The sequence below is a fragment of the Streptomyces sp. NPDC027663 genome, from assembly GCF_055566415.1.
Genome location: NZ_JBVHSK010000012.1, coordinates 57,331 through 261,449, shown reverse-complemented (window position 1 = coordinate 261,449; position 204,119 = coordinate 57,331). Strand labels below are relative to the sequence as shown.

168 protein-coding genes, 4 pseudogenes and 1 riboswitch (1 of these 173 running past the window's edge) are annotated in these 204,119 nt (G+C 72.4%); of the genes and pseudogenes, 87 read left to right on the top strand and 85 right to left on the bottom strand.

Annotated elements, in window-relative coordinates; genetic code table 11:
• On the bottom strand, positions 1-199 hold a 199-nt coding region (locus tag ACZ4SF_RS28390), incomplete at its 3' end, for a cbb3-type cytochrome c oxidase subunit I (RefSeq protein ID WP_468389474.1).
• Between the two features lie 106 nt (positions 200-305).
• Between ACZ4SF_RS28390 and ACZ4SF_RS28385 the strand changes: the two genes are divergently transcribed.
• Together ACZ4SF_RS28385 and ACZ4SF_RS28380 are read left to right on the top strand one after the other, a co-directional pair.
• Positions 306-893 (top strand): RNA polymerase sigma factor, encoded by a 588-nt coding sequence (locus ACZ4SF_RS28385; protein WP_468389471.1) that lies wholly within the window; start codon positions 306-308, stop codon positions 891-893.
• Positions 886-1,908 (top strand): CU044_5270 family protein, encoded by a 1,023-nt coding sequence (locus ACZ4SF_RS28380; protein ID WP_468389470.1) that lies wholly within the window; start codon positions 886-888, stop codon positions 1,906-1,908. The genes ACZ4SF_RS28385 and ACZ4SF_RS28380 overlap by 8 nt, the downstream gene beginning before the upstream one ends.
• On the opposite strand, the gene ACZ4SF_RS28375 is transcribed toward ACZ4SF_RS28380, so the two are convergent.
• Entirely contained in the window at positions 1,909-2,757 is an 849-nt protein-coding gene (locus ACZ4SF_RS28375; RefSeq protein ID WP_468389467.1) for a bifunctional 5,10-methylenetetrahydrofolate dehydrogenase/5,10-methenyltetrahydrofolate cyclohydrolase, read from the bottom strand.
• A 25-nt stretch (positions 2,758-2,782) separates the two neighbouring features.
• Positions 2,783-2,863, bottom strand: a riboswitch (ZMP/ZTP riboswitch).
• 341 nt (positions 2,864-3,204) lie between these two features.
• Positions 3,205-3,570: a nuclear transport factor 2 family protein gene (locus ACZ4SF_RS28370; protein ID WP_468389465.1), complete on the bottom strand. Its 366-nt coding sequence runs from the start codon at positions 3,568-3,570 to the stop codon at positions 3,205-3,207.
• Positions 3,571-3,740: 170 nt separating this feature from the next.
• Here ACZ4SF_RS28370 and ACZ4SF_RS28365 point away from each other — a divergent pair, with 170 nt between their 5' ends.
• From ACZ4SF_RS28365 to ACZ4SF_RS28340, 6 genes are all read left to right on the top strand, one after another.
• Positions 3,741-4,043: a hypothetical protein gene (locus tag ACZ4SF_RS28365; protein WP_468389462.1), complete on the top strand. Its 303-nt coding sequence runs from the start codon at positions 3,741-3,743 to the stop codon at positions 4,041-4,043.
• A gap of 253 nt (positions 4,044-4,296) precedes the next feature.
• Complete coding sequence (locus ACZ4SF_RS28360; RefSeq protein ID WP_468389460.1) at positions 4,297-5,385, top strand: S-(hydroxymethyl)mycothiol dehydrogenase; 1,089 nt, start codon at positions 4,297-4,299, stop codon at positions 5,383-5,385.
• Complete coding sequence (locus ACZ4SF_RS28355) at positions 5,385-6,014, top strand: MBL fold metallo-hydrolase (RefSeq protein WP_468389457.1); 630 nt, start codon at positions 5,385-5,387, stop codon at positions 6,012-6,014. Before ACZ4SF_RS28360 ends, ACZ4SF_RS28355 begins: the two co-directional genes overlap by 1 nt.
• Positions 6,015-6,248: 234 nt before the next feature.
• Positions 6,249-7,163 (top strand): SDR family oxidoreductase, encoded by a 915-nt coding sequence (locus ACZ4SF_RS28350; RefSeq protein WP_468389455.1) that lies wholly within the window; start codon positions 6,249-6,251, stop codon positions 7,161-7,163.
• A 310-nt stretch (positions 7,164-7,473) separates the two neighbouring features.
• Positions 7,474-8,169: a L,D-transpeptidase family protein gene (locus tag ACZ4SF_RS28345; RefSeq protein ID WP_468389453.1), complete on the top strand. Its 696-nt coding sequence runs from the start codon at positions 7,474-7,476 to the stop codon at positions 8,167-8,169.
• Positions 8,170-8,471: 302 nt separating this feature from the next.
• The gene (locus ACZ4SF_RS28340; RefSeq protein WP_468389450.1) at positions 8,472-8,657 is read left to right on the top strand and encodes a hypothetical protein; all 186 of its coding nucleotides are present in this window, start codon (positions 8,472-8,474) and stop codon (positions 8,655-8,657) included.
• Between the two features lie 102 nt (positions 8,658-8,759).
• Here ACZ4SF_RS28340 and ACZ4SF_RS28335 read toward each other — a convergent pair whose 3' ends face one another.
• Positions 8,760-10,136 carry a S1 family peptidase gene (locus ACZ4SF_RS28335; protein WP_468389447.1) on the bottom strand — a complete coding sequence of 459 codons (1,377 nt, stop codon included), beginning with the start codon at positions 10,134-10,136 and terminating at the stop codon, positions 8,760-8,762.
• 124 nt (positions 10,137-10,260) lie between these two features.
• Positions 10,261-11,091 carry an SAM-dependent methyltransferase gene (locus ACZ4SF_RS28330; RefSeq protein WP_468389443.1) on the bottom strand — a complete coding sequence of 277 codons (831 nt, stop codon included), beginning with the start codon at positions 11,089-11,091 and terminating at the stop codon, positions 10,261-10,263.
• 496 nt (positions 11,092-11,587) lie between these two features.
• Here ACZ4SF_RS28330 and ACZ4SF_RS28325 point away from each other — a divergent pair, with 496 nt between their 5' ends.
• Positions 11,588-12,766, top strand: a complete 1,179-nt coding sequence (locus ACZ4SF_RS28325) for a MalY/PatB family protein (RefSeq protein WP_468389440.1) — start codon at positions 11,588-11,590, stop codon at positions 12,764-12,766.
• A gap of 266 nt (positions 12,767-13,032) precedes the next feature.
• Positions 13,033-13,419 carry a PPOX class F420-dependent oxidoreductase gene (locus ACZ4SF_RS28320; protein WP_468389438.1) on the top strand — a complete coding sequence of 129 codons (387 nt, stop codon included), beginning with the start codon at positions 13,033-13,035 and terminating at the stop codon, positions 13,417-13,419.
• A 21-nt stretch (positions 13,420-13,440) separates the two neighbouring features.
• On the opposite strand, the gene ACZ4SF_RS28315 is transcribed toward ACZ4SF_RS28320, so the two are convergent.
• From ACZ4SF_RS28315 to ACZ4SF_RS28305, 3 genes are all read right to left on the bottom strand, one after another.
• Entirely contained in the window at positions 13,441-16,209 is a 2,769-nt protein-coding gene (locus ACZ4SF_RS28315) for a dienelactone hydrolase family protein (RefSeq protein WP_468389435.1), read from the bottom strand.
• A 261-nt stretch (positions 16,210-16,470) separates the two neighbouring features.
• Positions 16,471-16,887, bottom strand: coding sequence for a Zn-ribbon domain-containing OB-fold protein (locus ACZ4SF_RS28310; RefSeq protein WP_468389432.1), 417 nt, complete (start codon positions 16,885-16,887; stop codon positions 16,471-16,473).
• 176 nt (positions 16,888-17,063) lie between these two features.
• Complete coding sequence (locus ACZ4SF_RS28305) at positions 17,064-17,804, bottom strand: TetR family transcriptional regulator (RefSeq protein WP_468389429.1); 741 nt, start codon at positions 17,802-17,804, stop codon at positions 17,064-17,066.
• Positions 17,805-18,114: 310 nt separating this feature from the next.
• Here ACZ4SF_RS28305 and ACZ4SF_RS28300 point away from each other — a divergent pair, with 310 nt between their 5' ends.
• The 3 genes from ACZ4SF_RS28300 to ACZ4SF_RS28290 all read left to right on the top strand — a co-directional run bounded on the left by ACZ4SF_RS28300 (position 18,115) and on the right by ACZ4SF_RS28290 (position 20,568).
• Positions 18,115-18,963 carry an ATP-grasp domain-containing protein gene (locus ACZ4SF_RS28300; protein ID WP_468389427.1) on the top strand — a complete coding sequence of 283 codons (849 nt, stop codon included), beginning with the start codon at positions 18,115-18,117 and terminating at the stop codon, positions 18,961-18,963.
• A 240-nt stretch (positions 18,964-19,203) separates the two neighbouring features.
• Positions 19,204-19,962, top strand: coding sequence for a peptidoglycan-binding protein (locus ACZ4SF_RS28295; protein ID WP_468389424.1), 759 nt, complete (start codon positions 19,204-19,206; stop codon positions 19,960-19,962).
• Positions 19,963-20,094: 132 nt separating this feature from the next.
• On the top strand, positions 20,095-20,568 hold the full coding sequence (locus tag ACZ4SF_RS28290) for a flavin reductase family protein (RefSeq protein WP_468389508.1): 474 nt from the start codon (positions 20,095-20,097) through the stop codon (positions 20,566-20,568).
• 152 nt (positions 20,569-20,720) lie between these two features.
• Here ACZ4SF_RS28290 and ACZ4SF_RS28285 read toward each other — a convergent pair whose 3' ends face one another.
• From ACZ4SF_RS28285 to ACZ4SF_RS28265, 5 genes are all read right to left on the bottom strand, one after another.
• Entirely contained in the window at positions 20,721-23,111 is a 2,391-nt protein-coding gene (locus ACZ4SF_RS28285) for a SpoIIE family protein phosphatase (RefSeq protein ID WP_468389505.1), read from the bottom strand.
• A gap of 263 nt (positions 23,112-23,374) precedes the next feature.
• Complete coding sequence (locus tag ACZ4SF_RS28280; protein ID WP_468389422.1) at positions 23,375-23,755, bottom strand: hypothetical protein; 381 nt, start codon at positions 23,753-23,755, stop codon at positions 23,375-23,377.
• 469 nt (positions 23,756-24,224) lie between these two features.
• Positions 24,225-25,142, bottom strand: a complete 918-nt coding sequence (locus tag ACZ4SF_RS28275; RefSeq protein WP_468389419.1) for a MurR/RpiR family transcriptional regulator — start codon at positions 25,140-25,142, stop codon at positions 24,225-24,227.
• 79 nt (positions 25,143-25,221) lie between these two features.
• Positions 25,222-27,120, bottom strand: a complete 1,899-nt coding sequence (locus tag ACZ4SF_RS28270) for a phospholipid carrier-dependent glycosyltransferase (RefSeq protein ID WP_468389416.1) — start codon at positions 27,118-27,120, stop codon at positions 25,222-25,224.
• Positions 27,121-27,447: 327 nt separating this feature from the next.
• Positions 27,448-28,110 carry a nucleoside/nucleotide kinase family protein gene (locus ACZ4SF_RS28265; protein WP_468389413.1) on the bottom strand — a complete coding sequence of 221 codons (663 nt, stop codon included), beginning with the start codon at positions 28,108-28,110 and terminating at the stop codon, positions 27,448-27,450.
• 85 nt (positions 28,111-28,195) lie between these two features.
• On the opposite strand from ACZ4SF_RS28265, the gene ACZ4SF_RS28260 reads away from it, so the two are divergent.
• Both ACZ4SF_RS28260 and ACZ4SF_RS28255 read left to right on the top strand, forming a co-directional pair.
• Positions 28,196-28,933, top strand: coding sequence for an HAD family hydrolase (locus ACZ4SF_RS28260; RefSeq protein ID WP_468389411.1), 738 nt, complete (start codon positions 28,196-28,198; stop codon positions 28,931-28,933).
• Positions 28,930-31,284: a glycoside hydrolase family 65 protein gene (locus ACZ4SF_RS28255; RefSeq protein ID WP_468389409.1), complete on the top strand. Its 2,355-nt coding sequence runs from the start codon at positions 28,930-28,932 to the stop codon at positions 31,282-31,284. The genes ACZ4SF_RS28260 and ACZ4SF_RS28255 overlap by 4 nt, the downstream gene beginning before the upstream one ends.
• 182 nt (positions 31,285-31,466) lie before the next feature.
• Here the strand turns inward: ACZ4SF_RS28255 and ACZ4SF_RS28250 are convergent, their stop codons facing one another.
• Complete coding sequence (locus ACZ4SF_RS28250) at positions 31,467-31,850, bottom strand: BlaI/MecI/CopY family transcriptional regulator (RefSeq protein ID WP_468389407.1); 384 nt, start codon at positions 31,848-31,850, stop codon at positions 31,467-31,469.
• Between the two features lie 156 nt (positions 31,851-32,006).
• On the opposite strand from ACZ4SF_RS28250, the gene ACZ4SF_RS28245 reads away from it, so the two are divergent.
• A complete protein-coding gene (locus tag ACZ4SF_RS28245; protein WP_468389405.1) occupies positions 32,007-33,479 on the top strand; it encodes a hypothetical protein in 1,473 nt (490 codons plus the stop codon).
• Between the two features lie 343 nt (positions 33,480-33,822).
• On the top strand, positions 33,823-34,311 hold the full coding sequence (locus ACZ4SF_RS28240) for a DUF5709 domain-containing protein (protein ID WP_468389403.1): 489 nt from the start codon (positions 33,823-33,825) through the stop codon (positions 34,309-34,311).
• A gap of 57 nt (positions 34,312-34,368) precedes the next feature.
• Here the strand turns inward: ACZ4SF_RS28240 and sthA are convergent, their stop codons facing one another.
• Complete coding sequence (gene sthA / locus ACZ4SF_RS28235; protein WP_468389502.1) at positions 34,369-35,757, bottom strand: Si-specific NAD(P)(+) transhydrogenase; 1,389 nt, start codon at positions 35,755-35,757, stop codon at positions 34,369-34,371.
• 152 nt (positions 35,758-35,909) lie between these two features.
• Positions 35,910-36,119 (bottom strand): hypothetical protein, encoded by a 210-nt coding sequence (locus ACZ4SF_RS28230; protein ID WP_201837676.1) that lies wholly within the window; start codon positions 36,117-36,119, stop codon positions 35,910-35,912.
• 272 nt (positions 36,120-36,391) lie between these two features.
• Here ACZ4SF_RS28230 and ACZ4SF_RS28225 point away from each other — a divergent pair, with 272 nt between their 5' ends.
• Entirely contained in the window at positions 36,392-38,227 is a 1,836-nt protein-coding gene (locus ACZ4SF_RS28225; protein WP_468389401.1) for a glycoside hydrolase family 15 protein, read from the top strand.
• 242 nt (positions 38,228-38,469) lie between these two features.
• On the top strand, positions 38,470-38,706 hold the full coding sequence (locus ACZ4SF_RS28220; RefSeq protein WP_468389399.1) for a hypothetical protein: 237 nt from the start codon (positions 38,470-38,472) through the stop codon (positions 38,704-38,706).
• 12 nt (positions 38,707-38,718) lie between these two features.
• Here the strand turns inward: ACZ4SF_RS28220 and ACZ4SF_RS28215 are convergent, their stop codons facing one another.
• From ACZ4SF_RS28215 to ACZ4SF_RS28205, 3 genes are all read right to left on the bottom strand, one after another.
• Complete coding sequence (locus ACZ4SF_RS28215) at positions 38,719-40,038, bottom strand: tetratricopeptide repeat protein (RefSeq protein ID WP_468389397.1); 1,320 nt, start codon at positions 40,036-40,038, stop codon at positions 38,719-38,721.
• Positions 40,039-40,105: 67 nt separating this feature from the next.
• Complete coding sequence (locus tag ACZ4SF_RS28210) at positions 40,106-42,844, bottom strand: SpoIIE family protein phosphatase (RefSeq protein ID WP_468389395.1); 2,739 nt, start codon at positions 42,842-42,844, stop codon at positions 40,106-40,108.
• 195 nt (positions 42,845-43,039) lie between these two features.
• Positions 43,040-45,544, bottom strand: a complete 2,505-nt coding sequence (locus ACZ4SF_RS28205; protein WP_468389393.1) for a SpoIIE family protein phosphatase — start codon at positions 45,542-45,544, stop codon at positions 43,040-43,042.
• A 268-nt stretch (positions 45,545-45,812) separates the two neighbouring features.
• Between ACZ4SF_RS28205 and ACZ4SF_RS28200 the strand changes: the two genes are divergently transcribed.
• Positions 45,813-47,168 (top strand): hypothetical protein, encoded by a 1,356-nt coding sequence (locus ACZ4SF_RS28200; RefSeq protein ID WP_468389391.1) that lies wholly within the window; start codon positions 45,813-45,815, stop codon positions 47,166-47,168.
• 334 nt (positions 47,169-47,502) lie between these two features.
• On the opposite strand, the gene ACZ4SF_RS28195 is transcribed toward ACZ4SF_RS28200, so the two are convergent.
• The 4 genes from ACZ4SF_RS28195 to ACZ4SF_RS28180 form a co-directional block, all read right to left on the bottom strand.
• Positions 47,503-47,799 carry a DUF1232 domain-containing protein gene (locus ACZ4SF_RS28195; RefSeq protein ID WP_468389389.1) on the bottom strand — a complete coding sequence of 99 codons (297 nt, stop codon included), beginning with the start codon at positions 47,797-47,799 and terminating at the stop codon, positions 47,503-47,505.
• Between the two features lie 156 nt (positions 47,800-47,955).
• A complete protein-coding gene (locus ACZ4SF_RS28190) occupies positions 47,956-49,185 on the bottom strand; it encodes a hypothetical protein (RefSeq protein WP_468389387.1) in 1,230 nt (409 codons plus the stop codon).
• 665 nt (positions 49,186-49,850) lie between these two features.
• The gene (locus tag ACZ4SF_RS28185) at positions 49,851-51,215 is read right to left on the bottom strand and encodes an FAD-dependent oxidoreductase (RefSeq protein ID WP_468389385.1); all 1,365 of its coding nucleotides are present in this window, start codon (positions 51,213-51,215) and stop codon (positions 49,851-49,853) included.
• Between the two features lie 230 nt (positions 51,216-51,445).
• Entirely contained in the window at positions 51,446-53,320 is a 1,875-nt protein-coding gene (locus ACZ4SF_RS28180; RefSeq protein WP_468389383.1) for an NlpC/P60 family protein, read from the bottom strand.
• Positions 53,321-53,680: 360 nt separating this feature from the next.
• Between ACZ4SF_RS28180 and ACZ4SF_RS28175 the strand changes: the two genes are divergently transcribed.
• Positions 53,681-55,714, top strand: a complete 2,034-nt coding sequence (locus ACZ4SF_RS28175; protein WP_468389381.1) for a DUF1996 domain-containing protein — start codon at positions 53,681-53,683, stop codon at positions 55,712-55,714.
• 11 nt (positions 55,715-55,725) lie between these two features.
• Here ACZ4SF_RS28175 and ACZ4SF_RS28170 read toward each other — a convergent pair whose 3' ends face one another.
• On the bottom strand, positions 55,726-56,436 hold the full coding sequence (locus tag ACZ4SF_RS28170; RefSeq protein ID WP_468389379.1) for a lipoprotein: 711 nt from the start codon (positions 56,434-56,436) through the stop codon (positions 55,726-55,728).
• A gap of 377 nt (positions 56,437-56,813) precedes the next feature.
• Here ACZ4SF_RS28170 and ACZ4SF_RS28165 point away from each other — a divergent pair, with 377 nt between their 5' ends.
• Positions 56,814-57,272, top strand: a complete 459-nt coding sequence (locus ACZ4SF_RS28165; protein WP_468389377.1) for a flavodoxin family protein — start codon at positions 56,814-56,816, stop codon at positions 57,270-57,272.
• 115 nt (positions 57,273-57,387) lie between these two features.
• Here ACZ4SF_RS28165 and ACZ4SF_RS28160 read toward each other — a convergent pair whose 3' ends face one another.
• The gene (locus ACZ4SF_RS28160) at positions 57,388-58,071 is read right to left on the bottom strand and encodes a GNAT family N-acetyltransferase (protein WP_468389374.1); all 684 of its coding nucleotides are present in this window, start codon (positions 58,069-58,071) and stop codon (positions 57,388-57,390) included.
• Positions 58,072-58,627: 556 nt separating this feature from the next.
• On the opposite strand from ACZ4SF_RS28160, the gene ACZ4SF_RS28155 reads away from it, so the two are divergent.
• Together ACZ4SF_RS28155 and ACZ4SF_RS28150 are read left to right on the top strand one after the other, a co-directional pair.
• Positions 58,628-59,503, top strand: coding sequence for a helix-turn-helix domain-containing protein (locus tag ACZ4SF_RS28155; protein ID WP_468389372.1), 876 nt, complete (start codon positions 58,628-58,630; stop codon positions 59,501-59,503).
• 335 nt (positions 59,504-59,838) lie between these two features.
• Complete coding sequence (locus tag ACZ4SF_RS28150; RefSeq protein ID WP_468389370.1) at positions 59,839-60,339, top strand: hypothetical protein; 501 nt, start codon at positions 59,839-59,841, stop codon at positions 60,337-60,339.
• Between the two features lie 69 nt (positions 60,340-60,408).
• Here ACZ4SF_RS28150 and ACZ4SF_RS28145 read toward each other — a convergent pair whose 3' ends face one another.
• The 3 genes from ACZ4SF_RS28145 to ACZ4SF_RS28135 form a co-directional block, all read right to left on the bottom strand.
• Positions 60,409-61,491 carry a glycerophosphodiester phosphodiesterase family protein gene (locus ACZ4SF_RS28145; RefSeq protein ID WP_468389368.1) on the bottom strand — a complete coding sequence of 361 codons (1,083 nt, stop codon included), beginning with the start codon at positions 61,489-61,491 and terminating at the stop codon, positions 60,409-60,411.
• A 43-nt stretch (positions 61,492-61,534) separates the two neighbouring features.
• Entirely contained in the window at positions 61,535-61,735 is a 201-nt protein-coding gene (locus ACZ4SF_RS28140; RefSeq protein ID WP_468389366.1) for a hypothetical protein, read from the bottom strand.
• Positions 61,736-61,968: 233 nt separating this feature from the next.
• A complete protein-coding gene (locus ACZ4SF_RS28135; protein WP_468389364.1) occupies positions 61,969-63,117 on the bottom strand; it encodes a PP2C family protein-serine/threonine phosphatase in 1,149 nt (382 codons plus the stop codon).
• A 125-nt stretch (positions 63,118-63,242) separates the two neighbouring features.
• Between ACZ4SF_RS28135 and ACZ4SF_RS28130 the strand changes: the two genes are divergently transcribed.
• From ACZ4SF_RS28130 to ACZ4SF_RS28120, 3 genes are read left to right on the top strand one after another with little or no spacing between them, the layout of a single operon-like run.
• Positions 63,243-63,917 (top strand): nucleotidyltransferase family protein, encoded by a 675-nt coding sequence (locus tag ACZ4SF_RS28130; protein ID WP_468389362.1) that lies wholly within the window; start codon positions 63,243-63,245, stop codon positions 63,915-63,917.
• The gene (locus ACZ4SF_RS28125) at positions 63,914-64,192 is read left to right on the top strand and encodes a BON domain-containing protein (RefSeq protein ID WP_468389360.1); all 279 of its coding nucleotides are present in this window, start codon (positions 63,914-63,916) and stop codon (positions 64,190-64,192) included. Before ACZ4SF_RS28130 ends, ACZ4SF_RS28125 begins: the two co-directional genes overlap by 4 nt.
• Entirely contained in the window at positions 64,189-64,920 is a 732-nt protein-coding gene (locus ACZ4SF_RS28120) for a metallophosphoesterase family protein (protein WP_468389358.1), read from the top strand. The genes ACZ4SF_RS28125 and ACZ4SF_RS28120 overlap by 4 nt, the downstream gene beginning before the upstream one ends.
• Positions 64,921-64,949: 29 nt before the next feature.
• On the opposite strand, the gene ACZ4SF_RS28115 is transcribed toward ACZ4SF_RS28120, so the two are convergent.
• From ACZ4SF_RS28115 to ACZ4SF_RS28105, 3 genes are all read right to left on the bottom strand, one after another.
• The gene (locus ACZ4SF_RS28115) at positions 64,950-66,197 is read right to left on the bottom strand and encodes an MFS transporter (RefSeq protein WP_468389499.1); all 1,248 of its coding nucleotides are present in this window, start codon (positions 66,195-66,197) and stop codon (positions 64,950-64,952) included.
• A 684-nt stretch (positions 66,198-66,881) separates the two neighbouring features.
• The gene (locus tag ACZ4SF_RS28110) at positions 66,882-69,035 is read right to left on the bottom strand and encodes a SpoIIE family protein phosphatase (RefSeq protein ID WP_468389356.1); all 2,154 of its coding nucleotides are present in this window, start codon (positions 69,033-69,035) and stop codon (positions 66,882-66,884) included.
• Positions 69,036-69,093: 58 nt separating this feature from the next.
• The gene (locus tag ACZ4SF_RS28105; RefSeq protein WP_468389354.1) at positions 69,094-70,083 is read right to left on the bottom strand and encodes an aldo/keto reductase; all 990 of its coding nucleotides are present in this window, start codon (positions 70,081-70,083) and stop codon (positions 69,094-69,096) included.
• Positions 70,084-70,553: 470 nt separating this feature from the next.
• On the opposite strand from ACZ4SF_RS28105, the gene ACZ4SF_RS28100 reads away from it, so the two are divergent.
• Entirely contained in the window at positions 70,554-73,928 is a 3,375-nt protein-coding gene (locus ACZ4SF_RS28100; RefSeq protein WP_468389352.1) for a pyruvate carboxylase, read from the top strand.
• Positions 73,929-74,069: 141 nt separating this feature from the next.
• Here the strand turns inward: ACZ4SF_RS28100 and ACZ4SF_RS28095 are convergent, their stop codons facing one another.
• The 4 genes from ACZ4SF_RS28095 to ACZ4SF_RS28080 form a co-directional block, all read right to left on the bottom strand.
• Entirely contained in the window at positions 74,070-75,050 is a 981-nt protein-coding gene (locus ACZ4SF_RS28095) for an SMP-30/gluconolactonase/LRE family protein (protein ID WP_468389350.1), read from the bottom strand.
• 163 nt (positions 75,051-75,213) lie between these two features.
• Positions 75,214-75,675 carry a hypothetical protein gene (locus ACZ4SF_RS28090; protein ID WP_468389348.1) on the bottom strand — a complete coding sequence of 154 codons (462 nt, stop codon included), beginning with the start codon at positions 75,673-75,675 and terminating at the stop codon, positions 75,214-75,216.
• A gap of 93 nt (positions 75,676-75,768) precedes the next feature.
• Complete coding sequence (locus tag ACZ4SF_RS28085; protein WP_468389346.1) at positions 75,769-76,545, bottom strand: polysaccharide lyase family 7 protein; 777 nt, start codon at positions 76,543-76,545, stop codon at positions 75,769-75,771.
• A gap of 166 nt (positions 76,546-76,711) precedes the next feature.
• The gene (locus ACZ4SF_RS28080; RefSeq protein WP_468389344.1) at positions 76,712-79,354 is read right to left on the bottom strand and encodes a glycoside hydrolase family 31 protein; all 2,643 of its coding nucleotides are present in this window, start codon (positions 79,352-79,354) and stop codon (positions 76,712-76,714) included.
• A gap of 639 nt (positions 79,355-79,993) precedes the next feature.
• Between ACZ4SF_RS28080 and ACZ4SF_RS28075 the strand changes: the two genes are divergently transcribed.
• On the top strand, positions 79,994-81,118 hold the full coding sequence (locus tag ACZ4SF_RS28075) for a GNAT family N-acetyltransferase (RefSeq protein WP_468389342.1): 1,125 nt from the start codon (positions 79,994-79,996) through the stop codon (positions 81,116-81,118).
• Positions 81,119-81,264: 146 nt separating this feature from the next.
• On the opposite strand, the gene ACZ4SF_RS28070 is transcribed toward ACZ4SF_RS28075, so the two are convergent.
• On the bottom strand, positions 81,265-82,272 hold the full coding sequence (locus tag ACZ4SF_RS28070; RefSeq protein WP_468389340.1) for a Ppx/GppA family phosphatase: 1,008 nt from the start codon (positions 82,270-82,272) through the stop codon (positions 81,265-81,267).
• 293 nt (positions 82,273-82,565) lie between these two features.
• On the opposite strand from ACZ4SF_RS28070, the gene ACZ4SF_RS28065 reads away from it, so the two are divergent.
• From ACZ4SF_RS28065 to ACZ4SF_RS28050, 4 genes are all read left to right on the top strand, one after another.
• Positions 82,566-83,732 carry an FAD-dependent oxidoreductase gene (locus tag ACZ4SF_RS28065; protein WP_468389338.1) on the top strand — a complete coding sequence of 389 codons (1,167 nt, stop codon included), beginning with the start codon at positions 82,566-82,568 and terminating at the stop codon, positions 83,730-83,732.
• Positions 83,733-83,957: 225 nt separating this feature from the next.
• Positions 83,958-85,754 (top strand): RICIN domain-containing protein, encoded by a 1,797-nt coding sequence (locus ACZ4SF_RS28060; RefSeq protein ID WP_468389336.1) that lies wholly within the window; start codon positions 83,958-83,960, stop codon positions 85,752-85,754.
• Positions 85,755-85,844: 90 nt separating this feature from the next.
• Positions 85,845-86,660 (top strand): inositol monophosphatase family protein, encoded by an 816-nt coding sequence (locus tag ACZ4SF_RS28055; protein ID WP_468389334.1) that lies wholly within the window; start codon positions 85,845-85,847, stop codon positions 86,658-86,660.
• Positions 86,661-86,861: 201 nt separating this feature from the next.
• A complete protein-coding gene (locus tag ACZ4SF_RS28050; RefSeq protein WP_468389332.1) occupies positions 86,862-89,111 on the top strand; it encodes a discoidin domain-containing protein in 2,250 nt (749 codons plus the stop codon).
• A gap of 51 nt (positions 89,112-89,162) precedes the next feature.
• Here ACZ4SF_RS28050 and ACZ4SF_RS28045 read toward each other — a convergent pair whose 3' ends face one another.
• The gene (locus tag ACZ4SF_RS28045) at positions 89,163-90,116 is read right to left on the bottom strand and encodes a helix-turn-helix domain-containing protein (protein ID WP_468389330.1); all 954 of its coding nucleotides are present in this window, start codon (positions 90,114-90,116) and stop codon (positions 89,163-89,165) included.
• 132 nt (positions 90,117-90,248) lie between these two features.
• Here ACZ4SF_RS28045 and ACZ4SF_RS28040 point away from each other — a divergent pair, with 132 nt between their 5' ends.
• On the top strand, positions 90,249-90,599 hold the full coding sequence (locus ACZ4SF_RS28040) for an ANTAR domain-containing protein (protein ID WP_468389328.1): 351 nt from the start codon (positions 90,249-90,251) through the stop codon (positions 90,597-90,599).
• 15 nt (positions 90,600-90,614) lie between these two features.
• Here ACZ4SF_RS28040 and ACZ4SF_RS28035 read toward each other — a convergent pair whose 3' ends face one another.
• Positions 90,615-91,781 (bottom strand): amidohydrolase, encoded by a 1,167-nt coding sequence (locus ACZ4SF_RS28035; protein ID WP_468389326.1) that lies wholly within the window; start codon positions 91,779-91,781, stop codon positions 90,615-90,617.
• A 143-nt stretch (positions 91,782-91,924) separates the two neighbouring features.
• Here ACZ4SF_RS28035 and ACZ4SF_RS28030 point away from each other — a divergent pair, with 143 nt between their 5' ends.
• Together ACZ4SF_RS28030 and ACZ4SF_RS28025 are read left to right on the top strand one after the other, a co-directional pair.
• Positions 91,925-93,388, top strand: a complete 1,464-nt coding sequence (locus ACZ4SF_RS28030; protein WP_468389324.1) for an aminotransferase class I/II-fold pyridoxal phosphate-dependent enzyme — start codon at positions 91,925-91,927, stop codon at positions 93,386-93,388.
• Between the two features lie 448 nt (positions 93,389-93,836).
• Complete coding sequence (locus tag ACZ4SF_RS28025; protein WP_468389322.1) at positions 93,837-96,116, top strand: catalase; 2,280 nt, start codon at positions 93,837-93,839, stop codon at positions 96,114-96,116.
• A gap of 52 nt (positions 96,117-96,168) precedes the next feature.
• Here the strand turns inward: ACZ4SF_RS28025 and ACZ4SF_RS28020 are convergent, their stop codons facing one another.
• The 7 genes from ACZ4SF_RS28020 to ACZ4SF_RS27990 all read right to left on the bottom strand — a co-directional run bounded on the left by ACZ4SF_RS28020 (position 96,169) and on the right by ACZ4SF_RS27990 (position 103,638).
• Complete coding sequence (locus ACZ4SF_RS28020) at positions 96,169-97,836, bottom strand: PP2C family protein-serine/threonine phosphatase (protein ID WP_468389320.1); 1,668 nt, start codon at positions 97,834-97,836, stop codon at positions 96,169-96,171.
• Positions 97,820-98,881 carry a SpoIIE family protein phosphatase gene (locus ACZ4SF_RS28015; RefSeq protein ID WP_468389318.1) on the bottom strand — a complete coding sequence of 354 codons (1,062 nt, stop codon included), beginning with the start codon at positions 98,879-98,881 and terminating at the stop codon, positions 97,820-97,822. The genes ACZ4SF_RS28020 and ACZ4SF_RS28015 overlap by 17 nt, the downstream gene beginning before the upstream one ends.
• Complete coding sequence (locus ACZ4SF_RS28010; RefSeq protein ID WP_468389316.1) at positions 98,878-99,324, bottom strand: anti-sigma regulatory factor; 447 nt, start codon at positions 99,322-99,324, stop codon at positions 98,878-98,880. Before ACZ4SF_RS28010 ends, ACZ4SF_RS28015 begins: the two co-directional genes overlap by 4 nt.
• The gene (locus ACZ4SF_RS28005) at positions 99,324-99,704 is read right to left on the bottom strand and encodes an STAS domain-containing protein (protein WP_468389314.1); all 381 of its coding nucleotides are present in this window, start codon (positions 99,702-99,704) and stop codon (positions 99,324-99,326) included. Before ACZ4SF_RS28005 ends, ACZ4SF_RS28010 begins: the two co-directional genes overlap by 1 nt.
• On the bottom strand, positions 99,701-100,594 hold the full coding sequence (locus ACZ4SF_RS28000) for an STAS domain-containing protein (protein WP_468389312.1): 894 nt from the start codon (positions 100,592-100,594) through the stop codon (positions 99,701-99,703). Before ACZ4SF_RS28000 ends, ACZ4SF_RS28005 begins: the two co-directional genes overlap by 4 nt.
• Positions 100,595-101,089: 495 nt before the next feature.
• Entirely contained in the window at positions 101,090-102,280 is a 1,191-nt protein-coding gene (locus ACZ4SF_RS27995; protein ID WP_468389310.1) for an acyltransferase family protein, read from the bottom strand.
• 680 nt (positions 102,281-102,960) lie between these two features.
• Entirely contained in the window at positions 102,961-103,638 is a 678-nt protein-coding gene (locus ACZ4SF_RS27990) for a response regulator (protein WP_468389308.1), read from the bottom strand.
• Between the two features lie 236 nt (positions 103,639-103,874).
• Here ACZ4SF_RS27990 and ACZ4SF_RS27985 point away from each other — a divergent pair, with 236 nt between their 5' ends.
• Entirely contained in the window at positions 103,875-106,256 is a 2,382-nt protein-coding gene (locus ACZ4SF_RS27985; protein WP_468389306.1) for a phosphoketolase family protein, read from the top strand.
• An 11-nt stretch (positions 106,257-106,267) separates the two neighbouring features.
• Here the strand turns inward: ACZ4SF_RS27985 and ACZ4SF_RS27980 are convergent, their stop codons facing one another.
• Positions 106,268-106,813, bottom strand: a complete 546-nt coding sequence (locus ACZ4SF_RS27980) for an STAS domain-containing protein (RefSeq protein ID WP_468389304.1) — start codon at positions 106,811-106,813, stop codon at positions 106,268-106,270.
• A 243-nt stretch (positions 106,814-107,056) separates the two neighbouring features.
• On the opposite strand from ACZ4SF_RS27980, the gene ACZ4SF_RS27975 reads away from it, so the two are divergent.
• Positions 107,057-108,775, top strand: coding sequence for a sensor histidine kinase (locus ACZ4SF_RS27975; protein WP_468389302.1), 1,719 nt, complete (start codon positions 107,057-107,059; stop codon positions 108,773-108,775).
• 162 nt (positions 108,776-108,937) lie between these two features.
• Here ACZ4SF_RS27975 and ACZ4SF_RS27970 read toward each other — a convergent pair whose 3' ends face one another.
• Together ACZ4SF_RS27970 and ACZ4SF_RS27965 are read right to left on the bottom strand one after the other, a co-directional pair.
• Positions 108,938-109,396, bottom strand: a complete 459-nt coding sequence (locus ACZ4SF_RS27970) for a cyclic nucleotide-binding domain-containing protein (protein WP_468389300.1) — start codon at positions 109,394-109,396, stop codon at positions 108,938-108,940.
• Between the two features lie 488 nt (positions 109,397-109,884).
• The gene (locus tag ACZ4SF_RS27965) at positions 109,885-111,117 is read right to left on the bottom strand and encodes a hypothetical protein (protein ID WP_468389298.1); all 1,233 of its coding nucleotides are present in this window, start codon (positions 111,115-111,117) and stop codon (positions 109,885-109,887) included.
• A gap of 245 nt (positions 111,118-111,362) precedes the next feature.
• On the opposite strand from ACZ4SF_RS27965, the gene ACZ4SF_RS27960 reads away from it, so the two are divergent.
• From ACZ4SF_RS27960 to katG, 3 genes are all read left to right on the top strand, one after another.
• Positions 111,363-112,538, top strand: coding sequence for an abortive phage infection protein (locus tag ACZ4SF_RS27960; RefSeq protein WP_468389296.1), 1,176 nt, complete (start codon positions 111,363-111,365; stop codon positions 112,536-112,538).
• A gap of 235 nt (positions 112,539-112,773) precedes the next feature.
• Complete coding sequence (locus tag ACZ4SF_RS27955; protein WP_468389294.1) at positions 112,774-113,211, top strand: Fur family transcriptional regulator; 438 nt, start codon at positions 112,774-112,776, stop codon at positions 113,209-113,211.
• Between the two features lie 33 nt (positions 113,212-113,244).
• Positions 113,245-115,461 (top strand): catalase/peroxidase HPI, encoded by a 2,217-nt coding sequence (gene katG, locus ACZ4SF_RS27950; RefSeq protein WP_468389292.1) that lies wholly within the window; start codon positions 113,245-113,247, stop codon positions 115,459-115,461.
• A 120-nt stretch (positions 115,462-115,581) separates the two neighbouring features.
• Here the strand turns inward: katG and ACZ4SF_RS27945 are convergent, their stop codons facing one another.
• A complete protein-coding gene (locus tag ACZ4SF_RS27945; RefSeq protein WP_468389290.1) occupies positions 115,582-116,148 on the bottom strand; it encodes a GlcG/HbpS family heme-binding protein in 567 nt (188 codons plus the stop codon).
• A gap of 198 nt (positions 116,149-116,346) precedes the next feature.
• Between ACZ4SF_RS27945 and ACZ4SF_RS27940 the strand changes: the two genes are divergently transcribed.
• Both ACZ4SF_RS27940 and ACZ4SF_RS27935 read left to right on the top strand, forming a co-directional pair.
• The gene (locus ACZ4SF_RS27940; RefSeq protein WP_468389288.1) at positions 116,347-117,531 is read left to right on the top strand and encodes a sensor histidine kinase; all 1,185 of its coding nucleotides are present in this window, start codon (positions 116,347-116,349) and stop codon (positions 117,529-117,531) included.
• Positions 117,528-118,184 (top strand): response regulator, encoded by a 657-nt coding sequence (locus ACZ4SF_RS27935; protein WP_468389286.1) that lies wholly within the window; start codon positions 117,528-117,530, stop codon positions 118,182-118,184. Before ACZ4SF_RS27940 ends, ACZ4SF_RS27935 begins: the two co-directional genes overlap by 4 nt.
• A gap of 203 nt (positions 118,185-118,387) precedes the next feature.
• Here ACZ4SF_RS27935 and ACZ4SF_RS27930 read toward each other — a convergent pair whose 3' ends face one another.
• Positions 118,388-119,308, bottom strand: coding sequence for a serine hydrolase (locus tag ACZ4SF_RS27930; RefSeq protein ID WP_468389284.1), 921 nt, complete (start codon positions 119,306-119,308; stop codon positions 118,388-118,390).
• 11 nt (positions 119,309-119,319) lie between these two features.
• Entirely contained in the window at positions 119,320-120,510 is a 1,191-nt protein-coding gene (locus ACZ4SF_RS27925) for a LysR family transcriptional regulator (RefSeq protein WP_468389282.1), read from the bottom strand.
• Between the two features lie 207 nt (positions 120,511-120,717).
• Between ACZ4SF_RS27925 and bla the strand changes: the two genes are divergently transcribed.
• Positions 120,718-121,569, top strand: coding sequence for a class A beta-lactamase (gene bla / locus ACZ4SF_RS27920; protein ID WP_468389496.1), 852 nt, complete (start codon positions 120,718-120,720; stop codon positions 121,567-121,569).
• 93 nt (positions 121,570-121,662) lie between these two features.
• On the opposite strand, the gene ACZ4SF_RS27915 is transcribed toward bla, so the two are convergent.
• Together ACZ4SF_RS27915 and ACZ4SF_RS27910 are read right to left on the bottom strand one after the other, a co-directional pair.
• Positions 121,663-122,052: a VOC family protein gene (locus tag ACZ4SF_RS27915; protein ID WP_468389281.1), complete on the bottom strand. Its 390-nt coding sequence runs from the start codon at positions 122,050-122,052 to the stop codon at positions 121,663-121,665.
• Positions 122,053-122,188: 136 nt separating this feature from the next.
• Positions 122,189-122,917, bottom strand: coding sequence for a hypothetical protein (locus tag ACZ4SF_RS27910; RefSeq protein ID WP_468389279.1), 729 nt, complete (start codon positions 122,915-122,917; stop codon positions 122,189-122,191).
• A gap of 704 nt (positions 122,918-123,621) precedes the next feature.
• On the opposite strand from ACZ4SF_RS27910, the gene ACZ4SF_RS27905 reads away from it, so the two are divergent.
• Positions 123,622-123,804 (top strand): hypothetical protein, encoded by a 183-nt coding sequence (locus ACZ4SF_RS27905; protein ID WP_468389277.1) that lies wholly within the window; start codon positions 123,622-123,624, stop codon positions 123,802-123,804.
• Positions 123,805-123,884: 80 nt separating this feature from the next.
• Positions 123,885-124,775: an SDR family oxidoreductase gene (locus tag ACZ4SF_RS27900; protein ID WP_468389275.1), complete on the top strand. Its 891-nt coding sequence runs from the start codon at positions 123,885-123,887 to the stop codon at positions 124,773-124,775.
• Between the two features lie 152 nt (positions 124,776-124,927).
• Here the strand turns inward: ACZ4SF_RS27900 and ACZ4SF_RS27895 are convergent, their stop codons facing one another.
• Entirely contained in the window at positions 124,928-125,701 is a 774-nt protein-coding gene (locus ACZ4SF_RS27895; protein ID WP_468389273.1) for a polysaccharide deacetylase family protein, read from the bottom strand.
• 333 nt (positions 125,702-126,034) lie between these two features.
• Here ACZ4SF_RS27895 and ACZ4SF_RS27890 point away from each other — a divergent pair, with 333 nt between their 5' ends.
• Complete coding sequence (locus ACZ4SF_RS27890) at positions 126,035-128,887, top strand: M4 family metallopeptidase (RefSeq protein WP_468389271.1); 2,853 nt, start codon at positions 126,035-126,037, stop codon at positions 128,885-128,887.
• A gap of 250 nt (positions 128,888-129,137) precedes the next feature.
• Here ACZ4SF_RS27890 and ACZ4SF_RS27885 read toward each other — a convergent pair whose 3' ends face one another.
• On the bottom strand, positions 129,138-129,293 hold the full coding sequence (locus tag ACZ4SF_RS27885; protein WP_468389269.1) for a DUF6131 family protein: 156 nt from the start codon (positions 129,291-129,293) through the stop codon (positions 129,138-129,140).
• A 276-nt stretch (positions 129,294-129,569) separates the two neighbouring features.
• Between ACZ4SF_RS27885 and ACZ4SF_RS27880 the strand changes: the two genes are divergently transcribed.
• Both ACZ4SF_RS27880 and ACZ4SF_RS27875 read left to right on the top strand, forming a co-directional pair.
• Positions 129,570-130,280: a methanogen output domain 1-containing protein gene (locus tag ACZ4SF_RS27880; protein WP_468389267.1), complete on the top strand. Its 711-nt coding sequence runs from the start codon at positions 129,570-129,572 to the stop codon at positions 130,278-130,280.
• Between the two features lies 1 nt (position 130,281).
• Positions 130,282-131,847, top strand: coding sequence for a SpoIIE family protein phosphatase (locus tag ACZ4SF_RS27875; RefSeq protein WP_468389265.1), 1,566 nt, complete (start codon positions 130,282-130,284; stop codon positions 131,845-131,847).
• 161 nt (positions 131,848-132,008) lie between these two features.
• Here ACZ4SF_RS27875 and ACZ4SF_RS27870 read toward each other — a convergent pair whose 3' ends face one another.
• The 8 genes from ACZ4SF_RS27870 to ACZ4SF_RS27835 form a co-directional block, all read right to left on the bottom strand.
• Entirely contained in the window at positions 132,009-134,792 is a 2,784-nt protein-coding gene (locus tag ACZ4SF_RS27870) for a patatin-like protein (RefSeq protein ID WP_468389263.1), read from the bottom strand.
• A gap of 218 nt (positions 134,793-135,010) precedes the next feature.
• Positions 135,011-135,991, bottom strand: a complete 981-nt coding sequence (locus ACZ4SF_RS27865) for a pirin family protein (protein ID WP_468389261.1) — start codon at positions 135,989-135,991, stop codon at positions 135,011-135,013.
• A gap of 361 nt (positions 135,992-136,352) precedes the next feature.
• On the bottom strand, positions 136,353-137,261 hold the full coding sequence (locus ACZ4SF_RS27860; RefSeq protein WP_468389259.1) for a DMT family transporter: 909 nt from the start codon (positions 137,259-137,261) through the stop codon (positions 136,353-136,355).
• Positions 137,262-137,494: 233 nt separating this feature from the next.
• Complete coding sequence (locus ACZ4SF_RS27855; RefSeq protein WP_468389257.1) at positions 137,495-137,638, bottom strand: hypothetical protein; 144 nt, start codon at positions 137,636-137,638, stop codon at positions 137,495-137,497.
• On the bottom strand, positions 137,635-138,417 hold the full coding sequence (locus ACZ4SF_RS27850) for a YqjF family protein (protein ID WP_468389256.1): 783 nt from the start codon (positions 138,415-138,417) through the stop codon (positions 137,635-137,637). Before ACZ4SF_RS27850 ends, ACZ4SF_RS27855 begins: the two co-directional genes overlap by 4 nt.
• A gap of 64 nt (positions 138,418-138,481) precedes the next feature.
• Positions 138,482-138,763, bottom strand: coding sequence for a hypothetical protein (locus ACZ4SF_RS27845; RefSeq protein WP_468389254.1), 282 nt, complete (start codon positions 138,761-138,763; stop codon positions 138,482-138,484).
• Between the two features lie 252 nt (positions 138,764-139,015).
• Complete coding sequence (locus ACZ4SF_RS27840; protein ID WP_468389252.1) at positions 139,016-139,624, bottom strand: flavin reductase family protein; 609 nt, start codon at positions 139,622-139,624, stop codon at positions 139,016-139,018.
• Positions 139,625-139,720: 96 nt separating this feature from the next.
• Positions 139,721-140,371 carry an FMN-dependent NADH-azoreductase gene (locus ACZ4SF_RS27835; RefSeq protein WP_468389250.1) on the bottom strand — a complete coding sequence of 217 codons (651 nt, stop codon included), beginning with the start codon at positions 140,369-140,371 and terminating at the stop codon, positions 139,721-139,723.
• Between the two features lie 129 nt (positions 140,372-140,500).
• Here ACZ4SF_RS27835 and ACZ4SF_RS27830 point away from each other — a divergent pair, with 129 nt between their 5' ends.
• Together ACZ4SF_RS27830 and ACZ4SF_RS27825 are read left to right on the top strand one after the other, a co-directional pair.
• Positions 140,501-140,869: a winged helix-turn-helix transcriptional regulator gene (locus tag ACZ4SF_RS27830; RefSeq protein ID WP_468389248.1), complete on the top strand. Its 369-nt coding sequence runs from the start codon at positions 140,501-140,503 to the stop codon at positions 140,867-140,869.
• Between the two features lie 143 nt (positions 140,870-141,012).
• The gene (locus tag ACZ4SF_RS27825; RefSeq protein WP_468389493.1) at positions 141,013-142,386 is read left to right on the top strand and encodes a S41 family peptidase; all 1,374 of its coding nucleotides are present in this window, start codon (positions 141,013-141,015) and stop codon (positions 142,384-142,386) included.
• A gap of 6 nt (positions 142,387-142,392) precedes the next feature.
• On the opposite strand, the gene ACZ4SF_RS27820 is transcribed toward ACZ4SF_RS27825, so the two are convergent.
• On the bottom strand, positions 142,393-143,871 hold the full coding sequence (locus ACZ4SF_RS27820; protein WP_468389246.1) for a glutamate-cysteine ligase family protein: 1,479 nt from the start codon (positions 143,869-143,871) through the stop codon (positions 142,393-142,395).
• A gap of 767 nt (positions 143,872-144,638) precedes the next feature.
• Between ACZ4SF_RS27820 and ACZ4SF_RS27815 the strand changes: the two genes are divergently transcribed.
• Both ACZ4SF_RS27815 and ACZ4SF_RS27810 read left to right on the top strand, forming a co-directional pair.
• Positions 144,639-145,343, top strand: coding sequence for an SDR family oxidoreductase (locus tag ACZ4SF_RS27815; RefSeq protein WP_468389244.1), 705 nt, complete (start codon positions 144,639-144,641; stop codon positions 145,341-145,343).
• A 326-nt stretch (positions 145,344-145,669) separates the two neighbouring features.
• Positions 145,670-147,274 carry an ABC-F family ATP-binding cassette domain-containing protein gene (locus ACZ4SF_RS27810; RefSeq protein ID WP_468389242.1) on the top strand — a complete coding sequence of 535 codons (1,605 nt, stop codon included), beginning with the start codon at positions 145,670-145,672 and terminating at the stop codon, positions 147,272-147,274.
• 37 nt (positions 147,275-147,311) lie between these two features.
• Here ACZ4SF_RS27810 and ACZ4SF_RS27805 read toward each other — a convergent pair whose 3' ends face one another.
• The gene (locus ACZ4SF_RS27805) at positions 147,312-148,097 is read right to left on the bottom strand and encodes an SDR family NAD(P)-dependent oxidoreductase (protein WP_468389240.1); all 786 of its coding nucleotides are present in this window, start codon (positions 148,095-148,097) and stop codon (positions 147,312-147,314) included.
• A 162-nt stretch (positions 148,098-148,259) separates the two neighbouring features.
• On the opposite strand from ACZ4SF_RS27805, the gene ACZ4SF_RS27800 reads away from it, so the two are divergent.
• Positions 148,260-148,910 carry a TetR family transcriptional regulator gene (locus tag ACZ4SF_RS27800; protein WP_468389238.1) on the top strand — a complete coding sequence of 217 codons (651 nt, stop codon included), beginning with the start codon at positions 148,260-148,262 and terminating at the stop codon, positions 148,908-148,910.
• Positions 148,911-148,950: 40 nt separating this feature from the next.
• Positions 148,951-149,421 (top strand): annotated as a pseudogene (locus ACZ4SF_RS27795) (helix-turn-helix domain-containing protein); the annotation flags it as partial.
• A gap of 78 nt (positions 149,422-149,499) precedes the next feature.
• On the opposite strand, the pseudogene ACZ4SF_RS27790 reads toward ACZ4SF_RS27795, so the two are convergent.
• Positions 149,500-149,769 (bottom strand): annotated as a pseudogene (locus tag ACZ4SF_RS27790) (methyltransferase type 11); the annotation flags it as partial.
• A gap of 207 nt (positions 149,770-149,976) precedes the next feature.
• Here ACZ4SF_RS27790 and ACZ4SF_RS27785 point away from each other — a divergent pair.
• Positions 149,977-151,428, top strand: a complete 1,452-nt coding sequence (locus tag ACZ4SF_RS27785; RefSeq protein WP_468389236.1) for a WGR domain-containing protein — start codon at positions 149,977-149,979, stop codon at positions 151,426-151,428.
• A gap of 166 nt (positions 151,429-151,594) precedes the next feature.
• Here ACZ4SF_RS27785 and ACZ4SF_RS27780 read toward each other — a convergent pair whose 3' ends face one another.
• The gene (locus ACZ4SF_RS27780) at positions 151,595-153,178 is read right to left on the bottom strand and encodes a glycerol-3-phosphate dehydrogenase/oxidase (protein WP_468389234.1); all 1,584 of its coding nucleotides are present in this window, start codon (positions 153,176-153,178) and stop codon (positions 151,595-151,597) included.
• Positions 153,175-153,774 (bottom strand): TetR/AcrR family transcriptional regulator, encoded by a 600-nt coding sequence (locus ACZ4SF_RS27775; RefSeq protein WP_468389232.1) that lies wholly within the window; start codon positions 153,772-153,774, stop codon positions 153,175-153,177. The genes ACZ4SF_RS27780 and ACZ4SF_RS27775 overlap by 4 nt, the downstream gene beginning before the upstream one ends.
• Before the next feature lie 107 nt (positions 153,775-153,881).
• On the opposite strand from ACZ4SF_RS27775, the gene ACZ4SF_RS27770 reads away from it, so the two are divergent.
• The 4 genes from ACZ4SF_RS27770 (at position 153,882) to ACZ4SF_RS27755 (ending at position 160,072) form a co-directional block, all read left to right on the top strand.
• Positions 153,882-155,474 (top strand): FAD-binding oxidoreductase, encoded by a 1,593-nt coding sequence (locus tag ACZ4SF_RS27770; RefSeq protein ID WP_468389230.1) that lies wholly within the window; start codon positions 153,882-153,884, stop codon positions 155,472-155,474.
• 38 nt (positions 155,475-155,512) lie between these two features.
• A complete protein-coding gene (locus tag ACZ4SF_RS27765; RefSeq protein ID WP_468389228.1) occupies positions 155,513-156,394 on the top strand; it encodes a diacylglycerol kinase family protein in 882 nt (293 codons plus the stop codon).
• 140 nt (positions 156,395-156,534) lie between these two features.
• Complete coding sequence (locus ACZ4SF_RS27760) at positions 156,535-157,497, top strand: Dyp-type peroxidase (RefSeq protein WP_468389226.1); 963 nt, start codon at positions 156,535-156,537, stop codon at positions 157,495-157,497.
• A 46-nt stretch (positions 157,498-157,543) separates the two neighbouring features.
• Complete coding sequence (locus tag ACZ4SF_RS27755; protein WP_468389224.1) at positions 157,544-160,072, top strand: ATP-dependent Clp protease ATP-binding subunit; 2,529 nt, start codon at positions 157,544-157,546, stop codon at positions 160,070-160,072.
• 103 nt (positions 160,073-160,175) lie between these two features.
• Here the strand turns inward: ACZ4SF_RS27755 and ACZ4SF_RS27750 are convergent, their stop codons facing one another.
• The gene (locus ACZ4SF_RS27750) at positions 160,176-160,649 is read right to left on the bottom strand and encodes a GreA/GreB family elongation factor (protein ID WP_468389222.1); all 474 of its coding nucleotides are present in this window, start codon (positions 160,647-160,649) and stop codon (positions 160,176-160,178) included.
• Positions 160,650-160,833: 184 nt separating this feature from the next.
• Here ACZ4SF_RS27750 and ACZ4SF_RS27745 point away from each other — a divergent pair, with 184 nt between their 5' ends.
• Positions 160,834-160,911, top strand: a complete 78-nt coding sequence (locus ACZ4SF_RS27745) for a 50S ribosomal protein bL37 (RefSeq protein ID WP_467258484.1) — start codon at positions 160,834-160,836, stop codon at positions 160,909-160,911.
• 93 nt (positions 160,912-161,004) lie between these two features.
• Here ACZ4SF_RS27745 and ACZ4SF_RS27740 read toward each other — a convergent pair whose 3' ends face one another.
• Positions 161,005-161,382, bottom strand: a complete 378-nt coding sequence (locus ACZ4SF_RS27740; protein WP_468389220.1) for an STAS domain-containing protein — start codon at positions 161,380-161,382, stop codon at positions 161,005-161,007.
• Positions 161,383-161,586: 204 nt separating this feature from the next.
• Between ACZ4SF_RS27740 and ACZ4SF_RS27735 the strand changes: the two genes are divergently transcribed.
• A complete protein-coding gene (locus tag ACZ4SF_RS27735) occupies positions 161,587-162,870 on the top strand; it encodes a COG1361 family protein (RefSeq protein ID WP_468389218.1) in 1,284 nt (427 codons plus the stop codon).
• A 177-nt stretch (positions 162,871-163,047) separates the two neighbouring features.
• Here ACZ4SF_RS27735 and ACZ4SF_RS27730 read toward each other — a convergent pair whose 3' ends face one another.
• Positions 163,048-163,401 carry a VOC family protein gene (locus tag ACZ4SF_RS27730; RefSeq protein WP_468389216.1) on the bottom strand — a complete coding sequence of 118 codons (354 nt, stop codon included), beginning with the start codon at positions 163,399-163,401 and terminating at the stop codon, positions 163,048-163,050.
• Between the two features lie 492 nt (positions 163,402-163,893).
• Between ACZ4SF_RS27730 and ACZ4SF_RS27725 the strand changes: the two are divergent.
• From ACZ4SF_RS27725 to ACZ4SF_RS27715, 3 genes and pseudogenes are all read left to right on the top strand, one after another.
• Positions 163,894-164,825, top strand: a pseudogene (locus ACZ4SF_RS27725) (urea transporter).
• A 165-nt stretch (positions 164,826-164,990) separates the two neighbouring features.
• Positions 164,991-165,353, top strand: coding sequence for an ArsR/SmtB family transcription factor (locus ACZ4SF_RS27720; RefSeq protein ID WP_468389214.1), 363 nt, complete (start codon positions 164,991-164,993; stop codon positions 165,351-165,353).
• Positions 165,354-165,556: 203 nt separating this feature from the next.
• The gene (locus ACZ4SF_RS27715) at positions 165,557-167,263 is read left to right on the top strand and encodes an LCP family protein (protein WP_468389212.1); all 1,707 of its coding nucleotides are present in this window, start codon (positions 165,557-165,559) and stop codon (positions 167,261-167,263) included.
• Positions 167,264-167,493: 230 nt separating this feature from the next.
• On the opposite strand, the gene ACZ4SF_RS27710 is transcribed toward ACZ4SF_RS27715, so the two are convergent.
• A complete protein-coding gene (locus tag ACZ4SF_RS27710) occupies positions 167,494-168,273 on the bottom strand; it encodes a DUF1206 domain-containing protein (protein ID WP_468389490.1) in 780 nt (259 codons plus the stop codon).
• A gap of 203 nt (positions 168,274-168,476) precedes the next feature.
• Here ACZ4SF_RS27710 and ACZ4SF_RS27705 point away from each other — a divergent pair, with 203 nt between their 5' ends.
• Positions 168,477-169,325: an RNA polymerase sigma factor SigF gene (locus ACZ4SF_RS27705; protein ID WP_468389211.1), complete on the top strand. Its 849-nt coding sequence runs from the start codon at positions 168,477-168,479 to the stop codon at positions 169,323-169,325.
• Between the two features lie 16 nt (positions 169,326-169,341).
• On the opposite strand, the gene ACZ4SF_RS27700 is transcribed toward ACZ4SF_RS27705, so the two are convergent.
• Positions 169,342-169,773 (bottom strand): PPOX class F420-dependent oxidoreductase, encoded by a 432-nt coding sequence (locus ACZ4SF_RS27700; RefSeq protein WP_468389209.1) that lies wholly within the window; start codon positions 169,771-169,773, stop codon positions 169,342-169,344.
• 322 nt (positions 169,774-170,095) lie between these two features.
• On the opposite strand from ACZ4SF_RS27700, the gene ACZ4SF_RS27695 reads away from it, so the two are divergent.
• The 8 genes from ACZ4SF_RS27695 to ACZ4SF_RS27660 all read left to right on the top strand — a co-directional run bounded on the left by ACZ4SF_RS27695 (position 170,096) and on the right by ACZ4SF_RS27660 (position 178,541).
• On the top strand, positions 170,096-172,291 hold the full coding sequence (locus ACZ4SF_RS27695) for an MMPL family transporter (protein ID WP_468389208.1): 2,196 nt from the start codon (positions 170,096-170,098) through the stop codon (positions 172,289-172,291).
• A gap of 338 nt (positions 172,292-172,629) precedes the next feature.
• On the top strand, positions 172,630-173,355 hold the full coding sequence (locus ACZ4SF_RS27690; RefSeq protein WP_468389206.1) for an FAD binding domain-containing protein: 726 nt from the start codon (positions 172,630-172,632) through the stop codon (positions 173,353-173,355).
• 121 nt (positions 173,356-173,476) lie between these two features.
• Positions 173,477-174,913 carry an MFS transporter gene (locus ACZ4SF_RS27685; RefSeq protein ID WP_468389204.1) on the top strand — a complete coding sequence of 479 codons (1,437 nt, stop codon included), beginning with the start codon at positions 173,477-173,479 and terminating at the stop codon, positions 174,911-174,913.
• A gap of 139 nt (positions 174,914-175,052) precedes the next feature.
• On the top strand, positions 175,053-175,517 hold the full coding sequence (locus ACZ4SF_RS27680; protein ID WP_468389202.1) for an AAA family ATPase: 465 nt from the start codon (positions 175,053-175,055) through the stop codon (positions 175,515-175,517).
• 259 nt (positions 175,518-175,776) lie between these two features.
• Positions 175,777-176,037 carry a DUF6400 family protein gene (locus tag ACZ4SF_RS27675; RefSeq protein ID WP_468389200.1) on the top strand — a complete coding sequence of 87 codons (261 nt, stop codon included), beginning with the start codon at positions 175,777-175,779 and terminating at the stop codon, positions 176,035-176,037.
• Complete coding sequence (locus ACZ4SF_RS27670; protein ID WP_468389198.1) at positions 176,024-176,281, top strand: hypothetical protein; 258 nt, start codon at positions 176,024-176,026, stop codon at positions 176,279-176,281. Before ACZ4SF_RS27675 ends, ACZ4SF_RS27670 begins: the two co-directional genes overlap by 14 nt.
• A gap of 220 nt (positions 176,282-176,501) precedes the next feature.
• Positions 176,502-177,257: a GntR family transcriptional regulator gene (locus tag ACZ4SF_RS27665; RefSeq protein ID WP_468389197.1), complete on the top strand. Its 756-nt coding sequence runs from the start codon at positions 176,502-176,504 to the stop codon at positions 177,255-177,257.
• Positions 177,258-177,305: 48 nt separating this feature from the next.
• Complete coding sequence (locus ACZ4SF_RS27660; RefSeq protein ID WP_468389195.1) at positions 177,306-178,541, top strand: MFS transporter; 1,236 nt, start codon at positions 177,306-177,308, stop codon at positions 178,539-178,541.
• A 153-nt stretch (positions 178,542-178,694) separates the two neighbouring features.
• Here ACZ4SF_RS27660 and ACZ4SF_RS27655 read toward each other — a convergent pair whose 3' ends face one another.
• Positions 178,695-180,623, bottom strand: a complete 1,929-nt coding sequence (locus tag ACZ4SF_RS27655) for a glycoside hydrolase family 5 protein (RefSeq protein WP_468389193.1) — start codon at positions 180,621-180,623, stop codon at positions 178,695-178,697.
• Positions 180,624-180,891: 268 nt separating this feature from the next.
• On the opposite strand from ACZ4SF_RS27655, the pseudogene ACZ4SF_RS27650 reads away from it, so the two are divergent.
• Positions 180,892-181,677: pseudogene (locus tag ACZ4SF_RS27650) on the top strand (alginate lyase family protein); the annotation flags it as partial.
• 217 nt (positions 181,678-181,894) lie between these two features.
• On the opposite strand, the gene ACZ4SF_RS27645 reads toward ACZ4SF_RS27650, so the two are convergent.
• The 4 genes from ACZ4SF_RS27645 to ACZ4SF_RS27630 form a co-directional block, all read right to left on the bottom strand.
• The gene (locus tag ACZ4SF_RS27645; protein ID WP_468389191.1) at positions 181,895-182,797 is read right to left on the bottom strand and encodes a DUF6424 family protein; all 903 of its coding nucleotides are present in this window, start codon (positions 182,795-182,797) and stop codon (positions 181,895-181,897) included.
• Between the two features lie 295 nt (positions 182,798-183,092).
• Positions 183,093-183,983 (bottom strand): SDR family NAD(P)-dependent oxidoreductase, encoded by an 891-nt coding sequence (locus ACZ4SF_RS27640; RefSeq protein ID WP_468389189.1) that lies wholly within the window; start codon positions 183,981-183,983, stop codon positions 183,093-183,095.
• A 157-nt stretch (positions 183,984-184,140) separates the two neighbouring features.
• Positions 184,141-184,719: a TetR/AcrR family transcriptional regulator gene (locus ACZ4SF_RS27635; RefSeq protein WP_468389187.1), complete on the bottom strand. Its 579-nt coding sequence runs from the start codon at positions 184,717-184,719 to the stop codon at positions 184,141-184,143.
• Between the two features lie 217 nt (positions 184,720-184,936).
• Positions 184,937-186,589 (bottom strand): alpha/beta hydrolase, encoded by a 1,653-nt coding sequence (locus ACZ4SF_RS27630; RefSeq protein WP_468389186.1) that lies wholly within the window; start codon positions 186,587-186,589, stop codon positions 184,937-184,939.
• A gap of 236 nt (positions 186,590-186,825) precedes the next feature.
• Here ACZ4SF_RS27630 and ACZ4SF_RS27625 point away from each other — a divergent pair, with 236 nt between their 5' ends.
• The 5 genes from ACZ4SF_RS27625 (at position 186,826) to ACZ4SF_RS27605 (ending at position 192,593) form a co-directional block, all read left to right on the top strand.
• Entirely contained in the window at positions 186,826-187,467 is a 642-nt protein-coding gene (locus ACZ4SF_RS27625; protein WP_468389184.1) for a TOPRIM nucleotidyl transferase/hydrolase domain-containing protein, read from the top strand.
• Between the two features lie 348 nt (positions 187,468-187,815).
• Complete coding sequence (locus ACZ4SF_RS27620) at positions 187,816-189,429, top strand: serine/threonine-protein kinase (protein WP_468389182.1); 1,614 nt, start codon at positions 187,816-187,818, stop codon at positions 189,427-189,429.
• Positions 189,430-189,835: 406 nt separating this feature from the next.
• On the top strand, positions 189,836-190,396 hold the full coding sequence (locus tag ACZ4SF_RS27615) for a DoxX family protein (RefSeq protein ID WP_468389487.1): 561 nt from the start codon (positions 189,836-189,838) through the stop codon (positions 190,394-190,396).
• 192 nt (positions 190,397-190,588) lie between these two features.
• The gene (locus ACZ4SF_RS27610) at positions 190,589-191,161 is read left to right on the top strand and encodes a dihydrofolate reductase family protein (RefSeq protein WP_468389180.1); all 573 of its coding nucleotides are present in this window, start codon (positions 190,589-190,591) and stop codon (positions 191,159-191,161) included.
• A 352-nt stretch (positions 191,162-191,513) separates the two neighbouring features.
• A complete protein-coding gene (locus tag ACZ4SF_RS27605) occupies positions 191,514-192,593 on the top strand; it encodes a DUF6924 domain-containing protein (protein WP_468389178.1) in 1,080 nt (359 codons plus the stop codon).
• Positions 192,594-192,734: 141 nt separating this feature from the next.
• Here the strand turns inward: ACZ4SF_RS27605 and ACZ4SF_RS27600 are convergent, their stop codons facing one another.
• Both ACZ4SF_RS27600 and ACZ4SF_RS27595 read right to left on the bottom strand, forming a co-directional pair.
• A complete protein-coding gene (locus tag ACZ4SF_RS27600; RefSeq protein ID WP_468389176.1) occupies positions 192,735-193,466 on the bottom strand; it encodes a YqeB family protein in 732 nt (243 codons plus the stop codon).
• A 155-nt stretch (positions 193,467-193,621) separates the two neighbouring features.
• The gene (locus ACZ4SF_RS27595; RefSeq protein WP_468389174.1) at positions 193,622-194,221 is read right to left on the bottom strand and encodes a 2'-5' RNA ligase family protein; all 600 of its coding nucleotides are present in this window, start codon (positions 194,219-194,221) and stop codon (positions 193,622-193,624) included.
• 417 nt (positions 194,222-194,638) lie between these two features.
• Between ACZ4SF_RS27595 and ACZ4SF_RS27590 the strand changes: the two genes are divergently transcribed.
• Complete coding sequence (locus ACZ4SF_RS27590) at positions 194,639-195,034, top strand: hypothetical protein (RefSeq protein ID WP_468389172.1); 396 nt, start codon at positions 194,639-194,641, stop codon at positions 195,032-195,034.
• 40 nt (positions 195,035-195,074) lie between these two features.
• Here ACZ4SF_RS27590 and ACZ4SF_RS27585 read toward each other — a convergent pair whose 3' ends face one another.
• Positions 195,075-196,604, bottom strand: coding sequence for an ATP-binding protein (locus tag ACZ4SF_RS27585; RefSeq protein WP_468389170.1), 1,530 nt, complete (start codon positions 196,602-196,604; stop codon positions 195,075-195,077).
• A 168-nt stretch (positions 196,605-196,772) separates the two neighbouring features.
• On the opposite strand from ACZ4SF_RS27585, the gene ACZ4SF_RS27580 reads away from it, so the two are divergent.
• On the top strand, positions 196,773-197,426 hold the full coding sequence (locus ACZ4SF_RS27580) for a response regulator (protein ID WP_468389168.1): 654 nt from the start codon (positions 196,773-196,775) through the stop codon (positions 197,424-197,426).
• A 75-nt stretch (positions 197,427-197,501) separates the two neighbouring features.
• Here ACZ4SF_RS27580 and ACZ4SF_RS27575 read toward each other — a convergent pair whose 3' ends face one another.
• From ACZ4SF_RS27575 to ACZ4SF_RS27565, 3 genes are all read right to left on the bottom strand, one after another.
• The gene (locus ACZ4SF_RS27575; protein WP_468389166.1) at positions 197,502-197,888 is read right to left on the bottom strand and encodes a response regulator transcription factor; all 387 of its coding nucleotides are present in this window, start codon (positions 197,886-197,888) and stop codon (positions 197,502-197,504) included.
• 92 nt (positions 197,889-197,980) lie between these two features.
• Positions 197,981-198,892, bottom strand: coding sequence for a phenylalanine 4-monooxygenase (locus ACZ4SF_RS27570; protein WP_468389164.1), 912 nt, complete (start codon positions 198,890-198,892; stop codon positions 197,981-197,983).
• Positions 198,893-198,966: 74 nt separating this feature from the next.
• Positions 198,967-199,656 (bottom strand): GAF and ANTAR domain-containing protein, encoded by a 690-nt coding sequence (locus tag ACZ4SF_RS27565; protein ID WP_468389162.1) that lies wholly within the window; start codon positions 199,654-199,656, stop codon positions 198,967-198,969.
• Between the two features lie 213 nt (positions 199,657-199,869).
• Here ACZ4SF_RS27565 and ACZ4SF_RS27560 point away from each other — a divergent pair, with 213 nt between their 5' ends.
• The 5 genes from ACZ4SF_RS27560 (at position 199,870) to ACZ4SF_RS27540 (ending at position 203,562) form a co-directional block, all read left to right on the top strand.
• Positions 199,870-200,322: a MarR family winged helix-turn-helix transcriptional regulator gene (locus ACZ4SF_RS27560; protein ID WP_468389160.1), complete on the top strand. Its 453-nt coding sequence runs from the start codon at positions 199,870-199,872 to the stop codon at positions 200,320-200,322.
• Positions 200,323-200,334: 12 nt separating this feature from the next.
• Positions 200,335-200,757, top strand: coding sequence for an SRPBCC family protein (locus ACZ4SF_RS27555; protein WP_468389158.1), 423 nt, complete (start codon positions 200,335-200,337; stop codon positions 200,755-200,757).
• A gap of 280 nt (positions 200,758-201,037) precedes the next feature.
• Complete coding sequence (locus ACZ4SF_RS27550; protein ID WP_468389156.1) at positions 201,038-202,309, top strand: diacylglycerol/lipid kinase family protein; 1,272 nt, start codon at positions 201,038-201,040, stop codon at positions 202,307-202,309.
• Between the two features lie 61 nt (positions 202,310-202,370).
• Positions 202,371-202,937 carry a phosphatase PAP2 family protein gene (locus ACZ4SF_RS27545; RefSeq protein ID WP_468389484.1) on the top strand — a complete coding sequence of 189 codons (567 nt, stop codon included), beginning with the start codon at positions 202,371-202,373 and terminating at the stop codon, positions 202,935-202,937.
• Positions 202,938-202,956: 19 nt separating this feature from the next.
• Positions 202,957-203,562 (top strand): GrpB family protein, encoded by a 606-nt coding sequence (locus ACZ4SF_RS27540; protein WP_468389154.1) that lies wholly within the window; start codon positions 202,957-202,959, stop codon positions 203,560-203,562.
• Between the two features lie 287 nt (positions 203,563-203,849).
• On the opposite strand, the gene ACZ4SF_RS27535 is transcribed toward ACZ4SF_RS27540, so the two are convergent.
• Positions 203,850-204,119 carry the 3' portion of a DUF3592 domain-containing protein gene (locus ACZ4SF_RS27535; RefSeq protein WP_468389152.1) on the bottom strand. It continues 189 nt past the right edge of the window, so the window shows 270 of its 459 coding nt (coding positions 190-459); its start codon lies off the right edge, out of view; its stop codon occupies positions 203,850-203,852.

Below are 204,119 nucleotides of genomic sequence, written 5' to 3'. Positions count from 1 at the left end.
GCATCGTGAACGCCTGGTTGAACTGCTCGTTCGACATGATCTGCAGACCCGGCCGGGCCAGCTCGGCGCGCATCAGCAGCGCCATCACGCCACCGGTCAGGAAGAACGCGAACGCGGTGACCAAATAGAGCGTGCCGATCGTCTTGTGATCGGTGCTGGTGAGCCACTGCACGGCCCTGGTGTCTCTGATCCTCTTCACGCCCCGCCTGTGTCCGTACTCGGCACGCACGTCACACTCGGACGACGCGAGGAACATCACGGAAGACGGGTGTGACGATCCGGAAAGTGCCGGACACGAACCGAGCATGAGCAACGACGATTTCTTCGCCGCTGCCTATCGCGCGCACTACTGGGCGGTCAGCCGCTATGTCGCGAGGCGACTGCAGGGGCGGGCCGACGAGGTGGAGGAAGTGGTGGCGGAGGTGTTCACGGTCGCCTGGCGGCGCCGCGCCGACCTGCCGGCCACACCCCTGCCCTGGCTGTACGGGGTGGCCCGCAACTGCCTGGCGAACGCGGTACGCGGCTACGGCCGCCGGCGCCGGCTGGTGGACCGGCTCGGCAACGACGAGGCCGCGCACGGCCGGCACGTCGAGGCCGGCCCCGACGCGGAGGCGCCCGGTGCCTGGGTGCACGAGGCCCTGGACCGGCTGTCCCCGCCCGACCAGGAGGTGCTCCGCCTCGCCGCCTGGGAGGAACTGGGCGCCGAGGAGATCGCGGTCGCCCTGGGATGCGGCAGACGGGCGGCGGCCATGCGTCTGCACCGGGCCCGGCGCCGTCTGAGAGCCGAGATCGACCGGATACGGCCCATGACGGCGGCCGCACCCGAACAGCATCCCGCACCCGCGGTCGCCTCCGCCGACGCGGACCTCTGCAAGGACCACCGACATGGCTGACGAACTCGAACTCCTGCGCCGCGCCAACCCGGTACCGGCCGACAGCCCCGGCCTCGGCGACGGACCGCTGGACCGGCGTGCCGAGCGAGGCCTCGAGCGGCTGCTGCGCGAGGACCGCCCACGGCGCCGCGTCCGCCTGCTCCCGGCACTGCCCGGCCGTACCCCGCGCACCCGGCTGATCTGGGGCCTCGCCGCCACCGCCGTCGTCCTCGTGATCGCCGTCGACGCCGTGCTCGGCGGCCCGAGCACCTCGCCGGCCGTCGCCGCGCCCCGACCGCTGACCGTCCACGCCCGCTCCAGGCCCGTGCCCCTGGAGGAGATGATCGCGCTGGCCGACGCGGCCGCGACGGACCGCTCACCAGGCCTGCGCAAGGGCACGCACGTGCAGACGTGGAGCGTCGGCCTGCGCGACGGCAAGCGCCCCGTCATGCTTCCCGAGGAGCGGGTGGTGCGCTGGCGGACGGACGGGAGCCACACGGAACTGGTCGTGGCCACCGACCCGCGCAGACCGGGCCGCCCGGTCCTCACCGACGACGGCGACGAACCGCGCCAGGTGGCGGACGGCCATGTCATCAGCCGCACCAGCTACCCGCCGATGTGGAGCGACGCCCCGCCCGAGGGGACCCCGCCGCACACCGCGGCGGCCCTGCGCGCCTACCTCACGGAAGTCGTCCGCCCCGGGACGAACCGCGGCACGGCACCGCTGAGCACCCCCGAACTCCTCGGCTCCGTCGGGGAACTGCTCGACCACTGGACCCTGGGTGCCCGCGAATCGGCGGCCCTCGTCCGCCTGCTGGCACAGGCCGAGGGGCTGCGGCCGGCCGGCGAGGTGACCGACCGCCTCGGCCGCCCCGGCCACGCGTACGTGTACCAGACCGCCGGCATTCGGCACCTGCTGATCCTTGAGCCGCGCACCGGCGCCGTCCTCGGCATGGAGGACACCGCCACCGAGGACGACCCCGACTACGGCGTGCAGGCCGGGGACCTCATGCAGTACCGGGCCTGGATGCGCTGATCACACCCCGAGCTGCCGGGCAGCGGCCGTCACGGTCTGCTCCAGCAGCGTCGCGATCGTCATCGGACCGACCCCGCCCGGCACCGGCGTGATCAGCGAGGCCCGCTCCACGGCCGAGTCGAAGTCGACGTCGCCGACGTTGCCCGCGTTGTAGCCGGCGTCGACCACCACGGCGCCGGGCTTGACGTCCTGCCCGCGGATCAGCCGGGGCCGGCCGACGGCGGCGACGACGATGTCCGCCTCACGGACCGCCGCCGACAGGTCCCGGGTGCGCGAGTGGCAGTACGTCACCGTCGCGTCCCGGGCCAGCAGCAGCATGCCCACCGGCTTGCCGAGGATGGCGCTGCGGCCCACCACCACGGCCCGCTTCCCGGCCGGATCGACGCCGTACTCGTCCAGCAGCCGCACGATGCCGCCGGGCGTGCAGGAGACGAAGCCCGGCAGCCCGAAGCTCATCGTGGCGAACGACGCGAACGTGACGCCGTCGACGTCCTTCTCCGGCGCGATCGCCTCGAACGCGGCCCGCTCGTCGATGTGGTCGCCCACCGGGTGCTGCAGCAGGATCCCGTGCACACCCGGATCGGCCGACAACTCCCGCAGGGCGCCGACGAGTTCCGCGGTGGTCGTGGTCGCGGGCAGGGTCACGTGCCGGGAGGCGATGCCGGCCGTGCGGCACCGGTTCTGCTTCATGCGGACGTAGGTCACGGAAGCCGGGTCCTCGCCGACCAGCACGGTCGCGAGACACGGCGTGGTACCGGTGCGTTCGGTGAGACCGGCGGCCTTCATCGCGGTCTCCTCCACGATGCGGCGGGCGGGCGCGGTGCCGTCCATGAGGCGGGCCTGGGTCATGCTGCACACTCCTGAGCTGGATCGACTCTCTCGCCCAGGCGCGCGGCAACCACCACGGGCCGCTCCCCGGTGGTGCTCCACCTCAGCGCCAGTCACGGCCCGCGTACAGGGTAACCGAGGGGACGTACGGCCATCGGGCCGGTCAGCGGCGCCGGACCGGCCGCCGCGTGCAGCGCGCGCTCCCGGCACGGGACGCGCGGGCAGGCGGCACGGGACGCAGGGGCAGGCGGGCCGCTCCCGGCACGGGACGCGCGGGCAGGCGGGCCGCTCGCAGCACGGACCGCAGCAGTACGGCGGGCACAGGCAGACCCGCGCCCAGAGCCGCACGCGGCGCCGACCGCCGCCCACGCCCCCCGGCGCGGCGCGGGCCGAGCAGGTCCGGGCCGGCCCGGAGGTGGCCCCGGCCCGCGCGACCCTCCTTCCGGCGCCCGCCGTACCCGCCGTGTCCTACTCGTCCCAGGCCTGGACGATGAGCTGGTCGGCGATCTTGCCGTCCCGCAGAGTGATCATCGACTCGGCGAGGACCCGGGTGCCGTCCGCGTACTCGCAGGACTCGCTGTAGGCGGCGCGGTCACCCTGCACGACGCACTGCTCCAGCTTGTGCGTCATGTCGCGGCTGTAGACGTCGTCCAGCAACTCGGCGATCCGGCCCCGGCCGTGCAGGACCGTCGGGTGGCTGGGCTGGTTGTTGTGATCGACGATGCGGATCTCCGCGTCGTCCGTGTAGAGCGACAGAAGGTTGTTGCCGGTGTTGCCTTCTATGGCCCGGCGCAGCGTCTCGATGTCGAAAGCGGACCCCGTCGCAGCGCCCATGGTGACCTCCTTCAAGCCCGCGGCCCGGCGCGGAGCGGGCCGCACGGACCCCACCTCCGAGGCTCCTCCGCCCGGGCGGTCCCGGCAAGCGCAGCCGTCCCGCTCCGCCTCACGAGTGAGCGCCGCCCGCCGCCCGTGTCCGGCCGGGGACCGCCACCGTTGCAGAAAGCATGATCTCAACACGACGCATCGCCGCCGCCGTCGGTCTGGCCGCCGGTATCGCCGGCCTCGCCGTACCGTCGGCGAACGCGGCCGACGCCGGCGTCCCGCTCGTCGGGAAGCCCGGCGCCCTGAACACGCTCGACGCGCTCGCCGCCGGCGGCATCCCCGAGGCGCAGCGGCACCAGGTCCCGCGGGTGAGCGAACAATTGCAGGAGCTCAAGCACCTCCAGGAGCTGAACCGGCTCAACCAGGTGGAGCAGGTCGCCGCGCCCGCCGCGCCCCTCCTCGGTCTCGTGGGCGCCATCCACTGACCCCGTCGCAGGCCACGAGGGCCGCCCCTTCCGGGGGCGGCCCTCACCGCTGCCCGGAGCCCCCGCGGTACCACCCGTGCCCTGCCGGACCGCCACCGCGAACGGCACGCTCCGCGCCGCGAGTTCGACAGGGGTGTCCCGGCGCCCCCCGCCGTGGCCGGAAAGATCCACGATCACCGTCGTGGCCCGTCCCGCTACCGATCGGTCGCGCGTAGTGTCGGCAGCGAAGGCAATCGAAAGAAGGGGCCAGACCATGGCGCAGGAAGTGCGCGGCGTGATCGCACCGGGCAAGGACGAGCCCGTACGGATCGAGACGATCGTGGTGCCGGACCCCGGCCCCGGCGAAGCCGTCGTACAGGTCCAGGCCTGCGGCGTCTGCCATACCGACCTGCACTACAAGCAGGGCGGCATCTCCGACGACTTCCCCTTCCTGCTCGGCCACGAGGCCTCCGGCGTCGTGGAGTCGGTCGGCGAGGGCGTCACCGACCTCGCCCCCGGCGACTTCGTCGTCCTCAACTGGCGTGCCGTGTGCGGGCAGTGCCGGGCCTGTCTGCGTGGCCGCCCCTGGTACTGCTTCGACACTCACAACGCCCGGCAGAAGATGACCCTCGCCGGCACCGGGCAGGAACTCTCCCCGGCCCTCGGCATCGGCGCCTTCGCCGAGAAGACGCTGGTCGCCGCCGGGCAGTGCACCAAGGTCGACCCGGCCGTCTCGCCGGCGGTCGCCGGACTGCTCGGCTGCGGTGTCATGGCCGGCATCGGCGCCGCGATCAACACCGGAGGCGTCGGCCGCGGCGACTCGGTCGCCGTCATCGGCTGCGGCGGCGTCGGCGGCGCGGCCATCGCCGGATCCGGCCTGGCCGGCGCGGCGAAGATCATCGCCGTGGACATCGACGACCGCAAGCTGGAGAAGGCCCGCGCCCTGGGCGCCACCCACACCGTCAACTCCAAGGAGACCGATCCGGTCGCGGCGATCCGCGAGCTGACCGGCGGCTTCGGCGCCGACGTCGTCATCGAGGCCGTCGGCCGCCCCGAGACCTACCAGCAGGCCTTCTACGCCCGTGATCTCGCCGGCACCGTCGTCCTCGTCGGCGTCCCCACCCCCGGGATGAAGCTCGAACTGCCGCTGCTGGACGTCTTCGGCCGCGGCGGCGCCCTGAAGTCCTCCTGGTACGGCGACTGCCTGCCCACCCGCGACTTCCCCATGCTCATCGACCTCCACCTCCAAGGCCGCCTGCCCCTGGACGCGTTCGTCACCGAGACGATCCGGCTGGACGAGGTGGAAAAGGCGTTCGAGCGGATGCACCACGGCGACGTGCTGCGCTCGGTGGTGGTGTTCTGATGACCGTACGCATCGAACGCCTGGTCACCTCGGGGCAGTTCACCCTCGACGGCGGTACCTGGGACGTCGAGAACAACGTGTGGATCGTCGGCGACGAGCGGGAAGTGATCGTCATCGACGCCGCCCACGACGCACAGGCGATCGCCAACGCCGTCGACGACCGGCGCCTGATCGCCATCGTGTGCACGCACGCCCACAACGACCACATCAGCGCCGCACCGGAACTCGCCGACCTCACCGGAGCCACCATCTGGCTGCACCCCGACGACCTGCAGCTGTGGAAGCGGACCCACCCGGACCGCGACCCCGACCGGCACCTCCTCGACGGCCAGGTCATCGAGGCGGCCGGAGCCGACCTCACCGTCCTGCACACTCCCGGACACGCCCCCGGCGCCGTCTGCCTGTACGACCCCGGGCTCGGCACCGTCTTCACGGGCGACACCCTCTTCCAGGGCGGCCCGGGCGCCACCGGCCGCTCCTGGTCCCACTTCCCGACGATCATCGAATCCATCCGCGACAGGCTCCTCACCCTCCCGCCGGAGACCAAGGTCCTCACCGGGCACGGAGACGCCACGACCATCGGAGCCGAGGCACCCCATCTGGAGGAGTGGATCGCACGCGGCCACTGAGCCCCGCCCGCAGCAGCACGAGCACGGCCATCGCACCCTGACGCCGAATCGCCCGTGACGTGCGTTCCCCGCTCGAACGAAGGCGAGAGCGGGGGAGGGGCGCGACGGCGGGTGCAGGGGCGCGGACGACGGAGAACCCGGCTCCCGACGTCGCGGAGAAAACCCGACAGAAGATGTCCGGCTTCCTCGGGACAGTGGAGCAGCACCGCACGCGTACCGCACAGGAGGCCGGACATGTCAGGACCGCTCGAAGGCAAGGTGGCGCTGGTCGCCGGGGCGACCCGGGGCGCCGGACGGGGCATCGCCGTGGAACTCGGCGCGGCCGGCGCCACCGTCTACGTCACCGGCCGCAGCACCCGCGCCCACCGCTCCGAGTACGACCGCCCCGAGACCATCGAGGACACCGCCGACCTCGTCACCGCGGCCGGCGGGCGCGGCATCGCCGTGCCGGCCGACCACCTGGACCCGTCCGCGGTGCGCGACCTGGTGGACCGCATCGCCGGCGAGCAGGACGGGCTGGACGTCCTCGTCAACGACATCTGGGGCGGCGAGAAGCTCTTCGCCTGGGACACCCCCGTGTGGGAGCACGACCTCGACAACGGGCTCAGACTGCTCCGGCTCGCCGTCGAGACGCACGCCGTCACCAGCCACTTCGCCCTGCCGCTCCTGCTCCGCCGGCCCGGCGGCCTGGTCGTGGAGGTCACCGACGGCACCGCCGACTACAACCGTGACACCTACCGCGTCAACTTCTTCTACGACCTCGCCAAGGCGTCCGTCCTGCGCATGGCCTTCGCCCTCGGCCACGAACTCGGCCCGCGCGGCGCCACCGCCGTGGCCCTGACCCCCGGCTGGATGCGCTCGGAGATCATGCTCGAGGCGTACGGCGTCCGCGAGGACAACTGGCGGGACGCCCTGCACCGCGCACCGCACTTCGCCATCTCCGAGACCCCCCGCTTCACCGGCCGTGCCGTGGCCGCCCTCGCCGCCGACCCGGACGTCGCCCGGTTCAACGGGCAGTCGCTCTCCAGCGGCGGACTCGCCCAGGTCTACGGCTACACCGACCTCGACGGCAGCCGGCCCGACGCCTGGCGCTACCTGGTCGAGGTGCAGGACACCGGCAAGCCGGCGGACGTCACCGGTTACCGCTGAACGGGCTCCCGCAGGGCTCGGGTTCGGCTCCCTCACCGGGCGCCCACCGCTGCTGTCGCGCGGGGCGTCCGGACCGCGAGCGTACGGTCCGTGCGCCCGCGTGGACCCTGGGCCGTACACATCCGCGGCGGCGGGCACCTTGCGGAACGAACCGGTTGCACGGTGACGAAGTTCACCATTTCGTCACAGCGCGGCCGGAAACACAACCATGGGCCGCCGGGCCGGGTCTAGTAGTCCGAGACCGCGGGAATCGCGTCGGAGAACACCCGGGGAGGCCCTGGGCGGACAAGGGGAGAAGGGGAAGAGGCTCATGGGGGTCATACGCAGACGAGGCGTCGTCGCACTGGGCGTCACGGGACTGGTGGCGCCGCTGGCGCTCGCCGTCAGCGCGGCACCGGCCCAGGCCGAGAGCTGCACCACGCAGACCGGCCCGTACCAGAAGCAGGTCGAGAAGTTCCTGGGCCGGCCCGTCGACGGCAAGCAGTCCGCCGCGGACTGCACGGCCATCCGGGCCTTCCAGAACAAGCACGGCATCACGCCCGCCATCGGCTACGCCGGACCCGTCACCTGGGGCGTGATGGACCTCATGAACAAGCAGAAGGCCGTCGGGAACAAGCCGAACAAGGACGGCAAGTGCCCGACGAACAAGGGCCGCATCGCCTGCGTGAACCTCACGCTCCAGCTCAGCTGGATCCAGGACGGCAGCCGGCTGGTCTACGGCCCGGTGCCGGTGCGCACCGGACGTGACGGCTATGAGACCCGCACCGGCCTGAAGAAGATCTACTGGCGGGACATCGACCACGTCTCGAACATCTACGACGTGCCCATGCCCTACAGCCAGTTCTTCGACGGCGGCCAGGCCTTCCACTCGGTCGGCCTGAGCATGTGGAACCCGCCGGGCTCGCACGGCTGCGTCAACATGACCACGAAGGACGCCAAGAAGTACTGGTCGCTGCTCAGGACGGGCGACGACGTCTTCGTGTACGGCCGCAAGCCGGGCACCTGAGCCGCACCTGATCCCCTCACCCTTCGGGGGCGTCCCGAGGCCCGGGATCGCCGGCCGCACCCCGCCCTGCCGTGCCGACTCGTGCGCGATGACGCCCGGCAGGGTGTAGCGGGCGGCCATCCACGCGTTGACCGCCGGCCGGCAGGGTGAGCATGGTCACGACGGTGACGAGGTCGTCTCCCGGGGCCGCGACGCGGATGCGAACTCCCCCGTCCGGTTGACACATTGACGTGATGAGTAACACGGTCTGATATGTCCGTATTGCGGATACTTACTCACAGCGCCTTCACTTCGGTCGGCATATGCTTCACAGCATGTCCACCACTGTTGAAGCCGTCTCCGAGCGATCGGCCGCGGAGGTCAACGAGGAGATCCGGGCCCTGTGGCGCCGGTCGGGCGGGACACTGACCACCGAGCAGCGCGCCGAGTACCAGCGCCTCGTGATGGAGTGGGCCGCCGCGGCCCCGCAGTCGCGTCGGGCGGCCTGACCGACCCCGCGCACACCGCGCCATGACCACCGGGGCACCCGTCGACACGGGTGCCCTTCTCGTCGTACCCCCGCCCTCCCGGCCGCAGTACCGGCGCCCTCGTCAGCCCCACGTCGCCGAGTAGTACCGCTGATACGCCTTGCGGTCCTGCTCGGACCGGATGTAGCGGGCCCCGACCAGCGCGATCAGACTGCCCGCGATGACCAGCAGGCCGGGCCCGACGTTCCGGGTGTCCGTCAGCCGCGCCAGCAGGGTGCTGCCGTCCGACGTGCCGGTGACCGGAGCCGAGGAGCCCGGCGAGGCCGCGCTGGGAGCCATCGCACCCTGGCCCGCGGCGGCCGACGGCGCGGGGGAGGGCGCCGTGCCCTGGGCACCGCCCGCGCCCTGCGCCGACACGATCAGCCGGACGCCGAGCGCCGACAGCGCCTTGGTCACCGGCTGGAAGAACGTCGTCCCGCCCGTCGTGCAGTCGCCGTTGCCGCCCGAGGTGACGCCGAGCGCGATGCCCTCGGAGAACATCGGGCCGCCGCTGTCGCCCGGTTCCGCGCACACGTCGGTCTCGATGAGCCCGGTGACCGTCCCCTCGGGGTAGTTGACGGTCGCGTTCAGCGCGGTGACCTGGCCGTCGCGCAGGCCGCTGGTGCTGCCGCTGCGGAACACCCGCTGTCCCACCGCCGGATCGGCGGCACCGGTGATCCGCACTCCCTTGCCGCCGCCGACCGCGACGACGTCGGCACCCGCACCGGCCTTGCCGCCCGCGTACTGCACGAGCGAGAAGTCACCGCCCGGGAACGAACTGTTCACGGTGCTGCCGAGCTGCCGGTTGCCCTGGTTGTCGGCGAACCAGATGGATCCGGCGGGCCCGCAGTGGCCGGCCGTGAGGATGAAGTCGGACTGCCCATTGGTGACGTTGAACCCGGCCGAGCAGCGACCGCCGGTCGACAGGATCGGCTGGGCGCCGTTCAGCCGCGTCGTGAACGTGCCCTTCGTACGCTCCATGTGCACGAAACCGCCGATCTTCGCGGCGACCCCGGTCAGCCGGGCCCAGTCACCGGCGGACACCGTACGGTCCGCCTGCACCACGACCCGGTTGGTCCGGTAGTCCACCACCCACGCCGTGCCCGGCACCCGCGGTGCCGAACGCAGCGTGTTCGTCGCCGACTTGAGTTCGTTCATGCTGTGCGAGACGACCTTCGCCCGCGCCCCGGCCCGCCGGACCTCCTGCGCCGCCGCGTCGTCGGTGACCGCCACGACCGTACGCCCGTCGGTGCCGATCCAGTTGCCCGCCGTACGGGCGGTACCGAGCCGTGCCACCAGCGCGGAGCCGGTGTCGCCGGCGGACCCGAGGGTTCTGGCGGAGGCCGGCGGCTTCTCGCTCGCGATGGCCGCCTGGGCGACCATCGCGCCGCCCAGGAGGAGTCCGCCGACCGCCGCCAGCCGTGTCACTCGCCGGACGACCCGTCGTCGTGCGTGCCGCATGCATGGCTCCCGAAGCCGAACCCGAATGCGTGATGCCCCTGCCGGCACCACGGGTCCCCCGGATCGTCGAGGGACCTCTCCTCCATACGGCGCCCGGGGCGGCGGCGTTCACCGGCGGCAGCGCTCAGCTCTTGCGGGCCACCCCGCCGAACATGGCGACCTCCTCAGGCTCGGCCCCGTGGCCGTGCTCCGGGCGCCAGCGTGAGCAGGACACCACACCCGGCTCCAGCAGCTCCAGGCCGTCGAAGAACCGGGCGACGTCCTCGGGCGTGCGCTGCGTGAGCTTCGGCGTGCCGTGCTCGTTCCAGAACTTCACCGCCTCGTCCACGTCCGGCATCGACGGGCTGGTGACGGTGTGCGACAGCACCAGATGACTGCCCGCCGGCAGCCGGTCCGTCAACTGCCGTACCAGACCGTACGGATCCTCGTCGTCCCCGACGAAGATGACGACGCCCAGCAGCATCAGCGCCACCGGCCGGCTGAAGTCCAGCGTCTTCGACGCGTGTTCGAGGATGGCGTCGACGTTGCGCAGGTCCTCGTCCAGATAGTCGGTACGGCCCTCCGGCGTGCTGGTCAGCAGGGCGCGTGCGTGCGCCAGGACGAGCGGGTCGTTGTCCACGTACACGATCCGGGACTCGGGCGCGATGTGCTGGGCCACCTCGTGGGTGTTGTCGGCGGTGGGCAGCCCGGTGCCGATGTCCAGGAACTGCCGGATCCCCACCTCACCGACCAGATGGCGCACGGCACGGCCGAGGAAGAGCCGGTCGGCACGCGCGTACTCGCCGATCCCCGGGTGCAGTTGCCGGATCTGGTCGCCGGCCGCGCGGTCGACCTCGTAGTTGTCCTTGCCGCCGAGCCAGTAGTTCCAGATCCGGGCGGTGTGCGGCTGGCTGGTGTTGATACGGGCGCGCAGCGACACGGCCACGTCGTTGGTGGCTGCCGGGTTGTCGGTCACGTGGGTCAGCTCCTGGATGCCTGATGAGATGCCTGACGAGAGATGCACCGTGCAAGACGCAATCTAGACGCCCGAGTTGATCTCCGCCGCCCGGCCCGGGAAAACACCGGCCGCCGCGTGCCGCGCCCGGCTGAAGACCGTCTGCACCGCGTGCCGCGCGTGGCCGCGGGGCCGCTCTCGTTCCGTGCCGTGCCATGAGACCGTCTGCGCCGCGTGGCGCGCCCGCCCTGCGACTGTCTGCGCCGCGTGCCGCGCCGGGCTGTGATGCGGTCTGCGCCATTGCCGCGCCCGGCTGTGATGCCGTCCGGGCCGCCGACTGCGCACCGACCGGTGTCCGCGAAGACCCGGTGTGCCCGCCGAGCGGACCCCCTCGTCCGGCCGGAAGCACGCCGCGGACCACCGCACGGATGCGGCCCCCCCGATGCTCGTCCGCACTCACCCGACCGGCCCGCGGGCACCGTTCCGGCGCACGCCACGGCCGCCTATCTTGAGCCCCATGACCAGCATCCCGCACGACACACCCGGTGAACCGGATCCGCTGCGCGCCCTCGGCCTGGAGCGGCTGCGACGTCGTACGAGCATGAAATGGCGCACCTACCCCGAGGACGTCCTGCCCCTGTGGGTGGCCGAGATGGACGTCCCCCTCGCCGAGCCGGTCGTCCGCGCCGTCACCGACGCACTCGCCCTCGGCGACACCGGTTATCCCGCCGGCACCGCCTACGCCGAAGCGCTCGCCGCCTTCGCCGCCAAACGCTGGAACTGGCACGGCATCGCCCCGGAGCGCACCGCGATCGTTCCCGACGTCATGCTCGGCGTGGTCGAAATGATCAAACTGGTCACCGGACCCGGGGACCCGGTGATCGTCAACCCGCCGGTGTATCCGCCGTTCTTCCAGTTCCTCAGCCACATGGACCGCCGGGTGGTGGAGGCCCCGCTGGGTGCCGGCCGGCGCCTCGACCTGCACGTCCTGGAGGAGAAGTTCCGGGAGGCGACCGCGCACGGTGGCCATGCCGCCCACCTGCTGTGCAGCCCGCACAATCCCACCGGCACCGTGCACACCGGCGAGGAACTCGCGGCCCTGGCCGCCCTCGCCGAACGGTACGGCGTCCGCGTCGTCGCCGACGAGATCCACGCCCCGCTCGTCACCCCCGGCGTCCCCTTCGTGCCCTACCTGAGCGTGCCCGGCGCCGAGCGCGGCCTGTCCCTGATGTCGGCGTCCAAGGGCTGGAACCTGGCCGGCCTCAAGGCCGCACTGGCTCTCGCCGGGCCCGCTGCCGCCGCCGACCTCGCCCGGCTGCCCGAGGAGGTGAGCCACGGCCCGAGCCACCTCGGGATCATCGCGCACACCGCCGCCCTGTCCGACGGCATCGGCTGGCTCGACGCCCTGCTGGCCGGCCTCCAGGACAACCGGCGGCTGCTCAGCCGCCTGCTCGCCGAGCAACTGCCCGGCATCCGCCCGCACCCCGCCGAGGCCACCTACCTCGCCTGGCTCGACTGCCGCGCCCTCGGCCTGGGCGACGACCCCGCCGAAGTCTTCCTCGGCCGCGGCCGCGTCGCCCTCAGCTCCGGACTGCCCTTCGGCACCGGCGGAGCCGGACACGCACGCCTGAATCTGGCGACCTCACCGGAGATCCTCACCGAGGCGGTACGGCGGATGGCGGCGGCCCTCGGCTGACCCCGGGAGCGCTGCATCATGTGCCGTGCGCACGAGGCCCCGCCGCCGTGAGGGAGCCCTGCGCGTGCTGATGCCCGGCCCGCACCGGGACGCCGGCGTCACCGCGTTCGACGGGCCGCAGCGGCCGGGCGGACCCGCCCCGGCGTGCGCCGGTACCCGGCCCGGACACGCCCCGGCAGCAGGGCGGGCCGACCGGCGATGCCCACCTGACCGCCCGCCGCTTCCCGGCCCTCCTCGGGCAGCGCGCCGCCTCCTAGACTGCCGGCATGGACGACACGCGGCTGGACCGGCTCGGCACCGGCAAATACCTGCTGGTGACCAGCTACCGCAAGAACGGCACCCCCGTCGCCACCCCGGTGTGGGTGATCCGCGACGGCGACACGCTCGGCGTGTGGACGGCCGCCGACAGCTGGAAGGTCAAGCGGATACGGCGCCGCCCCGACGTCCTCGTCGGCCCCTGCGACCTGCGCGGCAACCCCACCGGCGACCAGCTGCCGGCCACCGCCGAGATCGCCGGCCCCGACACCACCGCCCGCTACCGCACCCTCATCGCCCGCAAGTACGGCATCGTCGGCCGCCTCACCCTGCTCGGCAGCCGGCTGCGGCGCGGCGTCGGCGGCACGGTCGGCATCCGGGTGACCCTCCCGCGGTGAGGGCCACCCGGCACCCGCGTCCTACGACGCGTTCAGCACCGACCCCGACAGCTCAAGGCCGCCGGACTGCGGCTTCCCGGTCTCCATGTCGACCTGCTGGAACCGCACCGACTCCGTCGACTCACGGACCCGGTCCTTCACCGTGGGCACGGTGATGTCGGCGCTGGTGCGGCCCGCCGGGACGTCCACCCACAGGTAGAGCCCCTCCACCTTGGACAGCGCACGCTCCGGGTCGGGCGACGCCCCGGTCATGTCCCGCAGCCAGCGCGCCGGAACATCCTTGGTGGACAGCTCCGGCGCGGTCGCCGCAGTGACCACGAACATCGCGCTCATGTCCACGTCCACCGCCTCGGACAGCGACAGCCGCCACTTCAGCGACTGCCCCTCGGTCACCCGGCCGGCGACGGGCTTGACGGTCATCTTCGGCGCCGGATCGTCGTCATGGACGGTGATACCGCCCCGGTGGGAGCCGACGACCGCACCACGGACCGCCTTGACCAGCACGTCGTACGACACGTCGGTGCCGTACCGCGTGTTGCCCTTCACCTCGATCGGGATGTCGATGTCCTGACCGCCCGGACGCACCGTCACCAGCCGGTCCTTGATCTTGCCGGTGACCGGGTCGACGACGTACACCCGCACCTGACCGCTGCCGCCCCGGCCGGTCACCTGGACCGGCACCCGGTAGGTACGCACGCCCGAGTCACCCTCGTCCACGGTCGTACGGCCGACGTCCACGCGCGGCAGCGCGTCCGTCCGCACCGCGGGCGTCCCGGGCTGCCAGCCCCACGCGTCCATCAGCCAGGCCCGCCCCGACGCCGAACGCGGCGTCAGCTCCAGCGACGCGACCGAACGCAGATCGAGCCCGGCGCGGCCGGCCGCGGTCAGCGGCACCCGGATCTCCTGCGCCCAGTACGAGGCGGTCCGCTCACTGCCGGGCAGCCCGTCCGCCTTGATCCTGCCGAGCTTCGCCTTGTGCCCGGCGGCATCGGTGAGAGAAACGTCCAGCTGCGTACCGCGCGAGTTCGGCGGCACGAACAGCCGCAGCGCCAGCGCCTTCGCACCGGACAGCGACACCGGCTGCTTCACGCTCACCCGTGCCGGGGCACCGGCCCGGGTCCAGTGCAGCGCGATCGCGTGCCGGCCGGCCTCCCGGTCGGTGTCCCACATCGCGAAGTGCGGCGAGGACCCCTTCGCGCCCTGGCTCAGACAGGCCTTGGCCGGCCGCGGGTCCACGGCGTTGCACAGCGTGCCGCCGGTCACCGACACCCCGCCGTCCGGCAGGAAACCTCCGCCGCGCCGGGCACCCACCGCGTGGCTCAGCACCCGCGCCGGGTCCGCCGACGGCGCCCGCTTCCCGGAACCGTCCAGCAGCGGCCGCACCCGGTCGTCCCCGCCGAGGAACAGCCGCGCGGCCGCGGCGATGTACGTGGAGCCGGCCCGGTGCTGCTGGTCCGCGGTCAGCCGGGTCGCGGCCCGCTTGGCACACACCGGGTCGTGGTGCTGCGGGTCGTCGGAGAAGTCGTCGTCGGCGGGCGCCGCGGCCTGGCCCGGCGTCCACTCCGAGTTGAAGAAGTTGTGGTTGGCGCCGATCACGTACACCGCGCTGTGCAGGGCGGTGCCGTTGCTCACCGCGCGCGTGCCGTCGACGTACACCTCGCCCTGCAGGTCGGAGACGTCACCGTCGCAGCCCGGCAGGATCGTCACCGACGGCACGTCGGGCACCGGGTTCTGCCCGAAGACCGTCGGGCCGATCAGCACCGTCCCGCGGATCTTCCAGCGCACCGGCCCGTGGTAGCCGTCCCGGTCGGCGGGCGGCGGGACGAGGCTGTCCAGCGCGGCCCGGTTGACGCCCTCGCCGCCCCGGGAGTGCCCGACCAGCAGTACCCGCGACAGGTCGGCGCGGGGTGCCTCACGGACCACCTTCGGTGCGGTCTCGGGGTGTTCGGCCCAGCCGGCCCACCGGGCCAGGTGCTGGCGCACCAGCGACGACCGCGCCTGGGCACCGCCGTCCTCCGCCGCGTGGTCCTGCCCGTTGATGCCGTTGGCCGAGATCGACACGGTCACATAGCCCTGCGAGGCGAGCAGCTTCTGGTCCCGCAGGTAACCGCGGTGACTCGGCACCGGCTTGGTGCCGCCCTTGCAGGGCCAGTCACCGGTGATGTCCTCGCGGCCCTTGTAACAGGTGTAGTGACGGCCGTGCAGGAACAGTGCGAGGGGGCGCTTGCCGGACGCGCCGACCGGCGCGACGACCACCGCACGCATCTCCACCGGCTCGGCGAAGCCCGGCAGCCGCACGGACTTCAGGCCGTACTCACCGGTCTTGGTGCGGTACGAACCGGGCTTGCCCGGGTCCACGCCGTTCGCGGGCAGCGGCGCCGGCAGGCGGGCCGCCGAGCCGGCGGCACCGGAGGCGTCCCGCACGTCCAACCGCCGCCCACCGGACCACACTTGCAGTCCGCCCAGCTCCTTCGCCTGCCGCCCGTCCAGCGACAGCCGGAAGGTGCGCCCGTCGGGCGCGGGCCGCGGCACACCCAACAGCCGCCCGCCCGCATGGAATTCCACCCGCGCGTCACCCATCGGCACCGGCCGGTCCGACCGCCACACCAGCTGAGGCGCCGAGCCCTCGCCCGCCAGCCGCCACCCCGGTGGCAGCGGACCGTCCTCCGACGCCGACAACACCCCCGCTTCTGAAGGTGGTTGAGACTGGGCGACTGCCGTCACCCCCGAGGATCCCGCCACCGCGAGCAACGCGGCAGCGGTGACCCATATGCGCCGGGCACGGACCACTGTTCCTCCTCGAACCCCGACCTCGGACGTCCCGGCCCTCCGGGCGCCCCTCGCTCCCGGAGGATGGAAAGCAGAGGCTGCGGGTTGCTTGTGAAGAGGAAGTGATGGATCACAACGCGCACGGCGGGTGCACCGACCGGCCGACGGTCCGCGCGCCGACGAGCCGGTACGCCCCCGTACCGGGGAGAGCGGCCCGCAGCCGGTGTGCGTTTCGTGCCACCGGTGTCGGGGTCAGCCGGCCGAGTGCACGGGCCGCGGCCGTCAGGTCCAGGCCCGGTACGGCTCGTCCAGCAGCTGGAAGACCGGCTCTCCGCGCACCGGATCCTTGGCGGTGGACAGCCGGACCCGGTCGCCGCTGTGGATCCCGATCGGCGGGCCCATGACCCGGCCCCGCACGACGAACCCCTCGGCCATCTCTATCAGTGACACGTTGCGCGCCGCGGGCGTGTTGCGGTGCACCACGGTGGAGTGGCGGACCGTACCGGTGCCCTCGCTGCACTCGGTGCGCAGCTCGCTGCCCTGGCACACCGGACACAGCAGCCGGTGGTACATCGCGGTGCCGCACCAGGTGCAGCGCTGGAAGACGATGGCGTCCTGGGAGTCCGCGGGGGCGGGATCGAGAACACCCGTCGCGGAACCGGCCGCCGGATGCGAGGCGATTGCTGAGTGGTGGTACACGCTGGTCAACTCCCTGCGCTCGGCCGGAATCCGCGTGCCGGCGCGGACCGTGCACGCGCATGCGCGGTCGTGGTGCCACCGCGCACGCCGACAGAGTATGGCACTCAGTGTCACTCGTAAAGGCACTCCGTACCCACAATTGTCGGCTGCCGTCCACCCGCCGGTCAGCCGGCGGATCAGGCACGGCCGAGCGCGGTCTCCAGTTCCTGCACCACCCGCCACAGCGGAGCGTCCCGGCGCGTGACCAGCACCACCACGTCATCGGGCTCCGCAGCCGGCCCGCCGACCGGCTCCTGGACGGCCCAGGTGTCCGCCGCCTGCCGCCCGAAAGTCCTCTGCACATGCCGGAGTGCCTGGTCCACCGCCGCGTCCGCGTCGCCCTCGCCGTCCGACCGCAGCCAGGAACGCAGGGCGTTGTTGTGCGCGGCGACCACCGCAGCCGCGATCACGTCGGCGCGCAGCGTCCCGTCCGGCCGTCCGGCGAACCGCCCGCGCAGGTACTCGGCGAGCGCACGCTCGTACCGCCACACCACCGACAGTTCGTAGGCGCGCAGACCCGGAACCTGTCGGGTGAGGCGGTAGCGCTGCACGGAGAAGGTCGGGTTCTCGGCATACATGCGCAGCACCAGCCGGGCCGCGTCGCACACCCGCCGCACCGGCTCGTGCTCCGGCCCGCCCGCCGCGAGAAAGGCGGTCATGTCGGCCAGGCAGCGCTCGTGGTCCGGGAAGACCACGTCCTCCTTGGAGGGGAAGTAGCGGAAGAACGACCGCCGGCCGACACCGGCCAGGGTCACGATGTCGTCGACCGTGGTCTGTTCGTACCCGCGTTCGAGGAAGAGCCGGAAGGCCGCCGCCACCAGGGCGTCCCGGATCGGCGGCTTCGCGGCCGGCGTCGCGCTGCTGGTGCTGGAGCTCATGGACGGGAACGTAGCACCGGAACGGGATTCGTGACACTCAGTGCAGCCTGAGAGGCCTCCTGGGGGAACTGAGTGCTTCTGGGTCGAGTCCGCCCGAAAACCGGAGCGATTCAATCGACCGGAACCGACCGATGCGATGGGGGCGGAGAGCGAGCGATTCGGAGCACCGTGCCCCGACCACTGTGCAAGCGGGCAACGTACGCCCCCGTCCCCGCCGCAGGGGATGGGTGGCCGAAAGGGCCCCCGCCCTGCGGCGTAACCTTTCTCCACCGCCGTCGCCGGCCCCCGCACCGCCCCGAGGAGATCCGCCATGCCCGCCGCCCGCCCCCGCCTGCTCTACGTCACCGACCTGGCGTACCAGGCCCGCGGGCGCCGCTACTGCGACGAGGACATCCACCTCACCTCCCGGCTGCGCACCCACTTCGACCTCGCCCTGTGCCACCCCCTGGACGCGGCGGCCCTGATGGACGGCTACGACGCCGTCGTCGTCCGCAACAGCGGGCCCGTCCTCGGCTACCAGCGGGAGTACGACGCCTTCCGCGCCCAGGCGCTCGCCGCCGGCACCCGGGTGTACAACCCGCTCACCGGCAAGGCGGACATGGCCGGAAAGCAGTACCTCCTCGACCTGAGCGCCGCCGGTTTCCCGGTCATCCCGACCGTCGACCGCCTTGCGGACCTGCACCGGCTGCCGCGCGCCGAGCGGTACGTGGTCAAGCCGAAGCTCGGCGCGGACTCCCTCGGCCTGCGGATCGTCACGGGGAGCCGGCTCGCCGAGGCCGCCGCCGGCGACGTGCTCATCCAGCCCTGCGTCGACTTCGTCCACGAAGTGTCCTTCTACTTCGTGGACGACGACTTCCAGTACGCCCTGTACGCCCCCGACCCCGAGCGCCGCTGGGAGCTTCGGCCCTACGCGGCCACCGCCGCCGACCTGGAGTTCGCCCGGCGCTTCATCGACTGGAACGACCTCGGCTACGGCATCCAGCGCGTCGACGCCTGCCGCGCACCCGACGGCAGCCTGCTGCTGGTCGAACTGGAGGACCTCAACCCCTACCTCTCCTTGGCCGCGCTGCCGGAGGAGGCCAAGGACGCCTTCGCCGGCGCGTTCACGGCGTCCCTGAGCCGGTTCGTGCGGGGAGCGCTCGGCCCAGCCCGACCGTGATCCGCCGGCCGGTGACCCGCCGGCCGGTGATCCGCCGGCCGGTCCCCGCCGTGCCCGCCAGATCGCCGAAGACCGGGGTGAGCCGGCACGCCTTCATCCGAACACTCCATACGTCTCACCGAGTTGAACAGTTCGCTCGTCCGGTGGGGTGGAGTGCGCCTGAACGGGGCCGCCGCGGGCGCCGTATGTCAGCACGGGGACCGCGAAAGCTCCCGTACCTCGGGACGGAAGGAGAGCCCGGTGCCGACACCGCCCGACCCCGAACTGCCGCCGCCCGGACCGGTCCCGGAACCCATCCGGGTCCTGCGGCCCCGCCGCTTCGACGCGCTCGCGGAGCTGATGCGGGAGATCCGCCCGGACCCGGTCACGTTCGAGCCCCTCGGCACGGCACCGAGCGCGCCCTGCGCTCCCGAGCGGACGGCCCATCCCGCCGAGGAGGACACCAGGCAACTCCCGCCCGTGCCTGCCGCCCGACCGCCCGGCACCCCCACACCCGGCACCCCCACACCCCGCGCCCGCACCGCCCCCACCGAGAGCGCCCCCGGCTCCGGACCCGGACTGCGCCGGGCCGCCGTCGCCGTGGCCGTCGCGGCAGCCGCCGTCCTCGGCTTCGGCGGCGCGCTGCTCCTGCCCGGCCGCCAGCAGGCCGCCGCCGATGCCCAGCCCGCCCCGCCGGCCACGACCGCACCATCCGCAACCCCCTCGGGCCCGCCGGCTCCCCCCGCATCGTCCGCGCCCGCCGCCGCCGACCCGGACGGCCCCGGCACCCTCCGTCCGGGCGACACCGGCCCCGAGGTCACCGACCTGCAGCAGCGGCTGCTGCGCATCCCGGACGTCTACCGCGACGGCTCCGCCAGCGGCACCTACGACGCCACGCTCACCGAGGCGGTGTCCCGCTTCCAGCTCTGGTACGGCATCAGCGGTGACGAGACGGGTGTCTACGGGAACGACACGCGCCGTGCGCTGGAGTCGCGGACCGGCTTCGGTGACGATTCATGAGCGGCACGCGGGGAACACCGCGCAGAGGGCGACGGACGGGAGCAGAACGGCATGGCGGACGGCAGTGGCGCGCAGGCCGAGGGCGGCCGGACGAACCCGAGCGGCACGGGGGATCCCGGCGGCCGGGCCGGCATGGACGGCTTCTTCGACCGGCTGGACCCCGACATGTGCGTGGTCACGGCCGTGGCGGGCGACGAGCGGTCCGGCTGTCTGGTCGGCTTCGCCTCCCAGTGCTCCATCCGGCCGCCCCGGTTCACCGTGTGGCTGTCCAAGGCCAACCACACCTACCGGGTCGCCCGGGCCGCCCAGTGCCTCGCCGTCCATCTGATCACCCGCGACCAGCGCCACCTCGCGGAACTCTTCGGCGGCGAAACGGGCGACGAGGTGGACAAGTTCGCCGGCCTCGCCTGGCGCGCGGAGCGCGGCGGGGCCGCGGTCCTGGAGGACTCGGCGGCCTGGTTCGTCGGCACCATCCTGCACCGCACCGACGGCGGCGACCACGTCGGCTTCGTGCTCGACCCCGTCCAGTGGGGCGAGGGACGCGCCGGCCCCCTGTTGCGGCTCTCCGACGCCCACACCATCGACGCCGGCCACCCCGCGGACTGACAGTGCCCCCCGGGGACCTCCCGTCGGAGCCGTCGAGGCGGCCGCGCCGTGGGCGGCGAGGGTGGCATGAGCGCCCGTGCGCGGGCCGGTCCGAGGCGGCCGGCTGGAGGGCGTCCGGGCGCACCCACGGCTCGCGAGCGCCCGCAGGGTTCTCAGCCGTCCGCTTCCTGCGCGGCGGCCGCGTCCTGCACCTCTTCCGCCGGCATCCGGATGTCGAGCACGCACACGTCGTCCCGCCGCTCGTCCGCCAGCATCTTCGCGAGCAGCGCGTCCAGCGAGCCGGACTCACCGCAGCCCTGGGTGCGCACCGTCTCGGCCAGCCGGGCGAAGCCCTCGTCGAGGCCCTCGCCGAGGCGCTCCACCAGGCCGTCGGTGTAGAGCAGCAGCCGGTCTCCCGGTTGCAGCTCCAGTTCCAGCGCCTCGTAGACGGGCGCGGCGGTCGCGCCGAGCAGCATGCCGCCGGGCCGGTCGAGGTAGCGCACCTCGCCCCGGCGCATCAGCAGCGGCGGCGGGTGCCCGGCCTGCGCCCAGGCCAGCACGTGCCGGTCCGGGTCGTAGCGGGCGAGGACCATGGTGGCCGTGGTCTGGCTGTCGCGGGAGTGCAGCAGCAGCTGGTTGAGCCGTGCGAGTGCCCCGGTGAGCGAGGAACCGGTGCTGACCATTCCCTTCGCGGTGAACCGGAGCTGGGCCATCGTGGCCACCGCGTCGAGACCGTGACCCGCCACGTCGCCGACCACGAACAGCGCCTCGTAGTCGGGCAGTTCGATCGCGCTGAACCAGTCGCCGCCGACGTGGATGCCGGACTGCGCGGGCAGATAGGCGACCTCGATGCGCAGCCCGGCCAGCCGCACCGGCTTGCTGGGCAGCGGCAGCAGTGCGTGCTGCAGCCGGGCCGCCAGGGCCCGCTCGGCCTGCAGGATGCCGCGCTGCAGCAGCATCGCGCGCTCGCTCTCCACCAGCGCGAGTTCCGCACTGCGCTGCGCGGTGAGGTCCTGCACGAAGCCGTGCACCTCGACCGGGGTGCCGTCGGGCGCCGAGACGGCCTCCGCGACCATCCGCAGATGACGCAGTTCCGCATCGGGCGTGCCGATGCGGAACGGCACGTCGAAGGGACGGCCGTGGGAGACGAGTTCGGCGATCGCGTGGGCCAGCGGCTCCGCGTCCTCCGGCAGTGCCAGGTCGGGCAGCTGCTCCAGCCGCACGCCTTCGCTGCCGGGGCGAAGGCCGAGCACGGTGTACGTCTGCGCGGCCCAGGAGATCTCCTGGGTGATCAGGTTCCAGTTGGCCCAGCCCAGGTTGCCGAGCCGCTGCACGTCGGACAGGCGCTGCTCCTGCCGGTCCGCCGGGTCGTGGCGCAGCCAGCTCACCACCAGGCCCTCGCCGAGCGCGGCGGCCCGCACCGAGTAGGTGACGGTCACGGTCACCTCGCCGACCACGTCCTGGTAGGCGAACGGCTCGCTCTCGAACGGCACCCCGCTCTCCAGCGCCCGCTGATAGCCCTGCCACAGCGGTTCGCCGGCGACCGACGGATAGCTCTCCAGAACGTGCTTGCCGACCATGTCCCGGCCGGTGCGGCCGAACACGTCGACGGCCTCGGGGGAGGCGGCGTCGATGCGGTAGTCCTCGATCTCGCCGGAGGCGGTGCGCAGCGGGGTCAGCAGGATCACCGCGCCCGGCAGTACGTCGAACACCGCTTGCACGGTCTGCGCGACGGCCGCGGCCGCGTCGTTCTGCGGGCCGTCGAAGGCTCGCAGCCGGCCCGCGCACAGCCGGGCCACGGCCCGCAGCAGCTCCCGCTCGCGCGGCTCGAACGGCCCGCCGCGCCGGCGCAGCACGCCGAACGCGACGCTCGCCGTCTCCCCGGCCGGCACCGGCAGCCAGGCCCGGCTGAGCCACCGCTCCGGAGGGTCCCCGATCAGCAGGTACCGCGTGCGGTCCGTGGGCAGGTCCTCCAGCCATCGCGGCTCCCCGGACTGCACGGCGTCCAGCGCGACCACACCGGTCACCGGCGGTACGTGACGCCACTGCGCGGCGAGCGTGGGGTCCACCCCGGCATGCCCGACCAGCCCGAGCCCGCCCTCGGGCAGCCGCTCGTACAGCATCACAGCGTCCGCGCCCACCTCGGGCCCCAGGTGGTCCAGCAGGCATCCGGCCAGCTCGTGCGGTGAACCGACCCGCACCAGGTCCCGGCCCACCTGACCCAGCACCTCGGCCAGGTCCACGGTGCCCGTGGGCGCCGTCGTCCAAGGGCCGGCGGCGGCGAGCGGCGCCGACACCGTGGCGCGGGGCTGCTCCTTGGGCGGCAGGGCGCCCAGGGTCAGCCAGCACTGTTCGAGCAGGGTCCGGTTGCCGTCCTTGGCGCGCTGCTGCAGCTCCTCGTGCGCGGCGTCCGGCGCGCAGCCGGTGACGGCCATGAGCACGCCCTTGGCCCGCTCCAGGACGGCCGAGGTCGCGGCCAGGTCCCGCAGCCGTTCCATCTCGGCGCGCTGCCGGGCCACGACCTTGGCCAGCGCCGCCAGATCGGCGCCGGTAGCGGGGTCCACCGGGGGCACGGGCTCGCTCGTCACGCGACGAGCATTGCACACCTTGGCCCGTTCGATCACTCGTCTGCCGGGTCCGGCTTCATCCGCGCTCCGTACCGGATGACCGGCACGAGCGGCGGTCCGTACGCAGGCCGGTACGACCGCCCGTGCGAGCGCTCGTACGACGGCCCGCACGGCAGCGCGTACGACGGTCCGTGCGTAGTGGAGTGAACGCCACCGCACCGGCTCCCTCCGACGGGACCTCGGCATGCGGCCGGGCGGGGTCAGCGGCCCGTGCCCCGGCCGGCCAGTGCTTCGCTGACCACGCGGACACTGCGCGCAATGTGCTGCAGCTGCATGACCTCGGCGGCGTACATCTTGATCGTGTGTTCGATGACCGACTCCGGCAGCCCGAGCACCGGCAGTTCGGTCCGTGCCGTCTGCAGGGCGGTCCGGGCGACCCGGATCTCCTGCTGCACCTGGATCTGCGCATGCCGCGCGAGCAGGACGGGATGCCGGATGAGCGCCGGGTAGCTGGCGTAGCGCGCCGGGATCAGCTCGCGCAGCCACTTGGCCGCCGAGCGCTCCCAGTCGTACGAGCCCGGCGTCTTGACCTGACAGGGCCAGTCAGGGCTGATACGCATGCTGGTCAGGGTCATGATCATCGCTTCCGGTGTGCGGCGTCGTGAGGGTGATCGACGGGTTCGGGGCGGCCCCGGCCTAGGGGATGGCCGGAGCCGCCACGGGCGCCTCGCGCGAGCGATGCGCCCCGGCACACTCCCGGCGCCGACGTGGGTAGGGGACGGCGGCGGGGAGTGTCCGTGCGGGTGCCCCGGGCGTCGGGGACCGGCGCTGCGTGGCGGCGTGCGTGCGCATGGTCGGTCCGTCGGCTTTCTCGGGGCGGCGGTGCGTGCGGTGAGTCGGTGGGTGCGGAGGGTGCCCGGAGTCGGCCGGGCGCGATCCGTGAGCAGTATTTATATATGCCGACCGGTTTGCAAGACGTATGAAAACATTCATGCGTGTTCTGTGGTGAATCGTCCCTGTCCGTGGCAGGGGAGACTGCAAGATCTTCACGATTGCCCGAAGGGGGCAGAAGGAATACCCGCCGGTAACAGTCCGCGGGAGAGGACCTGCTCAGTCCCTGAGGAAGAACTGGTGCTGATCGGACAACTGCTCGTACTTCTCCAGCCGGGCCTGGGTGCGCTCCGGATCGGCGTCGGTCATCGCCTGGAGCAGGGCGGCGGCCAGCACTCCGGCCGCCGCGTAGGAGTCGAAGACCAGCCGCGACCCGGTGCCGGTGGCGAAGGTGACGTCGGCCTCGTCGGCCAGCGGCCCCAGCGCCAGGTCGGTCACCAGCGCGACCTTCAGACCGGCACCGCGCGCCACCCGGATCGCCTGCAGCGTCTCCTGGGAGTGCCGGGGCATCGCGAAGGCCAGCACCCAGGTGCCGCCGGCCTCCCGGCACTGCATCAGCGCGTCGTAGGCCACGCTGCCGCCGAGGGTCACCAGCCGTACGTCCGGGTGGATGCGGCGGGCGGCGTAGCCGAAGTACTCGGCGAGCGACACCGAGATGCGCAGGCCCAGCACGGTCAGCGGGGTGGAGCGGGACAGCTCGCGGCCGACCTGGATCACCCGGTCGGGGTCGGCGAAGTCGCGACGCAGGTTCTCCAGGTTCTGGATCTCGGCGTCGACGGCCGCCTGCAGCTCGTTGGCCCGGTCCTCCTCGCCGGGCCCGCCGGCGAGGCTGCTCAGCGCGATCGACTGGAGCTTCTCGCGCAGCGCGGGATAGCCGCTGAACCCGACGGCGGCGGCGAACCGCGTGACGGACGGCTGGCTCACCCCGACCCGGTCCGCCAGCTCGGTGATCGACAGGAACGCGGCCTCGGTGATGTGCTCGATCAGGTACTGGGCGATGCGCCGCTGCCCCGGCGACAGACGGGGGCCGTCGAAGAGTTCCCGGAGCCGGGAGGTCGGGGCAGCCTCGGCCTCGGGCACGGTCTTGCCCGACGTGATCGCTGATGCCTGTGCGCGTGCCTGCTGCGGCGAGGGCACCGGTCGGCCTCCTTTGTCTGCCACGAGCATTCAACATAGCTCACCGACCGCCGTGACCAGGGGCTTGACGGAGCGGCGCTCACCTCCGGTAGATGCTGATCGAATGGCCCACTTCGCCGGCCGGCCGGCTGCTCGCGATCAGCCGGGCGAGCGTTCCGCGCGCTTTGGCGGCCGACGAGTCCGACACCACCAGCAGGCCGTGCACCCGCTCCGGCGGCACCTTGCGCGGATCGTCGGCGCGGATGCCGTAGTACGAAGGCACACCGCTGCCCTTGTACACGAGCCACACCCGTTCGCCCGGGTACTGCTGCCGGAGCCGGTCCGCGAGCCGGCCCAGGTCCTGCCCCCAGTCCACGTTGGCGTCGTGCAGCAGGCGGTGGGTGTGCGCCGGGCCGCCGAACGCCTCGTTGGCGTAGGGCAGGTAGTACGGGAACGTCCGCAGCGAACTCACCGCCGTCAACAGCACCAGCCCGGCGGCCGGCAGCCCGGCCCGGCGCAGGCGCAGGCGCGGTGTGAGCACACAGGCCGCCGCGACCGCGGAGAACATCGGCACGAACAGCGCGTACCGGGTGCCGAAGTCCCGCGCCCCGGTCATCGCCACCGCCAGCAGCACCAGGGGCGCCAGCAGCACATACGGCGCCGCGGGCCGCAGCCGCCGGACCGCGAGAACCGCGACGGTTCCGGCCGCCCCCAGCGCCAGCAGCCCGAGCGGCGTCTTCACCAGCAGGGCGGCCGGCAGGTAGTACCAGAGGGCCCCGGTGTACAGGTGCCCGAAGAGATAGCCCTGCCAGGGGTGTTCCTCCAGGGCGAACTGCGCCCGCATCCCGGCCCGGTACGCCGGGGGCACCGGCAGCAGCTCCACCAGCCGCCCGCGCAGCCCGTGCAGGGCAGGGACCGGCTCGGCGGGCAGGAACCGCAGCCGGGGGTCGACGGCCAGATACGCGGCCCATACGACGACGACCGCCGTGACCGCCACGACGAGCGCGCCCCCGAGCGCCACCGGCACCCGCCGCCGGCCGCCGAGCCACGCGAGAGCCGCCCGGTCCCACACCCCGGCCGCCTGGTTCCGCGCACCTGTCGCTCGGCCCCACATCCCGGCCGTCCGCTCCCGCGCACCGGCCGACCCGTTCCCCGGCGCGGCCGGCCGGCTCCCCGCGGCCCTCCGGTCCTGTGCCGCCGGCCCGGGCCGCCCTGTCGTCGTCACCGGCACCGCCGCCGACCCCGACCGCCCCGCCGTCACCACGGACAGCGCTGCCAGCCCCATCAGCACCGGCACCGCCGGCAGCGCGCTCATCTTGGTGGCCACGGCCGCCCCGAGCGCCGCCCCCGCCGCCGGAAGACACAGGGCGGGCCGGCGCCGGGCCCGCCACACCAGCCAGGCCGCCGTCAGAACGAACCCGGCCGCCGGGACGTCCAGCGTGGCCAGCGCACCGTGGGCGATCAGATCCGGCGAGAAGGTGTAGAGGGCGAGGGCCGCCAGCCCGCCGGTCGTGCCGGCCAGCTCCCGGGCGAACGCGAACGCGACCAGCCCGAAGAGCAGCGTCAGCACGATGACCGGCAGCCGGGCCCAGAACATCAGCCGCCACGGGTCGTTGCCCGACGCGTAGAGCAGATGCCGGCCCACCTGTCCCTGGTTGCCGCGGTACGAGGGGTCGTAGTGCGGGTTCGCCACCGCCACCCCGGCCGCGATCAGCAGCTTCCCCAGCGGCGGATGCTCGGGGTTGTAGCGCAGCCGGTGCTCGTGGAGGTAGTCGGTGGCCGTCGCGACGTACACCGGCTCGTCGACGGTGGGGGTCTGCTGGACGGCCGTGGTGACCATCGCCCCCGCCATCTGCCCGAGCAGCAGCACGACGAGGAGCGGCAACAGCCACCGCCGGTGCCCGCGCAGCCGGGCGCGCAGCCGGGCGGGGGCCGTCCGTACCGGCCCCGCGGCGGGAGCCTCGGGTGGGAGGACCAAGTGCTGTTCGCGCGCCATCATCCGCCTTGCGGTGGCGCCGGCCGGACGGTGGCGGGAGCGCTCGGGGGCTTGATCATGGCCCTACTGTCGCACCGTTCCCGCCACCGGAGACGTCACCGCTGCACGAGTCGTACCGGCAGACCCTCTGCCGTGTACACCGGTACGGCCCACAGCCGGTCGGAGTTCACCTCGACCCACGCGAACCGCCCGGCCGACCGGGGTACGACCAGGACCCGCCAGGGCGCCGCCCGCTGCCTGCGCCCACACCCCGCGCCCGCAACCTGCACCCACGCCTTGCTCCCGCGGCCGTGCGGCGTCGGGCGCAGTACGCCGCAGCGCGCCCGAGTGTCAGTCCTCGGCGAGCCGTGCGGCGGGCACCGCGGCGGCCGGTACCACCAGGTCCGCCCGTTCCCGTGTCGTCGCGACCAGGTCGGCGTTGCGCTGGTCCGTGCCCAGCACCCAGGCCACGGCCGCCGGATGGGCCTTGCCGAACTCCTCGTGCCGGGCGACCAGTCGGCGGATGCGCTCCTCCTCGGCGATCTCACAGAACCACACCTCGTCCAGGCACGGCCGCACCCGCCCCCATGAACCCTCGCGCACCAGCAGGTAGTTGCCCTCCGTCACCACCAGCCGGGCCTCGGGCGGCACCGGGACCGCGCCCGCGATCGGCTGCTCCAGCACCCGTTCGAAGCCCGGCGCGTACACCACCTCGTCGGTCTCCTCGCGCAGCCGCCGCAGCAGCGCCGCGTACCCGGCCGCGTCGAAGGTGTCCGGCGCGCCCTTGCGGTCCCGGCGGCCCAGCCGGTCCAGTTCGGCGTCGGCCAGATGGAACCCGTCCATGGGCACGTGGGCCGCCCAGGGCGGGCCGTCGCCGTTCAGTGCCCGGACCAGGTGTCCGGCCAGTGTCGTCTTGCCCGCACCGGGGCTGCCCGTGATGCCGAGCAGGGCACGCCGTCCGTCCCGGGTCAGGCCGCGGGCGCGGAGGAGAAGGTCGTCGAAGGTCAGCGGCACACCGTCGAGTTTGTCACCGGCCGTTCGCCGCCGGTGTGGTGTGCGCCACCCGCTCAAACGCTTCCGACGGGGAACATTCCCGGGTATGACTCAGCTCGGTCTGCCCGACACCATCCAGGCCTGTCTCTTCGACCTCGACGGGGTCGTCACCAGGACGGCCGTCGTGCACGCGGCGGCCTGGAAGGAGACGTTCGACGCGTTCCTGCAGGACTACGAGGGCGAACAGGGACGGCCCTTCGACGCCGCCGACTACGACGAGTACGTCGACGGGCGCCCGCGCGCCGACGGCGTCCGCGCCTTCCTCGACTCGCGCGGCATCCAGCTGCCCGAGGGCGCCCCCGGCGACCCGCCGGACACCCGCACCGTGCACGGCCTGGGCAACCGCAAGAACGAGCTGCTGCTGGAGAAGATCCGCACCGGCGGTGTCGAGGCCTACGAGGGAACCCTGCGCTATCTGGAGGCGGTCCGCGCCGAGGGACTGCGCACCGCGATCGTCTCCTCCAGTGCCAACTGCCGGGACGTGCTGCGCTCCGTCGGCGCCGAGCACTTCTTCGACGTACGCATCGACGGCGTGGTGGCCGTCGAACGGAACCTGCCGGGCAAGCCGCGCCCCGACACCTTCCTCGCCGCCGCCCGCGACCTCGGCGTCGAGGCGTCCCGGGCGGCCGTCTTCGAGGACGCGCTGGCCGGCATGGACGCCGGCCGCGCGGGCGGCTTCGGATACGTCGTCGGCGTCGACCGGGTGGGCCAGAGCGAGGCGTTGTACGCACACGGCGCCGACGTCGTCGTCCGGGACCTCGCCGAACTGGGAGGCAAGCAGTGATCACCGACCGGTCGTACGCCGTCGAACCGTGGACCGTCCGGGAGACCACCCTCGACCTCGGCGTCCTCGCCCAGAGCGAGTCCGTGTTCGCCCTGTCCAACGGGCACGTCGGCTGGCGCGGCAACCTGGACGAGGGCGAGCCCCACGGCCTGCCCGGCAGCTACCTCAACGGCGTCCACGAGGTGCACCCGCTGCCGTACGCGGAGGCCGGCTACGGCTACCCGGAGTCCGGGCAGACCGTCATCGACGTCACCAACGGCAAGATCCTGCGGCTGCTGGTCGACGACGAGCCGTTCGACCTGCGCTACGGCCGGCTCGTCGCCCACGAACGCGTCCTGGATCTGCGGCGCGGGGTGCTGGAGCGGACCTGCGAGTGGACCTCCCCGGCCGGTTCCACGGTCCGGGTACGTTCCACCCGGCTGGTGTCGCTGACCCAGCGGGCGGTGGCCGCGGTGGCGTACGAGGTGGAGGCCGTCGGCAGCCGCAGCCGGGTCGTGATCCAGTCCGAGCTGGTCGCCAACGAGAGCCTGCCCGAGCCCGACGGCGACCCGCGCGCGGCGAAGGCCCTGAAGTCTCCGCTGGAGCAGGAGGACGGCTTCGCCTCCGGCGACCGGCTGCGGCTGGTGCACCGCACCCGGCGCAGCGGCCTCCGGGTCGCCGTGGCCGCCGACCACGTCGTCACCGGCCCCGAGCGCACCACCAGCCGCAGCGAGAGCGGCATCGACGTGGCCCGGCTGACCGTCACCTCCGTCCTGGAGCCCGGACAGACCCTGCGGGTGGAGAAGTTCGTCGCCCACGGCTGGTCCGGCACCCGTTCGCTGCCCGCGATGGCCGACCAGGTCGACGCCGCGCTCGCCGCCGCCGCGCACGACGGCTGGCAGGGTCTGCTCGACGACCAGCGGGCCTGCCTGGACGACTTCTGGGCCCGCGCCGACGTCGAGGTGGAGGGCGACGAGGAGATCCAGCAGGCGGCCCGGTTCGCCCTCTTCCACGTCCTGCAGGCCGGAGCCCGCGCCGAGCAGCGCGCGATCCCGGCCAAGGGACTGACCGGCTCCGGCTATGACGGGCACGCGTTCTGGGACACCGAGATGTTCGTGCTGCCCGTGCTCACCCACACCGCGCCCCAGTCCGTCGCCGAGGCGCTGCGCTGGCGGCACAGCACCCTGGACGAGGCCCGCGAACGCGCCGCCCAGCTGGGACTCGCCGGGGCCGCGTTCCCCTGGCGCACCATCGCCGGCCCCGAGGGCTCCGCCTACTGGCCGGCCGGTACCGCCGCCTTCCACGTCAACGCCGGCATAGCCGACGCCGTCGTCCGGTACGTCGGGGCCACCGGCGACACCGCCTTCGAGCGGGAGACCGGAGTGGAGCTGCTGGTGGAGACCGCCCGGCTGTGGCGCTCGCTGGGCCACCACGACAGCCACGGCGTCTTCCATCTCGACGGCGTCACCGGCCCCGACGAGTACAGCGCGGTCGCCGACGACAACACGTACACCAACCTCATGGCCCGCCAGAACCTGCTCGCCGCGGCCGACGCCGTGGAACGCCACCCGCGCGAGGCGCGGCTGCTCGGCGTGGACGAGGAGGAGAGCGCGGCCTGGCGGGACGCCGCCGACGCCATGCACATCCCCTACAACGCCGAACTCGGCGTCCACGAGCAGCACGCGGGGTTCACCCGCTACCAGCGCTGGGACTTCGCCGGCACCGGCCCGGACCGGTACCCGCTGCTCCTCCACTTCCCCTACTTCGACCTCTACCGCAAACAGGTCGTCAAACAGGCCGACCTGGTGCTGGCGATGTACACGTGCGGCGACTGGTTCGAACGGGAGCACGACGAGGAGCAGATCGCCCGGAACTTCGCCTACTACGAGCCGCTCACCGTGCGCGACTCCTCCCTGTCCGCCTGCTGCCAGGCGGTGATCGCCGCCCGGACCGGCCACTTGGACCTCGCCTACGCCTACACGGCCGAGGCCGCGCTGATGGACCTCCAGGACCTGGAGCACAACACCCGCGACGGGCTCCACATCGCCTCGCTCGCCGGTACCTGGATGGCGCTGGTGGCCGGCTTCGGCGGCATGCGCCGCGACGGAGACCGGCTCCGCTTCGCGCCCCGCCTGCCCGAGCGGCTGCGCCGCCTCGCCTTCCACGTCCAGTTCCGCGGGCGCCGGCTGCGCGTGGACATCGGCGCGGACAAGGTGACGTACGCACTCCTCGACGGCGAGCCGCTGACACTGCGTCACCACGGGGAACCGGTGACGGTCGCCACGGACGAGCCGGCGGTCCGGTCCGTACCACCCCTCGTACGACGGCCGACACCGGAACAGCCGGTGCACCGGGCGCCGAACGGGGGCTGAACCGGATTTCGCCGTGAGGGTGGCTCGGCGTCGCCGGGCGCGGGTCCGTGGCCGCTCCTCGCCCGGTTCCCCGCGCCCCTCGGGCCTGCCGCTGTGGATCTGCCCGAGGGGCGCGGTAAACCGCGCGATCAGCCACGGACGGCGCGCACCCGGGGCACGGCCCGCACCCTGCCGCGCGAACCTCACCCGTCCCCGTCGGCCAGCAACTTCCGCAGCACCCGCTCCTCCTCGGTGCTCAGCCCTGTCACGAAGTGCTGCAGCGCGGCGATCGGGTCCGGGCCCCGGTTCAGTGCCGCGTGCATCGCCTCGGCGGTCAGCTGGGCCGCGTCCTTGGCCGGCCGGTACGCGCCGCGGCGCCCGTCGGCGTCGCGCAGCACCAGGCCCTTGTCGTAGAGCCGCTTGAGGATCGTGTGCACCGTGTTGTACGCGAGTCCGCCGCTTATCCCGGACTGGATCTCCGCCGGGGTCAGCGGCCGTTCGGTGGCCCAGAGCGCGGCCAGCACCTCGGCCTCCAGCGCCCCGGCGCTGCGCCGCTCCACCCTGCCGCGGGACCCTGTGCCAGCCATGCCCCAACCTTACAGCGCGTAGGGCCGTCGGCCGGATGGCCGTACCGTCCTGAATAGGCATGCACTTATGGACGATTTGTGGGTATTTTTCCGAGTCCAGGTCCTGCCTCCGCTCCGGGGAGGGGACACGGCCAGAGGTCGGGAAGAGCGGTGATGATGGCCGGCAGCAAGTACGCCCCGCGGGCCGGCCTCCGGCGCGCCGTCTCCGCCTCCGCCGGCCGCACGCCGGCCCGCGCCACCGCGCCTCTCGCGGCCGTCGCCGCCGCCTTCACCCTCGCCCAACTCCTTCTCGTCGGCCCGCGGATGGGCCTCGGCTGGGACGAGACGGTCTACGTCAGCCAGGTCAGCGCGCAGGCCCCGGCTGCCTTCTTCAGCGCGCCGCGCGCCCGGGGCGTCTCCCTGCTCGTCGCGCCCGTCGCCGCATGGTCGTCCTCGACCGCCCTGCTGCGGATCCACCTCGCCGTCCTGTCCGGGCTCGCCCTGTACGTGGCGCTGCGCGCCTGGCGGGGCCTGTTTCCGGTCCGCGTCCTCGCGCTCGCCGGCGCCCTCTTCGCCTCCCTGTGGGTGACCCTCTTCTACGGTCCGCAGGCCATGCCCAACTACTGGGTCGCCGTGGGCGCCCTCACCGCCGTCGGCTGCTTCCTGCGCTCCGGCGCCGGCCGCGCCCCGCTCGCGGGACTCGCGGCGAGCGCCGCGGTGATGGCGTGGATGCGGCCCGTGGACGCGGTGTGGGCGGCTCTGCCGCTGCTCGCCGTCGGCCTGGTGCGCCGCCGCCCGCGGGCGCTGCTCGCCCTGCTCGCCGGGCTCGCCGTGGGCGCCGCCGAATGGGTCGTCGAGGCGTTCGTGGACTACGGCGGCCTGGCACGCCGGCTGTCCGTCGGCTCGGCCATCCAGGGCGGTCTCGGCTGGCACCTCGCCGTCGACGACCAGCTGCGCAGCCTGGCCGGGCGGACCCTGTGCCGGCCCTGCACCGGCGATCCGGCCCACCCCGTCGTCGCCGCCTGGTGGTTCGCGCTGCCGCTGCTCGCCGCCCTCGGGCTGGCCGTGGCGGTCCGCGCCCGGCGCACGGAGGCCACGGCGCTGCCGCTCGCCTGCGCGGTGACGGCCGCCTTCCCCTACCTGTTCCTGATCGGCTACGCGGCGCCCCGCTTCCTGCTGCCCGCCTACGCCCTGCTCGCCGTCCCGGTCGCCGGTGGCCTCGTGCACGTGATGACGGCCGCACGTCCGTCCCGGCGCCCGGCCGCCGTCGCGCTGGTCTGCGCCGCCCTCGCCGCCCACCTGGCCGTGCAGCTGGCCGTGCTCGCGCACACGGTCCACGGCACCACGACCGCCCACCGGGCCTGGTCCCGCACCGCGGCCGGGCTGCACCGTCTCGGCGTGCGCCCGCCGTGCCTGCTCACCGGTCACGAGGCCGTCCCGGTCGCCTTCTACACCGGCTGCTCCTCGGCCGCCACGACGGGTCCCAACGCCAACACCACCGAGGACGGCATCACCCGGACCGCCCGGCGGATCCCGGTCGCCACCCTGGTGCGGGAGGGGTCCGTGCCGCCCGGATACGCCCGCGGCTGGGAGCCCGCCCGGATCGGTGGCGCACGGCTGTACTACGTCGTGCCGGGCGCCGGTCCGTGACCCCGGCCGCCCGGCCGCTCCCGCGGGCGGCTTTCCCTGCCCATGGGGAATGTCTGCCGCGGGCTTGACTGCACATGCATTGCAGCTGCCCAGGAAAGGCACAAGGCTGTGGGGCGCGGCACCACCGGGGGAACACCTCCCTCGACGGCCGTCCCTGACTCCGCTCCGTCCCCTCCCCGCCCGGGCCGGAAACCAGCCCCCGCCCGGGCACCGCGTCCGTGGCTCCCGGACGCGGACGGAGCGGAGCAGGGCCGGCTCGGACCCGCCCAGGAGCCGGCGGGGTTAATGATCCGCCTGCGGGAAACGCGGACCGGGACCGCCCGCGTACCCGTAGGAGGCGACCATGAGCGACCAGCAGTCCGAGCAGACCCCCATGGCGGACGACGTCTACCAGCCCACCGGCACCAACGAGGAGCAGGAGGACGCAGGGCCCCTGGACCTGCAGGACGCGGTCGACGAGCGCAGCTACGACGACATGCTGGACGAGGGCTACTCCCCGCCCGAACGCCCCCTCGGTGTCACCAGGCACGGCACCACCGCCGCCGAGCAGCATGAGGGCGAGACTCTGGACGAACGGCTCGGCCAGGAGGTCCCGGACGTGACCGCACCGGCTGGCGACGAGGTGGGCGACCTTCCCGGCGGCGAGGGCGAGCCGGTCGACCCCGAGGCCGGCGCCTCCCGGGCCGGCCGCCTGGTCGCTCCGGACGAGGGCGCCCACACCGACACGACCAAGGAGGAGGTCGCCGCGGACGTGGGCGTGGACGGGGGAGCGGCGGCCGCGGAGGAGGCGGCGGTGCACGTGGTGGAGGAGCCCGGTCGAGGGGCGCCGTAGGGGAGATCCCCGCGCCCCTCGGGGGCCTGGCCCGCGGCCTGCCCCCGAGGCCCCGGTTCAGTCCCCCATGTGATCGATCTGGCGCAGTCTGTTCGTCGCGTCGAGCGCCGCCACCTTGTACGACTCGGCCAGCGTCGGATAGTTGAACACCGCGTTGACCAGATAGTCCACCGTGCCGCCGCACCCCATCACGGACTGCCCGATGTGGATCAGCTCGGTCGCGCCCGAGCCGAAGCAGTGCACCCCGAGCAGCGTGCGGTCCGCCGGTGACACCAGCAGCTTCAGCATGCCGTGCGAGTCGCCGATGATCTGGCCCCGGGCCAGTTCCCGGTACCGGGCCACGCCCACCTCGAACGGCACCCGGTCCTCGGTGAGCTGGTCCTCGGTGCGGCCGACGAAGCTGATCTCCGGGATGGTGTAGATGCCGATCGGCTGGAGCTGGTGCATGCGGCCGGCCGGCTCCCCGCAGGCGTGGTAGGCGGCGGCCCGCCCCTGCTCCATCGAGGTCGCCGCGAGCGCCGGGAAGCCGATGACGTCACCGACGGCGTAGATGTGCGGAACCTCGGTGCGGTAGTCCTCGTCCACCGTGATCCGGCCGCGCGCGTCCGCCGCGAGACCGGCCCGGTCCAGGTCGAGGTCGTCGGTGAGGCCCTGCCGGCCCGCCGAGTACATCACCGTCTCCGCGGGGATCTTCTTACCGCTCTCCAGAACCGTGAGCGTGCCCCGGGGATGGCGTTCGACGGCGGCGACGGTCTCCCCGAACCGGAAGGTGACGGCGAGGTCCCGCAGGTGGTACTTGAGGGACTCCACGACCTCGACGTCGCACAGGTCCAGCATGCCGGGCCGCTTCTCGACCACGGTCACCTTGCTGCCCAGTGCGGCGAACATGGAGGCGTACTCCATCCCGATCACACCCGCGCCGACGATGACCATGGAGCGCGGCACCCGCTCCAGCGTGAGCACGTTGTCGGAGTCCAAGATGGTGCGCCCGTCGAACTCGACGCTGTCCGGGCGGGCCGGCCGGGTGCCGGTGGCGATGACGATGTGCTCGGCGCCGATCAGCCGCTCCCGGCCGGGGATCTCGGACACCGCGACGGTGTGCGGGCCGGTGAAACGGGCCGTGCCGGAGTACACGGTCACCTGGTTGCGGGCGAGCTGGCTGCGGACGACGTCCACCTCGCGGCCGACCACGTGCCGGGTGCGCGCCGTCAGGTCGGCGACGGTGATGTCCTCCTTCAGCCGGTAGCTCTGCCCGTACAGATCGCGCTGGGTGAGACCCGTCAGGTAGAGCACGGCCTCGCGCAGGGTCTTGGAGGGGATGGTGCCGGTGTGCAGGGAGACCCCGCCGAGCATGTCGGGGCGGTCGACGACGGCGACCCGGCGGCCCAGTTTGGCCGCGGCGATGGCTGCCTTCTGGCCGCCGGGTCCGGATCCGATGACGAGCATGTCGAAGTCGAAGTCGGGCACCCCGGGAGTCTGACAGCCGCCGGGCTCTCCGCGGAAGGGACGGCAGCCGTCGAAATGACACCGGCCGGGCGTTTGCACGCCCGGCCGGCTTCCCCGTTCGTCTCCCGCGTATCGCAGTTCCCCGGACCGCCCTAGGGCAGCAGCTTCTCGATGGCTGCCGGGCCCTCGGACTCCAGCTTGCGCCGCGCCCAGTCGAGGGTCTTCGGTGTGACGTCCCTGCCCGCCGCCATCACCAGGTCCTCCGGGGTGACGTCCCTCGCGGGAGCGGAGTGGAGCAGGGCGTCCGGGGTGCAGACGTCGTCGGACGACGACCGGGACTCTTCGGGTGTGGATGTCGACATGATGCCTCCTCCTCGGTCCGGATGACCGCATCCGTGCCGGTGCCTCCGAACGGGGCACACTCTCACCATTGCCCTCCTCGGCGCAGCCTGCATCCGGAGGCGCCTCGGAGGCGGTGAGGAGCGCCTTCCCACGCCACCGGAATCCACTCGCTCCTAGGCTGGAAAACACCCCGCACACTGGAAAACGCCCCGCAAGCGGAGAAAGGTCACATAAGCGGATAAAGTCGCAGAAAGCGGGAAGAACAGCCGCACAGCTCACCGGGAGACCGCCGATGGCCACGACGCCGTTCGCCGAGGACGCCCCCAGCCCCCGATACCTGCCCATCGCCGAGCACGGGCTCATCGGGGACCTGCGCAGTGTCGCCCTGGTCGGCACCAACGGCACGATCGACTGGTACTGCTGCCCGTCCTTCGACTCGCCCAGCGTCTTCGCGGCGATCCTCGACGCCGAGCGCGGCGGACGTTTCGAGCTGGCCGCCGCCGTACGGGCGCGCACCAAGCAGTTCTACTTCCCCGACACCAACGTGCTGATCACCCGCTTCTTCACGGAGGACGGGGTCGGCGAGGTGCAGGACTTCATGCCCGTCTGCTGCGACCAGTCGCGCGAGGTGAGCCGGCACCGGCTGATCCGGCGCGTGGTGTGCGTGCGCGGCACCGTGCCGTTCCACGCCCTGATCGCCCCGCGCTTCAACTACGCCGCCGACCCGCACACCCTGCGCCCCGTGGACGGCATGCTCGTCTTCGAGTCCCCCGAGCGCTCCCTCGCGCTCACCTCGACCGTCGTCATGGAGAACGACGGCCGTGACGCGCGCGCCGACTTCAAACTCAGCGAGGGCGAGACGGCGGTGTTCGCCCTCGACCAGCTCGGCGCAGAGGTCATCCCCCGCGGCTGCGCCCGTACCGAGGCGGAACGAGAGTTCAACGCCACCGTCAGCTACTGGCGCAAGTGGCTCCACCAGTCCCGCTACCGCGGCCGCTGGCGCGAGATGGTGCACCGCTCGGCCCTCACCCTGAAGCTGCTCACGTACGCCCCCACCGGTGCCATCGTCGCAGCGCCCACCACCAGCCTGCCCGAGCAGATGGGTGGCGAGCGCAACTGGGACTACCGCTACGTGTGGGTCCGCGACGCCGCCTTCGCCGTCTACGCGCTGCTCCGGCTCGGCTTCAGCGGCGAGGCCGCCGCCTTCATGAGGTTCCTGACCACCCACCTCGGCCCCGACGACGGCGCCTCCTCCGGCCCGCTGCAGATCATGTACGGCATCGACGGCCGCGCCGACCTGCCGGAACGCGAGCTGCCGCACCTGGAGGGCCACCACGGCTCGGCCCCGGTCCGGGTCGGCAACGCCGCCGCCGACCAGCTCCAGCTCGACATCTACGGCGCCCTGATCGACTCCGTCTACCTCTACGACAAGTGGGCCGAGCCCATCTCCAGCGGGCAGTGGGACGATCTGTGCCAGCTGGTCGACTGGGTGTGCGACAACTGGGACCAGCCCGACGAGGGCGTCTGGGAGACCCGCGGCGGCCGCAAGAACTTCCTGTACTCGCGGCTGATGTGCTGGGTCGCGATCGAGCGTGCCATCCGCCTCGCCAACCACCGCGGGCTGCCCGCCGACCACCGGCGCTGGCGCCAGGCCCGGGACACCATCTACCGGCGGATCATGGACCGCGGCTGGTCGGAGCGCCGGGGCGCCTTCGTGCAGTACGAGGGCGCCGACGTCCTCGACGCCTCGGTGCTGATGATGCCGCTCGCCAAGTTCATCGCCCCCACCGACCCCAAGTGGCTCTCCACCCTGGACGCCCTCACCGATGACCTGGTCTCCGACTCCCTCGTCTACCGGTACGACCCGCAGGCCAGCCCCGACGGCCTGCGCGGCGACGAAGGCACCTTCTCCATCTGCTCGTTCTGGTACGTGGAGGCCCTCGTCCGGGCCGGCCGTCTCGACGAAGCCCGGCTGGCGTTCGAGAAGATGCTCACCTACGCCAACCATCTCGGCCTGTACGCAGAGGAGATCGGCCGCACCGGCGAGCAACAGGGCAACTTCCCGCAGGCGTTCACCCATCTGTCCCTGATCAGCGCCGCCTTCAACCTGGACCGCGCCCTCGGCTGAGACGGCCCGCACGTCCCGGCCCGCTCCTGTACGGCTCGAAGGACGGCCTCGGCGCCGAACGGACCGACTCCCTCACCGCCGCGAAGCCGGCCGCCGGCGGCCGCTTCGGCCTCGCCCTGCGGCGGCACCGTCCACGCGGTCGGGTTCGGCGCGGTGATCGGCGAGTAGGGGCAGATGGCTCGGGTACCCGGGGTCTCCGGAAGCTGAATCGGCACAGGGTCGACAGAAGGAGGAGACCCCGGATGACCAGCACCAGCGAAACCGGCGACGTCACCGGCACCCGCGACAAGGACTACAACCTGATCTGGTACGTCGAGGCGTGCCTGAGCAACGCCCTGCGCCTGGAGCAGTACATCCAGGACGCCGAGCGGGACAAGGACAGCGAGGTCGTGGACCTGTTCCGCAAGGCCCAGGCCGACAGCCGCAAGGGCGCCGAGCTGGGCAAGCAGCTGCTGCGCTCGCGGCTGAACGGCGGCTGACCGCCGCTCGGGTCAGGCGAACCGGGAGCTCGGGACGGGCCCGGCGGACCGCACCCGCGCCCGGTCGCCGCGCAGCCACGTGTCCCTGACGGCCGTGGCGAACGCGGTGAACCCGGCGTCGGGGTCCGCCGGGCCCTCGCCGTCCCCGGGGTCCGGCGCCGGGTCGGCGCCCACGATCCCGGCGGCGATCTCCGCCGCCGGACGGTCGTCCGCCGGGCCCCGCTCGACGCCGCCGTCCGCGCCCTGGCCCAGGGTCTCGCCCCACGGCGGTATCACCGACTGGTGCAGCAGGCCCACGCTGTCCGGGGTGATCGCGGGCGGGTCCGTCCAGCAGCTCGCGTGCGCGTGCAGCACCTGGCCGGGGGCGCGTTCGAAGAGCTGACCGATGAGGTCGGGGCCGCCGTCGTGCGCCGCGAGCCCGTCGAGGTCGTAGGCGACGACCACGGTGTCCGTGCGGTCCGGCTCGAACGGCTCGGCGGGCAGGCCGAGCACCTCCGCCGCGGCCAGGCCCAGGATCCGCGAGTCCCGGTCGGGCAGCAGCGACACCGAGCGCGGCCGCACCTCCGCCGCCTCCAGCAGGGCCCGCAACCGCAGCAGGCCGCGCAGACAACGGTCCGGATCGTCCTGCAGCCACGCCCAGCGTCCGTTCATGCCCGCCGTGAACCCGTACGGGGACAGCGTGCCGAGAACGGCACCACTGATCACGTACTGCCAGCCCCGCAGATCCGTCAGCTCCAGCGAGCCCGCTCGCTCCGCGCCGGCCGCCCGCTCCAGCACGAGGTTCTGCCGGTCCCGGGCCCCCTGCCACATGGAGTCCTCGGGGTCGGGCAGCAGGGCGTGCTGGCGCCGGGCCAGGTCCAGATCGCCCGCCATCACGGCGTTGAACACCAGCAGGTAGCGGTCCGGCCAGTTCGTGAACGACGCCTCGCGCCGGGCGAGTTCGGTGACCGCCTCGCCGTGCCGGCCCTCACGCTCGTACGCGGACACCAGCTCCCGCAGCACGGTGAGCGAGTCCTCGGCACGGCGCAGCGCCCCGCGCAGAGCGGGGATCGCCAGGTACGGCACGCCGCGTTCGACGCACGCGTACCCGAAGTCGTAAAGAACCTGGGCCTGTCCGGGGTCGGCGGACAGGGCCGCCGCGGCCTTGGCGAGGTCGTCGAACCCCGCGGAGTTCGCGGCCCGGTGGACCACGAGGGCGACCTCACCGAGCGGCTGCTCCTCGCCCGCCGCCCGCAGCTGCCGCAGCGCACCGGGGACGTCCCCGGAATCCAGCGCCTCCCAGGCCTGGCGGAGTTCGGGGGAGCTGGGGCGGCGGTTCCTGCGCGAGAACATGGCGGAGATCATCACCCATCGCCTGTCGTGTCCTCAACAGATTTGTGCGGCGGGCCACCGCAGGCGCTCAGGGCAGCGGCTGCTCCGCCCAGATGACCTTGCCGTGCGGGGTGTACCGGGTGCCCCAGCGCTCCGCGAGCTGCGCGACCAGGAAGAGACCCCGGCCGCCCTCGTCGGTGCTCGCCGCGTACCGCAGATGCGGCGAGGTCGTGCTGCCGTCCGAGACCTCGCAGATCAGCGTGCGGTCACGCAGCAGCCGCACTCCGATCGGAGCGCGTCCGTAGCGGATGGCGTTGGTGACCAGCTCGCTCAGGATCAGCTCCGTCGTGAACGCCAGCTCCTCCAGATCCCACTCGGCCAGCTGCCGGGTCACCGAGCCCCGCACCTGCGACACGGCCGCCGGCTCGGACGGCACCTGCCACTGCGCGACCCGGTCCCCGCCCAGCACCCGGCTCCGGGCCACGATCAGCGCCACGTCGTCGCTCGGCCGGGCCGGGAGCCGGTCCAGCACCGTACGGCAGGTGTCCTCGGGCGTGGCGCCCGGCGTCCGGCGCAAGGCGTCGCTCAGCAGACCGAGCCCCTCGTCGATGTCCCGGTCCCGGTCCTCGACCAGACCGTCGGTGTACAGCACCAGCCGGCTGCCCTCCGTCAGCTCCAGCTCCGCCGTCTCGAACGGCAGCCCGCCCAGACCCAGCGGCGGACCCGCGGGCACGTCCAGGAACTCCACGGCGCCGTCCGGGTGCACCAGCGCGGGCGGCGGATGACCCGCCCGGGCGATGGTGCACTGCCGGGACACCGGATCGTAGATCGCGTACAGGCAGGTCGCGCCCGTGACCATGGCCGCGCCCAGCGCCGCGGTCTCGTCCTGGTCGATCCGGCCGACCACCTCGTCCAGCAGACCGAGGAGTTCGTCGGGCGGCAGATCGAGCGACGAGAAGTTGTGCACGGCCGTACGCAGCCGGCCCATGGTCGCCGCCGCGTGCAGCCCGTGTCCCACCACGTCGCCGACGACGAGCGCCACCCGGGCACCGGACAGCGGCAGCACGTCGAACCAGTCACCGCCCACACCCGCCTGGGCCGGCAGATAGCGGTAGGCGATCTCCAGGGCGCCCTGCTCCGGCAGGGTCCGCGGCAGCAGGCTGCGCTGCAGCGTGACTGCCATGCTGTGCTCGCGCGTGTACCGGCGCGCGTTGTCGATGGACACCGCCGCCCGCGTCACCAGCTCCTCCGCGAGGGCCAGCTCGTCGCTGTCGAACGGCTGGGGCTTCTTCGCCCGCCAGAAGTTCGCCACCCCCAGCACCAGACTGCCCGCCCGCAGCGGCACGGTGATCAGCGAGTGGATGCCGTACTCCAGCACATGGTCGGTGCGCTCCAGGTCCTGTGCGCGCCAGCCCGGCTCATCGCGCAGCCGCGACACCGCCACCGACTGCCCGGTCGTCAGGGCGCGCGTCTGCGGCGAGGTGGGCACGAACCGGATCCGCTCGCCGACCGGGTACAGCGGGGCGTCCTTGCGGACGCCGGCACAGGCCGCGCGCCGCAGCGCCGTCCCCGGCCGCGGCTCCTCCCCGCTCAGCACCGCGTCGAACAGGTCCACCGTGGCGAAGTCCGCGAGCCGGGGCACCGCCAGCTGCGCCAGCTCCTCGGCGGTACGCTTCACGTCCAGGCTGGTGCCGATGCCCACCCCGGCGTCGTACAGCATGTTGAGCCGTTCCCGGGCCTCCTCCGCGCGGCCGGAGAGGGCGCGCAGTTCGGTGGAGTCGCGCAGCGTGGTGACACTGCCGGGCGGGCCGCCGCGCAGGTCGGTGGGCCGCTGGTTGATCGCCAGCAGACGGTCCTTGACCAGGTGCACCTCGTCCGTCGCGATCCGCCCGGAGGCCAGCAGCCCCTCGGTCTCGTCGTCCAGCCCCAGCTCCCGCACATGCCGGCGCTCGGCGTTCGCGGGCAGGTTCAGCAGGCGGTGCGCCTCGTCGTTGGCCAGCAGCAGCCGGCCGTCGCCGCTGACGATCAGCACCCCCTCCCGGACCGCGTGCAGCACCGCGTCGTGGTGCTCGTACATCCGGGTCATCTCGTACGGCCCGAGACCGTGCGTCTGGCGCAGCAGCCGTCTGCTGACCAGGGCCGTGCCGGCGGTGGCCAGCACGAGCGCCGTGGCCGCCGCCGCCAGCAGCAACGGCAACTGCTCGTCGGCGGCGCCGCCGACGTGCGCGGTGGTGATGCCGGCCGACACCAGGCCGATCACCTTGCCGCCGGGCTCCTTCACCGGCACCACGACCTGCACCAGCGGGCCGATGGTGCCGGTGATGTGCTCGGTGACCGTGCCGCCGGCCACGGCCGGGGCGATGTTGCCGACGAACTTCTTGCCGATGCGGTCGGTCATCGGATGGGTGTAGCGGACACCGTCGGTGTCCATCACGACGAGGAAGTCCACGCCGGTCGCCTCGCGGGCGGCCTCCGCGCGCGGCTGCAGCACGGCCGTGGGATCGGGGGAGCGCAGCGCGGCGACCGTGCCGGGAGCGTTCGCGAACGTCTCGGCCACAGCGAGGGAACGGTTGATCGCCTCGTTGTCGCTGTCCCGCCGCACCTGCAGCACCTGCGCCACCACGGCCGAGACGACAAGCACCAGCACGATCACCACCTGCAGCAAGAACACCTGTCCGGCCACGCTGCGCCCGGTCAGCGCCGACCGCAGGAATCCGGGCCGGCGGCCGCCCGTCCCGCGCCGCTGCTGCCGTCGGGCGTGCGGTGCGCGTGGCTGCCCGAAAGAACGGGGCGGCCGAGTCGCGGGCCGGCCGGGCAGTCGCACCATGAGCCCATGTCTACACTGCCCGGCGCCGTCAGGCGAGAGCGTGTCCCGAGGTGACGCCCGCTGATCGGGGGCGGGGTCGCGGCGACGCCGGCGGGGCGGTGCGGGCCGGTCACGGCGGGGACGGGGGTGAGGTGGCGCGGGCGGGTCGCTCGCACGGTGTGCGAAGGGGTGGCATGGGCCGGGTGACATGGCCGGTCACGCGCAGGGCGGGGGAGAGGGGCGGCGGGCGGCGAGGAGGAGGGCCACGTCGTCGGGGCGGTCGGCAGCGTGCCGGGCGGTGGCCGTCAGCCGGTCCGCGACCCCGGCCAGGGACGGCCCGCCGTCCCGGCCGGCGTCACCGGCCCCCGCCAGCGCCGTCCGCAGCGCCGTGATGCCGTCGTCGATGTCCGCGCCCGGCCGCTCCACGAGCCCGTCGGTGTACAGGGCGAGGATCGCGTTCGGCTCCAGCAGCACCTCGGTGACCGGGTACCGGGCGTGCGGATCCACCCCGAGCACGACACCGCCGGGCACGTCCAGCACCCGGGTGCTTCCGTCGGGGGAGCGCAGCAGCGGCGGCGGATGTCCTGCCCGGGCGATCCTGGCCCGGCCGGTGAGGGGGTCGAGGCGCAGATAGCAGCAACTGGCGAACTGACCCGGGTCCAGATCGATCAGCAGATGGTTCATACCGCTCAGCACCTCGTCCGGCGGCCGGTCGCCCAGCGCGAACGCCCGCACGGCGCTGCGCAGCTGGCCCATGGTGGCCGCCGCCTGCACCCCGTGCCCCTGCACATCCCCGATGACCAGCGCCAGCCCGTCACCCGCCGTCAGCACGTCGTACCAGTCGCCGCCCACGTCCATGCCCTGCGTGCCCGGCAGATAGCGGCCCGCCGTCTCCACCCGAGGATGCACCGAGAGCCGGCGGGGCAGCAGGGCCTGCTGCAGCCCGCGGGCGAGGGCCGCCTCGCTGTCGTAGCGCTGCGCCCGCTCCATCGCATGCGCGATCAGCCCGGCGAGCGCCGTGAGCACCGTACGTTCCTCCGTGCTGAAGGGGCGCGGGCGGTCGAAGCCGAGTATGCAGGAGCCGACGGGCCGGCCGGATGCGATCAGCGGGAGGAAGGCACGGGCGCCCTGGTCGGCGTCCAGCGCGATGCCCGGATAGGCCCCCTCCAGCTGTTCCATGGACTCGAAGAACAGCGGCCGGCCAGTGGTCAGGGTCTCCACGCCGGGCAGGTGGGCATCGAGGCCGACGCCCTCGAACGGGGCGAGGAAGCCGTGCGGGAACCCGGTCTCCCAGGCCAGGTAGAGATGCCGCTCCTGAAGCAGGTAGATGGCCAGGCGCCGGCCGCCGAACGCGGGCAGCAGCTCCTGCATGACCACCGCCGACACCTGGCGGGCCGTCACCGCGTCCGTCAGCGCGATGGCCAGCGCGATCGGCCGGTACAGCGGCGTCATCGAGGGGGCGCCCACCACCGCGTCCTCCGGAACGTGCACCTCGGGGACCGGCTCCGGCGCGGTCTCCACCCGGCTGGCCGGGACCAGCGTGCAGGTCAGCAGATCCTCGCCGGGGTGCACCGACACCGCCAGCCAGTCGCCCTCGGCGGAGCCGTCCCCTGCGTCGGGCGGCCGCTGCACATGGAAGTGCACCGGCTCCCGGGCGACCAGGGCGCCGCGCAGGTGGTCGTCGTACGGCGGCCCGGTCAGCCACGGAAGCGCCTCCCACAACCCGCGCCCGAGCAGCCACTCCCGCTCGCGGCCCGCGAACCGGGCGGCGGCCGGGTTGACGTACACGATCAGTCCCAGCCGGTCCAGACAGAACACGCCCTGCGGCAGCAGTTCGGCCGCACCGTCCGCGGAGGCCGCCGGGCCGGGGTCGAAGACCACCCCGCCGACCGCCGGCGCGGCACCGCGGGCCCCGGCGGCCCACAGGTCCAGCAGCCGCGGCGTACCCTCCCGGGACCGCAGGTCCAGCGGAGCGCTCGGCGGCTCGCCGGCGGCGGTGTCGCGCAGTGCGGCCAGGATCCGGTGCGCGTCGGCCGGGGCCAGGGCGTCCGCCAGTTCCTTCTCGGTGCCCTGGAGCTCACCCGGCAGCAGGCCGAGGAGGGCGTGCAGCCGGTCGTCCGCGTCCACCGCGGAGGTCACCGGGTCCCAGCTGAACCGTCCTGAGGTGGCCCGCACGGGCCGGCTCGTGGGCGGCCGCACGCACAGCGGTTCGCCGTCCCAGACGATCGCGTCCTCGTCCCCGTCGGCCAGGGCGAGCAGCTCGGCGCCCAGTTCCTCGGCCAGCCGGCAGAGCAGTTCCCCGTCGAGGAGTCCGTCCACGGTGTCCTGCACCGCCGGGCGCAGCACCGTGAGCACCCCCAGCGGCTCGGTCCCGCCCGGCACCGGTACGTGCACCGACCCGAACTGGAACGGCAGAGCGGCTGCCAGCTGCGGATACCGGCGCATGGTCTCCGTGGCGTTCAGGAGGACCACCTGCACGCCGAGCCGGAAGGCGTCGGCGACGGGGAAGGGACGGCCGACGTGCAGCCGCCACCAGGGCCGGAACAGCTGGCCGGGCAGTCCCACGAGGACCGCGAGGCGCAGCAGGCGCGGGGTACTGGACCGCAGGTACACGCCGGAGACCCGGCCGCCCGCCGTATCGAGCGCGCCTGTCGACGCGTCGGCCAGCAGCGCGGCCAGCCGGGCCCGCGTACGGACCACCTGCTCGCCGGTCCCAGCCATCGGCCCTACCCCGTCCCGTGCGCCTCCGCATGGATGACACAGCAAGAATGCGCCCCCGGACGCGCGGAACGCACCTGGGCGGGAGGAAGCAGGTGCGGGCACCGGAACAGCCGCCCCCCGACGACCTCTCCGGCCGCCTTCCCGGCCGCCTCACACCAGTGCCCCACCCAGGTGGCGTGGCAACGGAACCGCTCCTAGTAATGGACTGCGTAATGCCGCGACCGCACAGGGGGCGCGCGTGCGGCCGCACCCTTCTCCTGGAGTCGAGATGACCACCCGCTCTTCGTCCCCCCGTCCCGACGACTCGCTGATACCTCCGGCACCCGCCACCAGCGGCGTCCCCACCCCGACCCCCCAGCTGCTGATGCTGCCCGCGCGGCCCCCCGAGGAACATCCCGGGAACCCGCACGCGGTCGGCACACCTGACCCCGTGTACGGCGACCCCGTGTGCGGTGATCCCGTGCATGGCGACCCCGTGTACGGCGACCCCGTGTACGGCCTGGTCCGCGCGGCCGTCACCGACCGCCCGCTGGAGGACGTCGTCCGGCTCATCACCCTGCTGGAAAGCTCGCCCGAGCACGCCCGGACCACGGCACACGCGCTGCGCGCGATCGGGGTCGACCGGTCCGTGGAGGACGTCACCCGGCTGGTGACGCTGCTGACCCGGCCACCCCGGGGCAGCGGCAGCGCCGACGAGGCGATCCGGGCGGCGGCCGAGAGCCGTTCCCTGGAGGACGTCTCCCGGCTGATGCAACTTCTGTACCGCACACCGGTGGGACCGCACTGCGGGGAGGAGGCCGTGCGGGCGGTGGCGGTTCACCGGCCGGTGGAGGAACTCGCCGAACTGATCGGCCGTCTGGCCGCGGACGGAGCGGGGCCCGCAGGCCCGCCGCCCGAGCCGCCGGCAACCCGCCCCGCCACTCCCACCCTTGCCGCCCTGCGACCCGCGCCCGGCACGGTGATTCCGGGGGCGGTGACCGACGGGCAGGTCCGGACCGTGGAGCAACGGTGGGCCGCGGAGCGGCCGGCCGGACAGGGATCCGCTGACGGACGGTCTGCTGGGGAACGTCCCGCCGGGGAACGGTGGGCCGGGAAAGGGCCGGCCGGAGGAGGATCCGCTGACAGAGGGTCGGGCCGGGAAGGGTCCGCCGAGGAACGGCCGGGGAAGAGGCGGCCGGGGGCAGAGCGGTCGGCCGGGGAATGCGCCGGAGACGGGCGGGGTCCGGTGGTCGCCGTAGGGGCCGCGCGGGGCGCCGCGCTGCTGGCCCTTCTGTGCGGGGTGGCCCACGCCCCGCGGTACTGGACCCAGCCGGCCCAGGGTGCCCTCGGGGTCACCCTGCTCGCCTCGGCGCTGTGCGGGCTGCTGGCCCTCGCGCTGACGGCACGGACGGCGCCGGTCCGGCTCGTCGCGGCGACGGCCGCCGTCGGCGTCACGGCGGCGCTGGCCGTGGGACAGGCGCTCGGCGGCCGCTTCGGCCTGCCCGCACCGGCACACCTCGAGACGGCGACCCTGGCACCGCCCTGGCTCGCCGGTATCGCAGCCGCGGCAGCCGCGCTCGCGGCACTGACGACCCTGGTCACCAGCCTGGCCCTGGGCAACCCCCGCACCGCACCCGGCCGTTGAACTCCCGCAGGGCCTCGCCCCCGGCTGACCGGGAGGCACGGGGGCGAGACCCTGCGCATCACCTCATCGGGCTCTGAGCATGCCCCCGCCCCAGCCGTGCAGCGGGCGTCGAGCGGATTCCCGCTTCAGCCGTGCGGCGTGCGTCGGGCCGAACCCTTGCCTCGATCCCGCGGCGGGCGCCGACCCGCTGCAGCGTGGGCCGTGTGGCGGGCGCTGAGCCGCCCCCAGGCCTCTGATCTGCGGCGGGGATCGGGCAGAACTCCTGCCCCAGCCGTGCGGCGGGCGTTCAGCGGAGCCGCGTTCGCGCAGTGCCGCACGCGTCGGCGCCGTCCGGTCACGGGCCCGTCGGTTCCGTCGGCCCCGGCGGCAGGGGCCGTGCGGCACGCATGCTCCGCAGGGCCAGGAGCAGGACGCCGATGTCGTCCAGGTAGACGGGGTCGGGCAGCAGGTCGGCGGGGAGCAGCAGATATGCGACCGCGCCCCAGAACACCCACCGCGGGCCCACCGGCAGCCCGGCCCGCCGCAGCGACCGCCGAGTCCGCACCAGCCGGACGAGCAGCCCCACGGCGACGGCGAGCAGCGCCGCCGCGACGACGGCCGCGATCACCAGCAGGGTCGTGGTGGTGTTCATCCGGTCTCCTCCCGGTGCTCCCCGGTGGTCTTCGGCGGCCCCGGGTGGTCCGGGGTGGTCCTCGGCGGTCTTCCTGGGGGTTTCGGCTGGTCCTGCGGTGGTGTTCCGGCGCTCACCTTCGGCTTTCCTCCGCGGGCCGGTCTCACACCGGGAGGGCTACGCCGATCGGTCGTCCGTGCGGCCGTGGTCGCCCGCCGTACCCGGACCGTCGTCCTCCTGCCGCGCGCCCTCGGCCGTCGCGTCGTGCGGTGCGGCGTCCGCGGCCGGCTCCGGCTGCTGCCGGCCCTTCGCCGTGAGCTTCAGCCGCTCGAACGTCCGCGTCAACTGCTGCAGCGCGTTCGGCGTCCGGGCGGCGGGCCGCTGTTGCGGCAGGACGGATACCGGAACGTCACGGTAGGCGGCCAGGGCCTCCAGCGCCTGCTCGGCGGCCTGCTTGTACAGGTCCCGGGACTTCGTCATCGCCTCCAGCGCCTCGGCGTACATGGCGACGAGCCCCCGCTCCCGCTCCAGTTCCTCCTGGACGGTCATCAGGGTCCAGTTCTCGCGCAGGTCGGTCAGCGCCTCCTCGGCGTCCCGCGGCAGGGGCCGGGGCCGGGCGACGAAGTCCCGCACGGCCGCGACCAGCTCCGCGGGCTCGGAACCGTCCAGGAAGACGTTGCGCACGCTGTGCTTCCGGCCGTCGTAGTCCTCCGGGGCGGGATCCGGCGGCAGCAGCACCGCGCCGCCGCGCGGCACCTCGACGCCGAGGTCCTTCAGCGCCCAGTTGACTCCGCGCAGCTGCTTCGGGGTGGCGCGGTGCTCCACCACGCGGTGCCGCAGCCCGGGCGGCAGCAGGCGCGCGAGCGGCAGCCGGCCCTGTTCGTCCGGCGTCATCGCCTCGTGCACGACGACGTTGACGCACCAGGCCTCGCGCGCCGCGTCCCGCAGCCGGCGCCGCATCTCCTTGTCGTCCGCGGGCAGCGCGTTGACCTGCCGGAAGCGCAGGTCCGCGACGGTGGCGTGATGGTCCCAGGAGCCGTCGTCGCCCTCGCCGGAGCCGTCCTCGGGCCAGAACAGGGTCGCGGGGGAGGGCCAGGTGTCGTCCCAGGGACGTTCCGCCTCCGCGACGAGCCGCCACGCGTGGCCGTGCGACCGGCTCTCCAGCGCTACGAGGGTGAGCCGGGCCCGTACGGTCACCGTGCCGGCGGCCCGCCAGCGTGCCTCGAAGATCCGCCGGGCGGGGTCCTCGGTCGCGGGCGGCTCGGTGAAGTCGTCGATGTCCCCGCTCTCCTTGTGCCGGCGCAGGGTGCGGCGGACGACGTCCTCGGGGGCGGGACCGGTGTGGCGGCCCCGGGCCGCCCAGAGGGTCGGCGGGATGGTGGCGTGGTCGGCGGCGGAGTTCGACATAAGCCAATCTGCTGATGGGGGCGGGTGCGCCTCCCAGTATCACCGGTAGGCGGGGCGACAGGTCCGCGGGGCCCGGCGCCGGGCGTGGCTCACAGGTGTGCGCCCGCGCACGGGGGCGTGCGCCGTACGCCCAGGGTGTGCCCGGCACGCCCGGGGTCTGCGCCGTACGCCCAGGGTGTGCCCGGCACGCCTGGGGTCTGCGTGGCACACCTGGGGTTTGCGTGGCACGCGTCAGGTGAGCGCGGCTCACCCATGCCGGTCCGCCGCGCACGGCGCCCACAATGGTCCGGCGAATGGGGCCCGCCCGTCCATCCGCTCAGGGGCGGGTCCCGTTCACTCGACCGGAGGACGTCTCATCGGGTACGCCTCGGTACGTCGCGGGACTCGCTCATCCTCCGGGGGCCGTGCCCGGCGCGCTCGCGAGCCGTCGTCCCCCGCCCGGCGCCGGCGCTCTCCCGGACCTGTCCCGGACCTGTTCCGGACCTGTTCCGGACCTGTTCCGGACCCCTTTGGATCTGCCCCGGGCTGCTGTCACCGGTGCCGCCGCATGAGCCGTTCGCACGCGTGACGCCGGGGTGTACGTCGAGGGGCCGGGGCCCAGAGGTGTACGGCGAGGGGGCCGGCGCGCGGCGCCGGCCCCCTCCGAGTCCTGTCGGGGCCGGGACCTACGCCCCGCTCTCCCGCAGCATGTCCTCACGTTCGACGATCTTCACGCGCTCGCGGCCCTGCGGCTCGCCCAGGGCGCGCTCGGCGGCGTCCAGCTTGTACCAGCCCTCCCAGGTGGTGAAGCGGACGTTCCGCTCGGCGAGGAAGGCGTCCACGGCCTCCGGCTCGGGCGCGGTCGGGGTGTGCAGCCGGCCGTGGGCGTAGTCGTCCAGGAGGTTGGCGACGGTCTCGTTGGCGTCGCCCTTGGTGTGACCGATCAGACCGACGGGGCCGCGCCGGATCCAGCCGGTGACGTAGGTGGACTGCAGAGGGGTGCCGCCCTCCTCGATCACCCGGCCGCCCTCGTCCGGGACGGTGCCGGAGTCGATGTCCCAGGGCAGCTTGGGCAGCTTCTCGGAGAGGTAGCCGACGGCGCGGTAGACGGCGGTCACGTCCCAGTCCTTGAACTCGCCGGTGCCCTTGACGTTGCCGGTGCCGTCCAGGGCGGTGCGCTCGGTCCGCAGGCCGACGACCTTGCCGTCCTTGCCGATGATCTCCGCCGGGGACTCGAAGAAGTGCAGGAACAGCTTGTGCGGGCGGTTGCCGGCGTCCCGGATCGCCCAGTTCTCCAGCGTCTTGGCGACCATGTCGGCCTGCTTGTTGCCGCGCCGGGTCTCGATGGAGCCGTCGTCGTAGTCGATGTCCTCGGGGTCGACGATGACCTCGATGTTCGGGGAGTGGTCCAGCTCGCGCAGCTCCATCGGGCTGAACTTCGCCTGCGCCGGGCCACGGCGGCCGAAGACATGGATCTCCAGGGCCTTGTTGGCTTTCAGGCCGTCGTAGACGTTCGCCGGGATCTCGGTCGGCAGCAGTTCGTCGGCGGTCTTGGCGAGGATGCGGGCCACGTCCAGGGCGACGTTGCCGACGCCGAGCACGGCGACCTTCTCGGCCTCCAGGGGCCAGGTGCGCGGCACGTCCGGGTGGCCGTCGTACCAGGAGACGAAGTCGGCGGCGCCGTAGGAGCCGTCCAGGTCGATGCCGGGTATGGACAGGGCGCGGTCGGCCATGGCGCCGGTGGAGAAGATCACCGCGTCGTAGAAGGCGCGCAGGTCGTCCAGGCCGAGGTCGGCCGGGTAGTCGACGTTGCCGAAGAGGCGGATCTGCGGTTTGTCGAGCACCTGATGCAGGGCGGTGATGATGCCCTTGATGCGCGGGTGGTCGGGCGCGACGCCGTACCGGATCAGACCGAACGGGGCGGGCATCCGCTCGAAGAGGTCGATGGACACGCCGGGGTCGGCGGCCACCTCGGACTTGAGCAGGGCGTCGGCGGCGTAGATCCCGGCGGGGCCGGCTCCGACGATGGCTACCCGCAGGGGGCGCGGCATGATCAGGTTCCCTTCGAACGCGAATGGGCGACTTGATCAGGAAGCCTAAACTAAGGCAGACCTAAGTTGGTACCGGGGTCCTGCCTATGACCTCATAAGGTGATCTTATGCCTTGTCGAGGGGTTGCTTATACCGGAACGCGTCGCCCGGAAGGCCGGCGCCCGTGGACCGAGGCCCTGCTCGACCACCACGACAGCCGGCGCGCCCACCGGCGGTGCGGCTGACCCCGGTCAGGCCGGCCGCACGATCCGGTGGATCGCCGCCTCCCCGGCCCCGTAGATGGACTCCTCGCGGATCGTCGATCCCGGCCCCGGAGCGTGCACCATCATCCCGTCGCCGACGTACAGGCCCACATGCCGGTCGTCGTCGAAGAAGAGGACCAGGTCACCGGGTTCGAGCCCGGCCGGCATGACCGGGCTGCCGGCCAGCGCCTGCTCGTGCGCGGCCCGCGGCAGGGTGACCCCGGCGGCCTTCCACGCGGCCTGGGTGAGACTGGCGCAGTCGTAGGAGCCCGGCCCCATCGCACCCCACACGCAGGGCTTCCCGACCTGCGCCCGCGCGAACGCGATCGCCTTGGCGGCGCGCAGAGCACGGGAGTCGGTCGCGGTGAGGGGGGCGGGGGCCGCCACGGCCGGGAGCGCGCCGGTGTCCGTCAACGGTGTCGCGGTGTCGGGGAGGAAGCCTGCGGCCGGTGTGGTGGCGGTGGGGAGGAAGCCTGCGGCAGGTGTGGTGGCGGCGGGGAGGAAACCTGCGGCCGGTGTGGTGGCGGCGGGGAGGAAACCTGCGGCCGGTGTGGTGGCGGCGGGGAGGATTCCGGCCGTCACCGGCTCGCCGGCCGGCGTCCACTGGGGCTGCTGCCACTGGCCCGTCTGATGCTCCGGGCGGAGCGTGCCGGAATGCGCGGGCTGCTCGGTGACGGCGGCGGTCCACGGAGTCGGCGCAGGCGTGGTCCACGCGGTCTGGGCAGGCGCGGGCTGAACGGCCGTAGGGGACGTGGCGATGTGCACGGCGTACCGGCCGATCTGTTCGGCGGCCGCGTCGAGCTTGCGCCGGTTCTCCGCCTTGGCGGCGGCGGGGGAGGGGCGGCCGGCCACGGCTCCGGGCAGCGTCCTCGGTTCCTGAACGGGGTTCGGCTGGGCCGGTGGTGACGCGGTGACCGGGAGGAGAGCCGTCGCGGCAGCCCCGCCGACCGGATCCGCCGACGCCGGCTCAAGGGCGCCGGACGAGAGGCCGGTCCACGCAGCTCCGGTCAGCGCCGAGCCCGCACCGTCCAGCGCCAAGGGCGCACCGTCCAGCGCCGAGCCCGCACCGTCCAGCGCCGAGCCCGCACCGTCCAGCGCCGTCGGCGACAGGATCGCCGGGTCCACCACCGGCCGCGCCCCTGTCAGCTCGCCCACGACCGGCGCACCGGTCTGCTCGCTCAACGCCTGCCCACCGGTCAGCTCGCCTGCTGCTTGCCCGCTAGTGAGTTCGTTCAGAGCCCATCCGCCGGTCGGGTTGCCCGTCGCCCGTCCGGCAGTCGGCTCGCCCATGGTCTGTCCGCCGGTCAGCTCGCCCGTTGCTTGCCCGCTAGTGAGTTCGTTTACTGCCCATCCGCCGGTCGGATTGCCCGTCGCCCGTCCGGCAGTCGGCTCGCCCGCGGTCTGTCCGCCGGTCAGTTCGGCCCTCGTGCGTCCGGCCGGCAGTTCCCCCACCGGACGGCCGCTCGCCAACTCGGGCACTGCACGGCTGCCGGGCCCCCGTTCCAGTGCCTGCGGTGCCCGTGCCGACGGACCCGGCTCCAGGGCCTCCCGCTCGCCGCCGCCGGCCCGGTTCCGGTTCCAGGAGCGCGGTGGGGCGGTTGGGCGCTCGGGCAGGCGGTCGGCGGGGAGCGCCGCGGGAACGGTCGGGCCGACGTTCGCGCGGGCCGCGTCGAACCACTGCCGGGCCACCTCGTCGAGCGCCGGATCCGCCCGCCGGCCCGCCCGCTTGGCCAACGGGACGCCTCGCGACCGCTTCTGCGCGGCCATGGCCCGGGTCACGTTGAAGTTCCCGGTGTCGTTCTCGGCCTGGTCGTAGAGGGAGTCGATCCGTTGCCGAACCTCGTCGCGGCTCTCCGGCGCCATGGAAGACGTGCTCCTTCCTTGCCCCGCAGGGCAGTTGGGCGGCTCGCCGAGACCTGAGCCGGGCGGCCTCGCGTCAACCTAGCCAACGTGTGTACCTCGTGTGAAGGTTGAGGTGTGAAATGTCCGATACGTATTTGTGATGTTCGCAGTGACGTTCGGGCGGGAAGAGGTGGAGGCCATGGTTTCCTGTGAGATCCCGGTGAATTCGAGATTCGGTTGAACACGGCGGCCCCGCCCTCCGTATGAAGCCGGGGAACTCCATGCCCGACCGGCGATCACACACAGGGGACGACCTTGGTACGCAACAGGCGCAGACGCCCGACCGGCGCACGACGCGCGACCCTCGCAGCAACGGCCCTGATGCTGGGCGGAGCTGGGCTGGTCGCCGTGAACGTCTACGCCTCGGCCAGTGAGGGCTGGGGCAACGGGTCGGGCACGGACTCCACGGGACAGGTCCTGTCCGCAGGCATGGCGACGATCGACTGCCCCGACGTCGGCAGCCGGCTGACGGCCGTACCGAACGCGGCGCGTGGGGACGTCGACCGCGAACTCGCCCAGCTCGACCAGCAGACGGCGGCGGCGTACCAGCAGCTCCAGCAGTGGGCACGCAACGGCGGCCAGGACACCGACGCCGCCGACGACACGATCGTGAACCCGCTGAACGAGAAGCGGTCCGCCTCCCTGGGGCGGATCGGCGACGCCATAGACCGGGCGGGCGAGCGTCCGCAGGGCCTCGACGACATGGCCACCTGCACCCTGCGCCCCGGTGAGAGTGCCGCACCCACGGACGCCCCGAGCGGCGGCGCGCAGCCGGGCGGCGGCGCCGGCCAGGGCCAGGGCCAGGGTGGCGCGGGCCAGGGCGGGAACGGGCCCGTCGCTTCCGACTATGCGGACATCACCGCCGCACCCCCTGAGGCACCCGCCCCGTCCGCGCAGGACGACGCCTCGCGCGGTACGTTCACCTCCGACTGCGGGGTCAACGCGGGCGGCCTGTTCAACTCCGACAACGTCATCGTCGCCCCCGGCGTCTCCAACGGGGCCCACCACTTCCACGACTACATCGGCAACCAGAGCAACAGCGCCTTCGCCAGCGACGAGGACCTGGCGGACGCCGACACGAGCTGTGTGGACCAGGGCGACAAGTCGACCTACTACTGGCCGGTGCTGCGCCTGCAGAACGGCACCCAGGAGCGGGACGCCGGGGCTCCGGGCGGCGGTACGGAGGGCAACGCGGGCCAGATCGTCACGCCGAAGCAGGTGACGCTGACGTTCGTGGGCAACCCGCGCGAGAAGGTCACCGCCATGCCCCGCCTGCTCCGCATCATCACCGGCGACGCCAAGGCCTTCGTCAACGGCCCGGGCAACGCCAACGCGTCCTGGAGCTGCACCGGTTTCGAGGACCGGCAGCTGAAGGACAAGTACCCGCTGTGCCCGCAGGGCAGTGACGTGGTCCGTACGTTCCGGTTCCAGAGCTGCTGGGACGGCCGCAACATCGACAGCGCCAACCACCGCACCCATGTGACCTTCACGGCCGAGGACGGCTCCTGCCCGGCGGGCTTCCGGCCCGTTCCGCAGCTGGTGCAGCGCATCGTCTACGACGTCGACGCGCCGAGCCTCGCGGACGGCGGCCGTTCCGTCCCGCTGTTCGCGGTGGACTCCTTCCCCGAGCAGCTGCACAAGCCCGTCACCGACCACGGCGACTTCATCAACGTCTTCGACGAGGACCTGATGGACGAGATGGTCGACTGCATCAACTCCGGCCGCACCTGCGGGGCTTCGGGCGGTGACGACTCCGGTTCGACGGCGTCGGCGACGCCCACGGAGAGCGCGGACACGGGTACGACGCCGACACCGACGGCGGGTGACGGCAGCGGTGCGACGTCCGGCACCGGTGAAGGTGCCACGGCGGAGCCCGGTGGGAACGCCACCACCGCCCCGGCCCCGTCCGACCGGGGCGAGGCACCGAGGACGGACCCGACGACCGAGCCGGCGCGCACCACCGAGCACGATGAGACCGGCACTACCCAGCACGACCAGACCCGCACCACCGAGCACGACCAGACCGGCACTGCCCAGCACGACCGGACCCGCACCACCAAGCACGACAAGGCCGGCAGGGCCGAGCCGGCCGCGCCGGCCGAGTCCCGGCCGGAATCGGCAGGGTCCGCCCCTGCCCCGGCCCGCTCCACGTCGACCCGTCCCGCCTCCGCAGCCGCCGACGGCAGCACCGGCAAAGACGTCCCGCCCCCTGCGCCCTCGATCCGGCCCCAGGCCCAGGGCACTCAGGGCGGGCTGGCGGAGACGGGCGCACAGCTGTGGCCCGCCGCCATCGGCATGCTGCTCGCCCTGTCGGGGGTGATCATGCTGGTGCGCGCCCGGCGTCTGCGTTACTGACCGCCGGGTCCTCAGGCAAGCTTGAGGGTCTGCTTGGCGAGGTCGTAGGCGGGCCGCATCTGTTCGTGCTCCTCGGTGTCCATGCCACCGAGGTGCAGGACGACCGGCCCGTCCGGCGTGCTGACCGCGAAGGCGCTCTCCTTCTTGGTCTCCTCCAGGAGCTTGCTCGTGTAGAGGTACTCCACCTCCACGGCCTGGACGCCGCCGCCGGTCCTGAAGGAGTGGTACTTCGCCTTGCTGACGTTGTCCTCGGCGGCGACGAACGCGCGCAGCACGCTGCCCGCGTCCGCGTCGCCGGGCCTGCCGGTCCACACGCGCAGGAAGCCGATGTTGCCGGCCGGCTTGGCGTCGATCTCGCAGGCCGCGGTGACCGGGCCCTGCCGGAGAAAGGCCTCGGCGAACTCCGCGCTCAGGTCGTCGTCGCCCTTCGAGGTCTTGCCCAGTTCCTTCTCGGCGTCGATCGACTTGGCCTTCCACCGCTTGGCGATGCCGAAGCTGACCGGCAGCTCGCAGGCCGAACCGACAGGGCCGATCGTGCCGCCGGCCGCAGCCGCGCCTTTCGCCCCCGTGCCCGTCGAGCCGCCCGTGTCCCCGGCGCTCGCCGAAGACTTCGAGGGCTTCCTGCCGTCATCGTCCGCCGACTGCGCGCACCCGCCGAGCATCGCGGCAAGCGCCACCGCGACGGCCATACGGCCGCCTACGGCCCCCACCCTGACCTGCACTGTCGTCTTCCCTCCGATTGAGAGCCGTCACTGTAACCGAGGGAGCCGACGACGCCGAACGCAATCCCGCGGCTCACTCGTCCCGACGGCATGCAGGAAAAGACGGGGCCCGGTACGACGTCGGGGTGGTCCGGCGTGAAAAGGGTCTGTTCCCCGGCCGGCACGGTCAGGCCGGCTGCCGTCACCACCGCGGTGAACGCCTCGGCGGCGAAGCTCGTCACCCGCACCGGCTGCCCCATGAAGACCCCCTCGACGGTCCTCCTCGGCCACCGTGACCCCTCCCGTCCTCTCCCGCGACGCACGCCGCGCGCCGCCGTTCCCGACGCTCGCCGCCGGCTGTTTGCCAGGAGCGGCGGACGCACGGCAGGGTGCCGGATGTGCCTACCCTGCTGATCGTCCATCACACCCCGTCCCCCCACTGCCAGGCGCTGTTCGAGGCCGTCGTGTCCGGCGCCACCACCCCGGAGATCGAGGGCGTCCGTGTCGTACGCCGGGCGGCCCTGTCCGCCACCGCCTCCGACGTGCTCGAAGCCGACGGCTATCTGCTCGGGACCCCCGCGAACCTGGGCTACATGTCCGGTGCCCTGAAGCACTTCTTCGACCAGATCTACTATCCGTGTCTGGACGAGACCCGGGGACGCCCCTTCGGCTACTACGTGCACGGCGGCAACGACGTCACCGGCGCCGTCCGCGCCGTCGAGTCCGTCACCACCGGCCTCGGCTGGCGCCGGGCGGCCGACGCGGTGACCGTCACCGGCGAGCCGGGCAAGGCCGGCATCCAGGCCTGCTGGGAACTGGGAGCCACGGTCGCGGCGGGCCTGATGCCCGACGCCTAGCGAAGAGGCCGCTCAACCCGCGAACACGCATCGGGCGCTCCACCGGCGGCTGCGGGTGGAGTGATCGCCCGAAGCGGGGCCGGCGACGGGGTTCGTCATGTGGGTGCCGTGCTCATCAGCGGCAGCGGGAGGGTGCCGCGGTGTCGTGCCGGTGCCAGAGGGCGTCGATCACGCGCCCGTCGGACAGGGTGTGCCGGGGCGGACCCTGATCCGGGACGAAGCCCGCGCGGGCCAGGGATCGTCGGCTCGCGGTGTTCCCCGGCTCGGCCCCGGCCCTGACCGTGGCCAGCCCGACATGGGCGTGGGCCAGTTCCACGCCCGCACGGAACAGCTCCGCGCCGAGACCCTGGCCGCGGCAGCCCGGCGCCAGCCAGCCGCCCATCTCACCCGTCAGATGCTGCAGTTCCAGGGCTCCGGCGTAGCTCAGATCGGATCTGCGCACGCACACCAGGAGGAGCGGGCTGTCCGGGCCGGGCGCGTACGGCTCGGCCAGGTCGCGCGGGATCCGGCGGCCGTTGTCACCGGCCGGCCGCCAGGCCAGCAGGGCCCGGCGGATGCCGGGGTCGGGCACCACCTCGTCCGCACCGGTGCCGAGCCACCGCTGCGCCTCGGCGTCCGCGCTCGCGGCGAGCGCCGCCACCACGTCCAGGCGGGTGCGCGGCGTGAACAACAGCAGCCGCTCGGTGGCCAGTACATGCCGGCCCGGCTCGCACCGCCCCGGCACGGGGAGCCCCGAAGCGGCCCTTCTCCGTCGGATCAGCGACCAGACCATGAGCACCCCCGTCGGATCGGCACGCACGACCGGACCATGAGACCCCTGTTCGGACCGGTACGTGCGGCGGACACACATCCCGTACGGGCCACGCATCGCCGACCGATGCGGACGTCCCGCACGGCGGTGAATCTAGCGGGTCAGAGGTTGGGCGCCGTAGGGGGATGGCCCGGCCCGGGGCGCGTGCGGGTCCAGGAGGGGTCGGCGGCCGGGGTGGGTGTGGGTGTGGAGCGGTGCATGGTGGTCCTTCGGACGAGTGGGGGATGGTCCGGGCCTCGCGACGCCTTTCGAACAGGCCTCGCGCGTGGGGGGAGTGAGGTGTCGGTCCGGTCGTCAGGGCAGCGGACGGCCACCGCCTGGGAAGGCCGTGTGCGGCCCGGCCGTCCCAGCGGGCCGCGCCGCCCGCTCCTTGGCCGGCCGGAGCAGTCGGTCCACTCTGGCACCTGCCGACAACGCTCCGCAACCAGCAAGTTGAAAATTGCAAATAGCCAGGTGCATGCTGCATCCGCCATGACGTGATCGAATGGGTAGGGGATGCGATCGCGTGCCAGGGTGACCCGGAGACGGGACGAGGGGGGTGAGCGTGACCGCGGAGACCGACTGGGGCGGCGCCCCGTCCGTGCTGCGCATGATCCTCGGCAGACAACTGGAGGAACTGCGCACCCGGGCCGGCATCAGCTATACGGAAGCGGGCGCGGCGATCGGGGTCAGCCACTCCACGATCCGCCGTATGGAGGCGGCCAAGGTGGCCAGGCTGCGCCTCGCGGACGCCGAGAAACTGCTTCAGGTCTACGGCGTCACCGGCCGACAGGAGATCGACACCTTCCTGCAGTCCGTGCGCGAGGCCAACAAGCGCGGCTGGTGGCACACCTACCGTGACGTCATGCCCGACTGGTTCGCGGCCTACCTCAGCCTGGAACAGGCGGCCCTGCAGATCCGCGGGTACGAGAACCAGTTCGTGCACGGTCTGCTGCAGACCGAGGACTATGCGCGCGCCCTGCTCACCGCCACCGACCCGCACGCGTCCGCCGAGGCCACCGAACGCCGCGTCGCCCTGCGCATGCGCCGCCAGGAGTTGCTGGCCCGGCCCCTGCCACCGCGACTGTGGGTGGTGATGGACGAGACCGCGCTGCGCTGGCCGGTCGGCGGCCGCGAGGTGATGCGCGCGCAGATCGACCACCTCATCGAGGCCAACCGGCTGCCCCAGGTCACCGTGCAGCTCATGCCGTTCGCCGACGGGCCGCATCCCGCCCTGCGGGCCGGAGCCTTCCACCTCTTCCGGTTCCGCGCCGCCGAACTGCCCGACATCGCCTACCTCGGCGGGCTCGTCGGGGCCGTCTACCTCGACAAGCCCGAGGACGTCGTCGTCTACCGAGAGGCCCTGGACCGGCTGAGCGCCCAGGCCGCGCCCCCGGGAAGGACCGAGACCCTGCTCGGCGCGCTGCGCAAGGAGCTGTGACAGACCCGGGGCCGGGGTCCGACCCACCTTCCGGACCCCGGCCCCGACCCGGTCGTCACCGGAGCGGTCGCCCGTGCCGACGAGCCGGGCACCCGCGCGGCCCCCGGACGGCCTCGTCCGGCCGGCCGCGAAGCAGGGGGCGCCCGAACCGGAACGGCCGGATGAGGGCGGTGACGCGACCGGAATCCGACCCAACCTTTCGCGCATCTCGAGTGCCGGGAATCCGCGGGAAAGAATGCGGAGAGAAGCGGAACCAGGGTCCGGGAAATGGGGTCTTAAGGTCCGTCGAAGGCCGGGATCACCCTGGCCGCGAAGAAACCGGGGGAATGAGAGACATGTCCGTCCGCAGCCGCAAGACCCTCCTCACCGCCGCAGCCCTCGCCGCCGGCCTCTCCCTGGCCGCCGTCACCCCCGCCCTCGCGGGGGCCTCCGCCGACCACACCCCCCGCGCCGCCGCCGTCTCCTCCGCCCAGGGCGACCCGCGCAACGTCACCCAGCACGTGGCCGACTTCTACGGCGCCTACATCGACTCCGTCTGGGCCACCGACGACCCCGGCGCCGCGGCGAGCAAGAAGGCCCTGCGCGGCTTCTACCTCTCGGCCGCCGCCCAGAAGAAGGTCGCCGCCTTCGAGAAGAAGCAGCACGCCGACGGCATCCTGTTCGCCCAGAACGTGCCGGTTAAGTGGAAGGTGACGTACACCGGCTCCGGCATGGGCCACGCCACCAGCCGGGTCACCCTCACCTGGGGTGACGGGCCGCACGCCCAGGTCAGCCGGATCGACGTGCAGTCCGACCTGAAGACCCTGAAGATCACCGACCTGAAGCCGGCCGGCTGACGCCGGTCCCCCACGGGCGTGCGGTCCCGCCCCGCCCCATTCGGGGCGGGACGCACGCCGTCGCTCCGCTCAGCCGCGGCCGTGCGGGTGATACGGCCGCGGCAGCCGCATACCGCGCTCGGCCATGATCTGCCGTACGTGATCCGGGTAGTCGGTGATGATGCCGTCGACGCCCATGTCCATCAGCGCCTCCACGGTCGCCGGGTCGTCGCAGGTCCACGGGACGACCTTCAGGCCCCGGGCGTGCGCCTGCTCGACCATCGCCGCGTCGGAGTAGAACCGGAACCCCGGGTCACCGACCTTGCCGCTCTGCGGGAAACCGTAGTTGGGGGAGAGGGTGGTGACGCCGGGCAGGGTCGCAGCCGCCCTGACGAAGTCGCCGTCGTAGTCGTCCGCGTCGATCCCGCCCAGCCAGGGGGACGCTCCGGGCTTGCCGACCTGGAGGAAGTCGTAGTTCGTCAGCGCCACCAGCGGCCAGTTCGGTGCCAGCCGGTGCATCAGCTTCAGCGCGCCCCAGTCGAACGACTGGACGGTGACCTGCCGCTCGATGCCGGACCGGTGGATCTCCTGGTACACCCGGCGGACGAACACCTCGCGCGGCGCGGTCTGTCCGGGCGCGCCCGCCTCCACCTTGGTCTCGATGTTCAGCCTCACCCCCCAGGCGTGGTAGCGCTTCACCAGGTTCAGGACGTCCTTCAGCTCCACCATCCGCAAGCCCTTGACGACCTCCTGCTCGGGAAACCCGGGCAACTGCTGATAGCCGCAGTCCAGCGTCCGGATCTGGGCCAGGGTCAGATCCTTGATGTACTTGCCGACGTACGGGTACATCGGATCGCCGGGCGTCACCGGGCCGGTGTCCTTGCACTTGACGCCGCTGATCTGCCGGTCGTGGTTGACGACGACCTTCAGGTCCTTGGTGACGTGGGTGTCCAGCTCCAGCGTGGACACCCCGAGCCGCAGCGCCTTGCCGAAGCCCTCCAGGGACTCCTCGGTGGTCATGCCGAGGCCGCCGCGGTGTGCCTGGAGGTCGAAGCGCGCCTTCGGCGGGCCGCCCGGCGCGGCCTGCGCGGCCACCGGGGAGAACAGGGCAGGCAGCAGGGCCAGACCGGCGAGCACGCGTCGTACGCGGGGGGACGGATGCCGTACGGACATCGGAAACCTCACTCGGGTCGAGGCGGGCGTGCGGTGCCCGCCGTCAGGCGTCGGGGTCGAAGGAGATGCCCGACGGCATGGAGCGCGCCGGCGCGTACGAGAACTCGCCGTCCACGTGGTGGAGGATCTTCGGATGCAACGTCCCGTCGAAGCGCACCGCGGAGCGCGCCGCCGCGGTGACGACGAGAACGAGCGCGCGGAACGCGCCGAGCGCCGAGGCGAGCGCGGAGGCCGAGTGACGCACGGGGGCTCCCTGTTGTCGAGGCGCCGCAGATTCTCGCAACGCCCCGGCGGGACGGGCCACCCGCCGAACTGAACATTGACGCACAGGCAGTTGAACACGGACAGCCGCGCGGCCCGCGTGGGTGCTGTGGTGCGGCTAGCCGCCGGACAGCGGGTGTGCGGCGTGGTCGCGGCGGGGTGGCGCGCGGTGGACGGCGGCCGGGCCGGGCACCGGCCGCCGCTCCTGCCCGGTGCTCATCCGTGCCCGGTCGTGTCGCCGCGGCCGTGGTGCCGGCGGCGCTCGCCGAGGGTGCGGTGCAGTGCGATGAGCGCGGCGTCGTCCCCGAGCCGGCCGCCCACGTGGGCCAGCAGATCGCGCCGCAGGTGGTGCATCAGGGCCTCGGGGCTGTCCTCGGTCCACCGCGCGGCCCGTTCGGCGAGCGGGTAGAACCGGCCCCGCTCGTCCCTGGCCTCCACGACCCCGTCCGTGTACAGCAGCAGCGTGTCACCGGGTTCGAAGGAGAACACGTCCAGCGTGTGCTCGACGGTGCTGTGCAGCACCCCCAGCGGTGGCGACGGGTGCAGGCTCGGGACCGTCACGACGTTGCCGGGGCTCAGCAGCAGCGGCGGCGGGTGGCCGCAGCTGGTCATCCGGGTGACCGGGTCGCGGTCCGGGATCTCCATGAGCAGCGCGGTGGCGAACCGCTCGCCCGCCTCCTCCGGGGAGTCCAGCTCGGCCGCGTAGCGGGCGATGCTCTGGTCGAGCGCGGTGGCCAGCTCCGCCAGCGGGATGTGCCGGTGGGCGCTCTCCCGGAACGCGCCGAGCAGCAGTGCCGCCTCGCCGATGGCGGGCAGGCCCTTGCCGCGGACGTCGCCGATCAGGACGCGGACGGCGCCGTCGCTGACGGTCGTGGCGTACAGGTCCCCGCCGATCTGTGCCTCGTCCTCCGCGGCCAGGTACAGCGAGGCGATCCGCAGCGTGCCGATCTCTTCGGGCAGCGGCCACATCAGGACGTGCTGGGCGGCCTCGGCGACGTTACGGACCTGGGCCAGCTGGGCCTGCCGGCGCGTGCGCAGCGCGCTGTAGAGGACCGTGAGCACCACGAGGACCGAAAGGGTGATGATCTGCACGATGTGGTTCGTGGTGCCGATCCCGCCGTGGTGGATGCCGATGAAGATCTGCGCGGCGACCGCCAGCGCGCCGATGGCGGCCGTGGTCCGGGGTCCGGCGAAGGAGGGGGTGAGCGCGGGGGCGATCACCAGGGCCGGCCCGAGGTGGATGTCGGTGGGTGTCCGCAGGTCCACCACCGTGATCACCACGATCAGCGCGACGGGCAGGAGCAGCAGTGCGTGGGTGGACTGCCACTGCTGCCGGGAACCCCCGAGCCCGAGCCGGAGCGCCATGCCTACCAGCGTGCTCCCGGGCCGGTCGAGCGGCCACTCGCCGGTCGGTGTCGCAGGCGGCGCGCCGGGTACCCGTACGACCCCCGGCAGCCGACCGGGTGGAGGGTGCCGCGAATGGAGAGGCCATGACGCAGAACGGGGAGGAGTCCGCCCGGCGACCGGAGGTCACCGAACTCCGCCTCGCCGGGGACGCACCGGAGGCGGAGGCCCAGCCCGTCCCGGCGGATCTGCCGCAGGACCGCAGCCAGGCCATCCTGGAGGCGACCAAACAGATCGGTGCTCTCATGAAGCGCGCGGGCCATCTCTTCGCGCTCGCCGGAAGCGTGGCCGTCTACGCCCATGGCGGCAGCCGCTACCTCCAGCACGACGCCGATTTCGCCATCCTGCCCGACGACGCCGAGGCGGTGGCCGGCACGCTGCGCGAGGCCGGTCTCGCCGTCCGCACCCCGCCGGAGGACTGGCTGCTGAAGACCACCTGCCACGGGCAGAACGTCGACATCATCTTCGCCCTCGCCCACCGGCCCGTCACCAAGGACATGCTCGACCGGGCGCACGTCCTGCCGGTCGACTCCGTCCTCATGCCCGTGCTCTGCCCGACCGACCTGATCCGCAGCCTGATCAGCGCCTTCTCCGAGCACTACTGCGATTTCGGATCGGTTCTGCCGGTGGCCCGCGCCGTCCGCGAGAAGGTCGACTGGGACGTCGTCCGCAGCACCTGCGGCGACCAGCCCATGGCCGCCGCCTTCCTCTTCCTCCTCGAACGGCTGAACGTGATCGACGCCCAGAAGGGGCAGCCATGACCGACACCAGCCCGCCGCCCCCGGCGGCGGCAGGGAACCTGGACTACCGCGTCGCCCACCTCGCCGAACACCTCGCCTCCGGAGAACTCGGAGAACTCGGCGTACGGCTGGAGATGCGCGGCGACGCCGTCCTGCTCACCGGCACCGTGCCGTCCACCCAGTGCCGGGACGACATCCTGCGCATGGCCCGCGAGGAACTGGCCGGGCACCCGGTCCACTCCGACCTGCTCGTCGCCGGAACCTCCTCGCCCGACCACGGGGAGGACCTCACATGATCCGCGTCGCGGCCGTCGGGGACATCCACATGGGCCCGGAGAGCCAGGGAAAGCTCCGCCCCTCGTTCGAGACACTGCCCCAGTGCGCCGACGTCCTGCTGCTCGCCGGCGATCTCACCCGGCACGGCACCCCGGAGGAGGCTGCCATCGTCGCCCGGGAGATCAAGGATCTCGGGGTACCCGTGGTCGCCGTGCTCGGCAACCACGACCATCACGACGAGCGGCCCGAGGAGGTCACCGCGATCCTCCGGGACGCCGGCGCACACGTACTCGAAGGCGAGTCCGCCGTCCTCGGCGCCGACGGCGCCCGGATCGGGGTCGCCGGGACCAAGGGCTTCGGCGGCGGCTTCGTCGGGCGCTGCGCCGGGGAGTTCGGCGAACCGCTCATGAAGGAGTTCGTCCGCTACAGCCGCCGGTGCGCCGACGGGCTGCACCGCGCCCTGAAGGACCTGGAGCAGGCGGACTGCGACGTGCGGATCGCCCTGACCCACTTCTCCCCGGTGCCGGACACCCTGGCCGGAGAACCGCTGGAGATCTACCCGTTCCTCGGTAGCTATCTGCTCGCGGAGGCGATCGACACCGGCGGCGCCGATCTCGCCGTGCACGGCCACGCCCACGCCGGGACCGAGCACGGCATGACCAGCGGAGGCGTCCGCGTCCGCAACGTCGCCCAGCCGGTGATCGGGCAGGCGTTCCACGTGTACAACCTGCCCCGCCGGCCCGACTGAGCCCGACCGAGCCCGACGGGAGGGGCCCGTCAGGCCGCCGTGCCCAGGACCGCTCGGCCGGTCACGTCGCCGTCCTTCGCGGTCAGTGTCAGCGGCACCGGTTCGTCGCGGCGGCGCACCAGCAGGCCCGCGCCGATCGATCCGGCGATGAGCAGCCCGCCGGCGACGAGGGCGCCCCGCGCCCCGGCCCACTCCATGAGCAGGCCCAGCAGGGGCGGCCCGCCGAGGCCCCACACCGTGCCGATGCTGCTCCACACGCCGAGGACCCGGCCGCGCAGATGCGGCGGCGGATCGGTCTGCAGCACGGCCGTACCGGCGGTGTCCGAGACGGACTCCACGACGGCCATCGGCAGCACGAGCACCAGCAGCACGGCCAGCGACGGCGACAGACCCGCCACCACCTGGAGCAGCGCTCCCGCCGCAGCGAGAAGACCCACGGTCCGCACCGACGGCTTGCGCAGCCGGGCCCCGAGGACCGCGCCGAGGATGCCGCCGACGGCCAGCACGGTGGAGACCGTGCCGAACGCCCCGGCCCCGCCGGCCAGCGGCCCGGTGACGAGGACGGCGAGGGTCAGGCCGTAGTTGCGGCCGAAGACGGAGCTGATCCCGGTGATGCCGGCGAGGGCCACCAGCCGGGGCCTGCGCGCGAAGAAGGCGAGGCCCTCCCGCACACCCGTCGGCGTGCGCGCCGGTACGGCTCTCGGCCCGGCCTGCGCTGCCTCGGCGGCCCCGGGCGCCGGCCGCAGGAACGGCACGACCGAGGCCACGAACAGGAACGACAGCCCGTTGGCGGCGTAGGCGGCGCCGGTGCCGAGGACGCCGACGGCCACTCCGGCCAGGGCGGTGCCGGCCAGCCGGCCCGCGCTGTGCACCAGCGCGCCGACGCCGATCGCGGACGGCACGTCCTCCACGGGTACGAGATCGTTGCCGAGCAGTGCGCACGCCGGTCCGTCGACGGTGGCGATGATGCCGGTCACGGCGGCCAGCACCAGCAGTGCCGTCATGTCGATCCGGTCCAGCGCCACGAGCAGCGCCGTGGTGAAGGCGACCGCACCGAGCAGGGCCTGGCTCACGGCGACCGTCAGCTTCCGGGGCCAGCGGTCCACGGCCGCGCCGCCGAGCAGGCTCACGAAGAGCGCGGGCGCCGCCTGGACGGACATCGACAGACCGGTCGCCGCCGCCGAACCCGTGATGTGCAGCACCAGCAGGTTCTGCACCGTGAGCTGCATCCAGGTGCCGGCGTTGGAGACGAAGTTCGCGGCCGACCACCAGCGCATGCTGCGGTACCGCAGGGACCGCCACGGCGAGCGCGAGGCCGGAGCGGCGCTGGGCACGGACGTGGGCAGGGCAGAGGAAGAGGACACGGCGGGGTACTCGACAACCAGGCGGAGCGGGAGAGACCGGCGGATCCCGTCGGTCCGGCTGCGCTGCACGGCCGGGCCGCCTGGTCAGGGCGTCGCCCATCGTGGCAGACGGGACGGGCGAGCCGTCGCCGCCACCACCCCCGCCGCGCACCGGAACCCGCCAAACCGCCCCGCCCACAAGCCGGTTGGACCCCGCGTGGGGTTGCTCACAACCCCCGCCTCCGGCCCCCGCCGAGCCATGCTCACCCACTGCCGTGAGCCACGGCACCTGGGCCGGACAGCGAGCCGTGTTCGTCCGTTGCCGTGGGTCACCAGGGCCCTGGTGGGGGTGGTGGCCGACAGGTCGTGTTCGTCCGTTGCCGTGCGCCACCGGGGCCCTGGCGGGGGTGGCCGGCGGTCGTGCTCGTTCGCTGCCGTGGGTCACCGGGGCCTTGACGGGGTGGTGGTGGCTGGCGGGTCGTGTTCGTCCGTTGCCGTGGGTCACCGGGCCTTGGCAGGGTGGTGGTCGGCGGGTCGTGTTCGTGCGCTGCCGTGCGTCACCGGAGCGTTGGTGCGGTGGCGGGCGGTGAGCCGTGATGGCCTGCTACTGGCAGCCGCTCAGCCCACGGTCCGGCCGGCGCCCCGCTCCTCGCCCGGCAGTGCCGACGTCTCGAGCACCAGCAGAGCGATGTCGTCGGTGCGCTGCGCGACCGAACCGGCCTGTTCCAGCAGGGTGTCGATCAGCAGCTCCAGGTCCTCGCAGCCGGCGTCGGCGAGCCGGTGCGCGAGGTCGGCCATCGCCTCGTCCAGGTCGACGCCGGGCCGCTCGATGAGGCCGTCGGTGTAGAAGACGAACACCGCGCCCGGGGTGAGCGGGATCTCGGTCACGGGGAACTCGGCGTCGGGGTCGATGCCGAGAAGCGGGCCCGGGGGCGTGTCGACCGGACCTGCCTCGCCCCGGGCGAGGCGCAGCAGGGGAGGCGGGTGGCCCGCACTGGCCAGCATGGCGCGCCGCCGGCCGAGGTCGAAGTGGGCGCAGAAGCAGCTCGTGAAGAGGTCGGGAGCGAGGTCGACCAGCAGCCGGTTGGTGTCGGAGAGGATCCGGTCCGGGGTCGAGCCGGTCGTCGCATGGGCGTGTACGCCGGTCCTGACCTGGCCCATCAGCGCCGCGGCGGCGACGTTGTGTCCCTGGACGTCGCCGATGACGGCCGCGGCGGCGCCGTCGCCGAGCCGGATCAGGTCGTAGAAGTCTCCGCCGATGTCCATGCCCCGGGTGGCCGGCAGATAGCGGGCGGCGACCCGCAGACCGGCCACGGCCGGCAGACTGCGCGGCAGGAGCGTCTGCTGGAGGCCATGGGCCAGTTCGTGCTTGGTGTCGTAGAGCCGGGCCCGGTCCAGGGCCTGGGCGATGAGACCGGCCAGCGAGGTCAGGGCCGCGCGCTCCTCGGCCGGAAACTCGTGCGGGCTGTCGTAGGACAGCACGCAGCAGCCGACGGGCCGGCCGGAGATGATCAGCGGCAGGAAGGCCCAGGCATGCTTGCCGCTGACCGGTGTGGCTTCGGGATACGCCCGCCGCATTTCTTCCGGATGGGCGAAGAACGCGGGGATGCCGCTGCTGAGGACCCGCCCGGCGGGGGTGAACGCGGTGTCCAGGGGCAGGCCGTCGAGACGCTCGATGGTGTGGGGTGGGTAACCACGGTGGCCGGTGATCCGCAGCCGGCCGGCCTCGGCGGCGGAAAGGATCAGGCCCTGCGCGTCGAAGGCGGGCATGACCTGGTCGGCGATCAGGTCGATGACGTCCTGGACCCCGACGACCTCGGTCAGCCCGGCGGCGAGGTGCAGCAGCTGGTACAGCCGGCCCGGACCGGCCGGGGCGGCGGCCTGCACCGGGCGGCGGGGCGCCGGTGTGACCATCCACTGCGCTCCACGGGGAACGATACGGACGCTGATGCCGCTGGAGTCGGGGAAGAGATGGAACTCCAGCCACTGGTCCGGCGGACGGCACGCGGTGAAGGACACGGGTGCACGGCTGATCACCGCGGCCCGGTAGCGCTCCTCGTACGTGGGATCGTCCAGCCAGCGCAGGGACTGCCACGGCCGCGTGCCCAGCAGCCGGCCGGCGTCGAGGCCCAGCAGGTCACAGGCCCCGGCGCTGACGTAGGTGATGCGGCCCTCCAGATCCAGGGCGCAACTGCCGCCGGGCAGCCGTTCGGCGAAGTCGGCGGCGGCCAGTGCCGGGGCCACGTGCGGGCGGTCGGCCGCGGCGGGCAGGACCCGTGGCTCGTCGCCGGCCGGCGGGGCCTGGCCCCGCTCGGCGGCTTCCTCGAGGAGCCGGGCGAGGTGCCGGCACTGCGCCATGACATGGCCCTGTTCCCGTCGCGTCATGTGGGGTGGCCGGGTGGCCGGCCACATCAGCAGCAGAGCCCCCCACCGCCGGACACCGGTGACCGGCGCGGCGACCATCGCCAAGGGATACGGCAGCGCCATCGCCGTGCGCGGATAGGAGCGGGCCACCTCCTCCTGGCTGCCCAGCCAGATGACACGCTCCTCGCGGACCGCGTCCACCACGGGCGCCGGCGTGGTCACCGGGACCCTCGTCCACGGTGCGGCGAGCGAGGCAGGCAGCCCGCACACCGCTGCCAGCCGCAGCTGCTGCTCGTCCGGTGTGAGCAGATACAGCGCACCGATGGACGCGCCGGTGCGGCGCACCGTCTCCGTGAAGACGCCGTCCAGCTCCTCGGTGGAGCCGGCCGGATCACCCGCGCCGGTCACGTGGCACCTCCAGCATCAGGAGCGGCCGGCAGACCAGCCGGCGCCTGCCGGCGGCCGCCTAGCGGTTGACCGTCCGCATCCCCGCCTCGTCGTACCGCTCGCCCGCCACCTGCGGCAGCTCCGCGTCGATGCGGGCCAGATCCTCCCCGGTCAGCTCGATGCCGGTGGCGGCTGCGTTCTGCTCCAGGTAGGTGCGGCGCTTGGTGCCGGGGATCGGCACCAGGTCCTCGCCCTGGGCCAGTACCCAGGCGATGGCCAGCTGGGCCGGGGTGACGTCCTTCTCGGCCGCGATCTCCTTGACCTTCTCCGCGAGGCGCAGGTTGGCCTGGAGGTTGGCGTCCGTGAAGCGCGGGTTGGTGCGGCGGAAGTCGTTCTCGTCCAGCTCGTCCGGGGAGCTGAAACGGCCGGCGAGGAAGCCCCGGCCGAGCGGGGAGTACGGCACGAAGCCGATGCCCAGCTCGCGGCAGGCGGGGAGCACCTCGGCCTCGACGTCCCGCGTCCACAGCGAGTACTCGCTCTGCACCGCGGTGACCGGGTGCACCGCGTGGGCGCGCCGGATGGTCTCCGCGCTCGCCTCGCTCAGCCCGATGCAGCGCACCTTGCCCTCGGCGACCAGCTCGCCCAGCGCGCCGACCGTCTCCTCGATGGGCACGTTCGGATCGACCCGGTGCTGGTAGTACAGGTCGATGTGGTCGGTGCCGAGCCGCTGCAGCGAGCCGTGCACCGAGGCGCGTACGTGCTCGGCCGAGCCGTCCTGCCGGCCGATCGTGCTCATGTCGCCAGGAACGGCGTCGTCCATCCGGTAGTTGAACTTCGTGGCGATCACGTACTCGTCGCGGTGCCCGCGTATCGCCTCGCCGACCAGCGACTCGTTGGTGAGCGGGCCGTAGACCTGAGCCGTGTCGAGGAAGTCGATGCCCAGGTCCAGGGCGCGCCGGATGGTCGCGATGCCCTCGTCCTGGTCGGCGGAGCCGTAGAACGCGGACATCCCCATGCATCCGAGCCCGATGGCCGATACCTGGAGGTCGCGCAGCCTGCGCTTCTGCATGGGAGGTCCCTTCCTGCACACTCGATCGTCGTTACGCACGGCACGAGGGCCTCTCTCCATCTAGCGACGGATTCCGGCACCCGGCATCCCGTGCGGGACACCGGACGACGAGGCTCGGTGCGTGGCGTGTCCGCGACGCTATGACCTGGAGCGCACTCGAACGCAAGTGCCGAAGAGTCTCCCCGAGCACCGCCACCCGGCCGGCCGGCCCCGGCACAGCGCCTCCTCGATCTCCCTGATCCGGCGGTGACGTACGCAGGCAGCGGGCGGGCGATCGCCGCCTTGACGGCGTGCGCTGCCGTTTCCGACCCGGCCGGCCCGGCGCGCCCCTGTGGCGTCGCCCACCCCGTCAGTGTGATGGTTTTCGCACGTCGACCCGTGCGGGCACCCCCTAAGGTGGCCGCGAGTACGGCAGGGCGTGGCTGACACCAGGGTGTTCGTCGCCGGCAGGCAGCTGAAGGGAATCCAGGATGTTCCGCAAGGTGCTGGTCGCCAACCGTGGAGAGATCGCGATCCGCGCGTTCCGGGCGGGCTACGAACTAGGCGCGCGCACCGTCGCCGTGTTCCCGCACGAGGACCGCAACTCACTGCACCGGCTGAAGGCCGACGAGGCCTACGAGATCGGCGAGCCGGGGCATCCGGTGCGTGCCTATCTCTCCGTCGAGGAGATCGTGCGCGCCGCCCGCCGGGCCGGCGCCGACGCCGTCTACCCGGGATACGGCTTCCTCTCCGAGAACCCCGAACTGGCCCGCGCCTGCGAGGAGGCGGGCATCACCTTCGTCGGGCCCGACGCCGCCACCCTGGAGCTGACCGGCAACAAGGCCCGCGCCGTCGCCGCGGCCCGCGCCGCGGGCGTGCCCGTCCTGGGCTCCTCCGCCCCCTCCACCGACGTGGACGAACTGGTGCGCGCCGCCGAGGAGATCGGCTTCCCGGTCTTCGTCAAGGCGGTCGCGGGCGGCGGCGGCCGGGGTATGCGCCGTGTGGAGGACCCGGCCCAGCTGCGCGAGTCCATCGAGGCCGCCTCCCGCGAGGCCGCCTCCGCGTTCGGCGACCCGACCGTCTTCCTGGAGAAGGCCGTCGTCGAGCCCCGCCACATCGAGGTGCAGATCCTCGCCGACGGCGAGGGCAACGTCATTCACCTCTTCGAGCGTGACTGCTCGGTGCAGCGCCGCCACCAGAAGGTCATCGAACTGGCCCCGGCCCCCAACCTGGACCCGGAGCTGCGCGACCGGATCTGCGACGACGCCGTCCGCTTCGCCCGCGAGATCGGCTACCGCAACGCCGGCACGGTCGAGTTCCTGCTCGACCGCGACGGCAACCACGTGTTCATCGAGATGAACCCGCGCATCCAGGTCGAGCACACGGTCACCGAGGAGGTCACCGACGTCGACCTGGTCCAGGCCCAGCTCCGGATCGCCTCCGGCGAGACCCTCGCCGACCTCGGCCTCGCCCAGGACACGGTCACCCTGCGCGGTGCCGCCCTCCAGTGCCGTATCACCACCGAGGACCCCGCCAACGGCTTCCGCCCGGACACCGGCCGGATCAGCGCCTACCGCTCGCCGGGCGGCTCCGGCATCCGGCTCGACGGCGGCACCACCCACGCCGGTACGGAGATCAGCGCGCACTTCGACTCGATGCTGGTCAAGCTCACCTGCCGCGGCCGGGACTTCAAGGCCGCCATCGGCCGGGCCCGGCGTGCCGTGGCCGAGTTCCGCATCCGCGGTGTGGCCACCAACATCCCGTTCCTGCAGGCGGTCCTGGACGACCCCGACTTCCAGGCCGGCCGGGTCACCACCTCCTTCATCGAGCAGCGCCCGCACCTGCTCACCTCCCGGCACTCCGCCGACCGCGGCACCAAGCTGCTCACCTTCCTCGCCGACGTCACCGTCAACCGGCCGCACGGCGAACGGCCCGACCTGCTCGACCCGCTGACCAAGCTGCCGTCGCCGTCCGCGGGCGAGCCGCCCGCGGGTTCCCGCCAGCGCCTGGTGGAACTCGGCCCCGAGGGCTTCGCCCGGCACCTGCGCGAGTCGCCGACCATCGGCGTCACCGACACCACCTTCCGCGACGCCCACCAGTCCCTGCTGGCCACCCGGGTGCGCACCAAGGACCTCCTCGCCGTCGCCCCGGTCGTCGCGCGCACCCTGCCGCAGCTGCTGTCCCTGGAGTGCTGGGGCGGCGCCACCTACGACGTCGCCCTGCGCTTCCTCGCCGAGGATCCCTGGGAGCGGCTCGCCGCCCTGCGTGAGGCGGTGCCGAACATCTGCCTGCAGATGCTGCTGCGCGGCCGCAACACCGTCGGCTACACCCCGTACCCGACCGAGGTGACCGACGCCTTCGTGCAGGAGGCCGCCGCCACCGGCATCGACATCTTCCGCATCTTCGACGCCCTCAACGACGTCGGCCAGATGCGCCCCGCCATCGACGCCGTACGCGAGACGGGCACCGCGATCGCCGAGGTCGCCCTCTGCTACACCGCCGACCTCAACGACCCGTCGGAGCGGCTCTACACCCTCGACTACTACCTGCGTCTGGCCGAGCAGATCGTCGACGCCGGCGCCCACGTGCTCGCCGTCAAGGACATGGCCGGCCTGCTGCGCGCCCCGGCCGCCGCCAAGCTGGTCTCGGCGCTGCGCCGGGAGTTCGACCTGCCGGTGCACCTGCACACGCACGACACGGCGGGCGGCCAGCTGGCCACCTACCTCGCCGCGATCCAGGCGGGCGCCGACGCGGTCGACGGCGCGGTGGCCTCCATGGCCGGTACGACCTCGCAGCCGTCGCTGTCGGCGCTCGTCGCCGCCACCGACCACTCCGACCGGCCCACCGGACTCGACCTCCACGCCGTCGGCGACCTGGAGCCGTACTGGGAGGGCGTCCGGAAGATCTACGCACCCTTCGAGGCGGGCCTCGCCTCCCCCACCGGCCGCGTCTACCACCACGAGATCCCCGGCGGCCAGCTGTCCAACCTGCGTACCCAGGCCGTCGCCCTCGGTCTCGGCGACCGCTTCGAGGACATCGAGGCGATGTACGCCGCCGCCGACCGCATCCTCGGCCGCCTGGTCAAGGTCACCCCGTCCTCCAAGGTGGTCGGCGACCTCGCCCTGCACCTGGTCGGCGCCGGTGTCTCCCCGGCGGACTTCGAGTCGGCCCCCGACAGGTTCGACATCCCCGACTCGGTGATCGGCTTCCTGCGCGGCGAGCTGGGCACCCCGCCCGGCGGCTGGCCCGAGCCGTTCCGCACCAAGGCGCTCCAGGGCCGCGGCGAGCCCAAGCCGGCTCCGGCGCTGTCCACCGAGGACCGCGAGGGGCTGGCGAAGGACACGCGGGCGACGCTCAACCGGCTGCTGTTCCCCGGCCCGACCCGCGAGTTCGACACGCACCGGCAGAGCTTCGGCGACACCAGCGTGCTGGACAGCAAGGCGTTCTTCTACGGCCTGCGCCCGGGCAAGGAGTACGCCGTCGACCTGGAGCCCGGGGTCCGGCTGCTGATCGAGCTGCAGGCCATCGGCGAGGCCGACGAGCGCGGCATGCGCACCGTGATGTCGACCCTCAACGGCCAGCTCCGGCCCATTCAGGTACGTGACCGGGCGGCCGCCTCGGACGTGCCCGTGACGGAGAAGGCCGACCGCGCCAACCCCGGCCATGTCGCGGCGCCGTTCGCCGGAGTGGTGACGCTCGCCGTCACCGAGGGCGACGAGGTGGCGGCCGGTGCCACGATCGCCACCATCGAGGCGATGAAGATGGAGGCCACGATCACCGCCCCGAAGGCGGGCCGGGTGTCCCGGCTGGCCATCAACCGCATCCAGCAGGTCGAGGGCGGCGACCTCCTGGCGGAACTCGCCTGACGGCGGCCCCCGCCCGGCGCCTGACGCCCGCACTCGCCGCCGGCCGGAGCGATCCGGCCTGACGCCCGCACTCGCCGCCCGCCGGAGCGATCCGGCCGGCGGCGAGCGGCGTACCGGCTGCTCGTGCGGTTCGTTCCGCCGCTACCCGAGGCGGAGGAGATGCCGCATGCGGGCGAGGAGGAGGTTGGGGTCCCGCCGGGTGACGTACGCGGCGCTCGTCACGTACGTCGTGCGGCCGTGTACGGCCACGGCGGTCGGGCTGGACAGACCGTCCTGTGCGGTGAGCACGGTCGTGGCGGTGCCGTCCGGGTGGACCAGGACCACCTTGTTCCCTGGGTTCAGCGCGGCCAGCACGCTCCTGCCGTGCCCGGGGAAGGCGAAGTCGTCAATACCCTGCAGGCCGTCCGCCCGCATCTCGACCGGGCCGGCGGAGCCGTCCTGGTTCACCGGGATGCGCAGCAGCGTGCCCCGGTCGTTGTTGGACACCCACACGGCGTCCCGGTGGACCTTGATGCCGTCGGCGCCGTAGCCGGACGCGGGCGGTGCCGGCAGCGGAGCCAGCGCCGTGCCCGTCGCCCATGCCGTGGCCGTGCCGCCCGACTGGGGGACGGCCCAGACCGTGCCGCGCACCGAGTCGGCCACGTAGAACACGCCCCGGCGTTCGTCGAGGGCCAGCCCGTTGGGCAGCCCGTCGGCCGGCAGCTCGGCGATCTGCTGCGGTGCGCCGCCGGCCGGGGAGAGCCGCCAGATGCCGGTCGCGCTGGTGCCGGTGGCGTAGTTGACGTACAGCGTGCCGTCGTGGGCGCGGACGATGCCGGTGACGACGGCGCTTCCGACGACGGGGGTGGCGGGGTCCGGCACGGCGGGCAGGGTCGTGTGGATACGGGTCCGGCCGTCCGGGGTGACATGGGCGACCTGCCGGGCGAGGGCGAAGGTCAGGTCGGCGGAGCCGTCGCGGTCGAGGGCGATGTTCTCGGGCGTCTGCCCGGCGCCCGGGCCGAAGCGGGCGACGACGCGTGCGTCGCTGACGACCGGATCGGGGCCGGGTGCGGGCGCCGCCGCGACCAGGCCGAGCACGAGCACGGCCGTGGCGGCACCGGCCAGGCGGGGGAGTCGGGGCATGGGACCTCTTCTCGGTCGGCGCGCTGGGCGCCGGCGTGCGGGGTCACACCACGATGACGGTGGGCGGGGCGCCGCCGGCGGGAGCCGGGGCCGCAGGGTCGCCCGCGCGGACCACCACGGGACGCCGGGTGCTGGGCGCGCGGGTGACGCCGGGCCGGGGCGGTCAGTCCCAGAGCGGGTAGACCATGACCCGCTGGAAGCCCTCCGGACGGGCGTCGTCGTAGGTCAGGCTCATCCGGCCGTAGCGCTGCACGTCCGGGTGCTTCTTCCAGGGCTTCGGCCCGTCGAGCCGGACGGTCACCGGGTACGCGTGGAAGGTGCCGGCCGCGCAGTACGGCTTGCAGTCGTTGACCATGTTCACACCATCGGCGGTCGCCCCGTCCGGACCCCACTGCGACCAGCGGAGTCCGGTGAGGCGGCTGTTGCCGTCGCCGCAGGCCAGGATGAACTCGTCGGGGCGCACGGTGCGGTTCCACAGGCAGTCGACGAGGACGGGCTGGGACGCGGTGGCCCGGGCAGGTGTCGAAGTGGTCGGCGGCGGACTGGCCGAGGCCGTCGTCATGGCTGCTGTCAGCAAGGTCCCTGCCGCCAGGGTGATCGCCGTTCCCACCACTGATCCGCGCATGGCCGCTCCCGCCCGTCGTGCTGTCCCCGACGCGTGACCACGACGCTACGGCCGTCCCGCCGTTCGCACCACTCGCGCAGGTCGGGCCGCGTGTCAGCCGTGGGAGACGGTCAGCCCGTAGAAGGCCACGCGGGCGCCGGCGGTGGTGCTGTCCGAGGAGGACTGGTTGTAGGACCCGGCCTTGAAGTACTGCTTGTAGGGCTTGAAGGACGACGGGATGCCGTAGTGGCTGGTGGTGCCGTCGACGGTCAGGTCGATGGTGGTGCCGCCGGAGACGGCGATGGTGTAGCTCCAGGTCTTGCCGATGGACACGTGGCCGACGGGATGCAGGGTCTGCCCGCCGGCCGGGGAGTCCTCGGTGCCGAGGACGATGTCGCCGTTCGAGCGGTAGTACAGCTCCGCCAGCGGCTTGGTGGAGGAGCCGCCGGAGCCGAGGTGTATCTGGCCGACGCACACGTTCTTGGTCACCGAGACCACGCGCAGGGTCGCGCTCAGGCGGTGGGACCCGGTCAGCGGCCAGTCGGCGGCGGAGCCGTTGCGATTCATCTCGCGCAGCTCGGAGCGGGCGTACTTCGAGTTCGGCGTGGTGACGCCCTTCTCGGGCGCCCAGAACGTCATCGCGCCGTCGCGGGTGTCGGTGTAGAAGTACGCGTCCTGGAAGCCGTTGCGGCCCTGGAGGCGGGACGACGGGATCGTGGTGGGCCTGCCGGGGGAGCCGACGGGCTCCTGGAGCTGCCACACGGACAGGTCGAAGTTGCCGCCTGGCGCCACGTGCGGGTCGGCCGCGTCGGCACCGCCGGTGCCGAGGACGGTGAGGGCGAGGGCGAGACCGGTGGTGGTCGTCGCCGCGAGGAGCCGGGATCGGGTCATGTGGGGGGTCCCTTCGGAGGACCAGGATGCGTTCAGCATGGTGAACACTGAACGCATCCTTGGTCGCTGGTGACCCGAGAAGCTAAAGGCCTGAACCTGACGCGTCAAGAGGTTCGACAGGCGCCCTCGCCCTGCTCATGGTTCACCTCTTGTCGACATGGTTCCTTCACCTCTTGTCGACCAGGCGCACGGTGAAGCCACGGTCGAGTGACAGGCGTGGCGTGGTGAGGGTGACGACACGGGTGCCGGCGTCGTACGACCAAGCGCTCTGCGGCAGTTGCCGCCCGTCGAGCAGGACCCGCTCGGGTGCCGTGGCGCCATGGACGGTGAACCGGTACGACCGGGCCGCCGGCTTGCCCGTGTAGTCGCCCTTGCTCGCGCCGGCGGTCACGGTCGTACCCCGCGCGTCGCCGTGCAGCGCGACCCGCTGGGTGGCCGCGGAGCCCTTGGCGAAGTCCCGGGTCACGCCGTCGTCCTCGTACAGCGTGTAGTGACTGGTGCCGTGCGCGGCCGGATACAGGTCCCAGTCCAGCTCGTGCCGGTCACGGGTCTGCCAACTCGTCGTGCCCTCGGGCCACATGGGGACGATCGCACCCTCGCGCACGAACAGCGGGATGGTGTCCAGCGGGGCGTGGTAGCCGTCGACCGTGGTCGGGCCCTCGTAGGTGCGGCCGGTCCAGTAGTCGGTCCAGGTGCCCTTCGGCAGATAGATGCCGTCGCGGGTGTCGGAGTTCTCGTAGACCGGCGCGACGAGGAGGTCCGGGCCGGAGAGGAACTCGTACCTGGCCTGCGCGCCGAGGGTGCCGGGGTCGTCCGGGTACTCCAGCCACAGCGGCCGCACCGCACCCACACCGGTCTTCGCCGCCTGGGCCGACAGGGTGTACATGTACGGCAGCAGCCGCTCCTTCAGCTGGAGGTACTTGCGGTTGACCGAGGTGTACGGCTCACCGTCCCGCCAGGGCTGCTGATCGGCCGGCTTGCCCGTGGTGATGTCGCTCGCCCAGCCGTCCATGGTCATGACGGCCGGCAGGAACGCCTTCCACTGCAGGTCGCGGGCGTACATCTCGGCGTCGTGGCGGTAGATGCTGCCCACGTCACCGGTGTTGTAGGCGATGCCCGACATGGTCGCCCCGGCGTACGTCGGGATCTGCCAGCGGATGTAGTCCCAGGAGAGCTTCTGGTCGCCGCTCCACAGCACCCCGCAGCGCTGGGCACCCGCCCAGGACACCGGCAGCCACACGAAACCGCGCGCGTCGCTGTTGTCCTCGATGCCCTTCTTCGCCGCGTCGCAGGCGTCCAGTGCGAACTTGTAGCCGTTGCCGACCCAGGCCACGTCCAGCTTGGCCACCCGCTGGCCGGCCTTCACCTGGTCGGCGAGCTTGTCGATGCCGTCCTGGGTCCACAGGCCGAGCTGGGCGTGGTGGTCCTGGAGGCCCTTCGCGGTCTGCTCCAGGTTCTCGTACCCGCAGCCGTAGCCGTCGTTGACGAGCATCCAGCCGAGCGGCATCTGGTGCTCGGTGTAGCCGTCGGCGATCTGAAGCGCGTCCAGCGTGTGCCGCTCGCCCCGGTTGGCGTTGTGCAGATAGCAGTCCGAGTCGCCCGGTTCGAGGCCGTAGACCGGCGGCATGAAGGGCTTGCCCACCAACTGGGTGTACCTGCCGATCACTTGCTTGGCGTCACCGAGGAAGTAGTAGGCATCGAGCCGCCGTTCCTGCTGGCCGGTGGTGACCGGTGAGCCGAAGGTGTACACGCCCGGCGCGAAGGTGTTGCGGAAGACGCCGTATCCCGCGCTGGAGAGGTAGAACGGCTGGGAGTTGTTGTAGCCGCCCTCGTTCCAGTCGAAGCTGTTGGCGACGTACATCGTCCGGCCGCGGTGCGAGAAGCTGCCGTTCTGCTCGCCGCCGCCGAAGAACTGCTCGTCCGCACCCCGCGTCAGGCTCTGCCGCATCCCGCCGGTGGACCAGCGCAGCGGCTTGTCCTCCTGCCAGATCCGGGTGCGGTTGTCCGGCTGGTACAGCGCGAAGCGGAGCGGCTTCTTGTACACGCGCAGCACGGCCTCCGGGGAGCGGATGCCGTAGTAGTCGCCCGCGTCGAAGGAGGAGGTGTGCCGTTGCAGCGCCGGCTGCCTGCGCACGATCGCCGTGCCGGCCGGGTCGCTCAGCGCGCCCGACGGGTCCGCCTGCAACCGCAGCTGACCGCCTTTCAGGAAGTCGGCGCGGGCCGTCAGCACGCCCGCCCGGACGGTGTAGCTGCCGTCGCCGCCCGAGAAGGACGTGAGGTCGCCGGCGTCCGTGGTGGCCGGCAGATAGGCGGTGCCCGTGAAGGAGTTGTCGTGCACCTCGTACGGCACCACCACGACGTGGTAGGTCCCCGACGCCCGCGGGATCACCGTGGCCTCCGGGTCGGCGGTGCCCGCGCTGGACGCCACCTGCTTGCCGTGGTCGTCGTAGACGTACAGGTCGAAGTCGTCCGAGGGGCGCTCCCACCCGACCGACAGCGGGACGCCGCCCTCGGGGTTGTCGTCCCAGTAGCCGTCCGGCACCGAGACGGTCAGGTCGAAGCGGTCGCAGACCCTGTCGGCGGGGTCGGTTGCGGCGTCGGGGCATTTCTCGGGGCCGCCACCGGTGCCCTTGGCGTAGACCGGGCTCTGCCAGCTGACGCTGCTGTGAGCGGGGTCCAGTACGGCACCGGTGGTGTCGGCGGCGGCCCGGGCGGGGGCCGGGGCGGCGAGCATGGTCCCGGCCAGGACGCTCGCCAGCCCCAGCGGTATCCAGGCCGGCCACGGCACACGGCGTCGGAGTCTTCGCACGGCGGAACAGCTCCCCTCGCACCTTTGCGGACTGACTGTTCTTATGCGGCGCTGCTCGTAAGAGCTTGAAATGAGCGTCAAACGAGCAACTTCACGCACGAAGCCTCGGGGTTGACGCAGGTTCATGTCAATACCGCTGCCGAGGGACCGTCAGTCCGCGGCGGGCGTCCGCAGCATCGCCGGGGTCGGCACAGTGCCGCCGGCGCCCCAGCGGCATCGGTCACCTCCCGCTGTCGGTGATCGGCGCACAGGACCTGGCAGTGGGGACGACCGCCTCGGCCGGCAGTCCGGCTGAGCCCGAACGGCCGTGCGAAGTCCGTCCCGGGTCGTCACCGATGTCCGTGGACCCGTGGCGAACCCTCGGTCGCCTGAGGCACCCTTGCAAGGTGCGTGCTGTTTCGCGAGCTTTGGGCCTTGTCCTACGGTTCGGGATTCCGGCCGGCGACACGGCCGTCCACCGGAGGAACCGGCACGCGCGATCCGCAGCGGGAGACTCGGGTACCACTGACAGGACGCGCCCGGCGCGTCATGGGGGGAGCGGTCGCATGCGATCCACGAGCCACGATCCACATGCCTCACCGGGCTGTGCCGTCCCGGGCGCGCCGCTGGGGAAGCCGGCCGAGGGGCGGTCGAGCTGACATGCAGATCACCGTCCACAGACCCGGTGAGCTGACGCCCGGACTGCGCGGCGCCTGGCACCGCGCGATGGACGAGTCCCCGGAGTACGCCAACCCCTTCCTCGCACCGGAGTTCGCGATCGCGGTCGGCCGGTTCCGGGCCGGGGCGCGGGTGGCGGTGCTGCGGGAGGGCGGCGAACCGGTCGGCTTCCTCCCGTACGAGCGGGGGGCGTTCGGCACCGGCCGGGCCATCGGGCTCGGCCTGTCCGACTGCCAGGCCCTGGTGCACCGGCCCGGTGTCACCTGGAACGCGCAGGAGCTGCTGCGGGCCTGCGGGCTCAGCATCTTCGAGTTCGACCATCTGGTGCGGGAGCAGACGCCGTTCGAGCCGTTCGTGACCGGCACGTTCGCCTCACCGGTGATCGATGTGAAGCCCGGCGACGGCAGCTACGCGGACTGGCTGCGCGGTGCGTACCCCGGGCTGGCGAAGACCACGCTGAAGAAGGAGCGCCGGCTCGGCCGGGACGTCGGCGAGGTGCGGTTCGTGTTCGACGAGCGTGATCCGAGGGCGCTGCGCACCCTCATGCGGTGGAAGTCGGCGCAGTACCGCAGGACCGGTCGTATGGACCGGTTCTCCCGGCCGTGGATCGTCGGTCTGGTCGACCATCTGTCCGGCGTCCGCGAGGAGCACTTCACCGGGGTGCTGTCCGTCCTGTACGCGGGCGACCGGCCGGTGGCCGCCCACTTCGGGCCGCGGTCGGGCACCGTGCTGGCAGCCTGGTTCACCGCGTACGACCCCGAACTCCCCACCTACTCGCCCGGGCTGATGATGCACCTGAGGACCGCCGAGGCGGCCGCCCGGCACGGTGTGACCCTGGTGGACCTCGGACGCGGCGACAAGGAGTACAAGAACTGGCTGAAGACCCGTGAGCTGCGGGTCGGCGAGGGCTTTGCGTCCCGCCCGCACCCGGTGGCGCTGGCCCGGCACCTGTGGCGGCGGCCCGTGCGCGGCCTGCGGAACACGGTGCTGGCCCATCCACGCCTGCGCGAGCCGGCCGACCGGCTGCTGAGGACGGTGGGCAGCCTGCGGACACGCCGTCAGGAAGCCACCGCGACGGTCCGCCCGCGTCCGCCGCGCTCGGGCTGAGCGACGGACCGGTGTCGGCGGGCTCCTTCGAGCCCGCGTTCAGAAGTCCGCCGCAACGGCCCGTCCACGCCCACGGGTGCCCGGCCGGCGAGGGACGGGGGCGCGAGCGCCCTCCAGCGAACGGCACGGGCCGGTCCGCCCGCCGCTCACGCGGACGGCGTGGCGATGCGCAGGGTCGCCGACGGGGCCGGGGCAGCGGTGTCGCCGGCGTCGGTGGCGTCCTTCCACCAGTCGGCGCCGTCCTCGATGTAGCGCAGCAGCACGCCCTCGCGGATCGCCCAGGGGCACACCACGGCCCGGGGCAGGCCCATCAGCTTCAGCGCCGTGTGCCCGACGACCGCCCCGGCCAGGCTCTGGGCGGCGCGCGGCGCGGAGATCCCGGGCAGCTGGGCGCGTTCGGCGGCGGGCAGCGCGGCAAGGGCGTCCACCGCCGCGCGCAGATCCCGGCAGACCAGTTCACGCGCCACGAACGGCCCGTACCGCCCGGGCCGGGCCCCGCACAGCCGGGCCAGCTGCTGGAAAGTACGGGAACTGACGGCAGCGGTGCGCGGCCGCTCCCACCGGATCCGCGAGGCCACGTCCCGCAGTTCATGGCGGATACGGCGACGCAGCTCCTTCAGCTCGGCCGGTCCTGGCGGGTCCTGGACGGCCAGGTACTCCTGGGTCAGCCGGTTCGCACCGAGCGGCAGGGACGCGGCGAAGTCCGGCATCCGGCCCCTGCCGAAGGCCACTTCCAGCGAGCCGCCGCCGATGTCGAGCAGCGCGAGGGGGCCCGCCTTCCAGCCGAGCCAGCGGCGCGCCGCCAGGAAGGTCAGCTCGGCCTCGGTCTCACCGGGCAGGGTGCACATGCGGATTCCGGTTCCGGCCGCCACCCGCCGGAGAACCTCATCACGGTTCGGCGCGTTGCGGACCACCGCGGTCGCGAAGGCCAGCGGGCCCGCCGCATGCCACCTGTGCGCCGTGGCGCCCGCCGCGGCCACCGCCTTGACCAGTCGGTCCACCGCCTCGTCGGCGATGGTGCCGTCCGCTGCGACGTGTTCGGACAGGCGCAGTTTCCACTTGACGGTGTGCACCGGCAGCGGAATTCCGCCCTCCACGTCTGCGATCACCAACCGGACCGTGTTCGAACCCGCATCCACCACGCTCACCCGCATGGCCGGGACGTACCCACTTCACGGCAGGCCACCCCCTCGCACAGGGGGCGTGCCGGTGCACGGCACATCCGGTCCGTGCCTCGGGCGCGACGAGGAGGCCGCCGGGGCGGACCGGACGCGGGACGCGCATGCCGAGCCGTGCCGCCACCGGTGTCCGCGCCGGGCGGGCGCCCCCCGGCCACCCCGTCCCTGTCCGGAACCCGGCGACTCGACTCCCCGTCCGCCCCCGCCCCGTCTTAGATGGTCACCACCACTGGCGGAGCGAGGAGCGGCGGGTGACCGGAGCGGATGCGATGAGGGTACTGGTGATCGGCGGTGGCATCGCAGGAACCGCGACCGCCCTCGCCCTGCACAAGGCCGGTGTCGACGTGACGGTGTTCGAGGCACACCCGGACACGGCCGAGGACATCGGCGCCTTCCTGACCCTGGCGAGCAACGGCATGCGGGCCCTCGCCGAGCTGGACGCCACGGACGCGGTCACGGCCGTCGGTTTTCCGCTGACTTCGCTGCGGCTGCTCGACAGCGAGGGCGCCGAGCAGATGCGCGCGCCGCTCGGTGAGGCCGGCGTTCCCGCGCTGCGCTACCGCTGCCTGCGCCGCGGCGAGCTGAACGCCGCCCTGCAGGAAGAGGCGGTCCGGCGGGGCATCCGGCTCTGTCACGGCGCCCGGCTGGCGTCGGTCACGGAAAGCCCGGACGGCATCACCGCCCGCTTCGCCGACGGCAGCACGGCCACCGGAGACCTGCTCATCGGCGCCGACGGCCTCAACTCGCTCGTGCGGGGGCTCGTCGCGCCGGGGACCGGGCCCGGGTACGCGGGCCAGCGGGTCTACTACGGCTACACCGGCACGGCACCGGCGGCCGACCCGGCCGGCGCCATCACCATGGTGCGGGGCAGCGCTGCCGCCTTCGGGTACGCCGTGTCACCGGCGGGGGAGACGTACTGGTTCGCCCGGGCGGGCGGCGACCCGCTGCCGGCGGGGGCGTCCGCCGCGCCCGCCGCCGTGCTGCGCGAGCAGTTGCTGCCGCTGCTCGACAAGGACGACACGCCCGCCGCCGGCCTGGTGGCGGCCTCGGACGACGCGATCATGGTCACGAATGCCACGGAGCTGCCGCTCGGCACCCCCTGGCACACCGGCCGTGTCCTGCTCGTCGGCGACGCGGCCCACGCGGCTTCCCCGGCGACCGGCCAGGGCGCCTCGATGGCCCTGGAGGACTCCGTCGTCCTCGCGAAGGCGCTGCGCGACCTGCCCGGTCCCAAGGCGGCGTTCACCGCGTACGAGCGGCACCGGCGCCCGCGCGTGGAGCACAACATCACCGTCAGCGGCGGCCTTTCCCGAGGCACCCGCACCCCGTCCGGCCCGGCGCCCGTCACGGCCCGTCCGGTCGAGCCGGACGCGCAACTGATCCGCCAACTGGCCTGGGACACCCCGCTGTCCGCGGCCCCGCCCGAGCCGCGCTGACCGGAGCCGCACGGGAGCCGTGTGCGAACCCGGTGCGCCGGGCGGACGGCCGCCTGCACGAGACCGGTCGCCCTGCACCACACCGGCCGCCCTGCGCGAACATGGCCGCACGCGCCCGCATCCGCGCACGAAAGTGCAAGAGGCGGAGCACGGGAGTCCATTGCCGGGGCGGCACAGGGGCCGGATCGTTCCGTGCAACCGGCCCTTCGGCAACAAGGAGCACCCGTGCGACTGTTGAGCAGAGCAGGCGGCGCCGTGTCCGCGGCCGTCGCCCTGGCCCTGGGCGGCGCCACCGCGCCCCCCGCACAGGCCGCGCCCCCCGGCGACGCCGGCTACACCGTGAGCGTGGGGACCCCGGTGCCGTTCACCCACCCCACGGACACCCCGGCCACCCCGTACACCGACAGGGACGGCACCTTCCACTACCAGCAGTCCGCCGCACTCTACGGCGCCGACGACCCACGGGTGTGGGACTTCTACACCGGCAAGGACTTCGACACCGCCACCTTCGACCGCACGCTCAGCACGGCGGTGGACCCGGCCAACTCCGCCGACCGCAACGACGACACCACCTGGCGGTGCAACAACAGCCCGACCGGGCGGGAGGCCACGTACGCGCCGAGCGGCTCGGGCTACGCGCAGAAGAACTACTGCGACCTGTCCGGCGTGTGGATCGACCCCGACACCGGTGACTGGTACGGCCTGGTGCACAACGAGTTCACCCCGCGGCCGTTCGGTGACGGACTGCACTACGACGCGATCGACTACGCGGTGTCGGCGGACCGGGGCCGCACCTGGACCATCAAGGACCACGTGCTCACCTCCCCCTACAGCACCGGGCGCGGGGACACGACGGCCTTCCCGAACCAGACGTACTCCTACGGGGACGGTGACCAGCGGCTGTTCGTCGACACCGCCTCCGGCTACTTCTACGTCTGTTACGGCTCGCGGATCGTCGACAAGAAGGGCGGCTGGAAGGCGTTCTACGCGCACGTGGCCCGCGCTCCGATCGCCGCGAAGATGGCTCCCGGCTCCTGGCACAAGTGGTACGACGGCGCCTGGACCGAGCCCGGCACCGGCGGCCGGGAGAGCAACATCGTCCCCGTCGACGCGGACCACCCCACCGGCTACACCACCAGGTCCGCCGAGTACGACCCGGCCAACACCGGTACGTCCGCCGAGCAGATCGCGGCGGGCAAGATGCCCCCGACCTCACCGCTGTTCGTGATGAACATCGCCTACGACGCCTACCTCGGCCGTTACATCGGCACTCCGCAGGCCGTCGACCAGAGCGGCGACTCACCTCAGTACCTGTACGCCACCGACGACCTCGCCACGCAGAAGTGGGAACTCATCGGCGACACCGGCGACTACACCACCGCCTCCTGGTACCGCTGGTTCCTCGACGACGGGAACAAGACGAACTCCATGATCATCGGCAGGAGCTTCCGCGCCTACTGTTCCTTCGGCTGCTCCCACGACGCCTCCGGCGAGTACGTCGACCTGACCGTCGAATCCTCCGAACCCGCCGCCCCGCCCGTGGACACCGGCCGCCGCTACCGCATCGCCGCCGGCACGGGCCGTATCCTCGCGCAGGCCCCCGGCGGCTCCGGCACCACCTCGGTGGCACGGCGCACCGGGTCCGGCCGCGCGTCGTGGTACTTCGACCCGACGGGCGACGGCGCCTTCACCGTCACCAACGCGGCCACCGGCCGGCTGCTGGGCGTCGACTCCACGAAGACGGCGGGCCGGGCCTGGGGCGCCCGGCCCACGGTCGGCCGGGCCCGGTCCGGCGAACCGTCCGTCGGACAGCAGTGGTTCCTCATCCCCGACTCCCACACCGGCGGCACCTACCGCCTGGTCAACCGCTACAGCGGCCTCGTGCTCGGCCTCTCCGCGACCGAGGGCCGGCGCGCCGAGACCACCCCGCTGCGTACCTGGACGCACACCGGCGGCGGTCCCGTAGGCGGCGGCCGCACCGCAGCCGAACAGACCCTCTCCCTCGTCCCGGCCGGCTCCTGACCGGCGGCCCGGGCCCGCACCGGCACTCCCGCCGACGCGCGCCCGGGCCGACTCTTCGGCCACGCGGAACACTTCGCCTACCCTGGGCCCATGTCGATCATCAACGGGGAATCCGACGCCCAGCTGGCCGTGGCCGCGGCACAGGCGGGCGCGGCGGTGGTGCGTGACCTGTACGGACGCCGGCTGGACCGCTACGAGAAGACCGCCGGTGACTTCGCGACGGCAGCGGACCTGGCCGCCGAGCGGGCCATCCTGGACGTCCTGCGCGCCGCCCGTCCCGAGGACGCGGTCACGGCCGAGGAGAGCGGACGCAGCGGCGCCGCCGGCGCCCACCGCCGCTGGCTCGTCGACCCGTTGTGCGGCACCCTCAACTACGCCGTGCGCACCATGCTCGTCGGCGTGAACGTCGCTCTGCGGACCGGAACGGAGATCACCGCCGCGGCGACGGCCGACCCGTTCGGCGGCGAGGTGTTCTGGACCGACGGCGAGCGCGCCCGGGTCCGGGGGGACGCCGGTGACGAGGACCTGACGCCCTCGGCCGGATCCGCGCTGGTGGACGTCAACCTCGACCCGCCGTTCCCGAACGCCCCCGGTTTCCGGGCGGCCGGCCTGCTCGCCGACCCGGGCTTCGCCGAACGGTTCCGGCCCCGGGTGATCTCCAGCACCCTCGCGGTCGCCTGGGTCGCCGCCGGGCGACGGGCCGCCTATGTCACCGACGGACACCTGGCCGACAGCGTGCACTTCGCCGCGGGTATCGCGCTGTGCCGCGCGGCGGGCTGCACGGTGACCGGTCTGTACGGCGAGCCGGTGCACACCGGCGCGGGCGGGCTGATCGCGGCGGCCGACGCCGGGACGCACGCCGCCCTGCTGGAGCTGGTCAAGCGCCAGGGGCTCCAGGAGCGCTGACGCCGTCCCGACGGAACCGGACGGCTTCTGAGGGGCACGGGCACGGCCCGCAGCTCCGAGTGAAGCCGTCCTTCCGGTACGGCAGTTGAAGGACATGACGTCCGAAGGCTTGTGGCCCGCTTGGTTCATCACTTAAATCAAAACATGAACTAAGCCGTGGGGTCAGCCGCTTGACCCCTCCGAGCCCTCCGGAGCCGCCGCATGAGACTGAGAGACCTGGCCGTCGCGCTGGCCGCCGCGGCCGCGCTGACCGCCCTGCCCACCACCCATCTTCCGGCGGCCGCCGCCGAAACCCCGCTGTCCCGGGGGAAGACGGCCACCGCGTCGTCCGAGCAGAACCACGGCACCCCTGCCGTCCCGGCCGTCGACGCAGACACCGGAACGGCCGACGGCCCGTCCGGCTGCGGCACCGCAAACGCCGCCCAGGGCAGGCCCGCGTCCGCCTCCTCCACCGAGAACGCGGGCACCCCCGCCTCCGCCGCGTTCGACGGCAGCACCACCACCCGCTGGTCCAGCCAGGCCTCTGACCCCCAGTGGCTGCAGGTCGACCTCGGCTCGGCCAAGGACCTCTGCAGGATCGACCTGACCTGGGAGGCCGCCTACGGCAAGGACTTCCGGATCCAGGCCTCCACCGACGGGCAGAGCTGGAGCACCCTCAAGAACGTCACCGGCGCAACCGGCGGCACGGCGTCGTACGACGTCAGCGGCTCCGGCCGGTACGTCCGGATCCACGGCACCGCACGCGGCACCGGTTACGGGTACTCCCTGTGGGAGGTCGCCGTACACACCGGCTCCACCGGCGTCCCGCCCATCGAGGGCGGCGGCGACCTCGGCCCGAACGTCATCGTCGTCGACCCCTCCACCCCCGGCCTGCAGCAGAAGTTCGACGACGTCTTCGCCCGGCAGGAGTCCGCACAGTTCGGCACCGGCCGCTACCAGTTCCTGCTCAAGCCCGGCACGTACAACGGCATCAACGCCCAGCTCGGCTTCTACACCTCGGTCTCCGGACTCGGCCTGAACCCCGACGACACCCAGATCAACGGTGACATCACCGTCGACGCCGGCTGGTTCAACGGCAACGCCACCCAGAACTTCTGGCGCTCGGCGGAGAACCTCGCCGTCAGGCCGTCCAACGGCACCGACCGCTGGGCCGTCGCGCAGGCCGCGCCCTTCCGCCGCATCCACGTCCAGGGCGGCCTCAACCTCGCCCCCGACGGCTACGGCTGGGCCTCTGGCGGCTACATCGCGGACTCCAAGATCGACGGCACGGTCGGCCCGTACTCCCAGCAGCAGTGGTACACCCGCGACAGCTCGGTCGGCGGCTGGACCAACGGCGTGTGGAACATGACGTTCTCCGGCGTCCAGGGCGCCCCGGCGACCGACTTCGACAGCGGCCCGTACACCACGCTGGACACCACACCGGTCTCCCGCGAAAAGCCGTTCCTCTACCTGGACGGCAGCACCTACAAGGTGTTCGTCCCGGCCAAGCGCACCGACGCCCGCGGCGTGTCCTGGCCGGCCGGCCCGGGCACGTCCCTCCCGCTCGACCGGTTCTACGTCGTCAAACCGGGGGCGACGGCCGCCACCATCAACGCGGCCCTCGCCCAGGGGCTCAACCTCCTCTTCACCCCGGGCGTCTACCACCTCGACCGGACCATCGACGTCACCCGCGCCGGCACCGTCGTCCTCGGCCTCGGCCTCGCCACCCTCGTCCCGGACAACGGCATCGACGCCATGCACGTCGCCGACGTCGACGGCGTGCGACTCGCCGGGTTCCTGATCGACGCCGGCCCGGTCAACTCCGACACCCTCCTGCGCATCGGAACCCCCGGCGCCGGAGCCGACCACTCCGCCGATCCCACCACCCTGCAGGACGTGTTCATCCGCATCGGCGGCGCCGGACCCGGACTCGCCACCAACTCGCTGGTCGTCAACGGCGACGACGTCATCATCGACCACACCTGGATCTGGCGCGCCGACCACGGCAGCGGCGTCGGCTGGGACACCAACCGCGCCGACTACGGCCTGCGCGTGAACGGGAACGACGTCCTCGCCACCGGCCTGTTCGTCGAGCACTTCAACAAGTACGACGTCCACTGGAGCGGACAACGCGGCCGCACGATCTTCTTCCAGAACGAGAAGGCGTACGACGCGCCGGACGCCGCGGCCGTCACCCACGACGGCACCGTCGGATACGCGGCCTACAAGGTCGCCGATTCCGTGACCACCCACGAGGCATGGGGCCTGGGCAGTTACTGCAACTACACGGCCGATCCGTCGATCGTCCAGGCCCACGGCTTCCAGGTGCCCGTGACCTCCGGGATCAGGATGCACGACCTGCTGGTGATCTCGCTGGGCGGCAAGGGCCAGTACGCCCACGTCGTCAACGCCACCGGCGCGCCCACCTCCGGGACCGGAACCGTCCCGTCCAAGGTGACGTCCTACCCGTGAGCCCGCCCCGTGTCCCTCGGACGGAGTCCCGCTCCGTCCGCGGGACGCCCGTCAGCCGGCGGACAGGGTCTCGTGCGGTGCCCGCCGGTAGGTCTCCCGGTACAGGGAGGCGAAACGGCCCGGGTGGTGGAAGCCCCAGCGGGCGGCGATCGCGGTGACCGTGTCCCCGCCGCCGGGATCAGCCGCGACCAGGGCGAGATGGGCGTGCGCGAGCCGTACCCGGCGCAGATGTGCGAGCGGGGTCGTGCCCAGGTGCCGCCGGAAGGCGTACTGCAGCGCGCGGGCCGTCACATGGGCCGCGGCTGCGATGTCGGCGACCGTGACGGGCTCGTCGGCATGATCGTCGATGTATGCGAGCGCACGGCGCAGCATCGCCGGGTGCGCGTCCTTGCGATCGGCTCCCGTCGGCTCGGTGAGGGCCGTGTTGGGGAACGCGGCCAGGACGCTCGCCGCCAGATGCTGGGCGGCCGTCGAGGCGATCAGCGGATGGTCCGCGATCCCGGGATCGGACAGCACCGTGTCGCGCAGATGGGCGATGGTGCGGCCCAACTGCCGCGCAGCCGCCGCCGAGTGGGGCCGGTGGCCGGTCAGCCGTACCGGGCGGGAGGCGTCCGGCTCCGCGGCGACCTGGGCGAGCAGCGCCGGATCCAGCATGGTGATGTTGTAGCGCGCGCCGCAGATCCGCCCGGAGTACGGCACGTCCGGCGGCGCGAACAGCACCATGTCACCCGGGCCGAAGTCGTCCTCGACGCCCGGGGAGCGGTGGTCCTGCACGGTGCCCTCGTGCACGAGGCACAGGCAGATCCGGCCGAGCGGGGTCACCGAGTAGCTCATCTCGAAGTCCAGCGCGAGTTCGTCGACGGTCATGGAGGAGACACCGGCGCGGTGGATCCGGGCGCGGTTGGAGCCGGGCGTACCGCTGGCGATGCGCATGCGGGCGTACGCCTGGCTGAGGAAGTCCGCCGTGACCTCCAGGTCGTCGCTGTCGAAAGTGAGCGATTCCATGATCCCCAAATGCCCCTGAAACGCACGTCCATGCGCCTGCTGACCAGCAGCTTTTCGCTTTCTGGACGGTGGTGCGCGAGGTCGTTCGCCTGGCGGCTGGCCGAGTGTCGAGGGGCCTCGCAGGGTGAAGTCATGATCGGACGTGACGAGCAGGCGGACCAGTTGGAAGCACTCCAGGAGGAGGTGGGCCAGCTGCGCCGGGCCCTGGTATCGCACGTCCTGGTCGACCAGGCGATCGGCGTGGTCACCGTCGTGGGCCGGTTGCGTCCGGAGCAGGGCTGGGACGTCCTGAAGCACGTGTCGCAGCACACCAACATCAAACTGCGGGAAGTGGCGCGCTGCCTGGTGGAGTGGCCGTCGGGCGGCCGGCTGCCCGACACGATCCGCCGGGCCCTGCCCACCGCCATGGAGCACGCGCGCGCCGGCGTCGACGACGACGGCCGGTACGACCCGACGGTGGTGCGGTACGACCGGCTGGGCTGAGCGCCCGTACCGTGCTCAGTCGGCCGCCCCGCGCAGGTCCTTCCACGCCCGCTCACGCAGATCCGCGTCCCGCAGGACGTCCAGCGCCGTGCAGGCCAGCGCCTCCACCACCGCGAGGAGGACCCGGCGGGCGCGCTCCGACGCCGCGGCCGCGGCGAACTCGGGCGTGTGGTCGGAGCCGTCGGCGTCCATGATCGCCACGAAAGGGTGGATGGCAGGCACCCGGCCGCTGACGTTGCCGATGTCGGACGACCCCAGGTAGACGCCGGGAACGGGCGGGGTGAGAGGGATGCCGGCCCGGTCCAGATGACCGGCGAACCGCTCGGACAGCACCGCACTGTCGCGGAAGTGCTCATAGCGCACGCTCGCGCGTTCCATCGCGACGGACGTGCCGGTCGCCCGTGCCACGCCCTCCGCCGCGGTCCGCACCTGTTCCGCCAGCTCGTCCAGGGCGGCGGTGGTCAGCGCACGCAGTCCGAACCGGCCCTCGGCGTACTCGGGGACGATGTTCGTGGCCGTGCCGCCGTGCGTGATGATCCCCTGCACATGCGACCCCTCGGGCAGCCGCCGGCCGAGCGCCGACAGGACGTTGAACAGCTCGATCAGCGCCGCGAGCGCGTCGATGCCCTCCGTGGGGTCGCCCGTCGGATGCGCGGCCCGGCCCCGGAAGGCGACCTGGTACTGCTCCTGCGCGGTCAGCGGCGCCCGCACCCAGTCGTACACCCCCGGATGGAACATCAGGGCGGCGTCCACGCCGTCGAAGACCCCGGCCGCCACCTCCAGCGCCTTGCCGCCACCGCCCTCCTCGGCCGGCGTTCCCACGGCGAGGACCGTTCCCCCGGTGCCGTCCCGCACGGCGTCCACGACGAGGGCCGCCCCGAGGCCGGCCGCCGCGATCAGATCGTGCCCGCAGGCGTGCCCGAGCCCGGGCAGGGCGTCGTACTCCAGCAACAGCGCCACCACCGGCCGGCCCCGGCCCGAGCGGGCCGTGAACGCCGTCGGCAGCCCCGCCACCTCCCGCCGCACCTCGAAACCCGCGCGCTCCAACTCGCCCGTGAGCAGCGTCACCGCCCTGTGCTCGGCGAACGCGGTCTCGGGGTCCGCGTGCAGCGCCGACGCCACGGCCCACAGCGCGTCGGCGCGCCGCGCGACCTCCTCGCGGACCCGGCGGTTCAGTGACACAACGCCTCCTGGGATACGGCGGGCCTGTCCCGTGCCGCGCCCGGGTTCCACCCGGACGGCTCCTGACACCGCCCGCGCGGGTTTGGCGCGCGCCGCGGGTGCAACACGGTGGGTGCGGCACCGACCGGCTCAGGAGGACATCCATGGATCACTCTCGCGCACCCGTCCTGGAGGCACTGCAGGAATTCCGGCGGCGAGGGGACGTGGTGTTCGGGCCGCCCGGGCACAAACAGGGCCGCGGAACCGATCCCCGGGTGGCCGAAGTTCTCGGCCTGGACGTCTTCCGCTCGGATGTGCTCACCCTCAACGGCCTGGACAACCGCCGCCAGTCCCAGGGCGTGCTGGAGCAGGCACAGGAGCTGATGGCGGACGCGGTCGGCGCCGAGCAGGCCTTCTTCTCGACCTGCGGCAGCTCCCTGTCGGTCAAGACCGCGATGTGCTCGGTCGCCGGGCCGGGCGAGAAGCTGCTGCTGTCCCGCAACGCGCACAAGTCTGTCGTCGCGGCCGTCATCATCAACGGCGTCGAGCCGATCTGGGTGCACCCGAAGTTCGACGGCGAACGGCACATGGCCCACCCGCCCGAGCCGGACGACGTGCGCGACCGGCTGCGCGAGCATCCGGACGCCAAGGGCATGCTGCTGATCACCCCCACCGACTGGGGCACCTGCGCCGACATCCGGGGAGTCGCCGACGCCTGCCACGCCTTCGACGTGCCGCTCATCGTGGACGAGGCATGGGGCGCCCATCTCCCCTTCCACCCCGGCCTGCCCACGTGGGGCATGGACGCGGACGCCGACCTCGTCCTCACCAGCGTGCACAAGATGGGCGGCGCCATCGAACAGAGCTCGGTGTTCCACCTCCAGCACGACCGGATCTCGCCCGACGTGCTCAAACAGCGCGAGGACCTGCTCGGCACCACCAGCGCCTCCTGCCTGGTCTACGCCGCCCTCGACGGCTGGCGGCGGCAGATGGCCGAACAGGGGCACGGTCTCCTGGACGCGGCCCTGCACCGCGCCGAGCGCGTCCGCGCCCGGCTGCGCGAGTTGCCGGGCCTGCGGGTGATGGGCGGGGAGATCATCGAGGAGGGCCTGGCCGCCGAGTACGACCCCCTGAAGATCGTCGTCGACGTACGGGACCTCGGCATCAGCGGCATGCAGGCGACCGAGTGGCTGCGCACCCACTGCCACGTCGACATGGGCGGCTCGGACAGCTGCCGGATCAGTGCCTCCATCACCCACGCGGACGACGAGGAGACCGAGAAGATTCTGCTGGAGGCGGTGCGCACGCTGGTGGAGCGGGCGGACAGCATCGAGCGGCAGCCCGCCGTGGACTTCCCCGAGCCCCGCGCCCTCGAACTGGAACAGGCCGTCCTGCCCCGCGACGCGTTCTTCGGCCCCGCCGAACAGGTGCCCGCGGAACGGGCCGCCGGCCGTGTCGCGGCCGAGATGATCAGCCCGTACCCGCCGGGCGTGCCGGTGGTGGCGCCGGGCGAGGTGATCACCGCGGAGATCGTCGACTACCTGCGCAGCGGTGTCGCCCACGGGTTCCTCGTCCCCGACGCGACGGACTCGTCCCTGAAGACCCTGCGGGTCATGCAACGCCCGTGACCGGGCAGGCCCCGCCGGCCCCCGACCGGACCGTGCCGGACTGCGCCGCCCGGTGTCAGCGCCTACTGTTACGTGTGCGGGCGGCCGGGTGTCCGCCTGCCCCGGGTCAAGAAGCCGGCCCTGCCGACGAACACCCTCTCGGCGGCGGTCACTCGGCCCCGCCGGCGGTCCCCGGGTCCGGACCGGCGCGTCCGGCGGGCCTGCCCTCCCGGCAACTCGATAGGAGACGGCCCGACTTCACCCCGACCGGGAGATCCCCGCGATTCCCGGTTTCGGACGCCCCGGCCCGGGGACCTCGTTACGAGGACGGCGTCCGGCCCCTTTCCTCCGGTTTTTCACCGGCCTGCTCATGGCGCCGGCCGCATGCCCCGGTGTGGCCGACGCGCATCGGACACCCATTTCGCCCGTGCCGGGCCCGCCTCCGTGACCAGCGAAGGAATTGGTATTGATGAGCGAGACGAACCCCCTGAAGCGAGCGGCGGACAAGGTGGCGGACGCCCTGCAGAGCGGACCCGCGGGCCCGGAGAACGGCATCCCCGGCAAGCCGGGACCCGAGTCGCCGCCGGTCGCGGAGCCGACCGAACCCCATGAGCCCTATCCGCCCAAGCCCGACCAGACCGGCCCCGACACCGTCTCGCCCACCGGCCAGCCCACCGGCGCCGACCAGGCGCGGATGGCGCAGAGCGGCAGCTACCTGACCAACGCCCAGGGCACACGGCTGTACGACACCGACCACTCCCTCAAGGCCGGCCCCCGCGGCCCGGTGCTCCTGCAGGACCACCATCTGCGGGAGAAGGTCATGCACTTCGACCACGAGCGCATCCCCGAGCGCGTGGTCCACGCCCGCGGCGCCGGAGCGCACGGCGTCTTCCGCAGCTACGGCACGGCCGCGAACGTGACGAAGGCGGCCTTCCTCGCCGAGGACGTCGAAACCCCGGTGTTCGTCCGTTTCTCCACCGTGCTCGGTTCCCGGGGCTCCGCCGACACCGTCCGCGACACACGAGGCTTCGCGACGAAGTTCTACACCAGCGAGGGCGTCTTCGACCTGGTCGGCAACAACATCCCGGTCTTCTTCATCCAGGATGCGATCAAGTTCCCGGACGTCATCCACGCCGGCAAACCGCACCCCGACCGGGAGATCCCCCAGGCCCAGAGCGCCCACGACACCTTCTGGGACTTCGTCACCCTGCACACCGAGGCCACCCACCACACCCTGTGGAACATGTCCGACCGGGGCATCCCGCGCTCGTTCCGCACGATGGAGGGCTTCGGCGTCCACACCTTCCGCCTCGTCGACGCGGCCGGCGGGACGACCCTGGTGAAGTTCCACTGGAAGCCGAAGCTGGGCGTGCACTCCCTGGTCTGGGAGGAGGCGCAGCTCATCAACGGCATGGACCCGGACTTCCACCGCCGGGACCTCGCCGACGCCATCGAGGCGGGCGCCTATCCCGAGTGGGAGTTCGGCATCCAGACCTTCCCCGACACCCCCGACCAGACCTTCGAGGGCATCGACCTGCTGGACCCGACGAACATCGTCCCCGAGGAACTCGCCCCGGTGCAGCCGATCGGGCTGCTCACCCTCAACCGCAACCCGTCCAACTTCTTCGCCGAGACCGAGCAGGTCGCCTTTCACCCCGGCCACCTCGTCCCCGGCATCGACATCACCGACGACCCGCTGCTCGCCGGCCGCCTCTTCTCCTACCTGGACACCCAGATCACCCGGCTGGCCGGCCCCAACTTCGCGCAGATCCCCATCAACCGGCCGCACGCCCCCGTCAACGACATGACGCGCGACGGCTTCCACCAGACGGCCGTGCACCGGGGCGTGGCCCCCTACCGCCCCAACTCGCTCGACGGCGGCTGCCCGTTCACCGCGGGCGCGGACCTGGGCGCGTACGTCGAGGCGCCCGTCCGCGTGCCGGAGGCGACCAAGGTCCGGGACGCACCGGAGACGTTCCAGGACCACTTCAGCCAGCCGCGCCGGTTCTGGCTCAGCATGAGCCCGGTGGAGCGCGAGCACATCATCGGCGCCTACTCCTTCGAACTCGCCAAGTGCTACGAACAGGCCATCCGGGAGCGCGCGTTGCAGGTCCTGGCGAACATCGACCCGGAGCTGTGCGCGGGCGTAGCCGCCGGCCTCGGCCTGCCCGCCCCCGAGCCCACCGTGCCCCTGGCCGACCCGGAGCCCAGTCCCGCCCTCTCCCAGGTCGGCCGGACCTGGCCCACCGACGGCCGCGTCATCGGCATCGTCACCGGCCCCGACGGCGACCTCGACGGCGTGCGGGCGGTACGCCAGGAGGTGCTCGACGGCGGCATGGTCCCGCTGATCGTCGCCCCGGCCGGCGGCACCCTCGGCGCGGGCACCGACGCCCTGACCGTCCAGCGGACCTATGCCACCGCCCGCTCCGTGGAGTTCGACGCCCTGCTGGTGGCCGGCACGCCCGGCGTGGGCACCGACGCCTACGGCGCCCGCGACGCCAAGGCAGGCCTCCCCACCGCCCAGCAGGCCACCCCCGACCCGCGGGTGGGCCTGCTGCTGGCGGAGGCGTACCGGCACGGCAAGGCCATCGGCGCCGCCAAGGGCGGGGAGGCCGCGCTCGAGGCGGCCGGTATCCCGCTCGACGCGCCCGGCGTGGTGGCCGGCGACGGCGCCACCGCCGTGCTCCAGCAGCTCGCCCAGCTGCTCGGCGCCCACCGCGTCTGGGAACGCTTCCCCGCAGCCGCCTGACCACCACCGCGACGGCGCCGGCCCCCGCCGCGGAGGGCCGGCGCACGGCGGTTCAGGGCCCTGCCGCCCGGCACAGCAGGAGACAGATGTCGTCGTCGTGTTCGGAATCGTGCAGCATCGGCTTGAGCAGCGAGTCGGCCGCCGTGTCCAGGTCCGCCAGCTCCGCCGTGCCCAGCGACCCCATGGCCCGGGCCAGGCGGTCGATGCCGACGTCGATTCCGGCGGACCGCCGCTCCACCAGGCCGTCCGTGTAGAGCGCCAGGGTGGAGCCCGGCGTCAGCTCCACGGAGTGCTCCTCGTACTCGTACGGCACCGGAACGCCCAGCATGATGCCCGGCTTCGCCTCCAGCACCCGTACCTCGCCCCGCGGGCCGCGCGCGACGGCGGGCGGATGCCCCGCCGCGGACCACACGACCCCGGACTCCCCGGGCGTGAACCGGGCGATCGCACAGGTCGCGTACAACTCCGGCTGCTGATGGCGGAGCATCCGGTGCAGCAGGGTCAGGATCCGTGCCGGACCGTTGCCCTCGACGGCGTACGCGCGCAGCGCGGTGCGCAGCTGGCCCATGATGACCGCCGCACGCAGCCCGTGCCCCGTGACGTCCCCTATCACCGCGAGCACGCTGCCGTCGGGCTGCGGAAAGGCGTCGTACCAGTCGCCGCCGATGTTCAGACCGTGCGTCGCCGGCAGATAGCGCGCGGCCAGGGAGAGGCCGGGGATGGCGGGCAGTTCGGTGAGCTGGGCCCGCTGCAGGGCCTGGGCGACGTCCCGGTGCTGCTCGTACCGGCGGGCGTTGTCCAGGGCGATGCCCGCCCGCCGGGCCAGTTCCAGCAGCATCACGGTGGTGTCCGGGTCGAAGCGGTCAGTGGGCGCGGCCAGCGTCAGCACGCCCTGCACGGTCCGCGCGCCGAGCGGCAGGCACAGCAGTGCCTGGTCCGGGAAGAGCGCGGACGCGGGCAGGTCGTCCACGCCCGGGAGTTCGCCGGGGTACGGGCCCGCGTGCTGGGGGCGGCCGGTGCGGGCCGCCGCCACCGTGGCCGCCGCCCGTCCGCCCGGCGGGGTCCGCTCGTCGTCCACGAGCCAGATGTCGACGTGCCGGGCGTACTCCGGGACCAGCAGCTCGGGCAGCCGGCGCAGGATGCCCTCGTGGTCGAGCGAGGCGTTGAGGACCGCGCTCGCATTCGTCAGGAAGGTCAGCAGCCGGCGGGCGTTCTCCGCCTCCGTGCGTGCCGCCCGCTCGGCGTCGAGGAGTTCGCGCTGCGCCAGCGCGGCGGCCTCCAGCTCGGCGTGCAGAGCGAGGACGCCCTGGTTGGTCTGGTGCAGCTCCTCGCGGTGGAACCGGACCAGCTCCTCCATCTCGTCCAGGCTCGCCAGCATGGCGTCGGCGTCCTGGTCGGCGTCCAGCAGCGCCTCGGCGAGCCCGGCGTCGTCCGGTCCGGGCAGCGTCGCGGTCACGGGGGAGGGGCAGGCCAGCGTGTGCTGCCAGGGCTCCGGCCCGCGCAGGACGATCCGCAGTTCGCCGTCCGCGCAGGCGGTCAGGGTCAGTTCCGCCTCGCCGGCCCCGAGACCGCGGCGCAGCCGGGTGCCGAGCGCGGTGAGGAAGCGGGCGCGGTCGGGCGCGGGGGCGCCGGCGTCCGCCGTGAGCCGTGCCAGCAGGGCACGGGCGCGGGCCGCGTCGGCGGCTGAGGCGATGGTCCAGGTGTCAGAGGTGGCGGTCATCGGCGCTGGTCCGGCGGTCGGGGGCCAGTACGGCCACGCTGGTGTCGTCGCGGAGGGGGCGGGCGGGGCTGCCTGCGTCCCGCAGGATCACCGCGGCCACCACCGACGGGTCCTGGGCGAGCAGGCGGGCGTCCGTCGGCGGGGTCCAGCGGCTGGGGAGTCCGTCGCTGTGCACGACGAGCAGACTGTCCCGGTCCCACGGCAGCCGCCGTTCGGGCACGTGGGCGGGGAAGTACGCCCCGACGATCCCGGGATGGGAGACGAGGGACGTCCAGGTGTCCCCCGTGCGCAGACGGGCACCGACGTTGCCGACGCCGGCGAAGCGGAGTTCCGCCTGCTCCGTGTCCACCTGGGCCACCGTGACCGCGGCACCCCGGGTGGGCCGCAGCACCGTGTGCAGCCGGCGCAGTATCTCCCCCGGCGGCAGGTGTCCGGCGCGGCGCAGCTCCGTCACCGCCGCGGTGGACGCGTGCGCGGCCTTCGGGCCGTGCCCGAGGCCGTCGGCGAGCAGCAGCGTCAGCAGCCCGCCGGAGCGCACCCAGCTCCAGGCGTCCCCGCACTGCTCGGCCCGCCCGAGCGACGCCGCGATCCCGCCCGCGCCCAGCCCGGCCGTGGGCGCGGCGGACCCGGCGGACACCGGGTCTATCCGGGCCGCCGCCACCGTCCCGCGGCCCGGCACGCTGTACAGATCGAAGGCGCTCGCGCTCCGCACACAGCTGCCCAGCCCCGCGCCCAGCGAGCCGGCGGCGGTCGAGCAGCCGTCCCGCAGCGCGGCGGCGACATCGGCGATGCCCGGCCCGTTGTCCAGCGAGAACAGCTGGACCGACGTGCCCGGACCGCCGTTCGGCGGCACCACCAGGTTCACCACCATGCGGCCCCCGCCCGCGTGTTTGAGCAGGTTCGTGGCCAGCTCGGTGGCGACCAGCTCGGCGGCCGCCGTGCACTGCGGGTCGAGTCCCGCCTGCCCGCACGCCTCCCGGGCCGCGATCCGTGCGTCCCGGACCCGGGTCGAGTCGTGCACCGGGACCTCCCAGACCCGGCTCATACCGGCCTCGTGCGGGACGCGGGCACCTGGGCCACCCAGGCGACGGCCGTGACGGTGGTGCCCCGGCCGGGCTCGGTGTCCACCTGGAACTCTTGCACCAGCCGCTTCGCCCCGCTGAGCCCGAGCCCGAGCCCGCCGCCGGAGGTGTATCCGTCGGTCATGGCCAGTTCCAGGTCGCGGATTCCCGGACCGCTGTCGGCGAAGGACATCCGCAGGCCCCGGGTACGGCCGTTGTCCAGCGGCGTGATCTCCGCGTGTCCGCCACCTCCGTGCACCAGCGTGTTGCGCGCCAGCTCGCTCGCCGCCGTCACCAGCTTGGTCTGCTGCACCAGACCGAAGCCGAGCTGCGCCGCGCACTGCCGCACCTGCTGCCGCACCCAGGCCAGATCCGCGTCCGAGCCGATGGGCAGGCTCGTCGCGGACGCCCGGCCGGAAACCTGCATCAGCTCCCTCCCCGGGACAGCAGTTCCATGGCACGGTCCACGTCCAGCGCGGTGACCAGGCCGGGCAGGGTGAGTCCCAGCTCGACCAGGGTGATCGCCACGGCAGGGCGCATGCCGGCCAGGACCGTGCGGGCCGCCAGCAGCCGGGCCGTGGAGGCGATCTCCGCGAGCACCCGGCCGAGGAACGAATCGACGATGTCCACCCCTGAGATGTCGATCACCACACCGGTCACCCGGCTGGTGGAGATACGGCTCGTGATGTCGTGCTGCAGCTGCTCGGCCATGCCGTCGTGCAGTTCGCCCTGCAGCGAGACCAGCAGGACGTCGCCCAGGGCGAGCACCGGCACCTGGGCGGGCGGACCGGGAACGGGCTGGTTCACCGGACACTCGCACTCGCGTCCGAGCGGGACACCTCGATGCCCTGCCGGCCCAGCGCATAGGCCAGTGCGTCGGCCAGAGAGGCCCGGGTGAGCACCGAACCCAGGTCGATACCGAGCTGCACGATCGTCTGCGCGATGGCGGGGCGGATCCCGGAGACGATGCACTCGGCGCCCATGAGCCGCGCCGCGGCCACCGTCTTCATCAGGTGCTGCGCGACGAGCGAGTCGACCGTCGGCACACCGGTGATGTCCAGGATGGCGTACCGCGCCCGCTGGTCGACGATGGCCTCCAGCAGCGACTCCATCACGACCTGGCTGCGCGCACTGTCCAGCGTCCCGATCAGCGGTACGGCGACCGTGCCCTCCCACAGCTTGATGACGGGTGTGGCCACTTCGAGCAGCTGCTGCCGCTGCCGCTCGATCAGCTCCGCGTTCGCGTCCAGCGCCGTCTCCATCACCACCAGACGCAGGGTGCACATCAGCACGGTGAGGGCCAGCACGGACTCCTGGGCCTGCCCGGCGGTGGGGTCGGTGAATTCGTCGCGCAGCAGGCCGACAGCCGAGACGCGCAGTGCGGCCACCTCGTCGGCGATCTGGGACGGGGTGTACCCGGCACGGGCGCGGGTCGCCGCCATGCGCCCCAGCTGGTCGCGCACGGTGCCGAAGCCGGGAGCCGCGATGTCCTCCAGCCGTCCGCTGACGGCCACTTCGGACAGCGCGTCCACCACGGCCTTGCACGCCTCGACCGCTTCGTCGCGGGAGACGGTGAAGACCGAGCGGAACAACGGGGCGTCGGCCCAGCGCTGGGCGACCTGCTCCCTGCGTCGTTCCAGGAAGGAACTCACCACCTGCGGCGCCGATCCGGCTGCATCCTGCTCCGGCACGTACATCCTCTCCTCTCGCACAACCAGGTGCCGCCGCGGTCGGCCGGCTCCCGGAGCCGATCTTTGCCGACCGCCCACCGTAGCTGTGGTGTGCGGTCCGGCCAAACCCGCGGCCACGCCCCGCTTCCGGCTTGTCAACGGTGCTCGGACGACCACCGTGAACTCCGGCTCCGGGCGGTCCCGGAGACGCGTATTCGGGCCACCGTGGTGTCCCTGGGGCAGGCAGGCGCGACGGGCGGGCCGGTTGCCGGCCGCCGGGTCGTCCCGGACGGTTTCCCGCGCACGTCGCCACGGCTCCTTCGATGTGTTCGAGCGGTGCCGGCCCGCCGGTGTGTGCCGCCGGGCCGGTGTCGGGGGGCCGTCTACCCCGAAACCCGCCGTACTCTCCTCGCTGTTACCGACGTCACCCGCGCGTGCGACCGGCGCCCGTCTGCCGGGAGGCCTGTGCCGCTGGACGAACCGGGCAACTCGGAACGCCGGCCACCGGACGGCTGCCTCGGGTCAGTCCCGCGCCGGCGCCGGGGCCTCCCGGCAGGCCGGTACCGCCTCCGGTACCGCCTCAGGCTGCGGCACCGGCCGCCGGCGACGCCGCAGCAGCAGCCGCCGTGCGGGGCACTCCACCCCCTCGTACAGCGCCCAGGACAGCCCGAGCGACACGGTGAACACGGCCGTGGTGACGCCGATGCCCGCGAGGACACCGAAATGGGGCTTCACCCCCAGCAGGTGGGTCGCGGCGCGCAGCACCAGCAGGTGGACCATGTAGAAGGCGAAGGACAGCTCCCCGAGCCGCACCATCCGCCGGCGCCGCCACAGGGACGGCAGCGCGTGCAGATCCGCGACCGCGGCCGCCGGGATGAGCAGGGCGAACCCGGCGATGGTGCACACGGTCGCCGAGTAGCCGGGCGTGACCTGCGGGACCAGGAAATAGCCGATGACCGCGAGGGCGAGCGACGCCTCCAGGCCGGGCCCGCGCCAGCTGCCGAGCAGCACCAGGCGCGCGGTGACCGCGCCGAGCACGAACTCGGGCAGCCGCGCGGCGGGGAACGAGTAGATCGGCTGCGTCCACCAGTGGTGGGCGTCGGACCAGGCCAGGGCCGTGACCGCCGCCAGCGACAGCGCGCCCAGCGCGGTCGAGCCGCGTGCGCCGAGCCGGCGCAGCAGCAGGATGAGCAGCGGGAAGGCGGCGTAGAAGAACGCCTCGCAGGCCAGGGACCAGCTGACCGGGTCCAGTGTCTGCCACCACGGGCGCCACCACGAGTGCAGCAGCAGTGCATTCGCGAGTGCCTGCTTCGCCGTCGGCGGGGCCTGCTGCGGCAGCGTGCACGCCATGACGAACGCGACGGCGAGGGTGACCAGGTGCACCGGGTAGATCCGGGCGATGCGCCGCCGCCAGAAGGCGAGGGCACGGTCGCGGGGCCGCGCCGACCAGGTCAGTACGAATCCGGACAGGACGAAGAAGAACGACACTCCGGTGGCGCCTGCGCCGAACCCCCAGGACATCAGTCGGCCACCGGTGCCGCCGAAGTAGCCGAAGTTGCGCACGTGAAGTCCGAACACCAGGAGCGCCGCCATCCAGCGCAGCCCGGTCAGCGACGGCAGGGCGGGCAGGGCACCCGGTGGGGAGGACCGGGTGGCCGCTGCACCGGTTCCGGCAGGCGGCGTCCGGAGCGCCTGGGGCGTCGCCGTGGTCATCGAATCACCTGCTGCGGGGGGTTGGCGTAGGGCATGAACGGGTACGTTGCCCGTCCACCCCCGGTCCATCACGTCGCATGGCAAACATCACACTGCTGCCGAACGACGGACCGCCGCGTATGCCACGGACGGCGGGACCGGGTGCATCCGTTCGAGTGAGGGCGCCCCGCCGGTGCCGGGGCGGCCGTCGCCGGGCTCGCCGCGGCGCACTCCACGCCCCCGGCCGGGCCGGCGGGGGCCGCCTGCCGGGGCGGTCGTGGGGCAGCCTGGCGGGGATGGTCGTCGGGCAGCCAGTCGGCTCAGGGCGTCGGGAAGTCTGTCGGCTCAGCGCGTCGGGGAGCTGCTCCCGGGTCGTCCGCGACCGGCCCGGCACGCCGGCGGCGCTCGCCCGCTCGTACGGCTCCGTCCTGGACAGGGAGGTCAGGTCGTCCGCCCGCTCGCACCGCTCCGTCCTCGCACGGCTCCATCCTGGGCAGCGAGGTCACGTCGTCCGCCCGCTCGTACGGCTCCGCCCGGGGCAGGGACGTCAGGTCGTCCACCCGCTCCCGCGTGCGGCGGGCGTCCTGCGTGCCGCCTTCGCCGGTGGCCCGCTCACCCTTCCCGCGCCGCCCGGACCGGCTCTGCGGCCCGCGGCGTGCGCGCACAAGGGGATGACAGGTCGGAGCCGAGCGATCCCGGGGTCACCGAGGTTCCAGGTGCGACGCGAGGACCGCCGCCTGTACCCGGCGCTGGACGCCCAGCTTCGCCAGCATCCGTGAGATGTGGTTCTTGACGGTCTTCTCCGAGAGATACAGCCTCGTGCCGATCTCACGATTGGTGAGGCCGTCCCCGATGAGGGCGAGGATGTCCCGCTCGCGCGGCGACAGGCTCGCCAGCTCGGGCGGCAGCGACGGGGTCTGTGCCGGGTCGGCGCGCAGGGACCGCATGAGCCTGGCCGTGGTCGCCGGATCGAGCATCGACTGTCCCGAGGCGACGGTGCGGACCGCGGAGACGAGGTCGGAGCCCTTGATCTGCTTCAGCACATAGCCGGACGCACCGGCCATGATGGCGTCCAGCAGGGCGTCCTCGTCGTCGAACGAGGTCAGCATCAGGCACGCCAGGTCCGGCATCCGGCTGCGCAGCTCACGGCAGACCGTGATGCCGTCCCCGTCCGGCAGCCGCACGTCGAGCACGGCCACGTGAGGGCGCAGCGCAGGGCCGCGGCTGAGCGCATGCTCGGTGGTGTCCGCGTCGCCGACCACGGAGATGTCCGGTTCGGCGTCGAGCAGGTCGGTCAGGCCGCGTCGTACGACCTCGTGGTCGTCCAGCAGGAACACGCGGATCGGGTTCTGCTCCGTGAAGGTGCGCCTCGTGGTCATCGCGACCTCTCGTTCCGCGGGGGCGGACAGAGTGCGGGCTGCCCGTGAGGCTGATCATCCACCCCCCGGTGCCGTCCGGACTAGGGCCGACCGGCCCAGTCACTCCGTGATCACCAGCTCGGCCGGATGACCCACGGCGTGCTGCACCACGCGGCATGCCCGGTGACCGCCGTACCTGAATTTTTCTGCCATTCCCGGCACACTGGCCGCCCACGAAGGACGAATCCGGAGGTCTCATGCCCACGGCCGCCCACCCGGACGCCACCGCACTGACCGATGAGGAAGTGCGCACCCTGGACGCCCACTGGCGCGCCGCCGACTACCTGGCGGTGGGCCAGATCTACCTCATGGCCAACCCGCTGCTGACCGAACCGCTCAGGCCCGAGCACATCAAGCCGCGGCTGCTCGGTCACTGGGGCACCACGCCCGGACTGAACCTCGTGTACACCCACCTCAACCGTGTGATCAAGGCCCGCGGACTGGACGCTCTGTGCGTCTGGGGGCCGGGACACGGAGGACCGGCCGTGCTCGCCGGCTCCTGGCTGGAGGGCAGCTACAGCGAGACCTACCCCGACGTGTCCCGGGACCAGGCGGGCATGGAGCGGCTGTTCCGCCAGTTCTCCTTCCCCGGCGGCGTACCGAGCCATGTGGCCCCCGAGACACCGGGGTCGATCCACGAGGGCGGCGAACTCGGCTACTCGCTCGCGCACGCCTACGGCGCCGCATTCGACAACCCGGACCTGCTGGTGGCCTGCGTGATCGGCGACGGCGAGGCGGAGACCGGGCCGCTCGCCGCCTCCTGGCACTCCAACAAGTTCCTCGACCCGGTCCACGACGGCGCCGTCCTGCCGATCCTGCACCTCAACGGCTACAAGATCGCCAATCCGACCGTGCTGTCCCGGCTCCCCGGCCCCGAACTCGACGCGCTGTTGCGGGGATACGGCCACGAACCCCTCCATGTCACCGGTGACGACCCGCTCACGGTGCACCGCGCCCTGGCCGCGGCGTTCGACGAGGCGCTGGACGACATCGCCCGCAAGCAGCGCTCCGCCCGCGAGGACGGCGTCACCGAGCGCGTGCACTGGCCGGTGATCGTGCTGCGCACCCCGAAGGGCTGGACCGGCCCGGCCGAGGTCGACGGCGTACCGGTCGAGGGCACCTGGCGCTCCCATCAGGTCCCGCTCGCCGCGGTGCGCGAGAATCCCGACCACCTGCGGCAGTTGGAGCAGTGGCTGCGCTCGTACCGGCCCGAGGAACTGTTCGACCCGGACGGCCGCCCGGTCGCGGAGGTCCTCGCCTGCGTTCCCGAGGGAAGCAGGCGGCTCGGAGCGAGCCCGCACGCGAACGGCGGACTCCTCGCGCGCGAACTGCCGCTGCCGTCCCTCGATGCCTTCGCCGTACCCGTGGACAAGCCCGGCACCACCCTCCACGAGCCCACCCGGGTCCTGGGCGACCTCCTCGCACAGGTCATGGAGGACACCCGGCCACGCCGTGACTTCCGCGTCGTCGGTCCGGACGAGACCGCCTCGAACCGGCTGCAGGCCGTCCTGGAGGCCGGCGGCAAGGCCTGGCAGGCCGGGACGCTCCCGGTGGACGAACACCTGGACCGGCACGGCCGGGTGATGGAGATCCTCTCCGAGCACCTCTGCCAGGGCTGGCTGGAGGGCTATGTGCTGACCGGCCGGCACGGGCTGTTCTCCTGCTACGAGGCGTTCGTGCACATCGTCGACTCGATGGTCAACCAGCACATCAAGTGGCTGAAGACCGCGCGGGAACTGCACTGGAGGGCTCCTGTCCCGTCCCTCAACTACCTCCTCACCTCGCACGTGTGGCGGCAGGACCACAACGGCTTCTCGCACCAGGATCCGGGGTTCGTGGACCACGTCCTCAACAAGAGCCCGGCCGTCGTCCGGGTCTACCTGCCACCGGACGCCAACACGCTCCTGTCCGTGACCGACCATGTCCTGCGCAGCCGCGACTACGTCAACGTCGTCGTGGCGGGCAAGCAGCCCTGCTACGACTGGCTGAGCATGGACCAGGCCCGGGTGCACTGCGCGCGCGGGGCCGGAATCTGGGACTGGGCGGGCACCGAGAACGGCGGGGAGCCCGATGCCGTCCTGGCCTGTGCCGGCGATGTGCCCACCCAGGAAGCGCTGGCGGCAGCGCAGCTGGTGCGCCGGCACCTGCCCGGGCTGGCGCTACGGGTGGTCAACGTGGTCGACATGACGCGGCTGATGCCGCACGAGGAGCACCCGCACGGGATGACCGACTTCGAGTACGACGGGCTGTTCACGGCGGACAAGCCGGTGATCTTCGCGTACCACGGCTACCCGTGGCTGGTCCACCGCCTCGCCTACCGCCGCACCGGACACGTGAACCTCCATGTACGCGGCTACAAGGAGTCGGGCACCACGACCACCCCGTTCGACATGGTCGTCCGCAACGACCTCGACCGGTACCGCCTTGTCATGGACGTCATCGACCATGTCCCGGGCCTCGCCGTCCGAGCGGCTTCCGTACGCCAGGCCATGACCGACGCCCGCACCCGTCACCATGCCTGGATCCGCGAGCACGGCACCGATATGCCCGAAGTCGCGGAGTGGAGCTGGAACGCCTGAGGCTGAGAAGATCATGCAGCCGCGTTCCTCTCGGGGCCGGTGGCTCCCGGCAGCGGCCGGGGCAGCCGTGCGTGCACTTCGAAGACACCCCCGAGTCCCGCGGCCCGCAGCGTACGCCGGAAGGTCGCGCTCTCCGCCACCAGCCGCAGCCGGCCCTCGCGGGCCAGCGTCCGGTTGCGGGCCCGGCACAGGACCCCGAGCCCGGCGCAGTCGATGAAGCGGACCGACCGCAGATCCAGCACCAGATCGGGTGCGGGCGCGAGGTGAGCGCATCGAGCCGTTCGGACAGCGCGTACGCGGTCAGCAGATCGATCTCGCCCCGCAGGCGAACGACGGTTGCCCCGCCGGCCATGCCGTCGGCCATGACCGGGTCCTGCCGGGTGTGGTGCTCTGGCGCGTGGTCTGTGTCGTTCTCGGACATGGAGTGAGCGAACCGGGAATGCGGGAGGCGTGGGTAGGGCCGTTCGGCCCTGATCAGCGGTCCGCCCGGGGCGCGAGCGGCCTCGGACCGGGCGCCTGGGCGCGCGTCCTGCGGCGCGGTGCGGGCGGAGCGACACCGCGGGGGATCGATGCCGCTCCTGATTCCACGGTCGCCCACGGCGCCCGTTCCTCCCAGTGCCGTTCGGTCCTCCCCCCAGGGCCACTCGGCCCGGGTTTCGCTCACCCACCGGTGCTCGTCCGGGCCGCGCAGCGTCGCCCCGCCCGATGGCCGGTCCGGCGTACCGCCCCGGACGGAAGCCGATAGGGTGAAGGCGACCCGCCGGTGGGGTCCGTGTGCCGGCCGGACCTGGAGGGACTTGGTGGCAGGCCCCGAGGAGCCCCGCGTACGACTGCCGCAGCTCAAGCTGGACGAGTTGCTGGAGGAGCTGCAGGCCCGGATCAACGCGGCCCGGGGTACCCAGGAGCGCGTGCACAGCCTGCTCGAAGCCGTCCTCTCCGTCGGCCGGGAACTGGACCTGGAGCAGGCTCTGCACTCCATCGTGGAAGCGGCCGCCGCGCTCGTGGATGCCGAGTACGCCGCCCTCGGCGTCATCGGACCGGACGGCACACGTCTGTCCGCCTTCCACACGGTGGGCGTCACGGAGGAACAGATCGCCGCGATCGGTTCCTATCCGGAAGGCCACGGCATCCTGGGCGAGCTGATCCGGCATCCCGAGCCGCTCCGGCTCGGCAAGATCTCCGGGCACCCGGCCTCGTACGGCTTCCCGCCGGGCCATCCGCCCATGAACCGCTTCCTCGGCGTCCCGATCCGGGTCCGTGACCAGGTCTTCGGCAATCTGTATCTGACCGAGAAACGGGGCGGCGCCGCATTCGACGAGGAGGACGAGTCGGTGCTCTCCACGCTGGCCGTGGCTGCCGGCGTCGCCATCGACAACGCCCGCCTCTACGAGGATTCGCGGCTGCGCGAGCGCTGGCTCGGCGCCAACGCCGAGATCAGTCACAGCCTGATGTCCGGCAGCGACCGCGCCGATTCCCTGGGCCTGATCGCCGAGCGTGCCCGGGAGATCTCCGGCTCCGCCCTGGCAGCGGTCGCCCTGCCCATGGAGGACACCAAGTCGCTCACCGTGGAGATCGCCGTCGGCGTGGACGCGGAGGCACACCGCGGCCTGGTGCTGCCCATGCAGGAAAGTCTCATGGGGCTGGCGTACGCCGCGGCCGCCCCGGTCACCAGTGACGACGTCGTCCATGACCCTCGGATCAATCCCGAGCCGCCTCGCTTCGGCGGACTCGGCCCCGCCGTCGCCGTCCCGATCGGTACGGGTGAGGGCGGGATGCGCGGGGTCGTTCTGGTGGCGCGGGAAGAAGGCCGACCGGTCTTCCTCCAGAGGGAGACCGAGATGCTGCAGGGCTTCGCAGCCCAGGCCGCCATCGCGATGGAACTGGCCGAGCGCAGGCAGGACGCACAGCAGATCGCGCTGCTGGAGGACCGCGACCGCATCGCCCGGGACCTGCACGACCTGGCCATCCAGCGGCTGTTCGCCACGGGGATGACCCTGCAGAGCGCGGGGCGTTTCATCGAGCATCCCGAGGCCTCGGAGCGCGTGTTGCGGGCCGTGGACGACCTGGACGAGACCATCAAGATCATCAGGTCGACGATCTTCGGCCTGCGGGCTCACACGGTCACCACCGGCAGCGGTCTGCGGGCCTGGGTGGTCCGTGCGGTGGGTGACGCCGCCCCCGTGCTGGGCTTCACCCCCAGCGTGCGCATGGAAGGCCTGGTCGACACCGATGTGCCGCCCGAGATCGCCGACGACGTCGTGGCCGTGCTGACCGAGGCCCTCACCAACATCGCCCGGCACGCCCACGCCGACCGGGCGCAGGTGATCCTGACGACCGACGGCCGCGAGGTGCGCCTGCGGGTCTCGGACGGCGGAGTGGGAATCACGCCCGGCGGCCGGCGCAGCGGTCTGCGCAACATGGCCGAGCGGGCCGAAGGACTCGGCGGACGGCTCGAGCTGACCAGCCCCGCAGGCGGCGGCGTCACACTGGACTGGCGTGTCCCACTGCCCGTCGCGTAGGTCGCCGAACGCCTGCGAGCACGCCTCGGCGTTCACGACGGGCAGCCGCTTCACCCGCTGCAGCGCCGTGCTGCGCGCGGCCCACGGCGACCACTGCGCGTGTCATCACGTCACTCGCCCGGTGCGGGCTGCAGTCCGTGCTGCCTCCTCGCGCATGGGCGGTCACATGAGACCGCCGCTGCCATAGGGGGCGTAGAGGTCGAGCAGCCGGATCCGGGACGCGTGCAGCCGCTGGGCGACCACACGCCCCGCCCAGACGGCGACTGCCCTGCCGAAGTCGGCGTCCTGGGCGCACATCGCCCGGACGGCCTCGGCGTCGAACTCCCAGGCCCGGACCGGGCTCGTCGCCTCGGCACCCAGGTGCCACAGGTGCGGTGGGAAGTGCCAGGACCAGCCGACCAGTTCACCGTGGCCGAGGGTCTCGATGACTGCGGGCCGGCGTCCCGGCACGTGCAGGTCGAGGGCGACAGTGCCGGTACGGATGATCCAGAAGCGGTCGGCGCGCCGGCCCTCGTCGAACAGGCGGGCCCCGGCCTCGAAGACGACCTCGCGGGCGAGTCTCATCAGCCGTTCGCGGTGCACGGGCTCAAGCGCCGTGTTCATGGTGGTGGCGGAGGTCATCGAACCGGCTCCTTTCATGGCTTCCGCTGCCAGCGTGGGCGCGCCGGCCCCAAGGCCGCCACGGGCCACTCGGGCCGAGACAGGGGCCCATCGGCCCCGGACGGGCTGCGCCACGCCGCTGGTTGCGGTCGCAGGGAGAAGCCGCCGACTCGACATGAGATGACGGGGAGCGCCGGGACAGGTCAGGGAGGGACGGGGCAGGTCGGGGAGGGGCGGGGCAGGTCGGGGAGGGGCGGGGGAGGTCGGGTGGGACGGGGCAGGTCGGAGAGGGACCGGACAGGTCAGGGAGCGCCGGGACAGGTCAGGGAGGGACCGGACAGGTCAGGGAGCGCCGGGGCAGGACAGGTCAGAGAGGGAGAGAACAGGTCAGAGAGGGGCGGGGCAGGTCGAGGAGGGACGGGACAGGCCGGGAAGGGTCCTCCCGCTCCTCGTGGATCCGAGTTCGCAGCAGCAGGCCGGGACCGTCCCGGGCTACGAGCCGCGAGAAGCTACTGCGCTGCTGTCCGTGCCGCCCGCCCGGCGTCCGTCCCGGCCCCGCGCTCGGCCTCCCGTACGGCTCGGCCGGCCCGCCGAGCCTGTTCCTCCGCTTCCCGTACGGCTCGGCCGGCCTCGTGGGCGCGGTCCCGTGCCGTCCTTTCGTCGGAGCGGGCCTGCCGGTGCTCGTCCTCGGCGGACCGCAACTCCGCGCGCAGGTCACGGAGGCGTTCCGCCGCTCCGGCCAGCCGGCCGGCGGCTTCCTCCACCGCGCGATCCGCACTCTCGGCCTCCGCCTTCCGGGCCCGCACCTCGCGTTCGGCGTCCCGGGCTTCGCCGCGGGCCCGGGTGAGACGGCGGCGGTGCTCGTCGTCCTCGCGGCGTTTCGCGTCCGCTGCGGCTGTGCCACCCGGACCGTGTCCGGCGTCTGCGCCACGATTCACGCCCGGACCGCGCTTCTCTGCGGAGGTGTCTTGTCGGGCGGCGTGGTGCGTGTCTGGGGAGGTGTCTTGTCGGGCGGAGCGGCGCGTGTCTGCCGAGGCGCGTGCGCGGTCCGGTCTGCGGGAGTCCGAGGGAGCGCCGGCTCGCTCCCGGCGGGCGCCCGCAGAGGTACCTTCGCCGTCGGCGCGGCCACCGTCCGCCGAGTCCTTTCGCCTCTGTTCGGCCGGAGAGCCGCCCGTGGAGCCGCCCGCCCGCGCCGTCGGCCGGCGTCCGAGCGCCGTCTCGTCGGCCGCGGGGAAGCCGACGGCCGAGCTGAGCGGCTTCACCAGACGGCCCTCCGCCCACTGACGGGCCGCCTCAGGATCGGCCAGGGCTGCGTGCAGGGTCTCCTCGACCTCGCGCTGCACGCTCTCACCCACAGGGTGCCCCGCCTGCGCGGCCAGCTGCCGGGCCTGGCGGCCCAGCGCACCGATCACCTCGTTCTGCCGCCGGGCGAGCCGACGCAGCTCCGGCCCGTCCAGTGCCCGGTGCGCACGGCGCAGCTCCTCGCCGAGCACGAGCAACGGCTCGACCTGCTGCGGCTGCCCGCGCACCAGGAGGTTGCTGACCCAGGCCGCCAGGCTCGGCCGGCGCAGCGCGCCGATCTGCCGCGCCAGGGCCTGGTCGCCGGACCTGCGGGCGTCCAAGGCGCACCGGTCACGGGCGGCGACGAATTCCTGTGGCCGCAGCCCGTACAGCTCATCGGCGACGGTGTCCAGATCCACCAGCGCCCCTCTCACCAGCTCAGCAGCCTCGGTGATCGTCACCGGCTCAGCATCCTCGGCGACCGACTCCGAGTTTCTCACTCGGCGCCGTTCATGTGCTGCGCGTGGCGTTCCGTGCCTGCAGGGGCTGTCGTCTCCACGCACGCCTGGGCCGAGGCTTCTCCATGGGCACGTCGGTGCGGGCCTCGTCCTGTGCGACTTTCGGTGCCCGATCGCCACCTTTGGACCCCGTGCCGTAGACCGTCGGCCGACGGCGCCGGCCGGCCCCGCGCCGGGAGGGTGGCCGTATGCAGAAGCCTGATGATCGTATGCAACGGAGCGCGGGGATCACGCGTGCCCGGTTCCTGGCCGGCATGGCGTCCGCCGGGCTCGCGGCCACGCTGATCCCGTCGGGCACGGCCCGGGCGGCCGGGAGGCGACACGGACTACGGCACCGCGGTGTCGTCTACACCGTCGGGGCGGGGGAGACGCCGGGTACGGCCTTCAGCGCGCCCCGGATGCGGCGGGACATCCGGGTGATCCGCGACCGGCTGCACGCCGACACCGTGGACGTCACCGGCGACGGCGTGGAACGGCTCACGGCCACGGCGGCCGAGGCCGCGGAGCGGGGACTGCGTGTCTGGCTCCAGCCGACCCTGGGCGACGTGCCCGAGCGGGACATTCTCGAACACCTCGCCGAGACCGGCCGTTTCGCGGAGGAGCTGCGCCGGCAGGGCGCCGCCGTGGACCTGAGCGTGGGCTGCGAGTTCTGGCTGTTCGTGCCGGGCATCGTGCCCGGCGACAACGTCTTCGAACGCATCCGGAACCTGCAGGACGGCCATGTGGACCCCGTTGCGATGCAGCGGCGCCTGGACCGGTTCACAGCGAAGGCGGCCGCGGTCGGCCGTTCCGTCTTCCGCGGCCGGCTGAGCTACGCCGCGGCCCAGGACGACCACGTCGACTGGCACCTCTTCGACATCGTGGGCATCGACTACTACTCGTACTTCACCGACCGGGCCGACCACGTACGCGAGTTGAACCGCCATCTGCGCTGGGGCAAGCCGCTGGCCATCACCGAGTTCGGCACCTGCGCCTACGTCGGCGCGCCCGAGACCGCCGGCATGGGCTGGGACGTCGTCGACCACGACAAGCACCCCGAGGAGATCAAGGGCGGTCTCGTCCGCAGTGAGCGCACCCAGGCCGCGTACCTCCTGCAACTCCTCGACGTGTTCTCGTCGTTGGGCCTGTACGCGGCGATGGCGTTCGAGTTCGTCACGCCCGACGCCCCGCACCGCCCCGGCGACCCGCTCCACGACCTCGACATGGCGAGCTACTCCATCACCAAGACCATCCAGCACTGCCCGTTCGACCCGGCCTCCGACTGGCACTGGGAGCCGAAGGAGGCCTTCCACGCCCTGGCCCGCCGTTACGCGCGCGAGCGGCGGCACGGCGCCGGGGGCACGGGAACCGTCACCAGCCGCTAGCGCCGCTCACCCGTTCGGAGGACGTCCCGGCTTGCCGCGCGGCCGTCGTCGGGGTGGGGACACATCATGCGTGCATACCCCGGCCGACCGGCCGCCGCCCCGGTCACCGCCTCCGGACACGTCCATGCGGAGACTGCGGCCGGCTCCCAGGTGCGCGCCGGGCACCGACGCGCCATCAGAATTGCATCGTTCGTTTTCTTGAACTGTTCGTGTTTATGAGGGTAGGTTCGCAGCCATGTCCGCCTCCCCGACTCCGACCACCGCCGAAGAGCTCCGCGGTGCCGGCCTGCGCGTGACGGCAGCCCGCGTCGCGCTGCTGGAGACCGTCCGGGACGGCGACCACCTCGGCGTCGAGGCGATCGCCGCCGGAGTCCGCGATCGCGTGGGCCACATCTCCCTGCAAGCCGTCTACGAGGCCCTGCACGCGCTCACCGCGGCCGGCCTCGTGCGCCGGATCGAGCCGGCCGGCCACCCGGCCCGGTTCGAGGGGCGCGTGGGCGACAACCACCACCACATCGTGTGCCGAACGTGCGGTGCCGTCGCCGACGTCGACTGCGCCGTCGGCGACGCGCCCTGCCTGACCGCCTCCGACGACCGTGGCTTCACCATCGACGAGGCCGAGGTCGTGTACTGGGGCCTGTGCCCCGACTGTTCCACCGGCCGCAGTTCCTGAGCACCGAGTTCCGCACAGTTCGGAAGGATTGCCATGACTGAGAACCACGACGCGATCGTCACAGACGCGAAGGCGGAGGGGGCCGGCGGATGCCCCGTCGCCCATGACCGGGCCCTCCACCCGACGCAGGGCGGGGGCAACCGCCAGTGGTGGCCGGAGCGGCTCAACCTGAAGATCCTTGCCAAGAACCCGGCCGTGGCCAACCCCCTCGGTGAGGACTTCGACTACGCCGAGGCGTTCAAGGGGCTGGACCTTCCGGCCGTCAAGCGGGACATCGCCGAGGTGCTGACGGACTCCAAGGACTGGTGGCCGGCCGACTTCGGCAACTACGGCCCCCTCATGGTCCGTATGGCCTGGCACAGTGCGGGCACCTACCGCATCAGCGACGGCCGCGGCGGTGCCGGCGCCGGCCAGCAGCGCTTCGCCCCGCTGAACAGCTGGCCGGACAACGTCAACCTCGACAAGGCGCGCCGTCTGCTGTGGCCGGTCAAGAAGAAGTACGGCAAGAGCCTGTCCTGGGCCGACCTCATGATCCTCGCCGGCAACGTCGCCCTGGAGTCCATGGGCTTCGAGACCTTCGGCTTCGGCGGCGGCCGCGAGGACGTGTGGGAGTCGGAGGAGGACGTCTACTGGGGTCCCGAGAAGGCATGGCTCGACGACCAGCGTTACACCGGCGACCGCGAGCTGGAGAGCCCGCTCGGCGCGGTCCAGATGGGCCTGATCTACGTCAACCCGGAGGGCCCGAACGGCAACCCGGACCCGATCGCCGCGGCCCGCGACATCCGTGAGACCTTCCGCCGCATGGCGATGAACGACGAGGAGACCGTCGCCCTCATCGCCGGTGGCCACACCTTCGGCAAGACCCACGGCGCCGGCCCCGCCGACAACGTCGGCCCGGACACCGAGGCCGCTCCGATCGAGCAGCAGGGCCTGGGCTGGAAGAGCACCCACGGCACCGGCAAGGGCGGCGACACGATCACCAGTGGCCTGGAGGTCACCTGGACCAGCACGCCCACCAAGTGGAGCAACGAGTTCTTCCGGAACTTGTTCGAGTACGAGTACGAGCTGACGCAGAGCCCGGCCGGCGCCCACCAGTGGGTGGCGAAGAACGCCGAGGCGATCATCCCGGACGCGCACGACACGTCGAAGAAGCACCTCCCGACGATGCTCACCACCGACCTGTCGCTGCGCTTCGACCCGGTCTACGAGCAGATCTCGCGCCGCTTCTACGAGAACCCGGACGAGTTCGCGGACGCCTTCGCCCGCGCCTGGTACAAGCTGACCCACCGTGACATGGGCCCGAAGTCCCTGTACCTCGGCCCGGAGGTCCCGCAGGAGACCCTGCTGTGGCAGGACCCGCTGCCGGCGGCCGAGGGCGAGGCCATCGACGCCGCCGACGTCACGGCCCTCAAGGCCAAGCTGCTCGGCTCGGGCCTGTCGGTGTCCCAGCTGGTCTCCACCGCCTGGGCGTCGGCCTCGACCTTCCGCACCAGCGACAAGCGCGGCGGTGCCAACGGCGCCCGCATCCGCCTGCAGCCGCAGGCGGACTGGGAGGTCAACCAGCCCGACGAGCTGCGGCAGGTGCTGCGCGTCCTGGAGGGCGTCCAGGCGGAGTTCAACTCCGGCGCCAAGAAGGTCTCCCTGGCCGACCTGATCGTCCTCGGTGGCGTCGCCGCCGTGGAGAAGGCCGCCAAGGACGCCGGCCACGACGTCGAGGTGCCCTTCACGCCGGGCCGTGTGGACGCCACGGACGAGCACACCGACGCGGAGTCCTTCGCCGCGCTGGAGCCCACCGCCGACGGCTTCCGCAACTACCTGGGCAAGGGCAACCGGCTCCCGGCCGAGTACCTGCTGCTCGACAGGGCGAACCTGCTGGGCCTGAGCGCCCCCGAGATGACCGTCCTGGTCGGCGGCCTGCGCGTACTCGGCGCCAACCACCGGCAGACCTCGTACGGCGTCTTCACCGAGACCCCGGGCAAGCTGACGAACGACTTCTTCGTCAACCTGCTCGACCTGGGGACGACGTGGAAGTCGACCTCGGAGGACCAGACCACCTTCGAGGGCCGAGACGACGCCACCGGCGAGGTCAAGTGGACCGGCACCCGTGCCGACCTCGTCTTCGGCTCCAACTCCGAGCTGCGCGCGCTCGCCGAGGTTTACGCCGGTGACGACGCGAAGGAGAAGTTCGTCAAGGACTTCGTCGCCGCGTTCGACAAGGTCATGAACCTCGACCGGTTCGACCTCGTCTGATCCTTCCGCACAGCACGTCCGGGTCAGCCCTGCACGGGCGGACCCGGACGTCCTGCGTTTCCGGCCGGTGCAGGGTGGCCTGCCCGCCGTGCGGCCTGCGGCGGCCCGCGGTGGCCTGCGTCAGTGGCCGAGGACCGCCGCGCCCGCCTGCGCGTACTGCTCGTCCAGGTCGCCCGAGGGAGCGCCGGCCACGCCGATGCCCGCGACCGGAGCGCCCTTGGCGGTCACCGGCGTACCGCCCGCGAGGAACAGCGTGCCCGGGATGTCCTTCAGGGTCGGCGCCTGCGCCAGCCGCTTGACCAGCTCCGAGGTCGGCGCGTTCCAGGACACGGCGGTGAACGCCTTGCGCTCCGCGGACTCGTACGACTGCGGGCCCGCCCCGTCGCCGCGCAGGACGACGAGGGTGTTGCCGTTGCGGTCGACGACGGCCACGGTCACGTGCCGGCCGTCCTTCTCGGCGGCCTCCACCGCGGCCTGCGCCGCCTTCGTGGCGGCGTCCAGGGTGAGATGCGTGCTCTGGGTCAGCTCGCCGTGGCGGGCCGCCACCGGAGCGGTGGCAGGCGTGGCCTCGGCGGAGTCGGCGGCGTTGGCGGCGACCGTGCCGAGGACTCCGGCACCGACGAGGGCCAGGGCGGCGCCGCCCACGAGGACACGGGTACGGGCAGACGGCTTCTTGCGGCTGGGCATGCTGAGGAACCTTCCGGTAGGGCAGGGGCAGGGGCGCAGTCGCTCCCGGAACCGATCCTCGGTCCGGCCCGGGCCGCGTCCCGTCGCCGGACCGGTCGTCCCGGGGGTCATCCGATCGGATGACCCCGCGCCCACCGGGCCAGGGAAGAATGGAGGGTGTTTGCCCAGTTCAGCGCGGAGCGGAGGGAGGTGCCGACGATGCCCGGACCCGAGCGCGACGACACCCGCGCCCTCACCGTCGTCATGCACACGGCGTTCTTCGTGCTGTTGTCCGCGTCCGTCGCGCGCTACCTGGCCCGGCACGCCGACGGACCGCACACCCCCGGGGTCATCGCCCTGTCCGCGCTGCTGGCCGCGCTCTACGTCCTCGGCCCCGTCCTCGGCACCCACCCCACCCCGCGCCGGCTGACCTGGCTCGGCCTGGTCGTGGCCGCCTGGGCGCTGCTCGTCGTCCTCGCCCCGAGCTTCGCCTGGTGCGCGGTCCCGCTCTTCTACACCGGCCTGCGCACCCTCCCGCCGCGCGCCGCGATCCCGCTCGTGGCCGTGCTGACGGCGCTGGCGGTGGCCGCCCAGCTCAGCCTGGCCGGCTGGCCGGACCCGAACGTGCTGCTCGCACCGCCCGCGGTGGCCGCCGTGGCCACCACCGTCTTCGTCGTCATGCAACGCCAGGCGGCCCGCCGGGACGCCCTGATCGACGACCTGGTCCGCACCAGGCGCGATCTCGCCGCCACCGAACGCCGCGAGGGCACCCTCGCCGAACGCGAACGGCTCGCCCGGGAGATCCACGACGCCCTCGCCCAGGGCCTCTCCAGCCAGCGCATGCTGCTCCAGGCCGCGGACCGGCTGTGGGACACGGCACCGGACACCGCCCGGGACCACGTCCGTACGGCGGCGGCGATCGCCGAGCGCAGCCTCGCCGAGGCGCGCCGCTTCGTCCACGACCTGACCCCGGCCGACCTCGCCGAGGGCGGCGGCCTGCTCCGTGCCCTGCACGCCGTCGCCGAACGCGAGACGACCTCCGCGCTCACCGTCCGCGTCCACTCCGAGGGCACCCCGCCCGACCCGCTGCCCGCCACCGTGGAGTCCGCCCTGCTGCGCATCGCCCAGGGCGCTCTCGCCAACGTCCGCGAACATGCGGCCGCCACGACCGCCACGCTCACCCTGACCTGCCTGGACGACCAGATCGTCCTGGACGTCACGGACGACGGCCGCGGTTTCGACCCGAGCACCCGCACCATTCCCGAAGCGGCCGGCGAACCGCGCGGCCACGGCCTGCCCGCCATCCGCGCCCGCCTGCGCCAGCTGGGCGGCACCCTCACCATCGAGTCGGCACCGGGCGAGGGCACGGCCCTGTCGGCGGCGATCCCCCTGGAGCCGAGATGACCCACAGTCCCGAGCCGGCCGCCGCCCGCACCCCGGTCCGCATCCTGGTCTGCGACGACCACGCCGTCGTACGCGCCGGACTGCTCGCCCTCCTGCACAGCGCCCCGGACATCGAGGTGGTGGGCGAGGCCGGCAGCGGCGAGGAGGCCCTCGCTCTCACCCGCAAGACCGCACCGGACGTCGTCCTCATGGATCTGCAACTGGGCGACGGTATCGACGGCGTGGAGACGACCCGCCGGCTGCGCGCCACATCACCGGCCCCGCACGTCCTGGTCCTCACCACGTACGACACCGACGCCGACGTCACACGCGCCGTCGAGGCCGGCGCCACCGGCTATCTGCTGAAGGCCGAGCGTGCCGAGGACCTCTTCACGGCCATCCACGCCGCCGCCCAGGGCCGCCCGGCGCTCTCGCCTCCGGTCGCCGACCGCGTGATGTCCCGCCTGCGCAATCCGCGCCCCGCCCTCACCCCGCGCGAACAGGACATCCTCGCCCACCTCTCCCGCGGCCTGTCCAACCACGCCATCGCCCGCGCCCTCTACATCAGCGAGGCCACCGTCAAGACCCACCTGCGCCGCATCTACGACAAACTCGGCGTCGACACCTGGGCGGGCGCGGTGGCGGTGGCGAAGGAACAACGCCTGCTGCCCTGACAACGCGTCGAGCACACCCAGTCACGGAATCGCCCCCGAAGGTGCCCGGAAAACCACGCGGGCAACCACCGACGCAGGGCCGCGGGGAACTGCGTGGACAACCACCGACCACCTAGGGGCGCGGGGAACTGCGCGAACAACCGACGACGGACCCGCTGTCGCCCCAGGACCCGCACCCCGACGGCGCTCACGCGCACACCCCTTCAGCCCCGCAACGTCTCGAACGCCTCCCGCCCCGCAACCCCGATCGCCAGGTCGATGTCCGCGGCCACCCCCGCGCAGCGGTCCGCACGGGTCAGCGCGGCCATCGCCACCCGGTCCCCGGAGTCCGCCTCCACCACCCCGATCTCGTGCCGGAGGTGCAGGAACGTACCGGTCTTCCCACTCCACCGCAGCGTGTCCGCGCGCAGTTCACTCGCCAGCCGGTGTGTGAAGACCTGCAGACCCATCAGCCGGCGCAGTTCAGCCGTCGCGGGGGGACTGGCGATCTCGTCGCGCCACACGCGCTGCAGCAGGTCCACGAGCGCCGCGGCCGAGCCCGCGTTGGCGTGGGCCGGGTCCAGGGTCTCGATGGTGTGCCGGGCCGCCCGCTCGTCCCTGACGGCCAGTTCCAGTGCGAGGGAGAAGTCGTTGCCGGCGGCACCGGCGGCGCACTCGTAGAGGTGGTTCATCCGGTGCCGCATCCGAATCCCGTCGCATCCCCACGCCCGCAGCCGCGCGTCGACCTCCGTCACCGGCACCAGGCCGAGCAGCGCGTCCGCCGCGGCGTTGTCGCTCACCGACAGCATCAGCAGGAGCAGGTCGCCGACGGCCACGGTGGCCGGGTGCCGGAAGGCGGCCAGCCCGGTGGGACCGACGCTGCTGGTGCCCGGGTCGACCCTCACCGGGTGCGCCGCGGCGAGGTCCCCGGACGCGATCCGGTCCAGCACGACCAGGGCGAGCGGGACCTTCACCACCGATGCCAGCGGCATCGACGCGTCCGTGTCGAAGCCGAGTTGGTCACCGGTGTCGATGTTGCGGGCGAGGAAGGAGCCGCGGACGCCGAGTGCCGCCCACTCCGTGGCGATCGTCTCGGCGACGTCCAGGAGGGAACCGTCGCCGCCGGTGTACACGGGGTGCTGCACGGCGGGGGCGCTCATCCGCGTGCCGCCAGCCGCGCGGGGAGGTCCTCGTCTCCGGCACCGGGCTCCGCTCCGCCACGCCGGGCGGGTACGGCGCCCACGGCCGACGCAAGCTGCGCAGCCAACCAGCCCGGCACGTCCCCCGCCCCGCTCCAGCCCGGCATGTCTCCTGCGCCGTTCCGGCCCGGCATGTCTCCTGCGCCGTTCCGGCCCGGCACGTCCCCCGCGCCGTTTCGGCCTGGGGTGTCTCCTGCGTCGTTTCGGCCTGGGGTGTCTCCTGCGTCGTTTCGGCCTGGGGTGTCTCCCGCGCCGCTCCAGCCCGGCACCTCTCCCGCGCCGTTCCGGCCTCGCACGTCTCCCGCGCCCTTCCGGTCCGGGGCGGCTCTCACGTCGTACCCCCGGTGCAGTGACCGGTCCGCGAGGGGCGCCCAGTGCGCTCCGTGCTGCCGGGCGAACGGCTCGGAGCACAGCAGCAGCGTCCGCCCGGCCAGCGTCTCGGCGAGCGCGGTGGCGGCCGGACCGGCCGGCCGGATCCGCGAACCCGGCAGTCCCGCGCGGGCGACGGCCCGCGCCAGACGATCCTCGAAACGGGGCTCCTGGTCCTCCGTCAGAAGCAGCAGGGGTGGCGGGCCGGCGGGGTCGGCGGCGCGACCACGGCGCGGCCGTAGTTCTTCGAGGTGGACCGCGCGCCGAGACCCCCGCTCCGTGCCCTCCGGCCCCGCCATGGACGCCAGCCCCAACGGCACCCGGAACGCGGCCTGTTCCGGCACGATCCGCAACAGCGCGCAGGCGAGCGAACCGTCGGACAGCCCGGAAACCCTTTCCGCGGGCGGCAGTTCACGCATGCCCAGGGTGACGCCGTGCTCGGTGCCGGCGCGGATCGCGCGGGCCAGTGCCGCCGGGGCGCAGTCCGGGGGCACGCCGACGGCGTGCACCCGTGAGCGCCGGGCCGAGCGGGCGGCCTGCCGCAGCCGCTGCGCGCGGTCCAGGACGTCCCGCGCGTACGGGAGCAGTAGCTCCCCCAGCTCGGTGGTCGCGATCTGCCGCCGGGAACGGTCGAACAGCAGCCCGCCGAAGTGCTCCTCCAGCGTCTTGACACGCCGGCTGAGCAACGGCTGGGCGATTCCGAGCCGGTCGGCCGCCCGGGAAAAGCTCGCCTCGTCGGCCGTCACCACGTACGCGTCCAGGTGTGCAAGGAGATCCACCCGGCACTCATATCAATAAGGCATGGGATCTTCCAACTTCACTCTTGGACATGGGAGGTCTTCTGCTGTTTCGCTGTTCCCGTCGAAGATCCACAAGCCGACGACGGACCCGACCGGAGGAAGCGACCCATGACCAGCCCCGACCGCCCCACCCCGCTGCCGCGCCGCCACCTGATCAGGGCAGGCCTCGCGGTCACCGGCGCCGCCATGACCGCCACCGTGCTCTCCGGGTCCGCCGCGTCCGCGGCCCCGAGTGCCCGATCACGTGCGGGACAGCACGAGTTGGCTGATCTGGAGCGGCGTCACGGCGCCCGGCTCGGCGTGTACGTCCGCAACGTCCGCACCGGGCGGACCGTCGCCCACCGGGCGGGGGAGCGGTTCCCGATGTGTTCGACGTTCAAGGCGTTCGCCGCGGCGGCGGTCCTGCGCGACCATGCCGGCTGCGCGCCGCTGGACCGGGTGGTCCACTACCCGCCGAACGACCTCCTGCCCAACTCGCCGCGCACGACAGAGAACCAGGCCACCGGTATGACCGTGGCCGATCTGTGTGCGGCGGCGATCCAGTACAGCGACAACGCGGCCGGCAACCTGCTGCTCCGTGAGATCGGCGGGCCCGCGGGCCTCACCCGTTTCCATCGCTCGCTCGGCGACGACGTGAGCCGGCTGGACCGGTGGGAGCCGGAGCTGAACACCGCGATCCCCGGGGACCTGCGCGACACGACGTCCCCGGAGGCCGTCGCAGCGAGCCTGGAGCGGCTCACCCTGGGCCGGGCGCTGTCGGGCGCCGACCGCGAGCAGTTCGTCGCGTGGCTCAAGGGCAACACCACCAGCAAGGCGCGGTTCCGTGCCGGCCTGCCGCGGGACTGGGTCCTGGCCGACAAGACCGGTACGGGCTCGTACGCGACCGCGAACGACATCGGCGTCGCCTGGACGACCCGTGGGACACCCGTCGTACTGGCCGTCCTGTCCACCAAGCCGACGGAGGACGCCGCAGTGGACGAGAAGCTGATCGAGGACGCGGCGCGCATCGCGGCCCGCATCGTCGCTCCCGGCGAGTAGCACTTCACCGCACCGGATCCGGCCGTCCGGAACACGTCGTGCACGGGCATGGCGGAGGGCCGCATCCTCGCCGGACGCGGCCCCCCTTCGCACTTACGCCGGCCAGCCGCCGTACGGGACGGTGATGAGTTCCATGGCGTGACCCGACGGGTCCATGAAGTACACCCCGCGGCCACCGTCATGGTGATTGATCGTGCCCGGCTCGCGCATGTGCGGATCCGCGTAGTGCTCGATGCCGCGCCCGACGATCCGGGCGTACGCCGCTTCGAACTCCTCCTCGGAGACCAGGAAGGCGTAGTGCTGCGGGGTGATCTTCTCCTCGGGGATCGTCGCGAAGTCCAGGGTGACGCCGTTGCTCAGACCGACGGCGACGAACGGGCCCCACTCCGTGGTGATCTCGAGGTCCAGCAACTCCGCGAGGAACCGGGCGGATTCACGGTTGTCGCGGGAATGGACGATGGTGTGGTTCAACTCGACTGACAAGGAATGCCTCCTGGGCATGTCCTGGCGCCTCCATGCCTCACCCAGTCGGTGACCGGCACGCGATGCCGTTGCCGATCGTAACCACGGACGTGCGAGGGCGTCCACGGAGATCGGCCCGTGACGGGCGGCCGCGGCTTCAGCTGACCGGGTCGTCCGGTGCCACGGGGTGTGCCTCCAGGCCCGGGGCCGCCAGCAGGTCGGCGATCAGTTCCGGGGTTCCGCCGACGTAGGTGCCGACCAGGTCCACGTCGCCGCCCACGCACCAGGCGCGGTCCTCGGGCCACCACAGGTCGGGCAGCTCGGCGAACCGGTCCAGCTGCACCGGCGAGGCCGCGTCGGCCAGGGCGCCGGCGAGCAGCACCTCGCTCCGGCCGGGTGTCTCGAACGCCGGGAACGCGTCGAAGTCCCAGCGGCCGTACCCGCTCCACAGCCCGAACCAGCAGCGCTCCGGGGTGCGGGTGTGCCGGGTCAGTACGGGCAGGAGCGCCTCGGCGACGTCGGGCGGCGTCGGTCCCTCGCCGGGGTGTTCGTCCCATACGCCGGGCAGGCCGTACTCGGAGGCCTTGTAGTAGTCGAGGTCCATGCCGACGACCTGGTGCCAGCGGATGCCCGGCGTCACCTGGGTCCCGTGCGCGGCGGCCACTGTCGACCAGCGCACGGGCCGCTCGTCCAGCGAGGCCGGGTGCAGGATCCGCGCGTACGCGGCGAAGCCCGCCGCGGCCACCCCCGCCACCGTGCCGAAGGCGCCGCACCCGGGGCCGCCCACGGCGAGCCAGCGGGCGGGGGAGAGGTCGCCGGCCTGGACGCGCAGGCGGCCGTACCGCTCCGGAGCGGCTTCCAGGTGGACCAGGGGAAGGTCGTTCATCCGTCCAGTCTGCCCTCCGTGCAAGCACCGAGCCCACCCCGCCCTCGCCCGGCGGCCCGGGCTCCAGGTCGTGGAGAACTGGAACTCCGCCAACCACGACCTGTTCCACGGCGAGGACGGTGACCTGACCGGGCAGGACAAGGAGAGCCAGGAAGTCTCCATGCTTGCCCTGCACCTCCTCCGGTCCGCGTTGGTCAGACGGGGAGGTGCATGGCGAGTTGCTCCCACTGCCGTACGGACGGGGAGGCGGGTGTGGTGGTCATGAGGTGGAAACTGACGTGGTCGGCTCCGGCGTCGAAGTGCTCTTGGACGCGCGTACGCGCGCGCGGATCCGGGCTCTCACAAAAGTTCCTTTGCCAGAGCAAGATCGACAACAGGGCGCCGTACCCTCGCCGATCCCCGATCGACTCTCAGAACCTGCTCTCACTCACAAGCGGGACGGACCCCCTTTTGGGACTTGCGGCTGCGTCCTGCCCGGGCGGGCCGGGCCGGGCCTTCGGCGGCCTCGGTGCGTGGGGGGACGGCTGCGTCCGGAAAGCGCACCGGCATGGTCGGGGAGGCGTCGGCCGGGGTGAAAAGCACTGGTCGGAGGCGGGTGGCACGACGGGTTTCCCAGTACCGCCAGTAACATGATCACCTTGTTCCGGGTGTACCAGTCAGTCAACTCGGCGCCGTCCCCGGACGCGCCCTGCCCGGAGAAGGCCATGTCTACTGTCAACGATGCGCTGGAAGACGCGCGCTTCACCTACGAGCAGCACATGCGGACGTGCCGCCAGTGCCATGTCGACGCCGCGCCCTGTGCCGTGGCGAAGCACCTCCTGCGGATCTACAACCTCGCTCGCAGGGACCACATGCGCGCCGCGGGGCGGAACGCCCCGACCGTCTGACCGGCACCGGGCGCTTTTCGCCCGTCGTGAGGAGGGAACCCGGTCGCCTGCTCCGTCCGCCCGAGACGCAGGAGGCCACTGTGAAGGACCGGCACGGTGACCGGCCGAACCCGGTGACACAGCATGCCCGCCCCGACTTCCCCTCCCAGGAACAGCCGCATCCGGGCTGGACCGGACCGATGGACCCGCCGCCCGACCACGGCGAGGAGTCCTACCGCGGCGCCGGCCGTCTCGACGGCCGTAGCACCGTGATCACGGGAGGGGACTCCGGCATCGGCCGGGCGGTGGCGCTCGCCTTCGCCCGTGAGGGTGCCGATGTGCTCTTCACCCATCTCGCCGAGGAGGAGGACGACGCCCGCGAGACCTCCCGGCTGGTGGAGGACGCGGGACGCAAGGCGGTCGCCGTGTCCTGCGACCTCCGTGACGAGGGCAACTGCCGGTCACTGATCGAGCGGGCCGTCGACGAGTTCGGCCGGATCGACGTCCTGGTGAACAACGCCGCCTATCAGATGTCCCAGCCGGACGGAATCGAGGCGATCAGCACCGAGCAGTTCGACCGGGTGATGCGGACCAACCTGTACGGGATGTTCTGGCTGACCAAGTTCGCCCTGCCGCACATCCCGTCCGGCGGCTGCGTCATCAACTCCACGTCGGTGCAGGCGTACAAGCCCAGCCCGCATCTGCTGGACTACGCGATGACCAAGGGCGCGATCGTCACCTTCACCCAGGGGCTGGCCCAGATGGTCGCCGAGCGCGGCGTCCGGGTCAACGCGGTCGCGCCGGGGCCGGTGTGGACTCCGCTCATCCCGTCGACCATGCCGGACACCGCGGAGTTCGGCAAGCAGAGCCCGCTCGGCCGCCCGGCCCAGCCCGCCGAACTGGCCCCCGCCTATGTCTATCTGGCCTCGCCCGAGGCCGGCTTCATCACGGCGGAGATCCTCAACGCGACCGGCGGCACACCGCTGCCCTGACGACACGTCACGACAGGGACGTCCAGCCGCCCGGACGGAGATCTCCACCGGACGGGGCGGCTGCAAGAGCCGTTGAGGCCGACGACATGCGAAAGGCGCCCCCGGCCGGGGCGCCTTTCGCAAGCAGCCCCAAAGGGCGCAGCGGCGATGCCTCAGTGCACCGGGAAACCGAAGGAGTACCCCTGCTGCTTCAGCCACGGCAGCAGGGTGCGCAGCGCGGCCACCGTCTGGGAGCGGTCACCGCCCGCGTCGTGGAAGAGGATCGTCGGGCCGTTGGTCACCTCGCCCTTGACGGTGGAGACGATGGCCTGGGTGCCCGGCCGCTGGAAGTCCTTTGAGTCCACGTTCCAGCCCAGCGGCCGCATCCCGTGCGACGCCGCCAGTTTCCGGCTGTACGGGGTGAAGGCGCCGCCCGGGGCCCGGTAGTACATCGGCCGTACGCCGCCGGACGCCTTGGTGATCTGCCGCTCGGCGTCCACGATCTGCTGCGACTGATAGGCCTGGGACTTCCTGTCCATCGTGGTGTCGTGCGCCACCGTGTGGTTGCACAGCCGGTGCCCGGCCGCCACCACCTGCCGGACCAGATCCGGGTGCGCCTCAGCCTGCGTGCCGACCATGCAGAAGGTCGCCTTCACGCCGTTGTCCCGCAGCACTTGGAGCACCTGCGGGGTCCAGGCCGGGTCCGGGCCGTCGTCGATGGTGATGTTGACCGCGTGTGCGCCCCCGTCGGAGGCGTGGACGATGGCCGCGGACACGGGCTTCGCCTTCGGCGCGGCCGGCCGCGCCGAGACACCCGGGGCCGCAGACGCGTCGCCGGACTGGCCGGCCTGCGCGGTCCACACCGAGGTGGCGGCGGCCACCGCCGTGACTCCGAGTGCCGCCGCGACCACCCGGCCGTACCATCCCCGCCCGCCATGCCGCGCCATGTCCGTCCCGCCCCCTGGTGTGTCGACTGGTTCCGTGCACCTGGCAGGACGGGCGGGCGCGGCCGGAGGATCCCTCTGTTACAGATCGCGGACAATTCCGGGGCGCCCCCGCAACACCGGCTGCCCGCAGGGGGCCGGAAATCACCCGTCGTCTCGTCCGGCCTGTTGCTGCACGGGCGCACCAGCGCTTCCAATAGGCCTCCCGGCGGCGGCCCGCTGCCGGTAACGGGCTTATCTGCGTGGGGGGTTGGGGACACAGTGCGCCATGCCGGAACGCGCTCGGAGTGCGCGGCACAAGCATCGAGAAGACAGCGGAACGCCTTATCCAGTGCGGTGGCGCTCCTGGGCGCCGCCGCACTCGTCGTCTCGGCGGCTCCCGCCGACGCCGCACCGTCGGCACCCGGGACCACCGCGGTGGGGGAGGACACGAAGACCCCCGCCCTGGTGGACGGCCTCAGGGAACCGGCACCGGCGGCTCGCACCGCCGCGGGCGCCGCACGCGCCTACCTCGCCGCACGCGAGGACCGCTACCGGATCGCCGATCCGGGCCGCGACCTGAGACCCGCCGGCACGCTCACGTCCGGCGGCAGGGAGACCGTGCGGCTGCAGCAGACACATCATGGGATCCCGGTCCTGGGCGGCCAGTACATCGTCCGCATGGAGCGGAAGGACGGCCGTCGGATCGTCACCGGCACCTCCGGCCACTACTTCACCGGACTGCGGGCCGCCACGGCCGCCGAGGTCGACGACGCGCTGGCCGTCGAGCGCGCGGTCGACGCCGTCCGACAGGACCTTGCCGCGCGCGCGTTCAGCGCAGGCCCGGACGAGGAGGACACGGGCTCGCCCCTCACCGGTACCTCCCACGGCCTGGTCGTCGTGCCCGACGGAACCGGTGTCCTCACCCGGCACGTCACCGTCCGCGGCACCGACCCGGCGCACGGCGAACCGGTGCTGCGCGAGGTGTACATCGACGCCCGGGCCGGCTACCCGGTCCTGCAGTACAGCGGGGTCCGCACCTTCGGCGCACCCGGCACGACCGCCGCCCCGGGCACCACCGCCGGCGAGAGCCGTGCGGCCGCCCGGATCAGTGCGGCGCACACCCAGGGCAGCGCCGCCGCCCAGGACCGTGCGGCGCGTGCCCGGGGCAGCGCGGCCGCCCGGAGCGGCGCGGCGCCCGCCGGCGAACCCGCGCCCGGCACCCCCGGCTCCGGTGTCCGCCTGGACGGCACCACCGTCCCGCTGGGCATCACCCACGACGACAGCCGCGACGCCTACGTGCTGCGCGACCGCACCCGCATCCAGAGCGCCCCGGACAACGCCCTGGCCACCTGGGACGCGCGCGGCCGATGGGTGAGCGACCTGTCCGGCACCTGGCCCGACGGCCTGCAGGAATTCGCTTCGCCCAGCCCGCAGTTCGGCACCGAGGCCACCGAGTCCGGCGCCGTCGACGCCCACTGGGCCGCCGCACAGGTCTACGACTACTACCGCACCAAGTTCGGCCGGGACAGCCTCGACGGGCACGGCATGACCGTCAACTCCCTGGTCGGAGCGACCAACTACGGGCTGCCCTACGTCAACGCCTTCTGGGACGGCCAGAAGATGGTATACGGCTCCGGTGACGCCGAGTACCGGCCCCTGTCGGCCGCGCTTGACGTCGTGGGTCACGAGATGACCCACGGTGTCATCGAGCACTCCGCCGCTCTGGTCTACGCGGGCCAGTCCGGCGCCATGAACGAGGCCCTCGCCGACTACTTCGGCAACGCCATCGAGTCGGACGCCCGCCACCTCTCCATGGACGACCCGGACTCCGGCCTCCTCGGCGAGACACTGTGCCGTACCAAGGACCCGCGCGCCTGCGCCATCCGCGACCTGAACGACGGCCGCACCACCGCCGGTTCCTTCCTCGGCGTCGGATTCGGCACCGACAACGGCGGCGTGCACCTCAACTCCAGCATCTTCGCCGGCGCGCTGTGGGACATCCGCGAGGAACTCGGTCCCGACGTCGCCGACGCGCTCGTCTACAGGGCGCTCACCGAGTACCTCACCCCGCTCGACGGCTTCACCCAGGGCCGCAACGCGGTCGTCGCCGCGGCCAAGCAGCTCAAGATCGGCGGGAAGAAGGTCGCCGCGGTCCAGAAGGCCTTCACCGCGCACGGCATCGTCCCCCTGTGGGAGAAGGCCCTCGGTATCGACTCCGACGTGCTGCTCTCCCGCGTCAACACCTACGACACCCACCTCGGCGCCGGCGGCGGGTGGTGGGTCGCCTCGAACTCCGACGAGTCCGGCTCCGAGCCGTACTCGGTCTGGGCCGGCCGCACCGACGGCAAGGGGCAGCTGAAACTGATGAGCCCCAACGACGGCCGCTATCACGTCAATCCGGCCACGGACGGCAAGACGGTGGTGTGGCAGGCGCACGGGCCCTCCGGTGTGGACATCCTGGCCCGCCCCCTCGCCGGCGGACCGGTGCGCACCCTGTGGCACGGCCGCAGTGTCGGCACGGCCCTGGGCGTGGACGGTGACGTCGTGGCCTTCGCCTACAACAACTACGGCGGCCGGGCCGGCGTGGCCTATCTGAGCCTGAAGGACCCGTCGAACGTCGTCTCCATCGGCGGCGGCACCTACCACCGGGCCACCTTTCCGTCCGTGAGCCACGGCAGGATCGTCTACCAGGACCGGCAGCGCGTCCGCGCGGTGTACGAGTCCACCACCCGGCTGATCGACGTGGCCACCGGCGAGGAGCGGGTGATCCAGCAGGCCGCACCGCAGACCAGCCTCGGCCCGACGGCCCTCACCGGCGACCACGTCTACTGGCTGCTCGACACGGTCGGCCAGAACGGCGCCACCGCCCTGCGCCGTGCCGCGCTCGACGGCACCGGCATCACCGATCTCAGCCCGGAGAGCGGGCCCGACGCCCTGGACGTCTCGGACGTGACGGCCTCCGCGGACGCGGTGACGGTGGTCGCCCGGACACCGTCGTCCGAGCTGACCAACGCGGCACTCGCCAAGCTCTGGCAGTTCACCCCGGACCACCAGGGCGGCGGCATCCGGCGCGGCCGGGTCTCCTGCAACCGGGGCGAGCAGCTCTCCGCCGCCGCGGCCGGCGGCTCCCGTGTCATCTGGCTGGACGCCACCACCGGCGTCAGCGACGTGGTGACCCGGGCCCGCCCCACCGGCAAGTGCGCCTGACCGTGGTCACCAGCGGCTCGCCGGAGTCCCCTCCGGCGAGCCGCACCGCTGCTGCACCGGGTACGGCTGCACCGGGAACTGCGGCACTCGGGGAATGCACTGGGGAATGCGCTGGGGAATGCTGCACCACGTGATGGAGATCGCGCTGTTGCGCGATCTCCATTTGGGGGGCGACGACCGTGACCGGGCCGGGCGACAGCTCGGCGCGGCCGCTTTCCGTCGAGCCGAGTCGTCGGCGCGACGGGGCCGTTCACCAATAGTGGCGTCGGCCGGCGACCGCGTGACCCATGGAACCCAGGATCCAGAGGATGGCCCCGACCACCAGAAGGATGATCCCGATCGTCCACAGGATCGATATGCCCGTGACGAAGCCGATGATGAGCAGGATGACGCCGAGGGCGATCATGGTTGCCTCCAGCTGCTAGTACTTCCGTTGTACGAGTGCCCCCGATCCGGGCGTCCGTGCACCGGAGGCGGGAAAACCTTTCGCGTGCAGCCCAGGGGCAGCCGTCCGGGACACCCCTGGGGAGACACCCAAGGCGACACGCAGGGTCACGCCAGGGAAACTGAGGGTTTCTCGTGGAAGCAGGGAAGAAATCAAGATTGCCTGCCGCGGTGGCCTTGCTTCGCCGGGCCCTGGGTGCTTCGGCATGCACCTCCCGCCGCTGGGTACACGCGGCCCGTGAACAGGTCCCCCCAGGTCCCCGAGGCGCGGTACGAACCGGTCGGCGAGCGGATCAACGGGCGCACCGCCTTCGGCTATGTTGGTGCGGAGGACAGGGGCTCGCTCCCCGCCGAGGAAAACCTACGAGGGCCGAAAGGGGACTCCGTGAGCCGCGCCGCAGAAGCGAACGTACACCTGGACCGGGACGTGTTCATGCGAGGCCTCGTCCGCGAACTGGCGACATCGCTGGAGACCGTCATCGGACTGGAGGAGGCTTCGGGATACATCAGCCTGGTCGGTCAGTCGGTCGGCTCGCAGATCAACGAGGCCTACACGCAGGCACTCGGGCTGCCCCGCCTGAACCGGGACCAGGTCGCCGACGTGCTGGTCGACCTCAAGCAGCGCATCAAGGGCGACTTCTACCTCATCTCGCAGGACGACGAGCAGATAGTCCTGGGCAGCCGCAGCTGCCCGTTCGCCGAGAAGGTTCAGGGCCGCGAGTCGATGTGCATGATGACGTCGAACGTCTTCGGCACCATCGCCGCCCAGAACCTCGGCTACGCCCGGGTGGAGCTGCAGGAGACGATCGCCCGCGGGAGCTCCGGCTGCCGCGTCGTCGTCCATCTCGACCCCGGCGCGGAAATGGACGAGGAGCTGGGCCGCGAGTACTACGGCGACGTCCAGCTGCCCGGTGAACAGGCCGCCGGCTCGACTCCCGCGGATCTGTGAGGTGAGCCTGGCTCTGTTCCGGGCCGTCACCGGACTTCTGCCCCACGCGGTCGTCGTCTGCAGTGCGTCGGGACGCATCCTGGCCGCCAACAGCGCCAGCCGCAGGGCCGTCGACTGCCTGACTCCCGGAGCCGAGCTGGCCGCGCTGGTCCAGGACCCGGACGGGCTGCGCCGGCAGCTCGGCCGCTGGATGGGCAGCGGCTCCCCGCTGCCCGGCGTGATCACCGTCTGCGGCAGCGACGGAAGACCCGTACGCCTGCGTTGCCACGGCGCGCGCGCCCGCTGGTGGGAAGGACCCGAGCCGGCCGTGCAGCTGCAGCTGTCCCGGCTCGACGCGGGCGACCGGTTCGTCGCCCTGAGCCAGCGCGTGGAACTGATGCACCAGCAGACCGCCTACCGCCGGGCCATCGCCGAACAGCGCGCCGAACTGCTGCGCCGGGAGACCGAAGCCCGCGCCCGGATGCAGCGGCTCTACCGGCTCACGGCCGCCCTCGCCGCCAGCGCCGACCTGACGGACGTGTGCGAGGCCGTCCACAAGTGCGCCCCGCAGGCCCTGGACGCGCAGAGCGTGCTCCTGGAACTGCACGTGCAGCGCATCGTGCCCTCGCTCGGCCCCACCGACAGCCCCCTGGCCCCCTCCGCCGCCTGGGTCGACCTGGACGGGACCCGCGGGGCGGCCGGACCCGTCGCGTCCGCCGACGCGGCGCGCCGGGTCGCACTGCAGGCGGAAGGCGTGACGCTGGGCAACCTGGTGATCCGGTACGCGCCGGACACGGCCCCCGACGAGGAGCACATCGTCGCCATCGCCCAGCAGATCGCCCAGGCCGTCCGCCGGGCCGGCCTGTTCGAGCACGAGCACCGCCTCGCCGAACGCCTGCAGCGCAGCCTGCTGCCCACCCTGCCCCGCGTCGGCTATCTGGACATCGCCAGCGGCTACGCCCCCGGTACGCAGTTGGTCGACGTCGGCGGCGACTGGTACGACGTGCACCTCCTGGACGAGCACACGGTCGGCCTCACCATCGGGGACGTCGCCGGGCACGGCATCGCCGAGGCAACCGCCATGGCCCAGATCACCACGGTGCTGCGCACCATCGCCCGGCGCAGCGGCACCCGCCCCGGCACGGTCCTGGCCGAGCTGAACGACTTCCTCGGCACCTACCACCAAGGCCTGATGGCCACCGCCTGCTACGCCGCCTACGACCGCCGCACCCGTGTCCTGCGGTACGCCCGCGCCGGCCACCCGCCGCCCCTGCTGATCGACGCCGACGGCACCGCCCGCTACCTGGAGGGGGCTCTCGCCCCGCCGCTCGGTCCGGTGCGCTGCGTCGACTACCCCCAGCGCGAGATCGAGGTGCCCGGCGACGCCACACTCGTCTGCTACACGGACGGCCTGATCGAACGTCGTGGCGAGAGCCTCGACGTCGGTCTGGAGCGCCTCCTGCGGTCCGCGCGCTCCACCGCCGGCCTCGACGTCCGCGACGTCTGCGCGCTGCTCCTCCAGCAGCCGGACACGGAACTCCCTGACGACCGGGCCCTTCTGACCGTCCGTTTTCCCGCCGGAGGCTGACACCTGGCGCCCGGTGGGTCTACGCCGCCGCCGGCAGGGGCTGGATGGACGACACGGTCCGTCAAGTACCTCGCGACAGGCCGCCTGCCGTCGGAGGACGTCACCTGCCCCAGGCCCGCCGCGTGATGGACGGAGCGGCGGCTCACAGGCCGCCCCGTCCGTCACGCGGCGTTCCGCTCCGCGCGTCGTTGCTGGATGCGGAACTTGAAGAAGTAGTAGATGGCGGTGCCGACGTATTCGACGGCAAGTACAGCGGCCAGAATGGCAGGGGCTTTGATCAGCACGTCCTGCCACGCCCATTTCTCATCGGCGAAGTGGTTGATCGCTTCGCCGATGCCGAAGGGGACGAGGATGCACGTGGCAACGGCGAGGAACACGGATTGCAACGTGATACCCATGGCCTTCTTGGGATTCTTCCTGACGCGTCGCCACCACCACGTGCGTGCCGGCCATGCGATCAGCCGTGACACCCCGAACAGTTGGTTCAGCGACGACACCCACTGCCGCGCGGCACGGCGGAATTTCACCCGCCGGCCGAAGCTTCGCCAGAACATGACCTTCCCGGCCTGAGCATGGGCGCTTCGCTCGGGGGCGCCCTTGCCCGTGAGCATGCTCAGCGCCCCTTCGGTCATCCTGCCGAAGGTGTATCTCCCCTCACGGGTGTCGAGATAGCGTTTGAAGAGCCTCGATTCGTCGGGTTCCGCCAGTTCCCTCAGGTTCTTCTCCATGTCCTGCTTGCTGAAGTTCTCGGCCCGGAGGACCGCTTCGTGCATCTCCGTCTCGGTGCGCTTCCGCTCCTGTTGATCGGGGATGAACAGGCGCAGCAGGTGGTGCGAGGCGTCCAGCCGTCCCCAGGCGAAGTCGGATGTCCGCCACTCGGGTCTGACGAATGCGCCGAAGTGATTGAGTCGGATGCCGTAGAGTTTGCGGTCGCCGAGCGGGGCGAACTTGTCGTGCGGGAAGAGCGGACTGAACTCGTCCGGACCCAGCCGGAGAAACTCGAACTGCGGAGTGTATTCGGCCAGTTGCTCGGACGAGGCGCTTGCCCCGGCCACCACTTCTGCGGCGAGGCAGAAGCTCAGTGTCTGCTTGGCCCGCTGTGCGTTCTTCTCCTGTGCGCGCCGGTCCGTCGGATCGACGCCGTAGACCGCCTTGTTGTACTCCTCGATGGCCCGTCGTACCTGTTCCCGCAGGACCTCGGCCACTCCGAGCGTTCTGTAGACCCTGTTCACCATCTCGGCGGGGCCTTGCTCGGGGTCGAGACGGCGGGTCGGGTCACCGCCGGCTTGGGACGCATTGCGGATCTGGCTGAAGACGGCCTCCTGGACGGCACGGACGATCCGGACGCAGGAACTCAGCTCACCCAGGCTGTGGGTCAGCGCCGCCGGAGCCCGGCTGGTGCAGTCGGCCTCCTCGCGCGGCCCGGCGATGCCGTCTCTGAGTCGCTGTTCGATGTCGCTGACCAGGGTCCAGATCAGGCGCTCGGCAACACTGCCACCCCACGTCCATGCAGCATCCGGGGAGGCATGCAAGGCGTCGCTCCCGTCGGGGACCCACCGAAGCTTCGGGCCGGTTCTCAGAACTGCCTCGACGTCCTCGAGCCGGATGCGCGCCAGGGACCGTACCCCGCGTCCTTCCTCTCGCAACTGCCGTACCTTCCAGAGCACGCCTCTGACGCGGCTCTTGCGGTAGTGGACGAAGAGTGAGGAGGCGAGTTCGACCAGGTCGCATTCCTTTCCTTCCGTGGCCGGCTCGGCTTCGGCGCAGGTCTGCGCCGTTCGGTGGAGCAACCGGCGCATGCGGCGCCGGGCCCTGGCTCTCTCCTTCCTCTCCGCGGCGTCGATCAGGCAGCGGAAGAACTCCAGGTGGCGGTCGAACGACTCCCGGTTCATCCGGTCCTGCAACTCCGCCGCTCCGCTGCGGAAATCGGCCTCCCGTGGATAGCTGACGGCCGTACCGAGTACCGACGGCCACTCGGCCGCCTTGCACGGTGGCCGGTGTTGCTCGTGCGGGTCGATGATTCCGCTGGAGGGCACGATGTAGACCACGACCCGCCGGACGGGGCCGTCCACCTGCCGGTCGCTGATCGCCGCCAGAACGGGCCCGAAGGGGGCGTTGTTCAGTACCCCTCCATCGACGATCCAGCTCGCTCTGTCCCTGCCCTGGCTGGGGATCTCCGGGGCGGGCCGCACGCGCTGCAGGAGCAGCGGCGATTCGTCCACGGGCGCGAAGGCGACAGGAAAGCCGGCCGAGGCGCGCGCGGCCAGGCGCAGTCGGTCCAGGACCGTGTTGTCGAGGAAGTCCCTGCGGCCGTCGGCCTGAGGTTTCCACGCGTCGCCCTCCGCACCGGCCTTGCGGAAGACCACCGCGTGGGGATCGTGCTGGAACCTGTAGAGCCGACGATGGTCGGCGACCTGGAACCGGCCTCCGAAGCTGTCCTGCACGTACTCCGGCAGGCCGTCGAGGGCGGTCGCCGTGACGAAGAGGGTGACCGGTTCCGCCTCACGCTCACTGCCGCACATGGAGTCGAGGATCCTGCCGACCTCGTCCTGGAAGTACCGGCCGTCGAGGAGGCTGTTGTAGGGCGGGTTCTTCAGCAAGCGGTCCCTCGTGAGCGCGGCAGCCGTCTGCCAGGTGGCGCGCAGATCGGGCAGATCCGTTCCTCTGCCGATGGCGGCGGCGAGGAAGGAGCCGTTCAGTCCGCCCGCGGACGTGCCCGACACGACATCCACCACCACCCGCGTGCGGGCTTCGCGGATGACGCGTTGCCACAGCTCGAAGCCGGCCCGGTCCTCCGGCTTCACACGCTCCGGCACTCCGGTCTGCAGGCTGCGTGACGCCCGCCGCAACAGATCCAGTTCATGAGTGACACCACCCATCCAGACGGCGAGGCTCACGCCGCCGTTGAGGACGAGGGCAAGACGGGTCTCCTCGACGACATCCATATACGTAGAGTAATCATGCGTTACGATACGCAACTGATACGGATGCCCCGCCCGAGATGGCGCCACCCGACCGGGGGCATGGCGGCACCATCGCTCGCAGAGAGGGCGCCCCGGGATCGCTCAAGGGGAGGGCGTCCCGGTGATCACTCGAGGGGAGGGCGTCCGGTGATCGCTCACGGGGGAGGGCGCCCGGTGCGGGAAGCCCGGCTCTTCGCGGGTCAGCGTGCGCGTCCGCGCGGCTTCAGCGGCACGTGCGGCAGTTCCGGTGCCGGCAGGCGATCCCCGTCGTAGCCCCTCACCTCGCCGAACCGGGACCCCTGCATCCAGTCCTCGCGGGCCTGTACGACCTCTTCGTGCGTCCGGCAGATGAAGTTCCACCACATGATGATCTCCTCACCGAACGGCGGTCCCCCGAGCAGGACGAGGCGGGCCGGACCGGTGGATTCGTTGACGAGCGTGACGGTGTCGCGGCCGACGCTGAGATATCCCAGCTCGGCCGGCTGCAGCGTGGTTCCGGCGGCGCTGATCTCACCCTGGTCGACGAGGACGCCGTGCTCGAAACCAGGGTCGGCGGACAGTGTGACCGTGGCGTGCGGCTCCAGGGTGATCTCGGCGCCGAGCAGCGGGGTGAAGGTGCGCACGGGGGAGACCGCTCCGGCGAGGGAGCCGAGGAACACGCGCAGTACGGCGCCGTCGAGGTGCACCGGTTCCGGTACGTGGTGCTGGAAGTCCCGCGCCGTGTGCTGGTGTTCCCGGGGGAGCGCGACCCACAGCTGGACGCCGTGCAGCACCGTGGTCCCGGGTGTGGAGACCTCGGAGTGGCTGATGCCGTGCCCGCCGGTCATGAGGTTCAGCTCGCCGGGCCGCACGAAGGCGTGGCTGCCGAGGCTGTCGCGGTGCTCGATCTCGCCGCTGAACAGCCAGCTCACGGTCTGCAGCCCGGTGTGCGGGTGCGGGGCGACGTCCATGCCGCCGGTGCGCGAGACGTCGTCGGGGCCGTAGTGGTCGGCGAAGCACCAGGCGCCGATGAGGCTGCGGGCCCGTTGGGGCAGGGTGCGCCGCACCGTCATCGCACGGGGCCCGCCCAGGGGCACATCGCGGGGCGTGAGCACCTCCGCCGGCGCCGAGGCGTCCGCGGGGGCCGCCTCGGGGGAGGAGCCGCAACGTGTCTCGGCGGGCTTCACTTCGGTGTTGCTCACCAGGCCCACCTCCCATCCGTAATAGTTTTAGGTTCAACCAATTTGAGCATAGCTCCGACGCCGGGACCGCGCACGCGTCGTCCGCGAGGAACCGGCCGGGCACCCCGAGGAGTCCAGGTTGGCCAGTCCCGTCCCGGCCGGCGCCGACCGGCGGATCTTTTCGATCAGGAGCAGGCATCCGGTGCGGGCCGAGCAGTGAAGCGGCGCCGACGGCCCGGCAGCCGTGACGCCGGCACGCTTGGATGCCGCGGCCAGGGACGCACACGCGGGGGAAGCCGCGCAGCAGGCCGGCCAGGCCGGCCAGGCCGGGCAGGGCGGTCAGGCCGGGACCGGGCAGGGTCGCCGTCCCACTCCGTCCGCCCTATGGCGACAGGCGCCGCTGCCCCGCCTCCCCGGTGCGCCCGGCCCGCTCCGCCGCGGTCGGCAGCACGGTGATGCGCTGCACCGCCCGGCTGAGGACCACCACCCCCACCACGATCAGCACGGCACCGCCCACCTCCGGCACGAGCCACCAGCCCGTGCGGACCCGTTCGTCGAACAGGGTGATGCCCAGCGTCAGGCTCACCACGGCGTCGCCGATGGTCAATGCGGGCTGCGCCGCGGCCAGCGGGCCGGCCTGGAGTGCGTTCTCCAGCAGGATCACGGCAGCTGTCCCGGCGAGTGCGAAGCCGTACGTCTGCCAGGACCGCAGGAAGGCCGTGAAGCCGTGGTCGGCGAAGGTGCCGGTGGCCGACTTCAGCAGAGCGGCGGTCAGGGCGTTGCCCGTCGCTGAGGCCGCCGCCAGCAGCGCGGCGCGCCGGGTCGGCGAGTGCCCATGGCCGGCCAGCAGCACTGCGGCCGCCATCGCGCCGAGGCAGAGGCACAGGGCCGGGATCCAGCGGACGAGGGGCGCCTGGGCGCTGGCGCCGTGCGGGGCGGCGGCGATCAGCAGGACGGCGAGGCCCGCCACACAGCCGCCGACACCCCACCAGCCCCAGGGCGGCATTCGCCGGTGCATCAGCGGGCCGGCGACGAGCAGGGCGAACGGCAGTTCGAGAATGAAGAGCGGCTGGACCAGCGCGAGCGGGCCGTTGACCAGGGCCAGGCTCTGGAACAGTGCCGCGCACACCACTCCGGCCATGCCGATCAGCCAGAACGGCTGGCGCGCCAGCTCCGCGACCAGCCGGAGGCCGCGGCGGTGGGAGACGGACGCCGCCTTGCGCTGGAAGGCGGTGCCCACGGCGTTGCTCGCCGCTCCCGCCACGGCGAACGCCGCGGCCAGTTCGATCACGACCGTTCTCCTGCCTGCGGGGACATCTGCCGACGGAGCCTCGGGGCACTCCTCAGCCTACGGAAGGACACGCGGAACCGCGGTCCGGGCAGGGGGCCGGGCCCGGCCGGTACGCCGGGTCGGCCGGCCCGGCGACCAGCGCGAACGCGAGCAGGGTGATCCGCCACCGGCTCGACTCCCGGGGGCCTGACCGGCGTGCGGCGCGAGCAATGGACCGGGCGGTCAGTCTCGGGTCAGGTGCTGTCCGTGCCGCCCGTGCGCAGCGCCGGCCGGCTGCCCGCGGTGGCGTCGGCGAGGTGGTCGTTGAGGTGGATGCCGAGCAGCTTCATGTCGGCGCTGCTCTTGCCGGCGGGCCGTTGCGTACGGGGGCGGTTCATGGCGAGCCCTCTTGGCGCGTGCCGTGACGTCGAGGGTGCGGTGATCCCGGCGCACCGGCGCCGGCCGGCCGGCCGCGGACAGGCCGGACGGGGTGGGAGATGCCCAGGCGGACCTTGGGCAGGCCGTCCGAGAAGTGCACGAGCGGTTCGGTTCCGGGCGGGGGCAGCCCCGCCGCCCGGGTCAGGGTCTCCTCGGCACGTTCCAGGCGCGCCTCGCGCAGCGGCCACGGCGCGTGCTCGACGGGTGTCTCCCAGATCATGCCGAGCTGCCGGGTGAAGGCCCGCCACCGCGACGTCAGCCACACGTCCCGGCGATCGGGGCGGATGGGCTCGCCGGTCCGGACGGTCACGTGGTACCGGGGCCCGGCGCCCCGCCGGGCGCCGGCGTAGGCCAGGACCCCGCCGTCCCGCGACACCTCCAGACGGCCGAGGTGGTACGGCACCCCGACCGTGCGGGCCGCCAGCATCACCGCACAGGACACCTCGACGGACAGGAACCACAGCCCGTCCCGGCCGTCCCGGTCGCGGACGTAGGTCCGCAGGTTGGTCTCCCGGAAGGCGGGCAGGGCGGCAGGGGAGCCCGGCGGGTGCACACCGGTCATGACGAACGGGGTGAGGCTGACCCACGCCGCTCCGTCGAAGGTGTCGACGACCAGGCCGTCCGGCAGCAGGCGCTGGACCTGGTCGGGGGAGTAGGCCCAGTGCACGAAGGTCTGGGTGAGCCAGCCGGCACGCAGCGCGGGCACGTGCACGCGCTGCTCCGGTCCGTACGAGACCACGGGCACCGACTCCCCTGGAGGCCCGCGCCGAAACCCGTGGGCCCGCCGCCTTCGCAGGGCCGGGTCAGGTGGCGCGGGTGCCGCCGCCGCGGCGGATGCGCCCGAGCAGGTCCCGGTGGTAGGCCGCGAGTTGCCCGGCGGGCACCGGGGCGGGGCTTCCGGTGAGCGTGTACCAGGTGTCGCTGCCGGAGTGCTGGACGGCCACGCGCACGCTGTGCCCGTCGGACCGCAGGATCGTCGCGACGGTGAGATCGCCGGTGATGACGCCGACCTCGTCGGTCATCGCGCCGCCCGGGCCCGCGGTGACCCGGTCGACGTAACTGCTGACGCTGGGAGGGTTCTTCATGGGCGCAGGTTTCCACCGACCCGGGCGCCCGGCGCCGCACCGCGCAGGCGCCGCTCCCGCGTGTCCCCACGTTGGCCGTGTGCGGCGGCCAGGGACAGCGAGGCCGACGGTCGAGTACAGGGGCCGGACTCCGGTGAACTCCGCACCGAGGGGCGGCCCGGCACGTAGACAGGCCGCGTCCGGTGCCGTGCCGGGGCGTCCGCCGGTGCTCGTCCTGGCCTGACGCCGGCCGCATACCGCCGGCAGGTCCGGTCAGCCGCGGGCCGGCTCCTGGTAGGGCACCCGGGCCAGCTCCTGGACCTCGCCGATCGTGCCCCACTCGTTGCCGCCCAGGCGGGACAGGGGGCGCAGCAGGCCGATGTCGGGCCGGCCGGACACCAGCACGTCCTCACGGACCGCGGCGTGCACGACCCGGCCGAACACCACCGTCGAGTTGCCCAGCCGCAGCGTCGAGTGCAGCGTGCACTCCAGGGCGACCGGGGACGCGGCCACGCGCGGCGGCCGCACCCGCAGCGAGGGCTCCCGCTCGATGCCCACGGCGTCGAACTCGCCCTCGTCGCGGGGAAAGTCGGTCGCCGTCGCGTTGACCTCGGCGAAGAGCGGCTCGGGCGTGAAGTTGACGACGAACTCGCCCGTCGCCTCCACGTTGCGCAGGGAGTCCTTGCGGCCCACCGAGGTGAACTGCACGATGGGCGGCTCGGTGCTGGCCACCGTGAAGAACGAGTGCGGAGCCAGATTCGCCGTCGCGCCGTCCGGCGTCAGGGTGGAGACCCAGGCGATCGGCCGGGGTACGACGACGTCCGTGAGCAGACGGTAGAACGATCCGGGGCCCATGGCTTCCGGTGAGTAGTCGACACGCATGGCAGCACGCTAAGCGGTGGGGTGCACGCCGTGTGCACCCCACCCCCCTCATAAGGCGCGATGACCGGTTGCCGGCGGTACCCGGCCGGACCCGGCTCAGGCCGCGATGCGCTCCGCGAGTCGCTGCGCCTGCTCGGCCGCGTCCTCGAAGGCGCGGTCACGGGAGGCCTCGTACAGCGGGACCAGCTCGGCCATCGCCGGGTTCTGCGGCGCCATGGTCAGCTCCGGGACGATGAAGGACGTCTCCATGCCGAGGGCGTCGGCGAGCACGGCCGTGAGGTAGTTCTGCACGTACTCGTACGGCTCGCGCGGGGTGCCCGGCGCGTAGGAGCCGCCGCGGCTGGCTACGACGGTCACCGGGGTGCCCTTCGCGGACTGGCTCTCGCCCGCCGTCCGGCCGAAGAGGATCACGTTGTCCAGCCAGGCCTTGAGCGTCGACGGGATCGAGTAGTTGTACATCGGGGCGCCGATCAGCACCGCGTCGGCCTGCTCCAGCTCCTCGATCAGCCGCACGCGCTCGGCGAAGGCCGCCACCTGCCCCGGCGTGTGGGCGGCCGGGTCCAGGAAGCCCGCGAGGTGCGCGTCGGCGGTGATGTGCGGGACGGGCTGCGCCGCCAGGTCGCGGTAGACGACGGTGCCCTGCGGGTGCAGCTCCTCCCAGTGCTTGCGGAACGCCGCCGTCACGGCACGGGAGGACGAGGCCTCGGTCGGGAGCACGGAGGAGTCGATGTGCAGCAGGGTGGCCATTGGGATCTCTCCAGGAAGGGGAAAGGGAGCCGCCACACCACGGCGTGACGGCTGATGTTTCGTACTGTACTACTTCTATCATAGGTACTTACTTTTTCTCACCTGCATACGGACCGGTACCCTGAGACCATGGCGGCGGAGCAGATTCACGACAGCGCGGCATGCAAGCGGGTGGACGACGGCATCACCCGTGTCTTCCAGCTGCTCGGAAAGCGCTGGAGCGGCCCGATCGTGGCCGTCCTGGTGGAACAGCCCGCCTACTTCGCCGACCTCCGGCGGGCCGTCCCGGGTATCAGCGAGCGCATGCTGTCCGACCGGCTCGCCGAACTCGGTGCGGCCGGCCTCGTCCTGCGCCAGGTGGACGAGGGCCCGCCGCTGCGCGTCTCCTACCGGCTGACCGAGGCCGGCGCGGCGCTGGAGCCCGCGCTGCGGGAACTGGCTGAGTGGGCGAAGGGTCACCTGCCGCAGGGAACCGCCTGCACCGAGACGACGCTGTAGCGACAGCCCTGAGCGCCTGCCCGGCGACGGCCCGGGCGCCCTGGACGCCTCCCCGGCCGCCCGTGTCCCGGTCCCCCGGATGGCGCACGGCACGGGCGTCGTACACGGTGGTGGTGTACGGCCCGCATCCGGAGGACCCGCTCGTGCACATCGTCACGGCCACCGTCGCCGCCCTGGCCCTCGCCGCCATGGCCGTACCGACCGCGACCGTCGCGCCACCGCGCTCGCCGGCCATCGACGGAGTATGGCGGACAGACGGCTACGGCACCGTGCTCCTCCTCGGCCGGGGAACCCTGCGGGAGTACCAGGTCACCTCCGTCAGCTGCCTCGAAGGCGAGTCCGCACGGCAGACCAGCTTCGGCGCCTACACCACCCCCGACGGCACCGTCCTCACCGTACGGAGCGGCCGCGACCGCGACCACGCCCGGCTCACCACGGCCGGTTCGGTCGGACACCGGCAGCTCACCCGGATCCGCGCCCTGCCCGCCGACTGCACCCGTCCGGCCCCCGAGGACCCCCGGTCCGGCTTCGACGCGCTCTGGCAGACCTTCGAGGAGAACTACCCCTTCTTCGCGCAGAAGGGCGTCGACTGGCACGCCGTCCGCGACCGCTACCGGTCACAGGTGCGCCCGAACACCACCGGACCCGAACTCTTCGGCATCTTCAGCCGCATGTTGCGACCCCTGTACGACATCCATGTCACGGTCGAGGACGACGACCGCGACTTCTTCGAGCCACGGCCCGGAACCGAGCTGCCGAGCGAGGAACTGGAAGCGAAGGTGAAGGAGTTCGTCGAAACCCGCGACCTGCGGCACGCAACCGGCCGGCAGGACTTCGCCGAGGGGCTGATCACCTATGCCGACCTGCCCGGCGACCTCGGCTACCTGCGGATCTCCGCCTTCGAGTTCTACGCGGGCGACGACGCGCCCTACGCCGCGAACCGGAGGGAACTCGACCGGACGCTCGACACCGTCCTCACCGCGGACCGGGTCCGGCGCCTGAAAGGGCTCGTCATCGACCTGCGCGTGAACGACGGCGGCTCCGACGCCCTCGGCATCCGGACGGCGGCACGGCTGACCGACACCCCCTACACCGCCTACGCCAAACGCGCCCGCAACGACCCGGACGACCCCGGCCGGTACACCCGGCCCCAGCCCGTACGCGTCGTCCCGGCCGACGCCCCGCGGTTCACCGGCCCGGTCGCGGTCCTCACCGGCGGATCGACGGTCAGCGCCGGCGAGACCTTCGCCCAGGCCCTGTTCGACCGTCCCGGCCGCACCGTACGCGTCGGGCAGCCCACCCAGGGCGTCTTCTCGGACCCGTTGACGCGGAGCCTGCCCGGCGGCATGTCCTTCACCCTGCCGAACGAGGAGTACCTGACCCGGACCGGCCGCACCTTCGACGGCACGGGCATCCCGCCGCACATCTTCGTACCGGTCTTCACCGAGGAGGAGTTCGCGAACAACCGCGACTCGGCGTTCGACCGCGCGGTCGCGTTTCTGCGCGCACCCGGCTGATCCCGGTCAGTCGACCGGCCAGGTGTGCACCGGGGCGTTGAGGTGCATGTAGTCCATGTACAGCCGGGTCACCCGGCGCAGCGCCTCGTGACGGCTCGCCCGCGTGGTGGACAGGACGCGGTGGAACATCTCCTTCTGCCACACGGCTCCGTTGCGGGCCGTCACACAGCGCTGCTCGATGATGCCCAGCAGTGGCTCCCGCCAGGCCGCGTCCATGCCGGAGCGCTCCAGGCCGCGGTGGGCCAGCGGCAGCAGCCGCCGCAACACCAGCTCGGGCACCGGCACCTCGCCCATCCCGGGCCAGTACAGCAGCGCCTCGATACCGTTCCGGGCGGCTGCGTGCAGGTTGTCCTCGGCCGCGGAGAACGACATCCGCGACCACACCGGCCGGTCCTCCTCCACCAAGGCCCGGGTGAGCCCGTAGTAGAAGGCGCCGTTGGCCAGGGTGTCGGCGACGGTCGGGCCGGCCGGCAGCACCCGGTTCTCCACCCGGATGTGCGGCAGGTCGTTGGCGACGGCATAGACGGGCCGGTTCCAGCGGTAGATCGTGCCGTTGTGCAGGGTTAGTTCGGACAGTTCGGGGGTGTCACCGCTGTCCAGCGTCTCCCCCGGATCCTGCTCGTCGCACAGCGGCAGAAGGGCCGGGAAGTAGCGCAGGTTCTCCTCGAACAGGTCGAAGACGCTGTTGATCCACCGCTCCCCGAACCACACCCGGGGCCGCACCCCCTGCACCTTGATCTCCTCCGGGCGGGTGTCGGTGGCCTGCTCGAAGAGCGGGATCCGGGTCTCGTGCCACAGCTCCTTGCCGAACAGGAACGGGGAGTTCGCCGCCAGCGCCACCTGCACGCCGGAGATCGCCTGCGCCGCGTTCCAGTAGGGGGCGAACTCCTCGGGAGAGACCTGCAGATGGAACTGCGTACTCGTGCACGCGGCCTCCGGGGTGATCGTGTCCGCGTAGGTCCGCAGCCGGTCGACCCCGTCGATCTCGATGCGCAGGTCCTCGCCGCGGGCGGCGAACACCTGGTCGTTGAGCAGCCGGTAACGGGGGTTCTCCGAGAGGGAGTCCTCGCCGATGTCCCCCTGCCGCAGCGTGGGCAGGATCCCCACGATGACCAGGCGGGTGCCGACCGACCCGGCGCGCTCGTCGGCGTGGTTCAGCGCGGCCCGGATCTCCGACTCCCAGTCGTCCGGACCGCCCGCCGTCAGCCGACGGGGCGGCACGTTGATCTCCAGGTTGAAGCGGCCCAGCTCGGTGGACCAGGCCGGATCGGAGATCGCCTCCAGCACATCGGTGTTGCGCATCGCCGGCTCGGCGTCGCCGTCCACCAGGTTCAGCTCGATCTCCAGCCCGACCTGCGGCCGCTCCGACTCGAACCGTGACTCGCGCAGCATCTGCGCCAAGGCGTCGAGACACTCGTGCATCTTGATCCGGTACCGGCGGCGGTCCTCGCGGGTGAAGACGAGCGCCGGGACGTCACGCCCCATCGGCCCTCCTGGGTCCCCTCGTCGGACACCTCTCCCCCAGAGTCGCACCACCCTGCGACCCGCACCACGGCTACGAGACCCCGGCCCGCCCCACCCCGCCACCGGTATCCCGGCTCGTCGTGGCGGCCTCCTCCCTGCGCCGCGGGTAGTCCCGCCTCGCCGCACGCGCCCCTCCTGCGCCGTCGGTAGCCCCGGCTGCAGGCCACGGAAAGCCCCGGCGGGCCGACGATCGCCCGTGGGCCGGACCGGTGCCCCAGCAGCGCCGCCTCACCCGGCCGGACCGGTACCGAGCGGCGCCGCCTCACCCGGCCGGGCCGGTACCGAGCGGCGTCGCCTCACCCGGCCGGACCGTTCCGGATGGCCTGCGCATGCCCGGCGGCGGAGGGTCTGAACGAGATCGGTTGTGTCCGGCGCGTCCGTCGAGGCCGTGCCCACGGACCGGCACGCCGCCATGGTCCCGACCGGCGGTGGGCCGACCGGCAGGGTCGGGGAACGGTCAATCCATGCGCTCGGGCCGTTCCCCGCCCCGCCGGCCACGCCTGGCGCACGACGCCCGTTCGCCTTCTTCGCGTTGCCCTGCCCTCCGGGCCTTCTTCGCGTTGCCCTGCCCTCCGGGCCTTCTTCGCGTTGCCCTCCACGCCGGGCCTTCCTCGCGTCGCCCTCCCCGTGTCGCCTTTCTTCGGCGCTCTTCTTCTGATCCCCCTTGCCCCCGAAAACCGATCGGTTTACGGTGGAGGAAACCGATCGGTTTACTCACGGAGATGAACATGACTTCGATCAAGGGCTCTGTCGCACTGGTCACCGGCGGCAGCCGGGGTCTGGGCAAGGCGCTGGTGGAGGAGCTGTACGCGCGCGGCGCCGCCAAGGTGTACGCCACCGCCCGCGACGCCCGCACGATCACGCATCCCGACGCCGTGCCCCTCGCCCTGGAGGTCACCGACCCCGCATCCGTCGCGGCCGCGGCGGCCCAGGCGCAGGACGTCAACGTCGTGATCAACAACGCCGGTGTCCTGCTCGGCGCGAGGTCCTTCCTCGATGCCCCGGTCGACGACGTGCGTCGGGAGTTCGAGACCAACTTCTACGGCCCGCTGCTGGTCACCCGCGCGTTCGTGCCGGTCATCGAGCGCAACGGCGGCGGACACCTCCTCAACGTCCACTCCGTGCTCTCCTGGTTGGGCGTCGGCGGCTCGTACAGCGCCACCAAGGCGGCCCTGTGGTCCCAGACCAACACCCTGCGTCTGGAACTGAGTCCGCGGGGCATCGGGGTCACCGGACTGCACGTCGGCTACATCGACACCGACATGGCCTCGGACGTCGACGCGCCGAAGTCCGCCCCGAACGACGTCGCCGTCCAGGCGCTCGACGGCATCGAGGCCGGGGCCTACGAGGTCCTCGCGGACGACGTCAGCCGACGGATCAAGGCGGCACTCTCCGGCGATCTGGCGGCCATGTACCCGCAGCTGGCGGCCTAGCAGGACGAGGGGAGCGGGAGCCGGCGGCGCGTGCCGCCTTGCGCCTCTGCCGGCGGCTCAACCGCCGGCTCGCCGAGGCCGGAGCCGGTCCCCGCAGGGCGGGGGCGGCGTGCCGGTCTGCGACCCGCACCGCAGCCTCAATACCCGGTGAGACGGGCTGCGCTGACTACCCGGCGCCGAGAAAACGGTGTGGTGCCAGGAAAACGGTGTGCGCCGCACAGGGCGCCCGCGTTACCGTGACGGCATGTCTACGCCCCGAATTTCCTAGCTGAGGACCCGCTTCCACGCCAGAAGTGTGTCCTCTTGCTTTTTCGGAGCGTTACCCCATGATCACCGTTCGTGATGCCGAGCTGCGCGCCGGCGCCCGTCTTCTGCTGTCCGGCGTCTCCTTCACCGTCTCGCCCGGGGACCGGATCGGCCTCGTCGGCCGCAACGGCGCCGGCAAGACCACCCTCATGACGGCCCTCGCCGGACGGTCCAGGCCCGCCGCCGGTGCCGTCACGCACACCGGGCCGGTCGGCTTCCTCGCGCAGGACTCCCGCGCCACCGACCCCGCCGTCACCGTCACCGACCGCATCCTGTCCGCCCGCGGACTCGACCGCGCACTGCGCGCCCTGCGTACGGCCGAGACCGCGATGGCCGACGCCGCCGACGCCACGGCGCTGGAGCGGGCGATGCGCGCCTACGCGCGTGCCGAGGCCGCCTTCGAGGCCGGCGGCGGATACGCCGCGGAAGCCGAGGCGGCCCGGGTCGCGGCCGGACTCGGCCTGCCCGGACGGGTACTGGGCGAGCCGGTCGGCACTCTGTCCGGCGGGCAGAAGCGCCGGGTCGAACTCGCCCGTATCCTGTTCGCCGGAACCGACCGGACCCTGCTGCTGGACGAGCCGACCAACCACCTCGACGCCGACTCCCTGGCCTGGCTGCGCACCTTCCTCCAGGCCCACCAGGGCGGCCTGGTGGTCATCAGCCACGACACCGGCCTGCTCGCCGACGTCGTCAACCGCGTCTTCCACCTGGACGCCACCCGGACGACGATCGACATCCACAACACCGGCTGGACGACGTACCTCGGCCGGCGCGACGAGGAGGAGCGGCGGCGCACCCGGGAACGGGCGAGCGCCGAGCGCAAGGCCGCCGCCCTGCATGCGCAGGCGGACCGGGTGAAGGCCCGCTCCGCCACCGCCACCATGGCCAGGAGCATGGCCCGGCGCGCCGACCGGATGCTGGCCGAGTTGGAGCCGGCCCGGCGCACCGAGAAGACCGCACGGATCCGGCTGCCCGAGCCCGCCCCCTGCGGCCGGACCCCGCTCGGCGCCGTCAGCCTCGCCAAGTCCTACGGCGCTCACCGCGTCCTGCACGGCGTGGACCTGGCCGTGGACCGGGGCAGCAGGCTGGTCGTGCTCGGTCTCAACGGCGCCGGGAAGACCACACTGCTGCGCATCCTCGCCGGTGCCGAACAGCCGGACGGCGGCCGGGTGGTGCACGGGCACGGCCTGCGTCTGGGCTACTTCGCGCAGGAGCACGACACGCTCGACACCGGGCGCACGGTCCTGGAGAACCTCGCCCTGGCCGCACCGCACCTGAGTCCGGGGGAGATGCGGCACGTCCTGGGCGCCTTCCTGTTCACCGGCGACGACGCCGACAAGCCGGCCGGCGTGCTGTCCGGCGGGGAGAAGACCCGGCTGGCGCTGGCCGGCCTGGTCCACTCCGGGGCGAACGTGCTGCTGCTGGACGAGCCGACCAACAACCTCGACCCGGCCAGCCGGGGCGAGGTGCTGGCCGCGGTCGGCTCGTACCCGGGAGCGATCGCGATGGTCACGCACGACGAGGGAGCCATCGACGCCCTGCGCCCGGACCGCGTCCTGCTCCTGCCGGATGCCGAAGAGGACCTGTGGAGCGAGGACTACCGCGACCTGGTCGGCCTCGCCTGACACCGGTCCGCCCTCGCCCCGGGCGCCGCTGCGCCGGTCAGAAGTGGGTGCCGCCGTCGACGCGGATCTCGGTGCCGGTGACGAACTTCCCGTCCTCGGAGCCGAGCATCGCGACCACGGACGCCACGGTCTCCGGCCCGGCGAAGCCCTGGCCGACCGCTGGGGAGAGCTTCGCGAACAGCGTCATGTCGGCATCGTCGGGCAGTCCCGGCCCGGTGCTCTGCCGGCTGGCGCCGCTGCCGTCGGTCATACCGCTGGAGATGGAACCGGGCTGTACGGCGGTGAACCGGATGCCCTGCCGGGCGTACTCGGCGGCGAGGGCGTGCGTCATCGACTGGATGCCGCCCTTGCTCGCCGCGTACGCCGCCATGTACGGGTGCGCGAACGCGGCGGACGTGGAGCTGAAGTTGACGACTGCCGCGTCACGGCCCGCCAGCAGGGCCGGTATCGCCTCGCGGATCACCAGGAAGGTGCCGACGAGGTTGACCTGCAGGATGCGCGTGAACTCCGCGAGGCTCGTCAGGTGGGTGTGCGAGGAGCGCAGGATCCCGGCCGCGTTGACCAGCACGTCCAGACCACCGAGCGAGGCGGTCGCCGCGGCCACCCCGGCGCGTACCGAGGACTCGTCGGCGATGTCCATGACGACCGTGGTCAGGCGGTCTCCGTACGCGCCGGCCTTCCGCACGGTGTCCTGCAGACCTCGCTCGCTCACGTCGGCGGCCACGACGGCGCCGCCCTCTGCGAGGACGCGCAGCACGGTGGCCTGGCCGATGCCCGAGCCGCCCCCGGTGATCAGCACGCGACGGTCTTCGTAGCGGTTCATGTGTTCTCCTGCCCGCCCCGGCCAGGGAGGGCGGCGGGGCCTGTGCGACGCCGGTTCTCTCACCGGCCGGCGTCCGATGGCGTCACGTTACGTCTCAATGGCACATTTTGTCATTACGGCAATACATGCCACTCAATGCCGTAGCGCCGTACTCTTTTTCAGGTGAGCACCAAGCCGCCCTCCTCCCTGACCGAGCGCCGCAAGGCCGCCACCCAGCTCGAGATCGCCCATGCGGCGGCCGATCTGTTCGCCGCGCAGGGGCCGGACGCGACGACGGCCGAGGAGATCGCCCGGCACGCGGGCGTGGCGCTGCGGACCTTCTACCGTTACTTCCGCTCGAAACAGGACGCGGTGAGCCCGCTGCTGGCAGCCGGCGCCGACCGCTGGCGGGCGCTTCTGGAGGCCACGCAGCCGGGAACCGGGCTGTTCCCGGCACTGGAGTCGGCGGTGGAGCAGTCCCTGGCGGCGCCGGACGAGGAGGCCGGCCGGGCCCTGCTGCGCACCCGTGGGCTGCTGCGGGCGGCCGCCGGCGATCCCGCGCTGCGCGCGGTCTGGTACCGCGTGAACCAGGAGTCCGAGGAGCGGCTCGTCCCGGTCGTCGCCCGGCTCGCGGACGGGAGCCTGGAAGCCCTCCAGGTACGCCTGGTCGCGGCGGCGGCCACGGACGCGATCCGCATCGCACTGGAGACCTGGGCCGACACGGAGGCCGACGTCACGGGCGACTCCTCCCCGGCCGCACTCGCACGCCGGTGCCTGCGTCAACTCCTGGGCGGCATGGATGCGTTGATGCCGACCGGAAGCGGCAAGCCCTAAAGGGTGTTGCAGAAGGCCTGGTTGCATGCATTTTGCCTGTATGGGTGGGGTGTTGAGGGCCGAGCCGGTGTGGGTGGAGACGCTCACCGGGTTGCGCATGGGGCGGTTCGAGAAGCTGCTGCGCGTGGTGCGCGAACGGGACGGAAACGGCCGCGGTGGCGTCCGGCCGTGGTGTCTTCCGCTGGCCGAGCGGGTGCTGCTGGTGGCCGTGTACTACCCCACGAACCTCACCATGCGGCAGCTCGCACCGCTCTTGGGTTGCTCACCTGCCACCGTCTGCCGGGTCATCCAGCGCCTGCGACCGCTGCTCGGGCTGGAGCCGGCGCCCAGCCCGGTGCCGGGCGCCGACCGGTCATGGATCGCGGACGGCGCCTACCTGGGCACCGGCCTGATCGTCCCGCACCGCAGACGAGCCGGACGGCCCCTCCTGCGCGGTCAGGAGGAAGACAACGCTGAACACCGGCGCGTCCGTGCCTGCGTCGAGCACACCTTCGCCCGGATGAAGAACTGGCCGAGCAGCGCGTCCGGTGTCGTTCGCGGCCTGCCTCGGCCGAGTCGTGGGACCCGGATGCCGCACGGTGATCCGCAAGCTCACGTGGCGTGCGCTCGGCGTCATCCCCACCAAGTCCAGGGCCTCCGACCCGTCCAGGGCCATGAGGTACTCCACCTGTTCGGTGTCGACGGCCTCGAAGTAGGGGTCCATCACCCGGTGCAGGCGCTGTTCCTTGGCCGGTTCGACGGTGACCATCGCAGGCACCCGCTCGCGTAGCTCGGCCAGGTGCAACCCGCTGACGCGGACCACAATCAGCCGGCCAGCTGGACGGAGTACTCGATGGAACTCAGCTGGATTACGTGGCGAGACACGGCCTGGTCTCCGACAGCGGTCGTGAGCGTGCGCGATCGGCTCACACGCGCCCGCAGCACCGAGCTGAGGGGCGTCGCCGCCGTGCCGGTACCGGCGACCGCCGACCGGTCCCGGGCCGGATGTCAGTGCCTCCCTCTACGGTGAGGATCAGTTGAGGATCTGCCGGAACGGCTGCAGGTCCGTCCTGGGGAGGGGTGTGCCATGTCCACGGCGTCCGCGGTGTCGACGACGTATCTGGAGCTGTCACAGGAGGGCGGCGGCGCCCACAAGTTCTACGAAGTGACCGTCGACGGCCTGGTGGTGACGGTGCGGTACGGCCGGATCGGCGCCGCCGGACAGACCCAGACCTCGACGTTTCCGACCGTGCAGAAGGCACAGGCCGCCGCAGCGAAGAAGGTGGGGGAGAAGGTCCGCAAGGGCTACGCCCCTGCCGTCCCCGGACAGCGCGCCCCGCGCGCGGTGACCCGGCGTCAGGTCAGCTCGGCTCCCTCCACGGCGCGGGCCGTTGCCCCCGTGCTCTGGCGGTTCCGTACCGGCTCGGCCGCGTTCGGCATCCATGTCGACGACGACCGCTGCTGGGTGGGGAACCAGGCCGGTGACGTCTACACCCTGGACCACGAGGGTGGCGTCCTGGCCCGGTTCAGCCTTCCGGACGGGGTGAAGTGCCTGGTCGCCGACGACTTCTGGATCTACGCCGGCTGCGACGACGGGAAGGTCTACGACCTCTCCTCCAAACTGCCCTTCGCCGCCTACGACATCGCCGCCGACGTCGACATCTTCTGGCTGGACATCCACGAGGGCATCCTGGACGTCTCGGACCGCGACGGCCGGCTCACGGTCATCGACCACGAGGACGAACACCAGTGGTCCCGCCGCAGCCAGGGCGAGCACGCGTGGATGGTCCGGGCCGACGACCGTGCCGTCTACCACGGCCATCACCAGGGCGTCACCGCCTACGCACCCGACGGCGGCGGCGAGCTGTGGCACACCCGCACCCGGGGCGGCGTGCTGTTCGGCTGGCAGGAGCAGGACGCCGTCTACGCGGGCACCGCGCACCGCGTGGTCCAGCGGCTGTCGAAGGCCACCGGCAGCATCGAGGCGACGTACGCCTGCGACAGCAGCGTGTACTCGTGTGCCACCTCTCCCGGTGGCCGGTTCGTCTTCGCCGGGGACGCGGCGTCGTCCGTCTACTGCTTCGACCAGAACGGCACGCGCCTGTGGAAGCTCGGCACCGGCAGCGGCTCGGCGCTGTCGATGCAGTACCGCGACGAGCGGCTGTACCTGGTCACCACCGACGGATCGCTGGTGTGCGTCGACGCGAGCGAAGCGGCCATCTCCGCGGCCCAGCAGGGCACGGTGCCGGTGGTCCGGGACGTGAAGCTGGCCGCCGCCCTGCCGACCTACGCCCCGGCCACGGCCGTGGCCGCGGTGGCCACGGTCGACCGGGCGCCCACCGGAGCGGTGGTGGTCGAGTGCAGCCAGCAGGGCGGCCGGCTGAGGGTGCACGTGGTCTCCGAGGGCTACGACTCCTCCTGGAACGTCCAGTTCCCGCGCGCGATACGCGAGCCCGGCGCCCGGTACGTCGTGGACGCCCTGCACCCGGCGGCGGGCGGCTTCTACCGGGTCCGGGGCGACATCCGGCGCCTCCTCTGACCCCACCTCACACCGCCGTGCCGATCACCCGGGAAGAAACCGGACGCTCGACTGTGCCGTCACCGCCCCGGGCCCCGGCGGCCCGGCGACGCCGGGTCCGCTCGGCACCGGCGGGTACGGCGGCCAGCAACTGCCGGGCCGACCGGAGCACGGCGCCCGCGCGGCGTCAGGAGTGTGCGGTCGTCGGGCTCGTCAGCATCTCCCGTGCGGCGGGGAGCACTTCGGTGCGGTCCTGCGGTACCAGTCCGATGCGGGTGCGGCGGTCCAGGAGGTCCGACTCGTCGAGGGCGCCCTCGTGCTGGACCGCCCAGAGGAGTTCGGCCCGGGTGACGGGGTGGCCGGGCAGCACCGGCTCCGCCAGGGCGGGGTCCTGGGCGGCCAGGGCGTGGACGGCCACGGCCTCGGTGCCGTAGCGGCGGATCAGCCGGCGGGGTGCGGGCAGGGCGCGCAGACGCCCGGGGGCGGCGGCGCCGACCAGCGGCAGCGCGGCGGTGGGGGAGGGGCCCACGCGCAGGCCACGGGCTGCGGCCGCCGCGTCCACGGCGTCCTGCGCCATCCGCCGGTAGGTGGTGAGCTTGCCGCCGACCACGGTGGTGACACCGTCGGGCGAGGTCAGCACGGCGTGCCGGCGTGAGATGTCGGAGGTGCGGGCCGTTTCGCCGTGGGCGCCGTCGGACCCGGAGGTGTCCAGCAGCGGGCGGAGTCCGGCGAAGGCGCCCACGACCTCGTCCCGGGCCACGGGCGTGTCCAGGACCGAGCCGAGCACGTCCAGGAGGAAGCCGATGTCGGTCTCCGGGACCTCCGGCACGTCCGGGATCCCGCCGTCGACTGGTTCGTCGGTGAGGCCGACGTAGACCCGGCCGTCGCCCTGGGGCAGGACCAGGACGAATCGGTTGGTCTCCCCCGGGATCGGGATGTGCAGGCCGGCCGGCAGGGTGCCGAGCCGCTCCGAGCGCAGCACCAGGTGGGTGCCGCGGGACGGACGGATCCGGATGCCGTCGGCGAGGGTGCCCGCCCACACGCCGGTGGCGTTGATCACCGTACGGGCCCTGATCTCTCCCTCCTCGCCGGTGAGTTCGTCCCGGATCCGGGCGCCCGTGCCGGTGAGTTCCAGCACCCGCACCCGCGTCAGTACCCGGGCGCCGTGCCCGGCGGCGGTCCGGGCCAGGGCGGTCACCAGGCGGGCGTCGTCCGTCACCTTGCCGTCCCAGGACAGCAGCCCGCCGCGCAGCCCGGCCGTGCGGACCGCGGGGGCGAGGTGGCGGGCCTCCGTCCCCGACAGCCGGCGCGGAGCGGGCAGCACCTGCCGCGGTGTCCGGGCGGCCAGCCGCAGCACGTCCCCGGCGCGGAAGCCGGCCCATGCCAGTGAGGCCTGCGCCCTGGACACCAGCGGCGTGAGCGGCAGCACGAACGGCTGGGCGGCGACCAGGTGCGGGGCCGTGCGGGTCATCAGGACCCCGCGTTCGACCGCGCTCTCGTGGGCGACGTCGAACTGCGCGGAGGCCAGATAGCGCAGCCCGCCGTGGATGAGCTTCGAACTCCAGCGGGAGGTGCCGAAGGCCAGGTCATGGGCGTCGACCGCGACGACGTCCAGCCCGCGGGCCGCCGCGTCCAGCGCGGCTCCGGCGCCCGTGGCGCCGAGCCCGACGACCAAAACGTCGGCCACCCGGCCGTCCGCGGCCTCGGCCAGTTCCCGGCCGCGCCGGCGTGCACTGAGGGACGAGCCGGGGGCGGCCTCGGTGTGGCTCATGGCGTCAGGGTCCTCTCCAGAAGGGTGCGCAGTTCACCGAGGAACGCGGCGGAGTCCAGCTCCGGATCGTCCTCGTCGGTCATCGTGCGCAGGGACAGCGTGAAGGACTGCACGGTCAGCAGCAGGGCGCGGGCCTGCCGTTCGGTGTGGCCGGGCCGTACGGACCCGTCCGCGTGGCCTTCGCGCAGGGCGCCGGCCAGCAGCGCCAGCAGTGCCTCCTGGCTCGCGCCGCGCCGGTCGAGCATGTACGGCAGGAGCAGTTCCGGATCGACGTCGACGATCTTGTGGAAGAGGGGGTGCGCCCGGAAGGCCTCGACGCCGGCCACCATTCCGTCCACGATCCGGGTACGCGTGCTGGTGCCGGCGCTGGACTCCGGTATGGCCCGGGTGGCCACGGCGATCCACTCCCGGGTCATCAGGTCGCCCACCAGGGTCCGCAGGTCCGGCCAGCGCCGGTACAGCGTCATCCGGGAGACGCCGGCGCGGCGGGCCACGTCGGCGAGGGTGGTGCGGCGCACGCCGACGGCCAGTACGCAGTCGCGCACCGCGTCGAGCACATGATCGTTGTCCGAACCGTTGTGACGAATAGGCGTCATGTGTCACAGTGTAACGCCCCGGGGGCCGGACGGAAGGATCCTGGTCCCGGAAGACGGCAGCCGAGCCGCGTGAACCGAGCACACCGACCTGTGAGGACGACCGTTCAATGGACATGCTGTGGAACGGCTGGGGCGACCCGGCCAAGGCGGCACCGCTGCCCGACACGGTGACCGGCCTGCTGCGCGACCTGCTCGGCGTCAAACCGCGCACCACACCGGCGCTCGCCCTCGAGGACATCCGCCTGCCCGCCCCCACGGCCGAACCCGCCGCCCTCAAGGCGCTCGCCGGGGCCGTCGGAGGCGACGAGCACGTCCGTACCGACGCCGAGAGCCGCGTCCGCCACACCCGGGGCAAGTCGACGCCCGACCTGCTGCGCATCCGCGCCGGCGACTTCGCCGACGTCCCGCAGGCCGTCGTCCTGCCCGCCGGTCACGACGAGGTCCTCGCCGTCCTGCACGCCTGCGCCGCCCACAGCCTGGCCGTCGTGCCCTTCGGCGGCGGCACCTCCGTGGTCGGCGGACTCGCCCCGCAGCGCAGCGCGTTCGTCGCCCTGGACCTGCGCCGCATGAACGGCCTGCTGGACCTGGATCCCGTCTCCCGCACCGCCGTCCTCCAGCCCGGCCTGCGCGCCCCTGAGGCCGAAGCCCTCCTCGCCGAGCAGGGCTTCACGCTCGGCCACTTCCCGCAGTCCTTCGAGTGGGCCACCATCGGCGGTTTCGCCGCCGCCCGCTCCAGCGGTCAGGCGTCCGCCGGATACGGCCGCTTCGACGAGATGGTGCTCGGCCTGAGCCTCGCCACCCCCGAGGGCACCATCGAGACCGGCCGTGCCCCGCGCTCCGCCGCCGGACCCGACCTGCGCCAGCTGATCCTGGGTTCCGAGGGAGCCTTCGGCGTCATCACCTCCGTCACCGTACGGATCCGCCCCCTGCCCGAGGTCCGGGTGTACGAGGGCTGGCGGTTCGACTCCTTCGAGGAGGGCGCCGCCGCCCTGCGCCGGCTCGCCCAGGACGGGCCCCGGCCGACCGTACTGCGACTGTCCGACGAGACCGAGACGCTCATCGGCCTCGCCCAGCCCGACGCGATCGGCGCCGGCCTGGCGCAGGGCGGCGCGGGATGCCTGGCGATCACCGGCTACGAGGGGACACCCGAGGACACCGCGCACCGCCGGGAGCAGGCCGCAGCCGTCCTCACGGCCTGCGGCGGCACCCTCGTCGGCGCCGAGCCGGGCGAACGCTGGGCCCACGGCCGCTACTCCGCGCCCTACCTGCGCGACGCCCTGCTCGACGTGGGTGCCTTCGCCGAGACGCTGGAGACCGCGGCCTTCTGGTCCCGCATCCCCGACCTCTACACGGCCGTGCGCACCGCCCTCACCGACACCCTCACCCAGGCCGGTACCCCGCCCCTGGTGATGTGCCACATCTCCCACGTGTACGAGAACGGCGCCTCGCTGTACTTCACCGTCGTCAGCGCCCAGGGCGACGACCCGGTGGCGCACTGGGCGCCCGCCAAGCACGCAGCCAACGAAGCCGTGCTGGCCGCCGGCGGCACCATCTCCCACCACCACGGGGTCGGCACCGACCACCGCGACTGGTACGTCCGCGAGGCCGGCCCGCTCGGCATCTCCGCCCTGCGCGCCGTCAAGCGCCGCCTGGACCCCCAGGGGATCCTCAACCCCGGCGTCCTGCTGCCCACCGACTGACCCCGACCGAACCGACCGCCTGCCTCGGAGGCACACCGATGCGCCAGTTCACCGCCGTCGTCAACCCCACCGCGGGCGGCTCCACCGGGGCGGCGACCCTGCTCCACCTGGCCCGGCTGCTGCGCGCAGCCGGTGCCGAGCTGGAGACCGAGTACAGCCACAGCCTCGCTCACGCCCAGGACATCGCCCGCGGCGCCGGCGAGCGCGGCCGGATCGTCCTGGCCGTGGGCGGGGACGGCATCGCCGGCGGGATCGGCGGCGCGCTGAGCGGCACCGGCACCGTCCTCGGCCTCGTCCCCGCCGGACGCGGCAACGACTTCGCCCGCGCGCTGCACCTGCCCGCCGACCCGGACGCACTCGCGGACATCCTGCTGCACGCCGAGCCCCGGCCGGTCGACACCATCGAGGTGGAGTCGGCCGTCCACCCGCGGACCGTGGTGCTGGGCAGTGTGTACGCGGGGGTCGACGCCGTGGCCAACAAGCACGCCAACAACGCCCGGGTGCTGCGCGGCGCCGCTTCCTACTACGCGGGCGGCCTGCGCGCGGTCACCACGTGGCGGGCGGCCGACTACCGCGTCACCGTCGACGGCGAGGAGCACACCCACCGCGGCTACACGGTCGTCGCCGCCAACTCCCCCTATTACGGCTCCGGTCGCCTCATCGCACCCGGCGCACAGGTCGACGACGGACTGCTGGACATCGTGATGATCCGCGAGGCCCCGCGCCACCTCTTCTTCGCTCTCATGAACGAACTCAAGACCGGCGCCCACGTCCGGCGCCCCGAAGTGAAGATCCTGCGCGGCAAGGAACTGCGCATCGAGGCCGACCGGCCCGTCCCCTACGGCGCCGACGGCGAGGTGGAGGCCACCCTGCCGGTCACCCTGCGGGTACGCCCCGGGGACCTGCCGGTGCTGTACTGACCAGCGGCATCGCCCCCGGCGACGTCGTCATGCCGGCCCGTGGGACACAACCGGTGTCCGTCGCCGTACCACCCGTCCGACCTGCCGAATCGGCCGGCCCGCGCGATGCTGGTGCGAGAGACACCCAGGAGGCAGACGTTGTGTCCGAGCCGCAGCCCGTCGTCGTGCCGCCGGCCAGGGCCGCCATGTTCCTCGTCGTCACGGTCGCACCCGGCGGCGAGGACGCGGTGCGGGACCTGCTGGAGGACGTCTCCGGCCTGCGCCGCTCGGTCGGCTTCCGGGACCCCGACGAGGAGCTGACCTGCGTCGTCGGCATCGGATCGGCGGTCTGGGACCGGCTGTTCAGCGGGCCCAGACCACGGGAGCTGCACCCCTTCGTGGACCTCGCCGGACCCCGCCACCGAGCCCTGGGCACCCCCGGTGACGTCCTCTTCCACATCCGCGCCCACCGCATGGATCTCTGCTTCGAACTGGCCCGGCTGCTGGGAGAGCGGCTCGCCGGAGCGGCCACCGTGGTCGACGAGGTGCACGGCTTCAAATTCTTCGACGAACGCGATCTGCTCGGCTTCGTGGACGGCAGTGAAAATCCCGAAGGGCAGCCGGCGACGGACGCGGTGTTCATCGGGGACGAGGACCCGGAATTCACGGGCGGCAGCTATGTGATCGTGCAGAAGTACCTGCACGACATGACGGCCTGGAACGCCCTGACGCCCCAGGAGCAGGAAAACGTCATCGGGCGCTCCAAGCTGAGCAATGTCGAGCTGCCCGACGAGGTCAAGCCCGAGAATTCCCACGTCGCGCTCACGGTCATCACCGACGAGAACGGGAACGAGCGCAAGATAGTCCGCGAGAACATGCCGTTCGGCAGCGTGGGGAAAGGCGAGTTCGGTACGTACTTCATCGGTTACGCCCGCACCCCCGACGTCACCGAGGAAATGCTCAGGAACATGTTCCTGGGCCGGCGTCCGGGACAGCACGACCGAATTCTCGACTTCTCGGTCCCGGTCACGGGCTGCCTCTTCCATGTGCCCACTCTTTCCTTTCTCGAAGATCTCCCGCCCGCTCCGTCCGCTTGCGGGGCCGTGCGCACGGAGGTTCAGTGATTACTGACCCCGCGGACTGCTGATCCCTCGCGCGCCAGGAGCTGTCATGTCGATGTCGTTCGGTGCACCGTTCGGTTCGTCGGATCCGTTCAGCGAGCTGCTGAATCGTTTCTTCGGAATGTCGCCGGCGTCATCACCACCCGCGGTACAGCGCGTACCCATCGGACGGCTGCTGACGGAATCGTCGCAGGAACTGCTGAACCTGGCCGCGCAGCGGGCCGCCGAGGACGGCACCTCCGACCTCGACACGGAACACCTGCTCTGGGCGGCCACGCAGGTCGCCCCCTCGCGCCGGCTGCTCTCGCAGGTGGGCATGAACCCCGACATGCTCGCGGCCGAACTGGCCAAGGTTCTGCCGCGCGAGTCCGGCGAGCCCTCCGCGCAACCGGGCCTCACCCCGGCGGCCAAGCGCACCCTCCGCGCCGCCTACGCCCAGTCGCAGGCGGCCGGCGTGTCCTACATCGGTCCCGAGCACATCCTGATCGCCATGATCGGCGACACCGACTCGGGTGCCACCAGGGTGCTGCGGGCCGAGGGCCTGGACCCCCAGCGCCTCACGGGTCTCACCGAACAGGCGGGGGCGCGCCCCGAAGGCGCCCCCGCCGAGCGCAGACAGCCGGCCACGACCCTGGACGAGTTCGGCCGCGACCTGACCGAGGAGGCGAAGGCCGGCAAGCTCGACCCGGTGGTCGGGCGGGCCGAGGAGATCGAGCAGACCGTCGAGATCCTCTCGCGGCGGTCCAAGAACAACCCCGTGCTGATCGGCGACCCCGGGGTGGGCAAGACCGCCATCGTGGAAGGGCTCGCCCAGCGCATCGTGGGGGGTGAGGTGCCCGACACCCTGAAGAACAAGCGGGTCGTCGCCCTGGACCTGTCCGCCATGGTGGCGGGCGCACAGTACCGGGGACAGTTCGAGGAACGGCTGAAGAAGGTCATCGAGGACGTCCAGGCGGCCGGCGGGGACATCATTCTGTTCATCGACGAGCTGCACACGGTCGTCGGCGCCGGCGCGACCGGCGAGGGCTCCATGGACGCGGGCAACATGCTCAAGCCCGCCCTCGCGCGCGGCGAACTCCACGTCGTGGGCGCCACGACCATCGACGAGTACCGCAAGTACGTCGAGAAGGACGCCGCCCTGGAGCGCCGGTTCCAGCCCGTGATGGTCCCGGAGCCCACCGTCGAGGAGACGGTGCTGATCCTCGAAGGGCTGCGCGACTCCTACGAGGCCCACCACCAGGTCCGCTTCGACGACGCGGCGCTGGCGGCCGCAGCCGAACTGTCCGACCGGTACATCACCGACCGGTTCCTGCCGGACAAGGCGATCGACGTGATGGACCAGGCCGGTGCCCGGGTACGGCTGCGCAGTGCGGGCCGCTCCACCGAGGTCGTCAGCCGCGAGGACCGTATCGCCAAGCTGCGCCGGGAACTCGAACAGGCCGTGTCCGGCGAGGACTTCGAGAAGGCGTCGGAACTGAAACGGGAAGTCGCCGAAGCGGAGGGCGAACTCGCCGGCATCGAGGAGCGCCGCGAGGGCATCGTCTCGGTCACGGCCTCCGACATCGCCGATGTCGTCTCCCGCCGTACCGGCATCCCGGTCTCCCAGCTCACCGCCGGCGAGAAGGAGAAGCTGCTCCGGCTCGAAGAGGAGATGCACGCGCGGATCGTCGGCCAGGACGAGGCGGTCACCGCGGTCTCCCAGGCGGTACGGCGCAACCGCGCCGGCATGGGCGACCCGAACCGCCCCGTGGGATCCTTCCTCTTCCTCGGCCCGACCGGCGTCGGCAAGACCGAACTCGCCAAGACCCTCGCCGCTCTGCTGTTCGGCGATGAGGGCCGCATGGTCCGCTTCGACATGAGCGAGTTCCAGGAGAAGCACACCGTCGCCCGGCTGGTCGGCGCGCCCCCCGGATACGTCGGCTACGAGGAGGCGGGCCAGCTCACCGAGAAGGTGCGCCGCCGGCCCTACAGCGTGGTGCTCTTCGACGAGGTGGAGAAGGCCCACCCCGACGTCTTCAACACGCTGCTGCAGATCCTGGACGACGGCCGTCTGACAGATGCCCAGGGCCGCACCGTCGACTTCCGGCACTGCGTCATCATCATGACCTCCAACATCGGCGCACACCGCATCCTGGACCACAAGGGCGATGTCACCGAGCTCAAGGACGAGTTGATGGAGGACCTGCGCGGCCGGTTCCTCCCGGAGTTCCTCAACCGCATCGACGACATCATCATCTTCCACAGCCTCACCGAGGACGACCTGGGGAAGATCGTGGACCATCTGCTGGACCGGAGCAGGCGCAGGGTGCATGCGCAGGGCATGGGCCTGGAGGTCACGGAAGCGGCCAAGAAGCTGCTCATCGCCCATGGCCATCAACCGGAGTTCGGTGCCCGCCCGCTGCGCCGCACCATCCAGGCAGAACTGGACAACCGCATCGCCGACCTCCTGCTCGGCGGCGAGGCCGGGCCCGGGGATGTCATCGTCGCCGACGTGGTGAAGGACTCCCTGCACTGCTCGGTGCGGAAGCACGACTCCGGAGCGCCCCCCGGCTCCGGTGACACCCAGCCGGGGCAGTAGCGTCACGTGCTGCGGCGCCCTCCGGCCCCCGTGGTACCCAGCCGGCGCAGTAGCGCCACGTGCTGCGGCGCCGAGCCCAGGAGCACCGTACCCGACTAACCGGTTACGCCGACTCGTCCGCCCCGATCGACACCACGACCGCTGTCGCCGGCCCGTCGGGGGTGTTGTAGTGAACGGTGTCCCCGGGCCGGCGTCCGAGCAGCGCGCGGCCGAGCGGGCTGTCGGCGGTGACCAGCGGCTGGTCCAGCGCCTCGGCGACCTCGCCGATCTGCAGGGCCTCCGCGGAGCCGTCCGGGAAGCGGACGGTGACCGTGCTGCCCACGCCGACCACGTCGGTGGGGGCCGGACCGGCCAGGGCCGCCTGGTCGAGCCGCTCGGTGATGTCGTCGATGCGACGGTCGAGGCGTTGCAGCTGATCGGCGCGCTGCAGCTCGTCGGCCTGGTCCGCCTGGTCGCCCACCGAGGTGGTGTCCCGGAGGGATCCGGCGACCAGCCGGCGCTCGTCCCGCAGGTCGGCCAGCTCCTGCTCCAGCGCCCGACGGGCCTGGGCGCTGATCGGCTCGGGTTCACCGGTCATGTCTGCTCCTCCGCTGGGAACGCGCAATCGGACAGGACTCCACAGTTAGGCATTTCGCATCATAAGCGGATGGATGCCTCTGTCTGCTTCCGGTGGAGCGGGGGAGAATGCAGGGATATCGTTCTTATGTCCGTATCCCTGAAGTGGTCGAGGTGCCACTCACTGTGACTGCCTGGAGGCGCTCATGTCCTCGAAACGACGTCGGAAGAAGAAGTCCCGGCGCAAGCACGCGGCCAACCACGGACGTCGGCCCCAGTCCTGACGCCTTTCCGGCCGGCAGGCCAAGTCCCCGGCGGCTTCGCGGACTTCCGCCCCGACCGCCGGACCGGGCCTGTGCCGGCGGCGGTCGCCCCGCTCAGCTCTCCATGGCCTCGCGGACGCTGGGGTAGCAGGCGATGAGGGTGGTCAGGCCGACGATCTCCAGGGTGCGCAGGACGGGCCTGCGCACGCCTGCCAGGCGCAGCCACCCCGCCGGGCCATGGGCCTGATGCGCGGCGATGAGGACGTTGATGCCGCTGGAGTCCATGAACGCCACCCCGCTGAAGTCCGCGACGGTCCGCTCGCCGGCGGTGGGGTCCGCGGGGGAGAGGGCCTGGCGGAGCAGTCCGGAGGTGTGGTGGTCGGCCTCACCGCTCACCGTGACGACGGTGACGCCGTCGACGCTCGACCGGGTGACCGACAGCCGGTCCGGTTCTGCCTGCTCGTTCGTGCGTGCCACGCTGCCCTCGTCCACGGTCGCCGATCCTTGCCCAGAGCTTGCCTCACCCGGGAGGCTGCCCACGATCGCACAGAGGATGCCGCGTGGCCCGCAGGCAGTCCGTCATGCACATGGAGTTTTCACCACAACCTCAGGAGTCCCTCGTGTGTCCAGTACATGAGGACCGGGTCGACGTGGCCTGGTCACCGCCCGTACTGCGTTCTGACGAGGAGACCCCCGTTGCGCTCAGCCCTCCGTCCCGCGGCCGCAGCCGTGGCCGCCGCAGCGATCGGCATCGGCGTTCCCGCCCTCGCCGGTCCCGTGGCACACGCCGAGGAACTCGCTCCCGACCTGGTGATCTCGACGCTGCCGGCCGCCTCCCCCCGGCCCGGTGAGGTCTACGACCAGCCCGTCACCATCACCAACGAAGGCTCGGCACCCGCGGACGGCGTCACCTTCCGGATCCGGCTGACCCGCGGGCTCGACTTCCCGCAGCAGGTCGAGGGCTGCACCTACTCGACCCTCGCCGACCACGTCCGGCAGGCCCTGTGCGAGCTGGACACGGTCGTGCAGCCCCATGCCTCCGTCACCACGCCCGTGCGGTTCAAGGCCCTGCCCCACGCGCTGATGGAGGCCGTCGAGTACGGCACGAGCAGCACCGGCGAGGCACCCGGGGAGGGGTTCGGCGACAGCTACCGGCGGCTGACCCTGACCGCGGACAGCACGGCCGACCTGCGCGCCGAGGGAGACCTGACGGAGGGCGCTCCCGGCAGCCGGGTCACCGTCACCGCGACCCTGCGCAACGACGGTCCCGGCTGGATCCAGAACCAGGAGAGCGACGACCAGCCGGCTCTGATCGTGCAGATCCCGCCGGGAACCGTCGCCAAGGAGGTGCCCGAGGACTGCCGGCCGTTCGGGACCGACGGGCCGACCGGACCGTCGCAGCCGGGCCGCCCGCGATACGTGTGCTGGCCCGCCGGCCACACCCTCGACGTCGACCAGTCGCTCGACTACACTTTCGTGCTCGAGATCGGCAAGACGGCCCGGAGCACCAAGGGCAAGGTGACGGCCAGTTCCGTGTACGGCATCCACCCGGAGTTCGACGAGAACCGGGCGAACGACACCGCCTACCTCGCCGTCGACGTGACCGGTGGAGACGACCCGGGCACGAGCACTTCCGGCGGGGACACCGGCAGCAGCGGCTCCGCCACCGACGGACAGGGCAACGACCCGCACGACCAGTCCACCGGCGGCTCCGGCGCCACCGGTACGACGGGCACCTCCGGTACGACGGGCACCTCCGGCACCACGGGCACGTCCGGCACGACGGGCGCATCCGGGACGGCCACGTCCGGCACGTCGGGGGCGGCCACCACTGCCTCCGTGTCGGGCGCCGCGACCGGCGGCACCCTCGCCGGCACCGGCAGCGACGGCATGGCGGTGCTGGCCGCCGCAGCGATGGGCGCGACGGCACTCGGCGGCCTGGCGCTGGTGGCCGTACGCCGCCGGGGCACCGCGAAGTGACCGAGCCTGCGGTGGGAACCGTCGGCCGACGGGTTGCTGTCGGCCGACGGGTTGCCGTCGGCCTGGTCGGGCCGCCTCTCCGGAGGCCCTCACGACCTCACCGCGAACGACGCCGTGGCATTCCGGTGTGATGCGAGCCGTAGGGTTCATGCGGGCCGTAGGGTTCAGCGGGCGCGGTCAGGCAGGCTGCCACAGCTCGATCCGATTGCCCTCGGGATCGGTGACCCAGCCGAATCGGCCGACACCCTCCATGTCCTGTGTCTCTGCGGCCACGTCCGCTCCCTTGGCACGCAATTGCGCGAGCATCGCATCGAGGTCGCTGACCCGGAAGTTGAGCATGGTCTGCTGGGCGCGGGAGCCGAAGTAGTCGGTATCGGACTCGAACGCCGCGAACACCGTCTGCCCTGCTCCCTGTCGCCACAGACCGTGCTCGTCGGCGTCCAGGCCGAGGCAGTCGCGGTACCACGCGGTCAGGGCAGCCGGGTCGGCGGCCCGCATGAAGTACCCACCGATTCCAAGCACACGTTCCATGCCGCCATCTTGTCAGGGCGGCGACGGCGATCAGCCGGACCGCCACCACACTTCCCTCGCCTCGCCTCGCCTCGCCGCGCCTCATCTCGCCTCGCCGTCTCGCGCGCGCAGAAGCGCGTCAGCTCCGGCCGACGCGACAGACCCCTCGCCTCCGAGCCGGCCGGACCTCTTCCTCTCGGCTGCGGACCGGTCCCGCGGGCTCCGCATCGGCCAGCCCCCTTCCTCTCGGCTCCGGACCGACCGGTCCCGCTCGGCTTCGGGCCGGCCGACTCGTTCCCCCTCGGTCCGCCCGACCGGCCCCGCCTCCTCGTGGCGGCACGCGGTCTCGACAAGAACTGTCGTGTGGCGGAAGATGACTGCCGCAATGCGGAAGATGGCAGGGGTTGTATCAGGTGAGGGGGGGACGTGCGACGGTCGGGCCATGTCCGGTGGTGGCGCCGGGGACGGGGCGCCCGCTTCGGGCCGCGGCTGCTGCGCGGCCCGGCTCAGGTGATGTTCCTGGCCGACGCGCGGACGGGCGCCGTCATCTGTCTCGCCCTGGGCGTGGCCGACTGGCGCTACGGCGTGTACGCCCTGGGCGGCGCCGTACTGGGCACCGGCACGGCACGGCTGCTGCAGGTCGCCCGCGACCGGGTGGAGTCAGGTCTGGAGGGCTTCAACTCCTGCCTCCTGGCCCTGTGTCTCGCGGTCTTCCTGGACGCGGGCCGGCCGTCCACGCTCCTGCTCGCCGTAGCGGCTGCGCCGTGGTCACCGTCGTCACGGCGGCCGTGGTCCGGCTGCTGCGCGTGTGGAACCTGCCGCCGCTGACCCTGCCGTACTGCCTGCTGGCGACCGCGGTCACGGTCGCCGCCCCCGCCTTCGGGCGGATCTGGCCGCACGGCGGCAGCCTCGCCGCGCTGCCCGGCGCAGCCTCCGGTCCGACCGCACTGCGCCCCGGTGAGCTGTGGCGGGCGTTCTTCCGCAACCTGTCCCAGGTCTTCTTCCTGGACGAGTGGTATGTGGGCGCGCTGCTGCTCGCCGGTCTCCTGCTGGCGAGCCGGACCGCCGCACTGGTGGCCTGCGCCGGCAGTGCGACGGGCATCCTGACCGCCTGGGCACTCGGGGCCCCGGCGGACCGGATCGCCGACGGCACACTCGGCTACAACGCGGTGCTCGTCGCCCTCGCCCTGTGCGGCGTCTTCCTGACGGCGGCCCCGGCCACGCTGCTGTACGCGCTGCTCGGTGCGGCGACGGCGACCGCGGTGACCCCGGCCGTCGCGCATCTGCTCGCCCCGTCCGGCGGCCATGCGTTCACCTGGCCGTTCGTGTTGACGACTCTCGCCTTCCTGACCGCCGCCCGGTCCTTCCCCCGGCTGACCGGCCGGGCTGCCGGCGTGGACGGCATCCCCCGGCAGCAGGCGGGCGCCCCGGCGCCCGCCGCGTAGCCCCTCAGGGCCGACCACCCGCAGCACCGCCCCGACCGGGCGGGACGGCAGGGCGCTTGCCGCCGCTCCCGCAGGGCCGCAGGCCCCGGCATGGCCGGGCCGGCCGCCTACACTGGGTGGGCGAGCGAGCGTCGGCTGTGACGAGGGCGGGACGGGGAGCGGGCTGTGACGAAGAAGGCCGGGGGCTTCGAGGACCCGCCCGCCGAAGTGCTCGCGGAGGCCGCCGCCGCCTTCGGGATGCTCGCCGCCCCGGCCCGGCTGCATCTGATGTGGGCCCTGTCGCAGGGCGAGAGCGATGTCACGCGTCTCGCCGGCCGGGTGGGCGGTGCCCTGCCGGCGGTCAGCCAGCACCTGGCGAAGCTGAGGCTCGCCGGACTCGTCCGAGCCCGCCGCGAGGGCCGGCGGCAGGTCTACTACATCGACGACCCGGACGTCGTCATCCTGGTCCGGGCCATGGTCGGCACGTTGACCGCCCGTCCGCGGCACGCCTCCGCCCCGGCTCAGCGCCTGCCCGGAATCGGCGACTGAAGGCACGTGACGACGGCGCCGCCATGACATGCCTCACCTGTGAATTGCGTGCGGATCTGTGCTGTTCGGGCCAGGGGTTTGTTAGATTGCGCAACTACGCAACCGATGCGGCGCAGAGCCTCGCCTGCCCGTAGACCGCCGCGCACGCCTGGCCGCAGTCCGACGGCCCGGCCTGACAGGCCCGACCGTCATGGGAGTGGGACATGAGCGACCCGTGGGACGGGCCGGTCGGCCAGGTCACGCGCAGCCGCGGCAACCAGGTCCCCGGACAGCGCACGGCAGGACCGGACGAGGCGCTGCCGCCGGGCAGCCGGGCCGCTGCCGGGGCGGTCTCCCGTGAGGGGGGCGCCAAGCGGTCCCGCCGGGCCCGTCCGATGGGCCGTGGCAGACGCGCGCTGAAGATCGCCGGGATCTGCCTGTCCCTCCTCGTCGTGGTCACCGCGGGCGCGGGCTGGTGGTTCTACCAGCACCTGAACGGCAACCTCCACAGCGTCTCGCTGGACGGCAAGGGCGGCACCGAGAAGGCCGACGCCTTCGGCCGCACCCCGATCAACATCCTGGTCATGGGTTCCGACGGCCGTACCAGCAAATCGGACTGCAAGCTCGGCGGCGGCTGCTCGACGACCGGGGTGCAGACCGGCAGCAACGCGGATGTGCAGATGGTGCTGCACATATCCGCCGACCGCTCCAACGCCACCGTGATGAGCATCCCCCGCGACACCATGACCAAGGTCCCGGCCTGCAAGGACAGTGAGACCGGGCAGTCGACGTCCGGCTACTACGGCCAGATCAACAGCGCGCTCCAGTACGGGCCGGCCTGCCAGGTGGCCACCGTGCACAAGCTCACCGGCATACCCATCGACCACTTCGTCAAGCTCGACTTCTCCGGTGTCGTCAAGATGTCCGACGCGATCGGCGGCGTCTCCGTGTGCGTCAGCGACGACGTCTACGACACCTACTCGCACCTGAAGCTGTCCAAGGGCTCCCACACCCTCAAGGGCGTCGCGGCCCTGCAGTTCGTCCGCTCCCGGCACGGCTTCGGCGACGGCAGCGACCTCGGCCGTACGATCTCGCAGCACATCTTCCTCAGCGCGATGATCCGCCAGTTCAAGAGCGCCGGCACGCTCACCGACCCCACCAAGGTCTACAACCTCGCCGACGCCGCCACCAAGGCGCTGACCGTGGACGACGGTCTGGGCACCGTGAAGAAACTGATCGGGCTCGCGGACGACGTGAACAAGGTGCCCACACGGCGGATCACCTTCGCGACGATGCAGACGGCCCCCGATCCCGCCGACAACGACCGCGTGGTCGTGGGCCCGGGCGCCAGGGCCCTGTTCTCGACCATCGCCGACGATCAGTCCCTGACCACCGGGTCGGGCAAGAAGTCGACGGCCGCGTCGGCCACCGCGAAGGCCACGGCCACCGCCTCGGCCGTACCCGCCTCCGAGATCGCCGTGACGGTGGAGAACGGCACCACCCTCAGCGGCCGCGCCTCCACCGTGGCCGCCGCCCTCACCGACAAGGGCTTCAGTCCCGCCACGACCACGGCGAACGCACCGAGCCCCGCAGCCACCACCACCCTCACCTACGGCACCGGCCAGAAGCCGGCGGCCCAGAGGGTCGCCAAGGCGCTCGGCCTGCCCTCCTCCCGGCTGAAGCAGGGCACCGGCACCGGTCTGACCCTCGTGGTCGGCAGTGACTGGCCCAGCGGCAGCAGGTACCACGGCGGCTCCTCGTCGCCCGCCGACACGAAAGCCGCCGTCGGGGGCGCCCACGCCTCCACCGCCGACCAGGCGAAGACCTGCGCCAAGGTCAGCCCCTACAAGACGGTCAGCCTCCACGGCGTTCCCATGACGCCGTCCCAGGCGTACGCGGCTGCACGCAGCAAGCCCGACTCCGACGCCTGAGCCTGCGGTGCCTGAGCGCGGGCCGTGAGACCGAACCTGCCGTCCGCGGGCCGCCGGCTCAGCGCTTGCGCCGACGGGTCAGACCTTGCGCCGGCGGGTCAGACCTTGCGCCAGGGTCAGCCCTCGCCCCACGGGTCAGCCCTCGCCCCACGGGTCAGACTTTGCGACGGGTCCACCCCCGCCCCAGGGGTCAGCCCTTGCGCCGGATGGTCAGACTTTGCGCCGGAGGGTCAGACCTTGCGCCACCGGGCGTCACACCAGGAGTAGAAGCCGAACGCTGCCAGGCCGACCGCGACGACGGCGAGCAGCCACGGCCCGGCCGGCAGATCCCGGAACGCACGCAGGGTGTCGTCCACGCCCCGTGCCTTGCCCGGCTCATGCTGCACCGCCGCTACCAGCGCGAACACGCCGGCGACCGCGAAGAGCACACCCCGGGCCGTACCACCTGTCACACCGAGGAACTCGACGACCTGCCGGGTCCTCGAAGACATCGCTCCGGTTCGCAGATCCTTGCGGAACTTCCTGCGCACCGCCCGGACGCAGATCCACAGACCGGCGATCACCACGGCGGCACCCCCGATCCCGACCAGCAGCTGGCCGGCCGGCCACTCCAGCACCCGGGCCGTGACGTCGTCGGTCTGCCGGTCGGAGGCGCCGCTGCCGCTGCCCTTGTCACCGGCGGCGTAGGAGAGCACCGAGTACGACACGAAGCCGTAGAACACGGAACGGAAGAGGGCCGTCGCCCGGTGGACCAGTTTCGAGCCGTCCGGGCCCGACCCGCCGACCACCGCCTCCGACAGCTGCCACAGCGCCATTCCGGCGAGCGCCACACCGACGATCCACAGCAGCGCCGAACCGAAGGGCCGGCCGGCCAGCTCGTCCAGGGCACCGCCGCGGTCGGCCTGGCGCCCGCCGCCGTCTCCGCCGAAGGCGATCTGCAGCGCGATGACACCCACGAGTACGTAGATCACGCCCCGGGCCGCGAAACCGGCCCGGGCCGCCGCAGCCATCGCCGTGCTGTCGGCCACCCGGTGCGCCCGGCTCCTGCCCCGCAATGCCCATGACCGTGCATCCATATGAGGCCGGTGCCCCCGGTACCCCGGTCCGACACCTTTCCGCCGCAGACCGCGGGGGCGGGCATGCCGAGCGGGAGCCCGGGTAGACGGCGTTGCGTCGACCGATGACCGCCGGACCCAATCGGGAGGGGAACACCATGACAGCGCCGACCGTGGTCGCCCAGGACGCGCCGACGGCATGCGGACTGCCCTCAGTCGCAGACCCCCGAGCCGTGGCGCCCAAGGACGCCCGTGAGCTGTCCAAGGTGTTCTTCGACCAGCTGGCGGTGCTGGAGGAGGGCACGGCGGAGCACCAGTACGCCCGGAACACGCTGATCGAGATGAACATGTCCCTCGTCCGCTTCGCGGCGGCCCGGTTCCGCAGCCGGGGGCCGGAGGAGATGGAGGACATCGTCCAGGTCGGCATGATCGGGCTGATCAAGGCGATCGACCGGTTCGAGCTGTCGCGGGAGGTGGAGTTCACCTCGTTCGCGGTGCCCTACATCGTCGGCGAGATCAAGCGGTTCTTCCGCGACACCTCCTGGGCGGTGCACGTGCCGCGCCGGCTGCAGGAGGCCCGGGTCCAGCTGGCCCGGGCCACCGAGGAACTGCGCAGCCGGCTGGGCCGTACTCCGACGGTCAAGGAACTGTCGGAGCTGATGTGCCTGTCCGAGGAGGAGGTCATCGAGGCCCGCCTGGCGGCCAACGGCTACAACTCGGCCTCGCTGGACGCGGCGATCGGGGGCGGCGAGGACGGCGAGAGCGCGCTGCAGGACTTCATCGGTACGCAGGACGGTGCGCTGGAACTGGTCGAGGACTTCCACGCGCTGGCGCCGATGATCGCCGAACTGGACGAGCGCGACCGGCTGATCCTGCACCTGCGTTTCGTGGAGGAACTGACCCAGTCGCAGATCGGCGACCGCCTCGGCGTCTCCCAGATGCACGTCTCCCGCCTGCTCTCCCGGACGCTCAAGCGCCTCAGGGAAGGCCTGCTGACCACCCGCTGACGCGGCGGGGCGGAAGTCAGCGGATGTCGCCGCCGTACACGTGGTCGACCGTCATGGTGATGAGGACCCGGCGGTCCGTCACCATGACCGACCGGTACTCGTCCCAGTCGGGGTGCTCACCGGCGGCGGCCCGGTAGTACGCGACCAGCGCCTCGACCTCGGGCCCGTACGGGTCGGTGCCCGGCCCGGTGAGCATGGCGATGCCCTCGGCGGTGGCCCAGGTCTTTCCGTCGGGTCCGGTCACCTCCAGCGTGGCGCGCGGGTCCCGGCGCAGGTTGGCCGTCTTGGCCGTGCGCGCTGTCGTCGAGATGTAGAGGACGTTCGCCTCGGGGTCGTAGTACGGCAGGACGGGGGAGAGCTGCGGTCGCCCGTCCGCCTTCAGGGTGGCGAGGACGCCGAGACGGCTCGCGGCCAGCAGAGCGCGGGGGTTGAACGGTTCAACGGTCATGGGACGATCATCAGGGTTCACGCCGGTATGCGGAAGCGCGCCGCGTCGGCCCCCGTGCCCCCCGTCGCCGTCGCGCTGCGGTCCCGCGCACTCGTAGTCCCCCTGAGCAGCTTCTGGTTGACGGTACCTCAGGCATGCGGCTCGACGCTCCCGCCGACCGGGCGGAGCCGGTTCGGTGTGATGACATGTGTCCGTGGTCACTAGGATGTGAGGCCAAGACAACCATGCGACCGGCCTGTTGAAAGTGGGCCGGTCGGGGTCGCCGATGCCAGGGACCGCTCCCCGGGCTGCGGTGATCTTCCTTCCCAGGAGGACCCTCCGCATGTTCCGACGAATAGGCAACGCCGTCGTCCGTCATCCCGTTTGGACGATCGTGGCGTGGCTGATCGCCGCGGTGGCCATTGTGGCCACCGCTCCGAGTCTGCCCTCCAACAGTGACGAGAGCAGTTTCCTGCCGAAGAGTTATGAGTCGATCAAAGCGGCGGAGCTCCAGGAGAGGGCGTTCCCCAGCGCCTTCACCCCCTCCGCCATCGCGCTGTACCAGCGCACCGACGGTGGCAAGCTGACCGCCGCCGACCGGAAGGATGTCGCCCGGATCACCTCGGAACTGGGCAAGAAGCACATCGACCAGGTGCAGAAGGTCGTCCCCGGCCAGCCGTCCAAGGACGGCAGGTACGCCCTGACCCTGGTGCAGATGGACAGCAAGAACGCCGGTCAGCCGAAACAGGCCGATGCGGCCGAGGTGCTGCGTGACGAGGTCAAGAAACTGGCCAAGGGTACGCATCTCGACGCCAAACTCGGCGGTTCCGCCGCGCAGGCGCTCGACCAAGAGGATTCGTCCAAGCGCGGTCAGGCGCTGATCGGTATCGGCACCTTCGTGATCATCCTGGTGACCCTGCTGATCATTTTCCGAGCACCGATCCTCGCCATCCTCCCGTTGGTTCTGATCGGTCTCGTGTCCGCCGTGGCCAACGGGCTGATCGCCTACGCCACCAAGCTGTTCGACCTCCAGGCCAACAGCTCGATCTCGTCCATCCTGATCGTCGTTCTCTTCGGCGTCGGGACGGACTACTTCCTGTTCCTGATATTCCGATACCGCGAATGCCTGCGCGCCGGCGACGAGCCCAAGCAGGCCATGGTCAACGCGGTCGGCCGGGTCGGCGAGGCCATCGCCTCGGCGGCCGGAGCGGTCATCATCGCCTTCCTCGCCCTCGTGCTCTCCACGCTGGGCTTCCTCAAGCAGATGGGCCCGGCGCTCGCCATCGCCGTCGGGGCCACCCTGATCGCGGGTCTGACCCTGATCCCGGCCGTGGTCTCGCTCATCGGACCGAAGGTGTTCTGGCCCTCCAAGTCCTGGCAGAAGGAACCGCAGAACGCCCGCTTCGCCGCCCTCGGCCGGAGCGTGCAGCGCCGTCCGGCGCTGACCGCGGCGGTGTCCGGTCTCATCCTGCTCGCCCTGTCGCTCGGCACGCTCGGCTTCAACGCCACGTTCGACCTGGCCGCGGGCGCCATGCCCAAGACCAAGGAGTCGATGGTCGTCCAGGACGAGATGCAGAAGGCGTACTCGGCCGGCGCAGCGGCTCCGACCGACGTCTACCTCTCCACCACCGACGGCAAGCCGCTGGACAAGTCCGTCTTCGACGCCTACGCAAAGAAACTCGGGGCCGTGGACGGCGTGGCCGGCGCGCGCATGACCCAGGTGAACAAGGAGGGCACCACCGCGGACTTCACCGTCACGCTCAAGTACGAGGCGTCGACGGACAAGGCGATCGACGCCGTGGGCCGGGTCCGGGACGTCGCGCACTCCGCGGCGCCCGGCGGCACCGAGGCGGTGGTCGGCGGCATGTCCTCGATCTACAAGGACATCGACGCGGCCGTCATGCACGACTACCGGACGGTGTTCCCCGTCGCCGCGCTCCTGATCATGATCATCCTGGGCCTGCTGCTGCGCAGCGTGGTCGCGCCCTTCTATTTGATCGCGTCCGTGGGCCTCGGCTTCGGCGCCACCCTCGGCGCCACGGTGTGGATCTTCCAGAACGGGCAGGGACACTCCGGCCTGATGTTCATGCTCCCGGTGATCATGTACCTCTTCGTGGTCGCCATCGGCACCGACTACAACATCCTCATGATCGCCCGGCTGCGTGAGGAGGCCCGCGAGGGCCGCGAGCCGCGCGAGGCGGCCGGCATGGCGCTCCGGCACGCCGGCCCGACCGTGGCCGCGGCGGGCTTCATCCTGGCGGCGACCTTCGCCACGATGATGCTCGCGGGCAACTCGCTGCTCATGGAGATGGGATTCGCGGTCTCCTTCGGCATCGCGGTGGCCGCGTTCGTCATGGCGATGTTCTTCACCCCGAGCCTCACGGCTCTCATCGGTCATGCCGCCTGGTGGCCGGGGCACGGCGACCGGGCGGAGACGCCGCGTGCCGACGATGCCGTGGGTACCGGCGCCTCCGGGCCGGTCCGCGGCGGCGGAGAGCGGGACAGCACCGCCCACGACCCCGCCGGGCGCCGCAACTAGCGCCCGTCTCCCGGTGAGTCCTGCCGGGCCGCACGGCCCGGCAGGACCTTTTCACGTGCGGGGCCGGTCAGCCGGTGGCGGCAGAGCCGAGGCAGCGGTGACCCTCGGCAAAGTCCGCGAGGAGACCCGGCTGCATCGGCTCCCAGTTGCCGTGATCACGGCCGACTCGGAACTCGAGGAGCGCGAGCCGATCGAACTCGCCCGGCAGGGAGCGCGCACCGCATGCTCGTGTGAGCCCTGCACGCGCCCCCGCCCGAGCGACGAGACTGCGCTGTCGGCGGGCAGTTGGCCGAATGCCGACCGCCCATCCTCCGAGCCCCAGAAAGGCAGGTCGGCCGGTGCTGTTGCGTCTGCCCACGTCCGTGACGGAAGCCCAGGAGTGCTTGGCCGAGGGGGCCGTGCCGATCGGCGGAGCCACCCTCCTCTGGGCGGCATGGCAGCGGGACGGCTTCCCCGAAGTCGCCCTGTCACTACGGCAGGTACCCGAGGCCAACGTCCTGGGACGCGAGACCGTCGGTGGTGCCGTGCTCCTGCACCGCATCGACGGACGGGCGCCGGACGTCCTCCGGCTGGCCGCGGCCACGATCGGCACCGGCGCCGTGCGCCGGACGGCGACGGTCGGAGGCAACATCGTCGGCAGCACACTGCGCTGCCTGCTGCCCGCGGCCCTCGTCCTGGACGCCCGCGCCACCGTCCTGGAGCCCGACGGTGTCCACGAGACGGACCTGGCCGAACTGGTCGCCAAACGGCCCGTCCTGCTCGGACTGCGCTGGCGCGAACCGATATCCTCCGCGTACCGCAAGCTGCCCGGGGAGGCCGGCGGACCGCCGCCCCTCGTCGTGGCCTCGGCGCTGCACGCCCGGGAAGCGGACGAACCCACCCGCCTGCGCATCGCCGTACGCGACGGCTACGACGTCGTCAGCGCCGACACCGCCTGCGGCACCGACGCCGCAGAGACCCTCGACGCACTGCGCGGCACCGCCCTGCGCGACCTCCCGGCCGCCGCATGGGATGCCGTCGGCCCGCAGGTCACCGCACTCCTGGCGGGCCGCGGCGACGACTGAGCGGGCATACGACCGCTCCAGGGCCCGCACCGTTTTTGCCGTCTCCGCAAAGGCGTTGGGCGGTGGGCGTCGTCCTGACCGAGCCTGACCGGGTACGACTCCTGTATCCGAGAGGCGGGCCATGACCACGACGATCGCCCCTGCTCAACCCCTTGTGCTCGGCAAGCGCAGACGCTGGACGGTGCTGGCCGTCTGCTGTCTCAGCATGTTCCTCGTCGGCCTGGACACCACCATCGTCAACGTGGGCCTGCCCGCCATCGGACACGGCCTGGGCGTGGGCACACGCAGCCTGGAGTGGACCGTCGACGCTTACACCATCGTCCTGGCCGGCCTGCTGATCTCCTCCGGCGCGCTGGCGGACCGGTTCGGGCGCCGCCGCGTCTTCCAGTGGGGGCTGACGGTCTTCGGCGTGGCCTCGCTGGCCTGCGCGCTGGCCCCGTCGGCCGGCGCGCTGGTCGCGGCCCGCGCGGCGCAGGGCGTCGGCGCCTCCATGCTCAGTCCCGTGGCCCTCGCGATCGTGGTGAACGCGATGCCCGACCCGAAGGAACGGGCGCAGGCGATCGGCATCTGGGCCTCCGTGTTCGGCCTCAGCATGGCCGCGGGACCGGTCACCGGCGGCGCGCTCGTCGCGGGGCTCGGCTGGCGGTCGCTGTTCTGGATCAACGCCCCGGTCATCGTGGCCGCACTGCTGCTCAGTGCCGTGTTCGTGCCCGAGTCCCGGGCACCGAAGGCGCGCCGGCCCGACATGCCCGGCCAGATCCTGCTGACCGTGGTGATCGGCGTCTGGGTCGGCGTCCTCATCGAAGGGCCCCGCATCGGCTGGACTTCGCCGACGGCGTTGGCCGCCTACGGCGTCGCCGCCGCGGCCACGGCGGGCTTCGTGCGGGTGGAGTTGCGCCGGGAAGAGCCGCTGATGGATCCGCGGCTCTTCCGCGGCCCCGCATTCAGCGGAGCGGTCCTCGGCGCCGTGGCGGTGTTCGTCGCCCTCAACGCGACGCTGCTCCTCAACACCCTCTACCTGCAGCACACCCGCGGATTCACACCGCTTGCCGCAGGGACGGCGACCCTTCCGATGGCGCTCGGAGCAACCGTCTGCGCACCGTGGTCCGGCCGCCTGGTCGGCCGTACCGGCCCACGGCTTCCGCTGTCCCTGGCGGGCGGCTTCCTCACCGCCGGCGGACTGTGCCTGGTCGGCCTGGACCGGCACACCAGCGTCCACCTGCTTCTGTCCGCCTACCTGCTCATCGGCATCGGCTTCGGCTTCGCCAACGCGCCGATCACCAACACCGCGGTCAGCGGCCTGCCGCCCGCCCGGGCCGGCGTGGCGGGCGCGATCACTTCCACCGCGCGACAGGTCGGCTCCGCCCTCGGCATCGCCCTGGCAGGCGGCCTGGTCGCCGGAACCAGCCCCGCCGCACTCGCCCATGCCTCCCGGCCCGGCTGGTTCCTCGTCGCAGCCTGCGGACTCGTCGTCCTTCTCGTGGCCAACGTCTCGCGGCCGAAGGCGGCTGCCGCAAAGGCGAGTTCGGGTGAGGCCGCCGCGGTGCGGACACGCTGAGCGCGGCCGGCGGCGGCCGGGCCGGCGGAGGAATGCCGCAGTCGGCGGCATGCGGGCACCCGGCCGCGCACATCCGCCGAGCGGCGCCCCCCGACCGGCCTCTTCGCCGGGCCGCCGGTGGCGTGTCATCGTGGCGGGTATGGCGACGGAAGCGGACCTGGCCGTCCTGGTGGGGCTGCAGGCATCAGGAAAGTCCACGTTCTACGCACAGTGCCTGGCCGACCGGTACGAGCTGGTCGGCAAGGACCTGTTCCCGCGCAGCGCCCGCAACAAGCAGCGTCGCCAGATGGCGTTGCTGGCGGAGCACCTGTCGGCCGGGCGTGCCGTGGCCGTGGACAACACGAATCCCTCGCCCGAGGAGTGGCGCCCACTGGTGGAGCTGGCCCACACCCGCGGGGCGACGGCGACGGCCTACTGGTTCCCGCCGGACGTGACCGGCTCCCTCCGGCGGAACGCCACACGAGAGGGCCGCGCCCGGGTGCCGGACATCGGCGTCCTCGCCACACTGAACCGGCTGCGCAGACCGTCGGCCGCGAACGGGTTCGACGCGGTCCACGAGGTGCGGTTCGACGGGCGGGGCGGCTTCGAGGTACGGGCGGCCTGAGCGGCCGGTTCCCGGCGGGGCGGTGCCGGGTTGCGCGCGCGGGCTGCGTCAGTGGCTGGTTTCTGTCGCCGTCCCAGGGCGGGCGCGGCGGGATGCGGAGCCCGGAGCCGCGGTCCGTGCCGAGTGGGAGGCCGGTCGCCGGCGCATCCGGCCTGCTCCGGGGCAGGCGTCCGGTCCGTGCGTCCGAAACCGCCCGACCTGCTGTGATGTGCCCCACGTGCTCTTGTCGTGGCCGAAAGGTGTATCTAGGTTCGGTGATATGTCCGCCCAAGATGCCGCCGCCGTCCCCACCGAGCCGGTCGACTTCGCCGTCGATCTCACCGCCCATGAGATGACCCGGCGGGCCCACGTCATGGACGCACTCGGCGCCGGCTGGGACCCCGTCGCGATGATGCGCGGCGAGGAGGAGGCGTACGACATGCTGTACTCCGGCCTCGACGAGGAGCAGCAGCGGCTGTACGACATGCTTGTCTCGGCCGGTGTCCTCCCGCAGCGCGGGGGCGGCAGTGCTTCCGCTTGATCCGCAGGCGGACATCGGGCGCCGAGCCTGGGTGACGTGTCCGAACTGCGAGGATCACCTGGGCTGCGCCACCTGCGGGCAACGCCGCAGGTGCTCGGACCACTGGCGCTACCTCCTCTCCAACACCGGTAGCCTCCTGCACCTGCAGTGCCCCTCCTGCACCCACATCTGGGACCACGAGACGGGCTTCGGCGCCACCCGCTCCGCTTGGACCCGCCCCATCAGCGGCCCGCAAGACCGGTGACCACCCCCCGGCCCGGCGACGCAAAGCCCACCGTGGGGCCACGCCGGGCGATGGCGACCGCGCGCCGAGCCGCGTACCGCCCCTGAGTCGGCAGCGAACGTCACGGCGAACCCGCGCCGAACGTATTTCTACTCCAGCAGATTTTCTCCGGTGCAGTAGCTTTCCAACGCGCCAGGCAACCCGCCGGCGCAGCGGAACGACGACAGCCGGAGGATCACCCATGCCCCGAGAGGCGCCGTACCTCGCGGTGGCCGATGTGCTGCGCGCCCGGGTCCTCGGAGGCGAATGGGAGATCGGCGAGCGCCTGCCGTCGCGGGCACGGCTCGCCGAGGAGTACGGGGTCGGGCGCAACGTCGTGCAGCGGGCCATGGACCGTCTGATCATCGACGGTCTCCTCGAAGGACGCGCCGGCTCGGGCACCTACGTCCGGCTGCCGCGCGAGCGCCTCCGGCTGGTCCGTTCGCGACACCGCGAACGCCGGGCGACTCCCCCCGGCGCAGTCGGGAAGGAGCAGGGCGCCGCCCAGGCCTGGGATTCACACAGCCAGGTGCGCGTCCCCGCCCCCGAGGCGATCGCCGGGCGGCTCGCCATCAGCCCCGGAGACCTCTGCGTCACCACGCACTACGAGTTCCTCGCCGACGGACAGCCCGTCCAGCTCTCCGAATCCTGGGAGCCGATGGCCCTCACCGACGGGACGCCGATCGTGCTGCCCGAAAAGGGTCCCCTGGCCGGAAAAGGCGTGGTCGAGCGCATGCGCTCCATCGGCGTGGTCGTCTCGACCGTGACCGAGGTGCCGCGCCCGGCTCGTGCCACCCAGGCGCAGGCGAACCTCCTCGGGATCAGCGTGGGGGACCTCGTGCTGCAGATCGAGCGGACCATCTACGACACGGACGGACGTCCGGTGGAAACGGCCGACATGGTGATCCCGGACGCGCGCCGCGAGGTGGTCTACGAGTTCGGCGTCGGCCGTCCGTAGCCGTCGAAGAGGTTCACACGACATTTCACTGCCGACAGTAGGAAACTCATGTCCATACCCTCCCGGCTCGGTCTCTTACGCGATCCCGATTTCGCGCGGCTGTTCGCCGCGACCGCGGTCGGTCAGCTGGGCGACCGGATCCTCTTTCTCGCCCTCCCCCTGGTGGCCATAGCTGCCTTGGACGCGGACGAGTTCCAGATCGGCCTGCTGGCCTCGATGACCACGGCAGGCTCACTCCTGGTCGGTCTGCCGGCAGGTGCCTGGGTCGATCGTATGCGGAAACGATCGGTGATGATCGGTGCCGACCTCGTCCGGGCGCTGATCCTCATGACGATACCGGTGGCATGGTGGGCACACCTTCTCACTGTCTGGTGGCTGTACACGGTTGCCCTGGTGCACGGATTGCTGACCGTCTTCTTCGACGTTGCGTACGTCAGCTGCCTCCCGCACCTGGTGGGCCGCGGCCGTCTCCTGGAAGGAAACGCGAAACTGTCGGCCGTACGGTCGGTGACCAGCATCAGCGGGCCCACGCTGGCGGGGCCGCTGATCGGGCTGGTGGGAGCCCCTGCGACGCTCTTCGCGAGCTCGGCCGGGATGGCCGTGTCGGGGCTGCTCGCGATCACCATTCGAAAGCGCGAGGAAAAACCGGAGCCGAGTACACGCCCTCGATTGGGCCGAGAGATCAAGGAAGGCCTGGAGTTCGTCCTTTCCCGGCCCGCCCTGCGCGGGATTGTGCTCGGGGACGCGATATTCAACCTGTTCCTGGTCATGTACCAGACGATGTTGCTGATCTTTCTCAAGCGTGAGCTGGGTGTCCAGCCCTTCGGTATCGGCCTCGTCCTGTCGGTGATGGGTTGCGGCGCCTTGCTGGGCGCGTTGTTGGCAACCACGCTCGCGAAGCTGGTCGGGCACGGCCGGGTCATCTGGCTCGCGTCACTGGTCACCTGTCCGCTGACCGTCCTGATGCCGTCGGCCCGGCCCGGTTGGAGCCTGTACGTGGCGGCGATCGGGCTCGCGTGTCTTTCGCTGGGCGGCGTCGTCCGCGTCGTGGCTCAGTCGAGCTTCCAGCAGGCCCTGACACCGGACCGGCTCCTCGGCCGGATGAGTGCGACGACTCGATTCGTGTCCTGGGGTGGCATTCCTCTGGGCGGGCTCCTGGGCGGAGCCTCGGGCTCGGCCTTCGGAGCGACAGGCACTCTGTGGATCGGAGCGGCCGGCATGACACTGAGCGTCCTGCCGAGCGTCCTGTCACCTCTTCGGACAACGCGCACGCTGCCCGGCTGACGCCTGCGCACTCGCTGATCTGAAGCGAATCACAGCAGCAAGGTCTCTCGGCGCCTTCGGCAACACTCTCGACGTGGCCGGCACCGCGCTGACCCGGGCCCCGGCCGGACGTGACTGCGCCCGTCCGGGAAGCCCGGGTCCCTGCCCGGTCCCTCAGGGCAGGGTGCGGCACAGGAGGGCCGCGGGGCCGGGGCGGCTGCCCACGCGGGTGGTGAAGGCGATGCCGGCGGCGTACTCGGTCGCCGCGCACTGGCCCTTGTAGTCGCCGTACGCGAAGTCCCCGCCGGCCGCGTCGGAGGGCCGGTTGTCGGACCGGTCGAACCACACCGTGCGCCCGCTGCCCGCCAGGGCGGCCCGCGCGGGGACGCACAGCGCGGCCGACACGCGTGCGCCGCGCATGCTGTAGCCGATGAGGAACTCGCCTGCGGGACACTGGTACTTGGTGTAGCCGGACGCCCAGTCGCCGCCGGCCGGTACGGAGCGCTCGTCGGTGACGACCGTCTGACGGGCGGCGGTGGCGCGCAGATCCCCGGTACCGGTGTCGGTGCACAGACCACGCCCTCCGGTGTGGCTGAGGCCGGCCAGTCTCGAACCGTCGGGGCAGGCGGCCTTGTACGCTCCAGGGTCCCAGTCTCCGGTGGCCCGGACCCGCAGCGACGCCACCGCGTCACCGTGATCGGTGCTGAGCATGCGCCATACCGGAGCGGACGCCACCGGGCCGGTCCTGCCCGGCGCCGTCATCAGATGCTGCCAGGCCGTACTGCGCCAGTCGCCGCCGTCGAGGATGCCGGAGCGGTGTCCCGCGCCGTCGTAGCGCAGCAGCGCCCAGTCGTCGTGGCCCTCGAAGCCGACCAGCGGCCAGAACGCGAAGTCCGCGTCATGGTCGGCGAAGTAGTCGGTGGCGTCGCCGAACCAGGTACGGGCCGCCGCGTTCGTCTCGCCCGACCCGATGCCGAATTCACTGACCCAGACGGGCGCGGTGTAGTGCCGGCCGCTCTCCTCCACGAAGAACGCCTCGTCGTCCAGGGCGGCGGCCAGCTCCGCGCGGGACAGGTCCTGGTAGCGGGCGTCATGGGTCTCGCCCACGCCCGTGGCACCGCTGTGGCGAGGGCCGGTGTAACCGTAGAAGTGGGCGGAGTAGACCAGCTTGTGGGCGTCCACGAGGGTGTGGGAGAGCGTACGGGCGGGTGTGAGGACCGGCCGGCCGTGCGGGAGTCCGTCCACGGGTATCCCGGTCCAGTTGATGCCCTCGATCACGATCAGGAGCCGCGGGTTGCCCTCGGTGAGGATGCGGTCGGCGGCCGACTGCGCCGCGCTGTACCAGTCGTGACCGTCTCCGAGGCCCCAGTTGGGGTCGTCCATGAGGTCACGCCGTACCTCGTTGTACAGGTCGGCGCCGACCACGCGGGGGACCGAGGCGTAGCGGCGGGCCATGAACACCCAGTCGTCCGCCCAGCGGGCGGTGGACTGCCTGCTGTTCCACCGCTCGTTGCCGTCGATGCCGCAGCACCACCGGGACGTGTTGGTGTGGTTGTTGAGGACGACGGCGAAACCGCTGCGGCTGAGCACGTCGACCACGGCGTCGTAGATCTGCAGAGGCGTCTTGCCGCGGAGTTCCGGGTTGGCCGTCACGGCGCTGTCCGGTACCGGGGTCGTGCTGTGGATCATCTCGTTGGAGAACGGCAGCCGGACGGTGTTGATGCCCAGCCGGCCGAAGTCGGCCAGGAGCTGGGACAGCGGCGCTCGGTCCAGACCGAGGGGAATGCCGTGCGAGTCCTGTCCGGCGTGGTGGTTGGCGGGGTCCGCGGCACTGCCGCTGCCGGTCCACGATCCCTGCGCCCCGTCCCAGTTGGCGCCCTTGAGCCGGAACCGGTCGCCGTGGGCGTCGACGATGTAGCGGCCCTGGGTCGACAGCGGCGCGGTCCAGCCGGCCGGGTCCGTCGTGCCGGCGGCGGATCCGGCGGATCCGGCCCGGGCGGCACGCGGCGGTGCGGCGGCGAGGGCCGCGGTGGACATGGTGGCCGTGAGCAGGAATCCCGCGGCGGTGACGGCAATCCGCAGTGCGGCTGGTGGCATCGGCATGAGGGCAGCCCTTGAGGGTCGGAGGAGGGGGAGCGGAGCGGCCGGTCGTCGGCACCGCCCGGCTGGGCGGAGTCTCCACCACCGAGCACCGTACGCGGAAGTGCTGAAAACGCTTGTGCTGCAAGCGAGTTGACGCGACCTCAGCGTCAGCGGCCTACTTGACGCCTACCTGGTCCGTACCTATGGTCTCCGTCAACTCGGGCGTTCAACAAGCCGTATGGCGTTCATGTACGAGGGCGGATCAGATGCAGGTAAAACGCAAACCACCTGGTCCGCCGTGCTGCAGGACCACACCAACGGCAACGCGCCGCTGCAGACGGGCTGGGCGGGCTCCTCGTGGCCGAAGGCCGCCGAGATCATCAAGTACACCTACACCGGGACATGGGCCAACTCCGGCCGGTTGGCGACCATGCTCCGCAACGTCTACCTGCCCGAGATCATCAACGGTTCCCACTCCAACGGCAACTGGGAGCTGTCGATGATGGAGGCGGCGGTCGGCATCTCGGTCTTCCTCGAGGACAAGGCGTCGTACGACAAGGCGATGGCCAAGTTCCGCACCCGCACGGCCGCCTACGTGTACCTCGCCTCCGACGGGGACCTGCCGAAGACCGTACCGAGCCAGAACCTGAACACCCGCGACAAGATCGTCTCGTACTGGCAGGGCCAGCCCACCTTCGTCACCGGACTCACCCAGGAGACCTGCCGCGACTTCACCCACACCGGATACGGCATCTCCGCCATCTCGCACGCCGCGGAGACCAGCCGGATCCAGGGACAGGACCTGTACGGCACCGACGTCGGCGAGCGACTGCGGCAGGCCCTCGGCTTCCAGTCCAGGTACGAACTGGGCACCGCCGTCCCCGGCTGGCTGTGCGGAGGGTCGGTCAAGCGGGGCCTCGGACCGGTCACCGAGGTCGGCTACAACGCCCTGCACAACCGCCTGGGCACCGCCATGACCAACACCCAGGCACTGACGGAACGCAACCGCCCGGCGGGCAGCAACAACCTCTTCGTCGCCTGGGAGACCCTCACGCACGGAGACAACCCGAACTGACCGCCCAACCCGTGCCGCGCTCACCGCGGGCATGCCGCGCTCACCGCGGGCATGCCGCGCTCACCACGGACATGCGGCGCTCACCTCGGCGATGCCGCCGCCATCACCGAGGCCGGTCTCGTCCGGCGGATTCACGACGCCGTTCTCGTCCCAAAGGTCCACCTGATCCGGCCGGGGGCGTGCTCGGCACCGTGCACAGACCCGTACGTGCCCTCTCTCAACGGGCCCGGGGCCTCCCGCCGTTCCCTCGGGCCAGGCGCGTGGCCAACGGCCCGGACGCGGAGCGCCGCCCTGGCTCGATCTGCCCGGCGAACGCCTGCAGCGCGGCCGAGCTGTTCGGCGGCATGACCGCCATCAGCCCGAGGTCCTGTGCCTCGGCCAGCGTGTCCGCCGCCCGACTGCCCTCGGAGGTGTGCACCAGACGTACGTGCCCGTCACCGGATCCCCGCCGGTCCACCGGCGTCACGGCCCCATGCGTGCCGTCGGGCAGGGTCACCCACAGCTGGAAGTCGTCGAACCGGAAGAAGTCCGCGCCCTTCACCGGCCAGGGGTAGTGGTGCTCACCGGGAACCTTCGGCAGGATCCCCTGATGGTGGCCGCGGCTCATCGGCACACAGGCGTTGAACAGCGAGTCGGTCCACGCCTCGACGCCGTCGGCGTCCTTGATCGGCGTGCGCAGCAGTTCCTCGGCCTCCTCGTAGCCGAGTTCCGCCAGGGCGGGCAGGGTCGACGGGAAGCCGGCGACGAGTTCGGCCGCGTCCTGCCGCAGCCGGTCGATGTACGGCGGCGCGGCGCAGAACTGCATGCTCCACTCGATGCCCACGCGCGCCCGGTACATCCGCCAGCCGCGCTTGGTCTTCACCCACAGGCTGCCGCCGTGGTGCATCTCCCAGTGCTCTGACCCGGCGGGCCGCGGCCCGTACGGCAGGTCGTCGTCGTCCATCGCGTCGAGGATCTTGTGCGCCGTCCGTTTCGCGGCCTTGAAGGACGGTGAGTCGAAACGCTTCGGATGCTCGACAAGACGGATCTTCCAGGGATGGTTCCCCGGCTCGATACCGCCCGGCTTGAGCGTGTCCGGCATCCGCGTCGCGGCAGCGGTACGGGCACGGGCGCGAGCCATGCTGACCTCCTCGTGCCGCCGGCGGCCCGGGTGGGCCCGCGGTGCCGAGAGTGTCCCCTGTGAATATCGTGCACCTCTGGGGCAGGTGGGCGCGACCCGAGCCCTGGTTGCTCGGGGCGAGCCCGCCGCATCGCATACAAACTGCCCGGCATGCAGCCCACACCGGATGCGAGCCGCACCGCATGCAGCCCACACCGCATGCGAGCCGCACCGCATGTAACCCGCCCGGCATGCAACGCGCACCACGTGCAACCCGCCCCGCGGGCGCCGGACTTCTGCAGGGCGGATGCATGCCTCACAACGAACCGCGCCCGTCCGGCAGAGGTGCCAGCTGCCGGCTGAGCCGGAGTACGTCGGCGACCGTCCGGGCGTCGGTGCTGCCACGGTAGGCGGGTACGGGCCGGGCCTCGGGGCCGATGAGGAGGCCGGTCCGCCCGTCCAGCGAGGCGTCGGCGGCGGCGACGACGGACGACCGCGCGGCCACGGATGCCGGTCCTGCGGTGGAGCGTTCGAAGGTCCGCCGGACCAGTGGCCACAACAGCCGCAGTGCCGGGGAGACGATCTTCGGTGAGCGCATGGTGCCGTTGGTCATGTCGGTCGCGGCGCCGCCCGGGTCGGCCGCGAAGACGGAGATGCCGCTGCCCCGGAGACGCTCCGCCAGGTCCAGGGTGTAGGCGAGACTGGCGAGCTTGGCCCGGCCGTACCAGTGGAAGCCGTAGTAGCCGCCCGGGGGTTCGACGGCGTCGAAGGTGCGCCTGGCGACCCGGACCGCCCCCGAGGTGACGTTCACGATCCGGCTCGGGGCGCCGTCCCGGAGCCGGTCGACGAGCAGCTCTGTGAGCAGGTACGACGAGAGGTGGTTCACAGCGAAGGTCGCCTCGATCCCGTCGACCGTCTGCTGCCGGTCCGGGAACATCGCGCCCACGTTGTTGACCAGGACGTTCGGCGGCTCCTCGTCCGCCAGCAGGGCGGCGAGTGCTCGGACGTCGCCGAGCGATGCGAGGTCGGCTGCCAGGAACCGAGGCGTGCCCGCGGTCGCGACCTCGGTGATCCGCTCGACCGCGCGGGCGCCGCGCTCGGCGTCGCGACCGACCACGGTGACGGCGAACCCGCGCGCCGCCAGCCCCACCGCCGTCTCCAGGCCGATTCCCCCGGTCCCCGCTGTCACCACTGCCCGCTGTTCCATGACGTCTGCCCTCCGCATCCCGGCGAAAAACGGATAGCTATCCGCTTTGATGCGGGTACGCTAACACAACCGGATAGCCATCCGGTTGGCTGTCCGGTTCGGTGAAGGTGGGACGAGTGCGGTACGGGCGTCCGTCGCCCGCACTGCCGACCTGCCGTCAGCGCGGGGGACGCAGGCCTTCGAGGAGGATGCCGAGGTAGACCTCGGTACGCATAGGGTCGCCGGCGCCGGAACGCACGGCGTGCTCGATGCCGCAGACCAGTCGGCGCAGGTCGTCGGCCTCGACATCGCGCCGGATGACGCCGCTCCGCCGAGCGCGGTCGAGCAGGTGCGCCACGTTCCCGTCCAGTTCGGCCTTCAGCTCCGCCGTCTGCGCGTCGGTGTCGCTGGCGGACTCGAGCACGGCCGCGAACCCGGTGTCGTCCAACGCGTGGGTGAGCGCGAAACGCAGCAGGCGGTGGAGCCCCGAAAGGGCATCCTCGTCGGCGGCCGCGGCCTGTGCCTCGTCGACCAGCTCCTGGAACCGCTCGGCGGAGAGCGCCTCCCGCAGCGCGTGCCGACTGGGGAAGTGCCGGTACACGGTGCCCACGCCCACGCCGGCCAGCCTGGCGATGGTGTTCAGCTGGAGCGAGTCGTCACCGGCGGCCAGTTGCTCGCGGGCGACCTGCAACACCCGGGCGCGGTTCCGCGCGGCGTCCGCCCGCAGTGCCGGCCCCTGCCCGTTTGCCCGTGTCACGGCTCCAGCATAAATGGGCGTTGAAACGGGCAGGCCGGTGCCGCCCCGGGCAGCGGCGGTGGACGCCCTGCGACACCCCTCGGAGCGTGGCCCTGTGACAGCCCTCGGCCGGGCCGTCGGAGAGTGGACGCCCTGCGACAGCCCTCGGCCGGGCCCTCGGAGAGGTGACCCGGTCGAGTAGCCGCCGGCGCTGTCGAGCAGCGCGGCCGTGCCCACGTCACTCGCAGACCGTGCCGTCGTCCGGCACCGTACCGTCGAGGAGATAGGCGTTCACAGTGTTCGTGACACAGTCGCTGATGCCGTACGTTCCGTGCCCTTCGCCCTTGTTGGTGAGTTCCACCGCGACGCCTTCGCCGAGTTCCTCGGCCATCCGCCTGGTGCCGGCGTACGGGGTGGCCGGGTCTCCGGTGTTGCCGACGAGGAGGATCTGTCCGGCTCCCTCGGCGGAGACGTCGGGCGTTGCGGACTCGCCATCGACCGGCCAGCCGGTGCAGGACATGAGGCCCATGGCCATGCTCTCGCCGAAGACGGGGGAAGCGGCGCGGAAGTCGGGCAGCATCGCCTCCACGTCCGCCTCCGTGTAGCGCACGGAGCTGTCGGCGCAGTGGATCGCCTGGAAGGCGTCGGACATGTTGGTGTAGTGGCCGCTGGGGTCGCGCTCGAGGTACGCGTCGGCGAGCTGGAGCAGGATGTTCCCCGTCTTCTGCTGCTCGGCCTCCTGGAGGGCCTGGGTCAGGATGGGCCATGCCTCCTCGGAGTACAGCGCCGCGCCGATGCCCGTCTCCGCCAGTTCGGCGGTGAGCTTGCGGCCGTCGCCGGTGGGCAGCGGCTGTTCGGCGAGCCGTTTCAGCAGCGCGACGATCTTCTTGCGTCCCTTTTCGACGCTGTCACCGGTAGGGCAGTCCGGCTGCGCCGCACAGGCCTTCAGGTAGTTGTCCAGTGCGAGCTGGAAGCCCTTGGCCTGGTCGAGCAGTGACCGGGCGTCGTCCTGGGTGGGGTCGACGACGGCGTCGTACACCGTCCGGCCCACGCGCTCGGGGAACAGGTGGGCGTACACGCCCCCGAGTTCGGTGCCGTAGGAGACGCCGAAGTAGTTGAGCTTCTCCTCGCCGAGGACCTGCCGCATCAGGTCCATGTCGCGGGCCGCGTTGGACGTGCCGACGTACGGAAGGACCTCGCCGGAATTCTGTTCGCAGGCCGGCAGGTACTTCTCCGAGAGCGCGACGAGTTCCTGCTGCTCCTTGGCGGTTTCCGGCGTGCTGCCGAGCTGGGCGAGGGCTTCGGCGTCCTCGTCGCTCAGACAGCGCACGGGCGCGCTGTCGCCGACGCCGCGCGGGTCGAAGCTCACCAGGTCGTACTGGCCGTGCAGAGCCGCGTAGTCCGCCGAGGCCGCGGGCAGAAGGGCTACGCCGGACGCACCGGGACCGCCGAAGTTGAACACGAGGGAGCCGATGCGCTCCTTGCCGTCCTGCGGGCGGGCCTGCGCGCGGATCAGCGCCAGGTCGATGGTTTCGCCGTCCGGGTGTGAGTAGTCGAGCGGCACCGTGAGGGTGGCGCACTCCCAGGGCGTGCCGTCCGGCAGCGCTCCCGGCGCACTCCCGGCCGGAGCCTGCAGCGAGGTGGGAGCCGGACAACCGTGCCAGTCCAGTCGCTGTGCGGTGAGTGAGGCGGGTAGGGGTGGCCCCTCGTTGCCGGACGAGGCGGCAAGGGCGGGTGCTGCCGCGGCCTGGCCCGGAGCCGGCAGCGCGGCGGCTGCGGGGAGGACGGCACCGCCACAGAGCAGCGCGGTCGAGGCGGCGACCAGGGCTATACGGCGGTGCTGCCACTTGGACCCGGGGGCTGCATGGTGGAGGTGGCCGTGGAGATTCATGGGTGCTTCCTGCTGCTGTCGAGGGATGTTGTCCCTGCCCCAAGCGGTCGGGGCGGGTGGTGGAACACCTCAAGTGGGCCCGAGACCCCACAGGGGCGTCACGCTCCGGATACTCGGGACTTGACAGGACGATCCGACTGTGGCGGACGCAGGGCACGGCGCTCCGCGACGGCTACGAACCCCGAGCCGGCGGAAATTCCCTGGCGCGGTGGCCGGCGAGGGCGGAGACTCGCCTCGTGACGGACATGGGGGCGTTCCGGGAGGCGGTCACCGCGTGGGCGGCCGGTGCCCCGGGCGACTCCGCCCGCGAGCTGGCCGAGCGGCTGTCCGTCCGGACCGTCGTCCTCCTCGAAGGGCCGAGCGACGCCGCAGCGGTCAACGCGCTGGCCGCCGGCCACGGCCGGAACCTGGCGGCCGAAGGAGTCTGCGTGCTGCCGATGGGCGGTGCGATGAACGCCGGACGCTTCGCCGGCCTCCTTGGGCCACCCGGCCTGGGCCTGCGCCTCACGGGGCTCTGCGACGAGGCGGAGCATCCCTACTACGCCCGCGGCTGGGAGCGCGCCGGTGCGGCACGAGAAGGGTCCGCCGGCGCGGCACACCAAGGGATCTTCGTCTGCGCGGCCGATCTGGAGGACGAGCTGATCCGCGCGGTCGGCGTGACACGGGTGCAGGAGCTGGTCGGGGCGGAAGGCGACCTGCGCGCCCTGCAGACCTTCCTGCGCCAGCCCGCGCAGCAGGGCCGCACCTCACAACAGCAGCTGCGGCGCTTCCTCGGCACGAAGAAGGGGCGCAAGATCCACTACGGCCGTGTCCTCGTCGAGGCCCTCGACCCCGGCCGCACACCCGCCCCGCTCGACGGCCTGCTCGCCGGCCTCTGACCGCCGGCCCCGTCAGGCCCGGTGCCGCGCGTGCGACGCCCGGCCCCCGCCAGGCCCGGTGCCGCGTGCGGCGCGCCGGCCCAGCGGCATCGAGGACGCACACGCCCCCACATTCCACCGTGGGCAGTCATCGGCTCGTCCGGCCCGTGTTCCATCGGCTCGCCCGCCCCACCGCGAATGTCATGTCCCTGAACTCGCCGCGCCCGGACACCGCCCGCGTATCCTGCTGGCCGCCCGCAAGATCCGCGCAGTGCCGTCGCCGTGCGGGTGAGGACGGGAAGCCTGGGGGAGGGACACATGAAGCCGGTGGAGGCAACGGATCCCGCTGCTGTCGGGGGATACCCGATCTTGGCACGCCTCGGTGCCGGAGGTATGGGCCAGGTCTATCTGTCCCGTACGACGTCCGGCCGGCCCCTCGCGCTGAAATCCGTCCGCCCGGATCTGGCCGAGGCACCCGACTTCGAGGCACGGTTCGCCCGGGAAGTACGCAACAGCGACCTTGTCCGCTCGCCGTTCACCGTCTCCGTCATCGACTACAGTCCGCCCGGTCACCGCCCCCAGTGGCTCGCGACCGAGTACGTCCCCGCGCCGTCGCTGGCCGACTGGGTCCTGGCGCACGGCCCGCTTCCGCCGCTCACCGTGCGTGCGCTGGCCGGTGAACTGGCTGCCGCTCTCGCGGCCGTGCACGACTGCTCGCTGGCGCACCGGGACGTCAAGCCGTCCAACATCCTCCTGGCCCGCGAGCGGCCCATGCTGATCGATTTCGGCATCGCCCGGGCAGCCGACGACTCACGGCACACGCACAGCGGCGGCGTCATCGGCTCCCCGGGCTACCTCGCCCCGGAGCAGGTCTCCCGGGGCATCGTGACCGAGGCCGGCGACGTCTTCTCGCTCGGCTGCGTCCTCGTCTTCGCAGCGACCGGACGCAGTCCGTTCCAGCACCCGGGGGAAGAAGTGTCGGCCGCCTCGCTGCTGTACCGCATCGTCCACGAGCAGGCCGACGTCGAGGCACTGCCACCGGAGTTGCTGCCCGCCGTGATGCGCTGCCTGGCCAAGCAGCCCGAGCAGCGACCCACCGGCAGGGAACTGACCGAGCTGCTGCCCCGTCCATCCGGCTCGGCCTGGAAACAGTCCCTGCCGCCCGGCCTCGGCGACGAACTCGCCGCCCGCGAGGCAGAAGTCTCGCGTCTGGTCGCGGCACGCACCGTGCCGACGGTTCCGCCACCGCCCACCCGGACCACCAGCCCGCACCCCGTCGCCGAAACGGTTCCCCCACTACCGGCCGGCCCCCACCCCGTCGGCGCCTTCGGCCCCCCGCCGTCTCTCGGCCCGAGGGCGGCCGACCCCGCGGGCGTACTGCCCCGGACGAACGGCACCGGTCAGCCGACGACACGCGCCTCGCGCACCCGGTGGATCGCCGCCGCGGCTGCGGCAGCAGTTGCCGTGTCCCTGGTCGCGTTGTTGCAGCCGTTCAACGGACGCGACGACCGCACGGGTACGGACACCAAGGGCGGCGGACACCCGTCGGCCTCCGCCTCCGCGAACGTGCCGACCCTTCCGGAGAAGTGGACGGGCGTCTGGACGGGCACCGGACCGGGCAACCCTCGGGCCGATGGACGACTCGCGCCCCGCACCACGTCGTTCAAGGTCACCCTGACCCTGCACACCGCCGCCGTCGGAGAACTCGCCGGCAAGCAGGTCAGCAACGTCACGGAGGCCGGTACGCGGCGCGAGGTGGGCTGTACCGAAGCCCTGCAACTGCGTGGCGTGCGCGGCGGCCACGTCACCCTCGAAGCGGTCACGAGCCACCCCACCGACCGCGCCGCCTCCCTGCTGAACTGCGAAAAAGGCCATGTGTACGTCGTAGAACTGTCGGACGACGACACCATTTCGCTCGGCGAGGAAGGAGCCCAGTCGGCAGGTGCGCCTTCCCGCCTGCACCGCGGCCGGGGCACCGGATGAGGACTCCGTACCCGGATCTCCCCAGGGTGGAAGTCCGGGCCGCAGCCCACCTTCCTCGGTGTTCGAGTCGATCGGTGCCGAGGCCGTGCCCGCCCTGCGGCGCGTACGCCAGGAGCCGGCCGACGGGCCGGGGATCCGCTCGGGCGCCCTGGAGGCCCTCACGGTCATAGGCGGGCCGGCCGCGCTCAGTGCCCGGGACCTTCGGGCGTGGCGCCGGCTGACGAGGATCAAGAGCCTCCGTCGTGGCTCACGGGCCACCGCCCGGATGCACGACACGGCCCGCAGCGGAAGGATCGTCCGGGGGCGGCTCCGCGAACGCTGTGCGGGGCCCGCCCGTGACCGGTTGCTCGGCATCCGCCCGAGCTGGGGGAGACGCCCGTTCTGGCGTTCCGACCGGAGCACTGCCATGGTGATCAAGCGCATCCTGAACCGTCCTGCCGATTCCGCGGAACCGGCACCACATCCCTCCGCCTCGGGGGCGTCGGCGACCGCCGCCGACTGGGGCCTGTTGCTCATCCGGCTGACCTTCGGCCTGCTCATGGCCGCGCACGGGGCTCAGAAAGTCTTCGGGCTCTTCGGAGGCCAAGGCCTGACGGCGACCGGCAAGGGCTTCGACGCTCTCGGCTACCACCCGGGAAAGGTCTTCGCGGTGATCGGCGGTCTGTCCGAGCTGCTCGGCGGCCTCGGCCTGGCTCTCGGCCTGCTGACGCCGCTCGCGGCTGCCGCCCTGATCGGCGTTATGATCAACGCGATGGCCACGGTCACCGGTGCCCACGGCCTGTGGGACACCGACGGAGGCGTCGAATACAACGTGGCCATCGCTGTCGTCGCCCTGGGCATCGCTGCCATCGGTCCGGGCCGGCTGGCCGCCGACCGCTTCTTCCGCTGGGGCAACGGCGGCTGGCCCGAGGCCGCCGTGGCACTCGGCCTCGGCGGTATCGGCGCTGCGATCACACTCGGTCTCTAGCGGGCACGGGTACCGAGCGAAGTTGCCGGGTCGACCGAAGCGCTCGCGAAAAGGGGGGCGGCCACCGATTGTTTTCTGTGCGATCGGCAGTCAGACATGCCGGATGATGTGCCGCAGCGGCGCGTTCGGTCGCTGTGTGCGCAGCCCGATACTGCTCACCACCGAACACGAGAGACACCGAGGAACCCTTAGATGCGTACCCTGATCAGCACGGCCTTCATCTCGCTCGACGGCGTCGTGGAGGCTCCGGGCGGCGAGCCCGGTTACCGGAACTCCGGATGGACCTTCAAGAACATCGAGTTCCTCCCCGAGGCGTTCGAGATCAAGGGCCGGGAACAGAAGGAAGCCACCGCGATGCTGCTGGGCCGGGCCAGCTACCAGGCGTTCAGCCCCGTGTGGCCCGACATGGAGGACTTCGCCGACTACAAGGTGATGCCGAAGTACGTCGTCTCCACCACCCTCACCGAGGACGACCTGGTGCCGAACTGGGGCGAGACCACCATCCTGCGCTCGCTCGACGAGGTCGCCGCCCTGAAGGAGACCGAGGGCGGCCCGATCATCGTCCACGGCAGCGCCTCCCTGAACCAGAGCCTCTCGGACGCCGGCCTGATCGACCGCTACCACCTCCTCGTCTTCCCGCTCCTCCTCGGTGCCGGCAAGCGTCTGTTCAGCGCCACCGACAAGGACACCCAGAAGCTCAAGCTGGTCGAGCACGAGGTGTACGCCAACGGCCTGCAGAAGAACGTCTTCGAGGTCGTCCGCTGACGAGGGCAGGCCCCTGTGACCGACCGGCCGGCCGACCGGCCGAGCGGTTGGCGAGATGCCGCTGTCCGCGCGGCTCGCGCCGTCGCCGGCACGCTCAAGTCCGCCTGAGTCCTGGGCGGTTGATCCGGGCACACCTGTACACCAGATGCGGCGCCCGGCACTCCGGCCATGGCTCGCCGGACGGCCACAGAAGCGGCCCGCCGACGGAGCTGTCGTACGGGCCCGGGGTGCCGGCGGACGGGTGGAGCAGGGTCGCAGGGCGGGCGTACTCGGCGAGGGCCGGGAGCTGCTCGATCAGGGTCCGGGGCGTAGGCGCTCGTCTGGTCCCCGTCCTGCCCTCCGGAGGAGAATCATGTCCTTTCCCGCGCTTCCCCGGTCCGTGGCCGGCGGCGTGCAGTTGGTCTGTACGTGCTACGAGGACGGCAGGGCTCTGTGGGGCGGGCTGCTCGACGAGATCGGGGGCCGCCGGGACGGCGACGTGCTCGTCCTCGACAGCAGCGGAGTGCGGGTCCACCTGGTCGAAGGCCGAGAATGGGACAATCTGCGCGGCGGCAACGTACCGGCGCTCGTCAGCGGCCGCGGCCCCGTCCCGCCGGTCGTCGTACCGTCGGATGCCGTGACCTCCGATGTCATGCCCTCCGATGTCACGCCCTCCGATGTCACGCCGTCAGATGTCATGCCGTCAGATGTCGTGCCGTCAGATGTCGTGCCGTCGGATGTCGTGCCGTCGGATGTCGTCCCGCCGGTCGTCGTCATTGCGGACATTCCCGTGGTGTACGGCGGTGACGGGCCGTTGCTGGTGGATCTCGTGGCGATACCCGGGCGCGGCGTCCGCGTCCCGTCGGCCCGGCTCGGCGAGATCCTGGCCGCCGTGCTGGGAGGCGCGCTCGCCTTCGACGACCTGGTGTGCGACATGGACAGGTACGGCATGTACCAGGGCGACGGCGGCCGGCCGGCCCTCCCCGCGCCGACGGATCCGCCGCGCCGGTCCTTCCCGGCGCTGCCGTCCACGGCCGCGTCCCTGCTGGTCAGGACCTCCTTTGACGACGAGGGGGCCTGGCGGGCCCTGCTCGACGAGCTGGGCGGGACCGACGAGGACGGCTGGGTCGGTGCGGACCTGGACCCGGACGAGATCGACGTGGAGCACTACCCGCTGTCGGCGCTGGTCGTGGACGACCGGGCCTTCGAGGGCCTCCTGCCGGGCCAGGTCCCGGCACTGGTCCCGCCCGAGGAGGAGACCACGCTGGTCGTGCTCGCCGACCTCAGGACCTTCACCGAGCCCGGACGGCCGCTGACCGCCGTGGACCTGTACGACATCCCGGGGCAGACCGCCGTCCTGCCCTGCCGCGAGGTCGGATCGATGGCGTGCAACCTGGAGATCGCCAACATGGACTTCCACGAATTCATCGCCGTGGAGGGCGTGGAGCCCTGAGGGCATGCACGGCAGGCACGGCATGCTGAGGAACCGGAGGGCCTGCGCCGGGCAGACCTCCAGGGCATCCGTGCACCGTGACCGTGACAGCACGGCGACGCTCCCCGGGGCGAATCGGCTCACCGGGCGGCACCGGTCCGGCTAGGACCGGACGAGTGGCCTCCAGAACTGCCCGGTTCCCTGGTCCCGGACGGTGTATCCCAAGTTCTCCACACTGCGCGTCAGTTGCCGGACATCGTCGGCCGAGTTCCGCCTCAGCGCCTCCCGTCGGGCCTTGAGCAGCGCATCGACCTCGGTCGGCAGCTCGGACGCGCCCGCGACCCAGGGCAGGAACAGGCCGGCGTAGGGGTCGCTGTCCGACCACGGGTAGCCGTGCGCCCGGAACGCGGCGGCGAGCCGCTCCGCGGGGGCCTGGTGAGTGCCCCGTGCCAGCTGCCGGGACGCATGGTCCAGAACGACCAGGGACGTGCCGTCCAGGAAGACCGCCGCCACATCCTCGCGGGCGATGGTCTCCTTCCCGTCCGCGCGCTCGATCTCCAGCCGGGCGTCGGTGACGGTGACCTTCAGCGACTCCGACAGGGCGACGAAGGCGAACACGATGCCCAGCACGAGGCCTGCACCCATGTACGCGGCGACCTTCCACGGCTCGTCCGCCCAGGCGATGATCTCGACCACGGCACGAAGGGGCAATCTGGGCGACGCGAGTGCCCAGCGAGCCACCAGGGGCAGGACAAGGCCGAGAGCTGTGCCGAGCAGGGGCATGCCCACCAGAATCACTGTCGTGTCCGAACGCGGATGACCGAGCACGGTCGCCGTGTCCGTCGGCCCGGGTGCCTGCCCGTCGCTCTTCTTGTCCGGCTGCTTCTTGGTCATGGTGTAGCGCTCTCCGTCCCCCGGTGACGGCCGGCTTCGGTCATGAGCCGGCCCGCATCTGCTTCGCAGTGATCGATGCTAGGGAGACAAGAGCGGGCCGGACAGCTGCCGAAAGTCGATTGCTGCTCACCAAAAGTCGGTCATGGGCGCCGGTGTCAGCTCGGCTGTGGCCGGCTGATTCCGCCCGTACCCAGGCCGATCACGGCGCGCGGCTGCATGGGCCCCTGCCCGCGCCGGGAGAGCAGCACGACCTCGTCGACCGTCACCGACACGGCGTCGAGCCGGACGGCGCACTCGGCCGCCAGGGGTTTTGGCTGCTGGGTGCGGCCGAGGGAGAGGTGCGGGGTGAAGCGTCTGCCGGGCTTGTGGCAGAGCGGGAACCTCAGCCCGAGTTCCCGGTGGAGCCGGGCCCACGGTGCCGGGTCGGCCGCGGCGGGGTCGAGCCATACGGTGGCGTAGTGCCGGTGGTGGAAACAGTGCACTCCGGCCAGCCGCGCGGTGAAGGCCGTGCTCTGTGCCGCTGCGGTGGCCAGCAGGGGCAGAGCCCGTGCGAACTCCTCCTCCGGTACGAAGCCGAACAGCAGGTTCACGTGGGGCGGCCAGCGTCGTACCTGGGGGTCGTGTTCCCAGCGGATGTCCTGGATGGCCGGCCAGAGCCGCGGCGGCGGCAGCCACGCCACCGCCGTCCGGGGTGTCGGCGCGACCTCGAGCGTGCCCACCGGCTCGGCCCCGCCGTACGCCGGATCCCTGTCCACAGGACCCATGGTCCCAAACCGGCCCCGAAGCCGTCCGCAGACTCTCCGCCGAGGCGGGGCGGGACAGTAGCAGGACGGGGGCCTGTCACCGTGTGTGCGGCACCGTGGACGGTCACCGCAGGTGAGGGCGTCGGTCAGCTCGGTTACTCCACGGTCATGGGACCACGGTAGGGATTGCAGCTGGCTGGTAGAGGCGCTTCCGGTTCGCCTGGTTGTTTCGCCTGGGCCGCGAGAGCAACGTGGAACCAAGGGAAAGCCGATAAAAAGGGGCAAAGCGAACGCTCGTGGCTCTGGATCCGAGCATGATTCACCGGTGTCCTGGCCGTCCGCGGCACGTACCGGTCTCAGGTCCGGCGGCCCATTCTCCCCTTCGCGTCGTTCATGCGCTCTCTGTTCGAACCCCTCAGGAGATTCATCATGCGTCTTGTCAATTGGACCCTCGCCGCCGTTGCCGGCGGCGCTCTGGCCCTCGGTGGTGCCGCGGCGTCGGCCGTCGCCGCGCCGGCCTCGTCGATGGATGCCCTCCACCATGACCAGCAGATCAGTCACTCGGTCACCTACACCGACCACGGCGGCGGCCACGGCGGCGGCCACGGCGGCGGCCACGGTGGCGGTCACGGCGGCGGTCACGGTGGCGGTCACGGCGGCGGTCACGGTGGTGGCCACGGCGGTCACGGTGGTGGCCACGGCGGTCACGGTGGTGGCCACGGCGATCACGGCGGCTACGACGACGGTGGCTACAACGGCAGCTGGGACCGCGGCCACGACCACGGCGGCGGGGACCACGACGACGACTACGGAGGGGATTGGTAATCCCGTAGCCGAGGGGGCCGGCCTGTGAGCCGGCCCCCTCCTAGCCGTGACCGGCACGGTCGGTCCGGGCGAACGGCAGCTCCGCGGACAGGGTGGTCCCCGCGGTGGGCGGGCTGTCGAGGGACAGCTTGCCGTCCAGCGCTTCCACGCGGTCCCTGAGGCCCACCAGACCGGTGCCGGCGGCGAAGCTGGCGCCGCCGACGCCGTCGTCCTGAACGCGGACGCGCAACAGTTCCGAGTCGGCGTCCACCGTGATGGTGACGGTCGATGCCTGCGCGTGCTTGACCGCGTTCGTCAGCGCCTCGGAGATCACGTAGTACGCGCTGACCTCGACCCGCTCGGGCAGTCCCACCTGGACGTGCATCTCGACGTCGACGGGGATGGCCGAGCGACGGGCGAGTGCCTTGAGCGCGGGGACGAGGCCGCCTTGGGCCAGGATCGCGGGATGGATGCCGCGCGCGACCTCGCGGAGTTCGTCGCAGGCGTCCGTGAGTCCGCCGGCGACCACGTCGAGTTCCGTGTGGAGCCGGCCCAGATCCGGCGGGACCGCCATCTGCGCGTTACGGAGCAGGAGAAGCAGTGAGACGAGCCGTTGCTGGATGCCGTCGTGCAGGTCGCGTTCGATGCGGCGCCGCGCGTAGTCCGCGGCGGTGACGATGCGCGCTCGCGAGGCGGTCAGTTCCGCATGGGCCTTGGCGTTCTCGATGGCGATGCAGACGAGATCCGTGAACGCGGCGATCTGGGACTCGGCGTTCGCCGGAAAGGGAGTGTCACTGCCCTTCGTCGCGACGATCAGTCCCCAGGGCTGCCCGGCGACGACGATCGGGCACTCGACAGACGAGCCGCTGCCGGCCGCAGGAGCCGACGAGCTGCCGGCCGCCGAAGTCGATGAGCTGCTGTCGGCCGCCGGCGTCGACGAACCGTTGCCGGCCGCCTGAGCCGACGAACTGCCGTCTGTCGGGGGAGTCCCACGGGCGTTCGAGCCCCCGTCGCCCCGGTCGCCCCGGTCGCCGCGGTCGCCCCCGTCACCCTCGATGCCCTCGGCTCGCCAGGCGGCAACGCGACTCAGACCCCCGTGTGCTTCGTGACGCTCCACGCGGACCGTGTCCGCGCCGGTGAGGAGGCCCGCCTCGCGGGTGACGGCTTCGAACACGATCCTCGGCCGGGCCGACCGCGCGATGAGCGTGGCGACCTCGCGCAGCGCGGACTGCTCCTGCGACAGACACGCCGACACCAGTGCCGAGTGCCGCAACCGGGCCGTCAGGTGCCCGACTACCGCCGCCGTGAGGAGGAACGCGCCCAGGGCCGCGGCGGTCTGCGACTGTGCGATCGGGAACCCGTGCGGTCTGGCGAACAGGTACACGTACGCCACGACGCCGAGTGCCGAGGTGACGACAGCCAGTGCGGCCCCCCACGCCACGGCCGCGATCATGACGGGGATCATGTAGAGCGCCAGAAGGTGCAGGTGCAGGACGTACGGGTCGAGGGCGTCCAGGAGGGCTGTTACCGCGGCGACCATCGCGATCCCCGTGAGCAGCCCGTTCAGCCAGTGCCGGCTCAGCACCTTCACGCCACCCAGTGTGACACCGGACGCGCAGGCCCGTCCGCTCCTGCCCCGGCAGGCCGGCGGCGCGGTCGACCGTTGCCGAGGCCCGTGAGAGCCTGCTCGTAGGGAGGCCTCCCCGCCGTGGGCCCGGGGGCCGCCGCCCATGCCGCACAGGATGGTGGAAGGGGCGGTATGACGTGGTTGCGAGTGGTTCTGGCGGACGACGACGTGCTGCTCCGCCAAGGCCTGGCCAGCTTCCTCGAACGGTCCGGGGTTTCCGTCGTGGGGCAGGTCGGCGACGGCGGCGCATTGTTGGGGATCGCGAGGCGAACGCTGCCCGACCTGGTGGTGGTCGACATCCGCATGCTGCCGACCGACACGACCGAGGGCCTCGAGGCGGCCCGGGTCATCCGCGAGGAACTGCCGGGCGTCGGCATCCTGGTGCTGTCCGCGCACGTCGAGGTCGAGCACGCCATGGAGCTGCTGGCGGGCGGTCGGGGGGTCGGGTATCTGCTCAAGAGCCGGGTCGGTGACGTGGAGGAGTTCCTGGAAGCGATCAGGACCATCGCCAAGGGCGGATCCGTCGTGGATCCCGCCCTGATCCAGGAACTGGTCTCGGCGCAACGGCGTGAGGATCCCCTCGACGTGCTGAGCGACCGCGAACGTGAGGTACTGGCCCTGATGGCGGAGGGCCGCTCCAACGTCGGTATCGCCCGCCGTCTGTGGGTGACCGAGGGCACGGTCGAGAAACATGTGCACAGCATTCTCGGCAAACTGGGCCTGGCCGAGACGGACGACGACCACCGCCGGGTGCGAGCCGTTCTCACTTTCCTTCAGGCTCCTTGACCGCGGCAGCGCCACGGGAGCCCCTGGGCCGGAGAGCGCGACCGAAATGCCCTGCCGGCGACGGTCACCCGGCCGTCATCCTCCGCCGGAGGGGCTGTCGTGCTCCTCGGCGAGCAGGTCACGGATCGCCGCCGCGGACAAGCGGCTCTTGCACAGGAACCCGGCCGCCGAGGAAGCCGCCACCAGCGGCGCGTAGTCCTGCTCGGCGCAGGCGGAGATGAGAATGGTCCGCGGAGGTCCGGCCGTGGCGTCCCGGTGCAGACGATCGGCGACTTCGATGCCGTTCTCCGCCCCGAGTTCGACGTCGACCAGCACGACGTCCGGCCGTAGCTCCTCGATGCGCTCGGCCGCCTCGGCACCCGTCGAAGCGACCCACACCACGCTGATGCCCTCGCCCTCCAGCAGACAGCGGGCGGCGGCCAGGAAGTGGGGACAGTTGTCGACGATGAGGCAGCGCACCACATGGTGAGCCTCCCACACGGTGTGCGGACGAGCATTGAAGCTGCCCGCCATCTGGACGTACGCCGGCGGCGGGCACGCTCGCAGGTGAGCCCCTAGCGGTCGCGATCGGCTCCTGCGCCGGCGGCTGTACCGGTGCCTCCCCGGGCCGGTCGCGGGCGCGGCTCGCTGTCGTCGAGCTTCTCCAGGAATCCGGCCAGGGTCTCGGTGACCTCGTCCAGGGAGCGGGCACTGAAGAGGACGGGTTGGTAGCCGCGGATGTCGTACGGGGTGGCCAGCATGACGTCGAGGTCCATGGGGCGGACGCGGGCCGTTCGCAGCTGACGGAGTTCGCCGTAGGAGGAGAGCAGGGCCGCACCGTACGCCTTCGGTGTGCCGGATTCGTCGAGGACGCCGTACTCCAGGGTGAACCAGTACACGTCGCTGATCATCTGGAGTACGTCCTCGCGCTCCACCCGCTGCGCCGCCCGCCCGATCAGACGGTAGATGTCGGCGAAGGCCGGCGAGGACAGGTGGATCCCGTGACCGAAGACGTCGTGGATGACGTCCGGCTCGGGGGTGAACAGAGGTACGGCCGGATGGCGGACGAACTGGACGGCGTGGAAGTAGCCGTCGGCCATCGCGCCCAGGAACCGCTTGTTCTCGACCACGCCCCCGGCGAGGGTGAAGTCGAAGCCCGTCAGCCGCCGCAGGTGCGAGCCGACCTCGGCATGCTGCGGGATGTGGCCGGCGGGAACCGGCGCCTGCTCCCTGGCGTCGAGGGCGGCACGGCACGCATGCTCGCTCTGCGTCTGCCACAGGGCCCGGTGGACGGTCCGCCAGGTCCGCTCCTCGCTCTCGCTGTAGACCACCGGGGGTGACGGATCGCCGACCCGGTGACCGCGGGCACGCGCCGCGATCGCCCGGCGCCGCAGCAGGTAGTCAGGATCACTGAGCCCCGGATGATCGGTGGCCGAACCCAGCCGGCCGTCGGCCGCAACGGGCGTTCGCCTCTGAATACCGCTCACGAGACGATCATTCCTTTTCCGGCCGACCGGATCACACCCCCGTCACCCGCTGGGCCCAATCGGCACCGGCACGGTCAGGCGAGGCCGCCCTCCTCGCAGACCCGGCGTGCGACCTCCCGGAGTTTGATGTTCTTCTCCTGCGAATAGCGCCGCAGCACGGTGAAGGCCTGGTCCTCGGTCAGGTGGTGGCTGGCCATGAGGATGCCCATGGCCTCGCCGATCGTGTGGCGGGTGGCGACCGCCTGCTGCATCTGGGCGTGGGTGCGGGCGCTGGAGAACGCGACCGCGGCGTGGGAGGCGAGGAGCCAGCCGGCGGTCTCGCTGGTGTCGTTGAAGGCACCGGCTTCCCGCGAGTAGAAGTTCAGCGCACCGAGATCGTCGTCCTCGGTGAACAGCAGGATCCCCATCATGCTGCCCACGCCCAGCTTCCGGGCCTGCGGGGCGTAGGCGGGCCAGCGGGGCTGTTCCTGCCTGAAGTCGGTGACCCTGTACACGCGTTCGCCTGTTCGCGTGAGGGCGGCATCGAAGCAGGGCCCTTCCCCGAGCCGTTCCTGCAGCTGATCACTGTCGACGATCAGTTGGCTGGTCGGGGCCAGCGTCTCCACCTGCCGTCCGTGCAGGACCAGGATGCCGGCCGCGTCACAACCGTCCACCAGCTCGGTCGCCGAAGAAGTGATGCTCCTGAGCGTCTCCTCGACCGACGACTGCGCCGACAGCACTCTCGCCATGGCAGCCATCTGCTGCGCGAACTCACGCCAGTCCATGAGGTGCCACCTCTCATCCGCCGCGCTGCCCTCGTGCCCACACTCGCACGCCCCATGCAGGGTGACCCCGCGCCACAGTCGAAAGCGGCCGGGGGGACACCAGCCGGCAAGGACGAGTTCACGCGGCAGGGACACCTGCCTCAGCACCGCTGCCACGTCACTCTGGAAAAACATTGCCTAGACAAGAGTTGTCGCGGCAACTATGGTGGATCCGTGCATACGACGAGCGGACTCCACGACCATCTCGGCTACTGGCTGCGTCGCCTGTCCGACGAGGTCCACGGCCGGTTCGAGGCCGAACTGAGCAGGCACGACGTCACCGTCTCGCAATGGGGGGTGATGGTCGGCGTGTTCCACGGCCACGACACCACCAAGGCCGTGGCCGCCCACATGGACATCGATCCGGGAGCCGTCTCCCGCCTGGTCGACCGCCTTGCGGCCAAAGGCCTCGTCCGGCGCGAACCCGACCCCGCCTCACGGCGCACGGTCCGGCTCGTCCTGACCGACCGAGGCAGGGACCTGGTGCCGGTGCTGGCCGAGCTGGCCGATCGCAACGACGCCCACTACTTCGGGTCCCTGGACCCCGCTCAACGCCGTCAGCTGGAGGAATGGATCCGCCGCCTGGTGGGGGAAGCCCACCCGGCGGTGCCCTCCGACAATCCGTGAAAGAAGCACACCATGACCGTCAGGACTTCCGTCACCAAGACCATCGGAATCGACCGTCCGTGCGGGCAGGTCTACGCCTTCCTCGCCGACCCCGCCAACTGGCCCCGCTGGGCCGTGGTCAACGTCCAGTCCATCGAACCGACCGACGATCCCGTCTGGTGGCGCATGTCCACACCGCAGGGTCCGGCAAGGCTGCGCATCCATGCCCAGGCGGAGTTCGGCATCCTCGACCACGACTACGTCGACGACACGGCCTCCTGGCGCGTGCCGGCTCGTGTGGTCCCCAACGGTGACGGCGCCGAATTCATGATCACCTTCCACCGGCCCCCGTCGCTCACCGAATCCACCTTCAAGCAGCAGACCGACCTGGTGGACGTCGAACTCGCCACGCTCAAGAAGATCCTGGAGACCGGTCCGGCGGGGCACACGGCCTGAGGTGTCCGGCGGGGGAAACGGTACGACCGGTCCGGCGGGGGAAACGGTACGACCGGTCCGGCGCGGGAAACGGCGCGACCGGCCTCTGACCGGCTCCACCCGCATCCGGCGCGGGGCGTCTCACCTGCGGCGACCGCGCCGCGCTGGTAGAACGGAGCAGACCGACAGAACGGACATCACCGGGGAGGACGAGATAGCCGGATCGGGGACGAGGCACTCCCGCGAGGGCGCGGCGGCGCGGCTGCTCGCGCGCCTCGCCGTACTCACAGCGATCGGCGCCGTGGTCGTACTGTTCCGCGCGCTCGGCGGGGGCGGGCTGCTCATTGCCGTCGCAGGGTTCCTCGCACTGGTCGTCTGCGCCGCCGGCCTCTGGTGGTTCCTGGCGCACCGCGGCGCGGTAAGGCTGTTCGGGGCGCTGGTCGCCATCGGGGCGCCCGTCGGTGTCCTGGTGCTCTTCGCGCAGGGCGGCCTGTGGCAGACCGCCCTGGTCCTGAGCCTGTGCTGGGCGGCGACGCTGGCCTGTGCCCGGGCAGCGCTGCGCAGGTCGCACCCGCAGCGGCCCATGCAGGCGACGGCCGCACCCCGGCCGCAGCGACCGGTGCTCATCATGAACCCGAAGTCCGGAGGCGGAAAGGTCGGCCGATTCGGCCTCGCCGAACGGGCCCAGGAACTGGGCGCCCGAGTGATGCTGCTCGATCCCACCGTCCCGAACGACGTCGCCGCGCTGGCCCGCCGGGCCGTTGCCGAGGGCGCGGACCTGCTGGGCGTGGCGGGCGGCGACGGCACCCAGGCGCTGGTCGCGGCCGTCGCCGCCGAGCACGACCTGCCGCTCCTCGTGGTCTGCGCCGGCACCCGCAACCACTTCGCCATGGACCTCGGCCTCGACCGGTCCGACCCGCGCCGCTGCCTCGACGCGCTGACCGACGGCGAGGAACTCAGGGTCGACCTCGGCGACGTGGCGGGCCGTCCCTTCGTCAACACCGTCTCGTTCGGGGTGTACGCGGACGTCGTGCAACGCCCCGAGTACCGCGACGACAAGGCGGGCACAGCGCTGAACCTCATGCCGGACCTGCTGGTCGGCGAGGGGGTGCGGCGACTCGACGCCCGCATCGACGACACCGCTCTCTCCTCCCAGCAGGCCCTGCTGATCAGCAACAACCCGTACAGCTCCCCGGACGAGATCACCGGTGGCGGCCGCAGGCCACGGCTCGACGGCGGCGTACTGGGCGTGCTGGCGGTCCGGGTTGAGAGCGCGGCACAGGCCGCGGACCTGGCCGTGCGGGGCTCGCAGTCCATGGGGCTGACCGTCATGACCGCGCACCGGGCCGAGGTGACCTCCGACACGGACGACATCCCCGTGGCGGTGGACGGCGAGGCCCTGCAGATGCCCGTGCCGGTGGTGTGCTCGCTGCGTCCGGGCGCACTGCGGGTCCTGGTGCCGCGCGACCGCCCGGGCGTCCCGGTCCCAGCGCCGCCCGTGAACTGGCGGCGGCTCCTCCACCTCGCGTTCGGCGGCACCGAGCGAACACCCGAAGGAGAGAACCGTGCCTGACCGGAACACCGCCCGGCCCGCCACAGCGGCCCGGCGAACCGCAGCCGCTGCTCCGACCGCCATGGCTTCGGTGTTTCGCGACCTCCGCGCGATCGACGGGGCCCTGTACGCCGCCGTCGCCGCCACCCCCACGCCGACGCTGGACCGCGCGCTACGGCGGCTGTCGCACGCGGCCGACCACTCGAAGATCTCGCTCACCGTGGCCGGCGGCCTTGCCCTCGTGCCGGGCCGTCCCCGCCGCGCGGCTCTGGCCGGCGTCTGCTCGGTCGCACTGGCATCGGCGGCGGCGAACCTGCTGGGCAAGCGGATGGTCCGCCGGCGCCGGCCCGACCGTGAAGAGGCCCGGGTGGTGGTGGACCGGCACGTGCCCATGCCGAAGTCCGCGTCCTTCCCTTCCGGCCACACCGCATCGGCGACCGCGTTCGCCACCGCCGTGGGTGTCGTACTGCCGCCTGCCGCGGTGCCCCTCGGCGCACTGGCAGCCGCCGTCGGCTACTCCCGGGTCCACACGGGCGTGCACTACCCCGGCGATGTCGCGGCCGGCGCGGTCCTCGGATTCGCCGCCGCGGCGACATTCCTGGCGCTCGTACACGTCCCGCTGCACCGCTTCACGACGCGGCCGTCGTAAGCGGTCGTACGCTGCGTGCATGGACGACGAGCAGCTCCGGGCTGTCACGGTCGGCGGCATGCCGCCGACTCACCAGAAGATCGTCATCGCCGAGTACGACCCCGCCTGGTCGGCGTGGTTCGAGCGTGCAGCCGCACAGATACGCGCAGCGCTCGGCGGGGCGGCCCTGCACATCGATCACGTCGGCTCCACCTCGGTCCCGGGGCTGCCGGCGAAGCCCGTCATCGACATCAACCTCCTCGTCGCCGACCCGGCGCAGGAATCGGCCTACGTCCCACAGCTGGAAGCCGCCGGCTACACCCTGCGGATCCGTGAACCGGACTGGTACGAGCACCGGATGCTGCGCGGGGCGGTCCCTCCGGTGAACCTCCACGTCTTCCCCCGGGGATGTCCTGAGCACGAGCGCATGCTCCTCTTCCGCGACCGGCTGCGCCGGAACGCATCCGACCGCGAGTTGTACGCGCGGACGAAACGCGAACTCGCGAGGAGGGACTGGAAGCACGTGCAGAACTATGCCGACGCGAAATCCGGAGTCGTCAGGGAGATCCTCACCGGAACGCAGCAGACACGGGACCCGTTGCGCTCCGCACCTGCCCAGCAAGAGGGTCTGGCCGAGGAGTTGTGAGCGTACGGCCTGTACGGTTGCCGTACCAGGGTGTGGGCGAAGCCTCGGTGAGGGACATCCAGTGCCGGACGGTCGGTCCCGTGATGGGAAACCGGTCGCTGCCCAGTCGCGGGACCGTCGCCGCGAGTTCGTGCAGAAGGGCCGACAGCACGTCACCGGATCGGAAGTCCCCTCGGACACCGGCCCGGAAGTCCCCCTCGGACATCATCGGCCCAAGCTGGAGCAGGCGCCGTTCGTGATCCACGCGGCCCAGCGGCCGTCCAGTGTCCCGCCCTCGCACGGCCGGCCTACCCACGTCTCCGCGTCACCAGGGCGACGACCGTGCCGATGCCCGAGATCAGCAGCCCGAGACCACCGAAGATCAGCGGCAGCAGCCACAGCGAGGCGAACCCGTTGATGCGCGCGTCCTCGGGTGAGTCGGCCCGGTAGAGCACCTCGACCCGCTCGCCTTCCTCGTACGCCGGGGGATTGGAACCCGTGGAGTCCCGGAAGGTCGTCGGTGTGCCGTTCTCCGGCGTGAACTCGACCACCGGGTAGGCGACGGGCTGATCGTTCGC

Bases quoted from the DNA above. Each gene is read 5' to 3' on its own strand.
- ACZ4SF_RS28385 (WP_468389471.1), top strand. From the start codon at position 306: ATGAGCAACGACGATTTCTTCGCCGCTGCCTATCGCGCGCACTACTGG.
- ACZ4SF_RS28380 (WP_468389470.1), top strand. From the start codon at position 886: ATGGCTGACGAACTCGAACTCCTGCGCCGCGCCAACCCGGTACCGGCC.
- ACZ4SF_RS28375 (WP_468389467.1), bottom strand. From the start codon at position 2,757: ATGACCCAGGCCCGCCTCATGGACGGCACCGCGCCCGCCCGCCGCATC.
- ACZ4SF_RS28370 (WP_468389465.1), bottom strand. From the start codon at position 3,570: ATGGGCGCTGCGACGGGGTCCGCTTTCGACATCGAGACGCTGCGCCGG.
- ACZ4SF_RS28365 (WP_468389462.1), top strand. From the start codon at position 3,741: ATGATCTCAACACGACGCATCGCCGCCGCCGTCGGTCTGGCCGCCGGT.
- ACZ4SF_RS28360 (WP_468389460.1), top strand. From the start codon at position 4,297: ATGGCGCAGGAAGTGCGCGGCGTGATCGCACCGGGCAAGGACGAGCCC.
- ACZ4SF_RS28355 (WP_468389457.1), top strand. From the start codon at position 5,385: ATGACCGTACGCATCGAACGCCTGGTCACCTCGGGGCAGTTCACCCTC.
- ACZ4SF_RS28350 (WP_468389455.1), top strand. From the start codon at position 6,249: ATGTCAGGACCGCTCGAAGGCAAGGTGGCGCTGGTCGCCGGGGCGACC.
- ACZ4SF_RS28345 (WP_468389453.1), top strand. From the start codon at position 7,474: ATGGGGGTCATACGCAGACGAGGCGTCGTCGCACTGGGCGTCACGGGA.
- ACZ4SF_RS28340 (WP_468389450.1), top strand. From the start codon at position 8,472: ATGCTTCACAGCATGTCCACCACTGTTGAAGCCGTCTCCGAGCGATCG.
- ACZ4SF_RS28335 (WP_468389447.1), bottom strand. From the start codon at position 10,136: ATGCGGCACGCACGACGACGGGTCGTCCGGCGAGTGACACGGCTGGCG.
- ACZ4SF_RS28325 (WP_468389440.1), top strand. From the start codon at position 11,588: ATGACCAGCATCCCGCACGACACACCCGGTGAACCGGATCCGCTGCGC.
- ACZ4SF_RS28320 (WP_468389438.1), top strand. From the start codon at position 13,033: ATGGACGACACGCGGCTGGACCGGCTCGGCACCGGCAAATACCTGCTG.
- ACZ4SF_RS28305 (WP_468389429.1), bottom strand. From the start codon at position 17,804: ATGAGCTCCAGCACCAGCAGCGCGACGCCGGCCGCGAAGCCGCCGATC.
- ACZ4SF_RS28300 (WP_468389427.1), top strand. From the start codon at position 18,115: ATGCCCGCCGCCCGCCCCCGCCTGCTCTACGTCACCGACCTGGCGTAC.
- ACZ4SF_RS28290 (WP_468389508.1), top strand. From the start codon at position 20,095: ATGGACGGCTTCTTCGACCGGCTGGACCCCGACATGTGCGTGGTCACG.
- ACZ4SF_RS28280 (WP_468389422.1), bottom strand. From the start codon at position 23,755: ATGATCATGACCCTGACCAGCATGCGTATCAGCCCTGACTGGCCCTGT.
- ACZ4SF_RS28270 (WP_468389416.1), bottom strand. From the start codon at position 27,120: ATGATGGCGCGCGAACAGCACTTGGTCCTCCCACCCGAGGCTCCCGCC.
- ACZ4SF_RS28260 (WP_468389411.1), top strand. From the start codon at position 28,196: ATGACTCAGCTCGGTCTGCCCGACACCATCCAGGCCTGTCTCTTCGAC.
- ACZ4SF_RS28250 (WP_468389407.1), bottom strand. From the start codon at position 31,850: ATGGCTGGCACAGGGTCCCGCGGCAGGGTGGAGCGGCGCAGCGCCGGG.
- ACZ4SF_RS28245 (WP_468389405.1), top strand. From the start codon at position 32,007: ATGGCCGGCAGCAAGTACGCCCCGCGGGCCGGCCTCCGGCGCGCCGTC.
- ACZ4SF_RS28240 (WP_468389403.1), top strand. From the start codon at position 33,823: ATGAGCGACCAGCAGTCCGAGCAGACCCCCATGGCGGACGACGTCTAC.
- sthA (WP_468389502.1), bottom strand. From the start codon at position 35,757: ATGCTCGTCATCGGATCCGGACCCGGCGGCCAGAAGGCAGCCATCGCC.
- ACZ4SF_RS28230 (WP_201837676.1), bottom strand. From the start codon at position 36,119: ATGTCGACATCCACACCCGAAGAGTCCCGGTCGTCGTCCGACGACGTC.
- ACZ4SF_RS28225 (WP_468389401.1), top strand. From the start codon at position 36,392: ATGGCCACGACGCCGTTCGCCGAGGACGCCCCCAGCCCCCGATACCTG.
- ACZ4SF_RS28220 (WP_468389399.1), top strand. From the start codon at position 38,470: ATGACCAGCACCAGCGAAACCGGCGACGTCACCGGCACCCGCGACAAG.
- ACZ4SF_RS28215 (WP_468389397.1), bottom strand. From the start codon at position 40,038: ATGTTCTCGCGCAGGAACCGCCGCCCCAGCTCCCCCGAACTCCGCCAG.
- ACZ4SF_RS28210 (WP_468389395.1), bottom strand. From the start codon at position 42,844: ATGGTGCGACTGCCCGGCCGGCCCGCGACTCGGCCGCCCCGTTCTTTC.
- ACZ4SF_RS28205 (WP_468389393.1), bottom strand. From the start codon at position 45,544: ATGGCTGGGACCGGCGAGCAGGTGGTCCGTACGCGGGCCCGGCTGGCC.
- ACZ4SF_RS28200 (WP_468389391.1), top strand. From the start codon at position 45,813: ATGACCACCCGCTCTTCGTCCCCCCGTCCCGACGACTCGCTGATACCT.
- ACZ4SF_RS28195 (WP_468389389.1), bottom strand. From the start codon at position 47,799: ATGAACACCACCACGACCCTGCTGGTGATCGCGGCCGTCGTCGCGGCG.
- ACZ4SF_RS28190 (WP_468389387.1), bottom strand. From the start codon at position 49,185: ATGTCGAACTCCGCCGCCGACCACGCCACCATCCCGCCGACCCTCTGG.
- ACZ4SF_RS28185 (WP_468389385.1), bottom strand. From the start codon at position 51,215: ATGCCGCGCCCCCTGCGGGTAGCCATCGTCGGAGCCGGCCCCGCCGGG.
- ACZ4SF_RS28180 (WP_468389383.1), bottom strand. From the start codon at position 53,320: ATGGCGCCGGAGAGCCGCGACGAGGTTCGGCAACGGATCGACTCCCTC.
- ACZ4SF_RS28175 (WP_468389381.1), top strand. From the start codon at position 53,681: ATGCTGGGCGGAGCTGGGCTGGTCGCCGTGAACGTCTACGCCTCGGCC.
- ACZ4SF_RS28150 (WP_468389370.1), top strand. From the start codon at position 59,839: ATGTCCGTCCGCAGCCGCAAGACCCTCCTCACCGCCGCAGCCCTCGCC.
- ACZ4SF_RS28145 (WP_468389368.1), bottom strand. From the start codon at position 61,491: ATGTCCGTACGGCATCCGTCCCCCCGCGTACGACGCGTGCTCGCCGGT.
- ACZ4SF_RS28135 (WP_468389364.1), bottom strand. From the start codon at position 63,117: ATGGCGCTCCGGCTCGGGCTCGGGGGTTCCCGGCAGCAGTGGCAGTCC.
- ACZ4SF_RS28130 (WP_468389362.1), top strand. From the start codon at position 63,243: ATGACGCAGAACGGGGAGGAGTCCGCCCGGCGACCGGAGGTCACCGAA.
- ACZ4SF_RS28125 (WP_468389360.1), top strand. From the start codon at position 63,914: ATGACCGACACCAGCCCGCCGCCCCCGGCGGCGGCAGGGAACCTGGAC.
- ACZ4SF_RS28120 (WP_468389358.1), top strand. From the start codon at position 64,189: ATGATCCGCGTCGCGGCCGTCGGGGACATCCACATGGGCCCGGAGAGC.
- ACZ4SF_RS28115 (WP_468389499.1), bottom strand. From the start codon at position 66,197: ATGCGCTGGTGGTCGGCCGCGAACTTCGTCTCCAACGCCGGCACCTGG.
- ACZ4SF_RS28105 (WP_468389354.1), bottom strand. From the start codon at position 70,083: ATGCAGAAGCGCAGGCTGCGCGACCTCCAGGTATCGGCCATCGGGCTC.
- ACZ4SF_RS28100 (WP_468389352.1), top strand. From the start codon at position 70,554: ATGTTCCGCAAGGTGCTGGTCGCCAACCGTGGAGAGATCGCGATCCGC.
- ACZ4SF_RS28095 (WP_468389350.1), bottom strand. From the start codon at position 75,050: ATGCCCCGACTCCCCCGCCTGGCCGGTGCCGCCACGGCCGTGCTCGTG.
- ACZ4SF_RS28090 (WP_468389348.1), bottom strand. From the start codon at position 75,675: ATGCGCGGATCAGTGGTGGGAACGGCGATCACCCTGGCGGCAGGGACC.
- ACZ4SF_RS28085 (WP_468389346.1), bottom strand. From the start codon at position 76,545: ATGACCCGATCCCGGCTCCTCGCGGCGACGACCACCACCGGTCTCGCC.
- ACZ4SF_RS28075 (WP_468389342.1), top strand. From the start codon at position 79,994: ATGCAGATCACCGTCCACAGACCCGGTGAGCTGACGCCCGGACTGCGC.
- ACZ4SF_RS28070 (WP_468389340.1), bottom strand. From the start codon at position 82,272: ATGCGGGTGAGCGTGGTGGATGCGGGTTCGAACACGGTCCGGTTGGTG.
- ACZ4SF_RS28065 (WP_468389338.1), top strand. From the start codon at position 82,566: ATGAGGGTACTGGTGATCGGCGGTGGCATCGCAGGAACCGCGACCGCC.
- ACZ4SF_RS28055 (WP_468389334.1), top strand. From the start codon at position 85,845: ATGTCGATCATCAACGGGGAATCCGACGCCCAGCTGGCCGTGGCCGCG.
- ACZ4SF_RS28050 (WP_468389332.1), top strand. From the start codon at position 86,862: ATGAGACTGAGAGACCTGGCCGTCGCGCTGGCCGCCGCGGCCGCGCTG.
- ACZ4SF_RS28045 (WP_468389330.1), bottom strand. From the start codon at position 90,116: ATGGAATCGCTCACTTTCGACAGCGACGACCTGGAGGTCACGGCGGAC.
- ACZ4SF_RS28040 (WP_468389328.1), top strand. From the start codon at position 90,249: ATGATCGGACGTGACGAGCAGGCGGACCAGTTGGAAGCACTCCAGGAG.
- ACZ4SF_RS28030 (WP_468389324.1), top strand. From the start codon at position 91,925: ATGGATCACTCTCGCGCACCCGTCCTGGAGGCACTGCAGGAATTCCGG.
- ACZ4SF_RS28025 (WP_468389322.1), top strand. From the start codon at position 93,837: ATGAGCGAGACGAACCCCCTGAAGCGAGCGGCGGACAAGGTGGCGGAC.
- ACZ4SF_RS28020 (WP_468389320.1), bottom strand. From the start codon at position 97,836: ATGACCGCCACCTCTGACACCTGGACCATCGCCTCAGCCGCCGACGCG.
- ACZ4SF_RS28015 (WP_468389318.1), bottom strand. From the start codon at position 98,881: ATGAGCCGGGTCTGGGAGGTCCCGGTGCACGACTCGACCCGGGTCCGG.
- ACZ4SF_RS28010 (WP_468389316.1), bottom strand. From the start codon at position 99,324: ATGCAGGTTTCCGGCCGGGCGTCCGCGACGAGCCTGCCCATCGGCTCG.
- ACZ4SF_RS28000 (WP_468389312.1), bottom strand. From the start codon at position 100,594: ATGTACGTGCCGGAGCAGGATGCAGCCGGATCGGCGCCGCAGGTGGTG.
- ACZ4SF_RS27995 (WP_468389310.1), bottom strand. From the start codon at position 102,280: ATGACCACGGCGACGCCCCAGGCGCTCCGGACGCCGCCTGCCGGAACC.
- ACZ4SF_RS27990 (WP_468389308.1), bottom strand. From the start codon at position 103,638: ATGACCACGAGGCGCACCTTCACGGAGCAGAACCCGATCCGCGTGTTC.
- ACZ4SF_RS27985 (WP_468389306.1), top strand. From the start codon at position 103,875: ATGCCCACGGCCGCCCACCCGGACGCCACCGCACTGACCGATGAGGAA.
- ACZ4SF_RS27970 (WP_468389300.1), bottom strand. From the start codon at position 109,396: ATGACCTCCGCCACCACCATGAACACGGCGCTTGAGCCCGTGCACCGC.
- ACZ4SF_RS27960 (WP_468389296.1), top strand. From the start codon at position 111,363: ATGCAGAAGCCTGATGATCGTATGCAACGGAGCGCGGGGATCACGCGT.
- ACZ4SF_RS27955 (WP_468389294.1), top strand. From the start codon at position 112,774: ATGTCCGCCTCCCCGACTCCGACCACCGCCGAAGAGCTCCGCGGTGCC.
- katG (WP_468389292.1), top strand. From the start codon at position 113,245: ATGACTGAGAACCACGACGCGATCGTCACAGACGCGAAGGCGGAGGGG.
- ACZ4SF_RS27945 (WP_468389290.1), bottom strand. From the start codon at position 116,148: ATGCCCAGCCGCAAGAAGCCGTCTGCCCGTACCCGTGTCCTCGTGGGC.
- ACZ4SF_RS27940 (WP_468389288.1), top strand. From the start codon at position 116,347: ATGCCCGGACCCGAGCGCGACGACACCCGCGCCCTCACCGTCGTCATG.
- ACZ4SF_RS27935 (WP_468389286.1), top strand. From the start codon at position 117,528: ATGACCCACAGTCCCGAGCCGGCCGCCGCCCGCACCCCGGTCCGCATC.
- bla (WP_468389496.1), top strand. From the start codon at position 120,718: ATGACCGCCACCGTGCTCTCCGGGTCCGCCGCGTCCGCGGCCCCGAGT.
- ACZ4SF_RS27910 (WP_468389279.1), bottom strand. From the start codon at position 122,917: ATGAACGACCTTCCCCTGGTCCACCTGGAAGCCGCTCCGGAGCGGTAC.
- ACZ4SF_RS27905 (WP_468389277.1), top strand. From the start codon at position 123,622: ATGTCTACTGTCAACGATGCGCTGGAAGACGCGCGCTTCACCTACGAG.
- ACZ4SF_RS27895 (WP_468389273.1), bottom strand. From the start codon at position 125,701: ATGGCGCGGCATGGCGGGCGGGGATGGTACGGCCGGGTGGTCGCGGCG.
- ACZ4SF_RS27885 (WP_468389269.1), bottom strand. From the start codon at position 129,293: ATGATCGCCCTCGGCGTCATCCTGCTCATCATCGGCTTCGTCACGGGC.
- ACZ4SF_RS27870 (WP_468389263.1), bottom strand. From the start codon at position 134,792: ATGGATGTCGTCGAGGAGACCCGTCTTGCCCTCGTCCTCAACGGCGGC.
- ACZ4SF_RS27855 (WP_468389257.1), bottom strand. From the start codon at position 137,638: ATGAACCGCCCCCGTACGCAACGGCCCGCCGGCAAGAGCAGCGCCGAC.
- ACZ4SF_RS27845 (WP_468389254.1), bottom strand. From the start codon at position 138,763: ATGAAGAACCCTCCCAGCGTCAGCAGTTACGTCGACCGGGTCACCGCG.
- ACZ4SF_RS27840 (WP_468389252.1), bottom strand. From the start codon at position 139,624: ATGCGTGTCGACTACTCACCGGAAGCCATGGGCCCCGGATCGTTCTAC.
- ACZ4SF_RS27835 (WP_468389250.1), bottom strand. From the start codon at position 140,371: ATGGCCACCCTGCTGCACATCGACTCCTCCGTGCTCCCGACCGAGGCC.
- ACZ4SF_RS27830 (WP_468389248.1), top strand. From the start codon at position 140,501: ATGGCGGCGGAGCAGATTCACGACAGCGCGGCATGCAAGCGGGTGGAC.
- ACZ4SF_RS27820 (WP_468389246.1), bottom strand. From the start codon at position 143,871: ATGGGGCGTGACGTCCCGGCGCTCGTCTTCACCCGCGAGGACCGCCGC.
- ACZ4SF_RS27815 (WP_468389244.1), top strand. From the start codon at position 144,639: ATGACTTCGATCAAGGGCTCTGTCGCACTGGTCACCGGCGGCAGCCGG.
- ACZ4SF_RS27810 (WP_468389242.1), top strand. From the start codon at position 145,670: ATGATCACCGTTCGTGATGCCGAGCTGCGCGCCGGCGCCCGTCTTCTG.
- ACZ4SF_RS27805 (WP_468389240.1), bottom strand. From the start codon at position 148,097: ATGAACCGCTACGAAGACCGTCGCGTGCTGATCACCGGGGGCGGCTCG.
- ACZ4SF_RS27785 (WP_468389236.1), top strand. From the start codon at position 149,977: ATGTCCACGGCGTCCGCGGTGTCGACGACGTATCTGGAGCTGTCACAG.
- ACZ4SF_RS27780 (WP_468389234.1), bottom strand. From the start codon at position 153,178: ATGAGCCACACCGAGGCCGCCCCCGGCTCGTCCCTCAGTGCACGCCGG.
- ACZ4SF_RS27775 (WP_468389232.1), bottom strand. From the start codon at position 153,774: ATGACGCCTATTCGTCACAACGGTTCGGACAACGATCATGTGCTCGAC.
- ACZ4SF_RS27770 (WP_468389230.1), top strand. From the start codon at position 153,882: ATGGACATGCTGTGGAACGGCTGGGGCGACCCGGCCAAGGCGGCACCG.
- ACZ4SF_RS27765 (WP_468389228.1), top strand. From the start codon at position 155,513: ATGCGCCAGTTCACCGCCGTCGTCAACCCCACCGCGGGCGGCTCCACC.
- ACZ4SF_RS27755 (WP_468389224.1), top strand. From the start codon at position 157,544: ATGTCGATGTCGTTCGGTGCACCGTTCGGTTCGTCGGATCCGTTCAGC.
- ACZ4SF_RS27750 (WP_468389222.1), bottom strand. From the start codon at position 160,649: ATGACCGGTGAACCCGAGCCGATCAGCGCCCAGGCCCGTCGGGCGCTG.
- ACZ4SF_RS27745 (WP_467258484.1), top strand. From the start codon at position 160,834: ATGTCCTCGAAACGACGTCGGAAGAAGAAGTCCCGGCGCAAGCACGCG.
- ACZ4SF_RS27730 (WP_468389216.1), bottom strand. From the start codon at position 163,401: ATGGAACGTGTGCTTGGAATCGGTGGGTACTTCATGCGGGCCGCCGAC.
- ACZ4SF_RS27715 (WP_468389212.1), top strand. From the start codon at position 165,557: ATGAGCGACCCGTGGGACGGGCCGGTCGGCCAGGTCACGCGCAGCCGC.
- ACZ4SF_RS27710 (WP_468389490.1), bottom strand. From the start codon at position 168,273: ATGGCTGCGGCGGCCCGGGCCGGTTTCGCGGCCCGGGGCGTGATCTAC.
- ACZ4SF_RS27705 (WP_468389211.1), top strand. From the start codon at position 168,477: ATGACAGCGCCGACCGTGGTCGCCCAGGACGCGCCGACGGCATGCGGA.
- ACZ4SF_RS27700 (WP_468389209.1), bottom strand. From the start codon at position 169,773: ATGACCGTTGAACCGTTCAACCCCCGCGCTCTGCTGGCCGCGAGCCGT.
- ACZ4SF_RS27695 (WP_468389208.1), top strand. From the start codon at position 170,096: ATGTTCCGACGAATAGGCAACGCCGTCGTCCGTCATCCCGTTTGGACG.
- ACZ4SF_RS27685 (WP_468389204.1), top strand. From the start codon at position 173,477: ATGACCACGACGATCGCCCCTGCTCAACCCCTTGTGCTCGGCAAGCGC.
- ACZ4SF_RS27680 (WP_468389202.1), top strand. From the start codon at position 175,053: ATGGCGACGGAAGCGGACCTGGCCGTCCTGGTGGGGCTGCAGGCATCA.
- ACZ4SF_RS27675 (WP_468389200.1), top strand. From the start codon at position 175,777: ATGTCCGCCCAAGATGCCGCCGCCGTCCCCACCGAGCCGGTCGACTTC.
- ACZ4SF_RS27665 (WP_468389197.1), top strand. From the start codon at position 176,502: ATGCCCCGAGAGGCGCCGTACCTCGCGGTGGCCGATGTGCTGCGCGCC.
- ACZ4SF_RS27660 (WP_468389195.1), top strand. From the start codon at position 177,306: ATGTCCATACCCTCCCGGCTCGGTCTCTTACGCGATCCCGATTTCGCG.
- ACZ4SF_RS27655 (WP_468389193.1), bottom strand. From the start codon at position 180,623: ATGCCGATGCCACCAGCCGCACTGCGGATTGCCGTCACCGCCGCGGGA.
- ACZ4SF_RS27645 (WP_468389191.1), bottom strand. From the start codon at position 182,797: ATGGCTCGCGCCCGTGCCCGTACCGCTGCCGCGACGCGGATGCCGGAC.
- ACZ4SF_RS27640 (WP_468389189.1), bottom strand. From the start codon at position 183,983: ATGGAACAGCGGGCAGTGGTGACAGCGGGGACCGGGGGAATCGGCCTG.
- ACZ4SF_RS27630 (WP_468389186.1), bottom strand. From the start codon at position 186,589: ATGAATCTCCACGGCCACCTCCACCATGCAGCCCCCGGGTCCAAGTGG.
- ACZ4SF_RS27615 (WP_468389487.1), top strand. From the start codon at position 189,836: ATGGTGATCAAGCGCATCCTGAACCGTCCTGCCGATTCCGCGGAACCG.
- ACZ4SF_RS27610 (WP_468389180.1), top strand. From the start codon at position 190,589: ATGCGTACCCTGATCAGCACGGCCTTCATCTCGCTCGACGGCGTCGTG.
- ACZ4SF_RS27605 (WP_468389178.1), top strand. From the start codon at position 191,514: ATGTCCTTTCCCGCGCTTCCCCGGTCCGTGGCCGGCGGCGTGCAGTTG.
- ACZ4SF_RS27600 (WP_468389176.1), bottom strand. From the start codon at position 193,466: ATGACCAAGAAGCAGCCGGACAAGAAGAGCGACGGGCAGGCACCCGGG.
- ACZ4SF_RS27590 (WP_468389172.1), top strand. From the start codon at position 194,639: ATGCGTCTTGTCAATTGGACCCTCGCCGCCGTTGCCGGCGGCGCTCTG.
- ACZ4SF_RS27580 (WP_468389168.1), top strand. From the start codon at position 196,773: ATGACGTGGTTGCGAGTGGTTCTGGCGGACGACGACGTGCTGCTCCGC.
- ACZ4SF_RS27565 (WP_468389162.1), bottom strand. From the start codon at position 199,656: ATGGACTGGCGTGAGTTCGCGCAGCAGATGGCTGCCATGGCGAGAGTG.
- ACZ4SF_RS27555 (WP_468389158.1), top strand. From the start codon at position 200,335: ATGACCGTCAGGACTTCCGTCACCAAGACCATCGGAATCGACCGTCCG.
- ACZ4SF_RS27545 (WP_468389484.1), top strand. From the start codon at position 202,371: ATGGCTTCGGTGTTTCGCGACCTCCGCGCGATCGACGGGGCCCTGTAC.
- ACZ4SF_RS27540 (WP_468389154.1), top strand. From the start codon at position 202,957: ATGGACGACGAGCAGCTCCGGGCTGTCACGGTCGGCGGCATGCCGCCG.